Annotated in this window: 234 protein-coding genes, 2 tRNA genes, 1 other RNA gene and 3 pseudogenes (2 of these 240 only partly in view); 69 read left to right on the top strand and 171 right to left on the bottom strand. The window is 34.4% G+C overall.

The window, feature by feature from the left end:
- On the bottom strand, positions 1–135 hold the 5' portion of the coding sequence (gene nfo, locus DESTER_RS07310; RefSeq protein ID WP_013639009.1) for a deoxyribonuclease IV. It extends 735 nt beyond the left edge of the window; 135 of the gene's 870 nt are visible here — the first part of the coding sequence; its start codon is at positions 133–135; its stop codon lies off the left edge, out of view.
- A gap of 20 nt (positions 136–155) precedes the next feature.
- A complete protein-coding gene (locus DESTER_RS07305) occupies positions 156–1,463 on the bottom strand; it encodes an IS110 family RNA-guided transposase (RefSeq protein WP_013637888.1) in 1,308 nt (435 codons plus the stop codon).
- Positions 1,464–2,015: 552 nt separating this feature from the next.
- On the opposite strand from DESTER_RS07305, the pseudogene cutA reads away from it, so the two are divergent.
- The 8 genes and pseudogenes from cutA to DESTER_RS07265 all read left to right on the top strand — a co-directional run.
- Positions 2,016–2,303 (top strand): annotated as a pseudogene (gene cutA / locus DESTER_RS07300) (divalent-cation tolerance protein CutA); the annotation flags it as partial.
- Between the two features lie 30 nt (positions 2,304–2,333).
- Positions 2,334–3,125 (top strand): sulfite exporter TauE/SafE family protein, encoded by a 792-nt coding sequence (locus DESTER_RS07295; RefSeq protein ID WP_013639008.1) that lies wholly within the window; start codon positions 2,334–2,336, stop codon positions 3,123–3,125.
- 253 nt (positions 3,126–3,378) lie between these two features.
- The gene (gene rpsB, locus DESTER_RS07290) at positions 3,379–4,113 is read left to right on the top strand and encodes a 30S ribosomal protein S2 (RefSeq protein WP_052296574.1); all 735 of its coding nucleotides are present in this window, start codon (positions 3,379–3,381) and stop codon (positions 4,111–4,113) included.
- A gap of 47 nt (positions 4,114–4,160) precedes the next feature.
- Complete coding sequence (tsf, locus tag DESTER_RS07285; RefSeq protein WP_013639006.1) at positions 4,161–4,757, top strand: translation elongation factor Ts; 597 nt, start codon at positions 4,161–4,163, stop codon at positions 4,755–4,757.
- Positions 4,758–4,825: 68 nt separating this feature from the next.
- Positions 4,826–5,548, top strand: a complete 723-nt coding sequence (pyrH, locus tag DESTER_RS07280) for a UMP kinase (protein WP_013639005.1) — start codon at positions 4,826–4,828, stop codon at positions 5,546–5,548.
- A complete protein-coding gene (gene frr / locus DESTER_RS07275) occupies positions 5,545–6,102 on the top strand; it encodes a ribosome recycling factor (RefSeq protein WP_013639004.1) in 558 nt (185 codons plus the stop codon). Before pyrH ends, frr begins: the two co-directional genes overlap by 4 nt.
- Positions 6,103–6,113: 11 nt before the next feature.
- The gene (locus tag DESTER_RS07270) at positions 6,114–6,290 is read left to right on the top strand and encodes an ATP-binding protein (protein WP_013639003.1); all 177 of its coding nucleotides are present in this window, start codon (positions 6,114–6,116) and stop codon (positions 6,288–6,290) included.
- Between the two features lie 122 nt (positions 6,291–6,412).
- Positions 6,413–6,769 (top strand): YlbF/YmcA family competence regulator, encoded by a 357-nt coding sequence (locus DESTER_RS07265; protein WP_013639002.1) that lies wholly within the window; start codon positions 6,413–6,415, stop codon positions 6,767–6,769.
- Between the two features lie 60 nt (positions 6,770–6,829).
- Here DESTER_RS07265 and DESTER_RS07260 read toward each other — a convergent pair whose 3' ends face one another.
- Positions 6,830–7,534, bottom strand: a complete 705-nt coding sequence (locus DESTER_RS07260; protein WP_013639001.1) for a zinc ribbon domain-containing protein — start codon at positions 7,532–7,534, stop codon at positions 6,830–6,832.
- Positions 7,528–8,307 (bottom strand): Nif3-like dinuclear metal center hexameric protein, encoded by a 780-nt coding sequence (locus tag DESTER_RS07255; protein ID WP_013639000.1) that lies wholly within the window; start codon positions 8,305–8,307, stop codon positions 7,528–7,530. Before DESTER_RS07255 ends, DESTER_RS07260 begins: the two co-directional genes overlap by 7 nt.
- Positions 8,308–8,359: 52 nt before the next feature.
- Between DESTER_RS07255 and DESTER_RS07250 the strand changes: the two genes are divergently transcribed.
- The 4 genes from DESTER_RS07250 to trmD are packed head-to-tail and all read left to right on the top strand — an operon-like array spanning position 8,360 to position 11,787.
- On the top strand, positions 8,360–9,847 hold the full coding sequence (locus tag DESTER_RS07250) for a menaquinone biosynthesis decarboxylase (RefSeq protein ID WP_013638999.1): 1,488 nt from the start codon (positions 8,360–8,362) through the stop codon (positions 9,845–9,847).
- Between the two features lie 27 nt (positions 9,848–9,874).
- A complete protein-coding gene (locus tag DESTER_RS07245) occupies positions 9,875–10,441 on the top strand; it encodes an acyl-CoA thioesterase (protein WP_013638998.1) in 567 nt (188 codons plus the stop codon).
- A 42-nt stretch (positions 10,442–10,483) separates the two neighbouring features.
- Positions 10,484–11,050 carry a ribosome maturation factor RimM gene (gene rimM, locus DESTER_RS07240; RefSeq protein WP_013638997.1) on the top strand — a complete coding sequence of 189 codons (567 nt, stop codon included), beginning with the start codon at positions 10,484–10,486 and terminating at the stop codon, positions 11,048–11,050.
- Entirely contained in the window at positions 11,047–11,787 is a 741-nt protein-coding gene (trmD, locus tag DESTER_RS07235) for a tRNA (guanosine(37)-N1)-methyltransferase TrmD (RefSeq protein WP_013638996.1), read from the top strand. Before rimM ends, trmD begins: the two co-directional genes overlap by 4 nt.
- A 25-nt stretch (positions 11,788–11,812) precedes the next feature.
- Here trmD and DESTER_RS07230 read toward each other — a convergent pair whose 3' ends face one another.
- Positions 11,813–12,004 (bottom strand): FmdB family zinc ribbon protein, encoded by a 192-nt coding sequence (locus tag DESTER_RS07230; protein WP_013638995.1) that lies wholly within the window; start codon positions 12,002–12,004, stop codon positions 11,813–11,815.
- 268 nt (positions 12,005–12,272) lie between these two features.
- Here DESTER_RS07230 and pheA point away from each other — a divergent pair, with 268 nt between their 5' ends.
- From pheA to atpE, 7 genes are read left to right on the top strand one after another with little or no spacing between them, the layout of a single operon-like run.
- On the top strand, positions 12,273–13,349 hold the full coding sequence (gene pheA, locus DESTER_RS07225; RefSeq protein ID WP_013638994.1) for a prephenate dehydratase: 1,077 nt from the start codon (positions 12,273–12,275) through the stop codon (positions 13,347–13,349).
- A 19-nt stretch (positions 13,350–13,368) separates the two neighbouring features.
- A complete protein-coding gene (gene hisB / locus DESTER_RS07220; protein ID WP_041737927.1) occupies positions 13,369–13,956 on the top strand; it encodes an imidazoleglycerol-phosphate dehydratase HisB in 588 nt (195 codons plus the stop codon).
- Positions 13,957–13,980: 24 nt separating this feature from the next.
- Positions 13,981–15,282 carry a glutamate-1-semialdehyde 2,1-aminomutase gene (gene hemL / locus DESTER_RS07215; protein ID WP_013638992.1) on the top strand — a complete coding sequence of 434 codons (1,302 nt, stop codon included), beginning with the start codon at positions 13,981–13,983 and terminating at the stop codon, positions 15,280–15,282.
- A 1-nt stretch (position 15,283) separates the two neighbouring features.
- Positions 15,284–15,493: an AtpZ/AtpI family protein gene (locus DESTER_RS07210; RefSeq protein WP_013638991.1), complete on the top strand. Its 210-nt coding sequence runs from the start codon at positions 15,284–15,286 to the stop codon at positions 15,491–15,493.
- Positions 15,490–15,879, top strand: coding sequence for a hypothetical protein (locus DESTER_RS07205; RefSeq protein WP_013638990.1), 390 nt, complete (start codon positions 15,490–15,492; stop codon positions 15,877–15,879). The genes DESTER_RS07210 and DESTER_RS07205 overlap by 4 nt, the downstream gene beginning before the upstream one ends.
- Positions 15,861–16,532: a F0F1 ATP synthase subunit A gene (atpB, locus tag DESTER_RS07200; protein WP_013638989.1), complete on the top strand. Its 672-nt coding sequence runs from the start codon at positions 15,861–15,863 to the stop codon at positions 16,530–16,532. The genes DESTER_RS07205 and atpB overlap by 19 nt, the downstream gene beginning before the upstream one ends.
- 25 nt (positions 16,533–16,557) lie before the next feature.
- Positions 16,558–16,899, top strand: coding sequence for an ATP synthase F0 subunit C (gene atpE, locus DESTER_RS07195; protein WP_013638988.1), 342 nt, complete (start codon positions 16,558–16,560; stop codon positions 16,897–16,899).
- 28 nt (positions 16,900–16,927) lie between these two features.
- Here the strand turns inward: atpE and DESTER_RS07190 are convergent, their stop codons facing one another.
- Genes DESTER_RS07190 through carA form a run of 7 tightly spaced genes read right to left on the bottom strand, consistent with a single transcriptional unit; the run spans position 16,928 to position 25,123 of the window.
- Positions 16,928–17,437, bottom strand: a complete 510-nt coding sequence (locus tag DESTER_RS07190; protein WP_013638987.1) for a BCAM0308 family protein — start codon at positions 17,435–17,437, stop codon at positions 16,928–16,930.
- 44 nt (positions 17,438–17,481) lie between these two features.
- Positions 17,482–18,336 (bottom strand): tRNA (5-methylaminomethyl-2-thiouridine)(34)-methyltransferase MnmD, encoded by an 855-nt coding sequence (locus tag DESTER_RS07185; protein ID WP_013638986.1) that lies wholly within the window; start codon positions 18,334–18,336, stop codon positions 17,482–17,484.
- 42 nt (positions 18,337–18,378) lie between these two features.
- Positions 18,379–20,790 (bottom strand): endopeptidase La, encoded by a 2,412-nt coding sequence (gene lon, locus DESTER_RS07180; protein ID WP_013638985.1) that lies wholly within the window; start codon positions 20,788–20,790, stop codon positions 18,379–18,381.
- Positions 20,783–21,661, bottom strand: a complete 879-nt coding sequence (galU, locus tag DESTER_RS07175) for a UTP--glucose-1-phosphate uridylyltransferase GalU (RefSeq protein WP_013638984.1) — start codon at positions 21,659–21,661, stop codon at positions 20,783–20,785. Before galU ends, lon begins: the two co-directional genes overlap by 8 nt.
- A complete protein-coding gene (locus tag DESTER_RS07170; RefSeq protein ID WP_013638983.1) occupies positions 21,662–22,861 on the bottom strand; it encodes a class I SAM-dependent rRNA methyltransferase in 1,200 nt (399 codons plus the stop codon). It lies immediately after the preceding gene.
- A complete protein-coding gene (locus DESTER_RS07165; RefSeq protein ID WP_013638982.1) occupies positions 22,862–23,977 on the bottom strand; it encodes a geranylgeranyl reductase family protein in 1,116 nt (371 codons plus the stop codon).
- A 6-nt stretch (positions 23,978–23,983) separates the two neighbouring features.
- Positions 23,984–25,123 carry a glutamine-hydrolyzing carbamoyl-phosphate synthase small subunit gene (gene carA, locus DESTER_RS07160; protein WP_013638981.1) on the bottom strand — a complete coding sequence of 380 codons (1,140 nt, stop codon included), beginning with the start codon at positions 25,121–25,123 and terminating at the stop codon, positions 23,984–23,986.
- A 108-nt stretch (positions 25,124–25,231) separates the two neighbouring features.
- Here carA and DESTER_RS07155 point away from each other — a divergent pair, with 108 nt between their 5' ends.
- The 6 genes from DESTER_RS07155 (at position 25,232) to DESTER_RS07130 (ending at position 31,089) form a co-directional block, all read left to right on the top strand.
- Positions 25,232–26,092 (top strand): metal ABC transporter substrate-binding protein, encoded by an 861-nt coding sequence (locus tag DESTER_RS07155; RefSeq protein ID WP_013638980.1) that lies wholly within the window; start codon positions 25,232–25,234, stop codon positions 26,090–26,092.
- A gap of 1 nt (position 26,093) precedes the next feature.
- Positions 26,094–26,663 carry an anthranilate synthase component II gene (locus DESTER_RS07150; protein WP_013638979.1) on the top strand — a complete coding sequence of 190 codons (570 nt, stop codon included), beginning with the start codon at positions 26,094–26,096 and terminating at the stop codon, positions 26,661–26,663.
- A gap of 7 nt (positions 26,664–26,670) precedes the next feature.
- Positions 26,671–27,756 carry a lipid-A-disaccharide synthase gene (gene lpxB, locus DESTER_RS07145; protein WP_013638978.1) on the top strand — a complete coding sequence of 362 codons (1,086 nt, stop codon included), beginning with the start codon at positions 26,671–26,673 and terminating at the stop codon, positions 27,754–27,756.
- The gene (locus DESTER_RS07140; RefSeq protein WP_013638977.1) at positions 27,729–28,844 is read left to right on the top strand and encodes a THUMP domain-containing class I SAM-dependent RNA methyltransferase; all 1,116 of its coding nucleotides are present in this window, start codon (positions 27,729–27,731) and stop codon (positions 28,842–28,844) included. Before lpxB ends, DESTER_RS07140 begins: the two co-directional genes overlap by 28 nt.
- Before the next feature lie 74 nt (positions 28,845–28,918).
- A protein-coding gene (gene prfB / locus DESTER_RS07135) for a peptide chain release factor 2 (protein ID WP_013638976.1) occupies positions 28,919–30,044 on the top strand; the annotation gives its coding sequence in 2 pieces (ribosomal slippage) (positions 28,919–28,993 and positions 28,995–30,044; 1,125 coding nt in all).
- Complete coding sequence (locus tag DESTER_RS07130; RefSeq protein ID WP_013638975.1) at positions 30,034–31,089, top strand: VIT1/CCC1 transporter family protein; 1,056 nt, start codon at positions 30,034–30,036, stop codon at positions 31,087–31,089. The genes prfB and DESTER_RS07130 overlap by 11 nt, the downstream gene beginning before the upstream one ends.
- A gap of 11 nt (positions 31,090–31,100) precedes the next feature.
- Here the strand turns inward: DESTER_RS07130 and rpsT are convergent, their stop codons facing one another.
- The 5 genes from rpsT to DESTER_RS07105 form a co-directional block, all read right to left on the bottom strand.
- Positions 31,101–31,385 carry a 30S ribosomal protein S20 gene (gene rpsT, locus DESTER_RS07125; protein WP_013638974.1) on the bottom strand — a complete coding sequence of 95 codons (285 nt, stop codon included), beginning with the start codon at positions 31,383–31,385 and terminating at the stop codon, positions 31,101–31,103.
- Positions 31,386–31,451: 66 nt separating this feature from the next.
- Complete coding sequence (argF, locus tag DESTER_RS07120) at positions 31,452–32,381, bottom strand: ornithine carbamoyltransferase (RefSeq protein WP_013638973.1); 930 nt, start codon at positions 32,379–32,381, stop codon at positions 31,452–31,454.
- Entirely contained in the window at positions 32,378–32,623 is a 246-nt protein-coding gene (locus DESTER_RS07115) for a hypothetical protein (protein ID WP_013638972.1), read from the bottom strand. Before DESTER_RS07115 ends, argF begins: the two co-directional genes overlap by 4 nt.
- Positions 32,605–33,096, bottom strand: a complete 492-nt coding sequence (locus DESTER_RS07110; RefSeq protein ID WP_013638971.1) for a prepilin-type N-terminal cleavage/methylation domain-containing protein — start codon at positions 33,094–33,096, stop codon at positions 32,605–32,607. Before DESTER_RS07110 ends, DESTER_RS07115 begins: the two co-directional genes overlap by 19 nt.
- 97 nt (positions 33,097–33,193) lie before the next feature.
- Positions 33,194–34,627 (bottom strand): RNA-guided endonuclease InsQ/TnpB family protein, encoded by a 1,434-nt coding sequence (locus DESTER_RS07105; RefSeq protein ID WP_013638970.1) that lies wholly within the window; start codon positions 34,625–34,627, stop codon positions 33,194–33,196.
- A 126-nt stretch (positions 34,628–34,753) separates the two neighbouring features.
- Between DESTER_RS07105 and DESTER_RS07100 the strand changes: the two genes are divergently transcribed.
- Positions 34,754–36,232, top strand: a complete 1,479-nt coding sequence (locus tag DESTER_RS07100) for a tetratricopeptide repeat protein (RefSeq protein WP_013638969.1) — start codon at positions 34,754–34,756, stop codon at positions 36,230–36,232.
- A complete protein-coding gene (gene hemW, locus DESTER_RS07095) occupies positions 36,207–37,340 on the top strand; it encodes a radical SAM family heme chaperone HemW (RefSeq protein ID WP_013638968.1) in 1,134 nt (377 codons plus the stop codon). The genes DESTER_RS07100 and hemW overlap by 26 nt, the downstream gene beginning before the upstream one ends.
- 4 nt (positions 37,341–37,344) lie before the next feature.
- On the opposite strand, the gene queC is transcribed toward hemW, so the two are convergent.
- On the bottom strand, positions 37,345–38,046 hold the full coding sequence (gene queC, locus DESTER_RS07090) for a 7-cyano-7-deazaguanine synthase QueC (RefSeq protein ID WP_013638967.1): 702 nt from the start codon (positions 38,044–38,046) through the stop codon (positions 37,345–37,347).
- Between the two features lie 83 nt (positions 38,047–38,129).
- Between queC and DESTER_RS07085 the strand changes: the two genes are divergently transcribed.
- The 6 genes from DESTER_RS07085 to leuC all read left to right on the top strand — a co-directional run bounded on the left by DESTER_RS07085 (position 38,130) and on the right by leuC (position 46,852).
- Positions 38,130–39,008 carry a glycine--tRNA ligase subunit alpha gene (locus DESTER_RS07085; protein ID WP_013638966.1) on the top strand — a complete coding sequence of 293 codons (879 nt, stop codon included), beginning with the start codon at positions 38,130–38,132 and terminating at the stop codon, positions 39,006–39,008.
- A complete protein-coding gene (gene glyS / locus DESTER_RS07080; protein WP_013638965.1) occupies positions 38,983–41,055 on the top strand; it encodes a glycine--tRNA ligase subunit beta in 2,073 nt (690 codons plus the stop codon). The genes DESTER_RS07085 and glyS overlap by 26 nt, the downstream gene beginning before the upstream one ends.
- Positions 41,056–41,067: 12 nt before the next feature.
- Positions 41,068–43,755, top strand: a complete 2,688-nt coding sequence (ppdK, locus tag DESTER_RS07075) for a pyruvate, phosphate dikinase (protein WP_013638964.1) — start codon at positions 41,068–41,070, stop codon at positions 43,753–43,755.
- A 92-nt stretch (positions 43,756–43,847) separates the two neighbouring features.
- Positions 43,848–44,753, top strand: coding sequence for a thioredoxin domain-containing protein (locus tag DESTER_RS07070; protein ID WP_013638963.1), 906 nt, complete (start codon positions 43,848–43,850; stop codon positions 44,751–44,753).
- Positions 44,753–45,529: a metal ABC transporter ATP-binding protein gene (locus DESTER_RS07065; RefSeq protein ID WP_013638962.1), complete on the top strand. Its 777-nt coding sequence runs from the start codon at positions 44,753–44,755 to the stop codon at positions 45,527–45,529. Before DESTER_RS07070 ends, DESTER_RS07065 begins: the two co-directional genes overlap by 1 nt.
- Positions 45,530–45,577: 48 nt before the next feature.
- Positions 45,578–46,852 (top strand): 3-isopropylmalate dehydratase large subunit, encoded by a 1,275-nt coding sequence (gene leuC / locus DESTER_RS07060; protein ID WP_013638961.1) that lies wholly within the window; start codon positions 45,578–45,580, stop codon positions 46,850–46,852.
- A gap of 512 nt (positions 46,853–47,364) precedes the next feature.
- On the opposite strand, the gene DESTER_RS07055 is transcribed toward leuC, so the two are convergent.
- From DESTER_RS07055 to DESTER_RS06905, 31 genes are all read right to left on the bottom strand, one after another.
- Positions 47,365–47,715, bottom strand: a complete 351-nt coding sequence (locus tag DESTER_RS07055; RefSeq protein ID WP_041737520.1) for a hypothetical protein — start codon at positions 47,713–47,715, stop codon at positions 47,365–47,367.
- Positions 47,716–47,745: 30 nt separating this feature from the next.
- Complete coding sequence (locus DESTER_RS07050; RefSeq protein WP_013638959.1) at positions 47,746–49,263, bottom strand: YifB family Mg chelatase-like AAA ATPase; 1,518 nt, start codon at positions 49,261–49,263, stop codon at positions 47,746–47,748.
- A gap of 9 nt (positions 49,264–49,272) precedes the next feature.
- The gene (locus DESTER_RS07045) at positions 49,273–51,345 is read right to left on the bottom strand and encodes an oligosaccharyl transferase STT3 subunit (protein WP_013638958.1); all 2,073 of its coding nucleotides are present in this window, start codon (positions 51,343–51,345) and stop codon (positions 49,273–49,275) included.
- A complete protein-coding gene (gene galE, locus DESTER_RS07040; protein ID WP_013638957.1) occupies positions 51,342–52,325 on the bottom strand; it encodes a UDP-glucose 4-epimerase GalE in 984 nt (327 codons plus the stop codon). The genes DESTER_RS07045 and galE overlap by 4 nt, the downstream gene beginning before the upstream one ends.
- Before the next feature lie 101 nt (positions 52,326–52,426).
- Positions 52,427–53,302: a dTDP-4-dehydrorhamnose reductase gene (gene rfbD / locus DESTER_RS07035; protein ID WP_013638956.1), complete on the bottom strand. Its 876-nt coding sequence runs from the start codon at positions 53,300–53,302 to the stop codon at positions 52,427–52,429.
- Positions 53,277–53,651, bottom strand: a complete 375-nt coding sequence (locus DESTER_RS07030; RefSeq protein ID WP_013638955.1) for a nucleotidyltransferase domain-containing protein — start codon at positions 53,649–53,651, stop codon at positions 53,277–53,279. The genes rfbD and DESTER_RS07030 overlap by 26 nt, the downstream gene beginning before the upstream one ends.
- A complete protein-coding gene (locus DESTER_RS07025; RefSeq protein ID WP_013638954.1) occupies positions 53,651–54,193 on the bottom strand; it encodes a Uma2 family endonuclease in 543 nt (180 codons plus the stop codon). The genes DESTER_RS07030 and DESTER_RS07025 overlap by 1 nt, the downstream gene beginning before the upstream one ends.
- Before the next feature lie 18 nt (positions 54,194–54,211).
- On the bottom strand, positions 54,212–55,201 hold the full coding sequence (gene rfbB / locus DESTER_RS07020) for a dTDP-glucose 4,6-dehydratase (RefSeq protein ID WP_013638953.1): 990 nt from the start codon (positions 55,199–55,201) through the stop codon (positions 54,212–54,214).
- Positions 55,198–55,776 carry a dTDP-4-dehydrorhamnose 3,5-epimerase gene (rfbC, locus tag DESTER_RS07015; RefSeq protein WP_013638952.1) on the bottom strand — a complete coding sequence of 193 codons (579 nt, stop codon included), beginning with the start codon at positions 55,774–55,776 and terminating at the stop codon, positions 55,198–55,200. The genes rfbB and rfbC overlap by 4 nt, the downstream gene beginning before the upstream one ends.
- A gap of 152 nt (positions 55,777–55,928) precedes the next feature.
- Positions 55,929–56,801 (bottom strand): glucose-1-phosphate thymidylyltransferase RfbA, encoded by an 873-nt coding sequence (rfbA, locus tag DESTER_RS07010; protein WP_013638951.1) that lies wholly within the window; start codon positions 56,799–56,801, stop codon positions 55,929–55,931.
- An 86-nt stretch (positions 56,802–56,887) separates the two neighbouring features.
- On the bottom strand, positions 56,888–57,511 hold the full coding sequence (locus tag DESTER_RS07005; RefSeq protein WP_013638950.1) for a hypothetical protein: 624 nt from the start codon (positions 57,509–57,511) through the stop codon (positions 56,888–56,890).
- 148 nt (positions 57,512–57,659) lie between these two features.
- Complete coding sequence (locus DESTER_RS07000; RefSeq protein ID WP_013638949.1) at positions 57,660–58,010, bottom strand: hypothetical protein; 351 nt, start codon at positions 58,008–58,010, stop codon at positions 57,660–57,662.
- On the bottom strand, positions 58,000–58,218 hold the full coding sequence (locus DESTER_RS06995) for a hypothetical protein (RefSeq protein WP_013638948.1): 219 nt from the start codon (positions 58,216–58,218) through the stop codon (positions 58,000–58,002). Before DESTER_RS06995 ends, DESTER_RS07000 begins: the two co-directional genes overlap by 11 nt.
- Before the next feature lie 354 nt (positions 58,219–58,572).
- Entirely contained in the window at positions 58,573–60,039 is a 1,467-nt protein-coding gene (locus DESTER_RS06990; RefSeq protein WP_013638946.1) for a mannose-1-phosphate guanylyltransferase/mannose-6-phosphate isomerase, read from the bottom strand.
- Positions 60,040–60,063: 24 nt separating this feature from the next.
- On the bottom strand, positions 60,064–61,173 hold the full coding sequence (locus tag DESTER_RS06985; RefSeq protein WP_013638945.1) for a glycosyltransferase family 4 protein: 1,110 nt from the start codon (positions 61,171–61,173) through the stop codon (positions 60,064–60,066).
- Positions 61,174–61,273: 100 nt separating this feature from the next.
- On the bottom strand, positions 61,274–62,431 hold the full coding sequence (locus DESTER_RS06980) for a glycosyltransferase family 2 protein (protein ID WP_013638944.1): 1,158 nt from the start codon (positions 62,429–62,431) through the stop codon (positions 61,274–61,276).
- A gap of 16 nt (positions 62,432–62,447) precedes the next feature.
- Positions 62,448–62,678: a type II toxin-antitoxin system HicB family antitoxin gene (locus tag DESTER_RS06975; RefSeq protein WP_013638943.1), complete on the bottom strand. Its 231-nt coding sequence runs from the start codon at positions 62,676–62,678 to the stop codon at positions 62,448–62,450.
- Positions 62,679–62,735: 57 nt separating this feature from the next.
- Positions 62,736–62,945: a hypothetical protein gene (locus DESTER_RS06970; protein ID WP_013638942.1), complete on the bottom strand. Its 210-nt coding sequence runs from the start codon at positions 62,943–62,945 to the stop codon at positions 62,736–62,738.
- Between the two features lie 2 nt (positions 62,946–62,947).
- Positions 62,948–64,015: a hypothetical protein gene (locus tag DESTER_RS06965; RefSeq protein ID WP_013638941.1), complete on the bottom strand. Its 1,068-nt coding sequence runs from the start codon at positions 64,013–64,015 to the stop codon at positions 62,948–62,950.
- Positions 64,012–65,160, bottom strand: coding sequence for a UDP-galactopyranose mutase (gene glf, locus DESTER_RS06960; RefSeq protein ID WP_013638940.1), 1,149 nt, complete (start codon positions 65,158–65,160; stop codon positions 64,012–64,014). Before glf ends, DESTER_RS06965 begins: the two co-directional genes overlap by 4 nt.
- The gene (locus tag DESTER_RS06955; RefSeq protein WP_013638939.1) at positions 65,153–66,433 is read right to left on the bottom strand and encodes a flippase; all 1,281 of its coding nucleotides are present in this window, start codon (positions 66,431–66,433) and stop codon (positions 65,153–65,155) included. The genes glf and DESTER_RS06955 overlap by 8 nt, the downstream gene beginning before the upstream one ends.
- A gap of 14 nt (positions 66,434–66,447) precedes the next feature.
- Positions 66,448–67,818, bottom strand: coding sequence for an undecaprenyl-phosphate galactose phosphotransferase WbaP (gene wbaP, locus DESTER_RS06950; RefSeq protein ID WP_343122154.1), 1,371 nt, complete (start codon positions 67,816–67,818; stop codon positions 66,448–66,450).
- 138 nt (positions 67,819–67,956) lie between these two features.
- A complete protein-coding gene (locus tag DESTER_RS06945; protein ID WP_013638937.1) occupies positions 67,957–68,256 on the bottom strand; it encodes a nucleotidyltransferase domain-containing protein in 300 nt (99 codons plus the stop codon).
- 303 nt (positions 68,257–68,559) lie between these two features.
- Positions 68,560–69,180 (bottom strand): PDDEXK family nuclease, encoded by a 621-nt coding sequence (locus DESTER_RS06940; protein WP_013638936.1) that lies wholly within the window; start codon positions 69,178–69,180, stop codon positions 68,560–68,562.
- A 15-nt stretch (positions 69,181–69,195) separates the two neighbouring features.
- Positions 69,196–69,681: a hypothetical protein gene (locus tag DESTER_RS06935; RefSeq protein WP_013638935.1), complete on the bottom strand. Its 486-nt coding sequence runs from the start codon at positions 69,679–69,681 to the stop codon at positions 69,196–69,198.
- A 246-nt stretch (positions 69,682–69,927) separates the two neighbouring features.
- The gene (sat, locus tag DESTER_RS06930) at positions 69,928–71,082 is read right to left on the bottom strand and encodes a sulfate adenylyltransferase (protein WP_013638934.1); all 1,155 of its coding nucleotides are present in this window, start codon (positions 71,080–71,082) and stop codon (positions 69,928–69,930) included.
- A gap of 79 nt (positions 71,083–71,161) precedes the next feature.
- Positions 71,162–71,761, bottom strand: a complete 600-nt coding sequence (cysC, locus tag DESTER_RS06925) for an adenylyl-sulfate kinase (RefSeq protein ID WP_013638933.1) — start codon at positions 71,759–71,761, stop codon at positions 71,162–71,164.
- A gap of 187 nt (positions 71,762–71,948) precedes the next feature.
- Positions 71,949–72,025, bottom strand: a tRNA-Pro gene (locus tag DESTER_RS06920).
- 42 nt (positions 72,026–72,067) lie between these two features.
- On the bottom strand, positions 72,068–73,918 hold the full coding sequence (gene oadA / locus DESTER_RS06915) for a sodium-extruding oxaloacetate decarboxylase subunit alpha (RefSeq protein WP_013638932.1): 1,851 nt from the start codon (positions 73,916–73,918) through the stop codon (positions 72,068–72,070).
- Between the two features lie 35 nt (positions 73,919–73,953).
- Positions 73,954–75,372 carry an acetyl-CoA carboxylase biotin carboxylase subunit gene (accC, locus tag DESTER_RS06910; RefSeq protein ID WP_013638931.1) on the bottom strand — a complete coding sequence of 473 codons (1,419 nt, stop codon included), beginning with the start codon at positions 75,370–75,372 and terminating at the stop codon, positions 73,954–73,956.
- Positions 75,372–75,818, bottom strand: a complete 447-nt coding sequence (locus DESTER_RS06905) for a phosphatidylglycerophosphatase A family protein (protein ID WP_013638930.1) — start codon at positions 75,816–75,818, stop codon at positions 75,372–75,374. The genes accC and DESTER_RS06905 overlap by 1 nt, the downstream gene beginning before the upstream one ends.
- A 74-nt stretch (positions 75,819–75,892) precedes the next feature.
- Between DESTER_RS06905 and DESTER_RS06900 the strand changes: the two genes are divergently transcribed.
- Genes DESTER_RS06900 through DESTER_RS06885 form a run of 4 tightly spaced genes read left to right on the top strand, consistent with a single transcriptional unit; the run spans position 75,893 to position 79,762 of the window.
- The gene (locus DESTER_RS06900) at positions 75,893–77,098 is read left to right on the top strand and encodes a bifunctional folylpolyglutamate synthase/dihydrofolate synthase (protein ID WP_013638929.1); all 1,206 of its coding nucleotides are present in this window, start codon (positions 75,893–75,895) and stop codon (positions 77,096–77,098) included.
- Entirely contained in the window at positions 77,079–77,963 is an 885-nt protein-coding gene (truD, locus tag DESTER_RS08260; protein WP_013638928.1) for a tRNA pseudouridine(13) synthase TruD, read from the top strand. Before DESTER_RS06900 ends, truD begins: the two co-directional genes overlap by 20 nt.
- 12 nt (positions 77,964–77,975) lie before the next feature.
- On the top strand, positions 77,976–78,833 hold the full coding sequence (locus DESTER_RS08255; protein WP_013638927.1) for a radical SAM protein: 858 nt from the start codon (positions 77,976–77,978) through the stop codon (positions 78,831–78,833).
- On the top strand, positions 78,830–79,762 hold the full coding sequence (locus tag DESTER_RS06885) for a tRNA dihydrouridine synthase (protein ID WP_013638926.1): 933 nt from the start codon (positions 78,830–78,832) through the stop codon (positions 79,760–79,762). Before DESTER_RS08255 ends, DESTER_RS06885 begins: the two co-directional genes overlap by 4 nt.
- On the opposite strand, the gene radA is transcribed toward DESTER_RS06885, so the two are convergent.
- From radA to DESTER_RS08520, 7 genes and pseudogenes are all read right to left on the bottom strand, one after another.
- On the bottom strand, positions 79,759–81,057 hold the full coding sequence (radA, locus tag DESTER_RS06880; RefSeq protein ID WP_013638925.1) for a DNA repair protein RadA: 1,299 nt from the start codon (positions 81,055–81,057) through the stop codon (positions 79,759–79,761). The two genes, DESTER_RS06885 and radA, sit on opposite strands and share 4 nt — an antisense overlap.
- A 39-nt stretch (positions 81,058–81,096) precedes the next feature.
- The gene (gene feoB / locus DESTER_RS06875) at positions 81,097–83,106 is read right to left on the bottom strand and encodes a ferrous iron transport protein B (protein WP_013638924.1); all 2,010 of its coding nucleotides are present in this window, start codon (positions 83,104–83,106) and stop codon (positions 81,097–81,099) included.
- On the bottom strand, positions 83,103–83,321 hold the full coding sequence (locus DESTER_RS06870; RefSeq protein ID WP_013638923.1) for a FeoA family protein: 219 nt from the start codon (positions 83,319–83,321) through the stop codon (positions 83,103–83,105). Before DESTER_RS06870 ends, feoB begins: the two co-directional genes overlap by 4 nt.
- Positions 83,322–83,586: 265 nt before the next feature.
- The gene (locus DESTER_RS06865) at positions 83,587–84,234 is read right to left on the bottom strand and encodes a 4Fe-4S dicluster domain-containing protein (RefSeq protein WP_013638922.1); all 648 of its coding nucleotides are present in this window, start codon (positions 84,232–84,234) and stop codon (positions 83,587–83,589) included.
- 12 nt (positions 84,235–84,246) lie between these two features.
- Positions 84,247–86,484: a formate dehydrogenase H subunit alpha, selenocysteine-containing gene (locus DESTER_RS06860; protein WP_013638921.1), complete on the bottom strand. Its 2,238-nt coding sequence runs from the start codon at positions 86,482–86,484 to the stop codon at positions 84,247–84,249.
- Positions 86,485–86,505: 21 nt separating this feature from the next.
- A complete protein-coding gene (locus DESTER_RS06850; protein WP_013637888.1) occupies positions 86,506–87,813 on the bottom strand; it encodes an IS110 family RNA-guided transposase in 1,308 nt (435 codons plus the stop codon).
- 24 nt (positions 87,814–87,837) lie between these two features.
- Positions 87,838–88,670: pseudogene (locus DESTER_RS08520) on the bottom strand (formate/nitrite transporter family protein).
- 540 nt (positions 88,671–89,210) lie between these two features.
- Between DESTER_RS08520 and ppa the strand changes: the two are divergent.
- A complete protein-coding gene (ppa, locus tag DESTER_RS06840) occupies positions 89,211–89,735 on the top strand; it encodes an inorganic diphosphatase (RefSeq protein WP_013638920.1) in 525 nt (174 codons plus the stop codon).
- A gap of 2 nt (positions 89,736–89,737) precedes the next feature.
- Here the strand turns inward: ppa and ruvB are convergent, their stop codons facing one another.
- The 9 genes from ruvB to mazG are packed head-to-tail and all read right to left on the bottom strand — an operon-like array spanning position 89,738 to position 97,013.
- A complete protein-coding gene (gene ruvB / locus DESTER_RS06835) occupies positions 89,738–90,703 on the bottom strand; it encodes a Holliday junction branch migration DNA helicase RuvB (protein WP_013638919.1) in 966 nt (321 codons plus the stop codon).
- The gene (gene ruvA / locus DESTER_RS06830) at positions 90,700–91,266 is read right to left on the bottom strand and encodes a Holliday junction branch migration protein RuvA (protein ID WP_013638918.1); all 567 of its coding nucleotides are present in this window, start codon (positions 91,264–91,266) and stop codon (positions 90,700–90,702) included. The genes ruvB and ruvA overlap by 4 nt, the downstream gene beginning before the upstream one ends.
- A gap of 3 nt (positions 91,267–91,269) precedes the next feature.
- Positions 91,270–92,031 carry a type II secretion system protein GspN gene (gene gspN / locus DESTER_RS06825; protein ID WP_013638917.1) on the bottom strand — a complete coding sequence of 254 codons (762 nt, stop codon included), beginning with the start codon at positions 92,029–92,031 and terminating at the stop codon, positions 91,270–91,272.
- Complete coding sequence (locus DESTER_RS06820; protein ID WP_013638916.1) at positions 92,028–92,579, bottom strand: hypothetical protein; 552 nt, start codon at positions 92,577–92,579, stop codon at positions 92,028–92,030. Before DESTER_RS06820 ends, gspN begins: the two co-directional genes overlap by 4 nt.
- Positions 92,572–93,813, bottom strand: a complete 1,242-nt coding sequence (locus DESTER_RS06815; protein WP_013638915.1) for a hypothetical protein — start codon at positions 93,811–93,813, stop codon at positions 92,572–92,574. Before DESTER_RS06815 ends, DESTER_RS06820 begins: the two co-directional genes overlap by 8 nt.
- A complete protein-coding gene (gene gspK, locus DESTER_RS06810) occupies positions 93,810–94,697 on the bottom strand; it encodes a type II secretion system minor pseudopilin GspK (protein ID WP_013638914.1) in 888 nt (295 codons plus the stop codon). The genes DESTER_RS06815 and gspK overlap by 4 nt, the downstream gene beginning before the upstream one ends.
- Complete coding sequence (mtnA, locus tag DESTER_RS06805) at positions 94,663–95,721, bottom strand: S-methyl-5-thioribose-1-phosphate isomerase (RefSeq protein ID WP_013638913.1); 1,059 nt, start codon at positions 95,719–95,721, stop codon at positions 94,663–94,665. The genes gspK and mtnA overlap by 35 nt, the downstream gene beginning before the upstream one ends.
- Positions 95,722–95,723: 2 nt before the next feature.
- On the bottom strand, positions 95,724–96,200 hold the full coding sequence (locus DESTER_RS06800; protein ID WP_013638912.1) for a universal stress protein: 477 nt from the start codon (positions 96,198–96,200) through the stop codon (positions 95,724–95,726).
- Between the two features lie 30 nt (positions 96,201–96,230).
- Complete coding sequence (gene mazG / locus DESTER_RS06795) at positions 96,231–97,013, bottom strand: nucleoside triphosphate pyrophosphohydrolase (protein WP_013638911.1); 783 nt, start codon at positions 97,011–97,013, stop codon at positions 96,231–96,233.
- An 87-nt stretch (positions 97,014–97,100) separates the two neighbouring features.
- Here mazG and DESTER_RS08455 point away from each other — a divergent pair, with 87 nt between their 5' ends.
- From DESTER_RS08455 to DESTER_RS06765, 7 genes are all read left to right on the top strand, one after another.
- Positions 97,101–97,484 (top strand): hypothetical protein, encoded by a 384-nt coding sequence (locus DESTER_RS08455; RefSeq protein ID WP_041737511.1) that lies wholly within the window; start codon positions 97,101–97,103, stop codon positions 97,482–97,484.
- A gap of 47 nt (positions 97,485–97,531) precedes the next feature.
- Entirely contained in the window at positions 97,532–98,407 is an 876-nt protein-coding gene (locus tag DESTER_RS08450) for an IS110 family RNA-guided transposase (RefSeq protein WP_148223784.1), read from the top strand.
- A 20-nt stretch (positions 98,408–98,427) separates the two neighbouring features.
- Positions 98,428–99,846: a cysteine--tRNA ligase gene (cysS, locus tag DESTER_RS06780; RefSeq protein ID WP_013638910.1), complete on the top strand. Its 1,419-nt coding sequence runs from the start codon at positions 98,428–98,430 to the stop codon at positions 99,844–99,846.
- A gap of 2 nt (positions 99,847–99,848) precedes the next feature.
- Positions 99,849–99,992: a hypothetical protein gene (locus DESTER_RS08305; RefSeq protein ID WP_013638909.1), complete on the top strand. Its 144-nt coding sequence runs from the start codon at positions 99,849–99,851 to the stop codon at positions 99,990–99,992.
- A gap of 84 nt (positions 99,993–100,076) precedes the next feature.
- Positions 100,077–101,792, top strand: a complete 1,716-nt coding sequence (locus DESTER_RS06775; RefSeq protein WP_013638908.1) for a type I secretion system permease/ATPase — start codon at positions 100,077–100,079, stop codon at positions 101,790–101,792.
- The gene (locus DESTER_RS06770) at positions 101,793–103,166 is read left to right on the top strand and encodes an HlyD family type I secretion periplasmic adaptor subunit (RefSeq protein WP_013638907.1); all 1,374 of its coding nucleotides are present in this window, start codon (positions 101,793–101,795) and stop codon (positions 103,164–103,166) included.
- An 8-nt stretch (positions 103,167–103,174) separates the two neighbouring features.
- Entirely contained in the window at positions 103,175–104,494 is a 1,320-nt protein-coding gene (locus DESTER_RS06765) for a TolC family protein (RefSeq protein ID WP_041737505.1), read from the top strand.
- Here the strand turns inward: DESTER_RS06765 and DESTER_RS06760 are convergent.
- The 6 genes and pseudogenes from DESTER_RS06760 to DESTER_RS06735 form a co-directional block, all read right to left on the bottom strand.
- Positions 104,469–105,674, bottom strand: coding sequence for an ABC transporter ATP-binding protein (locus tag DESTER_RS06760; RefSeq protein ID WP_013638905.1), 1,206 nt, complete (start codon positions 105,672–105,674; stop codon positions 104,469–104,471). The two genes, DESTER_RS06765 and DESTER_RS06760, sit on opposite strands and share 26 nt — an antisense overlap.
- Positions 105,675–105,686: 12 nt before the next feature.
- On the bottom strand, positions 105,687–106,454 hold the full coding sequence (locus DESTER_RS06755; protein ID WP_013638904.1) for an ABC transporter permease: 768 nt from the start codon (positions 106,452–106,454) through the stop codon (positions 105,687–105,689).
- A gap of 12 nt (positions 106,455–106,466) precedes the next feature.
- On the bottom strand, positions 106,467–106,688 hold the full coding sequence (locus DESTER_RS06750) for a DUF6447 family protein (protein ID WP_013638903.1): 222 nt from the start codon (positions 106,686–106,688) through the stop codon (positions 106,467–106,469).
- A 59-nt stretch (positions 106,689–106,747) separates the two neighbouring features.
- A pseudogene (locus DESTER_RS08210) lies at positions 106,748–107,688 on the bottom strand (IS5-like element ISDeth1 family transposase).
- Positions 107,588–108,502: a DUF4214 domain-containing protein gene (locus DESTER_RS08445; RefSeq protein WP_041737500.1), complete on the bottom strand. Its 915-nt coding sequence runs from the start codon at positions 108,500–108,502 to the stop codon at positions 107,588–107,590. Before DESTER_RS08445 ends, DESTER_RS08210 begins: the two are co-directional and overlap by 101 nt.
- A 196-nt stretch (positions 108,503–108,698) precedes the next feature.
- Entirely contained in the window at positions 108,699–112,292 is a 3,594-nt protein-coding gene (locus DESTER_RS06735; RefSeq protein WP_013638901.1) for a DUF4214 domain-containing protein, read from the bottom strand.
- Between the two features lie 235 nt (positions 112,293–112,527).
- Between DESTER_RS06735 and DESTER_RS06730 the strand changes: the two genes are divergently transcribed.
- Positions 112,528–113,517, top strand: a complete 990-nt coding sequence (locus DESTER_RS06730) for an acyltransferase family protein (RefSeq protein WP_013638900.1) — start codon at positions 112,528–112,530, stop codon at positions 113,515–113,517.
- Here DESTER_RS06730 and DESTER_RS06725 read toward each other — a convergent pair.
- Genes DESTER_RS06725 through DESTER_RS06710 form a run of 4 tightly spaced genes read right to left on the bottom strand, consistent with a single transcriptional unit; the run spans position 113,507 to position 120,413 of the window.
- Positions 113,507–116,899, bottom strand: coding sequence for a glycosyltransferase family 4 protein (locus DESTER_RS06725; protein ID WP_013638899.1), 3,393 nt, complete (start codon positions 116,897–116,899; stop codon positions 113,507–113,509). The genes DESTER_RS06730 and DESTER_RS06725 overlap by 11 nt on opposite strands.
- Positions 116,889–118,316: a methyltransferase domain-containing protein gene (locus DESTER_RS06720; protein ID WP_013638898.1), complete on the bottom strand. Its 1,428-nt coding sequence runs from the start codon at positions 118,314–118,316 to the stop codon at positions 116,889–116,891. Before DESTER_RS06720 ends, DESTER_RS06725 begins: the two co-directional genes overlap by 11 nt.
- Before the next feature lie 24 nt (positions 118,317–118,340).
- Complete coding sequence (gmd, locus tag DESTER_RS06715; RefSeq protein WP_013638897.1) at positions 118,341–119,366, bottom strand: GDP-mannose 4,6-dehydratase; 1,026 nt, start codon at positions 119,364–119,366, stop codon at positions 118,341–118,343.
- A gap of 45 nt (positions 119,367–119,411) precedes the next feature.
- A complete protein-coding gene (locus tag DESTER_RS06710; protein WP_013638896.1) occupies positions 119,412–120,413 on the bottom strand; it encodes an IS5-like element ISDeth1 family transposase in 1,002 nt (333 codons plus the stop codon).
- Between the two features lie 94 nt (positions 120,414–120,507).
- Between DESTER_RS06710 and DESTER_RS06705 the strand changes: the two genes are divergently transcribed.
- Positions 120,508–121,617: a glycosyltransferase family 4 protein gene (locus DESTER_RS06705; RefSeq protein ID WP_013638895.1), complete on the top strand. Its 1,110-nt coding sequence runs from the start codon at positions 120,508–120,510 to the stop codon at positions 121,615–121,617.
- Here the strand turns inward: DESTER_RS06705 and aroC are convergent.
- The 8 genes from aroC to murJ all read right to left on the bottom strand — a co-directional run bounded on the left by aroC (position 121,599) and on the right by murJ (position 128,572).
- The gene (gene aroC, locus DESTER_RS06700; protein ID WP_013638894.1) at positions 121,599–122,765 is read right to left on the bottom strand and encodes a chorismate synthase; all 1,167 of its coding nucleotides are present in this window, start codon (positions 122,763–122,765) and stop codon (positions 121,599–121,601) included. The genes DESTER_RS06705 and aroC overlap by 19 nt on opposite strands.
- Before the next feature lie 55 nt (positions 122,766–122,820).
- Entirely contained in the window at positions 122,821–123,084 is a 264-nt protein-coding gene (locus DESTER_RS06695; RefSeq protein ID WP_013638893.1) for a DUF4911 domain-containing protein, read from the bottom strand.
- Positions 123,081–124,517, bottom strand: coding sequence for an ASKHA domain-containing protein (locus DESTER_RS06690; protein WP_013638892.1), 1,437 nt, complete (start codon positions 124,515–124,517; stop codon positions 123,081–123,083). Before DESTER_RS06690 ends, DESTER_RS06695 begins: the two co-directional genes overlap by 4 nt.
- A gap of 27 nt (positions 124,518–124,544) precedes the next feature.
- Positions 124,545–124,949, bottom strand: coding sequence for a type II toxin-antitoxin system VapC family toxin (locus tag DESTER_RS06685; RefSeq protein ID WP_013638891.1), 405 nt, complete (start codon positions 124,947–124,949; stop codon positions 124,545–124,547).
- Complete coding sequence (locus DESTER_RS06680) at positions 124,930–125,187, bottom strand: ribbon-helix-helix protein, CopG family (protein ID WP_013638890.1); 258 nt, start codon at positions 125,185–125,187, stop codon at positions 124,930–124,932. The genes DESTER_RS06685 and DESTER_RS06680 overlap by 20 nt, the downstream gene beginning before the upstream one ends.
- A 197-nt stretch (positions 125,188–125,384) precedes the next feature.
- A complete protein-coding gene (locus DESTER_RS06675; protein WP_013638889.1) occupies positions 125,385–126,299 on the bottom strand; it encodes a branched-chain amino acid transaminase in 915 nt (304 codons plus the stop codon).
- The gene (lgt, locus tag DESTER_RS06670; RefSeq protein WP_013638888.1) at positions 126,296–127,057 is read right to left on the bottom strand and encodes a prolipoprotein diacylglyceryl transferase; all 762 of its coding nucleotides are present in this window, start codon (positions 127,055–127,057) and stop codon (positions 126,296–126,298) included. The genes DESTER_RS06675 and lgt overlap by 4 nt, the downstream gene beginning before the upstream one ends.
- A gap of 15 nt (positions 127,058–127,072) precedes the next feature.
- Positions 127,073–128,572, bottom strand: a complete 1,500-nt coding sequence (gene murJ / locus DESTER_RS06665; protein WP_013638887.1) for a murein biosynthesis integral membrane protein MurJ — start codon at positions 128,570–128,572, stop codon at positions 127,073–127,075.
- A 17-nt stretch (positions 128,573–128,589) separates the two neighbouring features.
- On the opposite strand from murJ, the gene DESTER_RS06660 reads away from it, so the two are divergent.
- Positions 128,590–129,882 (top strand): NAD-binding protein, encoded by a 1,293-nt coding sequence (locus tag DESTER_RS06660; protein ID WP_013638886.1) that lies wholly within the window; start codon positions 128,590–128,592, stop codon positions 129,880–129,882.
- Positions 129,879–131,321 (top strand): TrkH family potassium uptake protein, encoded by a 1,443-nt coding sequence (locus DESTER_RS06655; RefSeq protein ID WP_013638885.1) that lies wholly within the window; start codon positions 129,879–129,881, stop codon positions 131,319–131,321. Before DESTER_RS06660 ends, DESTER_RS06655 begins: the two co-directional genes overlap by 4 nt.
- On the opposite strand, the gene bioD is transcribed toward DESTER_RS06655, so the two are convergent.
- Genes bioD through purC form a run of 15 tightly spaced genes read right to left on the bottom strand, consistent with a single transcriptional unit; the run spans position 131,304 to position 145,383 of the window.
- Positions 131,304–131,927 (bottom strand): dethiobiotin synthase, encoded by a 624-nt coding sequence (gene bioD, locus DESTER_RS06650; protein WP_013638884.1) that lies wholly within the window; start codon positions 131,925–131,927, stop codon positions 131,304–131,306. The genes DESTER_RS06655 and bioD overlap by 18 nt on opposite strands.
- Complete coding sequence (locus DESTER_RS06645; protein WP_013638883.1) at positions 131,924–132,175, bottom strand: hypothetical protein; 252 nt, start codon at positions 132,173–132,175, stop codon at positions 131,924–131,926. Before DESTER_RS06645 ends, bioD begins: the two co-directional genes overlap by 4 nt.
- Positions 132,148–132,510: a flagellar export chaperone FliS gene (gene fliS, locus DESTER_RS06640; RefSeq protein WP_013638882.1), complete on the bottom strand. Its 363-nt coding sequence runs from the start codon at positions 132,508–132,510 to the stop codon at positions 132,148–132,150. The genes DESTER_RS06645 and fliS overlap by 28 nt, the downstream gene beginning before the upstream one ends.
- A gap of 20 nt (positions 132,511–132,530) precedes the next feature.
- On the bottom strand, positions 132,531–133,874 hold the full coding sequence (fliD, locus tag DESTER_RS06635) for a flagellar filament capping protein FliD (protein WP_013638881.1): 1,344 nt from the start codon (positions 133,872–133,874) through the stop codon (positions 132,531–132,533).
- Positions 133,875–133,886: 12 nt separating this feature from the next.
- Positions 133,887–134,255, bottom strand: a complete 369-nt coding sequence (locus tag DESTER_RS06630) for a flagellar protein FlaG (RefSeq protein WP_013638880.1) — start codon at positions 134,253–134,255, stop codon at positions 133,887–133,889.
- Positions 134,256–134,312: 57 nt separating this feature from the next.
- Complete coding sequence (locus DESTER_RS06625; protein WP_013638879.1) at positions 134,313–135,173, bottom strand: flagellin; 861 nt, start codon at positions 135,171–135,173, stop codon at positions 134,313–134,315.
- A 28-nt stretch (positions 135,174–135,201) separates the two neighbouring features.
- Positions 135,202–136,635 (bottom strand): glycosyltransferase family 2 protein, encoded by a 1,434-nt coding sequence (locus DESTER_RS06620; RefSeq protein ID WP_013638878.1) that lies wholly within the window; start codon positions 136,633–136,635, stop codon positions 135,202–135,204.
- On the bottom strand, positions 136,632–137,486 hold the full coding sequence (locus tag DESTER_RS06615) for a hypothetical protein (RefSeq protein ID WP_013638877.1): 855 nt from the start codon (positions 137,484–137,486) through the stop codon (positions 136,632–136,634). The genes DESTER_RS06620 and DESTER_RS06615 overlap by 4 nt, the downstream gene beginning before the upstream one ends.
- 28 nt (positions 137,487–137,514) lie before the next feature.
- Positions 137,515–138,765, bottom strand: coding sequence for a glycosyltransferase (locus DESTER_RS06610; protein ID WP_013638876.1), 1,251 nt, complete (start codon positions 138,763–138,765; stop codon positions 137,515–137,517).
- Entirely contained in the window at positions 138,749–140,833 is a 2,085-nt protein-coding gene (locus DESTER_RS06605) for a glycosyltransferase family 2 protein (RefSeq protein WP_013638875.1), read from the bottom strand. The genes DESTER_RS06610 and DESTER_RS06605 overlap by 17 nt, the downstream gene beginning before the upstream one ends.
- 35 nt (positions 140,834–140,868) lie before the next feature.
- The gene (locus DESTER_RS06600) at positions 140,869–141,645 is read right to left on the bottom strand and encodes a glycosyltransferase (RefSeq protein WP_013638874.1); all 777 of its coding nucleotides are present in this window, start codon (positions 141,643–141,645) and stop codon (positions 140,869–140,871) included.
- A complete protein-coding gene (locus DESTER_RS08100) occupies positions 141,638–142,450 on the bottom strand; it encodes a class I SAM-dependent methyltransferase (RefSeq protein ID WP_013638873.1) in 813 nt (270 codons plus the stop codon). Before DESTER_RS08100 ends, DESTER_RS06600 begins: the two co-directional genes overlap by 8 nt.
- Positions 142,450–143,538: a bifunctional diaminohydroxyphosphoribosylaminopyrimidine deaminase/5-amino-6-(5-phosphoribosylamino)uracil reductase RibD gene (gene ribD / locus DESTER_RS06590; protein WP_013638872.1), complete on the bottom strand. Its 1,089-nt coding sequence runs from the start codon at positions 143,536–143,538 to the stop codon at positions 142,450–142,452. The genes DESTER_RS08100 and ribD overlap by 1 nt, the downstream gene beginning before the upstream one ends.
- Positions 143,539–143,590: 52 nt before the next feature.
- Positions 143,591–144,655 carry a tryptophan--tRNA ligase gene (gene trpS, locus DESTER_RS06585; protein ID WP_013638871.1) on the bottom strand — a complete coding sequence of 355 codons (1,065 nt, stop codon included), beginning with the start codon at positions 144,653–144,655 and terminating at the stop codon, positions 143,591–143,593.
- Between the two features lie 2 nt (positions 144,656–144,657).
- Positions 144,658–145,383, bottom strand: a complete 726-nt coding sequence (purC, locus tag DESTER_RS06580) for a phosphoribosylaminoimidazolesuccinocarboxamide synthase (protein WP_013638870.1) — start codon at positions 145,381–145,383, stop codon at positions 144,658–144,660.
- Positions 145,384–145,481: 98 nt separating this feature from the next.
- Between purC and purF the strand changes: the two genes are divergently transcribed.
- Positions 145,482–146,870 (top strand): amidophosphoribosyltransferase, encoded by a 1,389-nt coding sequence (gene purF / locus DESTER_RS06575; RefSeq protein WP_013638869.1) that lies wholly within the window; start codon positions 145,482–145,484, stop codon positions 146,868–146,870.
- Here the strand turns inward: purF and DESTER_RS06570 are convergent.
- Positions 146,871–146,947: transfer RNA gene (locus tag DESTER_RS06570), tRNA-Arg, on the bottom strand.
- Positions 146,948–146,992: 45 nt separating this feature from the next.
- Between DESTER_RS06570 and DESTER_RS06565 the strand changes: the two genes are divergently transcribed.
- The 6 genes from DESTER_RS06565 to rplT all read left to right on the top strand — a co-directional run bounded on the left by DESTER_RS06565 (position 146,993) and on the right by rplT (position 152,811).
- The gene (locus DESTER_RS06565; protein ID WP_013638868.1) at positions 146,993–147,265 is read left to right on the top strand and encodes a hypothetical protein; all 273 of its coding nucleotides are present in this window, start codon (positions 146,993–146,995) and stop codon (positions 147,263–147,265) included.
- Positions 147,262–149,310 (top strand): peptidoglycan D,D-transpeptidase FtsI family protein, encoded by a 2,049-nt coding sequence (locus tag DESTER_RS06560; protein ID WP_013638867.1) that lies wholly within the window; start codon positions 147,262–147,264, stop codon positions 149,308–149,310. The genes DESTER_RS06565 and DESTER_RS06560 overlap by 4 nt, the downstream gene beginning before the upstream one ends.
- Positions 149,311–149,332: 22 nt before the next feature.
- Positions 149,333–151,309, top strand: a complete 1,977-nt coding sequence (thrS, locus tag DESTER_RS06555; RefSeq protein WP_013638866.1) for a threonine--tRNA ligase — start codon at positions 149,333–149,335, stop codon at positions 151,307–151,309.
- A 13-nt stretch (positions 151,310–151,322) separates the two neighbouring features.
- Positions 151,323–151,847, top strand: a complete 525-nt coding sequence (infC, locus tag DESTER_RS06550; protein ID WP_013638865.1) for a translation initiation factor IF-3 — start codon at positions 151,323–151,325, stop codon at positions 151,845–151,847.
- A 355-nt stretch (positions 151,848–152,202) separates the two neighbouring features.
- Positions 152,203–152,400 carry a 50S ribosomal protein L35 gene (rpmI, locus tag DESTER_RS06545; protein ID WP_013638864.1) on the top strand — a complete coding sequence of 66 codons (198 nt, stop codon included), beginning with the start codon at positions 152,203–152,205 and terminating at the stop codon, positions 152,398–152,400.
- A 63-nt stretch (positions 152,401–152,463) separates the two neighbouring features.
- Complete coding sequence (gene rplT / locus DESTER_RS06540; RefSeq protein WP_013638863.1) at positions 152,464–152,811, top strand: 50S ribosomal protein L20; 348 nt, start codon at positions 152,464–152,466, stop codon at positions 152,809–152,811.
- 40 nt (positions 152,812–152,851) lie between these two features.
- Here rplT and DESTER_RS06535 read toward each other — a convergent pair whose 3' ends face one another.
- From DESTER_RS06535 to DESTER_RS06525, 3 genes are read right to left on the bottom strand one after another with little or no spacing between them, the layout of a single operon-like run.
- A complete protein-coding gene (locus DESTER_RS06535; RefSeq protein ID WP_013638862.1) occupies positions 152,852–153,343 on the bottom strand; it encodes a hypothetical protein in 492 nt (163 codons plus the stop codon).
- Positions 153,344–153,363: 20 nt separating this feature from the next.
- Positions 153,364–154,671: an IS110 family RNA-guided transposase gene (locus DESTER_RS06530; RefSeq protein WP_013638118.1), complete on the bottom strand. Its 1,308-nt coding sequence runs from the start codon at positions 154,669–154,671 to the stop codon at positions 153,364–153,366.
- Between the two features lie 3 nt (positions 154,672–154,674).
- Entirely contained in the window at positions 154,675–156,468 is a 1,794-nt protein-coding gene (locus DESTER_RS06525; protein ID WP_013638861.1) for a tetratricopeptide repeat protein, read from the bottom strand.
- 108 nt (positions 156,469–156,576) lie between these two features.
- On the opposite strand from DESTER_RS06525, the gene recG reads away from it, so the two are divergent.
- The 3 genes from recG to rnpB all read left to right on the top strand — a co-directional run bounded on the left by recG (position 156,577) and on the right by rnpB (position 159,726).
- A complete protein-coding gene (gene recG, locus DESTER_RS06520; protein WP_013638860.1) occupies positions 156,577–159,033 on the top strand; it encodes an ATP-dependent DNA helicase RecG in 2,457 nt (818 codons plus the stop codon).
- 24 nt (positions 159,034–159,057) lie between these two features.
- On the top strand, positions 159,058–159,372 hold the full coding sequence (locus DESTER_RS06515; protein ID WP_013638859.1) for an MTH1187 family thiamine-binding protein: 315 nt from the start codon (positions 159,058–159,060) through the stop codon (positions 159,370–159,372).
- Positions 159,373–159,396: 24 nt separating this feature from the next.
- An RNA gene (gene rnpB, locus DESTER_RS08120) (RNase P RNA component class A) lies at positions 159,397–159,726 on the top strand.
- 22 nt (positions 159,727–159,748) lie between these two features.
- Here rnpB and DESTER_RS06510 read toward each other — a convergent pair.
- The 7 genes from DESTER_RS06510 to DESTER_RS06480 form a co-directional block, all read right to left on the bottom strand.
- On the bottom strand, positions 159,749–160,150 hold the full coding sequence (locus DESTER_RS06510) for a secondary thiamine-phosphate synthase enzyme YjbQ (RefSeq protein ID WP_013638858.1): 402 nt from the start codon (positions 160,148–160,150) through the stop codon (positions 159,749–159,751).
- 11 nt (positions 160,151–160,161) lie between these two features.
- Positions 160,162–161,016: a pantoate--beta-alanine ligase gene (panC, locus tag DESTER_RS06505; protein WP_013638857.1), complete on the bottom strand. Its 855-nt coding sequence runs from the start codon at positions 161,014–161,016 to the stop codon at positions 160,162–160,164.
- Complete coding sequence (locus tag DESTER_RS06500; protein ID WP_013638856.1) at positions 161,013–161,822, bottom strand: YihY/virulence factor BrkB family protein; 810 nt, start codon at positions 161,820–161,822, stop codon at positions 161,013–161,015. Before DESTER_RS06500 ends, panC begins: the two co-directional genes overlap by 4 nt.
- A gap of 57 nt (positions 161,823–161,879) precedes the next feature.
- A complete protein-coding gene (gene ccsB, locus DESTER_RS06495) occupies positions 161,880–162,887 on the bottom strand; it encodes a c-type cytochrome biogenesis protein CcsB (protein WP_013638855.1) in 1,008 nt (335 codons plus the stop codon).
- Positions 162,880–164,211 (bottom strand): cytochrome c biogenesis protein ResB, encoded by a 1,332-nt coding sequence (resB, locus tag DESTER_RS06490; RefSeq protein ID WP_013638854.1) that lies wholly within the window; start codon positions 164,209–164,211, stop codon positions 162,880–162,882. The genes ccsB and resB overlap by 8 nt, the downstream gene beginning before the upstream one ends.
- Positions 164,212–164,279: 68 nt before the next feature.
- Complete coding sequence (locus DESTER_RS06485) at positions 164,280–165,395, bottom strand: amidohydrolase family protein (protein WP_013638853.1); 1,116 nt, start codon at positions 165,393–165,395, stop codon at positions 164,280–164,282.
- Positions 165,373–166,821, bottom strand: a complete 1,449-nt coding sequence (locus DESTER_RS06480) for an HD domain-containing protein (protein WP_013638852.1) — start codon at positions 166,819–166,821, stop codon at positions 165,373–165,375. The genes DESTER_RS06485 and DESTER_RS06480 overlap by 23 nt, the downstream gene beginning before the upstream one ends.
- Before the next feature lie 17 nt (positions 166,822–166,838).
- On the opposite strand from DESTER_RS06480, the gene DESTER_RS06475 reads away from it, so the two are divergent.
- From DESTER_RS06475 to DESTER_RS06460, 4 genes are read left to right on the top strand one after another with little or no spacing between them, the layout of a single operon-like run.
- Positions 166,839–167,513: an ABC transporter ATP-binding protein gene (locus tag DESTER_RS06475; protein ID WP_013638851.1), complete on the top strand. Its 675-nt coding sequence runs from the start codon at positions 166,839–166,841 to the stop codon at positions 167,511–167,513.
- A 20-nt stretch (positions 167,514–167,533) separates the two neighbouring features.
- Positions 167,534–169,996: an ATP-dependent Clp protease ATP-binding subunit gene (locus tag DESTER_RS06470; RefSeq protein ID WP_013638850.1), complete on the top strand. Its 2,463-nt coding sequence runs from the start codon at positions 167,534–167,536 to the stop codon at positions 169,994–169,996.
- A gap of 3 nt (positions 169,997–169,999) precedes the next feature.
- Positions 170,000–170,725: a 16S rRNA (uracil(1498)-N(3))-methyltransferase gene (locus tag DESTER_RS06465; RefSeq protein ID WP_013638849.1), complete on the top strand. Its 726-nt coding sequence runs from the start codon at positions 170,000–170,002 to the stop codon at positions 170,723–170,725.
- Positions 170,725–171,258 (top strand): macro domain-containing protein, encoded by a 534-nt coding sequence (locus DESTER_RS06460; protein ID WP_013638848.1) that lies wholly within the window; start codon positions 170,725–170,727, stop codon positions 171,256–171,258. The genes DESTER_RS06465 and DESTER_RS06460 overlap by 1 nt, the downstream gene beginning before the upstream one ends.
- A 351-nt stretch (positions 171,259–171,609) precedes the next feature.
- Here DESTER_RS06460 and uvrA read toward each other — a convergent pair whose 3' ends face one another.
- The 5 genes from uvrA to DESTER_RS06435 all read right to left on the bottom strand — a co-directional run bounded on the left by uvrA (position 171,610) and on the right by DESTER_RS06435 (position 177,526).
- Complete coding sequence (uvrA, locus tag DESTER_RS06455; protein ID WP_013638847.1) at positions 171,610–174,420, bottom strand: excinuclease ABC subunit UvrA; 2,811 nt, start codon at positions 174,418–174,420, stop codon at positions 171,610–171,612.
- Positions 174,421–174,503: 83 nt separating this feature from the next.
- Positions 174,504–175,553, bottom strand: coding sequence for an N-acetyl-gamma-glutamyl-phosphate reductase (argC, locus tag DESTER_RS06450; protein ID WP_013638846.1), 1,050 nt, complete (start codon positions 175,551–175,553; stop codon positions 174,504–174,506).
- Positions 175,525–175,935: a 30S ribosomal protein S9 gene (gene rpsI / locus DESTER_RS06445; protein WP_013638845.1), complete on the bottom strand. Its 411-nt coding sequence runs from the start codon at positions 175,933–175,935 to the stop codon at positions 175,525–175,527. The genes argC and rpsI overlap by 29 nt, the downstream gene beginning before the upstream one ends.
- An 11-nt stretch (positions 175,936–175,946) precedes the next feature.
- The gene (gene rplM / locus DESTER_RS06440; RefSeq protein ID WP_013638844.1) at positions 175,947–176,375 is read right to left on the bottom strand and encodes a 50S ribosomal protein L13; all 429 of its coding nucleotides are present in this window, start codon (positions 176,373–176,375) and stop codon (positions 175,947–175,949) included.
- Positions 176,372–177,526 (bottom strand): IS481 family transposase, encoded by a 1,155-nt coding sequence (locus DESTER_RS06435; protein WP_013638843.1) that lies wholly within the window; start codon positions 177,524–177,526, stop codon positions 176,372–176,374. Before DESTER_RS06435 ends, rplM begins: the two co-directional genes overlap by 4 nt.
- Before the next feature lie 174 nt (positions 177,527–177,700).
- On the opposite strand from DESTER_RS06435, the gene DESTER_RS06430 reads away from it, so the two are divergent.
- A complete protein-coding gene (locus DESTER_RS06430; RefSeq protein WP_013638842.1) occupies positions 177,701–178,147 on the top strand; it encodes a desulfoferrodoxin family protein in 447 nt (148 codons plus the stop codon).
- A 13-nt stretch (positions 178,148–178,160) separates the two neighbouring features.
- On the opposite strand, the gene DESTER_RS06425 is transcribed toward DESTER_RS06430, so the two are convergent.
- From DESTER_RS06425 to mnmA, 8 genes are read right to left on the bottom strand one after another with little or no spacing between them, the layout of a single operon-like run.
- A complete protein-coding gene (locus tag DESTER_RS06425) occupies positions 178,161–178,586 on the bottom strand; it encodes a F0F1 ATP synthase subunit delta/epsilon (protein ID WP_013638841.1) in 426 nt (141 codons plus the stop codon).
- A gap of 11 nt (positions 178,587–178,597) precedes the next feature.
- Positions 178,598–180,043 carry a F0F1 ATP synthase subunit beta gene (atpD, locus tag DESTER_RS06420; RefSeq protein ID WP_013638840.1) on the bottom strand — a complete coding sequence of 482 codons (1,446 nt, stop codon included), beginning with the start codon at positions 180,041–180,043 and terminating at the stop codon, positions 178,598–178,600.
- 14 nt (positions 180,044–180,057) lie between these two features.
- Positions 180,058–180,918: an ATP synthase F1 subunit gamma gene (gene atpG, locus DESTER_RS06415; RefSeq protein WP_013638839.1), complete on the bottom strand. Its 861-nt coding sequence runs from the start codon at positions 180,916–180,918 to the stop codon at positions 180,058–180,060.
- 15 nt (positions 180,919–180,933) lie between these two features.
- The gene (gene atpA / locus DESTER_RS06410; RefSeq protein ID WP_013638838.1) at positions 180,934–182,448 is read right to left on the bottom strand and encodes a F0F1 ATP synthase subunit alpha; all 1,515 of its coding nucleotides are present in this window, start codon (positions 182,446–182,448) and stop codon (positions 180,934–180,936) included.
- Positions 182,449–182,474: 26 nt separating this feature from the next.
- Positions 182,475–183,008 carry an ATP synthase F1 subunit delta gene (gene atpH / locus DESTER_RS06405; protein WP_013638837.1) on the bottom strand — a complete coding sequence of 178 codons (534 nt, stop codon included), beginning with the start codon at positions 183,006–183,008 and terminating at the stop codon, positions 182,475–182,477.
- Positions 183,009–183,019: 11 nt separating this feature from the next.
- Positions 183,020–183,493 carry a F0F1 ATP synthase subunit B gene (locus DESTER_RS06400; RefSeq protein WP_013638836.1) on the bottom strand — a complete coding sequence of 158 codons (474 nt, stop codon included), beginning with the start codon at positions 183,491–183,493 and terminating at the stop codon, positions 183,020–183,022.
- A gap of 10 nt (positions 183,494–183,503) precedes the next feature.
- Entirely contained in the window at positions 183,504–183,944 is a 441-nt protein-coding gene (locus DESTER_RS06395) for a F0F1 ATP synthase subunit B (RefSeq protein ID WP_013638835.1), read from the bottom strand.
- A complete protein-coding gene (mnmA, locus tag DESTER_RS06390) occupies positions 183,926–184,996 on the bottom strand; it encodes a tRNA 2-thiouridine(34) synthase MnmA (RefSeq protein WP_274530085.1) in 1,071 nt (356 codons plus the stop codon). Before mnmA ends, DESTER_RS06395 begins: the two co-directional genes overlap by 19 nt.
- A 387-nt stretch (positions 184,997–185,383) precedes the next feature.
- Between mnmA and DESTER_RS06385 the strand changes: the two genes are divergently transcribed.
- From DESTER_RS06385 to DESTER_RS06375, 3 genes are read left to right on the top strand one after another with little or no spacing between them, the layout of a single operon-like run.
- The gene (locus DESTER_RS06385; RefSeq protein WP_148223781.1) at positions 185,384–186,412 is read left to right on the top strand and encodes a flagellar brake protein; all 1,029 of its coding nucleotides are present in this window, start codon (positions 185,384–185,386) and stop codon (positions 186,410–186,412) included.
- Between the two features lie 8 nt (positions 186,413–186,420).
- Entirely contained in the window at positions 186,421–186,828 is a 408-nt protein-coding gene (locus DESTER_RS06380) for a hypothetical protein (RefSeq protein WP_013638832.1), read from the top strand.
- Positions 186,797–187,264: a MotE family protein gene (locus DESTER_RS06375; protein WP_013638831.1), complete on the top strand. Its 468-nt coding sequence runs from the start codon at positions 186,797–186,799 to the stop codon at positions 187,262–187,264. Before DESTER_RS06380 ends, DESTER_RS06375 begins: the two co-directional genes overlap by 32 nt.
- Here the strand turns inward: DESTER_RS06375 and flhB are convergent.
- From flhB to amrB, 39 genes are read right to left on the bottom strand one after another with little or no spacing between them, the layout of a single operon-like run.
- Positions 187,256–188,299, bottom strand: coding sequence for a flagellar biosynthesis protein FlhB (flhB, locus tag DESTER_RS06370; RefSeq protein WP_013638830.1), 1,044 nt, complete (start codon positions 188,297–188,299; stop codon positions 187,256–187,258). The two genes, DESTER_RS06375 and flhB, sit on opposite strands and share 9 nt — an antisense overlap.
- Positions 188,300–189,082, bottom strand: a complete 783-nt coding sequence (locus DESTER_RS06365) for a flagellar biosynthetic protein FliR (RefSeq protein ID WP_013638829.1) — start codon at positions 189,080–189,082, stop codon at positions 188,300–188,302.
- Entirely contained in the window at positions 189,079–189,348 is a 270-nt protein-coding gene (gene fliQ, locus DESTER_RS06360; protein ID WP_013638828.1) for a flagellar biosynthesis protein FliQ, read from the bottom strand. The genes DESTER_RS06365 and fliQ overlap by 4 nt, the downstream gene beginning before the upstream one ends.
- Positions 189,345–190,073 carry a flagellar type III secretion system pore protein FliP gene (fliP, locus tag DESTER_RS06355; RefSeq protein ID WP_013638827.1) on the bottom strand — a complete coding sequence of 243 codons (729 nt, stop codon included), beginning with the start codon at positions 190,071–190,073 and terminating at the stop codon, positions 189,345–189,347. Before fliP ends, fliQ begins: the two co-directional genes overlap by 4 nt.
- The gene (locus DESTER_RS06350; RefSeq protein ID WP_148223780.1) at positions 190,030–190,332 is read right to left on the bottom strand and encodes a hypothetical protein; all 303 of its coding nucleotides are present in this window, start codon (positions 190,330–190,332) and stop codon (positions 190,030–190,032) included. Before DESTER_RS06350 ends, fliP begins: the two co-directional genes overlap by 44 nt.
- On the bottom strand, positions 190,319–190,561 hold the full coding sequence (locus DESTER_RS06345; RefSeq protein ID WP_013638825.1) for a FliM/FliN family flagellar motor switch protein: 243 nt from the start codon (positions 190,559–190,561) through the stop codon (positions 190,319–190,321). Before DESTER_RS06345 ends, DESTER_RS06350 begins: the two co-directional genes overlap by 14 nt.
- A gap of 4 nt (positions 190,562–190,565) precedes the next feature.
- Positions 190,566–191,072, bottom strand: coding sequence for a flagellar basal body-associated FliL family protein (locus tag DESTER_RS06340; RefSeq protein ID WP_013638824.1), 507 nt, complete (start codon positions 191,070–191,072; stop codon positions 190,566–190,568).
- Positions 191,073–191,107: 35 nt separating this feature from the next.
- Positions 191,108–192,814 carry a flagellar hook protein FlgE gene (locus DESTER_RS06335; RefSeq protein ID WP_013638823.1) on the bottom strand — a complete coding sequence of 569 codons (1,707 nt, stop codon included), beginning with the start codon at positions 192,812–192,814 and terminating at the stop codon, positions 191,108–191,110.
- Between the two features lies 1 nt (position 192,815).
- The gene (locus DESTER_RS06330) at positions 192,816–193,475 is read right to left on the bottom strand and encodes a flagellar hook assembly protein FlgD (protein ID WP_013638822.1); all 660 of its coding nucleotides are present in this window, start codon (positions 193,473–193,475) and stop codon (positions 192,816–192,818) included.
- Positions 193,450–194,775, bottom strand: a complete 1,326-nt coding sequence (locus DESTER_RS06325; protein WP_013638821.1) for a FliI/YscN family ATPase — start codon at positions 194,773–194,775, stop codon at positions 193,450–193,452. The genes DESTER_RS06330 and DESTER_RS06325 overlap by 26 nt, the downstream gene beginning before the upstream one ends.
- The gene (locus DESTER_RS06320; protein WP_013638820.1) at positions 194,747–195,400 is read right to left on the bottom strand and encodes a FliH/SctL family protein; all 654 of its coding nucleotides are present in this window, start codon (positions 195,398–195,400) and stop codon (positions 194,747–194,749) included. Before DESTER_RS06320 ends, DESTER_RS06325 begins: the two co-directional genes overlap by 29 nt.
- Positions 195,397–196,986: a flagellar basal-body MS-ring/collar protein FliF gene (gene fliF / locus DESTER_RS06315; RefSeq protein ID WP_013638819.1), complete on the bottom strand. Its 1,590-nt coding sequence runs from the start codon at positions 196,984–196,986 to the stop codon at positions 195,397–195,399. The genes DESTER_RS06320 and fliF overlap by 4 nt, the downstream gene beginning before the upstream one ends.
- Positions 196,987–197,001: 15 nt before the next feature.
- Complete coding sequence (gene fliE / locus DESTER_RS06310) at positions 197,002–197,289, bottom strand: flagellar hook-basal body complex protein FliE (protein WP_013638818.1); 288 nt, start codon at positions 197,287–197,289, stop codon at positions 197,002–197,004.
- Between the two features lie 13 nt (positions 197,290–197,302).
- Positions 197,303–197,710, bottom strand: coding sequence for a flagellar basal body rod protein FlgC (flgC, locus tag DESTER_RS06305; protein WP_013638817.1), 408 nt, complete (start codon positions 197,708–197,710; stop codon positions 197,303–197,305).
- Between the two features lie 3 nt (positions 197,711–197,713).
- Positions 197,714–198,088 carry a flagellar basal body rod protein FlgB gene (gene flgB / locus DESTER_RS06300; RefSeq protein WP_013638816.1) on the bottom strand — a complete coding sequence of 125 codons (375 nt, stop codon included), beginning with the start codon at positions 198,086–198,088 and terminating at the stop codon, positions 197,714–197,716.
- The gene (locus DESTER_RS06295; RefSeq protein ID WP_013638815.1) at positions 198,081–200,015 is read right to left on the bottom strand and encodes a tetratricopeptide repeat protein; all 1,935 of its coding nucleotides are present in this window, start codon (positions 200,013–200,015) and stop codon (positions 198,081–198,083) included. Before DESTER_RS06295 ends, flgB begins: the two co-directional genes overlap by 8 nt.
- Positions 200,016–200,017: 2 nt before the next feature.
- Complete coding sequence (locus tag DESTER_RS06290) at positions 200,018–201,607, bottom strand: hypothetical protein (RefSeq protein WP_013638814.1); 1,590 nt, start codon at positions 201,605–201,607, stop codon at positions 200,018–200,020.
- A gap of 34 nt (positions 201,608–201,641) precedes the next feature.
- Positions 201,642–202,256 (bottom strand): sigma-70 family RNA polymerase sigma factor, encoded by a 615-nt coding sequence (locus DESTER_RS06285; RefSeq protein ID WP_013638813.1) that lies wholly within the window; start codon positions 202,254–202,256, stop codon positions 201,642–201,644.
- Positions 202,257–203,120, bottom strand: a complete 864-nt coding sequence (locus DESTER_RS06280) for a nucleotide-binding protein (protein WP_013638812.1) — start codon at positions 203,118–203,120, stop codon at positions 202,257–202,259.
- Positions 203,121–204,251: a flagellar biosynthesis GTPase FlhF gene (gene flhF, locus DESTER_RS06275; protein WP_013638811.1), complete on the bottom strand. Its 1,131-nt coding sequence runs from the start codon at positions 204,249–204,251 to the stop codon at positions 203,121–203,123.
- Positions 204,251–206,332 carry a flagellar biosynthesis protein FlhA gene (gene flhA / locus DESTER_RS06270; protein WP_013638810.1) on the bottom strand — a complete coding sequence of 694 codons (2,082 nt, stop codon included), beginning with the start codon at positions 206,330–206,332 and terminating at the stop codon, positions 204,251–204,253. The genes flhF and flhA overlap by 1 nt, the downstream gene beginning before the upstream one ends.
- A gap of 3 nt (positions 206,333–206,335) precedes the next feature.
- Positions 206,336–206,623, bottom strand: a complete 288-nt coding sequence (locus tag DESTER_RS06265; RefSeq protein WP_013638809.1) for a rod-binding protein — start codon at positions 206,621–206,623, stop codon at positions 206,336–206,338.
- Between the two features lie 17 nt (positions 206,624–206,640).
- Positions 206,641–207,738 carry a flagellar basal body P-ring protein FlgI gene (locus DESTER_RS06260; RefSeq protein WP_013638808.1) on the bottom strand — a complete coding sequence of 366 codons (1,098 nt, stop codon included), beginning with the start codon at positions 207,736–207,738 and terminating at the stop codon, positions 206,641–206,643.
- A gap of 10 nt (positions 207,739–207,748) precedes the next feature.
- Positions 207,749–208,450, bottom strand: a complete 702-nt coding sequence (locus DESTER_RS06255; protein WP_013638807.1) for a flagellar basal body L-ring protein FlgH — start codon at positions 208,448–208,450, stop codon at positions 207,749–207,751.
- On the bottom strand, positions 208,405–209,370 hold the full coding sequence (gene flgA, locus DESTER_RS06250) for a flagellar basal body P-ring formation chaperone FlgA (RefSeq protein WP_013638806.1): 966 nt from the start codon (positions 209,368–209,370) through the stop codon (positions 208,405–208,407). Before flgA ends, DESTER_RS06255 begins: the two co-directional genes overlap by 46 nt.
- Complete coding sequence (gene flgG, locus DESTER_RS06245; protein ID WP_013638805.1) at positions 209,333–210,133, bottom strand: flagellar basal-body rod protein FlgG; 801 nt, start codon at positions 210,131–210,133, stop codon at positions 209,333–209,335. Before flgG ends, flgA begins: the two co-directional genes overlap by 38 nt.
- 15 nt (positions 210,134–210,148) lie before the next feature.
- Positions 210,149–210,865 carry a flagellar hook-basal body protein gene (locus DESTER_RS06240; RefSeq protein ID WP_013638804.1) on the bottom strand — a complete coding sequence of 239 codons (717 nt, stop codon included), beginning with the start codon at positions 210,863–210,865 and terminating at the stop codon, positions 210,149–210,151.
- 2 nt (positions 210,866–210,867) lie between these two features.
- Positions 210,868–211,236, bottom strand: coding sequence for a flagellar motor switch protein FliN (gene fliN, locus DESTER_RS06235; RefSeq protein WP_013638803.1), 369 nt, complete (start codon positions 211,234–211,236; stop codon positions 210,868–210,870).
- A 40-nt stretch (positions 211,237–211,276) separates the two neighbouring features.
- The gene (fliM, locus tag DESTER_RS06230) at positions 211,277–212,323 is read right to left on the bottom strand and encodes a flagellar motor switch protein FliM (protein ID WP_013638802.1); all 1,047 of its coding nucleotides are present in this window, start codon (positions 212,321–212,323) and stop codon (positions 211,277–211,279) included.
- A gap of 15 nt (positions 212,324–212,338) precedes the next feature.
- Positions 212,339–213,373: a flagellar motor switch protein FliG gene (gene fliG, locus DESTER_RS06225; protein ID WP_013638801.1), complete on the bottom strand. Its 1,035-nt coding sequence runs from the start codon at positions 213,371–213,373 to the stop codon at positions 212,339–212,341.
- Between the two features lie 20 nt (positions 213,374–213,393).
- Positions 213,394–213,900: a YqhA family protein gene (locus tag DESTER_RS06220; RefSeq protein ID WP_013638800.1), complete on the bottom strand. Its 507-nt coding sequence runs from the start codon at positions 213,898–213,900 to the stop codon at positions 213,394–213,396.
- The gene (locus DESTER_RS06215) at positions 213,900–215,273 is read right to left on the bottom strand and encodes an ArsB/NhaD family transporter (protein ID WP_013638799.1); all 1,374 of its coding nucleotides are present in this window, start codon (positions 215,271–215,273) and stop codon (positions 213,900–213,902) included. Before DESTER_RS06215 ends, DESTER_RS06220 begins: the two co-directional genes overlap by 1 nt.
- Positions 215,273–216,835, bottom strand: coding sequence for a DNA repair protein RecN (locus DESTER_RS06210; protein ID WP_013638798.1), 1,563 nt, complete (start codon positions 216,833–216,835; stop codon positions 215,273–215,275). Before DESTER_RS06210 ends, DESTER_RS06215 begins: the two co-directional genes overlap by 1 nt.
- Before the next feature lie 3 nt (positions 216,836–216,838).
- Positions 216,839–217,423 carry a ribosome biogenesis GTP-binding protein YihA/YsxC gene (gene yihA / locus DESTER_RS06205; protein ID WP_013638797.1) on the bottom strand — a complete coding sequence of 195 codons (585 nt, stop codon included), beginning with the start codon at positions 217,421–217,423 and terminating at the stop codon, positions 216,839–216,841.
- A complete protein-coding gene (locus tag DESTER_RS06200) occupies positions 217,423–217,983 on the bottom strand; it encodes a peroxiredoxin family protein (RefSeq protein ID WP_013638796.1) in 561 nt (186 codons plus the stop codon). The genes yihA and DESTER_RS06200 overlap by 1 nt, the downstream gene beginning before the upstream one ends.
- A 1-nt stretch (position 217,984) precedes the next feature.
- Entirely contained in the window at positions 217,985–218,911 is a 927-nt protein-coding gene (trxB, locus tag DESTER_RS06195) for a thioredoxin-disulfide reductase (RefSeq protein WP_013638795.1), read from the bottom strand.
- A 2-nt stretch (positions 218,912–218,913) separates the two neighbouring features.
- Positions 218,914–219,240 carry a thioredoxin gene (gene trxA, locus DESTER_RS06190; protein WP_013638794.1) on the bottom strand — a complete coding sequence of 109 codons (327 nt, stop codon included), beginning with the start codon at positions 219,238–219,240 and terminating at the stop codon, positions 218,914–218,916.
- Positions 219,240–219,512 (bottom strand): ArsR/SmtB family transcription factor, encoded by a 273-nt coding sequence (locus DESTER_RS06185; protein WP_013638793.1) that lies wholly within the window; start codon positions 219,510–219,512, stop codon positions 219,240–219,242. The genes trxA and DESTER_RS06185 overlap by 1 nt, the downstream gene beginning before the upstream one ends.
- 44 nt (positions 219,513–219,556) lie before the next feature.
- Complete coding sequence (gene amrB / locus DESTER_RS06180) at positions 219,557–220,360, bottom strand: AmmeMemoRadiSam system protein B (protein ID WP_013638792.1); 804 nt, start codon at positions 220,358–220,360, stop codon at positions 219,557–219,559.
- Between the two features lie 79 nt (positions 220,361–220,439).
- Here amrB and panD point away from each other — a divergent pair, with 79 nt between their 5' ends.
- Complete coding sequence (gene panD / locus DESTER_RS06175) at positions 220,440–220,820, top strand: aspartate 1-decarboxylase (RefSeq protein ID WP_013638791.1); 381 nt, start codon at positions 220,440–220,442, stop codon at positions 220,818–220,820.
- 38 nt (positions 220,821–220,858) lie between these two features.
- Here panD and DESTER_RS06170 read toward each other — a convergent pair whose 3' ends face one another.
- The 10 genes from DESTER_RS06170 to DESTER_RS06125 form a co-directional block, all read right to left on the bottom strand.
- Entirely contained in the window at positions 220,859–221,956 is a 1,098-nt protein-coding gene (locus DESTER_RS06170; RefSeq protein ID WP_013638790.1) for an inositol-3-phosphate synthase, read from the bottom strand.
- Positions 221,957–222,340, bottom strand: a complete 384-nt coding sequence (locus tag DESTER_RS06165; RefSeq protein WP_013638789.1) for a hypothetical protein — start codon at positions 222,338–222,340, stop codon at positions 221,957–221,959.
- A complete protein-coding gene (gene ybgF / locus DESTER_RS06160; RefSeq protein ID WP_013638788.1) occupies positions 222,337–223,065 on the bottom strand; it encodes a tol-pal system protein YbgF in 729 nt (242 codons plus the stop codon). The genes DESTER_RS06165 and ybgF overlap by 4 nt, the downstream gene beginning before the upstream one ends.
- Positions 223,065–224,141 carry an NAD(P)H-dependent flavin oxidoreductase gene (locus tag DESTER_RS06155; RefSeq protein ID WP_013638787.1) on the bottom strand — a complete coding sequence of 359 codons (1,077 nt, stop codon included), beginning with the start codon at positions 224,139–224,141 and terminating at the stop codon, positions 223,065–223,067. The genes ybgF and DESTER_RS06155 overlap by 1 nt, the downstream gene beginning before the upstream one ends.
- Entirely contained in the window at positions 224,138–224,632 is a 495-nt protein-coding gene (locus tag DESTER_RS06150) for a 2-thiouracil desulfurase family protein (protein WP_013638786.1), read from the bottom strand. The genes DESTER_RS06155 and DESTER_RS06150 overlap by 4 nt, the downstream gene beginning before the upstream one ends.
- The gene (locus DESTER_RS06145) at positions 224,625–225,836 is read right to left on the bottom strand and encodes a M16 family metallopeptidase (RefSeq protein WP_013638785.1); all 1,212 of its coding nucleotides are present in this window, start codon (positions 225,834–225,836) and stop codon (positions 224,625–224,627) included. The genes DESTER_RS06150 and DESTER_RS06145 overlap by 8 nt, the downstream gene beginning before the upstream one ends.
- Entirely contained in the window at positions 225,836–226,483 is a 648-nt protein-coding gene (purN, locus tag DESTER_RS06140) for a phosphoribosylglycinamide formyltransferase (RefSeq protein ID WP_013638784.1), read from the bottom strand. The genes DESTER_RS06145 and purN overlap by 1 nt, the downstream gene beginning before the upstream one ends.
- Positions 226,480–227,514: a phosphoribosylformylglycinamidine cyclo-ligase gene (purM, locus tag DESTER_RS06135; RefSeq protein ID WP_013638783.1), complete on the bottom strand. Its 1,035-nt coding sequence runs from the start codon at positions 227,512–227,514 to the stop codon at positions 226,480–226,482. The genes purN and purM overlap by 4 nt, the downstream gene beginning before the upstream one ends.
- Entirely contained in the window at positions 227,511–228,491 is a 981-nt protein-coding gene (locus tag DESTER_RS06130) for a 3'-5' exoribonuclease YhaM family protein (RefSeq protein ID WP_013638782.1), read from the bottom strand. Before DESTER_RS06130 ends, purM begins: the two co-directional genes overlap by 4 nt.
- A 96-nt stretch (positions 228,492–228,587) precedes the next feature.
- Positions 228,588–228,785 carry a hypothetical protein gene (locus tag DESTER_RS06125; protein WP_041737480.1) on the bottom strand — a complete coding sequence of 66 codons (198 nt, stop codon included), beginning with the start codon at positions 228,783–228,785 and terminating at the stop codon, positions 228,588–228,590.
- A 46-nt stretch (positions 228,786–228,831) separates the two neighbouring features.
- On the opposite strand from DESTER_RS06125, the gene DESTER_RS06120 reads away from it, so the two are divergent.
- Positions 228,832–228,903, top strand: partial view of an RNA-guided endonuclease InsQ/TnpB family protein gene (locus DESTER_RS06120; RefSeq protein ID WP_013638781.1) — the start only. Its footprint extends 1,242 nt past the window's final position; 72 of the gene's 1,314 nt are visible here — the first part of the coding sequence; the start codon lies at positions 228,832–228,834; its stop codon lies off the right edge, out of view.

Below are 228,903 nucleotides of genomic sequence, written 5' to 3'. Positions count from 1 at the left end.
AGTAAGTGGTTTGGCTTTCCATTGTCTTTGATTCTTTGTAAAAAGTGCAAAAGCTTTAGCTCCTATATCTTTTGCATTAAGTGGTGCATTGAAAACACCACCAGCAATGCTGACGTGAGCTCCAACAAATTTCATTTATCCTCCTATGAAAGATGTCAACCCCCAACACAGAGGTTGCATTTATTTTCAACAAAATCCATAAATTGCCTTCTCTCTCTCAAAACTGCGAACATTACTTTAACCAATTTCCTCGCCGCAGCTATCAGCGCTTTCTTCTTCTCTAAACCTTTCTTAACTAACCCTTCGTAAAATCTTTTAACTGAATTGTCTAACTTGCTGTTCAATAACGCTCTCGTAGCCTGGATAATCTTGTTCCTCGTTCTGCTGTCCCCTTTCTTTGTTATCCTTCCATTTCTAACTTCGTCTCCACTGCTATTAACACGAGGAACAAGTCCAAAATAAGCCGCTACCTTGTCTCCGTTTTCAAACCTCTCTTCGTTACATACGGCAGATATAAAGGCTATAGCTACTATATCTCCTACTCCAGGTATGCTTTTTAGAAGTTCTACTTTTCCCTTAAGCTCCTCATCTTCTCCTATAAAACTCTTGATATCTTCTTCTGTCTCTCTTATCTTATCTGTTAAGTATTCTATTGTTTCTATTTGCCTCCATATCGTTTCTCGTAATGACGGAGGCACTTTCTTCTTCGTTTCTTCCTTTATCCTTTCCATCCCTTTCTTCGTGGTGAGTTCTCTCTTGTTTGTCTTTATCCCATATTCAAGCAATAGGCTATGAAGTCTGTTAATTACCCCTTTTCTCATATCTACAAAGCTATCTCTCTCTTTCATCTTTATCCTTAGCTCTTTTTCTTTTCTCGTCGGGACGTAAACTGTCGGAAGTAAGCCCATTTCATAGTAAATGGCTATCGTTTCTGCATCTATCCTGTCGTTTTTAGCACTGTTAACACCTTTTAGAATGTTCTTAAATTTGTTAGTGTTAACGTAAGTTATTTCATCAACGCAGTTCCTTATCTCCTCCGTAAAAAATGTTACTCCTGTTAAGGTTTCTACCGCAACTTTTACTGAATATCCTTTTTTCCTAAAAGTTGTTAGGTGATTTTTAAATTTCTCTAACTCTTCTGCTTCGTACTTCTTGGTATTAAGTATCCCTGTCAGACAATCTAAATAAGCTGCTGTAAAGCTGTTTTTGTGGTAGTCCACTCCGACATACAGTGTTTTCTCTACCTTCTCCTTCATCTCTACCCCCTGATATGTTTTGTGTTTTGCAACCTCTGCTTCGGGACTATTCCCATACTCCAATACGGCGCTTCCCGCCACTATAATTAGCCGGCAGGAGGCATCGGCTAATCTCCACGCACGGGGCTTATTCCCCAGGGAAAAATCCAGCCTCCTGCCTTTAAAGGTTGCCTCTTTACTATAGTCCCGAATTTCAGGGGGTGACATCTTTTATATCATCTCCTTTATAAGTAGACTACTATCTTTTAAATCAATCTAACTAGTCTTTATAGTAATTTATTCATTCTTTGTAAGTTTAACTGCATATCAATCCCTTTGATATTTCGTTTTTATTTTGTAATTTTTATAGAAAAAACACGGGCTAAAACCCCGCTTTTCAAAGCGGGGATACAGCCCGACACCCTGAAGGGGTGTTGTGGTAAAATTAAAGTGGTTACTTTCACCACCGACTCCAGAAGGAGTTGAAAACCAGCTAAGGGTGGTGAAAGGAGCGGTAGGTGAACACCTACCGCAAGGTCTTTGAACAACTGAATAGGCCGGGAAAGAGGTTCCAGTAGACGGCCCGTCTGCTTTGTGCAGGCGTGGGGTGGGGACTGGAGCGAGATAGAAGGTATCTCCGAATCTCTGCTTTTTGCAGGGATAGGAGTAGAGGGTGGAGTGAACCCGCCTGTGGAGTAAGGCACGCAAGAAGCGTAGCGTGCAAACCTCCACGAAGCCTGCGACTTTAGTCGTAGGTAGTTCACACAAGTTTTTACTACTACTAGTACTAAAGAGGAAGCTGAAAGAATTAGTGAAGTTCTTCTTGAATTTTTGCTTGCTGCATGTGTTCAGATCATAGGACCTATTAAGAGTGCATACTGGTGGAAAGGAAATATTGAAACTACAGAAGAATGGTTACTTTTAATTAAAAGCGAAAAACGACTTTATAAAGAAATAGAAAAAGTAATAAAAAAGTTTCATTCCTATGAAATACCAGAGATAGTAGCTGTTCCTATTGTAGAGGGAAGTTCAGAATATTTCAATTGGCTTAAACGAGAATTAAGATAGCTTTCCTTAAAGCTATATAAATGGGGTATTGTGTTGACTTTTGAGACTTTGCTTATTTTTTTTATTTTTGGAGCTCTTTCGGGCTTTCTTGCGGGTCTTTTTGGAATTGGAGGTGGAATTGTTTTAGTACCCTTATTTTGGATACTTTTTTCCCATATGAAGATACCTGAAAATATTGCTATAAAACTTTCAATTGCAACAAGTCTTTCTGTGATTACAATGATTACTCTTTTTACTTCAGGTTTTCACATTTTAAAAGGAAAAATAAAATTAGAAGAATTAATAAAGCTTTTAGTATGGATTGTTCCTGGTGTAATTTTGGGAGTTTCTTTTTCTCATCTACTTCCAGCTTACATTTTAAAAAAGTTGTTTGCCATCGTTCTTTTGATAATAGGTATTAAAATCCTAAAGGGTACAAGGGAATTAAAGGCAAAATTAGAAGAAAAATTTCTAATTCCTATAACAGTTGCTCTTTCTGCTTTTTTAAGTTCTCTTTTAGGAATTGGAGGAGGAACTATTGTTAATTCCATTCTCTTTTCATTTTCAAAGATGAAAGTGGATAAAGTAGTTGCATTGGCCTCTATCATTTCTTTTATAAATGCTTTTTTTGGTTCTATAACCTATATGCTCCTTCCAGCTACAAAAGTTTTAGATTGGCAAGTAGGATATGTCTATTTACCTGCAGTTATTTTGGTAACAGTAGGAGCGATACCAGGAAGTAGAATGGGATTAAAAGTACTTCACAGAGTAAACCATCTATTACTCAAAAGACTTTTTGCTATTTTGCTTGTTATTGTGGCAATTAAACTTATTTTTCAGTGAGAAAAGCCTTTTATTTTTCTATAACTTTTATTATATTTCCCTTCTGAAAACTCACCGGGTCAGACTCCAGAGGGGGTGCCTTTAAAAGGTTCCTCTGGGGGAAGAAGACTCGGGAGGCAAAACCAAGTTAAAAGGAGGAAGTATGTCTGAGGAAATCAGAGAGACTCAAGAGCAGCAAGTAGAGGAAACACAGGAAGCTCAAACTGTTGAGCAGGAAACTTTTAAACCAAGACCTCCAGGCCAAAGAGTTACAATGAAAGAGCTTCTTGAAGCTGGGGTTCATTTTGGTCATCAGAAGGAAAGATGGAACCCCAAAATGAAGAAATTCATCTTTACTGAACGTAACGGTATTCACATCATCGACCTTCAGCAGACTCTTAAGTATTTTGAACAGGCTTATGACTATGTTGCTGATCTTGTAGCAAATGGTGGAACAATTCTCTTTCTCTGTACAAAGAAGCAGGGACAGGATATTGTCAAGGAAGAAGCACAAAGGTGTGGAATGTTTTACGTTAATAAAAGATGGCTTGGAGGAACGCTTACAAATTTCCAGACAATTAGAAAAAGCATCTTCAAACTAAAGATGCTCAAGAAGATGGAAGAAGAAGGTGTATTTGACAGACTTCCAAAGAAAGAGGCTATGAAGCTCAAAAGGAAAAAGGAAAAGCTTGAAAAGTACATTGGTGGAATTGAGAATATGAATAGAATTCCAGATGCTCTTTTCATTGTTGACATCGTTAGGGAAGAAAATGCTGTAAAAGAGGCTAGAAAGGCAGGAGTTCCTATAGTTGCTCTCGTTGATACAAATGCTGATCCAGATCTTGTGGATCTTCCAATTCCTGCAAATGATGATGCTATCAGAGCTATCAGACTTCTCACTTCCAGAATTGCAGATGCTGTACTTGAAGGAAAGATGAGAAAAGATGCAATAAAACTTGCTGAAGGTGAAGAAGTAGAAGAAGTAGATTTTATACCTGAGGAAGAGTAATTTCCTGCGGGCTTTTAGCCCGCCAATTTAAGTCAGAGGAGGTAAAAATGGCAGAAATTACAACACAAATGATAAAAGAGCTCAGAGAAAAAACTGGTGCTGGAATAGTTGACTGTAAAAAAGCTTTACAAGAAGCTGAAGGTAATATGGAGAAAGCTATAGAAATTCTTAGAAAGAAAGGTGCTGCTAAGGCTGCAAAGAAAGCTGAAAGAGCAACAGCTGAAGGAATTGTTGTATCCTACATTCATGCTGGTGGAAAGGTTGGAGCTCTTGTTGAAATTAATTGTGAAACAGATTTTGTTGCAAGAACTGAAGATTTTAAGACTCTTGGACATGAAATTGCTATGCAGGTAGCCGCAATGGCTCCTCTTTATGTAAGCAGAGAAGAAGTTCCAGTTGAAGTTATAGAGAAAGAAAAGGAAATTCTTAAAGAGCAAGCACTAGCTGAAGGAAAACCTGAACATATTGTAGAAAAGATAGTAGAAGGAAGACTCAACAAATTTTACTCTGAAAAGTGTCTCCTTGATCAACCTTGGATCAAAGACGATAGCAAAACAATTGGTGATCTTGTAAGAGATTACATTACAAAGCTTGGAGAAAACATCAAAGTTAAAAGATTTTGTAGATTTGAAGTAGGAAAATAAAAAAGGGGAGCTTAGAGCTCCCTTTTTTTATGTATAATAGCTGGACTAAAATTATCAAAGGTTGGAAAATGGGGATAAAGTATAAAAGAGTTCTCTTAAAGCTTAGCGGTGAAGCTCTTCAAGGAGCGAACTCTTATGGAATTGATCCTGAATTTCTTAGAAGATTAGCACAAGAAATAAAAAGTGTTGTAGAACTTGGAGTTGAAGTAGCTATAGTAATTGGAGGTGGAAATATCTTTAGAGGGGTGTCTGGAGCAACTCAAGGAATGGATAGGGCAACTGCTGACTATATGGGAATGCTTGCAACTGTAATAAATGCTCTTGCTCTCCAAGATGCTCTTGAAAAGGAAGATCTTCAAACAAGAGTTCTTACAGCAATTGAAATGAGAGAAATAGCTGAACCCTACATAAGAAGAAGAGCAATTAGGCATCTTGAAAAAGGAAGAGTTGTAATTTTTGGTGCTGGAACAGGAAACCCATTTTTTACTACTGACACAGCAGCTGCTCTACGAGCTGCAGAAATAAATGCTGATGTTCTTTTAAAAGCAACAAAAGTTGATGGTATCTATACCGCTGATCCTGAAAAAGATAAAAATGCTAAAAAGCTTGATAAATTGTCTTACAAAGAAGTAATTACAAATGGTATAAAAGTCATGGATTCAGCTGCCGTGAGTTTATGTATGGAAAATCAAATACCAATTGTTGTTTTTGACGTTAGAAAACCGGGAAATCTTGAAAAAGTGGTAAAAGGAAAATCCATTGGATCTCTTGTTGAAGGAGAGCAGCTATGATACAGGAACTATTAAAGGACGCAGACAACAGAATGAAAAAAGCAGTAGAAGTTCTAAAAACTGATTTTGCTGGATTAAGGACAGGTAGAGCTTCTACTGTTTTGGTAGAAGATATTAAGGTTGATTACTATGGCAGTATTATGACTATTAAACAGATTGCTCAAATTGCTGTTCCTGAGCCAACACAAATTACCATACAGCCTTGGGATGTTTCTGTAATTCCAAACATTGAAAAAGCAATTAGAGAGTCAGATTTAGGAGTACAACCACAAAGAGATGGAAACATAATAAGAATAAATCTTCCGCCTCTTACAGAAGAGAGGAGAAAAGAGCTTGTTAAAAAAGCAGGTAAAATGGCTGAACAAGCAAAAATTGCAATAAGGAATATTCGTCATGAGATAATGAAAGAACTAGATAAACTAAAAAAAGAAGGTGGATATTCTGAAGACGATATAAAAAGAGCTAAAGATGAACTCCAGAAAATCACAGATAAGCATACAAAGAAGATAGATGAACTCCTCCAGAAGAAGGAGGAGGAAATTCTTACAGTCTAAGGAGGTGAAAAATGGCCCACAAAATTGATCCAGAACTCTGCATCGGATGTGGAGCTTGTGCATCTGTTTGTCCAACGAATGCAATCCATCCAACAGATGATGGCAAGTACGAGATTGTTCCTGAAGATTGCATCGACTGTGGTGCATGTGTAGAAGTTTGTCCAACAGACGCTATTTCTGCCGAGTAACATTTCCGGGGGCCTGTCCCCCTTTCCTGCTTTAAAAACAATAAAAATAAGAAAACTTGTAAATTTCTTTAAATACCAATAAATTAAATTTCTACCTAAAAATTAACTCAAGTGGAGGAAGTATGTCAGCAGAAGTAATCAAAAAAGCATCAGAACTTGCAGAAGCTATAGCAAGTTCTGAAGAGCTTGCAAACCTTAGAGCAGCAGAAGCAAAACTTCAAATGGATCCAGAAGCTATGGAGCTACTCCAGGAAGTTCAAAGACTTCAGCAAATGGTTCAAATGTCTGGAACTGCTGAAGCTATGCAGCAACTAGAAGAAGCTTTTAACAAATTTGCGGAAAATGAAGTTGCTAAAGAATATTTAGAAGCAAATCAAAGATTTAGTCAGATGCTTGAAACTGTTAATTCTCTTCTTCGTGAAGCAATTGAAGGACCAAAACATCACGGTTGTTCTGGCTGTTCTGGTTGTGGAATGTAATTAAATCAATAGTGAACAGTGAAAGGTATAGAAACTTTTCACTGTTCACCTCTTACTATTTTACTTTTTGCAGTAGATAAATCTACCGCAGTAAGGACACTTAGATTCTCCAGCCTTAAGTTTTGAAAGAAGCTCTCTGTATTCGGCGCTTGAATATGTAATTCCACAACCTTCACATGCGCCTGTACTTATATCTGCAAAGACTAAACCATTAAACTTTTCTTTCATTTGTTCAAATTTCTTTAATTCCTCTTCTGGTAAAGAGGATTTAATTTCTTCTATTTCGAAAAGAACTTTATTTATTTTTTTCTCATATGTGTTAGCTTCTTTTTCTAACTCATTTATTTTCTCTTTGAGTTCATTTAACTTGAACTCAAATTGTTCCTTAACTTTTAGATAAGCATCTTTTAGAGCTTCTACTTCTGTTTCTATTCCCGTTATTTGTTGTTTAGTCTTTATTATGTCGTCCTCGTTTTTCGCAATAGCTCTTAGAATTTTTTTGAACTCCTCTCTGTTTCTTGCACTTTCTTTCTGTTTTTTGAGTTCTGCTATTCTTTCTTGCTTGTACTTAATGAAGTTATTAAGTTCTTGAAGATATTTTTTCTTCTCATCAAGTTTAATTCTTGCGCTTTCTATATTATTGTTTATTTTCTGAGATTCTTTCTCTAGTTTTTCTTTTTCACTTTCTATTTCCTTCTTTTTGGTCTTTAACCTAAGTAATTCAATCTCTTTATACTGAAGATTTAAAAGTTCTTTCTTTAGCATGATCTCATTACCTCGTAGGGGGATTTTTCTTCAAAAATTGTTAATTTTAGAGTATTAAATCTTTGGGTCAATAGGTAGAAAAGCTTTTCAAAAAAGAGTCTCTCAGTTCCATAATGTCCCATATCGAAAACAGTAAGTCCAAGATCTTGAGCTTTTAGAGCGTCATGGTACTTAATATCTCCAGTAATATAAACATCAACTTTCTTAGCTACGATATCTATAAAAGAAGCTCCACTTCCAGAACATACAGCAATTCTTTTTACTGCAGAATCAGGTCTATAGTTGATTCCTCTAAAAATGTCTTTTGGTAGAAAAGAGGTAAGTTTTTTAAAGAGCTCTTTTTGCGTTAAAGCAGTATTTAATGTGCCGATAATTCCGTAAGGTGGATTATCAGCAATAGTTGCTTCTTTTTGAACTTCTAACTTTTCAGCTATTATAGCTGTTGGACCAAGTGAAGATACATCAAGATTTGTATGAAGAGAATAAACAGCTATTCCATTTCTTGCTAATTCTAAAAATAGGTGGGAAGGATAAGAATAATTAACAAAGGATTTAATGCCTGAGATTGTAATAGGATGATGAGTAATTATTAGGTCTACTTTTAATCTTTTGGCCTGCTCTAGTATTTTCTTTGATACAGAAAGGGCAAAACCTATGTGTTCTACCTCTTGACTTTCCCACCCAATTTGAAGGCCGGAATTATCCCACTTGTCTTGAAGTTCAGATGGAACTAATTCTTCTAAAAAAGCTATTATATCTCTTAGTTTAACCATTTCTTCCTCCTGAAAAGTGGTAGAATTCTACAAAATTTTGCAAGGAGCGAATATGGCATACAGAGATTTAAGAGATTTCATAAAAAAACTAAAAAAAGAAGGAGAACTCAAAGAGATAGACTATCCAGTTAGTTCTTATCTAGAGATAACAGAAATTGCAGATAGAGTTATAAAAGCAGGGGGTCCTGCTCTTTTATTTAAGAATGTTGATGGAGGTAATATTCCGGTAGCAATAAATCTTTTTGCCAGCTACAAAAGGATGGCAATGGCATTAGAAGATGATCCAGATAGAATTGGAGAAAGAGCTGCTAAACTTTTAAAGCCTGAAAAACCTGTAGGATTTATTGATAAACTAAAAAAGCTTGTAGAACTTAAGAAAATATCAGACATTTTTCCAAAAGAGATTGATAAAAGAAAAGCTCCCTGTAAAGAAGTAATAATGAAAGAACCAGATCTTTCTAAGTTTCCTATTCTTTTCTGTTGGCCCAAAGATGGTGGAAGATTTATTACATTACCCTTAGTATTTACAAAAGATCCCGAAACGGGAGAAAGAAATTGTGGAATGTATCGTCTTCATGTCTATGATAGAAAAACAACAGGAATGCACTGGCATTGGCATAAAGTTGGAGCAAAACACTTCTTAAAAGCTAAGAAAATGGGAATAAAAAAATTTCCTGTTGCAGTCGCTATTGGTTCTGATCCAGCAGTTATCTATTCTGCGACAGCTCCTCTTCCTGAAGATGTTGACGAAATGGTTTTTGCCGGCTTTTTGAGAGGAAAACCTGTCGAAATGGTAAAGTGCGAGACAGTTGACCTTGAGGTTCCTGCAAATGCTGAAATAGTATTAGAAGGCTATGTTGAAACAGATGAGTTTAGATTTGAAGGACCATTTGGAGATCACACAGGCTACTATTCGCTTCCTGACTTTTATCCAGTCTTTCATATTACGTGTATTACTCATAGAAGAAATCCAATCTATCCTGCGACAATTGTTGGTAAACCTCCAATGGAAGACTGCTATATAGGGAAAGCAACTGAAAGGATTTTCTTGCCATTTTTAAAGACTCAACTTCCTGAGATAGTTGATATGTCGCTCCCAATAGAAGGAGTGTTTCATAACTTTGCATTTGTATCAATAGACAAAAGATATCCAGGCCATGCTAAGAAAGTTATTTCTGCTTTATGGGGTATGGGACAAATGATTTTTACTAAAAACATCATAATTTTTGATAAAGATACAAATGTTCATGATATTGGTGAAGTAATTTGGAGGTGGGGAAACAACGTTGATCCAAAAAGGGACGTAATCTTTAGCGAAGGGCCTGTAGATGCTCTTGACCATACATCTCCATTGCCATTTTATGGTAGTAAGATGGGAGTTGATGCAACAAGAAAGTGGCCGTCAGAAGGTTTTGAAAGAGATTGGCCACCTGATATAGAAATGGACGCGGCAGTTGTGAAAAAAGTTGATGAAATTTGGGATAAATTAGGATTACCTAAGAAAAAGGAAAAGAAAAATCCTTGGAGTTGGGGAGTATAGAGATAAAGAAGAATTAGGAGGTTTTAAATGGCAGAAGAAAAGAAGGAACAGCAGCAAGAACAACAGGTAATAGTAGGAAGTATGCCTTATAGGGTATCAATGGCAGAAGTTGATGCATACGGTGTTATGTACTACTCAAGATTTTTTGAAATCTTTGAAAGAGGAAGAACAGAGCTTTTTAGAGCATTAGGTTTTGAGTACAAACAGATATTTCAACAAAAACAGATTCTTATGCCTGTTGTTGAGGCAGCTTGTAGATACATGGCTCCTGTAGTTTATGATGACCTTATAACTGTTGAAACTGCCATTACGAATATTGGTTCTCGAGGAATTAGATTCGATTATAGAGTTTTAAGAGATGATGTAGTTTTAGCAGTTGGATTTACTCAACATATCTTTATTGATCCTCAAGGAAGACCTGTTAACTTTGGTAAGGAAATTATTGAGGAGCTTAAGAAAAAAGGCATTATTACAGAAGTTCAAAACCTTGAATCTCAAGCTTTGGCTCCTCAAGAGGAAAAAGGAGAACCTCTTTCTGATAAGCTTAAAAAGTTGGTAGTAGAGAGAATAAAAAATGAAGAAAAGCCAAATTAAGAGTGGGAAGTTTTCCCGCTCTTTCTAAACTTGAGGTTAATTATGAAAAAGAAAGGTATAAGAGCTATTCTTGAAAGAAGGAAGAGAAAGGCTTTTGATCATAAAGATGAAGTGATGATTGGGAAGATAGTGGGTGTTCACGGAATTAAAGGAGAAGTTAAGATAAAGCCAGAGTCGGATATTTTTGAAAAGCAAATGGAAGCTCTTGATTTAATTCCTGTATATAGAGGAACAAAAAGAGAGGAATTGTGTGTAGAAAAATTAAAGCCATATAAAAATCTTTATATAGTTAAGTTTAAAGAGATAAACGATAGAGGTGAAGCTGAGGAAAGAGTAGGAGGAGAGCTCTGGATAGATAAAAATAAACAAGTTGAGCTTGGAGAAGGAGAATTTTACTTTTCTGACCTTATTGGAAGTAAAGTTTTCACTGATGATGGCAAAGAAGTTGGTATTTTAAAAGAAATTCTTGAACAACCAGCAGGTCACATCTTTGAGGTTGAGAAATCTGATGGTAGCAAAATCTTAATTCCTTTTATAAGTCAATTTGTAAAAGATGTGGATATAGAAAATAAAAGGATAGTTGTTTCCCTTATTGAGGGCATGGAATGAGATTTGATGTTCTTACAGTTCTTCCAAACATTTTTGATTGTTTCTTGCAAGAGGGAGTTATTGGAAAGGCAGTTTCCCATGGTAAGGTTGAAGTAAATGTCATTAATATTAGGGATTTTGCTTTCGATAAACATAAAGTTGTAGATGATGTTCCCTATGGTGGTGGACCGGGAATGGTCTTAAAGCCTGAGCCAATCCTTAGAGCTTATGACGAATTAACAAAAGATGGAGAAAAGCCTTATGTTCTTCTTACAGAACCATGGGGAGAAACTTTTAGTCAAAAAATGGCAATTGAACTTTCAAAGAAAGAAAGAATAATGATAATTTGCGGAAGATATGAAGGAGTTGATGAAAGAGTAAAAACTATTGTTGATAAGGAAGTTTCCATTGGAGATTTTGTACTTACTGGCGGTGAACTTCCTGCAATGGTAATAATGGATGCAGTTATAAGACTTGTCCCTGGAGTTTTAGGAAATGAAGAAAGTTTGAGAGCAGATTCTTTTATGGACAGAGGCCTTTTAGGATATCCAAACTATACAAGACCTGCAGTGTTTAGGGGAATGAAGGTTCCTGAAGTTCTGCTTTCAGGACATCATAAAAAAATAGAACTTTGGAGAAAGGAACAATCCCTTAAAAAGACTCTTAAAAAAAATCCGAAATTAATAGAAGAGCTAAAACAAAAAGGTCTTTTAACAAAGGAAGAATTGGAAATTCTAAAAAAAATAAAAAATACTTAGGCGGAAACTCCGCCTTCTAAATACCTCAGCCAAAAGAAGTACAAGCACTACCAGTAGATGTTTCTGTATCTCCACCAATGCTACAGGCAGAAACCTTTTTAACAACTTTTTCAGAGTTGCACTCAGGACATTTTACTTCCTTGATTTGTGAGTATGAAAGAAGAAATTTTTCAAACTCTTTGCCACAGTTTTCACATTTAAATTCGTAGATAGGCATTTATATCCTCCTGTGCTTAAATTCTAAAAAAAGAATTTGTCTTTTTCTCTGGTTTTGTCAACTATTAGTATGCTTTGGAAATAAAGTTATAATTTGACTTTAAAGGAACCGTAGAAGGAGAGTTCAAATTGGAAAATTTAGTTCCTATTATGATTTTAGTTGCCGCTGGGGTTTATCTTTTTTTCCGAGTAAAGAATAGAAAAACCTGTAGTAGTTGTAGTAGTAATGTTTGTCCTTTAAGGAAGAAACAGCAAAGAGGTGATGGGGAATGAAAGATCTTTCTCAGCTGAGAGAAGAAATAGACAAAATAGATAGGGAAGTTTTAGCTTTACTAAACAGAAGAGCTAAACTTGCACAGGAAGTAGGGGAAATAAAGAAACAGGAAGGACTTCCGTTTTATGTTCCTGGAAGGGAAGCAAAGATACTTTCAAAGTTAGAAGAAATTAATCAGGGACCTCTTCCTGCTGAAAGTGTAAGAGCTATTTTTAGAGAGATTATTTCTGCCTGTAGAGCTTTAGAAGAACCAACAAAGGTAGCATATCTTGGTCCTAAGGCTACTTTTACCCATCTTGCAGCTTTAAAACAATTTGGAAGTTCTTCAAACTTAAGACCTATGGATTCTATAGGTGAAGTTTTTAATGAGGTGGAAAAGGGAAGAGTTGATTATGGAGTTGTTCCAATAGAAAACTCCATAGAAGGAGTCGTCAATTATACGATAGATATGTTTTTTGATACCGATTTAAAAATTTGTGGAGAAATCTTTGTTCCTGTTAATCTTCATTTAATGAGTAAAGAGTCAGATCTTTCTCAAATAAAGAAAGTTTACTCTCATAGACATGCAATAGCACAGGCAAGAAAGTGGATATCAGAGTACTTGCCAAAAGTTGATATTGAAGAGGTTTCAAGTACTTCAAAAGCAGCAGAGCTTGCAAGTCAAGAACCTAATACAGCTGCAATTGCTAGTGAAGCAGCAGCTTACCTTTACGATCTGAGCATCCTTGCAAGAAATATACAGGAACTCTCAAAGAACTTTACCAGATTCTTAGTAATAGGAAAGGAAGATTCAGAGTTTCCATCTGGTAGAGATAAAACTTCAATCATGTTCAGTACAAAACATGTTGCAGGTTCTCTTTTTAAGGCACTTCAGCCTTTTGCAATTTACGATGTAAATCTCTCAAAGATAGAGTCAAGACCTACCAAAAAGCGTCCTTGGGAATATGTCTTCTTTGTTGATATTGAAGGACATAGAAAAAACGAAAGAGTTGCAAAAGCACTTAAGGAGCTCCAGTCTAATACTACTTTCTTTAAAATTCTTGGTTCCTATCCGGCAGGATTCAAAGAGTGAAAACTTATTTTTTGGAGGGATTTTGAGAAAGGCAACTGTAAAAAGGGTAACGAGTGAAACATCAATTGAAATTTTAATCAATCTTGATGGAAGTGGAGACTACAAAGTCAAAACAGATGTACCTTTTCTTACTCATATGCTTGAACTGTTTTCAAAACATGGACTTTTTGACCTTGAGGTAAAGGCTACGGGAGATGTAGAAGTTGATTACCACCACTTGATAGAAGATGTAGGAATAGTTCTTGGAGAAGTTGTTAAAAGAGCTCTTGGAAGCAAAAAAAGCATTAATCGATATGGATTCTTCACACTTCCTATGGACGAAACTTTAATTTCAGTTGCAGTAGATCTTTCTGGTAGACCTTATTTTGTTTATAAAGGTTTTCCTCAGATGGCAACATTGATGGGAATAGAGTTTGACCTTTTTAGGGAATTTTGGAAATCCTTTGCTTTTTCCTTAGAATGTAATTTACATATAAATTGTCATTACGGCTTAAACCTTCATCACATTGCTGAAGGAACGTTTAAATGTGTTGCAAGAGCTCTGAAAATGGCTGTAGATATTGATGAAAAAATTAAAGGGATACCCTCTACAAAAGGTAAACTTTAAAATAAAAAACTTTGGAGGAGTTCGATGAAGGTTGAGCGTTCAAAAGCTTTGTTTGACAAAGCAAAAAAATATATTCCTGGAGGTGTTAACAGTCCGGTTAGAGCTTTTAAGTCTGTTGGAGACATTCCAAGGTTTATTGCAAAGGCTAAAGGTGCTCACATTTGGGACGCTGATGGAAATGAGTACATTGATTACGTTTGCTCATGGGGTCCAATGATTTTAGGACATGCTCATCCAGAAGTTGTAAAGGCCATACAGGAACAAGCTGAAAAAGGAACCAGCTATGGAGCTCCAACAGAACTTGAAGTTAAGCTTGCAAAGATGATTGTTGACTTAGTGCCTTCTGTTGAAAAAGTAAGAATGGTTAACTCCGGTACTGAAGCAACAATGTCTGCAATAAGACTTGCAAGAGGTTATACAGGAAGAAATAAGGTTATAAAGTTTGAAGGAGGTTATCACGGTCATGTTGATGCTCTTCTTGTAAAGGCAGGTTCTGGACTTACGACCTTTGGTGTTCCAACAAGTCCTGGAATTCCTGAGGACTTTGCTAAGCATACAATTACAGTTCCTTTTAATGATATAGATGTACTCAAAAAAGTAGTTGATGAAGTTGGAAATGACGTTGCAGCAGTTATCATGGAACCTGTTATGGCAAATGCAGGTCTCATTATTCCTGAGCCAGGATTCCTTGAAAAGGTAAGAGAGCTTACAGCAGAAAAGGGAATTGTTCTCATATTTGATGAAGTTATCACAGGATTTAGACTTTCCTTAGGGGGAGCTCAAGAGTACTTTGGAATAACTCCAGATCTATCTTGTTTTGGAAAAATTATTGGCGGCGGTCTTCCTGTTGGAGCTTTTGGAGGAAAAGCTGAAATAATGAATTACCTAGCTCCGGAAGGTCCTGTTTACCAAGCTGGAACACTCTCAGGAAACCCTCTTGCAATGATAGCTGGAATCAAGACGCTTGAGCTTCTTCAAAAAACAGGAGTTTATGAAAGCCTAAAGGAAAAAACTGATAAGCTTGCAGAAGGTTTAAAGGAAGCTGCAAAAGCTGCTGGACTTAAAGATAAACTCTGTTTCAAGAGAATTGAAAGCATATCTATTGTTTACTTTACTAATAAAGACGTTAAAAATTATCAAGATGCCCTAACTTCAAATACTAAAGCTTATGCTAAATTCTTTAGAAAAATGTTAGAACAAGGAGTTTATCTTGCACCTTCGCAGTTTGAAGTAGCCTTCATGTCAACGGCTCATGCAGATGAAGATATAGAAAAGACTATAAAAGCAGCAGAAGTAGCGTTCAAAGAAGTTGCAGAGATGGTTTAAAATGGGAAAGCTTAGAGATTACATAGAAAAAACTTCTTACATGATGGTGGGGGTTCAGTTTGCCCTCTCCATCATAATAGGAATTGTTATTGGTTATTATCTTGATAAGTGGCTGGATACTTTTCCGTGGATGACTATTTTTTGGTTTTTGATAGGTTTTGCTGCTGGTCTTAAAAACTTATATAGAGAACTTAAGAAGGTTTCAAGATGAAAGAATTTGATTCGTTTATAAAAACTTTGTTTTCTACTCTTATTTTTCTTTTTTTTGTTGGTTTTTTTCTTTCGGGACTTTTTACTGGTTGGAACTTTAAGTTTCTTTTTTCTTTTGTTTTGGGTTATTTTTTAATGCTCTTAGATTATGTTTTACTTGCAAGGTTTTCTAGAAAACTTCCTAAGCACGTAGCATTAAACTACTTTCCAAAGTCAGGTTTTCTTTGGAGATACCTTTTATTAACTTCTATTCTTGTAGGAATTTCTCTGTTTACACCTATTGACTTCTTTGCTATAATTTGCGCAGTTGTTCTTACTAATCTGGGGTTACTTTTGTCTATAGCAAAAAATTATAAGGAGTGGAGAGGATGGAACACGGAGCAATAATAAAAATTGTAGGAATTCCAGATCACGTAACTATGACTTGGCTCATGATGACAGTAACTTTGGTCTTTGCTTACATCCTCGGAAAGAACTTAAAAAAGTTTCCTGATAGAGTTCAGTACGTTTTTGAGTCTTTAACGTCGTTTATCGTTTATACTCTTGAAGATGCTATGGGAAGTTATGGAAGAAAGTTTTTTCCACTAATAGCAGGTCTTGCTGTTTTTATTCTCTTTGGAAACTTAATGGGACTTATCCCTGGACTTACACAACCAACTGCAAACTTAAACACGACACTTGCTTTAGCAATAATTTCTTTCCTTGTTTATAACTATGAAGGTATTAAGAAACATGGTCTTGTTAACTATATCAAGCATTTTGCAGGTCCTGTTCCATGGATGGCTCCTATTATGTTCCCTATTGAGATAGTTTCACATCTTTCAAGAATACTATCCCTTTCTTTCCGTCTTTTTGGAAACATGTTTGGTGATGAGATGGTAGTTTTAGTTGCTTTAATGCTTGTTCCGTTCTTGGTTCCTGTTGCAGGTGAGTTTATAGTCTTTGCAAATAGCTTCTTACAAACATTTATCTTCTGTATACTAACTGTTGTTTATATTGCAACGGCGATTGAAGAACACGAAGAGGAACACGCAGGTTAAACATATTCTGACAGGAGGTATGCTGATGAAGAAAACTTCACTCAAAAGTGTACTTTTCACTCTCTTCTTGCTAGTTGTTGGAGCTCTTCCAGCACTTGCAGGTGAAGGCGGAGAATCTGGAAAGGCTCTTATTTTAGGTCTTTCAGCAATTGGTGCTGGACTTGCTATTGGTCCTGCTGCCGGTGGTGCTGGTGCTGGACAGGGTCAAGCAGTAAGAGGTGCGTGTGAAGGTATGGCTAGAAATCCTCAAATGGCTGGTAAACTTACAACAACAATGTTTATCGGTCTTGCTATTATCGAAGCTCTCGCTATTTACGGTCTTGTTATTGCTCTTATTCTTCTCTACGCTAATCCACTTGCTGGTTAATTTGATAAGGGGGCATCTGCCCCTTTATTTAATCTCTATGCCAGTAAACTCTTGCTAATTTCTGTCCTTCACTATAATTAACTTCAAAATTTCCTTTAAAAGCATTGTTAACTGCTTCTCCTAACTGCCGTGCTAAATGTTCACTTGTTGTTGCTATTTCAGTAGCTCCATTTTCATCTTCTTTCATCCAAAGAATTCTTTGAAGAGGTCTTTGTGACAAAACATAATCTACAACATTCTTAATTGTATTTAAGATTTCTTCTCTATGTTCTTCAAAGAACTTTCCACTAAGATAAAAGAATCCTCCTGGATATCTATCTCTCTTCCTTCTACAGGCAGGACAGAGAATTTCATTAATATCGTTAGGTAATTTTTCTGTAATTTGCTCGGGCCACTGCCATCTACCATCTTTAAAAATAACTCCGCACTCAGGACATTTTGTTGGTTCTGGATATTTTCTTTTCTCATAGTATGGGTTATCACTTTCCCATGTATACTCTTTTCTGCCTGCAGGAACATAACTTTCTTTCCCACCCATTTCTCCCTCCTTTATTGTAGTCTCTAATCTTTAATTTAGGTTATTTAATAGATAGACGCTACAGGATGTAACTTTTTCTGTAACCATATGCATCCTTCTCTTCGTGATTTTATTAGACTTGGAGGGTCTTTAAGGTTAGGGTCTCTATAGGGAGTAGAGTTTATAGATGTTGAAAACTTTTCTAAAAGTTTTTTTTCTGTTTTAAAGGAAGGTGAAGCTATTGTTGACTTAGATTTTCTTCCAATAGCCACTCCTTCTTTTACTCCAAACCCTGACATCCAAAGAGCCTTTCTAATGGGAGATGCTGCAGAATAGGTGGCAAAAACTCCGTCTTCCTTTATGATCTTTCTTAGCTTTTTAAAGAAATCAAGTGTCCAAAGTTCTGGATTTACTCTTGGAGAAAAGGGATCGTGAAAGATAGCATCGGCAAACCGTTCATACTTTCGATAAATTCTTTTTATTACTTCTCTTCCTTCACCTATGTAGATTTTAAGCTTTATCTGTGGAGAAAAGTAATTTAATGTTAGAAAGCCATTATCAAATTTTTTGTTTTTTAAAGCTGTTCTGATAATGTTTTTCCATCTTTCATATTTACTCCAAGAAACTTTAAGAGACTTTTCTATAACTGATATGTCAATCTCAAAACCAACTATAAAGACCTTTACTTTAGCATTAGTGGAAAAAGCGGTTTCAAGAAATGCAGTTGTGTTATAACCAAGTCCAAAACAAACATCAAAAAGGTTGACACTTCCTCTTTTTGCCTTTTCCGAAATTTTACAAGGCTTACAGAACTTTTCTACTGCTTCCTTAAAAGCTCCTGCTGTAAGTGAATGGTATGGTTCTTTGAATTTTTCTGAAAAGAAAGTGAAGGAACCATCATCAGTTTTGATAACTTCCAAAGTTTACTCCAAAATAAGAGTGTAGGTTCATAACCTACACTCTTATTTTTTCTTTTTAGTTCTTGTCCTTGACTTTTTTTCTTCTGGATAGAGAGCAAGCTCAAATACCTTTTCTACTCTATCAACGAATACAAGATTTACCTTTTTCTTGGCTTCCTCTGGAAGTTCTTCCATTACTTCTGCTCTATTCTTTTCTGGAAGTAGCACCGTCTTTGCACCATATCTTAAAGCTGCAAGAATTTTTTCTTTTAGACCACCAACTGGTAAAACTTTTCCACCAAGAGTGATTTCTCCAGTCATTGCAACTTCTTTTCTTACTTTCCTTTCTGTTAGTGCCGAAAGCATTGCAGTTGCAATAGTTATTCCAGCAGAAGGACCATCTTTTGGAATTGCTCCGGCCGGAACGTGAACATGAATGTCTATTTTCGAAAAATCGTGTTTGATATTGTACTTGTCTGCATTAGCCTTTATAAAGCCGAGGGCTGCTTGAGCAGATTCTTTCATAATGTCGCCAAGCCTTCCTGTAAGAATAAGTCTTCCACTACCTTTTGTAACGATAACTTCTATGAAAAGGACATCTCCTCCAACAGGAGTCCAAGCAAGTCCTGTTGCTACTCCTACTTCGTCCTCACCGAGTTCAAGCTCTGGAACAAACTTTGGAGCTCCAAGTATTTTTTCAATCAGTTTCTTTGTAACCTTGTACTTCTTTTCTTTTCCTTCACTGATCCATAAAGCTATTTTTCTACAAACAGCTGCTATTTTTCTGTCTAAATTTCTTACTCCAGCTTCTCTTGTGTAATGTCTTATTATGTGAAGAAGTGCTGAGTCTGTAAATTCAATATCGTCTTCTGTAAGTACATGATTTTTCATCTGCTTAGGAACTATATATCTTTTGGCAATCTGGAGTTTTTCATATTCGGTATATCCAGGAAGATTAAGAACTTCAAGTCTGTCGTATAAAGGTTCTGGTATTGTATGTGGAGTATTTGCCGTTGCTATGAATAAAACTTCTGATAGATCAAAAGGATGATTTATATAGTTATCAACAAATTCTCTATTCTGCTCTGGATCAAGGACTTCAAGTAAAGCTGCAGCAGGATCTCCTCGAAAATCTGAAGCCATTTTGTCTATCTCGTCAAGGAGAATTACTGGGTTCTTTGTTCCAGCTTTTTTAAGTGCCTGAATTATCTTTCCAGGCATTGCACCTACGTAAGTTCTTCTATGTCCTCTTATTTCTGCTTCATCTCTTACTCCACCAAGGGAGATTCTTACAAACTTTCTACCAAGAGCTCTTGCTATAGAACGTGCTAATGAAGTCTTTCCTACTCCAGGAGGACCTACAAAACAAATTGTTGGTTGTTTGGCATCTTTTACTTTTTTCTTCCTCTTCTTTATGAGAGCCTTTACTGCTAAATACTCTAAAATTCTGTTTTTAACCTTTTCAAGGTCATAGTGATCTTCATCCAGAATCTGTCTAGCCTTTTCTATGTCTAACTTATCTCTTGTTCTCTTTGACCAAGGAAGTTCAATCATCCACTCTATATAAGTTCTGAGAACCCCTGCTTCTGCAGACTCTGGATGCATTTTTTCAAGGCGAGAGAGCTCTTTTAAAACTGCTTCTTCTATTTCCTGAGGCATTTTAGCCTTTCTTATCTTTTCCTTGTACTCTTCTATCTCTTTTGTTCTTTCTTCTTCCTCTCCCAGTTCTTTTCTTATTGCTCGAAGTTGCTGTCTCAAAAAGTATTCTTTTTGTTCTTTTTCCATAGATTCTCGAGCTTTTGTTCTTATCAGTTCCTGAATTTCTAAGACTTTTATCTCGTGTTCCAATTTTTCACTTATCTTTCTAAGTCTTTCTATAGGATTAGTAATGGAAAGGAGTTCCATTGCTTCTTCTGTTGATAACTCTATCTGACCAGCAACTAAATCAGCTAATCTTCCAGGATCTTCAATCGAACGAAGAATTGCAACCATATCTGGAGGAATTTGCTTTCCAAGTGCAACAATTCTTTCTATTTGATCTTTTACTAGTTTAATTAATGCTTCTTCTTCAAGAGATTGGGGAGTATATTCTTCTTCAACAATGTGTTCAAGAGTAGCTTTATAGTAGCCGTCTTCTTTTTCTAACTTTTTAACTTTTGCTCTTCCAAGTCCTTGAACTAAAATTTTTACTCGACCGTCTCCCATCTTCATTGCTTTAAGGATAACGGCCACTGTTCCAAATTCATAAAGGTCTTCAGGGGTTGGTTCTTCTGTTTCTTTGTCTTTCTGTGTTAATAAGAAAATTAACTTGTGTTCCTTAAGAGATTCTTCTATAGCATTAAGTGAAAATTCTCTTCCAACAAAAAGAGGAGCTATCATCATTGGAAAGATAACAATATCTCTTAAGGGAAGAACGGGGAGTTCTTCAGGAAATCTTGTCTCATTTTGTTCATGAGGCTGTATCATTTCAGCCATTATCCTTCTCCTCTTTAATTTTTTCTCTTAAAAATTCCAAAAATGGTTCTCTTAAATCTTTTCTTCTAAGAGCAAAATCGACAGTAGCAATCAAAAATCCTAATTTGCTTCCTGTATCATACCTTTCTCCTTCCATTACTTTAGCATATAGCGCTTCTTTCATCCCAAGTCTCTCGATACCATCTGTAAGTTGTATCTCGCCGCCTTTGCCAGGTGGTGTTTTCTTTAATGCATCAAAAATTGCCGGTGTTAAGATGTATCTTCCAGTAATTGCAAGGTTTGAAGGAGCCTCCTCTAAAGAAGGTTTTTCCACAAGAGTATCTACTTTAAATACACTTGTTTCTATTTCCTTACCACCGATTATACCGTACTTACTAACATCCTTTTCTGAAACTTCTTGAACTCCTAAGACTGTACACCTATACTTATCAAAAACATTCATCAACTGTTTTATAGCTGGAGGATTTGAAATCATTATGTCATCACCTAATAAAACCGCAAATGGTTCGTTACCAATAGCTGGTTCTGCTGTTAATATGGCATGTCCAAGTCCTAAGGGTTCTTTCTGTCTTATATAAACAATTTCTGCAAGATTTGTTACTTCCCTTACAAGTTTTAAGAGCTCTTCTTTTCCTTTTTTCTCCAATGTATATTCTAATTCAAAATTTGTATCAAAGTGGTCTTCTATAGCTCTTTTATGTTTTCCTGTTACAAAAACTATCTGTTTAATACCAGCTCTAACAGCTTCCTCAACTATGTACTGTATTACAGGTTTATCAACAATTGGAAGCATTTCTTTTGGCTGAGCCTTTGTAGCTGGCAAGAATCTTGTACCAAGACCTGCAACAGGTATAACAGCCTTTTTTATCACTTAAACCTCCCAGGGAAACGATTTAGCAAATATACATTTTAAGTACCTTGATTCAGGTATTTGAAGGACAAATGGATGGTCTTTTGCTTGGTATGTTGTATAAAGAACTTTTAGTGGTATTCTTGTATCGTAAGCTGCAGAAAGAAGGATTTCTTCTAAGATAGGTGGAGTAATATGATGAGAACAGGAACAAACTACTATGTTCCCTCCAGGTTTTAACATCTTTAGTCCTCTAAGGAATAACTCCTTGTATCCTCTTTTTGCTTGTTCAACAACTGTTTTACTTTTTGCAAAAGCAGGCGGATCTATGACTATAGAATCAAATTTTTCTCCCTCCTGTTGCATTCTTTTTAAAACCTTAAAAGCGTCACCTTTAACAAATTGAAACTTATCTGCAACACCATTGAGTTTGGCATTTTCTTTTGCAAGATCAAGAGCTAGTTGGGAACTATCAACAGCGACAACTTCTTTAGCTTTTCCAATTACAGCTGCGTGAATTCCAAATCCTCCAAGATGGCAGAATGCATCTAAAACCCTATCTCCCTCTTTTACAAATTCTTTAGCAAAAAGAAGTTTATTTTCTCTTTGATCTAAAAAGTATCCTGTCTTTTGTCCTCCGATTATCTGGACGTTAAATTTTATTCCATTTTCTGTTATTACAACTTTCTCGGGTATTTCTCCATAGAGGGACTGTTCTACAAGTGGCAGTCCTTCTAATTCTCTTACTTGAACTGTTGATTTTTCATAAATACCTTTTGGTTTTACAACTTCAATAAGGGCTTGTACCACTTTGTCTTTTAAAACTTCCATTCCAAGAGTAGTTATTTGAACTACTAAATAGCCATTGTAGTAATCAACAATTAAACCTGGAAGGTAATCAGCTTCTGAGTGAATTAGTCTAAAACCTGTAGAATCCGAAGGAACTATTCCTTTTCTATACTCAAGAGCTTCAGAAATCCTTTTTATGAAAAATTTTAAATCAAGCTTTTCATCCTTTCTATAAGTAAGAATTCTTATAGCTATGTAACTATCTGGATTTATATAACCTTTTGCAAGAAAAGCTCCTTTATAGTCTCTTACTACACAGAGCTCTCCTGGTTTTGGTCTTCTTGAAAATGAAAGTATGTCATTTTTGTATACCCAAGGATGAAATCCTTTTATCCTTTTTTCTCTCCCTCTCTTTATAGAAACCTGAAGCATTTAAGACCTCACTACTAGCTTTGGTAAAAGTTTAAAAAACTTCTTTACTCCCTGTTTATAGGAAATTTCTCCTGTCAATAATGAAGTAATTAATTTTTGTATGCTTGGCTCTTTCTCTAATACATAGAAATTTAGTCTTTTAAATCTAAAAAAAAGGTTTCCTACGGTTCTTGCCCAGAAAAACTCTTTTCCCATTGATTCATCTATGAGTTCTTTATAAAGCTTTAGTATATCAAGATTTCCTTTTTCAAAAGCTTTCATTACGATTTCTGCTGAAATTACACCGCTTTTAACAGCGTAGTAGATTCCTTCCCCTGTAAATGGATCTACTAATCCACCTGCATCTCCAAGAAATAAAACGTTATTCCTATAAACATCATTTTTAGTTTTTCCTACAGGAATAGGAAATCCACTCTGATGTTTTATCTTTCCTTCTATTCCAAACTTTCGATTAAATCGGAAAAGTTTCTCCTTCAAGTCAAAAGCTTTTCTTTTTAGTTCTCCCAATCCTGTCGTTATAAAGTCTCCTTTAGGAAAAATCCAGTAGTATCCCCATGAAAAGTCAGAAAAGTCAATTAGTATATTGTCATTCCAGCTATGTTCTATATCTGCTTCATAGGTAAATCCTATATCTCTTTTTACCTTAAATTGTCTTGCTACTTTGCTGTTTACTCCATCAGCAACTATGATAACCTTAGCTTTATAGATATCCTTATCTGTTTCTATTTTCCATATCTTGTTTTCTTTACATAGTGATAGAACTTTTTCTCCAGTATGAATTTCAAAATAGGAATTGGAGATTGAATCAAAAAGAAAGTTATCTAATTCCTGTCTATCTGTAAGATAAGTTAAGACTTCATTGTAGTTTACTTCTACCTTTGAAGAGTTGTTGATAAAAACGAATTTTTTGGATTGAACTCTTACTACTTCGTCAATTCCAGGAAATAGTTTTTCTAATAGTCTATAAGCTTTTGGGGTTAATCCTCCAGCACATACTTTTTTCCGTGGGAAATTGTCTTTATCAAAAGCTATAACCTTAAAGCCTTTTCCTTCGATTCTTTTAAGAAATGAACTTCCCGAAGGACCTAATCCTAAAACTGCAATGTCATAAATCATCTATTCCTATCTTCCTCTATAGTCAGATATAAGTTTTTCAAACTCCTTAAATAAATATCTTGAGTCATGAGGTCCTGGTGAACTCTCAGGATGGTACTGAACGGTAAATAACGGTTTAGTTTTATGTTTAAGTCCTTCTACAGTACCGTCGTTTAAAGAATAATGTGTAACCTCGAGATCATCAGGAATTGTAGATTCATCAACTGCAAAGCCATGATTTTGTGCTGTAATCTCTACTTTTCCTGTTTTTTTGTTTTTTACAGGTTGATTTGCTCCTCTGTGTCCAAACTTTAGTTTGTAAGTGCTTGCTCCCATTGCAAGAGCTGTAAGCTGATGACCAAGACATATTCCAAAAATTGGCTTTTTATAGGTTGCAATCAAATAACGGATATTCTCTATAGCGTAGGTAACTGCAGCAGGATCTCCTGGTCCACAGGAAAGGAATATGCCATCTGGATTTAATTTTAGGATTTCTTCAGGAGGCGTTTGAGCAGGAACTACAATTGGTTTTAATCCTACATCAACTAAATTTCTAAGAATGTTATATCTGATTCCAAAGTCAAGGACCACAACAGAGTATTTTAAATTTTTTTTCTTAGGATATCCTTCGTTAAGTTTCCAAGTTCCAGCTTCCCATTCGTAAGGTTCTTTACAAGTTACCTCATCAACCAAGTTAAGTCCTTCCATTTTGGGAATCGAGCGTGCCTTTAAAATGAGGCTATTAGGATTAAGATCAACAGTAGATATAACTCCTCTCATAGTTCCAACGGAACGAAGTTTTTTTGTTAATTCTCTTGTATCAATTTCACAGATACCAACAATGTTGTATTCTTTTAGGTAATCCTCAAAAGAATTCTCGGCTCTCCAATTTGAATATATTTCAGAAATTTCTTTGACTATGAAACCTTCAGCTTTGGGGCCATTTGATTCTACATCTTCTTCGTTAGCTCCAACATTTCCAATTAGTGGACATGTCATTGTGACTATTTGTCCTTTAAACGATGGATCTGTTATTATTTCTTGATAACCAGTCATTGAAGTTGTAAAGACTACTTCACCAGAAGTTTCTCCTTCAGCTCCAAAGCTGTAACCTTCATAGTATGTACCATCTTCTAAGGCAAGAATTGCTGGCTTTCTTTTAAGCATGAGCTCTACCTCTCCTACTATATTATAATTTGATGTCTATAAATATTACAGGACCCTTAATTTTACCATTAGATATTAGATGTTATATCCTTGTTAAAGGAGGTTACAGTGAAAAGTTTTCCTTTCCTTAGAAAATTTAAAATTTTGATGTCAATAGTTGTTTTTAGTTTGTTTTTCGTTGGATGTTTTTCTGAAAGGAGCAATAAACCTTTAATCGTTTCTTCTCTTCCAGTATGGAAGAATGTAGCTGAGTACATAGGAGGCAGAGACTTTAGATACTTTTCCATTTTAAAAGGTGGTGAATCACCTCATGGCTATGAAATTAAGCCTTCTGATGTTAAAAAGCTAAAAGAAGCAAGTCTTATAATTGTTCACGGTTTAGGGCTTGATGATTGGAGCGTAAAAAATGTGAGTAAAGAAAAGGTTTTGAATATTGGAGAGCTTTTTGAAAAAAAGTATCCTGTAGTTAAACAGCCTGGATATCACATTTGGGCAAATCCTGTCTTGATGGAAGATATTTATTTTGAGGTTGCAAGAAGACTTTCGGAATTTTATCCTAAGAAGGAAACATACTATACGAAAAGGGCTGAAGATTATGCTTCTATGATAGAGCAACTTCTTGGTAGAATAGAAAGATGTCTGCAAGGAGCTAATAGTAAAGTGGTTGTAATTTATCATCCTGTTTGGAAGCCTTTGCTTGAAACCTTTGGAGTAAAAGTAATAGAGATTGCACGAACTCCTGAAGAACAGATAACTCCTGAAAGATTAAGACATGTTATAGAAGAAGCCAAAAAAGAAAATGCGAAAGTGGTTATAGGAGAAACTTTTGCATCAAGAAAAGTTCCGGAGACTATTGCAGAAGCTATAGGTGGAAAGGTATTAATTCTTAATCCAATACCTGATAAAGATTATGTCATAACTCTTTCAGAATGGGGAGAGAAAATCTGTAATGCTTTAAAGGAGCAGTAAGATGATTTTGATGATAGATAACTATGATTCATTTACCTATAACGTTGTTCAGTATTTCGGTAAACTTGGAGCAGATATAAAAGTTTATAGAAACGACAAAATAACAATTCAACAAATTGAGAAGATGAAACCTGAAGCTCTTGTGATATCGCCGGGACCTTGTACACCAAGAGAGGCAGGAATTTCAGTTGAGGCTATAAGGCATTTTGCAGGAAAAATCCCTATTCTTGGTATTTGCTTAGGTCATCAGTCAATAGGCTTTGCTTTCGGTGGAAAGATTGTTAGAGCTAAAAAACTTATGCATGGGAAGGCATCAAACATAATCCACAATGAAGAAGGACTTTTTAAGGGAATGAAGAATCCATTTTCAGCAATCAGATACCATTCTCTTGTTATAGACAGAGAAACCTTTCCAGATGTCCTTGAAGTCACAGCTGAAAGTGAAGATGATAGGGAGATAATGGGAATTAAGCATAAAACGATGCCCATTTACGGTGTTCAGTTTCATCCTGAGTCAATTTTGACTGAGGATGGAATAAAAATAATTGAAAACTTCTTAAAGTTGGTTTAGGTAAAAATTGAAAAGGATTCTCATAATTACAGGAGAACTGTCAGGGTTTAATTATGTCAAGGAGCTTATCCCTTATCTTTCAGAGCATTTAAAGGTTTATGGCGTTCTTCTTGATGAAGTTCCTGGAGCTGAAAGGATTTTAGATTCAAAGGAGCTTATAGCCTTTGGTCTTTTTGAATCTCTTTCAAAGCTTCCTTCAATATGGAGAGGAAAGAAAATCATTGAAAAGTTTTTAGAGGAAAAAGAACCTGATGCGGTTCTCCTTGTTGATTTTCCAGGATTTAATCTAAAAATTGCAGAAATTGCGAAGAAAAAAGGGATAAAAGTCTTTTACTTTATCTCTCCAAAATTTTGGGCTTGGGGTGAAAGAAGAATAGAAAAAATAAAAAAGTTTGTTGATAGGATGTTTGTAATCTTTCCCTTTGAGGTAGACCTCTACCAAAGATACGCAGTTGATGTTACTTACGTTGGTAATCCTTTAAAAGATATAGTAAGACCCGTTGTTTCTTCTACTGAGTTTAGGAAAAAGTATAACTTAAAAGAGCCTGTTTTTGCTCTTATGCCTGGAAGTAGATTTTCTGAAATTAAATATCTTCTTGAACCTATGCTTGAAGTTTCAAAAAGGATAGAGGGAACTTTTGTTCTTCCTGTGGCTTCTTCTATAGAAAGAAACTACATGGAAGCTGCTGTAAAAAGAATTAATCCAGAAGTGTTCTTAGTTCCTGAAGAAGAAAGGTACAATTTGCTTTTTTCTGCTGATGCCGGGATTATAGCTTCAGGAACAGCAAGTTTAGAAGCAGCTATTGCAGGACTTCCTCATGTAGTTGTTTATAAGCTCCATCCTCTTACCTTTGCTATAGCAAGGAGAGTTGTTAAAATTCCTTTCGTTTCGCTTCCAAATATAATTGCTGGCGAAGAGGTAGTTCCAGAACTTCTCCAAGAAAGAGCAAATCCAGAAGATATAACATTGACGCTTCTTGATGTCTATAAAAATAAGGAGTTTATAAAAGAACTTCTTAAAGAAAAAGTTAGTTCGAAACTTACAGGAGGAGCAATAAAAAAGCTATGTCAGGAAATTTTAAAAGAAGTATAAAACTTTTTGCCGTTTCGCAGCCTGGAATAGAAGAGATAACTGCTAAGGAACTAGAAGGATTAGGAATTAAAGGAACAGTGGTTCCTGGAGGAGTTGAATTTGAAGGAGACTTAGAAGTTCTCTACAAAACCAATCTCTGCCTCAGGACTGCAAGCAGAATTCTGTTAAGGCTCTGCACATTTAGAGCAAAACACTTCGCAGAGCTCGTCAGGAAGGCCAAAAAGTGTCCATGGAACGACTTTATTACACCCGATTTACCTTTAAAAATCAGAGCAACCTCAAAGAAGTCAAAGCTTTACCACTCTAAAGCAATTGAAGAGAGAATCTGGAGAGCAATTACTGAAGCTGTAGGTTTCAAACCTCAAAAGGCAAGATTAGAGGACGAGGGAACGAGCGTTATCGTCCGTTTTGAGAATGATATCTGCACGATCAGTATAAACAGTTCTGGTGCAATGCTCCACAAAAGAGGATATAGAGTAAAAGAAACACAAGCTCCTTTAAGAGAAACACTCGCAGCAGCGATGGTTTTAGTTTCTGGCTGGAGGGGTGAAACTCCACTTATCGATCCTTTCTGCGGTTCTGGAACAATTCCAATAGAAGCTGCAATGATTGCTGCAAACGTTCCACCGGGAATTAATAGAGACTTTGCCTTTATGAGGTGGAAGAACTTTGATGAAGAGCTCTGGAAAAGTATAAAAAAAGAAGCTATTTCAAAGATAAAAGAGGTTAAGGTTCCAATAATTGGCTATGATATAGATCCTGACGCCATAGAAGCTGCAAGAAAAAACGCAGAAGCTACCAGAGTTTCAGAATTTATCCGGTTTGAAAATCTTTCTTTTCCAGAAGTTTCATTCGATGCCGTTACAATCGTTACAAATCCTCCTTATGGTGTAAGACTTCCAATAAAGAACGTCAGAGAAATCTACAGACGGCTTGGGGACTGGATTGAAAGGCGCTTTAAAGACTATAGAGTTCTCTTTCTCTCTCCAAACAAAAAGCTTGCAGAACTTACGGGACTAAACTCCAAATTAATTACTTTCTTCTCAAACGGAGGCATAACAGTTGGCCTTTATAGGGCTGAACGTTAATCTAAACAAACGGTTTTGACAAAATAAAAACAATTTCTACATTTAACTTTGAATTCAGATTAGGAGGAACAGTAATGATTGAAAGACTTCAAGAGCTTAAAACTGAACTTGAAAAGGTAAAAGATAAATACTTTGAAATAAGGGGGTATTTTTGACATAGAGAAGATGAAAAAAAAGCTTACAGAGATTGAAGAAGAAATGTCGTCAGCAAACTTTTGGAATGATCAGAAAAAAGCTCAAAGTATTTCTATGGAGAGAAATAGAATTGAATCAGAGCTTAATACTTTTTCATCTATAGAACAACAACTTGAAGATATTGAAACTCTTCTTGAAATTGCAGAAGAAGAAAGTGAGGAAAGCTTATTAGATGAAGCTGAAAGTTTTTTAAAAAATATAGAAAGAGAGCTTAATTCACTTGAAGTTAAAACGGTTCTTTCAGGTGAATTTGATAAGAACAATGCAATCGTAACTATTCATGCTGGTGCTGGAGGAACTGAGTCTTGTGATTGGGCAGAAATGCTGATGAGAATGTATCTAAGATGGGCTGAAAGAAAAGGATTTGAAACAGAAATTCTTGATCTTCAGGAGAACGAGGAAGCAGGAATTAAAAGTGCAACGATTTTAATTAAAGGAGCCTATGCTTACGGGTTGCTTAGAGCGGAACATGGAACTCACAGACTTGTAAGAATTTCTCCGTTTGATTCAAATGCAAGAAGACATACATCGTTTTGTGGGGTTATCGTCGTTCCAGAAATAGATGAAGATATAGATATAGAAATTAAAGATGAAGATCTCAGGATTGATACTTATAGAGCTTCCGGTGCTGGTGGACAGCACGTAAACAAGACCGATTCAGCAGTAAGAATTACTCATCTTCCTACAGGAATAGTTGTAACTTGTCAAAGTGAACGTTCGCAAATTCAAAATAGGCAAAGAGCAATGAAGATTTTAAAAGCAAGACTTTACGAGCTTGAAAGGCAAAAAAGAGAGGAGAAAATAGCAGAAGCTCGTGGAGAGCATAAAACCATAGCGTGGGGTAATCAAATAAGATCTTACGTTTTCCATCCTTATCAGATGGTAAAGGATCACAGAACAGGAATAGAAACGTCAAATATAAATGCAGTGATGGATGGAGAGATAGACCAGTTTATAGAAGGATTTTTAAAGCAAAAAGCTAGAGAGGGGAAAGTTGGACACTAAGAGAGTTAAGGAGTTTTATCTTGGAGAACTCTCAGATAGTTTTCTCTACGAAAAACTGGCTAAAAAGGAAAAAGATGCAAGAAGAAAGGAAGAACTTTTAAGGATTTCTCAGATAGAAAAGGTTCATGCAGACTTTAGGAAAAGTGTTCTTGAGAAAAGAGGTATTGAACCACCAGATTTTAAACTTAGTGGAAAAGTTTCATTACTTCTAAAAATAACTTCTTTGATTCCACCTGCTCTTATTGTTTCGCTTTTTGAATTTTATGAGTCTTCAACTGTTAGAGAATACTATAAATTTCTCAAGTCTTCAGAGCTTTCTGAAGAAGAAAAAGAACAGTTAAAGAAAATCATTGTTGACGAAATAGAACATGAAAGCTTTTTTAGAAGTGTTGTAAAAGAGTTTGATCCTTCTCGAGTTAGGGATTTAGTTTTTGGGATGAATGACGGACTTGTGGAAATTCTTGGAGCTGTTTCTGGATTCTCAGCTGTTTATCCCGATAGACCCGAAATTGTAGGCTTGAGTGGTCTTATAGTTGGGTTTGCAGGTGCAGCTTCCATGGGAATAGGAGCTTTTATTTCCAGCAAATCTCAAAAGGAAGTTTCTCTTCGAAATAGAGAAGAACTTGAGATTCTAAAAGAAGTTTCTCCTGATACCTTAATTGAGAGAGTTTCGCAAGAACTTGGCATAGAAAAGGAAAACTTAAAAAAGCTTCCTCGTAAAGTTCTAATACGACTTCTTCTTGAGGAAGAAAACTCTGGAGAAGAAATTAAGTTTGGAGTAGTTACAGGTCTTGCCTATCTTTTAGGAGTAATTTTTCCTGTTTTTCCTTATTTTCTATTGGAAAATTCGTATGGAGCTCTCGCTCTTTCCATTCTATCTGCGGGAATTGTCTTAGCTATAACCGGAAGTTTTGTTGCCTTTCTTTCCGGAATTAGTATAAAAAAGAAAGCAATAGAAATGCTTATGGTGGGATTTGCAGCGGCCGGATTTTCCTACTTTATAGGTAGAATTGCCAATTTGCTATTTGGAATTGAAATAAGCTAAGGCACAGGGTATTAACCCTGTGCAGCAAGTTCTTTTTCAAGTTGAGCCACAGCAGTTGCTATCCTTGACATTCTTCTTGCAGCCTCATTCTTGTGGATAGCACCCCTTGCAGCAGCCCTCTGAATCCACTTCATCGCAACCTTGAGTTGCTCTTTTGCAGCTTCAAGATTCTTCTCAGCAACCGCTTCAAGAACTTTCTTAGCTTCAGTTTTCATTCTTCTTGTGTAGTATCTATTTCTCTCTCTTCTCTTAATATTCTGACGAAGTCTCTTTTTTGCAGACTTTGTATTTGGCATTCTGTTTCCTCCACCAATTTGTTTTGCGGTGTCAAAGTTTATAGCAACCGAGTCTTAAAAGCAAGTTTATAAGTTAACTTTTCTTACTAATTTTAAGATTAAGGCTTTTTGCGTATGTAGTCTGTTTTCAGCTTGATCCCAAACAATGGATCTATCACTTTCGATAATTTCGTTTGTCACTTCTTCTCCTCTATGAGCAGGAAGACAGTGCATGAACAAAAAGTCTGACTTTGCGTGTTTAACAAGCTCTCTGTTTACTTGATAAGGCATAAAGATTTCCTTTCGTTTTTCGGCTTCATCTTCCTGCCCCATACTTGCCCAAACGTCTGTATAGATGATATCTGCTTCTTTAACAGCTTCTATCGGATTATTTGTGATAACTATTTCAGCTCCTGTGTCTTTTGCTATTTCTTTAGCTTTCTCTACATATTCTATTAGAGGTTCAAAACCTTTAGGTGTTGCAGCATAAAATTTCATTCCTGTGTAGGCAGCTCCGATTAACCATGAATTACACATGTTGTTACCGTCTCCCACATAGGCAACTTTTAGACCTTTTAAGTTTCTCTTATATTCCCAAATGGTAAATATGTCTGCAAGTACTTGGCAAGGGTGTTCTTCGTCTGTAAGAGCATTGATTACTGGAACATCAGAGTACTTTGCAAGTTCTTCGACTCTTTCTTGGCCAAAAGTTCTAATTACTATAAGATTGACGTATCTTGATAACACTCTTGCTGTATCTTTTATTGGTTCGCCTCTTCCAAGCTGGGAGCTTCTGTTATCCATATAAATACCATGACCACCAAGTTGATAGACCCCAACTTCAAAGGAAACTCTTGTTCTTGTTGACGGCTTTTCAAAGATGAGGGCAGCTGTAAATCCTTCAAGGGGTCTATAGAGCTCTCCTTTTTTCTGTTTTTCCTTCAAGAAAGAACTTAAGGAAATAATGTTTTCTATAAATAGTCTATCTGCATCTACCATAGATATAAAATCTTTCATTGTTTCTCTCCTCTAAACCTTTCTAAAAATATTTTATATTGGTTTTGTAAAAATTTAATTTTTTCTTCACCTTGTGCAATTTTTTCATCTAAGTTTGCTAATTTTCTTTCGGCTTTAATAAGTTCTGCTTCCATTTCTTCAATTTTTAAAAGAACCTCTTTTAGAAAGAAAAAAAGCTTTACGGAAAAAAGAAAAGAGAGAACTATTACTAAAAGTATTAATATCAGTAATAGTTGAACCACTCCACTATCCTCCCCTTTGAAACTTTGTCTTTAAATGTTTCACCTTCTGCTTCAGACAAAAATCTAATTTCGGTTTCTCCAGAAGGTAAAAATACTAAGATAGAAAGGTACTTATTCGTGCTTTCTTTTGCTAAAAAGCCTACTGTTTCTAATCCTTTGCTTGAAATACAGAATTTAGAACTACTTTCTGAGGAAATTATCTTTCCTGGTAATATCATGTACTTAAGTTTTTTTCCCCTCGGTAAGGGTATTTTTTCCTTTCCCACATTGATGCTGTTTTCCTTAAAATCTGCACAGAGTTCAATAGGATTAGAAAGATTGAAGACAGAATTTGTTGCTGTTTTTAGTTTATTTTCAAAGTTTTCCATGGAGGTTGCTTCTATGTTGAAAAAAGTAGGAAGAGTAATAGTTAAAGTTAAAGATACTATTAAAAGAACTATTACAAGCTCTAACAAAGTAAAAGCTTTTTTCATTAAAGTTTTATCTCCTAGAGAGTTTTAGTTTGGTTTGAATAATTTTGATTATATCTTAACCTTGATATTTTGGACATCTGAAAAACGATAGCTTTCGTTAGTATTCATTAGCTATCGTTAACAGATGTCCTTCGCTACCTTTTGCAAGGCAGGAACTACTATCCCTTATCTCCTTAAAGAGACTCAGGGAATACTTTTCATGTGGAAAAAGAGTTATCCTAACAGCTCTACTGAGCTTATCTATCCAGTTTGAAAGTTTTAAAAATCCTTCTCTGACTCTTTTTCCGAGCTTCTTAATCGCAATATTTAAAGCTCCATTAAGGTCTGCATTAAAAACTTTGTTGAGTTTTAAGTCTTTGAAAAGACCTCTCTTTATCCTTTTACCTGTAATTTTTAGTTTCTTCACGTCTTCTTCTGTTATTTCTTTTTTGTCCTTTCCTGTTATTTCTTTTATGTTACCTGTTATTGAAGAAACTTGAGATGTATAAGGTTCTGGTTCTTTCAAAAATTCTATTCCAGCTAACTTGCATTTATACTCTAGTTTTTGTATCAGCTTACCAAGTGGTATTTGTCTAAACTCTTGATTGAATCTTTTTCCTTTTGTCCCTTCTTTTTTGTATTCTTTAGTCAAAGAGTCTGAAATGATTACTCTTCCTATTCCTTCTTTTAAACAGATAGTAACTATAAAGTTTGATACCATCCCAAATATCTGTTCTATCCTCTTTTTCCTATAATTCCAGAGTTTCTTGTGTTCTAATTCTTTTCCTTCACTTTGGAGTTTTGTTGATAGCTTGTTTACCCATTGGTTGAATGCTTTTAAGGGATTGCCATTGATGATAAACGACGGTAAATCCTCTTTGTTGGAAACTGCAGAAATCAAATTCTTGACTCCCAAGTCAATTGAGAGGAAAAACTCTTTGTTTAGAATAACTTCACTTTTAGGAACTTCATAGCTTGTTAGATAAGTTACTTCTCCTGATGCTGACCAGTTTATTTTGATATGTTTTATTTTTAAACTTTCAGGAACTTTAAACTTAACTGCTCCAAAATCTTTTCCAATTCTAACTACTATGTGGTTAGAATTTCTTTTTCCTTGAAGTTTTCTTTTATCTACAACCATATTGGGATTTGTTTCAAGAGTAAAGGAGTAAAGAGTATTTAGCTTTCTTGGCTTTGGAAGTGATGCTTTTTCTCCTTTTTTCCACTTTTCTAGGATACTTTTGAACTCCTTTGCCACAACTCCAACGAGAGCTTTTGCTGTGTCTGAACCTATCTTTTCAGTCCACAAAACAACAAGTTCTTTCTTCCAGTTTCTTATATTTTCATTCTCAAAAGGTAGCTTTTCTCTATCTTTAACGAATTTTTCAAGGAATGTTTTGGAGAGGAAGGTTTTTATGTCTTTTGTGTTTTTGTGATATTCTAATGCACACAGATAAAGGAGGTTTTTAAACTGCTGGAAGGTTTTTGAAGCTTTTTCCAGTTTATTGTAGATGCTTTTCTTGGTAATGGAGATAGATAATGTAAGGAGCAAGGTAGAACTCCTTTTTTGACTTTTAGGATGAATTTATATTTAGGATGTGGAAGTGACAAGTTGCATGAAAGCTAATGATTTATAAGGAAATGTAATGTAATCAAGAACTGTTTGCAAGGAGGTAGTTTGGGACTTTTTGATAGGTTTAGAAAAAAGACTGAAGAGGAAGAGTTTTTCCATGCGATTGAGAGTAAAGACTACGTTACAGTAGTTAAATTAGGAAAAGCTCTTATCAGTAAATATCCAAATTCTATATCTATCGTTAATTCTTATAGTGATGCTCTTATTAAACTTGGAAAAAAGAAAGAAGCAATAGAAGTTCTTTTGAACTTTACTGAAGAAAAAATAAGAGAAGAATACTTTGATGTTGCTGTTGCTATGCTGAAAAAAGTTTTAAGAATAGACCCTTTTGAGATTAGAGCTTTGAAACTTCTCATTTCTGTCTATCGAAAAAAGGGACTTTTTTATGAAGCGTTCAAGACTCTTGAAGAAGCTTATTGGCGCTTTTTGTATGCAGGAAAATCTACTTCTACTATAAAAAGTCTTTTGGAAAACTTTATTGAAGGAGAATTACATCCTCTTTTTTTCGAAAAGTTTGCTGAGATTTTAAAGGCTGAAGAAAATTCTGAAGATGCTTATACTAACTATATATTAGCTGGAAATCTGTATATGAATCTCAAAAACTATAAATCTGCTTTAAGAGCTTTTCTAAAAGCTAGAGAAATAAAGAGAACAACAAATTTAGATAAACAAATTTTAGATGTTGTAGTTAATGAAGATGGAAGAAAAGATGTTGTTCTTAAACTAATCATTGATAATAGTTCTGATTTTGATTTTCTTAAGTATCTTATTAGTGTATTTAAAACTGCAGACAAGTTAAGTTTCCTCAAACAAATCATTGAGAATATTTCTGATCCTAAGATTAAGTTTTTCTTAAGTGCCATGATAGAGTTTGAGTTAGGAGAAGTAGAGAATGGCTTAGAGTTTATGGAAAAACTTAAATTTCTTGATAAAGAAGCCTATAACAAGCTGCTTGCAGTGGTGTCTTTAAAATATCCTGGATATTCAGATATCCTAAAAGTAGAAGAAACTACTCTACCAGATCCCGAGGATATTTTAGAAGTATTAGAACAAGCAATCGATGTTCCTGTTGAAATACAATCCTCTTTTAATGAAATTGAAGAATTTGAAAAGGAAAAAAGCAAGGATATAGATAAAGAAGTTAAGAATCTTGAATTAGATGGAAGTAAGTACATTTCAATGGCTGAAGCAATGCTTGGACTTGGACAGTTTGATAAAGCTATTGAGAATGCGAGAAAAGCTCTTATGTACGAAGACTTGTTTTTTAGAGCAAGTATTCTTCTTGCAACAACTTTAAAGATGAAAGGAAATCTTAGAGAAGCTCTTGATTTCCTTGTAGATATCTTAAATACAGAAAAACTTACTGAAGATGAAAAAGCAAAACTAAAAAAACTCTTGGGAGAAGTTTATGAAGATATGGGAAATGAGGAAAAAGCTCTCATCTGGTATAAAGAAGCCTACAAAACACTAAGAGAACCCGAGTTAAAGTGCAAAATAGATGAGCTTGAAAAAAAAGCTTCTTAAGTCTCTTTATGTTCATGTGCCTTTTTGCAGGAAAAAGTGTCCATATTGTGATTTTTATTCTGTTGAAGATTTTTCTTTTGTATCAGAATATGAAAAGGCACTTTTGTCAGAGTTCTCTCTTAGAAATCCAGAATTTACTCAATTTCCAACAGTATATTTTGGAGGAGGAACTCCTTCTACTTTGAAGCCAAACCTTTTTTACTCGATACTGTCACGAATTGGACAGTTTTCAGAAGTTACCGTTGAATTAAATCCAGAAGATGTAAATCTTTGCTACTTACGTAATCTCAAGGAATTAGGGGTAAACAGAATAAGCCTTGGAGTTCAAAGTTTTTCTGATAATATTTTAAAGAAACTTGGAAGAAGACAGAAATCTATAGATAACCTTAGAGCTCTCGAAATTGTGTTTAAAGTTTTTAGTAATGTTTCGATAGATATCATTTATGGAGCTCCAAAGCAAACTATACTTGAGCTTGAAAAAGATCTATCAATAGCTCTTTCTTTTCCTATAAAACATATATCTCTTTATGCTCTTACTGTATACGAAGAAACTCCTTTTTACAAGTTTATGAAAGAAGGAAAATTAAAGCTTCCTGAGGAAGAAAAACTAAGTAACATGTACTACTTTATTGAGGAATTTTTAACAAGCCAAGGATTTAAACACTACGAAATATCAAACTTTGCTCTTTTGGGTTTTGAATCAAAACATAATCTCAACTACTGGTATTTAGAAAACTACTTAGGAATTGGGGTTTCAGCTGGTTCTTATGTTAACAGGAAGTATTGGAAAAATACTTCTAATCTAAAAAATTATATTAAAGCAACCTTATATAGGAAAGAGCTTCCTGAGAAAGAAGAAACTATTTATTCTGAAAAAGAGGAAAAAGAGCTTAAATTAATAATGGGATTAAGACTTATTGAGGGTGTTAACTTAGAAAGGATACAGCTTCTTGACTCGTTTAAGAAAGCTATTGAAAAAAGCAACAAGATAAGAATTTTGATAGAAGAAGAATTCCTAATTTTTAAAGAGCCTATCCTAAAACTTGGTAAAAAAGGACTATTTACATCAAATGCAGTGATTTCTGAAGTTACTTCAGAAATTTTCTGAAATTCTATACTTTTCCTTCTCTCTTTAACCTTTCAATAAGATGATCTTCCTTTCCTACCTCCATCCAACCCTTTGCTCTCAAGACACAGCTATCGCATTTTCCACAGGGAACTTCTGTTCCTCTATAACAGGAAATTGAGTAGGAGTAATCAGCTCCAAGAGAAAGACCAAGTTTTATAATTTCCCCTTTTGTTAAATTAATAAGAGGTGCGTGAATTTTCCAACTTTTTCCTTCTGAACCAAGTTTTGTACCCTTGTTTAAAGCTTCTTCCATTGCAGCCAAAAATTCTGGCCTACAGTCTGGATAGCCACTATAGTCTACTGCATTCCAGCCGCCAACTAAGTTTGTTGTATTCTTAGTTTCAGCGTAAGCTGCTGCTATTGAAAGGAATATGCCGTTTCGGAAAGGAACATAAGTAATTGGAATCCCCCTTTCCTTTATCTCTTCAATTGATTGTGTTTCAGGAACTTCTAAATTTTTATCCGTTAATGCAGATCCTCCAAATTTGGAAATATCAACTTCAAAGAGGATATGCTCTTCCACTTTTGCCTTTTTTGCAATTATTCTTGCCATTTCTACTTCTAAAGAGTGTCTTTGACCATAGTAAAATGTAATTGCAAAAACTTTATTAAAGTTTTTCTTTGCCCAGTATAAAGCAGTAGTGGAGTCAAGACCTCCCGAAAGTATGACAATAGCAGAACTCATCAATCCTCCTTAATTTGACTGAAAAAATTTTACAAATTAAAATTACGCTGACACTCATTATAATTTATTTCAGGAGAGGAACCTTGACTTTCCAGGAGATAATATTTACTCTTGAAAACTATTGGGCATCTAAAGGATGCATTATTGCTTCAAGTTATGATGTTGAACAGGGTGCTGGAACAATGCACCCTTTTACATTTTTAAAAGTGCTTGATAAAAAGCCTTGGAACGTTGCTTATGTTCAGCCTTGTCGTCGTCCGGCTGATGGAAGGTATGGAGAAAATCCTAATAGGCTTCAACACTATTTTCAATTTCAAGTTATTCTAAAACCTTCACCAGAAAACTCTCAAGAGCTCTATCTTGGAAGTCTTGAAGCTCTTGGAATAAAACTTACTGAACATGATATTAGATTTGTTGAAGATGATTGGGAATCTCCAACTCTTGGTGCGTGGGGACTTGGTTGGGAAGTCTGGCTTGACGGAATGGAGATAACTCAGTTTACCTATTTTCAACAGGCTGGAGGAATTACTTTAGATCCTGTTTCCGTTGAAATTACATACGGTTTAGAAAGAATAGCTATGTATATTCAAGAAGTCGATAGCGTTTACGATATAGTATGGACAGAAGGTGTAAAGTACGGAGATCTTTATAAAGAAAATGAATACCAATGGTCTGTTTACAATTTTGAGAAAGCTGATGTTGAAATGCTTTTTGAGCTTTTTAACATGTACGAAAAAGAATCTCTCAGACTTGTTGAAGAGGGACTTGTCCTTCCTGCTTACGACTGTTGTTTAAAGTGTTCTCATATTTTCAATCTTCTTGATGCAAGAGGAGCTATTTCAGTTGCTGAAAGAGCAGCTTTTATCGGAAGAGTTAGAAAGTTGGCTGGAAAATGTGCAAAAAAGTACTTAGAACTTGAAAGTGAAGAGGTAAAAAGTGAAGGCACAGAATTTACTGCTTGAAATAGGGTGCGAAGAGCTTCCAGCTTCTTTTATAAAACCAGCTCTTGACTTTTTAAAAACAGAATTAAGCAAAAGACTTGAGGACGCATTTCTCAAACCGTCTGAAATAGAAACTTTTGGAACACCAAGACGCTTGATTTTACTTGCTTACGACATACCAGAAGTTCAGCCAGATAGAGAGGAGCTCCTTGTAGGACCTTCTGTAAAGGCAGCTTTTGATAGTGAAGGAAATCCTACAAAGGCAGCAATTGGTTTTGCAAGATCAAAAGGGGTTGCTGTAGAAGAACTAATTAAAGTTTCTAATCCTCTAGGTAAAAAAGGAGAATATGTAGCTATAAAAAAACTCGTTAAAGGAAAACCTGCTAAAGAGATATTAGCGCTCATCCTTCCTCAACTTATTCTTTCAATTCCATTCAAAAAGAGTATGAGATGGGGAAGTAAAAAAGTTAGGTTTGGAAGGCCTATCAGATGGATACTTGCAGTTTATGGAAGGGAAATAGTTACCTTTGAAGTTGATGGAATAAAAAGTAGTAATATTTCTTACGGTCATAGATTTCTTACACCTAATGGTTTTGAAGTTGAGAACGTAAACGAATTTATAAATGGACTTGAAGAAAAGTTTGTGGTTGCTGATATTGAGAAAAGAAAATCTATAATTTTAGATGTTTCTGAAACTTTAGCTAAAAAGGTAGGGGGAGAACTTTTAAAAGATGAAGATCTTCTTGAAGAAGTAACAAATCTTGTTGAATATCCGTATCCAATACTTGGTAGCTTTGACAAAGAGTTCTTAAACCTTCCAAAAGAAGTTCCTATAGTTGTTATGAAAGACCACCAAAAGTTTTTCTCTGTTGTTGATAACGATGGAAATCTTAAAAACTATTTTATTGGTATTTCGAACATAAAACCTGCTGATGAGAGTGTTATTCGTAAGGGATATGAAAAAGTCTTACGGGCAAGATTAAAAGATGCTCTTTTCTTTTTTAATGAAGACAGAAAGAAAACGCTTGAAGAAAGAGTACCTCAACTAAATGGTATTGTCTTTCATGAGAAGCTTGGAACAATGTTTGATAAAACAAAAAGATTGGAGCTTCTAGCTCCTTTTGTTGCTGAATCTACAGGTAAAGGAAGGGTTAAAGAAAAGGTAGAAAGAGCTGCCTTACTTTCTAAAGCAGATCTTCTTACTGAAATGGTGAATGAGTTTCCAGAACTTCAAGGAACAATGGGTAAGTACTATGCTCTTCTTGATGGGGAAGATGAAAGTGTAGCAACTGCCATTGAAGAGCAGTACTTCCCAAGATTTTCAGGAGATGTAGTAGCAAGGGGAGAAGTAGGAATATCTCTTTCTCTTTCTGAAAAGATTGACAATCTTATTGGCTTCTTTGGAGTCGGAATAAGACCTACTGGCTCAGCAGATCCTTATTCTTTAAGAAGAAATGCAATTGGATTAATTCAAACAATTCTTGAAAACAGAATTCATTTGAATCTTCTGCCTGTTTTTCAGAAGGCAAAAGAAATTTATGAGGATTTAGGTTTAAAGCTATCAGAGAGTGCTCCGCAGGAAGTTCTTGAGTTTGTGAAGGAAAGGTTTAAAGTTTTACTACGTGAAAGAGGATTTAAAATCGATACAATTGAAGCAATTCTTTCTATAACTGATGACCTTTATGATGCTCTTCTTAGGATAGAAGCTATAGAAACTTTAAGAAAGAGTGAAGAATTTGAAAACGTTCTTGTTACTTTAAGAAGAGTTGTAAACATTATTCCTAAAGGCTTTGAAGCTGTTGATTTTGAACCGGAAGGAAAGTATGAAACTGAACTTTATGAAAAATTCCTTTTAATAAAGGAAAAACTTTCAAAGTTAATTTCTTCTAAAAACTATAGAGAAGCTCTTCTTCTCATTAAAGAACTCAAGCCTTTTGTAGATGCTTTCTTTGAAAATGTTATGGTCATGGATAAAGATGAAAACGTAAAAAATAGAAGGCTAAGCCTTCTTAAAACAATAGCTAACGAACTTCTTAGCATAGCAGACTTTTCAAAAATAGCTTCTTAAGGGGGCAGGAAGATGTCAAAAAAAATGGTTTACTACTTTGGTGGTGGAAAAGCTGAAGGAAAAGCTGATATGAAGTTGCTTCTTGGTGGCAAGGGAGCAAACCTTGCTGAAATGACAAACTTAGGTTTACCAGTACCTCCAGGAATAACTATAACAACTGAAGTTTGTAAAGAGTACTTTGAAAAGGGATGTCAGTTTCCTGAAGGGATGTGGAAGCAAGTCCTCGAAGGACTTGCAAAGATAGAAGAGGAGATAGGGAAAAAGTTTGGTTCTAAGGAAAATCCTCTTCTTGTTTCTGTAAGATCTGGAGCTCCTGTTTCAATGCCAGGAATGATGGATACTATTTTAAACCTTGGTCTTAACGACGAAACTGTCAAGGGATTGGCAAACTCTACAGGTAATGAAAGGTTTGCGTGGGACTCTTATAGACGTTTTATTCAAATGTTTGGCAACGTTGTTATGGGAATTCCTCATGACAAGTTTGAGGCTTTACTTGAGAAGAAAAAAGAAGAAGTTGGAGCAGAAGCAGATGTCGATTTAACGGCTGAAGATCTTAAAGATCTTGTAAAGCAATACAAAGAGCTTGTTAAGAAAGAAACGGGTAAAAATTTTCCACAAGATCCTTATGAACAACTTAGAATGGCTATAAAGGCAGTATTTGATTCTTGGAATAATCCAAGAGCTATAAAGTATAGAGAGATAAACAATATTCCTAAGGACTATGGAACTGCTGTAAACATTGTTGCAATGGTATTTGGAAATATGGGAGAAACTTCTGGAACTGGAGTTGCATTTACAAGAAATCCTTCCACAGGCGAAAACGTCTTCTATGGAGAGTATCTCAAAAATGCTCAAGGTGAAGACGTAGTTGCTGGAATAAGAACTCCACAACCTCTTACAAAGGTTCAAAAGACATCTTCGGATCAAACATCTCTTGAAGAAGAATTCCCTGAAGTCTATAAGCAGCTTGAAAAAATTAGAGAAGTTCTTGAAAAACACTACAGAGATATGCAAGATATTGAGTTTACAATAGAAAACGGTAGACTATGGATGCTTCAAACAAGAACAGGAAAGAGGACTGCAAGAGCTGCTGTTAAGATTGCAGTAGATATGGTGAAAGAAGGATTAATATCAAAGGAAGAAGCTATACTTAGAGTTGATCCTTTAATGATCAACCAGCTTCTTCACCCAATGATTGATGAAGAAGATAGAAAGAAGGCTATAGCTGAAGGAAGACTTATAACAAAGGGACTTCCAGCAGCTCCTGGGGCAGTTTCTGGAATGGTTGTTTTCTCTGCTGATGAAGCTGTAGAACTTGCCGAGAAAGGAAAGAAAGTAATTCTTGTAAGACATGAAACATCTCCAGAGGATATTCATGGAATGCATGCAGCTCAAGGTATCCTCACATCTCGTGGTGGTATGACATCACACGCTGCGGTTGTTGCAAGAGGTATGGGTAAGACATGTATTGTTGGAGCTGAATCCATTCATGTAGACTATGAAAATGAAGAGTTTAGAGTAGGAGATGTTGTAGTTAAGAAAGGAGATGTTATTACAATTGATGGTGCTACTGGTGAAGTTTTCCTTGGAGAAATAAAGACAATCCCTGCACAAATTTCAGGTGAATTTAAAGAACTTATGAAGTGGGCAGATGAAATAAGAGATCTTCAGGTAAGAGTAAACGCTGATACTCCGGAAGATGCAAAGCAAGGAAGAGAATTTGGTGCAGAAGGTATAGGACTTTGTAGAACAGAGCACATGTTCTTTAAAGAAGAAAGGATTCCTGTTGTTCGTGAGATGATCTTAGCTAAAACAGAAGAAGAGAGAAAGAGAGCTCTTTCTAAGCTTCTTCCAATGCAAAGAGAGGACTTTATCGCAATTTTCAAGGTAATGAATGGACTACCTGTAAACATAAGACTTCTTGATCCACCGCTACATGAATTCCTTCCAAGAACAGAAGAAGAGTTTGAAAGAACCGCAAAAGAGATGGGACTTCCTGTAGAAGAGATTAAGAGAAGGGCCGAAGAACTCCATGAAGTTAATCCAATGCTCGGACTTAGAGGTTCAAGACTTGGAATAGCTTATCCTGAAATTTATGAAATGCAAGCAAGAGCTATTCTTGAAGCTGCGTGTTACTGCAAGAAAGAAGGTATAGAAGTTCTCCCAGAAATTATGCTTCCTCTAATTGCCGATGATAAAGAACTTGAGGAGCTTAAAAAGCTTATAGACAAAGTTGCTGAAGAAGTCTTTAACGAAATAGGTATCAAAGTTCAATACCAAGTTGGAACAATGGTTGAAGTTCCAAGAGCAGCTTTGATTGCTGATCAACTTGCTAAATACGCTGAATACTTCTCATTTGGAACAAACGACTTAACACAGATGACCTTCGGTCTATCAAGGGACGATTCTGGTAAGTTTATAGGCAAGTATGTGGAACTTGGAATTCTTAAAGGTGATCCATTCATGCACATAGATGAAAACGGTGTAGGTCAACTTATAAAACTTGCAGTTGAAAAAGGAAACAAGGTAAGACCTAATATGAAAACTGGAATTTGTGGTGAACATGGAGGAGATCCAAGGTCTATAAACTTTTTCCAAAAAGTAGGAGTTAAATACGTTAGCCCTTCACCATTTAGAGTACCAATTGCAAGACTCGCTGCTGCTCAGGCTAAGATAAGACAAATGAGGGGAGAGCTTTAAATAGAAATTTTTATTACTTACGAAGGGGGCTCCTGCCCCCTTTTTTTATTTTTGTATAGAATTTAAGTAAAATTGAGTGCCGGGAGGTTAAAATGAGACTTCTTACAGCTTTTCTTGCTTTGTCTTTTTTCTGTTCGTGTTCTGCTGTTCAGGAAAAAGAGTTAAAAAGCGAAAAAAAAGAAATACAGAAAGAAGAAGCAACTATTAAAGCAATTTTAAAACCTCTTGCTGCTAAAGGAATAGAAGTAAAGGAAGTAAAAGAATTAAAAGATTCTCCAGTTGAAGGTCTAAGAACTTTCGAAGTTACGTTGATTGATAAAAAAAATAGCAGAGTAATTAAAAAATACTTATGGCTATCAAAAGATAATAGATATCTTGTTCTTGATCTATTTGAATTAAAACAGGAAGGAAAAAATGTCGTTTTAAGTCAAGTTAAACCTAAAGAAAGTGTAATCCCGTTAAAGCAAGATCTTTCCTGGCTTAAGAAGATAGAAGAAGAACTAAATAAAGAAAATATTCCTCATATTTTAGGAAATGGAAAGAATAAGATTTATGTAGTTTGGGACGTTTATTGTCCTTTCTGTTTTAACCACTTTAAGAAGGTAGCTGGAGAAAAACTAAAGGAGCTTGATCTTCAGATTCATTTAATTCCTCTTCCTGTTCATGGAGAAAAGTCTATAAAAGGTTTTGTTTACTTTACCCAAATGGCTAGGAAAGAGGGAATGAAAGAGGCTATGACTGATATGTTTTCTAAGGGAGAGGGAAACTTTTTAAAATTTGATAATGTTTTTTCTAAAGAAGTAAATGAGAAATACAGCAAGATTCCTAAGAAAGAAAGAGAAGAACTTGAAAAGTTTTATAAAAAACTTCAAAAAGAACTTCTTTCTTACAATATTCATGCGACTCCAACTATTATCTACATTCCACCTACAGAAAAAGATAAAGGTTATGTTTTTGTAGGTTTTAAACCATTTGAAGAAGTTCTAAAGATGAAGTGATGTTGGAGGGAGTTAGAGTTGAAAATTTAACAATAGGGTATGGAAAACCTCTTGTTAAAGGGCTTTCCTTTCATATGGCTGAAGGAGAGTTCTGGGTTGTTGTTGGTCCTAATGGTGTTGGTAAAAGTACTCTTATGAAGACTATATTAGGGATAGTTCCACCAATATCAGGGAAAGTTTACATTCACGGTGTGGATTGTACGAAAAGATGCGAAGAAAGAAAATTTTTAAGTTACGTTCCTCAAATGGAAAACTATTCACATCACTTTCCTGCTACAGCTTTTGATGTTGTTCTATCAGGTTTTTTCCCAAGATTTGGAAGGTTTCAGAGAATAACAGACAGAGAAAAAGAGATTGCTCTTTGTTGGATGAAGCTTTTAGGAATAGATAAAATAGCAAATAAACAATTTAACTCCCTTTCAGGAGGACAACAAAGAAAAGTTCTTATAGCGAGAGCTCTTGTTAATAATCCCCACTACATATTTTTGGATGAACCAACGACAGGAGTTGATTTAAAAAGCAGTAAAAGAATTCTTAAACTTATAGATGATCTTCATAAGAAAAACGGATTTGGAATATGTATGGTTACACATGATTTAAATTTTGTCTGGGATTATATAGAAAAAGTAATCCTTATTGGTTATAACAAGTACTTCATAGGAAATAAAGAGGATATTTTAAATGAAGATCTTCTTTCAGAAATTTACGAAATAGATGTAAGAATTGCTGAAACAAAATATGGTCCTATTTTTTTAGTAGGCGATAAGCACATTTAACTTTACTGTTATAATTTTTAATCAAAATTTTTCAAAGGAGTAATAGCGATGGGAATGACGATTACTCAAAAAATTCTTGCAGACCACGCTGGAAAAAAAGAGGTATATCCTGGTGAATTGATAATGTGTAAAGTTGACATTGCTCTTGCAAATGACGTTACAGCTCCTATTGCAATAAAGCAAATTAAAGCTCTTGGTGCTAAAGACGTGTGGGACAGAGAAAGAATTGCTCTTGTTCCAGACCACTTTGTCCCCGCGAAAGATATAAAAGCTGCAGAACAAGTGAAAATGATGAGAGATTTTGCAAAGGAGTTCAACATTAAACACTTTTGGTCTGAAGGAAGAGTGGGAATCGAACATGCTCTTCTTCCAGAGCAAGGAGTAGTTGTACCTGGAGATGTTGTAATTGGCGCAGATTCTCATACATGTACTTATGGAGCTCTCGGTGCTTTTTCAACAGGAGTCGGTTCCACAGACATGGCTTATGCATGGCTTACAGGAGAAGTTTGGTTTAAAGTTCCTGAGCAGATGAAATTCATTTACTACGGAAAGCGTCAAAAGTGGGTAAGCGGTAAGGATTTAATTCTTTATGTAATTGGAATGATTGGAGTTGATGGAGCTCTTTATAAGACAATGGAACACACTGGAGAAGCCATAAGAGATCTTCCAATGGACGATAGATTCACAATCTGCAACATGGCAATTGAAGCTGGAGCGAAGAATGGAATCATCGAACCAGACGAAAAGACTCTTGAGTACGTAAAGGGCAGAGCAAAAAGACCTTATAAACTATATAAATCTGATCCTGATGCCGAATACTCAGAAGTTTACGAAATAGATGTTTCAAAGATAGAACCTCAAGTTGCATTCCCATATCTTCCATCAAATACAAGGCCTGTTACAGAAGCAACTCATGTAACGATTGATCAAGTTGTTATAGGTTCTTGTACAAACGGAAGAATCAGCGATCTCAGAATTGCAGCGCAAATACTTAAAGGTAAGAAAGTGAATCCAAATGTTAGATGTATTGTTATTCCTGCAACTCAGGAAATCTACAGACAAGCTATGAAGGAAGGACTTATAGATATCTTTATAGAGGCTGAATGTGTCGTTTCAACACCAACCTGTGGTCCATGTCTTGGTGGACACATGGGAATTCTTGCAAAAGGTGAAAGAGCAGTTGCTACAACTAACAGGAACTTTGTTGGAAGAATGGGACATCCAGAAAGTGAAGTTTATCTTGCATCTCCAGCAGTTGCTGCTGCTTCTGCTGTCTTTGGTAGAATTGCACATCCAGATGAAGTTGTTGGTTCTGAAAATTAAAATAAAGGGGAGTTTATCCTCCCCTTTTTATAGAAAAAACACGGGCTAAAACCCCGCTTTTCAAAGCAGGGATACAGCCCGACACCCTGAAGGGGTGTTGTGGTAAAATTAAAGTGGTTACTTTCACCACCGACTCCAGAAGGAGTTGAAAACCAGCTAAGGGTGGTGAAAGGAGCGGTAGGTGAACACCTACCGCAAGGTCTTTGAACAACTGAATAGGCCGGGAAAGAGGCTCCAGTAGACGGTCCGTCTGCTTTGTGCAGGCGTGGGGTGGGGACTGGAGCGAGATAGAAGGTATCTCCGAATCTCTGCTTTTTGCAGGGATAGGAGTAGAGGCGGCGTGAACCCGCCTGTGGAGTAAGGCACGCAAGAAGCGTGCAAACCTCCACGAAGCCTGCGACTTTAGTCGTAGGTAGTTCACATGTACAAAAATCTCTTGAACTTAAGAAAAACAAAAGCTGTAAAACTAGTTATAGATTTCCTTTGATCTACAAAGCAACATACTTTAACAACTATCTATCCTTGACATTTAAATTATCTACAACCCCCGTTTTTATAACTTCAGGTGCGTAAAATTTTTTAAGTCTTAAAATTATATAACGAATGCTTTCAGTATTATCTCGAAATCTTTTTCTGGGTGTTATTGAGCAAGCGTCTTTTATTGTTTTCTCTCTACACTTTCCTCTGTAAATTTTCCCTTTACTGGTAACAAAAAGCACCATTACATCTTTTTGGAGCTTAACGTCAACAAAAGGCTTAAAATAGAGAGAGTGTCCCTTCTCTATACGAAACCACCCTGTCCCAGCAAAAGCATTGCCATAGGAGAAAGTAAACAGAAATAGTGCCATCGCTAATCTTTTCAACGTATCCCCATATATGGTTAAATAGTTAAACTAATTAACTAAATCAACGGGTCTATAACTTAATGCCTCTGCTATGTGAACTCTTGTAATCAAATCACTTCCTGATAAATCAGCAATGGTTCGGGAAAGTTTTAAAACTCTGCCGTAAGCTCTTGCAGACAGTCCGAGAGTTTTTACAGCGCTATTTAGGAGCTCTTCTGCTTCTCCTTCTAATTTACAAAATTGTAAAATTTCTCTTCTCCCCATCTGGGAGTTAAAGTTTATCTTTAAATCCTCGAAACGTCTTTTCTGAATTTCGTGAGCACTTATAACCCTTTCTCTTATCTTTTCTGAGGTTTCTCCGGTCTTCTTATTTTTTAGCTCTTCCGGCTTTACGGCAGGAACCGTAATGTGGATGTCTATTCTGTCCATAATGGGACCCGAGATTTTTCCAAGGTACTTCTTTACCTGTGAAGGAGAGCATTTGCAGTAGTGATTTTCATCTTCAAACCCTCTGAAACCGCAGGGACAGGGATTGGAAGCCGCTACCAGACTAAAATTTGCAGGGAAGGTAACAGTTCCTGAAGCTCTTGAAATAGTTACAAAACCGTCTTCTAAGGGCTGTCTTAAAGCTTCCAACGCCGAACGTTTAAATTCTGCCATTTCATCAAGGAATAAAACTCCATTATGAGATAAACTTACTTCCCCTGGTTTTAGAGAAGCTCCCCCACCTATAAGAGCAACTTCAGAAGCTCCTGAGTGAGGAGCTCTAAACGGTCTCTTTACTACAGGAATTTCAGAAAAAAGTCCTGCAACACTATAGATTTTTGTTGTTTCTACTATTTCTTCCTCACTCATTGGAGGCATAATCGTGGGAAGTCTTCTTGCAAGCATTGTTTTTCCAGAGCCTGGTGGACCTATCATAAAAAGGTTGTGATGCCCGGCTGCTGCTATTTCGAGAGCTCTTTTTGCCTGATATTGCCCAACGATATCAGACATATCAACTTCAAACTCATACTTTGTATCAATTTCCTTTTTTCCTGCAGGTTCTATTTCAAGGTCTCCATTTAAGAAAGAAACTACTTCAACAAGATTCTTTACAGGAATTACTTCAATTCCATCTATTAATGTAGCTTCTTCAACGTTACCTTCAGGAACAATAATTCCTTTAAAACCTTTTTCTTTTGCTAAGATAGCAGCAGATAAAATTCCTTTTATCCGTCCAACCTCTCCTTTTAGCCCGAGCTCTCCCGCTATTATGTAATCATTTAACTTTTCCGGAAAAACCAAGTTAGCAGAACCGAGAATCCCGAGTGCTATAGGAAGGTCGTAAAGAGTCCCTTCCTTTTTGACATCCGCAGGTGCAAGATTTACAACTATTTTCTTCGTCGGAAAAGGATAGCCTGAATTCACAATCGCAGCTTTTACTCTTTCTTTACTTTCCTTAACGGCAGAATCGGGAAGTCCAACAATTACTGTTCCCGGCAGTCCCCTCCCGGCATCTACTTCAACTTTTACTTCAACTCCATCAACCCCCACCACTGCAAAACTTCTAACAGTAAAAACCATAGTGGCTCCTTAGTTATTAGTGTTGGTGTTAGTGTTAGTGTTGGTGTTATCACTATCACTTTTCACTCTATAAAGAACCATTGTTGGAAAATCATCATAGACAAGTTCAAAATACTTTTTATCAAAATTTCTTAGAATGTACATTTGATTAAACATTGATTTAAAAGGCTGTTCAGCCATGAGGAATAGAAAACCTTTCTTATTTTTTTCCACTATTTCAAGATAAAGTCCTTTTGAATGATAGTCCTTTTCTACTAATTTCTTTTCATTTTTGATCACCAATTTTTTAAGAGAAATAGCTCTCTTATTCTGAATTATTTCTCCTTTGTTAAGGTCTATTATTAATCCACTACACACAAGAATTTGCGGTCTTAAACTTCTACAACCGGATAACTGATAAATAGGAGATTTTATTCCTTTTTTTAAGTCAAAGTCCCAGGTTCCAAAGTAGTTTATCCATGCAAACTTACCTATTTCATCTCCTGTAAATGCCCAGTAGATAGGATTATTTACAGGCTTTGAAAAAGTTCCTGAAAAGATTAGGTTTCTAATCTCTTCCGGTTTTTTTCCTTCTTTCAAAAGTTCATTTATCCCTTTTGTACCTATGTTAGAAATACCCAAAATAACATTATGAGCAACTTTTGGATTAGATGTAGAAAAAGAAGTTGCCACAAAGTAGGTTTTAGGAGAACCCTGACTTTGACCGTCGTGAAATACAGCTCTTCCAGCTAAGTACTCTATAGCAGTGCCGTAATCCCACCACGTCCATATCCAGCTATTTTCTGGAGTTAAACTTTCAAGTTTTATAAAGTCTCTTTCAAGCTCTGGTGTTATCTTAGGCTTTGCAACAAAAGCAAAAGACGGTTTATTTATATAGACAAAAATTCCAGTCAGTAAGAAGATAGATAAAAGTCTAACTGCATAGATCTTATAGTGAGTAATATCTTTCTTTGTTCTAAGGTAAGAAATTAGAAAGTCAAGAAAATATCCAATCCCTACACCAATAAATGGAGAAAGATACATTGCAAAGCGGTTTCCACCTTTTAATGCCATAATTCCTATCAGAAAAATTGGAAGTAACAGAAAGGTTTCTTTAAACTTTTTTATAAATAGAAGGAGAGCTCCCGCAAAACCGATCCCAAAAACTACACTATTTCCAGTAGAAAGCTGAGCAATCTTTGTAATATCAAAATGCTTAGCTTCACTTATTGACATAAACACATTAGGAAAGCCACCACTAACATCAGGCTTAAAGTAGTTTATCAAGTAAACTTTCACTAGTCCTACAATGTTGAAAACACCATTAAAAACAAAAATTGGATTAGAAAAGATAAGAACCGTTAGAAAATACAAAGCTTTTTGTTTTAAGCTACTTCTTTTGTCAAAGAAAAATAGTCCTGCAGCATAAATAAATAGAATAACAAGCATCAGTCCAGGGTGAGCATACCACCAGCAGTAAGCTTGCGATAAAATACCTGCTATCGCTAAGTCTAAGTACTTTAGTTTCCCCTTAGAGTGAAATGACCTTAAAAGGAAGAAAGCAATTGCAAATGGAAAGAAAAGATTTAGAGAATCGGTGTCAAACCTTGCTATTGAAGTTCTTACAAGATACAAAAGAGAAACTACACCTAAGAGGGCTCCACCAAAGCCTGCTATAGGCAGCCCAATTCTATAAAAATAAAAAACTAAAGGAATGACAAAAAGAACGCTCAAAACAGGTGTCAACCAAAGGGAAACGTTTTCTATATAAGTATCCCCTGCTTTTGCAAGCTGAGCTCCAAAATAGCTTTCCATAGGTATAGGAGAAGGATAGGTCACATTATTTGTTAAATAGTTATCTGGAACAAATCTTAAAGGATCTCTTTCTCCAGCATTATAGCTACCATTTAAGTACTCTTTTCCATAGCGGGCAAAGAAAAAGGCATCATAACTTGTAAAAAGCGGACGATCTTCATAATAAAATTGATTTTTATACTTTTCCCACACTCTTAAATCATCAAATCTTACATAAAGCCCAATAGTTATAGGAATGATAATTGATACTAACAATAAAATTAATTTTCCAAGCTCACTCTTTTTCACTCCTGACCTCTTTCCCTTCTCCTTTCCCAATTCCACGCAGTACGAATTATATATTCTAAATCATCAAACTTTGGCTTCCAGTCCAAAACTTTCCTTAATTTTGAACTATCTGCAACAAGAATCGCAGGATCACCCGGTCTTCTTTCTGTTTCTTCAACTTTAAAGTCTATACCGGTAACTTTTCTTGCTGTATCTATGACTTCTCTTACAGAAAATCCGTGTCCATAACCGCAGTTGAAAACTTCGCTACTTCCTCCATTTAGTAAGTATTCAAGCGCTAAAATATGAGCTTCTGCAAGATCATCTACATGGATGTAGTCTCTTATGCAAGTTCCATCAGGAGTAGGATAATCCGTTCCAAAAATCTTTATACTTTCTTTTTCTCCTTTTGCTGTTTTAAGTATTAATGGTATTAAATGTGTTTCTGGATCATGACTTTCTCCTATTCTTCCTTCTGGATCAGCCCCTGCAGCGTTAAAGTATCTCAAAGATACATATTTCAAGCCGTAAGATTTATCAAAGTCTTGAAGGACTTTTTCAACAAAAGCTTTTGACTGTCCGTAAGGATTTATAGGTTTTATAGGTTCTATTTCTGGAATGGGAACCTTTTCTGGATTTCCGTAAACTGCAGCGGTAGAAGAAAAGATAAATTTATTCACGCCATTTTTTAACATGACTTCAAGAAGGTTTATTGTGTTAACCGTATTATTTTTGTAGTACTTTAAAGGTTCTCTAAGCGACTGTGCAACTTCTATGAATGCAGCAAAGTGCATAACTGCATCTGGCCTAAATTCTTTGAAAATAACATCTAAGGTGTTTTTATCTTCTAAATCAGCAACAACCAATTTACCGTATAAAACAGCTTCTTTGTGTCCCTTAGAAAGATTATCAACAACTAAAACTTTATATCCTTTTTCTCCCAACGCTTTAACAACATGACTTCCTATGTAACCCGCTCCACCAGTGACAAGTATTTTCATCTGGAGTCTCCTTGTTAGTTAAATAGTTAAATGGCTAATTGGTTGATTAGTTGAATGGTTAAATTGTTAATTGGTTAAATAGGGCCTAATCAACTATTCCCCTATTCTTCCATTCTTCTATTTAACCAATCAACCAACTCTTCTTCCCAACTTGGAATCTCTATGTTCAATTCCTGTGAGACTTTTTCATTGCTCATAGCAGAAAACTTTGGTCTTTTAGCAGGTAAGTTAAATATTTCGCTGGAAACTGGATATATGAACTTGTTAACTTTTTTTATCTTGAAAACTTTTTTTGCCCATTCGTAGCGAGAAGCATAACCAGAGTTTGTTAAATGGTATAAACCTTCTAAACCTTCTTTTAATGCTTTTAAAGTTACATCAACAATTGTCCTTGTAGATGTTGGAACAGATATTTCATCGTAAGAAATTTTTAAATAGTCATTATTTTCTGCCCACTTTAGAAGTTTATAGATAAAGTTTTGCCTACCTTCACCGTAAACCCAGCTAACCCTAAGGATTAAAAAGTTGTCTATTTCTTCCTTTATAAACTCCTCACCTATCAGTTTGCTCTTTCCGTATTCATTTAGAGGATTTGGTTTATCATCCTCTATATATAGAGCATTTTCCTTCTTTCCGTCAAATACGTAATCGGTGCTGTAGTGTACCAAGAAAGCTCTATATCTATTACACGCAAAAGCCAGATTCCTAACACCAACACTATTTACTTTCACTGCACTTACATAATCTTCTTCAGCTTTATCTACAAGATTATAGGCTGCACAGTTGACAACAACATTCGGTTTTGTACTTTCAAAGAGCTCTAAAACTTGATTTAAATCCGAAATATCACACTCTTCTCTCCCTACACCTATCCATTCCACTGTTTTCCCTTTCAACGATTCAACCAATCCCCCACTTAACCACTTAACAAATTCCCTTCCAAGCTGTCCCTTAGCACCAAAAATGAGGTATCTCATTTTCCTTTAAGTCCCTCCAACTTTGAAAGAGATCTCTCGAACTTTTCCAAATCTTACCCCTTTCCAGAATCGAAGATAAAAATCTTTCATCATCAACTTTTGCAAGATCAACCAGATCCACTTCACGCAAAATAGGAGCCTTTTCGATCTCCTCAAGTACACTAACATATTCCTTAGGAGTTAAAGGAGCTCCGCAAAAAACTCCAACGTCTATGTCAGATGTTCTGGAAAATTTATCGGTTAAAATTGAACCGAAAAAGATTATTAAACAGCTCTTGTTAACTGCTTTCTCAATAGCTCTTCCAACGATTTTCATATAATCGTCGGGAGTGTACGCTCTAAGCTTCATTATTCTCTAAAAAGCTCTCCTATTTCGAGTGTGAAACTACATCCGTTTTTCAGCGTAAATTTAAAAGACCCTTCATCTCCTTCAAATATCTTTTCAAACTTCTCATTTTTAAGAGAGAACACTCTTAACTTCTTAATGCTGGGATAGACAAGAACATAAAAGTCCACTTTTTCCCTTTCGTATATCAAAAATTTAAGTTGTTCGTCTTTTTGAGCTGTTGACTTTGAAACAATCTCAAAAACAACTTCGGGAGTTTCCTTAAGATATTTTTCCACCTTTTTACAGGTTACTATGAGGTCAGGCCTTAAGACGGTTTCCTCGTCTATTATCCAGTCAAGTTCAGGGTAAACGTAGCAGAGATTTTTACATCTCTTCACCTGATTAAGGATCTGTCTTCCTATTTCCATCAAAACCTGCTGGTGAACTCCAAAGGGGGAAGGAGCCATTGCATAAGGAATGCCTTCTATGAGCTCCCAATCCCCTTTCCACTTCCTGTAATCTTCAAATGTGTATCGTGGAAGATACTTTTCTGCCAATCCCATCAAACCCCTCACCTTTAATTAACGATAAACCTTTTTCCAGTAATCATGAAGTTCTTCTGCTTTTCTTTTAGCCCAATCAAGATTCTTAAGATACCATTTTACCGTTTTCTCTATTCCCTCTTCAAACTTTACTTTGGCTTTCCAGCTGAGCTCTTTTTCTATCTTCTCTGTATTAAGAGAATATCTAAAGTCATGTCCTGGTCTATCTTTTACAAAGGTTATCAAATCTTCAGGTTTGTTTAGTATTTGCAGTATTGACTTGACTACATCTATATTTCTTCTCTCTTCTCCACTACCAACGTTATAGATTTCTCCAGGTTTCCCTTTTTCTATAATTTCAAACACTGCTTCTGCGCAGTCAGAAACAAAAAGCCACTCTCTACGGTTTTCACCTGTTCCATAGATGGGAATAGGTTCATTGTTTAAAGCCTTCAGGATAACCACGGGAATCAGTTTTTCAGGATACTGCCAGTAACCGTAATTATTAGAAGGACGAACAGTTATTACCGGTAATCCATAAGTTCTATAATAAGCTCTTCCAAGCATGTCAGCAGAAGCCTTACTTACAGAATAGGGAGAATTCGGATTAAGAGGCGTATCTTCATAAAACTGTCCATCTTCTCCAAGTTCTCCATAAACTTCATCCGTTGCAATATTTACAAAGAGATTTACACCAGTTTCTTTTGCTACATCCAGGAGGATTTGTGTTCCTTTCACGTTTGTTTCAATAAATGGAGTAGCATCTAAAATACTTCTATCCACGTGGCTTTCTGCTGCCCAGTGAACAACAACATCAGGTTTTTCTGCTTTAAATATGTGTTCTATAAACTCTCTATTAGTTATATCTGCCTTGTAAAAACTGATTTTATTTTCTACTTCTTTTAATCTTTCTAAGTCTCCTGCATACGTAAGCTTATCAACAACAACCGTTTCTAAACCTTTCTCTACTGCCTGTCTTACAAATTCACTTCCTATAAATCCTGCTCCACCGGTAACAACTAATTTCATTTGACCTCCGTTGTTTTATACACAAAATTTATCTCTGCATCCTTTAAAAACGGAGCTAACTTATCCTTCTCAGAAAGGATAGGCTCTCCATCCAGTGGCCACTCTATGCCTATATCCGGATCGTTCCACCTTATACTTCTATCGTGCTCTGGTGAATATTCACTACCTGAAACCTTATAAATAATTTCAGCTTCCTCTGAAAGAGTCAAAAAACCATGGGCAAAACCTTTCGGTATCCAAAGCATTAGTTTGTTTTCTGATGAAAGTTCAACTCCTACCCACTTTCCAAATGTTGGACTCCCCTTTCTTATATCAACCGCAACGTCAAAAACTTTTCCCTTTATACACCTTACAAGTTTTCCTTGAGCTTTTGGTTCAAGCTGATAGTGAAGCCCTCGCAATACCCCTTTTACAGATTTTGAATGATTATCCTGAACAAAATCGGTATCAATCCCAGCCTTCTCAAAATCAGACTTTTTGTAAGTTTCCATAAAAAAACCTCTTTCGTCACCAAACACTTTTGGCTTTACAATAACTACTTCTGGTATTTCAGTTCTTATAAACTCAAACGGCATCCTTTCTCCTTGTTTAGTTTAATCATTAAGTAGATAAATAGTTGAATGGTTAATTGGTTAAATGGTCAATTGGTTAAGTAGTTAAATGGGATTTTTAAACTCTCCCATTTATCCATTTTCCTATTTAACCATTTATCTATTCCCCTATTCAACTAACCTCCCAACTCCATCAAATACTTCCCATAATCGGTTTTCCTAAGAGGATACGCAAGTTTTAAAAGTTGCTCTCTATCTATCCACCCATTTCTATAGGCAATTTCCTCTATACATCCAATCATAAGTCCTGTTTTCTTTTCAATCGTTGCTACAAACTCACCAGCCTCTAAAAAACTATCATGAGTTCCTGCATCAAACCATGCAAATCCTCTCCCTAAAAGTTTCACCTTTAATTTTCCACGTTTTAAATACTCCTCGTTAACAGAAGTTATCTCTAACTCTCCCCTATCAGACGGTTTTACGTTTTTCGCTATCTCCACAGCTTCATTGTCATAAAAATACATACCTACAACGGCAAAATTGGATTTAGGTTTTTTAGGTTTTTCCTCTATCGACTTTACATTTCCGTTTTCGTCAAATTCAACAATTCCAAACCTTTCAGGATCCTTTACATAATAACCAAAAACGTAAGCCCCACCGCTTTCTTCAATCTCCCTTTTTGCTTCAACCATAATCTTTACAAGATCATGTCCAAAGAAAACATTATCCCCTAACATGTAGCAGATATTATCATCCCCTATAAACTCTTTTGCTAACAAGAGCCCTTCTGCCAATCCATTAGGCTTTTCCTGGATTTGGTACTCTATATTCATTCCAAGCTTTGAACCATTCCCAAATAGTTTTTGAAAATCTTCTAAATCGGTAGGATTAACAATAAAAAGAACATCTCTAATCCCAAGAAGCATTACTAAGGATAAAGGATAGTAGATCATAGGCTTATTGTATATAGGAAGAAAATGCTTATTTACAGCTTGTGTAACCGGATAAAGTCTTGTACCACTCCCGCCAGCTAAGATAACCGCTTTCATTTCCTTTCTCTCGCAAAATTTAATTTTTTTACTTTTTCAATTTACTCTATCAATTTAACTATTCACCCATTCCCCCATTCAACTATTCAACTATCTTCAATTTGTTCTTCATCTTCTTTCATGAGTTCTTTAAGGTTAAAAGATATTCCTTCTAAAACGGGAATCTCATAATCCCAATCAACAATAAGCCAGGGTTTCCCTTTTTCCGCTATCCATATCTTTTTATCTTTTGTGAATATCCAGATTACCCTCTCCACGCCATGGTCCAAAAGATCTTGTGTTTTTCGGTGAAAGTAGTCCTGAGGAGTGGTAAACTTTCTAAGGTCAGCCTTTGTATCTATTTCTATTACAACTTTTGGTGCCACAGTAATCAATTTATCTTTTTCAAGATAAGGTCTTACTTTTTCTTTTTCCCATATTCCTACATCAATGTTATACCAACTCCTTGGTACAAATTTATAGCTGACCTCATTGGATAGGATTTGATATTTTTTTCTACTTAGTTTTTGATGAAGGAACCATATAATAAGCTCTATTAACCAGCTTTGCAAACCGCTACTACCCATTATTTCCTCCAGCTGCTTTTCCCCCGATAGCACCTTATCGTAGTCCCTATAGTAAATAGGACTCCCCTTTCTCATCTCATATATGAGAACTTTTGGAATACTTTTTCTTCTCTTCTTTTTTTCAGCTTTAACCGCCGTTGCCATTACTCCTCCTACAAAAGCCTGTTGGTCAATCTTCCACTCCTGCAACTCACCTTTTCCCTATTCCCCCATTCTCCCATTCAACTATTCCCCTATTTACCTATTCAACTATTCACCAATTCAACCAATTAACCATTCTCCATTTCACCCTTCACCGTTCACCATTCACCGCTTCCCTTTCTAATTCTTTAAGTAATTCTTCGATTTCTTTCCAGGCAATGTTTCCCCTTTTCCCTTTAAAATAAATAGTCAAAAGATATACCGTTCCATCTTCAAAAACCACATAATAAATAACCCTAAAAGAACCTGATTTTCCCTTGTTTAAATCAGAAGATTTAAGACGGATTTTGTACAAAGATTTTCCTATGTGAATCCCTTTTCTTGGATCTTTCTCAAGAGTCGATACCAGTGTATCTAAATCGGCAAGAATACGAGGGTATTTTTTCTTTAGTTTCTTAATTTTTTTTATAAAAATAGTTGTTGGGACTATCTTAAATCCCATCTCTTACTTCTCTCCATGTACGTTCCGGTAGTATTCCCTTTCTCATAAGTTTAACTTCCTCCAGTGCTTCCAATATCTCTTCAGTCAAATCTTCTTCCTCTATTTTCTTAAAAACCACAACAAGCACATCAGCTTCTTCTATCCCTTCTAATTTTTCTAATAGTTCAATTTTTCCTTTTTTATATTTTCCTCTTACAGCCAGATACATTAACACCTCCAGCAAAAAACCTGTTATCCTTCACTTTTCCAATATACTCTCCCTCTCCTACCTCCGCAACTCACCTTTCCACTATCCCCCCATTCAACTATTCCCCTATTTACCTATCCAACCATTCCCTCATTCAACCACTTCATCCTTCACCCTTCACTGTTCACCCTTCACCGCTTCCCTTTTGCCCTTTACCTTTAGCCTTCCACATTCAAGATCTCTTCTTGCCATATTCAAAAATCGGTGTAGCTAAAGCATACAGAGTTATAACAATTGCCAAAATGACTATTAGATAAACAACTATTTTATCCATCATCTCGATTCATCCATTCACCTATTTAACCATTTAACTATTCAACCACTTTCTATCTCTCTACAATACCTATCATCAAACCTAACTATATCATCTTCTTCAACATATTCCCCTACCTGAACTTCTATTATCTCTAACGGCACTTTTCCAGGATTAATAAGCCTATGCTTTTTTGTTTTTGGAACATAAATACTTTCATTTTCATGAATAAAGAACTCTTTAAGTTCACCCTTTTCATCTTCCAATACAACTTTTGCAGTCCCCTTTACTACTATCCAATGCTCACTTCTATGATAATGAAGCTGCAAACTTAAAGCTTCCCCTGGCTTTACAGTAATCCTTTTTATTCTGTATCTATCTCCTTTTTCAAGCTCTGTATAACTACCCCATGGACGATAAACTGTTGTATGAAATTCTGTTAAATGCTTAAAATCCTTATTCTCTTTTAACTTCCTTACAACTTCTCTAACCTTTTGACCCTCTCCTTTTTTTGCGATTAATAAAACATCATCTGTTTCAACAATCATTAAGTTTTCAATTCCAATAGTAGAAACAACTCTTTTGTTACCTAAAATCAAAGAATCTTTTGTATCAATATCAATAACATTGCCAACTTTTACATTTCCATTTTCATCTTTCTCCATCACTTCATAAAAAGCATCCCATGAGCCTACATCTGACCAGATTATGTCAAGTGGCAAAACAACAGCTTTATCCGTTTTTTCCATTACAGCGTAATCTATAGAAATATCTGGCATGGATTCAAAGTTCTCCAAAACTTCATCAAATGTCCTATTTTCTACTTTTTCATAAATTTCAGGTGCATGTTTCTTAAATTCTTCAAAAATTGTTCTTATAGTAAAAGCAAACATTCCACTGTTCCAGTAGTAATTTCCTTTTGCTAAATACTCCTTAGCCGTTTCTAAATCGGGTTTTTCGTGGAATTGCCTCACTATATAAGCCCTTATACTATCACCAACACTAACACTATCACTTTCTATATATCCATAACCGGTTTCTGGTTTTGTAGGTCTAATACCAAAAGTTACGATATATCCTTCTTTTGCTATTTTTTCAGCTTTTTTCATATATTCAGCAAACTTTTCTATAGGTGAAATAATATGATCAGAGGGAGATACAAACAAAACCTCATCTTCATGGACTTTTAGCTTTTCAAGCGCAAACTTTGCTGCCAACGCTATTGCTGGAGCAGTGTTTCTTCCTATAGGTTCGAGGATTAGGTTGAATGGTTGATTAGCTGAATGGTTGAATGGTTTAATGGTTAAATTGGCAAATAGTTCTGAAAGTTGGTTTCTGATGTGGAATTGGTAGTCTTTATTGGTTATTATGATTAAATCTTCTGGATTAACAGTAAGCAAACTTCTTTCAACAGTTTTTTGAATCAAAGATTTTTTATCACCGATTTTTAAAAATTGCTTAGGATATTTCTTTCTTGACAGCGGAAAAAGCCTTGTACCACTCCCACCTGCTAAAATAACTGCTTTCATTAACTTTCCTCCAATATATATTAACTAACCAAAGAATTCTTCTATTTTCTTATCTACAAATTCCTTGAATTCTTTCTTAAACCTTTCTTTACTAAATTTTTCAGAATTCTTTCTTATTTCCAAAGGATCAAATATATCTTCTCTTCGCTCAAAATTTTTAATGGCCTCAATCAAACTTTCTACAGTTTGTGTTCTAAAAAATATTCCTGTTTTTCCGTTAATGACTGTTTCAGTTACTCCTCCTTTACCATAGGCAATAACGGGTGTACCACAAGCTTGAGCCTCAACAGGTACTATTCCAAAATCTTCTTCAGCTGCAAATATAAACGCTTTTGCTCTCTGCATATAATCCTTTAACACTTCAAACGGCTGATAACCTAAAAGTTCTACATTCTTTCCAGCCTTTTTCTTTATTTTTTCAAAATCCGGACCATCACCAATAACAACAAGTTTTTTATCTGGCATTTTGGAAAAAGCTTCTACTATTAGATCTATTTTCTTGTAAGGAACCATTCTCGAAGCAGTAAGATAGAAATCTTCCTTTTGCGTATAAACCTCAAACTTATCAACATTTACGGGTGGATAAATAACCGTTGATTCTCGTCCATAAGTTTTCTTGATTCTCTTTGCAATGTATCTTGAATTTGCAATAAAATAATCTACTCTATTACTTGTGGTTGCATCCCAAATTCTTATGTAATGCAGAATAAGCTTAGCTATAACAGCTTTTATGCCCTTTGATAATCCCGATTTTTTCAAATATTCATGATATAAATCCCATGCATACCTTACAGGTGTATGACAATAGCATATATGAAGCTGATTAGAATTAGTTAAAACTCCTTTTGCTACAGCATGAGATGAAGAAATAATGACATCATATTCAGATAAATTAAACTGTTCTATTGCTAAAGGAAAAAACAGAAGGTAGTTTCTATATTTAGTCTTAGCTTTAGGAAGTTTCTGAATAAAAGAGGTTCTAATATCAGCTTTTTCAAAAATAGAATCTTTGAGTTTCTTTTCATCTTTTACGAGGGTATAAATAAAGTAAGGGTATAATTCATAGATAGCTTCCAAAACCTTTTCCGCTCCTGCTAAAGTTGTAAGCCAATCATGAACAAGCGCTATTTTCATCTGTTAAACTCGTACTTTAGAAATCTTCTCACAAATCCTGAGAAATAAAACTATGCAAAGATAGTCTATCTTTGCACATATATTTTTGTTTTCCATTTTTCTATTTTCTAATATCTATTTGGGAAGATATTAGGTTCCTACTAAGTAAAACTACTATTTCCAAGACCTTTAGTCTTAAATTATTTATAAAATAACAGATTTTAGTAGGTATTAATCCTATGTTCCAATAAGCATTTATATGTTTTTTATAAAATTTAATCCTATTTAAATGTATCATTTGCCTTAAAAACAACGGTTTTTTCTTATAAGTTCCTCCTTCTTTATGATAGACTTTAGAATTTAAACTTATACCTAATTTAAATCCTTTTTGTCTTGCTTGAAAACAATAATCCGTTTCTTCATAATATAAAAAGTAATCTTCTGACAATAATCCTATTCTTTTTACCAGTTTTTCATCTATTAAGAATGAAGCTCCTACAACATAATCAAGTTTCTTCTTTAGCTCTTCTCTCTTCACTATATGATAGCTTGTACCTAAAAATCTATTAATATGTCCACCATAAGCTTGAATTTTCTCAGGATTATCGTAGTAATAAAGCACAGAACCGGCTATACCTAAGTTATTTGTGCGCGAAAACCTTACTACAGATACTAAAGAATCTTTCTCGATCACAGTATCATTATTCAATAACCAAACATATTTAAAATCATTTTTTGATAAAGCATATCGAATTCCTACATTATTTCCACCGGCAAATCCTAAATTTTCTCCAGTCTGAATTAGAATTAGTGGATAATTTGTTGAATAGTTAACTGGCTGAATAGGTGATTGGTTGAATGGAAAATTGGACAAATTGTCAAATAGTTGATTAGTTAATTGGTCTGATGGTTGATTACCTTTTTTCTTACCATTTAACAAATTAACCATTAAACTATTCTCCAAATCACTATTGCCGCCTTTCTCAGCTTCTTCACGGGTATAGTAAACATAAGGAATAGGTTTTTTAACGGGAGGAAATGAAAGATGTCTTAAAGGATGGTCAGGTTTTACCCATACATCTAACTTTCCTTCTGCCCACTTCTTTATATATTCCATAGAATCGTTTGGAGAGTTGTTATCCACAACAATAACTTGGTAATTTGGATAATCGTTTCGTAATACACTCTCCAAACACTCAATCGTATCAGCCCAACCGTTGTAGTTGAGAATGATGATATAAACTTTTGGGAAGTCATACTTCTTATATGTTTTATCCACTTATCCTTGCTCCTCGTTAAGCATATATCAGTCTTCCCTTTGGTTTAGGAATTTTTCTTCCAAGTTCTCTGGCAGTTTCAATCCACTCATCTATTACTTGTTGAGCATTCTTTACAGCTTCTTCGTAGGTTATACCGTCAGCCATACAGCCCGGAAGTTCTGGAACTTCAACAATAAACCTTTCATCTTCGTCACTCCAATAAATAATGAGTTTATATTTATGTGCGAATTTCTTTCTTTTCAACAATTAAATTCTCTCCGTAAAAATTTAAGTAGTTCCTCTCTTTTGACCTTTTCACCTTTTCTATAACTTTTTCTTAAGATTGGAATCATTACATTTTATATAACAACTTTTAAAAAACTTGTACATTAAATCGGCTATTTCGTATCCTTCTTGCCTATTAATATATAAACTATCTACTCCCGTCGGAGGTTCATCTCCAGGAGCTCTTGTCCAGCTTAATTCTGGGTGATTAATTTTTAACCAGTCTATAATTTGATTTTTATTACACATTTTTAATCCTCCCGTCTAAATATACTTTTCAAATCTTCTAAAAATTTTTGGAGTTCGTTTTTTATAACTTCTCGGTAATAATTAAAATCCTTATACCTTTCTTCAAAGTTTTCAAAACAGTCTTTTATTTTATTAATAATCTTGGGTATATTCTCTTCCTTATCATAAAATTTATATTCTTCGGAAATAGGAACATCTTCAAAGTATTTAGCAGACCCTCTTTTTCCTGTAATTACACAACATCCTAAAATAGCAGCCTCTCGAGGAATTCTGTCTTTACCAGGGTGATTTCCAAAGTCTATATATACCTTAGCTTTTTGAAGAGTTTCTATCACTTGTTGTCTGGTCATATTAACCAAAGGAACAAATCTTATTCCTGGAGCATTCTTAATTATTTTCTTAGTGAAAGAAAAACCTTTTTTGGGATTGTATACAACAATATTTTCTTTTTTAAGTAAGTCTGTCTGAATTTTGAGAAAATTTTCATTTAGATAATCTGACAAATAAAATATTTTGTTTTTAGGAATACCATTACTTTCTAAGTGATGTATAGCATAATAGCTTTGTGCTAAATGAAAATCTACCTGTCTTACTTGATCAAATTTGAATAGGTTCATATGAGTTATTTTTTTCAAAGTTAATTCATTTATATCAAAAAGAGTCTTATTTAAAATTAACTTTGATATCTTATTTACTACTCTCCTAAAGAAAAAAGCTCTTTTGGATTTCAAAATTGCCGATATATAAAAGTTGTCTACACTTAACCACCAAATCACTTTTCTTATTTCTGAATATCTGGATAGAACTCTTATACCACCTATCACTTCAGGAACAATTAATAAGTTTTCTTTTTCGTCCTCAATCTTTCTTACATAAGGGTTGTTATATTGTTTATATTCTGGATGTACTGGATCAGGTAGATCAGATGGTACATAGTATATGTATGCATCAATATTTAAATTATTCCTTAGATGATATACTAATTGTTGTAATAATTCTGGTCCTCCAGTTGCAGTATTAGCAGGAGCAACTACATATACTTTAGTATTAGGGTAAATTTTTACACTCATTTTACTTTCTCCTCAAAGACTTCCAGTGCCCTTTTAACCACATCATCCATATCATAGTAACGATATTCTGCTAATCTTCCGACCAAAATAAGATTCTCAAACTTTTCAGCTAATTCTTTGTATTTATAATACAACTCCTGATTTTCCTCTGTAAATACAGGATAATAAGGTATATCTTTCTCAGGATTATAATCCTTAGGATACTCCTTTAGTATAACCGTCTTATTAACTTTTATAGGATGAATATGTTTAAATTCCGTTATTCTTGTAAAGTCATAATCGTTAGGATAATTAACTGTTGCTACTTCCTGGAAGTATTCTGTTTCTAAAGTTTCAAACTTTAAATCAAGAGAACGATACGGAAGCTTACCGAACTTATATTCAAAAAGTTGGTCTATCATTCCTGTAAATATTACTTTTCCTTTAAATTCCTGCCCCAAAAAGTAGATTTTCTTAGTTTCTAAATCTATGTTCATAACTTCTCTAAAATCTGTATTTAACATTAACTTTATGTTTGGATAGGCAAGCATTCGCTCAAAGATTTTAGTATAGCCTTCCACTGGAACAGTTTGATATATATCGTTAAAGTATCTATCATCTCTACCTATAAAGATTGGAACCCTTGCGGTAACTTCAGGGTCAATTTCTTCGGGTTTCTTACCCCATTGTTTAGCTGTGTAGTTTTTAAACACTTTTTTATATATAAAATCGGCTAAAAATTTTAAATCTTTGTCATTTTCTTTTCTAAGCTCTAATATTGGAACTTTAGAGCCGTAAGAATACTTAGAAAGCAATTTATTTATTAGTTTTTCCGCTAAACTTTTAGGGAATAGCATTTCAATTGAGTTAAAGTTGAATGGAATAGGAACTTTCTTCCCATCTATAAAAGCTAAAACTCTATGACGATAAATTTGCCAATCTGTAAAGTCAGAAAGGTAATCAAAAACTTCCTTATAGTTTGTATGGAACAAATGAGGGCCATATTTGTGAACAATTATTCCTTCTTTAGTCCTATAGTCATAACAATTACCCCCAATATGGGTTCTTTTTTCTATTACTAAAACTTTTTTGTTTAAAACATTTGCTATTCTTTCTGCAATAACACTTCCAGCAAAACCTGAACCAACTACAATATAATCAAACAATTTTTCCCTCCAAAACTTTTATACCTTTTTTTTGCAAATACACAAACATAGAAACTGTAACAAATATTTCAGATATTAACACAGCAAATGATATCCCAACATGTTGATAAAGTGGAACTAAAACAAAAGCTAACAAAATATTAATAATACTTGCACTCACTAAAATCTTTGAGAAAGCTTTTTTATAATTAAAATTTAGCATAGTTTGAATCCCAAATATATTGCTTAGGGCTATTATAAACGGTAGAAATGACAAAATTTTTAAGACAACAACAGACTCTGTATATTGATTCCCTAATAAAAATTTTACAATTAAATCCGCAAAGATGAATATGCCTACAGATAGAAGAAAACTTATTCCTCCAATTAAGAAAGTTACTTTCTGTATAAATTTAAGTCCCCTTTCTTTTGATTTATTAATCAGTTTACTTATATACGGATAAATTGTTTGAGAAACTGGAGTTATCAAACCTTGAACTGCTTTTACTATTTTCTCGGCAGCTGAATAATATCCAACAATTGTGTTATTTGTAAATAGACCTAAGATAAAAGTATTGGAAATTGTATATAAGCTAATTGCGACAGTAGAAATAAATATATACCAACCCTCTTTTAATTGGCGTTTTATGGCTATCAAAGATGGAACTTTAAAGTTAAAACCAAAATCTTTAATGACAATCCGCAAAGCTAGTATTCCAGTAACCAAAAATCCTAAGGAATTCAATAACGGTACATAAATATAATCTGAGACTTCATGAACAAAAACAAAAATAGAAACGGTAAAAATCAATTTAGCAGTAATATTTAAAATAGTAATATACTTCATCCTTTCCATTCCCTGAAAAAACCACACAGGAAATAAAGCTTGTCCAATAACTATTCCAAAAGTTAAGTAATAAATCAACCAATCCTTCCTAAACTTTTCAAAAGAAAAAACAATAATTGTCATAATTATGAAAGACAAAATAAGCAAAGCAAATTTTATAATCATTACAGAACTAAAAATTTCTGCAATCTTCTCTTTATTCTCCCGATGTATAGAAATTTCCCTTGTAGCTGATAGATTGAAGCCATAATCTGTGAGAATATTAAAATATTGAATAAATGCCTGTGCAAACGCTATAAGTCCAAACTTTTCAGGTCCTAAAACCCTCACAAGATAAGGTAAAGTAATTAAAGGAAGAATATAATTCGCTCCTTGAAGAACTGACAGAAAAAAAAAGTTTTCTAAAAGTCTTTTCTTATCCGAATCCAGCCTCCAGTTTAAAAGCAACCCTTTCTCCTGGATTAATAAGCTCCTTTTCCTTTTAAGACTGCTTCCACGGTCTTTATCAGTATAACCAGATCAAGCCACAATGACCAATTCAGTACGTACCATGTATCAAGTCTTACTCTTTTATCATAGTCCGTATCACTTCTTCCACTAACTTGCCATAATCCTGTTATTCCAGGCTTTACCATATAGTAATATTGAGCAAAATCTCCATAGTATTTTTCTATTTCTTCTTTTACAACAGGACGGGGACCAACAAGGCTCATGTCTCCCTTTAAAACGTTAAAAATTTGTGGAAGTTCATCAAGAGAAGTCTTTCTTAAGAGTTTACCTATTTTCGTAACTCTTGGATCATTTTTTAGTTTAAAATTTGTTTCCCATTCTTTTCTGGCTTGTTCATCTTCTTTTAGTAGCTTTTCAAGTCTTTCTTTTGCATCATGATACATAGTTCTAAATTTTATAACCCTTATAGTTTTTCCATTTTCACCAATTCTTTCATGGACAAAAAAGACAGGACCTTTTGAATCCAATTTTATAAGAATTGCTATAATCAGAATCAACGGAATTAAAACCGGCAGCAACATAAGAGAAATTAATAAATCAAAAGCTCTTTTTAAAGTTTTGTTGAGTTTTGATTTTAGATTATTCTTTATAGATAAAAAGAAAATCTCACTAAAAGGTATCGGGTAGAGCTCTGAATTTAAAAAAGCAAGTCCCCTGATGTTCGGTACAAAAAGAATGCGCCTGACTGTCTTTTGAATCTTCGCAAGAAATCTTTCAGCATCATCTATCCAGCTAAGTGGAATAGAAATAATAACAGTCTGGGTGTCAATCTTGCTCGAAACATCTTCCAGTAAGGAATTCCTATCTCTTAACAGAATTTTTTTAACTACTTCATAGCCTATAAACTTATTGTTTTCTAGAACATCTTCCAATTCTTCAATAAGTTTAGTATCTCCTATTAAGGTAACTGGTTCTCTCCACTTAGGAATTTTGTAGAGCAAACTTTTTACAATGTAACGAACAGAAGGAAACAAAAAGAGAGCATACAACCAGAGAAAAATCAAAGTAAGACGAGAAACTTCCTCCGACATTTTTCCTAAGGAAACAATAGCGAATATTACAACAGTGGCTATTGTTAGAGCTCTCGTCAACCTCCTTGCTTCTTCCCAGAATGGAAATCTGAAAGTATAAAGCTTCTCCAGCGCTATAAACAAAATAAAAACTATAGGAAACCACCAAAAAGATAAAAGATGTTTAAGTTCCATCTGATAAGGAGGAAAAATAGAATGACCAAAAAAATCTCTAGTTAAATAGGCAAAAACCAAACAAACATAATAAGAGAAGATATCAAAAACAATTAAAATCAAGTTTTTCAAATACATTCTTCTTACCATCTTACTTAGTAGGCTGGATTATAACTTATTTCTTTATTTTCTTCCTCAAGCCTACAAGAATTAGGAGTTGTTGGATAGATATGAGTCAGTTATTCGGGTTTTCGCTTTCTAAAAGTTTGGAACAGTCTATGTCTTTTTTAAGGTCGAGTACTTTGTAAAGACATTAATAGAAGGGTTGGATGTAACAATTAAATCTATCTTTCTATCACCAAGCTCCTTAAAAAGATTGACTCTTATCTTCCGCCTATCTTTATAATCGATTTTAGAAGAAACAACAAGAAGATCTATATCTCCACCTTTTTTATTTAAATCGGTTCTGCTGCCAAAAAGAACAATCTCTGCCTCTGGATCTACAGAAAGAATAGCTGTTTTTATTTTCTCAATCTCTTCTTTCGTTAATCGGACTTTTAGTGAACTACTCCTCATTGAAATGAGGAGCTTCCCGCTTCAACGAGTGCGCTCGCACTCTCTGCGGGCGTAAGTTCGGGTCGTTCCAACCCTACCGCTCGTAAGGTGAGCGACCCCGCTACCAGTCCCCTCCCCGCATCCACCGTTCATTAGGTAGGTGGATGGGCCGTCTACTAGTAGCACACCCGGCCTATTCACTTGTTCAAAGACCAGTAGGCTTGGTTATCGCCTTGCGTAAATTATATCAAACAACGGCTTACGCCGTGCGCTGTATCTCCCCTTTGAAAAGGAGAGGATTAGCGCAAAATTCTTCCTAAAACATCAGTTTTTTTCATTTCCACCACTTATTTCTTTCAATAATTCACTTAAGTTTAGCTTTACACCATCTATAACTTCAATGGTATCATTCCAATCGGTTATAAACCATCTTTTTTCTTTTTCTGCTACCCAAACTTTTTTTTCTTTCGTAAAAATCCATATAACCTTTTTTACTCCAGAGTCAAGTAAATCCTGCGTCTTTCTGTGGAAATATTCTTGTGGAGTGGAAAATTTCCTCAAGTTGGCCTTTGTGTCCACCTCAATTACCACTTCAGGAGGAAAGGTTATATAACCTTCAGGCAATTTATCAATTTTTTCCCTGTCAAAAATGGCTACATCAAGGTTATACCAGCTTCTTGGAGCAAATTTGTAGCCGAGTTCATTTGTAGCAAGTAGATATTTTTTCATGTCTATTTTTGAATAAAGAAAGCCTATAAGTAAAGCTACCAGTATTCCCTGTAGTCCTCCACTTCCCACAACCTCCTCCAGAGTTTTCTCACCAGATAAAACCTTGTCGTAATCTCTATAGTAAATTGGCTTTCCATACCTCATTTCGTAAATGAGCTCTCTCGGAATTCCTTTCCTTCCTCTTTTCTTTTTATCCTCTACTAAAGCACTTTTCATTGTTTTTCCTCCAGATTAAAGCAATCCTTCCTTCTTTAGAATTTCTCTAAACTTCTCATTTTCCTTTGCAAACTCTCTTGCTACATTTAAAAGTTTCCTCAGTTTCTCCGGTTTTACATCTCTTTCAAGCTCTTCTAAGGTTTGCCTTTTGGCTTCGGCTATTATCGTTCTCCTATCCCAATAGGCAAATCCGAATGCTCCCACCATTATTGCTGTAAAGATTCCTGTTATTATCCATAAAAATGTATAAAGCTGATCAAACTGTTTATTTATGTCTTCAAACCGTTTGTTCATATCTTCTCTAAGTTCTTCAAATCGTTTATCAATTTGTTCAAAACGCATATCTATTTGTTTAAATCTTTCTTCAAACACTGCCTGTCTCTTTTCTATCTCAACAAGCTTTTGATATATCATTTCATTTGTTACTCTAAATCCTTGAGATGGAGCAGAAAAAGCCAACGACGGAATCAACACGGCTATTAGTAGAACTATTATTCTCATCCTCTCTCCTTAATATAACCTTTCCACTCTCTCAATTTACTCCTTTAAAATTTCCATTTCAACAATCCCCATTCTTTAGTTTAATAGTTTAATAGTTGAATGGGTAATTAGTTAAAGAATCAAATTGGTAAATGGATTCTCCTAATCAACCATTCAACCATTCAACCATTCAACTAATCAACTATTTAACCTTTTAACCATTTTCCCATTCGACCATTTAACTATTTTCCCAATTAACCATTCAACTTACACACTCGTTGCCCACTTTATGAGTATATCTGCAACTTCAGTACGAGAAAACTCTTTCGGTGGTCTTTTCCCTTCTCTAAGCATTGCCCTTACTTTTGTTCCACTTAGATGGATATGGTCTTCTTTAGGATGAGGACATGTTTTTGAAGTTGCCATGTTTTCACACTTAGTACAGTAGAAAGCGTGTTCAAACTTCAATGGTTTAATGCCAAGTTCATCTATAAACTGTTCTACAAACTCTTGAGCTTCATAAGTTCCATAGTAGTTACCAACTCCAGCGTGGTCTCTACCAATTATCATATGGGTACAACCGTAGTTTTTCCTCATAAGCATATGGTGAACAGCTTCTCTCGGTCCTGCATAATGCATTGGCGCAGGTAGAACACTTAAATGAATTCTGTTTTTGTTAAAGTAATTTTCAATTAATACTTCGTAACACTGCATTCTCACAGGTGCAGGAATATCGTCATTTTTTGTTTCTCCAACAAGAGGATGAATAAGAGCCCCATCCATAGTTTCAAGAGCACATTTGATTATGTATTCGTGAGCTCTGTGAATAGGGTTTCTTGTCTGAAAAGCAACTACATTTTTCCAGCCCTTTTCTTCTATTATCTTCCTGACATCAGCAGGATCCTGATAATACTTTTCATCAATACCCTCTCTAACAGGCCTGTTTAGAAGTCTGATTAACTCTCCACCAATAAAGTAATTCCCTGCACTTTTTACGAAAGCAACGCCTGGATGGTTTTCGTCAGTTGTTTTAAAAACATTGTGGCAGTAAAAATCAAGGCTGAGAGTGTACTTATCTTCTACAACAACAATAGCAATTGGTCTATTGTATTTATCGTAAATGGCAACTTCATCACCAATTTTTAAAGAGTTCCAAATATTTTCTTCAATAGGTAAAAGTATAGGAATAGACCAGAGAAGCCCATTCGGAAGATGTACGTCTTTAATTACAGATTCTGCTTCATCTTTTGTCATAAAACCATTTAAAGGAGAATAACCTCCTATAGCTATCATTTCACAATGCCCAACGTATCTATCACCTGCAACAATCTTGGGAAGGTGTTTGGCTTTTTCAAGGAGCTCTTTCTTTTCTTCTTCTGTAGCAAGTCTGTTTACAAGTTTTCCACCGTGAGGAGTAATCATTTATGTAACCTCCAGTTTAGTTTAATAGTCAAATAGTGTAATAGTTAAATTCAGCTCAACCATTTCTCTATTCAACCACTCAACTATTCAACAATTTCCTACTCTGTAAGTAGTCTATAATTTTCTCCACACACTCATTTACACCCATTTTATCTGTTTCAACAACTACTTCTGGATTAAGAGGTTCTTCATAAGGATCATCAATGCCTGTAAAGTTTTTAATAATTCCAGCTCTTGCCTTCTTATAAAGTCCTTTTGGATCTCTTTTTTCACAAACTTCAAGAGGACACTTAACATAAACTTCTATAAAATCACCTTCAGCAACAAGATTTCTTACAAAATCTCTATCCCTTCTGTAAGGGGAAATAAAAGCTGTTAAAACAACTATACCGGCATCAACAAACAATTTTGCTACTTCTCCAATTCTTCTAATGTTTTCTCTTCTATCTTCCTCAGTAAAGCCTAAATCTTTATTAAGTCCCATTCTGATATTGTCTCCATCAAGAACGTAGGTATGAACTCCCATCTCAAAAAGCTTTTCTTCTACTTTGTGAGAAAGAGTAGATTTACCAGAACCAGAAAGTCCTGTAAACCAAAGAATAAAAGACTTATGTCCTTTCATTCCTTCTCTATCTTTCCTTGTAACTCTTCCTTCATGTGGAACTATAAACTTCTGCATAAAAATACCTCCATTTTATGACAGAACTACTTTTAATATGAGGAATTTCCTTCAAGGTTCAAAGACAATAATCTTTTCAAGAAGTGTTAGTTTAAACCATTTTAGCATTAGCACTTCATCTTCTTTTTATTTTTTTGTTTTTTTTTAAACAAATTAGATTTTATTTTTATTTTATTTATCAAATATATGGTCGGGGCGACCCGACTTGAACGGGCGACCTCTGGCCCCCCATGCCAGCGCGCTACCAGGCTACGCCACGCCCCGACTGAAAAAGAAATATAAGAAATAGGAACTTAAATTCAAGCTCTATTCAATTGTCATTATTGCTTCGTCTGGATTAACGTTGTCTCCAGGCTTAACGTAAATAGCTTTAACTACTCCACTTATTGGAGCATGAAGTTCGTTTTGCATCTTCATGGCTTCAACTATAGCAACAACATCACCTTCATTTACAGAATCACCTTCTTTAACTTTTATTTCAACAACTTTTGCAGGCATAGGAGATGTTACGTCTCCCTCTTTTGTTGCTCTTGGACGTTTAGAGGAACTTGCAAGTTCACCTTTAATTTCTACCTCTTCACCAGTTGGAACAACTTCAACAAGAGGTTCGACAACAACCTCTTCAAGTCTTCCATCTATCTTAATAAAGTAAGGCTTTTTACCTTCTTTTTTATGTCCTACTCCAGCAACTTTGACGTGATAACTTTCTCCATGAACGTTGATAATGAATTCTGTAGGTGCAAGAGGTTGTGGACATTTCCTCTCTTCTTCTAATTCGTCAGCAAGATCTTCTTCTGAAACAGGTGGAATTTCTCCTTTTTCAACCTTTTCTCTCCACTCAAAGAACTCTTTTGCAACTTGTGGGAAAAGGCAGTATGAAAGAACGTCTTCTTCACTCCTTGCAAGATCTTTTATTTCCTCTCTGCACCTATCAAGTTCTGGCTGGAGTAAATCGGCTGGTCGGCATGTAATTGGCTCTTCATTTCCAAGGACCTTTTTGATAATTTCCTCTTTAATTGGTGCTGGAGGCTTTCCGTAAAGACCTTTTACATAATTTTTAGTTTCCTGCGTAATCATTTTGTATCTTTCACCTGCAAGAACATTAAGAACAGCTTGAGTTCCAACTATTTGGCTTGTCGGAGTAACAAGTGGAGGATATCCTAAATCTTCTCTTACTCTTGGAACTTCTTCAAGAACTGCTTCCAGTTTATCAAGAGCTCCCTGTTCCTTTAACTGACTGATTAAGTTAGATATCATTCCACCCGGTATCTGATGCTCAAGAACAGCAGCATCTATACCTTTAAAGTCAATATCGTACTTTTTGTACTTCTTTCTTACTTCCTTAAAGTGATTAGCCATTTTTCTAAGAGCACTGCTATCAAGACCTACATCAAATCCAAATTCAGCAAAAGTGTAAGCCATTGTCTCTGTAGCTGGATGAGATGTATCTGAAGCCATTGGTGAAATAGCTACGTCAAATATATCAGCTCCAGCTTCTGCTGCTTTTAGTTGTGCCATCTCAGCAAGACCACTTGTACAGTGAGTATGAACGTGAACAGGAAGACCCACTTCTTTTTTAAGAGCTTTGACAAGGGAATAAGCTTTTTCTGGAGAAAGAAGACCTGCCATATCTTTTATGGCAATTATGTCTGCTCCCATTTCCTTAAACTGAAGAGCAAGCTCGATGTAGAGGTCTTCAGTATGGACAGGACTAATTGTGTAAGAAATAGCTCCTTCTACAATCTTTCCCATTTCCTTGGCAGTTTCAACAGCAACTTCAACGTTTCTAAGGTCGTTTAGTGCATCAAATATTCTGAAAACATCTATACCATTTTCTGCAGCTTTTCTAACAAAAGCTCTTACAACGTCATCTGGATAATGCCTGTAACCAACAAGATTCTGACCTCTTAATAACATTTGGAGTCTTGAATTTGGCATAAGCTTTCTAAGCGTTTTTAACCTTTCCCACGGGTCTTCTCTCAAAAATCTAAGGCAGGTATCAAAAGTAGCTCCCCCCCACATTTCAACAGACCAAAAACCTGCCTTATCAATTACAGGAGCTATATCAATCATATCCCTTGTTTTCATACGAGTAGCAAATAGAGACTGATGGGCATCTCTTAAAGTCACATCTGTAAACTGAATCTTTTTAGCCATTTGAGTCTCCTCCACGTTTATTCTTTAACTCATAACTACAACCCATGATGAGCAGCAATTGCAGCAGATAATGCAAGAGCAAGCACCTCTGGATCTGGCTCTTCTATAAACGTAAATTCTTTTATCTTTCTATCTATAAATGAAGTATCAAACTGTCCATTAACAAATTCTGGATCGTTTAGAATCTTTTTAAAGAAAGGAATCGTAGTTGGAACCCCTCTAATGACAAACTCGTTTAGAGCTCTCCTTGAACGTCTTATCGCTTCATCCCAGTTCCTACCCCATACAATTAGCTTTCCGACCATGGAGTCGTAATAAGGTGGTATCTTGTATCCTTTATAAACAACTCCATCCATTCTTACCCCAATTCCACCGGGAGAATAATAAGCAGTAATAGTTCCAGGAACTGGAATGAAGTCTTTTGTAGGATCTTCAGCGTTTATCCTAAACTGCATTGCAAAACCATGTATTTGAACACTTTTCTGAGAAAAGGAAAGTCCCATTCCAGCAGCAATTCTTATCTGTTCCTGAACTATGTCTATACCGGTAATTTCCTCTGTAATAGTATGCTCAACTTGAAGTCTTGGGTTTACTTCCATAAAGTAAAAGTTTCCATACTTATCCATTAAAAATTCCCAAGTACCAACCCCATAATAGCCAATTGCCTTTGCTGCTTCTACACAAATTTTCCCTAATCTTTCCCTCTGTCTTCTTGTTAGGACTGGAGAAGGAGCAATCTCAAGAACTTTCTGATGCCTTCTTTGAAGTGAACAATCCCTTTCTCCAAGATGAACAACATTTCCATGTTTATCTGCAACAATCTGAATTTCTATGTGACGAGGATTTTCTATGTACTTTTCTATGAAGATTTCACCTTTTCCAAATGCAGCTTCTGCCTCGCTTAAAGCAATCTTAAATTGAACTTCAAGCTCCTTTTCATTTCTTACTACTCTAAGACCTCTTCCGCCACCACCATGGGCAGCTTTAATCATTACAGGATAGCCTATTTTTCTTGCTATCTCTTTAGCCTCTCCAAGGTCTGCTACCGGTTCTTCGCTTCCTTCTGCAACGGGAACACCGAGCTCTTTCATAAGTTTTTTGGCTTCAATCTTGTTACCAAACATTTTAAGGTGCTTTACATCCGGTCCAATAAACTCAATGCCATGACGCCTTGCGTACTCTGCAAAGTCTGCTCTTTCAGAAAGGAAACCATAACCAGGGTGGATAGCCTCTGCTCCAGCTCTTTTAGCAATATCAACAATCTTGTAGTAATTAAGATACGCTTTTATTGGATCACCATGAATTAGATAAGCTTCATCTGCTTTTTTAACGTGAAGGGAGTTTACGTCTGCTTCTGAGTAAATAGCAACCGTTTTTATGCCTAACTCTTTACATGCTCTTATAACCCTTGTAGCAACCTCACTTCTGTTTGCTATCAAAACTTTCTTAAACATCAAAGCAGTCCTCCAATAAGCCTTAGAATCACATTTGTAATAACTCCTGCTACAGCATCGTCAACAGTAATTCCTAAACCGCCAGGAAGTTTTTCAAAGAATCCAATTGGTGGAGGTTTCATTATATCAATAACTCTAAAGAGTATTAAACCTAAGAAAACTGTCTTAATGTCAGCAGAAAGTCCCAAAAGAGCTATTTCCATTCCAAGAATCTCATCTATTACAACACAGTCAGGATCTTTGTTCCCAAGCTCTTTTGCTACATAATCAGCAGATATTACACTTAAAATAAAGGTTATAAAAATAATTAGTAATTGAAACTTTAAATTCGTAGGCCATAGGAAATAGAGCAAAATAGCTGCTAAAATAGAACCCCAAGTTCCTGGCATTTTAGGAAGTTTACCGCTATAAAAACCTGTAGCTATGAATTCCATTAATCGGTTCAATTTGTATACCTCAAAAGATTTTGAAAAGTTATTATATCAGCCTTTTGTTATAAAAAATTTTTAGGAGTAAAAAGATGACTTTGTTTGAATCCTATTTTGAGAAAAAAGAGTTTGACTGGAAACCTGGACTTGAAAGAATTAAGAAAGCAGTTGAGGAGATAAACTTAAAAAAGTTTCCATCAATCATTGTTGCTGGGACAAACGGCAAAGGTTCTACCTCTCACATGATAGCTAAAATTCTTAAAGAACATGGTTATAAAACAGGACTTTTTACATCTCCTCACCTTTTTAGATTTAATGAAAGATTTAAAGTAGATTTAAAAGAAATTGACGACGAAGTTATAAATGATTGTTTTAAGGAAATCTTCCAAGTAGTAAAAAAGTACTCACTAACTTACTTTGAAGCTGCTTTTTTACTGTCCTTATCTATTTTCTACCACTTTAAAGTTGACTTTGCCGTATTTGAAGTAGGTTTAGGAGGAAGATTAGACGCTACAAATGCTGTTAATCATGACATAGCTGTTATAACACACATAGACTACGACCATAGAGATTATCTTGGAAATACGATTGAAGAAATTGCAAAAGAAAAGATTGCTGTTATAAAAAATAACATTCCAGCAGTAGTTTCTGAAAATAAACGTATTGTTAAGGAATTGGTTCTTTCAAAAACAAATAAAGCTTTTATCTTTGGAAAAGATTTTGATGTAGCAGATATAACAGTTTCCATTGAAGGTACAACTTTTAAGTATGGTGGAAATACTTATTTAACAAGCTTAATAGGGAAACACCAAGCTATAAATGCTGTAACCGCACTAAAAGTTTGCGAAACTATACTTGGAGAAAAATTTAAACCAGAACTTTTAAATAAAGGTTTAAAAATTTCTCTTCCTGGAAGATTTCAATTAATAAGGAAAAATCCTACTGTTATTTTTGATGTTGCTCACAACGTAGATGCTTTTAAAAATTTGTTTAAAACAGCTAAAGAAATTGGAATAAAAGCTGATGTTATCTTTTCAGGATTAAAAGACAAAGATATTAAGAACAATCTAAAAGTTATTAAGGATTACTTAAACTATTCAAAAGGAACACTTTTTGTAACCGAAATTAATAATCCAAGAGGAATGAAATTTGAAAAACTACTTGAACTTACAAGAAAAGTAGGAATAGAAAAAACAGAAAGAGTTGATAGAATTGACATTAACTACATAAAAAACGAAACTATCATCACAGGCTCTTTTTACATTGTGGAGAAATTAGATGGAATTAATAGAATTTAAGTGGAAAAGGGAAGTTCCAGAAGATTTCATTGTAAAAGAAACTGCTGAATATCCATTTTCTGATAGCGGAAATTACTATCTTTATCTACTTATCAAAAGAAACCTTAGTACAAGAGATTTAGCAGAAAAATTGCAATTTAGCTATGCCGGAATGAAGGACAAACTGGCGTTAACATTTCAGTACGTATCCTTTGATAAATTCATTGGAAACTATAAAAAAGAAAAGATAGACAGTAAAAGCTGGTACATTCTAAAGTTTGTTGGAAGGATAAAGAAAAAAATAAAGATAGGACAGCTAAAAGGGAATCGCTTTTTTATTAACCTACGCGATCTTAAAACAGAAGAAAGAAATTGGTTTATTAACTACTACGATATTCAGAGAATAAATAATAACTGGAAAAAAGGAAGGAATTTAATAAAAAAACTTTTTAAAAGTCCAAAAAGAAAACTCAAATGGAGAGAGAATTTCTTTATAGATTCTTATCTTTCTTATTTATGGAATAAAAGCTTGGAGCTCTACTTAAAAGAAAGAGTAAGCGGACATTTCATAAAAGAAAAAAATGAAACCTTCTTTATCCCAGAACTTGAGGATTTCCAAGCTCTTCCAAAATTTTGGACTATTTTAGGTTATAAGAAAAAGCTCTTAGAAAGTGAAATTTACTATGAAAAGATTTTAAAAGAGGAAGGTTTTGAACTAAAAGAATTTTTGGAACTTTTACGAAAACTAAGAATAAAAGGCGATTACAGAATGACTTACGTTTTAGTAAGGGATTTTAAAAAAGTTGGGAATTACGTTTTTTTCTATCTACCCAAGGGTTCTTATGCTACTATGTATTTAAAACATTTGCAAATGGAAACTTCTTAGGAGTAAGCTCTTATGGAAAAAGTAGACAAACTCTATAAATACCTTTCTCCTTGTACTCTCTGCCCAAGAAACTGCAAAAGTTTAAGAGATAAAGGAGAAGTTGGTTTTTGCAAGGTAACAGATAAACCAATGGTATCTTCGTTTGGACCTCACTTTGGAGAAGAACCCGTTCTTGTTGGATTTGGCGGTTCGGGGACAATCTTTTTTACAGGATGTAACTTAGAATGTGTTTTCTGCCAAAACTATCAGATTTCTCATCTAATGGAAGGTGAGTACATCACAGTTTCTGAACTTTCAGACATTATGATTTATCTAGAGGAAAAAGGTTGTCACAACATAAACCTTGTTTCTCCAACTCATCAGATACCTCAAGTCTTTTCAGCTGTTGAAGAAGCTAAAAGAAAAGGATTAAAAATACCTATTGTTTATAACTGTGGGGGGTATGAAAACATAAAAGTTTTAAGAGAGCTCCAAGGACTTGTTGATATATACATGCCAGATGTAAAAACATTTAACCATGAATTTAGCAAAAAGTACTTAAAAGCTCCTGACTACCCAGAAATTGTAAAAGAAACGCTTCTTGAGATGAAAAGACAGGTAGGACATCTTAAAGTTAATGAGTACGGTTTAGCAGAAAAAGGACTCATGATTAGACATCTTGTAATGCCAGGCTGGATAGAAGACAGTAAGGAAATCTTAAGATGGATTGCTGAAAACCTTGGTAAAGAAACTTATGTTAACGTCATGGAACAATACTTCCCATTTTACAAAGCCTGTGATTATCCTGAAATATGTAGAAAGACAACAGAAGAAGAGTTTAACAAAGTCTATAGCTATGCTAAGAAACTTGGACTGAGGCTTGCTGTATGAAGCTTAAGATACAGAAAGAAGTTATCCTTGCTCCTTTGGCTGGATATACCCATTCTGCATTCAGAAGGCTTTGTAAAAGACTTGGAGCACATAGAACTTATTCAGAACTTATGAATGCAACTGGAATAATATACAAAGGAGAAGAAAAAGAACTTGCTTACTTTACTGATGAAGAAAGGCCAATACATCTTCAAGTTTACGGAAGAAATCCAGAAGAAATAGCAGAAGCTGCAAGGAAAATAGCAGAAAAGTATAAACCTGAAGCAATAGATATAAATTTTGGATGCTCTGTTAAAAAGGTTCTCAAGGCAAAGGCTGCAGGATATTTACTTCAGTTTCCAAAAGAAATGGGCAAGATAGTTGCAGCTACAGCTAAAGCCTTAAAGCCTTTAAATGTTCCAGTAACTGCAAAAATACGTCTTGGTTTTTACGAAGATACGTTGGAAGAAATTGCCGAAGAACTCTTAAAAGCTAACGTTTCCGCTATTGCTCTCCATCCAAGAACGGCAAAACAGGGATTTTCAGGTAACGCTAATTGGGAAAGGGTGAAAGATTTAAAAAAGATTGCTGGCGATACTCCGATTATAGGAAGTGGAGATATAAGAAGCTGGAAAGAGATTGACCAAAAGTTTGAAGAAACAGGATGTGATGGAGTTATGATTGGAAGAGCAGCTTTAGCAAATCCTTGGATTTTTAAAGAATTCAAAGAAAAAAAGGATATTGAAGTCAGATTGAAGGAAAGAATCGAGTTTATTCTTAGAGAGCTCCAGCTAATGTGGGAGTTTTTTGAAAAAGAAAGAGCGTGCAAAGTAATAAAATCTCAAATAAGTCAAATTTTTAAAGGAATCAGAGGAAAAGCAAAACTTAACGATATGATAATGAGAAGTAAAACCTGTGAAGAATTACTGAAAAACCTGAAAAATATTTAACAAAGAAAATCGGGAATTTGACTTATAGTTGAAATATTAGAAGCTACTTCAAAGCCATTCTTCTTAGCTTCTTTCTCTCTTAATTCCTCTAGTTTTACTTTTCTAACTTCTCCAGTAAGACCAATTTCTCCAAAGAGAACAAAATTTTCCTTTACGGGCCTTTCAAGATAACTGGAAATAATGGCAGCAGCTATTGGAAGATCAACTGCAGGCTCACTAATCTTAACCCCACCAACAACATTTACAAAAATATCAAAATTTCTAAGAGGATATCCAAGCTCTTTCTCAATTACTGCAACAATAATCGAAAGTCTGTTTGCATCTATTCCCTTGGCTCTCCTTTGAGGAGTGGAAAAAACAGCTCTCGTTACAAGAGCTTGAACTTCAAGAAGCAAAGGTCTGCTTCCTTCTATTCCTGCAAATATTACTGATCCCGGTTTTCCAATAGGTCTTTCAGAGAGAAAAAACTCAGAAGGATTCAAAATTTCTCTTAATCCTTTTTCGGTCATTTCAAAAACAGCCAGTTCTCCAGTTGAACCAAACCTGTTCTTGAGACTTTTAAAAACTCTAAAGTTATATCCTTTGTCTCCCTCAAACTGAAAAACAGCATCAACTATATGCTCTAAAACTTTTGGTCCTGCAATCGTCCCCTCTTTTGTCACATGTCCAACAATAAAGGAGGTAATCTTTTCTGACTTTGAAAGATTTGTTATGAAAGCTGCTGACTCTCTTACTTGCGAAACAGAACCGGCAGCAGACTCTATGTGAGGAAGAAACAAAGTCTGAATAGAATCAAAAACTACAAAAACAGGTTTTATCTTTTCAATTTGTTTTGAAATTTCCTCAAGGTTATTCTCAGCAAGTACATAGATATTGGAACTTTTAACTTCTAATCTCTTTGCTCTAAGAGCTACCTGTTCCGGAGATTCCTCTGCAGTAACGTATAGAACTTTTCCGTAGTCTGAAAACTTATTTGCAAGTTGGAGAAGAAAGGTAGATTTTCCAATTCCTGGTTCACCTGAAAGGAGAGAAACAGAACCCTTAACAATCCCTCCTCCTAAAACTCTATCAAACTCAGAAATTCCTGATAGTATCCTTTCTGCTCTTTCTTCTCCAATTTCCTCAAGGGAAAGAGGACTAGTTGTTGAAGGTTTTATCCAACCAATTCTTACATTTTTTGCTTCTATTTCTTCAACTAAACTTCCCCAACTACCACATTCTGGACACTTTCCTGCCCATTTAGGAGTCTTATAACCACACTTTTGACAAATATAAATACTTTTCCTCTTTGTCATATTCACCTTCAAAATAGGAAACAGTTAACTTTTTTTATTTTAAAATACAATTTTTGCAACGTTGTAAACTCCAAGTGCTACTATCCAAGCCGTAAATAGCTCTATCACTATGGAAAAAATTGGCCACTTCCACGAACCACTTTCCTGTTTTATAGCTGCAATTGTTGCTACACAAGGAATGTATAAAAGAGTAAAAACCATATAGGCAAGAGCACTTTCTGGAGTAAAGATATTAGAGAGTGAATGTATAATGTTTTCTTCACTACCGTAAAGAGCTCCAAGAGTTCCAACAACTACTTCCTTAGCAAGAGCTCCAAAAATAAGCGCAACTATAGGTTTCCAGTCATCTATACCAAGTGGCTCAAAAATTGGAACGAGAAGTTTTCCAACATGACCAATTAAGCTATTCTCACTTGCATACTCAACTCCCGCAGGAAGAGTTGCAAGAGCCCACACGAAAACGGAAACAGCAAGTATTACAGTTCCAGCTTTATAAACAAACTCCCTTACTTCTATCCACGTTTGATTAATGACTACATTCCACGACGGAAACTTATAAGATGGTAACTCTATAAAAAATTCTTCTCCATCTTGTTTAAAAAACTTTGAAAGAACAAATGCAAGTAAAAGAGAAAGAAAAATACCTAAAAAGTATAGAGAAAAAATTACTAAAGCTTGATATTCTTTGAAAAATGCTGCTGCAAAAAGCGTATAAACAGGAAGTCTAGCTCCACATGAAACCCAAGGAATAATGAGCATTGTTATAAGCCTTTCTGTTGAAGAACGCATAGCCCTTGTGGCGTAAACAGCAGGAACATTACATCCAAACCCTAGAATCATAGGAATAACCGAAGAACCACTTAAACCAAAGAGCTTCATAGAATTATCCCAAAGAGCTGCTGCCCTTGCCATATAACCAGTATCTTCAAGAATTGACATCAAAAAGTAGAGAATTCCAAGAACAGGTAAGAAAACCATTACAGCACCAACACCCGCAAGAACTCCATCATTTATAAGAGAAAGTAGAAAATGAGGAAGAAATGAAAGTTGTTTGGTAAGAAAATTTGGAAGAAACTGACCAAAAATAGAATCAATAAAATCACTTATAGGAGCACTAAGATCAAATGTAAGCTTAAAAACTAACCACATAATCAAGAAAAAAATTGGTATTCCTGAAAAAGGATTCGTTATAAACTTATCAACTTTATCACTAAAATTCTCACGAGGTATTTCTTCTGTTCTTTTTATTACTCTTCTTGCAATCTGAGAAGCAAAATTAAACCTTTCCCGAGCAATGTAAGATGGTAGATCACACTTATACTTCTTTTCAAGAGCTTCCTTTATAACTTCAATTTCTTTAAAGATTTCTTCAGCAAAAATCAAGCTCTTTTTTGCCTCCTCAATAATTTCAGGATCATTTTCAAGAAGCTTTATGACAAACCATCGCTTATTATAGGGAATATTCTCTTCCTTCATTTTCAAAAGTAAAAGAGAAATAGCATTCTCAAGGTCTTCAGAATATGTAGGAATTATTCCCTTTGGTTTTAAATCACCAGTAGCAACTCTTAAAATAGTTTCTGAAAGTTCTTCAAGACCTTTTCTTCTAATAGCAGATATAGAAACAACAGGTAATTCAAGAATATCCTCTAAAATTTTTTTGTCTATTGTGTATCCTGCATTACGTAGTTCATCAGTTTTATTAAGAACTAAAATAGGCTTAATCCCCATTTCAAGGAGCTCTATTGTAAGATAGAGATTCCTTCCAAGAAGAGTAACATCAACAATATCAAGAACCGCATCATACTTTTCTTTAAGAAGGAAATTTCTGGTAACTCTTTCCTCCAATGTATAAGATGTCAAACTATAAATTCCTGGAAGATCTATGAGCTCTATATCAACTCCACGAAAATTATACCTACCTATTTTTTTCTTAACGGTGACCCCTGGCCAGTTCCCTACCTTCTCGTTAGTACCAGCTAATGCATTCATTATCGCTGTTTTTCCAACGTTCGGGTTACCTGCAAGAGCCACCTTAATATTTCTTTTCATTCCTCCTCCACTTCTATTCTTGATGCCATTCCTTTTCCTAAAGCAAGACGAGTTCCAGCAGCTTCAATAATCATTGGACCAGGCGGAGCTTTAACAACCTTTATGGTTGCTCCTGGATAAATTCCTATTGCTGCAAGCCTATTCCTCATTCCCATTCCACCAGTAATATCTATGATTTTTACACTTTTTCCAGAAGGAATATCTACAAGTCGCATATTAACCTCCTAACTATAGTTAGATAATATTAACTTTTTAAGTAATTTTAAGTAATGTCAACTAGGAAAGGCAAAACTAAAAGTTTTATAAAATGTATTTTTAGGAATATAGTTTTTAGGCAATTATAAAAATGTTCCTTTATTTTATTAAAAATTTTTCACAAAGGAACAAAAGAATTGTGTGAAAAAATAGGAATAAAAAAGATATCAAAAAAATTCAAAAATTTTTGAAGTGCAGTGGAAAATCCACCGCACTAAAAAACGATTAGAAACGATAAAATCGACGCAATATACCTAGGAAACTTTCTTTTTCTTCTTTTTTTTCTTTAATACCTCTTTCCTGTTGTTGCTTTTCTTCAGTCTTAACCAATACAGAAACTGATTTTTTAGCCCTTGGGAAAATTAATTCTTCTTCCATAACACTAGGTGTAACAAACATAAGAGCTTTGGTTGGACAAACTTTTACACAGGCAGGATTTTCCTCACATAAATCACATTTAATAGCAACAGACCTTTTACTTACTAAGGATTCAAAAAAAGAAAAAATTCCAGACTTATAAGAATCATTATCAGAAGACATTAACTTTTCTTCAGGTCTTATTGCTCCAAAAGGACAAACCATTACACACATTTTACAGTCAATACATTTTTCTTCATAAACCTCAATATAATTTTTGCCAAATCTGAGAGCTCCAACCGGACAAACATTAGCACAAGGCGCATCATCACATTGTCTGCACTGATTGGGCATAGACCCATCATAAGTATGAACTAAAATTAATCTCGGTTTTTCAACTTTTCCTCTTTCCTTTGCAGATTGATAACAGGCTGCCATACATGTATAACAGCCTATACACTTTTCAGGATTACACATAACAAAACTGTTCATTCCTTCTGAAACAGTAAAAGCCATAATATACCTCCCTTAATGACAAGAAGGAGAAAGTTTTTGTGATTGAAACTTCTCTTTTTTCTCTCTTAAAATTCTAAGGTACTCCTCTTCAGAAATCTTGCGAATTCTTGCTGCAGCAATTTTAAATTCTGGTGTACCAGCTATTGGATCATGAGCTGGATTTGTTAACTCGTTCCCACAAGCCTCCCAGTAATGAAATGTTACAAATAGAACATCTTCTGGAATTCTTTCAGTCACCCAAACTTTACATGCAATCTTTCCTCTTTTTCCTTCTATCAATACGTAATCTCCAGTAGAAAGATCATACTTCTTTGCTGTTTTTGTCCCTATTTCCACAACAGAACCATAAATATCAGCTCCCTCTTCAAGGGGCATACACCTTCTAGTCATCGTTCCAGTGTGATAGTGGTAAACTCTCCTTCCAGTTGTAAAAAGACACGGATAGACTTTATCCGGTTTTTCATCAATTGCACCAACCATCATTGGATAATTTTCCGGAAGGCTTAATTCTTTTTTCAGTTTCTTTTCAAGATCTGGCTTCTCTTCCTTATTCTCTGTAAAGATCACAGGAATAAGCTTTGCTTTTCCATCAGGAGTTAAAAATTTTCCATTTCTATAAAGTACCGGAGTACCGGGGTGGTCTTCTGTCGGACATGGCCATGAAAGACCATTTTCTTTTTCGAGTCTTTCGTAGCTTATTCCACCAAACTTTTCTGGATCTGCTTTTCTTATCTCATTCCAAACATCTTCAGCATCCTTGTAGTCAAATCCTTTAGCTCCGAGCTTTTTTGCAATTTCACAGAATATCTGCCAATCCGGTTTAGCTTCTCTTGGAGGTTCTACGGCCTCTTTGACAAGCTGTACCCTTCTTGATGTATTTGTAAAGGTTCCATCTTTCTCTGCCCAACAAGCCGCAGGCAAAACAACATCGGCTTTTTTAGCAGTTTCTGTCAGGAAGATGTCTTGAACAACAAAGAAATCAAGGTGAGCTATTGCTTGAAGAAAATGATCCGTCCATGGATCAGACATCACTGGATTTTCTCCAAAGACGTAAAGAAACCTTATTTTTTTCTCTTCAATAGCATGAGGAACATCGGGTATCCAAATTCCAGGTTTATCAGAAAGCTCACAATTCCAAAGTTTTTCAAAATATTCTCTTACTTTTTTATCAGTTAAAGGTTTGGAACCGGGAAACCTATCTGGAAGTGCTCCTAAATCACTTGCACCTTGAACGTTGTTCTGTCCTCTAAGAGGATTTATTCCCCCGCCTTCTATACCTAAATTGCCAGTTATTGCGGCAAGGTTAGAAAGAGTCCAAACAGCTCCTGTTCCATGAGTAAATTGGGTTACACCCATTGTGTAAAGAATCGCTGATGGTTTTTCTGTTGCATAAATCCTTGCTGCCTTTTCAATGAGTTCAGCAGGAACATCAGTCATCTCAGAAACTCTTTCCAGAGTATATTCTTCTACTGATTTTTTTAGATATTCAAAACCAACTGTATGTCTTTTTACAAACTCTTTATCGTACAAATCGTTTGTAATTATGTAATTAATAATTGCATTGATAATTGGAATGTTATATCCAATAGGAAGCTGGATATGGATATGAGCTTTCTGAGCCATTTCCGTTCTCTTTGGATCGATAACTATAAGCTTTGCTCCTCTTTCTAAAGCTCTTTCAACATGCATAGCAATAATAGGATGACATTCACCAGTGTTTGAACCAATAATTAGAATACAGTTAGAATACTTACTAAACTCTGCAAGATCATTTGACATTACTCCACTACCTAGACTCTTGGCCAGACCGGCCACTGTTGGAGCATGTCAGAGACGAGCACAATGGTCTATGTTATTTGTTCCTATCGCAACTCTGAAAAACTTCTGAAAAACGTAGTTATCTTCATTCGTACATCTTGCAGAAGAAAAGCCCATAAAAGCATCAGCTCCATATTTTTCTTTTATCTCTTTTATTTTTGAAGTTATAAGTTCCAAGGCTTCTTCCCAAGAAGACTCCACCAACTCTCCATCTTTGGAGAACTTTCCATTTTTCTTCCTTATCAAAGGTTTTTTTAGTCTATCGGAAGAATGAACATATTCCCAGCCGTACAATCCTTTAAGACAAAGCTCTCTATCATTTACTGGATGATTTTTTGTTGGTTCGGCTTTTACAATTTTTCCATCCTTTACAAACAGATCAATGTTACAACCTGTTCCACAGTAAGGACACGTAGTTTGAATTTTTTTCATTTCTACCTCCTATGAAAGATGTCAACCCCCAACACAGAGGTTGCATTTATTTTCAACAAAATCCATAAATTGCCTTCTCTCTCTCAAAACTGCGAACATTACTTTAACCAATTTCCTCGCCGCAGCTATCAGCGCTTTCTTCTTCTCTAAACCTTTCTTAACTAACCCTTCGTAAAATCTTTTAACTGAATTGTCTAACTTGCTGTTCAATAACGCTCTCGTAGCCTGGATAATCTTGTTCCTCGTTCTGCTGTCCCCTTTCTTTGTTATCCTTCCATTTCTAACTTCGTCTCCACTGCTATTAACACGAGGAACAAGTCCAAAATAAGCCGCTACCTTGTCTCCGTTTTCAAACCTCTCTTCGTTACATACGGCAGATATAAAGGCTATAGCTACTATATCTCCTACTCCAGGTATGCTTTTTAGAAGTTCTACTTTTCCCTTAAGCTCCTCATCTTCTCCTATAAAACTCTTGATATCTTCTTCTGTCTCTCTTATCTTATCTGTTAAGTATTCTATTGTTTCTATTTGCCTCCATATCGTTTCTCGTAATGACGGAGGCACTTTCTTCTTCGTTTCTTCCTTTATCCTTTCCATCCCTTTCTTCGTGGTGAGTTCTCTCTTGTTTGTCTTTATCCCATATTCAAGCAATAGGCTATGAAGTCTGTTAATTACCCCTTTTCTCATATCTACAAAGCTATCTCTCTCTTTCATCTTTATCCTTAGCTCTTTTTCTTTTCTCGTCGGGACGTAAACTGTCGGAAGTAAGCCCATTTCATAGTAAATGGCTATCGTTTCTGCATCTATCCTGTCGTTTTTAGCACTGTTAACACCTTTTAGAATGTTCTTAAATTTGTTAGTGTTAACGTAAGTTATTTCATCAACGCAGTTCCTTATCTCCTCCGTAAAAAATGTTACTCCTGTTAAGGTTTCTACCGCAACTTTTACTGAATATCCTTTTTTCCTAAAAGTTGTTAGGTGATTTTTAAATTTCTCTAACTCTTCTGCTTCGTACTTCTTGGTATTAAGTATCCCTGTCAGACAATCTAAATAAGCTGCTGTAAAGCTGTTTTTGTGGTAGTCCACTCCGACATACAGTGTTTTCTCTACCTTCTCCTTCATCTCTACCCCCTGATATGTTTTGTGTTTTGCAACCTCTGCTTCGGGACTATTCCCATACTCCAATACGGCGCTTCCCGCCACTATAATTAGCCGGCAGGAGGCATCGGCTAATCTCCACGCACGGGGCTTATTCCCCAGGGAAAAATCCAGCCTCCTGCCTTTAAAGGTTGCCTCTTTACTATAGTCCCGAATTTCAGGGGGTGACATCTTTTATATCATCTCCTAGCTTCATTAATTGCTTGAAATTTTTTCAATATCTTCTTTATGACCTAAAAATCCCGCAATTCCAACAAAGAGAGCTCCACCTACAATATTTCCAAGAGTAGCTGGAATTTCATTATTAATAAGAAAGTGCTTAATATCTAAGCTCGTAAGCTTTTCTACTGGAAAGTGATGGAGGAGCTCTGAAAGTACCTTCAAATCTCCTCCTACTTGTGCTAAGTAGTAAGCTTTACAAATGAGAGCATGAGTAATAATAAACATATTTGCAACACAGTGTTCATAACCGGAAGCAACAAACGCTGCAATTGCAAAAGCTATTCCCCAAATTCTTCCGGCAGCATCTTTGCTAGAGATTCCTAACCATACAGCACAACAAACTAAAACGTTACAGAGAATTGCTCGTAAAAATGCTTCTAAAAAGAAAGAGAACACTTCGCAGCTCCAACTTCAACAAAGTGCTGAGCTATCCATCCATTAAACTTTAATGGAAGACCAGAATAAAAATACATAAAAGCCATAAGTACAGCTCCTACAAAATTAAAAATCCAAACAACTGTCCAATAAGAAATGATTCCTCTAAAAGTATCAAGTTTCTTTTCCAAAACTGTAACAGTAGTAAGAGTAGAACTTGTAAACAAATGACCTCCAAAGAAAACAACAAGCATAAGTCCTACAGAGAATGCAAATCCCCCTATAAAGTTCGCTATTCCTGGTGCTAACTTTTCCCCTACTTGAACAACCGAGTGAGCCCAAAATATATCACCAAGAGCAATAGCTCCTCCTGCCATCATAGAAAGAATAATAATGCTAAACCATGAAGTTTCTGCTTTATGCTTGGACATATCAGAAAGACTTCTTACAACCTCTGCCGGTGACAAAATTCCCATCTTCGTTACCTCCCTATTTTAATTATCTCAGTAAAATATACGTACAATTTTAGAGCTTTCAATATTTCTAAATCAATAAATATTAAAATTAATCATCATAATTGTTATAAAAAAATACTCTTTCAATATCTCCTTAATTACATAGAAACTAAAAGGATAAATGATTATTTTCTAAATAATACGAATTAAAAAGTTTTTAGAAACAATCTCATAAAAATTCATATGGTAAAGAGCTTAATTGCTTTTTGTTACTCTGAAAATGTATTACAGATTATTTCAGATATAGTTTTGATCTATTGTGAGAGTGAAAACTAACGAATTTAGACAGTGGGTAATATTTAAAACTTTAATAAAAAAATTTAAAAAATTTATCAATTATCTATATGAATAGAAACTATCTTGTAGAAGTAATAAAGGGGTCAAATCTATCTAGCAGAAATGACCAACTTTTTAAACTAAGTTATAATTGCTACAAACAAAAAAGGGAGGAAAGAAATGGATGTAAGAAAAATACCTGCTGGAAAGAATGTCCCTGAAGACATTTACGCAGTAATAGAAATTCCTCAAGGTTCAAATGTAAAGTACGAAGTAGACAAAGAAAGTGGTGCAGTTTTTGTTGACAGATTCCTTTTTACACCGATGTTCTATCCAGCAAATTATGGTTTTGTTCCAAATACACTTGCTGAAGATGGAGATCCGATTGATGTTCTCGTAATTTCAAGACAACCAGTTACTCCAGGAAGCGTTATAAGATGTAGACCTATAGGTGTGCTTGTAATGGAAGATGAAAGCGGACAAGATGAGAAAATCTTAGCCGTACCAGTTGATAAACTTGACTTAACATTTAAAAACATTAAAGAAATTACGGATCTTCCAGAAGCTACGTTGAATGAAATCAAACACTTCTTTGAACATTACAAAGACTTAGAGCCTGGAAAGTGGGTAAAAGTTAAAGATTTTAAAGGTAGCGATGTTGCGAAAGAAATGATTAAAAAAGCTGTTGAAAACTATAAAGGTTAAATTTAGGAGTCCCCAAAAAGGGGACTCTTTTTATTGTGAGTTAATCCTAAAAGTTTAAGTGCTTTACTTGTTATTTTTCTTCCACGAGGAGTTTTAACGATAAGACCTAATTCTATAAGATATGGTTCATGAACATTTTCTATTGTATCAACATCTTCTTTAAGAACAGTTGCAAGTGTAGTAAGTCCTACGGGTCCTCCTTTAAAAGTTTCTGCTATTGTCTTAAGAATCTTTCTATCCATTGGATCCAAACCATAAGAATCTATTCCAAGTTCCATAAGAATTTTATTAGCCTTTTCAGAGTCTATTTCTTTCCAATTGTTAACAGTAGCATAGTCCCTAAATCTTTTTAGTAGCTGGTTGAGAATCCTTGGAGCACCTCTACTACAACGGGCTAAAATTTCAAGAGCTCTTTCAGAAAGTCTTATTCCCAATTTTGCAGAAGTTGTTTTGGCTATCTCTTTTAACTCAATAGCAGAGTAAAGTTCCAATCTGCAAACTATTCCAAATCTTGATCTAAAAGGAGGTGTTAAAAGATTAAGTCTTGTAGTTGCTCCTATCAGGGTAAACTTAGGTAAATCTATTGAAAAACTTTTAGCTCTTGTTTCTCCGGTAACAATATCTATTCTAAAGTCTTCCATTGCAGAATAGATTGTTTCTTCTACAGCTCTATTTAACCTATGAATTTCATCGATAAACAGAACATCTCCCTCGTTTAAAGAGGTGACTAAAGCAAGTAAATCTCCCTTCTTTTCTATTGTAGGAGCAGAAACAATTTTTATTTCTTTTTCAAGCTCTCTTGCAATTATCATTGAGAGAGTTGTTTTTCCAGTTCCTGGAGGTCCATAAAAGAGAATGTGATCAAGAGGTTCTTTTCTTTGTTTTGCTGATTCTATTGCTATCTTCAGTATCTTTTTAACTCGCTCTTGTCCTAAGAATTCATTTAAACTTTTAGGACGCTCTATCAAAACTTTCTCCCCGAAAGTTTTTTTACAACTTCTTTAACAAGTTCTTCAATAGACCTATCCTTTAAGTCTATACCTTCCACTGCCTTTACAACTTCCTTTCTACTGTAACTAAGAGCTGTAAGAATTTCTAGGAGCTCTGACGGAATATTCCTTTCTTCTCCAAAAATTGGTTTATCTTTGAGCTCTAAGATTACCCTCTCTGATAATTTTTTCCCAAGTCCAGGAACTGTTGAAAGTGTTTTTACATCTTTAGTAGAAACTATGTTTCGTAATTCATCGAGGGAAAAATGAGAAATAACACTCATTGCAACTTTCGAACCAACTTTTGGAATTTTTAAGAGCTCTTCGAAAAAAACCCTTTCTTCTCGTGTTTTAAAACCGTAAAGAGAAGGAGTTCCTTCAGAAGGAAGCGTAAATTTCACAAATAGAGCTACCTTATCTCCTTCCCTTATTTCTGTAAGGAGATTAAGAGGAACAAAAACTCTAAAAGCAATACTTCCACAAAGGAGAGAAATACTATCCGAATACTTGAATATAACTTTCCCTTTTAAATAATCTATCATCTCTTATCTAATTGAAATGTTTTCTAAATATCCCTTTATTTCAAAAGAGAAGTTTTTGCCTTTAAAAGGTTTTACTTTTGGAGTAAGTCTTATTTTAAGATTTATGTACGTTTTCTTCATCTCTTTTAAGTTTAAGTTAACATATCCCTTAACGAAAAGATCAGTATCCTTACCAAAGCCTTTTGCTTCAACGTTAAGAAAGTTTTTTCCTCTAACCTTATAAACCCCTTCAATTTTACCTAAATCAACAGAAGGAAGAGATAAAAGCCCAAACGAAATTTTTTCTGCCTTTAAATCATTCACTTTAAAACTTCCAGAACCAGCCATTAAATTCCCCTTTTCTAAATAAAGAGAACCGTTTCCTAAAAGAGTTCCAACAACTGAAAAAGGAAGAGAAAAAAGTCCTACAAAACTTTCTAACTTTAAATCTTTTAGCTGAAATTTAACTTTAGAAATTGGATAGTCAGTATCTATTTTAAGAGCTCCTTTATTACCCAAGGTAGCTAAAACTTCCAACTCCTTTTTCTCAGCTAAAAAAGAACGAACTTCAGGAACTATTACAACTTTATCAAAAACAAAAGGAAGAGGAGAAATTTTTAACTTCTCTATTTCTATCTTTAAAGGAAACTTCCTAACTCCAACACTTTTATAAAAGATTTTACGATGACAGAGACTATTTTCTACAAACCTTTTTAGTGGAAAGTTAAGATATAGGAAAATAGGAAAAGACATCAAAAGCAAAAAGATAACTACTGCCTTTCTCACTGTTCTCTCCGATAGAAATAAAAAATCAATTTTCCAGAAGTTAAGCCATTCTCGTCCAAATCAGAAATCTTAACATCAATACACCTAAGGTAATAGGGACTACTTTCAAGTTTATAAATAAAAGAAGTTATCTTGTTTAAAGAAGTTTCTCCAAACGTAATAGAAATTGTCCTAATCTCTATTCTCTTCATACTTTTTCCTGAAGATATCTTTAAATCCTTAAGATTTATATTTTCTTTTTCAGCTAAGGACTTAGTATAAGAAGTTAAATCTAAAGAACTTCCTTTTTCAACCTTCTTAAGAATAGGTTCTATTTTACTTCTTAAAATAACAAGTTCTTTCAAAGTAGGTTCTATTCTTTCAATTTTTTCTTTGATCCTCTCTTCTTTTTTCTCATACTGGTCTGTCATGCTTTTAAGAGGAAAGAAAATAAAAGTCATGTATAATAGGCAAAGAAAAAGAGGAACTCCAAGAAGAACTACTAATCTTTCTCTTTCATCAAGACTGGCAATATAGTCAAGGATGGCTTCTTTTGCTTTTTCAATCACTTTTTTTTACTCCCGAAGCAGATATTAAAAATTGAATTCTACTTCCAACCTTTTTAATCTTATGAGTATTAACTTTTTTAAAGTACTTTAGTAAATTATCTGTAAACTTCTTAATAGACTCTTCCTTATCTGCATAACCATATATTTGAAAACTTTCAGAAACAATAGAACCTTCTAACTTTAAAACATTAATACCTTTTACAACCGATCTAGATATTTTTGACAAAGGGAAAAGAATAGAAGGTTTATCAACCAGTAAAAAAGATCCCAATTCTTTAAAGGTAGAAAGCTTTTGAGATACCTGTATTTCCGGAGCAAGAACTTTTTCTCCCAAAATTTTTTCCAGTTCTTTCCTATATTCTTTTGAAACTAACTCATAGTTTCTCTTTTCATATAGATACGAAAGAAATTGTGAAACAGTAATAAGAAGGCTACTTACGATTAAAATAATTCCAAAAATTCTAAGACTACTTTTATGTTTACTGAAAAACTCAGAACTAAAGAGAGAAAATTCCTTAAAGGAAGCTTTACAAGTAGCTTTTCTAAAATGATATAAACCAAAAACACTAAAGTATAAAGGTGTTTCTTTTCCAAATGGCTCTATATTAGGTATATCCAAATATTTAGTATTTTTTTTCACTAGTTCAATAAATTCACTGTCTAAAGCTCCTCCACCAATAACAACTATTTTTCCGCTAATCTTAGAAAGAATTCTTTCTCTTAAAAATTTCTCATTTTCTTTTAAAAAAGAAAAACCCGTCCTTACAATTTCAACATCTTTTAATTTCCCAGACTTTATGGTAAGAATTGCTGTTTTTGAAGCACCAAAATCAACGATAGTTAAGTCTTCTTCACCATAAAGAAGAGAAGCTGCAGTAAAAGCCCCGATAAAATCAATAGTTATAATAGAAGAATCTTCAAATTTTTCATTAAGAGAGTCTATAACTTCTTTTTTCTCAATAAAAATTAAGAATTCACATCCTTTCTTACTTTTACTTAAAGGACAAAAAGAAACAGCAAGTTTTTCAGGTTCAACGCCAATGTCTGTAGAAATATCGTTGAGTATTATTCTTTTTAGCTGAGATCCACGACAAACAGGATAAAAAGATTTTTTAACAAAAACTGTTTTCGAAGAAATTCCAGTTACAAGATTTTTATCTTTTTTCAAACCTAATCCAAAATTTTTTCCATCAAACCATTTTATAAGAGAAGAACCAACATCAACTGCAGTCATTCAACTACCTTCCACTCTAGTATGTTTCTTCTGTCTGTAAAAGCTTCTATGTTTACAGTTGAATCTCCATAAGAAGCAGTAACTTCTATTTTAAAATAGTCACATCTATTAGTTATCATTGGTTTTATTGAAAAATAGAGCTCATCAGTAAATTCCGGTAACTTTTTTAAATCTTCCAATTTCTTTATTGGTCGATTTTCTATTATACTATCTACAGCTGGTTCATCCATATCTTCAGAAAGAGAAAGAAGGAGTTCTTTGGGAGCGGAATTAACATTAATTTTTCCATCTCCATAAACTGTAAGATAACGTGAAAGCTTTTTAAAATTACTGTTATTAATTCCTCTTACATATAAAAGCTCGTATAGACTTTTCATAACTTTATTTGAAGGTTTATATCCTTTCCCTTCATAATAATAACTTTCAGCGCCACTTTCTGTTACTATATCGTCAGAATCAATCCAATCTTTAATTGCAGCTACAATATCAGTATTAAGCTCTAGATTTTTAAATAGTCTCTTTGCCATTTTGTAGTAAATAGGAACTATTAATTTATTTACATTAAGTTTTCCACATTCATCAGAAATTTTTACAGAAAGAAAAATTCCTCTGTAGTTGTAAACTAAAGGATTACTCCAATCATCTCCTTCACCATCATATCCGTTATTATCCTTTTTTAATGTTTCAAGACCTATTTTAACTGCTGAAACTGCAGCATGGTAAGCAACCATGTAATCACGAAAAGATTCTGACCTTGAAATACTTCTTGTAGATAGAAAGTAAATGGAAAAGAGGAAAGAAGAAATAACAGCAATCATAATAAGAACAAGGAAGAGGACAAACCCCTTCCTACTTACTAAAGAATTCAAGGATCTTTTCTTCATCAGGAGAGTTGATTACTCCTTTCTCAGTTATTATTCCTGTTATGTTTTCATGTGGAGTAACATCAAAAGCAGGATTTCTTACCTTTGCATTATAAGGTGCTATTCTACAGTCTTTACAATGACAGAAGAGAACTTCATCTGGACTTCTTTCTTCAATTGGTATTTCTTTTCCACTTTTTAAGGTTAAATCAAAAGTTGAAGTTGGAGCAGCTACATAAAAAGGAATACCGTGTTCTTTTGCAAGAACAGAAAGAGAATATGTGCCTATTTTATTTGCAGTATCTCCGTTTGAAGCGATTCTATCTGCTCCAACAATAATACAGGTTATTTCTCCTCGTGACATAAAATAACCCGCCATATTATCAGTTATAAGATAGTAAGGAATATCTTCTTGCTGGAGCTCCCAAGCAGTTAACCTTGCTCCCTGAAGATAAGGTCTTGTTTCATCAACATAAACTAAAATGTCTCTTCCGGTTTCTACTGCTGCTCTAATAACTCCAAGAGCTGTTCCATAACCCGCAGTAGCTAAAGCCCCAGTGTTACAGTGAGTAAGAATAACTTCTTTTGAACCTAAGAGCTCTGCCCCAAAATAACCTATTTTCTTATTAGTTTCGACATCCTGTTTTTCTATGTTTATAGCCTCTGTTTCAAGAGCTGCCACAATATCTTTCTCATTTGTACCAGCTTCTAAAATTTTCTTCATTTTCTTTAATGCCCAAAAAAGATTTACCGCTGTAGGTCTTGTAGAAGCAAGCCTATTTATAACATTCTCAATCTTTGCTTTAAAGTCAATAAAGTTTTTTGATTCCTTCATAACCTGCTTAGCACCAATAGCGACACCATAGGCAGCAACAACACCAATTGCTGGAGCTCCTCTTACAACCATATCCTCTATAGCTTTAGCAACACTTTCATAATCTTTACACTCAATCCACTCTTCCTTTAAAGGAAGTTTTCTCTGATCAATAAGTAACAAAGATTCTCCAGTCCATTTTAAAGGACGAATATCTTTTATCCTTCCCATAACTAAACCTCCTTTTTGATTACAAGAACTGGACATTTAGCCTTTTTTATAACGGTCTTTGCTGTACTTCCCATCTCTAAAATTCTTTCAAGAAGTCCTTTACCGTGATATCCTATCACTATCACGTTAACTTTTTCCTCATCTGCTATTCTTACAATTTCCTCTTTGGGATCACCAATAGTCATGACTTTCTTAACAGAAAATCCCTGATTTTTGAACTCTTCAGCTACTATATTAAGTATTTCTTCATGCCTTTTTAAAACTTCTTTTTCTATCTCAGGTATATTGGCATAGATAGTTGCTACATCAAGTGCAAAAGGGTCATCAAACTGAGGAAGACTAAACTCAAGCGGATGAATAACGTGAAGAATAATTACCTCTTGAGTATTTGCTTCTTTTAGTTTCATAACATAATTTTTTGCAATGTTAGATAACTCAGAAAAATCGGTAGGATAGAGAACCTTTTTAAAAAGTGGCATTGTAAACCTCCCAATTGTTTAACACAAATATCATAACATCTTTTTCTTTGCTTCTTGCCAGAGCTCTTCCATCTCTTCTAAAGACATTTCTTCCAATTTCTTTCCCTTTTTTCTTGCTTCTTCTTCAATATAGCGAAAACGCTTTTCAAATTTATCATTTGCTTTCTGGAGAGCAATTTCGGGATTAATATCCAAAAATCTTGCAAGGTTAACTACCATAAAGAAAAGATCCCCAATTTCTTCTTCTATTTTTTCCTTTTTTCCTTTCTTAACAGCATCATCTATTTCCTTTAGTTCTTCAACTAATTTCTCTCTAATCTCAGAATAGTTACTCCAGTCAAAACCGACTTTTTCTACTCGTTTTTGAAGCTTATAGGCTCTTGGAATAGGAGGAAGCGACTTTGGAATACCATCAAGAAGGGATTCTCTTTTTTTTCCTTCTTTTTCTTTAAGCTTATCCCATTCTCTTAGAACATCTTCAGAGTTCTTTATATCATCTCTATCCCCAAAGACGTGAGGATGTCTGAAAACAAGCTTTTTAGCTATAGAATCTACAACATCACTGATATTAAATTTTCCTCTCTCTTTTGCTATTTGAGAATGAAAAACAACTTGAAGAAGAAGATCTCCAAGTTCTTCTTTCATATTTTCATAGTCCTTTTCTTTTATTGCATCTACAAGTTCGTAAGTTTCCTCTATTAAATAAGGAACAAGACTTTCATGAGTTTGTTTTTGATCCCACGGACACCCTTTTGGAGAACGAAGCTTTTTCATTATTTCTACTAAGTCATTAAACGTATATTTTTTCTCCATTGTTTCTCCCTGATAAAAAATTTAATGTAGCATAAGTACTATAATTTAAACTTCCGTAATTTTAATTTTCTGGAGATGATATAAAAGATGTCACCCCCTGAAATTCGGGACTATAGTAAAGAGGCAACCTTTAAAGGCAGGAGGCTGGATTTTTCCCTGGGGAATAAGCCCCGTGCGTGGAGATTAGCCGATGCCTCCTGCCGGCTAATTACAGTGGCGGGAAGCGCCGTATTGGAGTATGGGAATAGTCCCGAAGCAGAGGTTGCAAAACACAAAACATATCAGGGGGTAGAGATGAAGGAGAAGGTAGAGAAAACACTGTATGTCGGAGTGGACTACCACAAAAACAGCTTTACAGCAGCTTATTTAGATTGTCTGACAGGGATACTTAATACCAAGAAGTACGAAGCAGAAGAGTTAGAGAAATTTAAAAATCACCTAACAACTTTTAGGAAAAAGGATATTCAGTAAAAGTTGCGGTAGAAACCTTAACAGGAGTAACATTTTTTACGGAGGAGATAAGGAACTGCGTTGATGAAATAACTTACGTTAACACTAACAAATTTAAGAACATTCTAAAAGGTGTTAACAGTGCTAAAAACGACAGGATAGATGCAGAAACGATAGCCATTTACTATGAAATGGGCTTACTTCCGACAGTTTACGTCCCGACGAGAAAAGAAAAAGAGCTAAGGATAAAGATGAAAGAGAGAGATAGCTTTGTAGATATGAGAAAAGGGGTAATTAACAGACTTCATAGCCTATTGCTTGAATATGGGATAAAGACAAACAAGAGAGAACTCACCACGAAGAAAGGGATGGAAAGGATAAAGGAAGAAACGAAGAAGAAAGTGCCTCCGTCATTACGAGAAACGATATGGAGGCAAATAGAAACAATAGAATACTTAACAGATAAGATAAGAGAGACAGAAGAAGATATCAAGAGTTTTATAGGAGAAGATGAGGAGCTTAAGGGAAAAGTAGAACTTCTAAAAAGCATACCTGGAGTAGGAGATATAGTAGCTATAGCCTTTATATCTGCCGTATGTAACGAAGAGAGGTTTGAAAACGGAGACAAGGTAGCGGCTTATTTTGGACTTGTTCCTCGTGTTAATAGCAGTGGAGACGAAGTTAGAAATGGAAGGATAACAAAGAAAGGGGACAGCAGAACGAGGAACAAGATTATCCAGGCTACGAGAGCGTTATTGAACAGCAAGTTAGACAATTCAGTTAAAAGATTTTACGAAGGGTTAGTTAAGAAAGGTTTAGAGAAGAAGAAAGCGCTGATAGCTGCGGCGAGGAAATTGGTTAAAGTAATGTTCGCAGTTTTGAGAGAGAGAAGGCAATTTATGGATTTTGTTGAAAATAAATGCAACCTCTGTGTTGGGGGTTGACATCTTTCATAGGAGGAAAAATGATAAGAGTATTTAATACTCTAACAGAGAAAAAAGAAGAGTTCAAACCATTAAACGATAAAACTGTAAAAATGTACGTTTGTGGTCCCACAGTGTATGATCATGCCCACATTGGACATGCAAGAAGCGCTATTGTTTTTGACGTTATAAGAAGATGGTTTGAGTATAGAGGATATAGAGTAATCTATGTAAGGAACTATACCGATGTTGACGATAAGATAATAAAAAGGTCAAAGGAAGAAGGTATTCCTTGGTACGAGGTTGCAAAAAAGTACATAGAATCTTATGAAGAAGACATGAAAGCTTTAAACATTAAAGAACCTACATATAAACCAAAAGTTACAGAACACATTGAAGAAATAATTGAAATGATAAAAGGATTAATAGCCAAAGGCTACGCTTACGAATCGGAAGGAGATGTCTACTTTTCGGTTGAAAAATTTTCAGAATATGGAAAGCTTTCTAAGAGGAAAACGGAAGAGCTAATAGCTGGCGCAAGAATAGAGCCTGGAGAAAAGAAGAAAAATCCTCTCGACTTTGCCCTTTGGAAAAAGTCAAAAGAGGGAGAACCTGGCTGGGAATCTCCGTGGGGAATTGGAAGACCAGGATGGCACATAGAATGTTCAGCAATGGCAATGAAGTACTTAGGTAGAACGATGGATATCCATGGAGGAGGTTTAGACCTAATATTCCCCCACCACGAAAACGAAATCGCTCAGTCAGAAGCTTACACTGGAAAATCTTTTGTCAGATACTGGTTGCACAATGGCTTTGTAATGGTGAATAAGGAAAAAATGAGTAAATCTCTTGGAAACTTTTTCACAATAAAAGATATCCTTAAAGAATTTTCGTCAGATGTTCTAAGACTGTTTTTGCTTTCTACTCACTATAGAAGTCCAATAGACTTTTCTTTTGAAAGGCTAAAAGACGCTGAAAGGAGTTTTGGAAGACTTTTGAATTTTATTGAGTCAAAAGAAATTATTGAAAAACTTCCAACATTTGAGAAGAACTCTGAAATTTTTGACGTAGAAAATTACAAGCTTCAGTTTGAATCAGCAATGGATGATGATTTTAACACTGCAAGAGCTCTCGGAGTTATTTTTGAACTTGTAAAGGAAGCAAATCTTATAAAGGATAAAGCAATAAAAGAAAATAAAATTTCTAATAAAGAAAAGGAAACTATTCTTAAAGCTATAGGTATTGTTGAAAGCTATTTAAAACTTCTTGGCTTTAAGCTAGAGAAGAAGAAACAGGAAGGTATAGAAGACGAGCTTATAAAACTTCTCATTGATGTTAGAAGTGAGCTTCGTAAAAGAAAAGCTTTTGATTTAGCAGATAAAATTAGAGATGGCCTAAAAGACCTTGGAATAATTTTAGAAGACTTGCCATCTGGAACTATATATAAAAGGAGTAATTAAAAATGGGAATTTACGATAGAGACTACTACAAGGAAAAAAAGGAAAACAATAAAAGTTCAAAAATTTTTTCAATTGCAAAGTGGATTTTTTTAATTTTATTGGCTATCGCTTTTGCTGTTTACGTTTTAGCAATTTTTTCTGAATAAACGAACTTTTCCTTATTCACTTGACTTTTACAATATCAGTATTAAAATCATCCCTTAGAAAGAATAACTGGAGTGTAAGTAAATATGATAAAAAAAGTAGTTTTGGAAGGAAACAAAACACAAGAAGAAAAGGACATAATTCGAGAATTTTTATCCTATACAAGAAAGTCATTTTTATTTGCAGGTTTTTTTAGTTTATTTATAAATCTTTTAATGCTTCTTCCTGCCATTTATATGCTGGCAGTCTATGACATAGTTGTTCCAAGTCGAAGTGTTAGCACTTTAATATTTATAACTCTTTTAGTTGTTGCACTTTACATTATTTCTGGTTTATTACAGACCATTCGTTCAAGGATTTTAGTTAGAATAAACAATAAAATTGATTCTATTTTGAATAAGAAAGTTATAAATTCTACTTTTGACCTTGCTTTAAAACATCCAACTAGGGCATCTATTCAGCCTCTAAACGACTTTCAACAAATTAAGCAGTTCTTAACAGGACCAACTATTTTTGCTTTTTTTGATATTCCTTGGACTCCCATTTATTTAGGAGTTTTATTTATTTTTCATCCTTACTACGGCTTTATGGCTACAGGGGTTATTGTTGTAGTTGCTCTGATTACTTTTTTGAATGAGATAACTACTAAAAAGTATCTAAAAAAAGCTAATGAATCGTTAATAAAAAGTAATCGGTTTATGAATCATGTTATTCAAAATGTAGAAGTTATAGAAGCTATGGGAATGAGAAGCAAAGTTTATAAAAAATGGTTACAGCTACATCAAAAGTATGTTTCAACACTGCAGAAAGCTAGTGATAAAGGAGCTTTTTGGTCTAATGCAACAAAAACTTTCCGTATTATGTCTCAGTCTTTAATGCTTGGATTAGGAGGATATTTAGCTCTCAATCTTGAAATATCAACTGGTATGATTGTTGCCGGTTCTATTGTTCTTGGTAGAGTCCTTGCTCCAATAGATCTTATGATAAATAGTTGGAGGAGTTTTTCATCAGCAAGACTATCTTACAAAAGATTAAACCAGCTGCTTAATACATTTGCAGAAAAACCAAAACCTATGAAGCTTCCTCCTCCAAAGGGAGCTATTTCATTAGAACAAGTAGTTGTAGTTCCTCCAGACGCTAAAAATCCTTCTTTAAAGAACATAACTATGCAAATTCCTGCTGGAGAGATAGTTGCTGTTATAGGTCCTAGTGGTGCAGGAAAATCTTCTCTTGCAAGAACCTTACTTGGAATATGGACTCCTGTTGCAGGTAAAGTAGCAATTGACAGTGCTGATTTAAAACAGTGGGATAGAGAATATTTAGGACAGTTTATAGGGTATCTTCCACAGGATATAGAGCTGTTTGAAGGAACGGTTGCAGAAAACATAGCAAGATTTTCTGAAGTAGATCCGGAAAAAGTTTTAGAAGCAGCTAGAATTTCAGGAGCACATGAAGTAATAGTGAACTTACCGGATGGATACAATACTTATATAGGTCCGGGAGGAATTACTTTATCGGGAGGACAAAGACAGAGAATAGCTCTTGCAAGAGCTCTATACGGCAATCCAAGAATTGTGATTTTGGATGAACCTAATTCCAATCTTGATGATGCTGGTGAAAGAGCTCTCTTAAACGCTCTTTGGGAACTGAAAAAAAGGAAAGTTACGGTTATAGTGATTTCACACAAGATAAATATTTTAGAGTTGGTGGATAAAATAGCTTTCTTGCAGGACGGTATGCTGAAAATGTATGGTGATGCAAAGACCGTTCTTCAGCAACTTACTAAACAGAGAGGTAATTAAATGAGCTCTGAAGAAGTAAAAAATGAAGAAAAAAATAAAGTAGAAAATAAAGAAAAAATTGAAGAAAAAAACAAGGTAAAAGTAGATTTAGATGACAAAAAATACATAACTTTTGGTAGTTTGGTTGTTTTTCTTATTTTTGGTCTTCTTATTGGATGGGCAGCTTTAGCAAAAATTGATACCGTTGTAGTTGCTCCTGGGAAAGTTGTAGTAAAAAGTTATAAAAAACCCGTTCAGCATAAAGATTGGGGAACAGTTACAAGAATTTTTGTAAAAGAAGGTGATTTTGTTAAAAAAGGAGACCCTCTTTTAGAGTTAGAAAAACTAGAACAGGATACTAACTATAAAGTTCTTGAATCCAATTACTACAATCTACTTGCTGAAAGAGATAGACTTTTGTCAGAAAAAAAGGGACTAAACCACATAGCTTTCAGTTCTGAGTTTCTTCAATTTAAAAATAAAAAGTTAAAGGAACAAATAATTCGCACACAAAGAGAGCTCTTTTTTAAAAGAAAGCGAAAACTTCAAAGTGAACTTGCTGTATTGTCTGAACGAGAAAACCAAGCAAAAGAACAACTTAAAGGTTTAAAGTCAGTTCTAAAAATTAAAGAAAATCTTCTAAATTCTTATATTAAAGAAATAAAAGAGCAAGAAGAACTTGTTAAAGAAAAGCTTGTCAGTAAAATAAGACTGCTTGATTTAATGAAGGAAAAGGAAAGATTAGAAGCAGAAATTAAGGATATAAAATCAAAGATACCTCAAGTCTTATCTCAAATTGAAGAATTAAATCATCAAAAAACTCTCCAAATAGAAAACTATCAAAATGAAGTAGCTTCTAAGTTAGATGAAGTTTTGTCTAAGCTTTCAGAACTTAAACCTAAGGTTATCTATGCTAAAGAAAAGGTGAAGAAAACTATCATCACAGCAAATACGAGCGGACAGGTTTTAGGTTTAAAGATTCATGCCAAAGGTGAAGTTGTGAAGCCAGGTGATACCTTAATGTACATAGTTCCTAAGAAAGATGAAATATTTATACTTGCAAAAGTCCTGCCTCAGGATAGAGATAGAGTTTCAAAAGGTCAGCTTGTTGATTTACACTTTCCTGCTTTCTTAAGTATAGCTGCAAACATAGTTGAAGGGAAAGTTACTTACGTTGCGACAGATACTTTGTTTGATCAAGCTACCCGTCACGACTACTATGAAACTCATATAGTTCTTACAGATAAAGGAAAAGAACAATTAAAAAAGTATGGTTTTAATTTAGTCCCTGGAATGCCTGCTGTTGCATATATAAAGGTTGAAAAGGTTACTCCACTTGAATATGTACTTCAACCAGTTTTAATGTTAGTTAAAACTGCATTCAAAGCCAACTGAGAGGTTTAATGTTGTTCAGAGTACTTTTTTTAATATTTACAGTTTTATTCATTGAAAATTTTTATACAAGCACAACTGCTTTTTCAGCTTCTCTGGAAGAACTTGTTCATAAAGCAGAATCAAACGATTTTAAACTCCGTTCTTTAAAGCATAAGGTAAAAGCAAGGGAATACCAAATTCAACAGGTTATTTCTCAGTATAAACCGCAGCTGTCTTTTAGTACATATTTTGGATGGCAGGAATATAAACCTTATTATGGAGGATTGATTAAGCAGAAGTTGAAGTATTACTACTTAACTCTAAAACAACCTGTATATAGACCAGAAATAATTTCGAAGCTAAAACAAACAAAAATTTATAAAAAAATAGATACTTTAAAAGTTCAGCAAGAAAAACAGTACATAAGATATTTCCTCTTGACTACTATGTTACATCTTGCTTATGCTAAGCGAAAAGTAGAACTTTACACAAAACTTTTATCTTTTGAAAAAGAAAAATACAGGGAAGCATTAAAGCTTAAGGATAAAGAGTTTATATCTAAAGAAGACTTTCTAAGAGTAGAAAAAGAATATGAAGATGCGTATATATCTTTTAAAGATGCTCAAATTGAACTTGATTCTTTTGTTTCTTCTTTAAGAAACTTACTTGGAAGTACAGATTATCAAAATTTAGTTTCTCCTCTTAATGAGGAATTAGAAATAAAAAATTTAGGTCTAACGCTTGATTATAATGCTTGGAAAAAAGATTTAGGAAAAAATATAGAAATAAAAATAGCAGAAAAGAACGTGAAAATAGCAGAAATAGAAATCAAAAGAAGAGGATATGAAAGATATCCTAAGGTTGATCTTCAACTTAGCTACAGCTATGCTTCAAGCTCTGCAATATCAGTAGCTTCAAATGATAAAAGAATAGCATTAACTCTTGATTTTCCAATATATCAAGGTGGATATGTATCTGCCCTTAAATTAGAAGCACTGGAACTAAAGAAAGCTGCTTTTGAAGATTTAAAGCAGATAAAGAAAGAAAAATCCATGCAGCTTGATGATAGTTGGCACAAGCTTAAACAGGCTGAAGAAAAAATAAAAAATTTAAAGAGGAAGCTGCTTAATGATTACAAGATTTATAAGGTGATAAAGAAAGCTTTAGAAAAGGGATTAAAGACGGAAATAGATCTTAAAAATCAAGAAGTTGAAATTGTAAGAGATAAAATTCTTTTAAATGAGGAAGTTCATACTTTCTCTACTGCTTACGTGGAACTTCTATATCTTACATCAAATCTTGATTTTAAGAACATAAAGAAACTTAATTGTTTTCTATCTCCAAGATAACTTTTGCTGGTAGATAAACAATTCCTACAAATGGTTCTTTTTTAAACCCAGCCACTTCAAAAGAGCATATACCATCAACCCAATGGTAACATTTTTCTGAATGAATCTCTCCTGAGTGAACAGCAGCTGTAATCGTATATTTTCCAGCTCCAATATTTATCGGAAGTTCGAATTTAACTGTATAAACCTTATTGGCTTTAAAAGAAATTTTTTTCTTTAAAAGACACGTATTTGTTCCGAATATGTCCTGTCCAAATCTATCTCTTATTAAAATTCCTACAGTTGCACTGTCTATGTCGCTAAAAGCTTTGACTTTTACAGAAATAACAGCTTCTTCACCACTACTTATGACATCACTTTTAGAGTCTTTCCCTTCAATAGAAACTTCTTCTATCTTTGCTTCAAATGTACCGTAAGAGCTCTTTTTTTTCTGTTCAAACCTAACAGTTTCTTCAGAATCGTTTATTTTAGCCAAAAGGAAATTGTAGCTGTTTACCACTTTTTCAGGAGATCCCTCATCTATTATTTTGCCTTTGTGTAAAAGTAGAGCTTTATCACACAGCACCTTTACTGCATTCATATCGTGCGAAACAAAGATTATAGACCCCCCTTTTTCTTTAAACTCTTTAATTCTTTTCATACACTTTTGCTGAAAATGTGCATCTCCTACAGAAAGAGCTTCATCTACTACAAAACAGCTTGGTTCAGCGTGTATTGCTATGGAAAAAGCTAGTCTCATTACCATTCCAGAAGAATACGTTTTAAGAGGCTCATAGATAAAATCTCCAAGTTCTGAAAACTCAATAATACTGTCTTTTTTTCTATCAAGTTCTTCTTTTGTCATTCCAAGAAGCATTCCATTTAGATATATGTTTTCTATTCCCGTCATTTCAAAGTTAAAGCCAGTTCCAAGTTCAAGAAGTCCTGTTATCCTGCCGTCTATATGAATTTTCCCTTCATCAGGAATAATAACGCCTGTTAGAATTTTAAGAAGTGTAGATTTTCCAGCTCCATTAGGTCCAATTATTCCAAGAACTTCTCCATCTTCAACGGTAAACGAAACTCCTTTTAAAGCTTCATACACAGTATGAAAACTTTTTCTAAAGATTATTTCTTTCAGCCTATCAGCAGGATTTTTGTAAAGTTTAAAGGTTTTTTTTACGTTTTCTACCTTTATCATATTTGTAGTCCATCACAGGAAGTCTCTTATATCCTTTTCAAGTTTTTTATAAACAACGTAAGAAAGAGAAAGTAGTAAGAAAGAAATTAGTCCGTAAATAAAAAGAAGAGTATAGTCTATCTGCTCTTTTGTTACAAATGCTTTTTGATATACCTGAATGAATGCATAAACTGGATTTAGGTATAAAAGTTCCTTTACTTTTTCAGGAAGTATGTCAACGACGTAAACTATTGGAGTAAACCAAAACCATATTTGAACTGTGATGTTCACTACTTCTTTAATGTCCCGTATAAAGACATTCAAAGTTGCTAACAGTAAACCAAGAGCATAAGCAAATACCTGCTGGAGCACATAGGCAAGTGGAACAAGAAAAACAATTTTAGAAAAGCTTATTCCAAGAAGAAATAAAACAACTATAAAAATCAAAATGCTGATTAAGAAAGTTATGCATTCTGATAAAGCAACAGAAAGGGGCAAAATCAATAGCGATATCGGAATTTTAGTAATAATGTTTTTTTTCTCTATGAAGATGTTTGATGCTCTAAGGATAGTATTTGAAAAAGCAGTCCAGGGAATAAGTCCAGCTGCTAAGTAAAGTCCATAGCTGTAAGTTGAAGGAATTCCTTGAATTTTAGCTCCCATTACTTTTGAAAAGATAACAGTATAGATAAAAATATTTATCAGCGGCCAAATAAATGACCACCAAAGACCTAAGATAGAACCAGCGTATTTTTCAGTAAAATCTCTTTTTGTTAGTTCTAATAAAAGTCTTAAATTCATCAAAATAATTTATTAGGAGAACTTTATTTTTTCGTCTGAACCTACTGGAAGTTTATCAAGCAGATTTTGAAGCTGCTGCATGTAAAGAGCCCTTGCAGCAAGATGTATTTTTATTTGGTTTTGAAGTTTTTGAACTTCTGCATCTACAAATCTAATGGAGCTGATTAGATCAATAGCTTCTTTTGGAAGTTTTTCGATGTCGTACTCCTTACCATTGATAGTTATTTTAGCCATAAATTCCTCCTTGTCTTCAAATTCTAGCCGTTCAATCTTAAAACTACTCTCTGACTTTGTCAAGCTTCTGTGGAGAGTGTTTGAAAAATCATCCAGACAAAGAACAAAACTCCCATGTTAAAGAGGATAAACTTAGCTAAAACAAACAGTTGAGCTATATGAAAGCTCTTTGTTTTCTCGTAACTTCCAACATCCTGCTTAACTTCTCCAAAAATACTCTCTATCAGTCCTCTAAACCTGTAAATTTCATCAGATTCTAAAAGCTCTTTGCATTTAAGCCTAATCTCAGATTTAATTCCCTTCCTTAATGTTTCTCTCACCTTTATGTAAGGCTTTAAGCCTGCTAACAGAACAAGCTCAATAAACTTAATACTGTCATAAGCTTTGTCTCCTAAAAATGGCTTTCCTTTCAAAGCTCTCCATATAAATCCCCTTTCGTTTAACCACCTAACTATTTTCTTTCCAAGTTTCACTTCCGAAGCGTAACTCTCTCCAGGTAATGCAGTAAGAATGAACCTTTTTCCATCTTTTAGATGAACGCTTAATACAACAACTTTAACGTGGCTTTTTACCTCCTTTATCTCTTTGCCTCTTAGAATTTTCAATGGATAAATCTCATTGTATTTGAAGCCAGTTCCATCTATTATCAGAAATCTTAATTCTTTATGATACTTCCCTAAGAGTCTTCGAGAGACAAAGTTCAGAAAATCTACAAGGAGAATGGAAGGTAGTTGCTTGAGTCGGTAATAATAGGTTGAAAATCAGGAATATTCTCTCTTCCAAATATCTGAACTGCCAAATATTCAAGGTCTCTGAATGATAGGTTCCAGGCTACTTGGAGGAAAAGAAGGGTAAGAATTATCTCGTCAGGGTATTTCTTGGGTCTTCCTCTTTTGGTTTTAAAAGGATATAAATATACCAGTACAGCCTGTCCTCTCCGGTTCATGTATGTTTTTGATAGGTTGAGTACTTTGTGGAAATTTAGTCTTTTCGCTTTCATACCGGAGAGGATAGGCTTTTTTCTTAATTTTGGCAATTTTCAAACACCCTCCTACTATGTTCTCAACGTTTGTTATTGTTACGTTGTTTGTAACGTTCGCATTTATTATTGCGCTTAATGTATCGTTGTCTGTTGTGCTTGGATCTACTATCTTGTCTCCGTCGTTAATAGTTAAAAGGTCTGCCTTGAATGTGTCGCTAAATACGCTTCCTTTTACATCATCAGCTCCCATTGTAAGGGATACATTCTTAACTGCAAGGTCTGTATCTACTTTTTGTTTAGCTGCTTCTACTGTTGTTGGATCGTCTGTTACGTTCGCAATTACATCCTTGAAATACTGGATGTTAGCAAGTACTTCATCAGATGTTACTCCTGTTACCTTCTCTGCTACGTAGTCTGATACTGCTACTTTGTTCTTAAACTGGAGTGCAGCAGCTTTAGCAACAGGGTCGTCGCTGTTTTCGTACTGAGAAATTGCGTTGATGATGTTTACTACTACCTTAGCTCTTGCTTCTTCAAGAGACATTCCCTGCTCAAGGTATGTGTTTAGCTCATTGAGCCAGTAGTTAACACCATCTTGGTCTTGAGCTGGGTCTTTTCCGAGAGTGTTCTGGTAGATAGCTTCAATGAATGCTTTGTTGTCGTTCCAAGCGTCTCCAAAGTACTCCTTGACTACGTCAAGTGGGAGCATTACCTTAGCTGCTTCAAATTGGTCGCTATAGTTTGTAGCCCAATATTGGTTTCCTTCTCCCTCTGATGCTCTTCCAAAGAGGGTTACGTAAAGCTGTGAAACTTGGGTTGTTGTTAATGCCATGATTAGGTCTCCTTTAACTGGGTTAGTTAAAAACTAGTATATCAAATTGAGGAAACTTAATGCTTCCAAAGGGAAAAAACTTTGTAGTGAAGAATAGGAGTTTACTTTCTATTAGTGTCATTGAGAGAAAAAAAAATAAAAAAAACTCCCTCCCGAAGAATCGGGAGGGAGGAAAGAAATTTACTCACAATGCCTTTTAAGAGAATACTAAGTCAGTAGCATCTACATTTGTTACACCTAAAAGAACAACAGCAACATCACTTAAGCCGTCGTCGAATAGAACCATGGTATCAGTACCACTTCCAGAATCTACAGTGAATGTATTTGTAGTTTCATCCCAAGTTCCTAAAACTATTTGGTATGCATTAGCATCTAATCCATTAGTAGAATCCCATGTGTCTGTAGAAGTACCATCGTTTACAGCAGAGATATCTAATTTATCAGTTCCATGTTCAAAGTTAGATATAACATCAAATGAACCACTTATAGTATCACCATCACTTAAATCGCCTGAACTATCTTTATCAGCTACAGTTATAGTACCAGTCTCACCAGCAGCAGCAATTATAACTTTATCTGCCCCAGCTCCAAGCACTATCTTGTCTGCACCAGCTTCACTAGTAATAGTAGTTCCGGTATTAGCGGCGAAGATAATGTCAGCTCCCTTAGTACCTACAATTTCCTCAACATCATTCACTGTTATAGTGTATCCATCAGTGATGTTGTTTGTTCCATCATCTGTTCCGTCAAACTCTACAATCTTTCCAGCATCTACAGATACTCCATCTACCGTCTGTGTAAAGCTTGAGAGGTTAATTACAGCACCTACACCATTAGCATCAAGATTAGCAAGATTTGTTAAGTCAAGCTTGTCAGTTCCTCCTCCAAGAGCTATGGTCGCTGTCTTCACGCTGAGATCGTTAGTACCACCAAGAGTTACAACATCAACACCGCTTCCACCATTAATTGTCAATGTCTGTACTGCACCTTCTATTGTTACATCATTTACCTTTCCACTGTCTGCATTACCAAGGCTAATCGTAGATGTTGAACCATCGTCTGTAGCTGCGTCAAGAGTAATTGTTGAAGTAAGTCCTCCAGTATTTGTTGCTGTTAGGTTTACCACCCCTTTTACAGTGGCATCTGCTAAATCACCTGCTGCAAAGTTAACTTTTGCTTCCGCACTTCCTGAAATTTCAGCTGTAATGTCTCCCGCTGTGTTCTCAACAGTTATAGATCCTAAAGTTGCAGGACCGCTATCACTGTCGGCACCTATGTAATTCTTAGCAGAGAGTTTAACAGTAATTCCGTCTGTATCTCCAGCACTTAAAAGAACTGCTCCATTTTCTTCATTAGTATCGTTCACAAGGATGCTACCGGCATCAGCCTTTATTTCAATAGTACCACCTTTATCCACTGCTATTGCCGCATCATTATCCGCATTCGGCTTAAGAGTCACATCTCCATCATTCGCAGTAATTACTACCTTTTCAAGGTTATCCGCTCCATTTGAGATAGATCCATCATTAGTTCCTAAATTGTTATTACCTACCTCTCCAAGTGTAACGGATTTACCTGTTAAGCTAAGGCTTGTCAATTTATCCGCTGTCTTAATATCTCCCACAGTTAAAGCATCTGTCGCTGTCGCAGAAAGAGATGTAAGTACATCTTCATTTGTAATATCTCCAAGATCAACGACTTTGCTTCCTGTCACTGTGATTGTCTTTAACCCTGCTGTTCCTTTATCTGTAATCGCATTGAACTTAACATCGTCAGAAGCCTTAATTGTCAGGCTTTCAACCTTGTCATTTAGAACTAAATCAGCACCCAAAGTCTTCAAGTCAACAGCCTTAGCGAATTCAAGAGTAAGGTTTTTCACATTTTCTATTGTCATATCACTTGTGTTTGCTGTAGCTGTTACAGCAGTATTCACTTTGATTGTAGTGCTGTCTTCTACGTCTTTGTATGTGACTTTTAAAGCATCTACACTATTTGTTGTACCTTCAGCTGCATTAACTGTTACTGTTGAGCCTGCTGTGAGGTTCTCAACATCTACATCTGCACCATCTGCCTCAGCAATAGCAGTTACATTTAAAGCAGAATCAGCTGCGTTAATAGTTACAGCCTGACCATTGTCTCGTGCCTTAATCACTAAGTTCTCTACTCCTCTTAATACTGCTGTTGAAGCATTTGTATTGTCAAGTGTTAAAGTATCAGTACCGGCTCCAAGGTCTACTAAGTCATTTGTGTCAATGGCATTAATAACTACATCGTCGTTACCATCTTCTCCAAATACATAAGTGTAACCGTTATTTGTTGTTACAACTAACTTATCGTCTCCAGCTCCAAGCTTGATAATGTTGGACTCTCCTGCATTTGCTCCATCTACAAACTGAAGGTTGTCATTACCGCTTCCAAGTAAAATGGTTGTTCCCGCGCTATTTCCTGTTATTACATCTGATGCATAACCTGCACTGTCAAGTGTTTTTGCTACTACTCCACCTGTATTGGATGTAGCTGTTAGTGTCTTTATTCCTGTAATCGCTCCAAGTTTTACAGATGCTGGGCTGTCTATGGAGATTGTTTCTACTCCACTAATTGCTCCAAGCTCTACACCTGCTGTGTTGCTTATAGAAATTGTCTTAATTCCATCAAGTTGATTGTCAGCTACGGTTATGTCTCCATCTCCTGCTATTTCTAAAGACGCTATTCCAGGAACTGTGAATACAGATAGAGTGTTGCCTGTTCCTGTAGCGTTTATCTTCGCAGCTTCAAAACCTGCATCTACTGTGAGGTTTACATCCTTTGCAGAGTTAAGGTTAACTGTTAATGTGTCATTTGTATCGCTTAAAGCTCCAGCTTTGTAGTTTGCATCAATATTGTTTACTGATTCTCCTTCAAATCCTATAGCCATATCTGCAGATGCTATGTTGTTAAGGGTAATTGTTCCTGTTGAATCCTTAGATACAAAGGACTTAACTCCTGTGATGTTTTCCATATCTATAGAGTTGTTACCATAAGATGTAACTACTATGTTCTCAACGTTTGTTATTGTTACGTTGTTTGTAACGTTCGCATTTATTGTTGCGCTTAATGTATCGCTGTCTGTTGTGCTTGGATCTACTATCTTGTCTCCGTCGTTAATAGTTAAAAGGTCTGCCTTGAATGTGTCGCTAAATACGCTTCCTTTTACATCATCAGCTCCCATTGTAAGGGATACATTCTTAACTGCAAGGTCTGTATCTACTTTTTGTTTAGCTGCTTCTACTGTTGTTGGATCGTCTGTTACGTTCGCAATTACATCCTTGAAATACTGGATGTTAGCAAGTACTTCATCAGATGTTACTCCTGTTACCTTCTCTGCTACGTAGTCTGATACTGCTACTTTGTTCTTAAACTGGAGTGCAGCAGCTTTAGCAACAGGGTCGTCGCTGTTTTCGTACTGAGAAATTGCGTTGATGAGGTTTACTACTACCTTAGCTCTTGCTTCTTCAAGGGACATTCCCTGCTCAAGATATGTGTTTAGCTCATTGAGCCAGTAGTTAACACCATCTTGGTCTTGAGCTGGGTCTTTTCCGAGAGTGTTCTGGTAGATAGCTTCAATGAATGCTTTGTTGTCGTTCCAAGCGTCTCCAAAGTACTCCTTGACTACGTCAAGTGTGAGCATTACCTTGGCTGCTTCAAACTGGTCATCGTAGTTTGTTGCCCAGTACTGGTTTCCTTCCCCCTCAGATGCTCTTCCTAAAAGCGTTACATAAAGCTGGGATACTTGAGTTGTGGTCATTGCCATCACATGCCTCCTTCCTTGAAAAGTTTTTTCATTTTACTTAAAAATTATAAATCCCTTTTCTTCCAAAAGTCAATAAAAATTTTGCTTCTTTATCTTTAATTGTACTATAAATGCCCCCTTCTCTGGAAAAAGTAACTCTATACACTGTGTTATCATACCTCACAGCATTTATTATTTATCTTTGTTTAATCACATAATAATTTTAGACTTAATTTCAAAGGAGTCAAGAGGTTTGATGGGTTATTTACGATTTTTATTAGCTTACCTGGTATTACTATCCCATATAGGCTTCAGAATAGGCGGTCTCAATCCGGGAGTATTTGCCGTTGTAATATTCTACATACTGGCAGGACACGTTGTCACTCATCTCCTGTACGATATATTCTGGAATAAAGGAAAGACAGTCTTAACCTTTTACATAGACAGGGTCTTAAGAATATTTCCTCTATACCTTTTTGTCTCATCATTAACAATTCTATTTTTACTTTTAACCTCTTTCGGTAATCCTGAGTTTAAAGCTTTAAATCTGATAAACAATCTTCTTATTGTCCCCCTAAACTACTATATGTATATAGAGAAAGACTTGATAATCCTTACTTCTACACATCCACCATGGTGGCTTATACCCCCTGCATGGTCGTTAGGAACAGAACTTCAAGTCTATATGCTTCTTCCCTTTTTGCTTAGATTTCCTAAAATAGGTACTTTCTTTTTCTTTTTCTCTTTATGTATATATTCAATTGCGAATCTTAATATAATTCATTCTGATTATTTTGCTTATAGACTTATAGTTGGTGTTCTTTTTATCTTTATGCTTGGCAGTCTGATCCAAAAGATAGCAACTAACAGAGCAAGAAAGTATGAAATAGCTGCGGTAATAGCTACATATCTTTTTTGCGTTATCTGGTTTTCATACTTTGTACTTATAAAGCATCTCTACGGAGCATACACCCGTGAAACATTACTTGGAATAATCGTAGGACTGCCCATCGTATACGTAGCTGTGAAATCAAAAGTAAGGTTACCCTTCAACAGAACCTTAGGGAATCTATCCTACGGTGTATTTCTATCCCACTTTTTGGCCATATGGATTTTAGAGTACTTGGGACTTCCTAAAGGTGGACTTCTTTTTGTAATTGAAGTTTCCGTGTTGTCAGTCATAATAGCCTGGATAGGTGTAGTGCTGGTTGATAAGAGGATAGAGAAGATAAGGTTTAAGTTGTAAGATTTCGGTACAACTTATGATACTTCACAATGTTCTCTAACCTCTTTGCTAACACTTTCCAGTCTACCGACTTTAACCAGCTTTCTATTACCTTTTGTTTTTCCTTTAAACTCTTAGGATTTTTCAATAAAAGCTCTAACTCCTTAGTAATGCTCCGGACAGATGTATTTTCTGTAAAGAAAGCTACATCCGAAACATCGCTAAAGATTTCAAGGGGCGTACATAGGACAGGTTTCTTTAAAGAAAGTGCATACCTTACAGCAGCGCTTGACGATTCCTGTGTATACTGGTAGGGATACACAACAACATCTGCCAACTCAAGGTAATTAGCAACTTCCTCTTCCGGTAAGAAATCGGTAATGAACGTTACATTTTTTTCTATCTGCAGCTCTTTTATCTTCTTCTTACACTCTTTCATATAGCTTTTAGAGTCTGGAATTGGATAAAGAGAATTTAAAAGAAGAAGATGAATGTTTTTAAACTTTTCCCTTAAGATTGCAAAAACCTCTATAAGCTCTAAAATACCTTTATGAGGCAGCAAAAACCCAAAAGCAGCTATTACTTTACTGTTCTTTAAATTCAGTTCCTTTCTCAGCTGCTCTACCCTTTCTTTATCAGCCTGCTTGATATCAACCCCATGCGGAAACAGAGCAACATTCTCAACCAAACCAAAATCCTTTAGGATATTCATATCTGCGATACTATGGACAAAAATCCTATCTGCCAGAGATAGTTCCTCCTTTATCCACCTTAAAGATGCCTTAAAGTCAGGTTTATTTACATCTTTAACAGAATGGAACGTGATGAAGACACTTTTACCTTTGTCTTTAAGTTCTTTTACCAACCTGCCAAGTGAATAAACTTCTATAAAACCGAAGTTGTACTGAATAAAAACAGAGTCCAGCTCTTTATCCTCCACTTCTTTTATAATGGATTCTACTTCCTTCTTCGCTCCGTATCTCCATATCCTGCTTACATTTCTTTCTAAGCTTTCATCAAGGATATCCTTGCTACTTACCACGTTTGCAATAATGTGAACATCAATATCTTCGGAAAAGTTGTCTATAAGAAACTTTGAGTAAGCCGCTATTCCACATCTTATATTCCAAGTGCTAATCCATCCAAGCTTTACTTTCTTTTCCGGAAATACAGGTAGTTGTTCTACCTTCTCAGCCACTTTTATAAGTCTTTTTGCACAGTCTTCCCACCTGAAGCTGGACAAAATTGTTTCTTTAGCTTTTTTAGTTTTCTTCTCTATCTCTTCCTTAGGTGCAGAGTATATATATCTCATTAGTCTTACGAGATCCTCTTTTGAAGGCTCTACCCAGTAGGAGTTAAACTGTTTCATGTGGGTTTTTGCTCTATTAAACTTATAATCTATAAGCCAGCAGTTTTTTTCATTACAGAAAAATCTTTGCCCACCATAGGCGGTTGTGATAACGGGCATATCAAATAGCATAGCTTCTGCCATCGGAAGACCGAAACCTTCTCCCCTCGTTGGTTGAACTAAACAATCACACTGTTTGTATAAACTTACTATGTATTCATCCGGTATGTCCTCGTTTATAAGCTCTATCTCCGGACAGTTTTTGTTCTTCTTCTGATAGTAATCTATAAGCTCCTCAACATTATTATGGGGATTAGGAAACGTTTTAATTATCAAGGCTACATCGTCGTCCTTTGTAAAGGCTGAAGTAAAAGCATCAAGGAGTACATCTACTCCCTTTCTTGGAAAACATGAAGATATATGCAGAAACTTAAACCGCTTCTTTGTTCTTAACGGAAATTCCTTAGGTTTAATTTTAAGCACGTGATCTACACCAATACCAACTTCAAAAACAGGTATTGATATACCGTTATCTATCATAACTTTCTTTACATAGGGAGACATAACAGGAAGAGCATCTAAGTATCTGTTAAAGTTTTCCAGATAATCTTTTGGAAACTCTGATTCCTCCCAACCATAAGAGTTCATAAGATTTATTAATCCTTTCATATCGTATACACGGGGAGGATACAGGTTTCTCGTTACTATATCTGCACGGTATCCCTTTTCCCCAAGCTGCCACATTCTTTTTACGTCTGGATTTTTTTCAAGAAACTCTTTGTTTGGAGGAAAATCTCCATACCCTTCTGTAGAGTACAAAGAAACTTTGTTTGAAAAAAGTTTATCCAAAGCCCTTGCCATCTCTCTGTTTACAATAGCAAGACTGTATGAACTGTCAAAAGGACCTTCAATTTGAATTTTTATATCTTTACTCCTCTTTTGACTACTTAAAACCTGCTCCTTTCTCCCTTCGTCTACTTCAACCCTCAACCACTCCAAGAAGTTTATGAATTTCTGAATAACGTTAAAGTTTTCATATACCTTTAAAGCCTCCCTCTGAGTCTTTATTATTTCTCTCCGTAAAGCTCTATTCTTAGAAATTAAAGATAAAAGTCCTGCTATGTGTTTAAAGCTCTTTTCCTCAAATAGAACTCCCCCACCGTTTAGCGTATATTTAACATTGCTGTCGGGTGCATCATAGGCCACAACCGGCACATCAAACACAAACGACTCTACCAGTGGAACTCCAAAGCCCTCATGTTCACTTAAACATAGGAATACATCAGCTACTCTATAGTAAGCGTAGAGATCTTCGTATGGAACTTTCCCTGCCAAAATTACTTCATCCTGCAGGTTATACTCCGATATTTTTCGTCTTATTTTCTTCTCATACTCCGGACTGGTCGTTCCCCCTACAAGAATCAACCTTGAAGGTTTATCTGCTATTTGTCTATATAACCTGTATACTTCTACAAGTTCATCCTGTTTCTTGTTCTCTACTATCCTACCTACAAACAGTATGTTAAAAAATTTAGAGAACTCATCTACTATTTTTTTATTGAAAGAGTGCTCCCTTATTTTGTTTATGTCAAACAAAAGAGGAATAACAAATACCGATTTTTCATCAAAACCTACTTTTACCAGCTCTTTTTTGTTTAGCTCAGAATCTGCAATAGCTCCTACCGATATGTCCCTTAATAGTTTTAGCTGTTTTCTACCTTTTATTGAATATCTGTAAAGTGCAGAGTCTTTTGGGAAAAATCTTGCCGGCGTTATGTTATGGTAAACAAGCACAATCTTGTCTTTTAATGATAAAAGCCATTCATCTAAATCATGCCCAAGTGAGTGGTGAACCAGCAGGATATTATTTTCGTCCGTTTTATACTTAGAAAAGTGGAACAGTTTACCCTTAAGTTTTCTATCTATATGCTCAACGTATATATTTGATTCAAATCCCAGATCCCTTAAGATCCTTTGAATAAAGAACATTCCATTCGTTATAGCATCACCATAAGCACTACCTGAATGAAATTGATGAATTGCTTTAACTTTCATCTCTCTTATATCCTATTATTGCGTAGTCAAAGTATAATTTTTTAGGATCCTCATCCTTATACCTTTTTTCTTTAAGAGGAGCAGAAAATACAATTTTTATATCTTTAAATCCTATCCAACGTAACATAAAAGAAAGTGTATCCGGAGGAATAGGTCTGACATGTGTTTCGTCAATGTAAAACCTGGCAAAAGCTTCATAGTTCCAAGGGTTAACAGTCTCTAATATTATCGCTCCACCATTTACTAATTTTTTGTGCGAAAGCTGTAAAAACTCTTTTAGATAATCTCTCTGCAAGTGTTCTATAACTTGAAAAGAGACTATAGCAGAAAACTCTTGTTCTGTTTCCTTAAGAAAACTATTGATGTCTGTATTTACCACTTTAAATCCTTTTTCTTTTAAAATCTGCACTTCTTCCTCATTTATGTCTACTCCTATAGCTTCTATACCCTTTTCTTTCAATAATTCCAAAAACTCACCTCTACCACAACCTGCATCAAGAACTGGATAATTTTTTAGACACTCCTCAGGAACATATTTTAAATACTTTTCTTGCCGCTTCTTTATCTCTTTCCTTTCACCTCTAAACACATTTTCAAACGCAGAGTAATAATTCTTATCTTTATCAATATTTAATTCTACGTTTATCTCTAACTCTTTCGGTAAATCTATTTGGAAGAATCTATTTTCAAGATTACTTATCCTTACGTCCTGAATAGATAAGCTGTTTTGTAATACATTTTTTGTTTCTATTAAGCTACGATGTAAATTTGATATTTCAATATCTAACTCAGATAATCTGTTATTTATTTTGTCTATCTCAGCCAATCTACTGTTTACTTCTGCAAATCTTTGTCCAACTTTCTGTTCAAGGTTGATAATACTTTGGTTTATGTGATTTTGCAAACTTTCAAACCTTTGGTTTGCATGATTCATATGATAGTGAATGTACGATTCCAATGCGTTTATATGTCTCATGAACCTCGGTACAGTAATGAAAAACTTTAATATCTTGAGCAAGTAACCTACTACTGGTATGCCTGATAAAAATGCATATAAAGCCCTCTTCTTTAGTCCCAATATCTTTACATTTCTTTTCCTTCCTTCTTTAGAATATCTAAGTCTTACAATGATATCGGTTTTCGTATATTCTCCGTTTCTTAGCTTTCTTAAATAATGATTTAGTCCATCCTTATCAGGTTCTCTACCAAGTATAGTTCTATAGGCAAATCTTACAAACTCTACATCGTGGTACTTAACAAAATCTTCAATTGTGTAGACATATTCATCGGTCTTCTTACTGCTATCTTCTAAAGGTACTTCCCTTTTGCTTTCTATCTCATATATCTTTGATACTTCCTCTTCTACCTTACTGAGGAGAACTTTTGAAGAAACTTTAAGAGACTTTATTTTAATCATTAACTAACCCATCGAGATTAAATATTATTTTGCTGTTTTTGTTACTCTTGCTAAATCTGCTTCCATCATAATTTCAACAAGTTGAGAAAACTTTGTTCTTGGTTCCCATCCAAGTTTTTTCTTTGCTTTCTCAGGATTTCCTATAAGAATATCTACCTCTGCAGGTCTATAGAATTCAGGAGAAACTTCAACGATAACTTTTCCGGACTTTCTGTCTATTCCCTTGGTATCAACTCCTTCCCCTTCCCACTCTAAGCTAAATCCCGCAACCTCAGCAGCTTTTTCTACAAATTCCCTCACTGTATGGGTTTCCCCCGTCGCAAGAACGTAGTCGTCTGGCTTTTCTTGCTGAAGCATCAGCCACATTCCTTCTACGTATTCTGGAGCGTATCCCCAGTCTCTCTTTGCATCAAGATTTCCTAAGATTAGTTTATCTTGTAAGCCATATTTTATTCTTGCTAAGCTGTAGGTAATCTTCCTTGTTACAAACTCAATGCCTCTTAACGGAGACTCGTGGTTAAAAAGAATACCGGAACAGGCAAAAATGTTAAACGACTCCCTGTAGTTAACTGTTATCCAGTGACCAAAAAGCTTTGCTACCCCGTAAGGGCTTCTTGGATAAAAAGGAGTTTTTTCTGTTTGAGGTATCTCCTGCACTTTTCCGAACATTTCACTTGTAGAAGCTTGATAGAACTTAGTATCAGGTTTTAACGTTCTAATGGCTTCTAAAAGTTTTAAAACACCCATAGCGTCAATTTCTGCAGTTAAAATTGGCTGTTCGAAAGACACTCCTACAAAACTCTGAGCAGCTAAGTTGTAAACTTCATCAGGCTGTATCTTCTCAATAACTCTCATTATGTTCGTTAGTTCCAGCAAATCCATGTAAACAACTTTTACGTCCTTTTCTATACCGAGTTCCTTTAGTCTCCAGTTAGAAGAATCGCCACTTCTTCTATCAGCTCCGTAAACTTCATATCCTTTTTCTAAAAGAAGTTTGGCAAGGTACGCTCCATCCTGTCCACGAATTCCTGTAATAAGTGCTTTTGGCATTATTAGGTAGCCCTCCTTTGGAAAGTTTCCTGTTTACTAACTGGATTATAGAAAAATTTTGTAGCTTTTCCAATCACTGTACGAGAGTGTTTGAAAAATCATCCAGACAAAGAACAAAACTCCCATGTTAAAGAGGATAAACTTAGCTAAAACAAACAGTTGAGCTATATGAAAGCTCTTTGTTTTCTCGTAACTTCCAACATCCTGCTTAACTTCTCCAAAAATACTCTCTATCAGTCCTCTAAACCTGTAAATTTCATCAGATTCTAAAAGCTCTTTGCATTTAAGCCTAATCTCAGATTTAATTCCCTTCCTTAATGTTTCTCTCACCTTTATGTAAGGCTTTAAGCCTACTAACAGAACAAGCTCAATAAACTTAATGCTGTCATAAGCTTTGTCTCCTAAAAATGGCTTTCCTTTCAAAGCTCTCCATATAAATCCCCTTTCGTTTAACCACCTAACTATTTTCTCTCCAAGTTTCACTTCCGAAGCGTAACTCTCTCCAGGTAATGCAGTAAGAATGAACCTTTTTCCATCTTTTAGATGAACGCTTAATACAACAACTTTAACGTGGCTTTTTACCTCCTTTATCTCTTTGCCTCTTAGAATTTTCAATGGATAAATCTCATTGTATTTGAAGCCAGTTCCATCTATTATCAGAAATCTTAGTTCTTTATGATACTTCCCTAAGAGTCTTCGAGAGACAAAGTTCAGAAAATCTACAAGGAGAATGGAAGGTAGTTGCTTGAGTCGGTAATAATAGGTTGAAAAATCAGGAATATTCTCTCTTCCAAATATCTGAACTGCCAAATATTCAAGGTCTCTGAATGATAGGTTCCAGGCTACTTGGAGGAAAAGAAGGGTAAGAATTATCTCGTCAGGGTATTTCTTGGGTCTTCCTCTTTTGGTTTTAAAAGGATATAAATATACCAGTACAGCCTGTCCTCTCCGGTTCATGTATGTTTTTGATAGGTTGAGTACTTTGTGGAAATTTAGTCTTTTCGCTTTCATACCGGAGAGGATAGGCTTTTTTCTTAATTTTGGCAATTTTCAAACACCCTCATCACTGTACTATGCTTTTTGAAAAAAAAGTTTTTCTAGGTATACTTAAAAAAATAAAAATCAAACACAGTGGAGAAAGATGAAAATAGGTATTTATGGAAATCTTTTTTTGGGTAAAAGAACAGGGATAGGTAACTATATATATAATCTTTGCAAACATCTTGAAAGTTTTTTACCTGAGGCAGAATTTTTCATTTTCTCTCAAAGAAAACCAGATGAAATTCCTTTTGGAAAGAATTTTTCTGTAATAGTTGAAGAAAACCCTTTTTTAAGAAAACTCCCTTTTTCTTTATGGCTGAGGTTGTTTTCTTTTCGCTTGATAAACCAATATAATCTGGATTTTTTCTGGTCTGGAATGCCAATAATGCCTCTTTATTTAGATCAAAGCATAAAAAAGATAATAACTGTTTACGATTTGAATTTATATCTTGTTCCAGAAACAATGAAGACGTTAACAAAAATTAACCACAAGCTTTTTTTTAAGAAAAGTATATTGGAATCAGATGTTGTTGTGACAATTTCGAAAGGAACAGCTCAAAGATTGAAGAAATTTTTGGGAGTAGAAACCGACGTTGTAGTCTATCCGGGAGTTGATGATACTCTATTTTATCCCCGGAAAAGAGAAGAGGTAGAATCTTTTTTAAAAAGTAAAGGAATTAATAGTAAATATATCCTTTCTGTTTCAACTCTTGAACCAAGAAAGAACCTTGAGTTATTAGTAGAATCTTTTTTAGAGTTAAAAGAAGAAGGGTATTTGCAAGATTTTAAGCTTGTTCTTGTAGGAAATAAAGGTTGGAAAATAAATAAACTTTACCAAAAGATAAAGAGGTTTAAAGAAGAGATAATATATTTGGGATATATACCAGATGAAGAACTTCCTCTTTTATATAGTGGAGCAACTGTTTTTGTTTTACCCTCAATGTACGAAGGATTTGGAATTCCTGTTCTTGAAGCACGTGCCTGTGGTTGTTGCGTTATAACATCAAATATCCCTGAGTTAAAAGAAGCAGGAGGCAAAGGTTCTATATACATAAATCCACAAAAAAACATTTTAAAGGATACGTTATTTTCTTTCATTAACAAAAATATAGACTGCAATAAAGAAAAACTTAGGGAAAACTTATTCTTTTGGAAAGAAGAAGCAAAAAAACTTGCAAAGATTTTCATAAACTATTCATCATTCAAGTAAAACTCAAACCATTTTTTTAATTTTTCAAAGTTATCTGCAGGAAAAGTTTCTAAGAGTGCTGAAAGTAAAGTTATTGCAAGCATTGATTCTCCAACGACTGCTGCTGCTGGAACAGCACAAACATCAGATCTTTCAATTGATGCTTCAAAAGGTTCTTTAGTTTTTATGTCTACGCTTTTTAAAGGATTGTAAAGAGTAGGAATAGGCTTCATGGCAGCTCTTATAACTATAGGTTCTCCGTTGGTCATTCCTCCTTCAATACCACCAGCTCTATTTGTTTTTCTATAAAAACCTTTTTCTTCAGAGTAGAAAATCTCGTCGTGAACTTTTGAACCTATAGTTTTTGCACTTTCAAATCCAATTCCAACTTCAACACCTTTTATAGCTTGAATAGACATGATTGACTGAGCTATTTTTCCATCAAGCCTTTTATCCCACTGAGTGTGACTACCAAGTCCTACTGGAACTCCTATAGCAAAAACTTCAAACACTCCACCAAGACTTTCTCCGTTTTCTTTTGCCTTATCAATTTCTTCTTTAAATCTTTTTTCAAGATTTAAGTCATCTATCGGAATTCTAACTTCTGAATTTTCTGCATTTTCAAATCTTTCAAGGTATGAAAGACTTTCCAAGACTTTTTTAGGAACTTCCACGCTACCTATGGAAATTACGTAACTTCCAATTGTTATCCCGAGTCTTCTCAATATATCTTTACAAAGAGCTCCAGCTGCAACTCTTCCTGCCGTTTCTCTTGCGCTCGATCTTTCTAATACATTTCTAACGTCGTCAAAACCATACTTTAAAACTCCAGAAAGGTCAGCATGTCCAGGTCTTGGTCTTGTAACTTTTTTATCTTCAGGTAAATCACCTGGGTCAGGTTTCATTATTTCTTCCCAGTTTTTATAATCTTTATTCCAGATAGCCATTAAAATTGGAGAACCAAGAGTTTTACCGAGTCTAACACCGGATAAAAACTCAACTCTATCCTTTTCTATTTTCATTCGGCCACCACGACCGTAACCTTTCTGTCTTCTTGAGAGCTCTCTATTAACAAAATCAAAATCTATCTCAAAGTTTGCTGGAATTCCTTCAAGATACGCAAAAATTCCCTTTCCGTGACTTTCTCCTGCTGTAAAAAATCTTAACATTGTTAGCTCCTAAAGTTTTATTGTGGATGGTATTTTACGAAAATTTCGCGAAAAACTATTCTTTATGCCAGTCGTCTCCTACTTCTTTTACTATTTCAAATTTTTTTACAAAACCACCACTTTTAAGGTAATCTATAGCTTTTAAGGCATCTTCATAAAAAGTAGGAGCTATCCAGAGCTCTATTAATCCTTCTTTTCTATCTTTTGTTCTTACTGTTGCAACTTCGTGGTACCATTCGAAAATAGCATTTAAAAATGCTATGTCCTTAACGTCAACCTTACACAAAAGATTTCTTCCTTTCATTATAGCTTTCTTCAAAGCTCCATCCCCTCAATGTATTTTGTCTCAAAAGTTTTGTTTGTCGCAAGTTCTAAAAATTCTACTTCTCTTTTTAGCTCTTTTATCCTTTCTCGTTTCTTTCTGCTTCCAAGAAGAAGAGCTGCGCCCTTAAGTGCAGCATTTCCAAAAGCCTTTACTTCCGGTAAGTTTTCAGGAATTAGCTTTACTCCTTTTATGCTCCTTTTATCTATGTGACTTCCAAAAGCTCCACTAAAGAAAAATTTGTCTGGAATATTTGCTTTTTCAATAAGAGCAGAAAGTCCTCCATAAACACTAGCTTTTGCAAGGAGAAATTTTCTTATATCTTCTTGAGTAATAGCAATTAAGCTTTCTTTATCTTCGTAAAGAACAAAAGCTTTTTGACCTTTAACTTCTCTTACATAATTGGCAATCAATGGATTTAGGTTTTTCTCAAAAGTTCCCTCTTTATTTACAATCCTAAAACTTTTAAGTAGATAGATGATGTCAAAGTAACCGCTTGCGCAAATGCCTTGTGGTTTTTCATTTCCGATAACAAAATATTTAAAAGTTCTACCATCAAAGAAAACTTTATATATAGCTCCTTTAGTAGCTCTCATTCCGCTAAAAAGTCCTACTCCTTCAAAGGCTGGTCCAGCCGGAACAGAAGCAGCTACTTTTAGGTTTTTCTTGTAGATTCCTAACTCTGCATTTGTTCCAAGGTCTGCTATCCCAAAGTTTTCAAATCCTTGACTTTCAAAATAAAGAAGATTTGAAAGAAAATCTGAACCTATAAAGTTTTTAAAGGGAGGTGGAAAATAAAAGAAAGTATTTGGAAAGTCAGAAATATCAAGTTCCTTTCCGCTTATGTAGACTTCTTCTTCTACCTCTAATTTAAAGGGATATTTTTCAAAACCGCTTACAGGAAGTCCTAATAAAAAGTGGTGCATTACAGGATTAGAGACAACAACGACTTCTAGGATACTTTTACCAAATTGCTTAAGGAGAAAAGAAATCGTTTCAAGAAGGAGCTCCCTTTGTTTTTTGTAGTTCTTCCTTGCAAGTTCAACTCTTGTTACTACATCGGCTCCAAAAGAAGACTGGAAGTTTAGTGTTTTATAACTTTTAAGGAATTTTCCTGTAAAAAGGTCAAAGAGAGCTCCCTCTACTCCTGTTGTTCCAAGATCAAGAGCAACTCCAAAACCAGTTTGTGGACAGTCTACTTGAATTGAAGGTAAAACTTCTCCCTGCAAGACAAGTCTTTCTTCAAAAACTTCAACTTCACCTTTGTAAGGACCAAATGTAAGACAAGCAAGCTTTTCTTCTCCGTTAATTTTAACGGTACACTTTCTACACGTCCCCCTCCCACCGCAGTAAGCTGACTTCATAAAACCTTTTTCTCTAAGGATCTGATAAAGACTTTTTCCTTCTGGAACCTCAACAAATAGCTTCATTTTTAATTCATTCCAAACCGTAAGCTTTCAAATGATTTTTAAATCTTTCACAAATTTAGGATAAAACTCATCTTCATTTAACATTGGGTAATGCTTTCTATTGTATGTCCATAACTTCATTCCAGTCTTTCTTGTAGCAGCTGCAATCGTTGCGTCAGCAAGTTCTACAGAGTGAGATTTCCTGTATTTTCTTATAAAGTCCCCAGCAAGTTCAGCAATTTCCCTGTCTATTGTGATAAGAGAAAGAGCTTCAAGTAACTCTCTTGTCCTCTGCTCTTCTTTTTCACGCATACCAGCAAAAATTTCTGTGATCTGAATAGTGGTTATGTAAAGTTGTCCTGCAGTATCTTCTACTGCCTTTTCAAACTGCTCTTTAACTTCTCTATTTTTCCTTAATATCCAGATTAGAACGTCAGTATCCAAAACTATCAATTCTATTCCCCTTTCGTAGTTCTCTTACAAAAGATTCTGGATCCATATCTCTTTCTTCCCATGCTCCAAAAGCCTTATCCAGTGCTTTGAGGAGAGCTTCTTTTCTATTGCTGTTTTCTTTAAAAGAATTCCATAATCTATTCCTGATTATTTCGGAAATAGTTTTACCACTTTTTCTACTTTCTTCTTTGAGAAGATAATGAAGCTTTTCATCTAGGTATATTTGGGTTCTCTTCATCCTATTCCTCACTAATAGTTGATGTATCTATACATTATTCCTAAATCATTGCTTTGGCAAGAGTTATGCTTCCACTAAAAATAAGCTTTTTTGGATGAATAGGTTTCACAACAACATCAATTTTCCTATTACATCTTTTAGAGTGCTGTCGCACCCTGTGAAGCGGGAAACCCCTCACAGCGGTAGAGGGGAGGAAATCAGTAAATTGGAATTAACCAGTGAGAGTACTTTTTGTTTTCTCCCTTAACTATTGAAAAGTAAACTTCTTGAAGCTTTTTGGTAATAGCACCTATTTCACCATTTCCTATGGTTACGTGATCAACCTGAACAACTGGAGCAACTTGAGCTGCAGTTCCTGTAAAGAAGACTTCATCTGCAACATAAATTTCGCTTCTTAAAATAGGTCTTTCTTCAACTTCAATTCCAAGTTCGTTTTTTGCAAGTTCGATTACTGCATTTCTTGTAATACCTTCAAGAATGTTGCTGTGAGAAGGTGGTGTTATAAGCTTACCGTTTCTAACAATGAAAAGGTTTTCACCACTTCCTTCTGCAACTGTTCCGTCAGGATTAAGCATAATTGCTTCATCATAGCCGTTAAGAAGTGCTTCTGTCTTTGCAAATGCACTATTTACATAGGCACCTGCAACTTTGCATCTTGCCGGAATCATTGTGTCGTTTATTCTGTGGAAAGAAGAAGTTTTAGCCTTTAATCCTTTTGAAAGGTCTAAATAATCTCCAAGAGGAAGGGTGTAGATAGCGACTTCTGTTTTGTAGCCAATAAGTTTTGGAGAAATCTTAAGGTCAGAAAAGTAAGCTATAGGTCTAATGTAAGTATCTTCTCTGTGTTGGCATTTTCTTAGGAGCTCTACAGTAATATCCACAAGTTCATCGGCACTTTTTTCAACTTGAAGGTTTAGGATTTTGCAGTTTCTTAACATTCTTTCGTAATGTTCTTTAAAGAAAAGTCCAAAAAGTTGCTGTTTTTCTTCATTCCAGTAAGCTCTAATTCCCTCAAAAATAGCTGTTCCATAGTGAAAGGAATTTGTCTGAATATTTATATTAGCTTCCTCGATAGGAACAAATTTTCCTTCAAAGTAAGCATATCTTTTCATTTAACTCCTCCTGCAACTTTTCTTCTATAGTAAACAATTACTAAACCTGTAGCCACCATTATAATACTTATTACTTGATTGTTACTCATCATTCCGAGTATTTCTTTTGGAGTTGCTCTCCAAAACTCTATTAGAAATCGAAAGATTCCATAAAAAATTAGATAGAAACCAAAAATTTCGCCTGTCGCTTTTTTTCTGCGGTAGAGAAGATAAAGAATTCCAGCTATTAAGAAATTAGCAGCTGAAGAAATAGGTTGTGTTGGGTATAAAGGTATTCCTAATGGTGCAGCAGAGTGAGGGTCATGAAAGATAATTGCAAAAGGAGCATCACACTCTTTACCGTAGCAACACCCTGCCATAGTGCAACCAATCCTTCCAAATCCAAGACCAACAGATAAAGGGATTGCGACTATATCTGCAAATTTCCAAAAAGGAATTTTTCTTTTCTTTATAAAGTAAACTGCCGTTAGAGCTCCAAAGATAACTCCACCATACCAAACAAGACCTCCTTCCCAGAAGAAAAAGAGTCTATACCAAGGGTCTAAATATTGAGGATTGTAAAGGAAGAAGAAAACTCTTGCTCCTATTATTCCTGCAATAACTGTCCAGAATGCAGTGTCTGCAATGTCTTTAGATGGAATTCCTTCTTTTTCTGCAAGTTTCATCAGTATAAGGGAACCAAAGAAAATTCCAAGAGCAACCATAACGCCGTAGGTATATATAGTTATTGGACCGATCTTAAAAAGAATGGGATACACTTTAACCTCCAAAGCTTATTTTAGAATTAGAATAAATTTATCCCTCTTTAAAATTAAAACTATAAAATAAGAAATTACAGCAATAAGAAGAGTAGCTAAAACAACAATTAGTTTTGATGAGAAGGAAGAAGATAAAAAGTAGAGCTTTGTACCGATAAAAGAAATAAAAGCAACAGGAATTGAAAGAACGAAGTAATTAAAAAACATTAAAAAAACTCTTTTAACGAGATCTCCTTTCTTTTCCAAGTTATAACATAGAATCAGAACGTTTAAAAAAGAAGTAAGACTTGTTCCAAGTGCTAAACCTACAACTCCAAAACCTAAAAGAAAACAGAAAATAACATTTATAAAAAGATTAAAAATTAGAGTATAAGCTGAAACTTTTACAGGAAATTTGTACTCGTCCAAAGAGTAGTAGGCATTGGTAACAATCTTTTCTATAGAAAAGAAAAAAAGACCAAACGAATAACCTATAAGAACTAAATAAGTTTCGTTTAGAGCTTCTTCTGTAAACTTTCCGTGGTTAAATACAAGGTCAACTATGGGTTTTCCAAAAAAAATAAGACCAACAGAAGCAGGAATAATTATTGCTGAACAAAGAAGAAGACCTGTTATTAACTCTTTATAATGATTCTTTTTTTCATTAGATTTTTTGGCAAGACGAGGAAGTAAAACTTGAGAAAGTCCAACTGCAAACATTCCAAGAGGAAGCTGAACGAATCTATTGGCGTAATAAAGGTAGGAAATTGCTCCAGCCTTTAAAAAAGAGGCAAGAACAGTATCTATGAGCATGGAAAATTGCCTTACGGCAAATCCAAATATTCCAGGAATTATGTTTTTAAGAGTTCTTTTTACGTCTTTAGTTATCTTAAATCTAGGTTTGATTAAAAAGTTAAATCTTTTCAAGAAGATAAGTTGAAGAAGAACTTGAAGTATTCCTCCAGCTAAAACTCCAACTGCAAGAGCTCCAACTGAAAGCTTTTCAGAAAGCAAAAGTGCAGAAAGTATTATTGCTAAATTAAAAAGAGCTGTTGAGATTGCTGGAGCAAAAAAGTGTTCAAAACCGTTTAGAATACCTCCATAAAAAGCTACAAGGCTAACAAAGAAAATGTAGGGAAACATTTCTCTTAATAACTTTATTGTGATGTCAAGATAAATTTCTGGAAGTCCTGGAGCGACTACTTTTACAATGAAAGGAGCTATTAGTTCACCTAAGAAAAGGGTCAAAAGTAAGGAAACAAGTAGAACTGCAAAAAAGCTTTCTGCAAAAAGCTTGGCTTCATAGGTAGATCTTTTAAGCTTTTTAGCAAAGGCAGGAGTAAAAGCAGAACTAAAAGCACCTTCAGCAAATATTCTTCTTAAAAGATTCGGAATTCTAAAAGCCACGAAGAAAGCATCTGTTAAACCGCTTGCTCCAAATAAAGTTGCTATTACAATGTCCCTTATAAGTCCAAGGACTCTGCTAGTAAAAATAGAGAGTGATACAATTAATGTTGATTTGAATATAGATTTCATAAAAGGAATTATAAAAAATGAAAGTATGTATTATAGGTGCAGGTGTTGTTGGTAGTTATCTTGCTAAGAAGCTCTCAAGAGAGAACCACGAAATAGCTGTTATAGATGTTGATTCTGCGAAGGTAGAACAACTTTCATATAGTTATGACATTCTTGGTCTTCCGTGTAATGCTCTTGACGTAAACTGTTTAAAGAGAGTGGAAGATTTTGATCTTTTTATAGTTGTTACTGAAAATGAAGAAAAAAACGTAGCAATAGCTGTTCTCCTAAAGGCAGTTTTCAATAAAGAGAATGTAATCCTTAGGGTTAGCAATAAAGCGTTTTCTTCTCCTCCTGTAAGGGACTTTCTTAAAGTAGATACAGTAAACGTGTTTTCTGAAATAACACAAACTGTCTTATCTATTGTTAAATATCCTTTTGCCCTTTCAACTGTTAAACTGGAAAATGAAGAGCTCATCATATTTAAATACTTAGTTAAAGTAGAAGATTCTCTTGCTGGTAAGCAGATACAGGAGTTAGGAGAAACAAGAAACAAGGTTGAGTTTACAATTGTAGCTATAGAAAGAGAAGGAAAGATAATCATTCCGCGGGGAGAGAGTTTTATATATCCTGATGATAAGATTTATGTTGCTGTTAATGAAGGAAAAATTAAAAGTCTTGTTGAAGAACTTGGAATAAACTACTCTCCGATAAAGTCTGTTTTTGTTTTGGGATATTCAAAGCTCACAGAGGAACTTCTAAGTAAGTTGTCTCAATTTAAAGAGGTGAATCTCAAATTTGTATCTCCTCAAAAAGAAATTTGCGACCTTGTTTCTGGCTTATTCCCAAGTATTACTGTTTTTCATGGTGAACTTACAGATGTTGAACTTTTAAAGTCTGAAAATATTCAAAATAGCGATTTAGTTATTTCGCTTACAGATGATGAAGAAGCAAACATTTTGTCGTGTATTTTGGCTAAAAATTTAGGGGCAAAAAAGGCATGTGCTTTAGTTTTTCATCCAGAGTATGAAGTCCTTGTTGAATCTATAGGTATAGATGCACCTATTGTTCCAAGAAAACTTTTGGCGTCAAAAGTTTATAAAAAATTAAGTAAAAAAGGAGTGCTTGATATTGCAGAAATTTCAGAAGATATAGATATTGTCGAAGTAGAAGTTGACTCTTCACTTTCTGGAAGAAAGATATCTGAAGCAAAGCTTAAAAGTTGTAGACTTATAATAGCTGTCAAAAAGGGAGAAAAACTTTTTATTGCAAAAGGAGATACGGTTTTAGAAAATGGAGATAAACTTATCTGCATAGGAAAAAAAGGATGAGAATAACAGTCGTTTTTAGATATGTAACTTCTTTACTTTTTAAACTTTCTTTATTTTTTCTCATTCCAGCTTTTTATTCTCTTTTTACTGGAGATGGTTTGTTTTTTGATTATCTCTATCCAATTTTACTATGTCTTTCTGTTTTCCTTGTAGGAATTCAATTTAAAAAGGAAGAATTAAACATAAAGGAGTCTATTTTATCTGTTGTTCTTATATGGTTTTTGTTTCCAGCTCTTTCAGCTCTTCTTTACATGGAAACGGGAGCCATTCCTAATTTTTTTGATGCTTACTTTGAATCAGTTTCTGGTTTTACCACGACAGGAGCTTCTATTTTAACAGATATAGAGTCTCTACCTAAAAGCGTTCTGCTATGGCGTTCTTTAACACACTGGATAGGTGGTATAGGTTTTGTTGTCTTTTCTCTCTCTATTTTACCTGCCTTTGGAACAGGTGGGGCTCAACTTATGCGATTTGAAGCTTCAAAGGCAGTAGAAGAGAAAGTCCTTCCAAAAGTTAAAAAAGTTGCAAGAGCTATTTTAATTGTCTATTTATCCTTGACTATTTTGGAAATAGTTCTTCTTAAACTTTGTGGCTTAAGCTTTTATGAAGCAGTAAATCATACCTTTGCAACAGTTGCTACAGGAGGTTTTTCTACAAAAAATGGAAGTGTTGGAGAATTTAACTCTTTTTCTGTAGAAATGGTAATAACTATCTTCATGATTTTAGGTTCAATTAATCTTTCTCTCTATTATAGGGCTTTTAAGAGGAAAAGCTTAAAATCGTTTTTTTCGTACTATGAAGTAAAAACATATCTAATAATTATTTTCTTATCCACTCTTTTTGTAACTTTTATGCTTTTTGAAGATGGAGTTTATTCAGATGTAGTTACTGCCTTTAGGTATGGATTCTTTCAGGTAGTAACTGCAGCTTCAACTACAGGTTTTGCTTCTACTGATTACTCTACGTGGCCTTCTTCAGTTCTTGCTCTTTTGATGATTTTGGCACTCATTGGAGCAACAGCAGGTTCAACAGCAGGAGGCTTAAAGCAGTTCCGATTCATAGTTATGATAAAGACGATGTATAGGGAGCTCTATAAAACTGCACATCCTACGCTTGTTTATCGCGTTGCTCTTGGTAATAGGCTTCTTGATGTGTCTGTTCTTAATACCATTTGGGCCTTTATATCTTTATACTTTATAACTACAATAATTTTTGGTTTCATTATCTCTCTTTCTGGTTACGACCTAATAACTTCTTTTTCTGCTTCAATAGCATGTATAACAAGTCTTGGTCCAGGTCTAGGAAAAGTAGGACCTGCAGGGAATTTTTCTTTCTTTTCAGATTTTGATAAGTTTCTCCTATCGTTAGAGATGATCTTGGGAAGACTGGAGATATTCTCTATACTTACTCTTTTACTTCCCTCATTCTGGAAAGATTAAGTGGACAAAAGCTTCAACATCCTCAGGTTTTGAAAATAAGTAAATAGGAACATTAAGGAGTTCTTTTAAAGTTTTATAGTTTGTTCTTGAACTTTCGTCAACATCTCCCCTGTGATTGAGAATTACTCCTTTTACATTAACTCCTTCTAATTGACATATTCTTACAGTTAAAAGTGTATGGTTGATAACTCCCAACTTATTTAGTGCAACGACTAAAACTTCCATATTTAATTCTTTTGCAAGGTCAAGGAAAGTATATTTTTCTCTTATTGGAACTAAAAGACCTCCTGCTCCTTCAAATAAAGTTTCTTCATAGTTTTTAGAAAAAGAAAGGATTCTTTCTTTTATTTTTTCTATAGAAATTTCTTTATTTTCAATTTCAGCAGCAACAGATGGAGCAACAGGAGTTTTAAAGCTGTAAATTGGATCTATACTTTCTTTGCAAACTGCAGAAATTTTCCTTGCATCTTCACATATAGGTCTGCAGCCTGTTTCAACTATCTTTAGTGCACAAATATTTCTACCAATGTTTTTCATGTACCTAAGAATTGAAACCGTAACAAAAGTTTTCCCTACTCCTGTATCAGTTCCTGTTACTAAAATCATCGCAGGTATGCACTTTTAATATTTTTGGTATTTTGAATTATCTTTTTAAGTTCTAGTTCCTTTTTACTTAAAATTCTTGATAAATCTTCAAAATAAGACATAAGAGCTTTGGCATCCTCAGGACTTAAGCTCTTCAAAAACTCTTCATTATTTAACCTTTTAAGTTCAAAAAGAGCTTTTTCGAAATCATCATTTTCTATCAAGATTCTTAATTTATCTATTAAACTTTGTTTTTTATTCCTTCCCATCCTTCCTTCAAGGTTTCTAAAATGTAGATAACGTCACTTAGAAGCTTTTGATCATTTTTAGCATTTATAATAACTAAAGAATGAAGAATAAATTCATATAAATCTCTAAGATTTTTTGCTATATCTCCTCCATTTTCCATATCCAATGAATCATTCAAAACTCTAATAATTCTTTCTGCTTTAACAATTGCATTAATCTTTCCCTGAACATCACTCTTACTTATACAATCGTCAACTTCTTTAAGAAGTACTATTACTTTTTCGTAAAGAAGAATGACATGTTCAACAGGCGAGGCTGTTTCAACCTGCATTTTTAAATAGGGATTAAAAGACATTTATCCGCTCCTTTCCTTATCTAGTTTGATGGTAAAATAGAAGTAGTTCCAAATGTTGATGTAAGTTTTGCCTTTATCTGATTCATTTCTTCTTGAAGAAGTTGAACTTGAATTAACTGCTGCTTAAATAGTTCTATTTGAGAATTAATAAGTTTTTGCATGTTTCCTATTTGATCTTCCAAAAGCGTTTTCTGATTATTTAAACTGGTTTCTTTGCTTTCAACAGGACCTCTAGGATCTTTGAGATAAAGTAGGTAATCATATAATGATGTTTTAAGATCGCTAATGACCTGAGATACAGTAGTAGGAGAATTGTTTAGCATCTCGTCGAGTTTAGTAGTGTCTACTGAGATGTGTCCTGTGTCTTTATCAACGGAAAAAATTCCCAAGTTTAAAAGTGGTTGCATTCTTGAAAGAATTCCAGATCTTATAAACTGTAAGGTTGTTTCTCCAGATAAACTTCCATCTTTACCGCCTTCTGTTTGAACAAAATCTACAAGTGCGTTGTAAGATGAAATGAATTGATCTAAAGCATCTTTAAAAGGTTGATAATTTTTCTCAACGGAAATAGTTGCAGAAGTATTTTCCTGTTTTACGGTAAATTGAACGCCAGGAATGGCATTACTAAAAGTATTTGTAGAACTACTAATATCTGAACCGTAAATTGATACTACTGCGTCTTGAGCTGTTTGAACATGACTTGTTGTATAGTTAGTTCCCAGCTGAAGTTGATCTAATAAATCACCCGTTCCTGTTTCATCTATAGAAATTACATTACTGCTTCCTGTATCAGCACCGCTTAAAAGAAGTCTGTAACTGGAACCGTCAAAGATAACAGATGCTTTAACTACACTTTGGGCATTATTTATTGCAGTTGCGATTTCCTGTAAAGTCGAAGGTTTTGTAGAATCGGAAGTATTAGTATCATAATCTATAGTAGCGACAACACTTCCTGCATACGAGATTTGAATAGTACCGTCGGCAGTAGCAACAGCAGAGGATAGGTCTGCAACTCCAGCCTGAGAAAGCCAAACATCATTCTTGGCTAGTTGTTTTACATCAACCGTTACATTTCCTTCAATTGCTGCTGCCGAATCAGTTATAGTTGCTGTAAGTACGTTTTCGTTAGATACTACCACCTGCTTTTCATCTAAAAGAGTAGAAGAAGTTAAAGTATTAAAGGCATTATATATGTCATCTATTTTACTAGCAAAACTTTGAAGAGCTGAGATCTTTTTATCTAAAGTACTTTCTTGGCTTTGAAGTAGTAAAATCGGTTGCATCTGAGCTTGATAATAAGCATCCAGTATTTGCTGATAATCAAACGTTCCAGCTAAATTACTAATATAGATTTCCCCAGCCATAATCTATTCCTTTTAAGCTTTTTCATTGTAAAGTAATCCTGCTATTTCATCTAGGTATTTAGCTATTTTTAATACATACTCAGGAGGAATTTGTCTTATAATTTTATTTGTTTCTTTATCTATTACTTTTACAACAACTATATCTGTATCTTTGTCTATTTTTATTTGAAGCTGGGTATTAAGCATTGATAATTTTTTCTTTAGATCTTCTATCACTTTTTCTATGAGTTCAGGAGATAATTTATCTTTTTCCTTTTCTTTTTGAATGTTAACTGTGTCTATATTTCCATGTTTATCCACTAACTTTTGATTTTGAACTTCCAAATTTTGAGAATTCATTTGAATAGATGATTGCACATCCGCTATAGGCTTAACATCCATTTCCAACCTCTAAAGTACTGTTAAAGGAAGGGAGCTAGCTCCCTTCCTTGAATTTTACTATCTAAGAAGCTGAAGAACAAGTTGTGGAAGCTGGTTAGCCTGAGCAAGCATAGCTGTACCAGACTGCATGAGAATTTGATTTCTTGTAAATTCAGACATTTCTTTAGCAAAGTCAACGTTTCTAATTCTTGATTCTGCTTCTTGAGAGTTAATTCTTTGGCTTTCATTATTTGTAATGAGTTTTTCTAGTTCAATTTGGTAAGAACCATATTTTGCATTAAGTTTATCTACTTCTTTAATAAGAGCATCAACAGTACTAATAGTAGCTTCAGCTTTTGTTTGGCTTGTAACATCTAAAGTATATCCAGTGTTTCCTAAAGTAATTGTTGATGGAGCACTTGTGTCAGCGGCAGCTGCAGCTGATGCTGTTGCACCTTGCATTAAAAGTTCCTGACCGGATCTACCACCATAATGTATAGTAAATGTCACGGCAGTTCCTGAGCTAAAAACGTTTATACCGTTAAATTCTGTGTCTGTAAATATTTTTCCGATAACGTCTACGAGTTTGTTAATGTCTTGCTGAATAATTTGCCTTGTTGCACTATCTTGTGAATCGTTAGCAGCTTCAATTGCTTTTGCTTTAATATCATTGAGAATGTTATATACATTAGTAAGAGCAGATTGAGCAATTTGAGCTATTGAAATACCATCATGAGCATTTCTTGTTGCTTGTTCAAGAGATACTGCATACGTTTTAAGTTGGTCTGCGATATAAAGACCAGCAGCATCGTCGGCTGCTCTATTAATTCTATAACCTGTAGCAAGTCTTTCAAGAGACTTATTCATGTTTGCTTCTGTTTGAAGCAAGTTAAAATGTGTAAAATCTGACTGGTAGTTGTAGTTAATTCTTAGAGCCATAACTTACCTCCTCTTTAATTTGTTTCTATTATTTATTATCGGAGGTTAATCTATTTATTTTAGAGTTAATCTCTATAATTCCTGACTCACGAAGTAAAGAATTAACATGTAAGGCTACATTAAAGTCTTTATTGAGCTCAAGATATTTTAAGTAGTAAGAAAGTGCTTCTTCTATCATCCCTTTGTTTTCAAATAATTTTCCTTTATATAGGTAAGATATTGAAAAGTCGGAGAATGTTTTTACATACTTTTCTATTTCTTTCCAAAGTTTTTTGTTTTCTAATTCTTTAAAAAGAAGAAATACCGTTAATTCGTCGGGATATCTCATTACTAATTTTTTTATAGTTTTCAATCTATCTTTATTAGAAACTGCGTAAAAAAGAAGACCTAAATTTCTTCCCTTCTTTTTTTTCCATTCTTTTTTTAATTCAGATTCGTAATCTTCACTGATTAAGTCTTCTGATAGTATTATTTTTTCAAATTCCTTTAGCTTATCAGAAGCGAATGACATTTTTATAAAAAAAGGATTTTTCTGCGATTTATCAAAAAGCTCAGCAGCTTTTCTAAGATTTTTTAAAGCTTTTTTTAATTTATTTTGTTCTTTATAAAAGTGATAAGCTAATATATAAAAGTCAGGAACTTGAAAATCTTTTTCTAAAACTTCGAAAAGATATTTTTCAAATGTTTTTTTATCTTTCATCATTTTTAAGATATTAAGTAAATAGTTGTACACGTATATAAAAAAGAAACCGAATTTTTCCTCTTTTTCTTTTGTTAAGTATAGGAACTCTTCAGCAGCTTCTTTTGCTTTTTGTAAGTATTCTTTATTTCTATAAGATAGTATTGTATATGTTTGGACAAGATAAAAAAGCTTTAGGATGTATTCATGACTACCTTTTTCTAGGGTAGAAATTTCCTGTAAGAGGAGTTTTAAATTCCTTTCTGCTTTTTCTAATTGAACTTTTGGATCTGCATATCCATAGTGCTTTACAAAAACAGGGATTCCTATTGCTTCCTCAACATTAGGAGTTTCATGAACTTTTCCAACCCATCTAATTCCATTTTCATTTCGGTGAATGAATATGTGAGACGAAATTCCTTTGATATGGCCGGAATTATCAAGATTTTTAATGCCGATCATTACAGCTTTAATTTCTATTGGTAGCTTTCTTAGAAAAAGAAGAGCTTTTTTATATTCATCTTCTTCAAGTTCAAAATCAGCATCAAAATGCCATATCCAATCTCCAGCTGCTTCTTCCACAGCTCTATTCCTGGCATCAGCAAAGCCTTTCCATTCATGTTCTACAACCTTGCAACCATACTCTTTAGCAATTTCCTTTGTTTTGTCGGTGGAACCGGTATCAACAAGAATTATTTCATCAAATTTACCTTTGAGACTTTTTAATAGTCGAGGAAGATTTTTTTCTTCATTTTTTGCAATTATACACGCGGAAATTTTCATTTGTACCCCGAATAATTTACTAAGTTTTCTACTTCCTTTTCAAGTTCTTCTATCTGAGAAGTAGAGAGTTCTTTTTCAAGTTTTCTTACTTTTTCTTCCTTTTTTTCGTTTACCTTTTTACCTATTTCTTGATTTAAAATTTCTACAAAGCCTTCAAAATTAGAGTAAGGAAGAAGATTCATACTTTTAATTAAGGACATAACTCCATTAAAACACAATATCTGTGAAAATTCTATATCGTATACTTTTCCATGTCTTTTTAAAACTTCTTTCTTGAAAACTTCCATTCTTTTTTCTATTTCAAGACAATACCAATAGCAAAGTTGATAGTCGTGAAGTTTTTGCCAATCCTTGATAGGGAGGAAAACTCCTTTATCATCTGGTTTAAGATAGTACAAGAGAGCAAGGGAAGTTTTGCCGGGAATTGTATTGAGTTCAAACAAACTTTTTGCTACTTTTCTTTTTTCTCTTCTCAGGATAATTAACTCAGGAAGAAAACCTAAATCAATCAGAGGATAAAAGAAGCCTTTACAAAAAAGGTGACTTGTTTCGCAATAAACATTGTGAGGAGTTTTAGCAATAAAAGGAAGTTTTTCAAGTACCCAAAACTTTACTGCCAATTCTGGTTTTTCAAGAGCTAATCGCATTACATCTACAAAGTTTGGTTCGGGTTCATGAAATGCAGAAATATTAGGAACAAGAGAAAAAATTTTAGAAAGATAGGCAGTACCACTTCGTCCTGTTGTTACAGTAAAAATTAATCTTTTAGTGCTAAGTTGTTCTTTTAGTCTTTTAAAAAATTTCTTTCTTTTAAAAGAAGTTATTGATTTTGAATATATTGTTACTTCCATGTCATCAATCCACATGACTACAAGTTTTTTAATTATTTAGACTATTTACTAATCTTTCAATAAGTCCTTTTACTTCTTTTTCTCTTCCAGTTTCTTTTGCCATGCCTATAAGGTTGTAAAGATAGTCTTTGCTTAAAGGATTCATTGTAACAGCTTTATAGAAAAACTTGTAAGCTTCGTCAAATTCCTTTTGTATCCATTTAATAACACCAAGTATATTATAAATAGGAGCTCCGCTATAAAAGTTTGTAACTTCCTGTATAGCAGTTATGACCTCTACGAGCTTTCCTTCTTCAACAGCTTTTTCTAGTTCCTCTATTAATGAAGAAATTTTGTCTATGTAAAATGTCATTTCCTCTTGATCTTTTTTAGAAACACCTTGCAAATCTGTAATTAGTTTTCTAGCTTCATCGAATAGTCCCATATCTATATATGTTTTTACTAACTGTCGTAAAGTTTCTTGGTTATGAAAAGTTAATAAAGCTCTTCTATAGTAATCGGTAGCATTAAAATAATCATAATAATGTACAAGACGCTCTCCCACTATTGTAAGAGCTGTAGCTTCAGCTATTTCCGGTTTTTCATCCCAAGAAAGGAATGGAAAAATTTCCGTTTTCCAATCAAAATTTTTTAAGATTAATTCTCTAACAACATAACTTCTATAGGAAGTGTCTATAAATGAATCATAAATAGTTTGGTTGACATAACTAAATTCAGAAAGTCTTAATTTTAGTTTTCGTAAGTTCCTGTATATGAACTCATAAAACTCATAATCTGCAAAATTCTCATTAAAATAATTTAAAAAAATGAGAGAAGACTTCTTTACTAAAATTCCCCATTCTGGAAGGAATTCTTCAGCTGATAGACTTTTTACAAGATCTACTTCCTTTCCATATAAATCATGATAATTTTTTATGCTTTCTTCACCAGAAAATTGGATTATGAGATTGGGATAGACTATATCTGCATTAGTTTCTTCCATTTCTTCTAAAAGTTCTTCAATAGTGGAATCTTCTAATGAGCAGCCTGAATTTAAGAAAAGTAAGAACTCGGAAGATGCAGTTTCAGCAAGTTTGTTCCTTAGTATGGCTTTATTATTACTTTCAATGTTAAGAAATTTTACTGGAACAGAAAGTTCTTTGAATTCGTGAGGAATTTCTGTTTCTTTTCCAGAAAAGATTATTTCCTTTATGTATTCTTTATTTTCTTCTAAGGAATCTAGTAAATCGCCATTAAATTCTTTGTTCGTAACTACCAGAACGCTAACTTTTTCTTCCATTTCTTTCCTCCGAATAAAACATGATAGAAACAGCGTCTTTTAAATATTTAAAAAATATTTCGGAATGTCTTGGTTTTAGGAGTAGATAATTTCTTCCTTTTTCAAGAGCAAGCACCTTACTTATCCTTCTAAGTTGTAAATATTCCTTTAAAATTTTATTATCGTCTTTTAAGGCACGAAATTTAGAGGAAAGGTCTTTTTTTCCTAAAATGTTAAATGTACCATCGTAAATTGCAGAAATTAGAGCTCTTAAATTTTTCTTTTTAGAAAAGAAGTGCTCATAGGCAAATTTTAGATTTTTAATTATAAAGGGATAATCTGCTTTTCTTTTAAAGAAATAAATTAGATTTCTGTAAAAATAGTAAACTTCTATAGGAGAATTCGGAAAGGTCTCGTTTTTATTTTTGTGATAAATAGTAGCATACGGAGTATAAATGGGTTCAATACCTATCTTCTGTAATTTTTCATGAAAATCGTTGTCCTCAAAATAGAGAAAATAATTTTCATTAAATTTTATCTTTTTAACTACATCTGATTTTAAAAATATATTAGCTCCGGATAGGAAGAAAACCTTACGTATTCTTTGAGGATAATCTGAAAAAGGTCTATAATTAGCTTTAAATCCATCGTATTGAAGTTTATCTCTTTCCAAAGAATCTTTCATTTTACAGGTTACAACAGGAACTCCAGTAAATAAAGAGGTTTTTAAAAGTTCTAAAAGTGTGTTTGATTCTACTTCTACATCTGGATTTAAAATCCAAATATATTCGCAGCTATCTTTGAGAGCTAAGTTAGTACCAAAATTTATACCTGCTGCGTAACCAGAATTTTTTCTATTTATTACTGTTATTTTCTCTTTAGACAAAATTGAAACTGATTTCTTTAAACGTTCAAATTCTTCTTTGTCTTCGGAATGATCTATAATGTACCAATGAAAATTTTGATAAGTCGAATTGAATAAACTTTTTGCCATAATATATATATCGTTAGAAGAAAAGTAAGTAACAGTGACAATTCCAATTTTTGGTTTTCTTAAAATTTCTTGAGCTACATGACGGAAATCTATATCCTTATCTAAAAACTTGAACATAAACCTATATTTAGGGTTTGTTGGTACAAAAGCTGCAAAATAAATTGCATCTTTATCAGCCCAAAGTTTCTCAGGAAGAGGAACTTTTCCAAATCCATATTTTTTAACTAGTTTTTCTGCAAATGTATTTTCTGTTAATTCTTTGAGTTTCTCGGCTTCTTTATTCTTTTTAAAAGATACATGTCCTTGATGATAAATAAAAAGATCTTTAGGGAGAATAAGTTTATATCCGTGTTCTCTTAATTTTAAAGAGTAGTCTAGATCATCCATTCCCAAAAAGAGTTCTTTATCAAACTTACCAACTTCCTTAAAAACTTCTTTCTTAGTTGCTAAGAAGAAACCAACAAGAAAATTTTTCTCCTCAAATTGCCCTTTGTATAGATTTCTTAAGTGTTCGTTAATCAAGTTTACATATCTGCAGAAGTCTTCATCTTTAAGAATTTTAGCAAGGTTGGAAAATCTTAGTATATTTTGAAAATCAATAACATAATTTGAAATTGCACCTACTGCTCCAACCTGTTTTTCTTTGAGATGTTCGTAAACAATAGTAATCCAATTGTTTGGAAGGACAGTATCGGGATTAACAAAAGCAAGATAGTTATGTTTAGATATCTTTACTCCCTTATTTATCGCTGCTGCATAGCCTATGTTTTCTTTAAGGCTTAAAATTTTTATATTCTTAATATTGTTTTCTTCTGTAAATTTTTCAACTAAAGAAAGAGTTTCATCTTTTGAGGCATTATCAACAATTATTATTTCGTCTCTATCAGTTATAGAAGCTTTGAGAGACGCAAATAAAGGTTCTATAGTCGAGAAAGAATTATGAGTAACGACTATAACAGAAAAAGGAGGTCGTATGTACTTTTCATTTGAGGTTGATTTAGATAATCTCTTTTTATAAATTTCCAGTAGGTTCTTTATTATTTCAATTCTTTCTTTTTCAGAAAATTTAAGTTTAAGATATTTAAAATCTGTCATTAAATTTTCAATAGCTTTTGCTTTCTCCTTTGGAGTTAAAAAAATTTAAGTGTTTTGTGAAGTTCTTCATTAAGAATAAGTTTAATACGTTCTTTAAATCCTAGAGTTTGAACTTTTAAATTAGCTTGATCTTGTTGAGAATGAATAGTAAAGAAAGATAAAGGACGAGAGTAGTAAAAAAAATTACCTTTTGACAATAAATACATCCATAAAACCCAGTCCGCGTTTGCTCTAAAATGTAAGTTGCAAAAGTAAAAAGGATTTATATCAAGAAGAGATTTTCTAAACATATAGGTTGAAAACTCTCCTACGTAGTTTTTTAAATCAGTTAGAGATTTTCTTATTACTTCTTTTCCATTTAGGATTTGATCTTTCTTACATAAAGGTTTAGTAGCTTCTATGCCATGAATAAACTCTTCTTCTTCGTTGACAGGAATTCTGTGAGAGGAAACAAGAACAACATCTTCATACTTGTTTAGGACTTTTTCCATTAGTTCTAAGGCTTCTGGATGCAACAGATCATCATCTGCAAGAAACTTTATATACTCATAATTTGCTTCTTCTAATAACTTGGAATAATTCTTTTCTACACCTAACCTTTCATTATTTTTCCAATATTTTATCAGTCCTTTGTATTGTTCTACCAAGTCTTTAATTGCCTCGAAGTTTTCAGTGGAATGAGGGTTATCATCGGAAATTATTATTTCATCGGGAAGTCTAGTCTGATTCAAGACAGAAATGAGAGCTCTACGGAGGAAATGAGGTCGGTTATAAGTAGGAATTAACAAACTTATTCCCTTTTTGTTACCCATTATATCTCCTAACTGAGAACAAATTTTGAACGACAAATAAATTTTTATTGTTCACTTTTTTACTCATTGAAATCAGCTTCTTTATTACATACTCTTGTAGATTATCATCCAACTCTCCAGATAGTTCTATCCGATCTGAGAATGTTTGTCCAATCAACTCTACTTGTAAGTTCAACTCGTTATCTTCAGATATAATCTGAATCCAGTCCCTAAAAGAATCTTCAGTAAAGAACCTTAGATGAGTGTTATCAAGTATTCCTAGAAGAGAATAATTAAATCTTCCAATTAATAGATTGTAAATAATGTCTAAATGTCCTATGTTAGGAATACTTACTATTAGTTCCCCTTTGGGTTTCAGCAAAGAAATTAAAGTCAAAAAAAGTTCATTTATATTTCTTATATGTTCTAAAACATCTAAACACAAAATAGTATCGAAGCTTTCATAGTATCTATTTTTTAACTCATAAAGAGATTGGAAAGATTCTAAATTCATCTCTAACAATGTATCATAAGCACCTGTTTTTTTAGCTTCAGCTAAAGCTTTTCTATCAATATCTATTCCAACTATATTTACCTGTTTTAAATTCTTTAGTTGCTTACCAAAATAACCATAAGAACAGCCTACTTCTAAAACTTTGCTTTCATTTTTTATTCTTTCCGCAGCAATAAAGTAGGTAGTTCCTCTAGGAATACCGTCCTTCAAAAGTTCCCTTCCTAAACTGTACTTTTTTTCTTCTAGTTTTTTTATATTCTTAGGAATGTAAAGCAGATTTCTTTCAGCATTTCCTGTAGTACTCAGTTTCATTATATTGCCTCTACCCTGTAAGCTTTAATTAGTAAATCATTACTCACACTATTGATCGAGAAGAGCCTGATTTGATGAGCATCCTCTATCGAAAAGCTACCATCAAACATTGACATTCCCTTTCCACCCAAAATTTTAGGAGCGTAAAATAAATAGAATTTGTCAATTAAATTCCCTTCTAACAAACTCCACGCTAACTTTGAACCACCTTCACACATAACTGAGTAAATACCGAACTCTCCTTTCAACTTCTCCAAAGCAATCTTAAGTTCAATAGAATTTTCACCTGCTTCTAGTAGTTTAACCCCTTTTCCTTTTAAAATTAAAGCTTTATCAGAAAGCATACTTTCCCTTGTAGTGATAATTATCAAGTCTTCACTTCTACTTTTTATTAATCGGCAACTTAGAGGAATTTTTAAGTGGGGATCAACAACTATTGCTTTTGGTTGAACATCCGCCGGAACTTTTCTAACGTTAAGCAAAGGGTCATCTTTTAGAACTGTTCCAATTCCAACCATTACAGCGTTGTGATAGCTTCTTAGAATATGGACAAGTTTTCGCGATTCTTCGGAAGTTATCCACTTGGAATTTCCCTTATAATCTGCAATTTTTCCATCAAGTGTTGCTGCAAGTTTTAAGGAAACAAAAGGGCGTTTTTCCTTTAAATTAACGATAAAATCATCTATAAGTTCAAAACACTCTTTTTCAAGAACTCCAACCTTTACTTCTATTCCTGCATTTTTTAATTTTTCAACTCCCCCTCTAGCAACAGGATTTGGATCTCTAATTCCAACCACAACTCTTTTTATTCCTGCTTTTATTATTTTTTCTGAACAGGGGGGAGTCTTCCCATAGTGGTTGCAGGGTTCGAGAGTTACATAAAGGGTTGCTCCTTTTGCTTTCTCCCCCGCTTTACTTATTGCTACGCTTTCTGCATGGGGAAGTCCAGCTCTTTCATGATAACCTGTTGCTATTACTTTGCCATCTTTAACTATAACAGCCCCAACTGCAGGATTAGGAAGGGTTCTCCCTTTAGCTTTATAAGCTTCGCTAATAGCAAGTTTCATAAACTTTTCATCTTGGGTCATCCGTATCCAACCTTAAATAGAGTTAGAAAAGAAGGAAAGAAAAGGAAGAGAATCAAACCTTTAAGAAGTTTATAGCATTTCTAACTTCTTCCATTGTTTTTTTAGCAACTTCTCTTGCCTTCTTTGAACCTTCAGAAAAAACCTCAATGAGTTTAGAAGGATTAGAAAGTAGAGACTGTCTTTTCTCCCTTATTGGCACTAAAAAGTTGTTTAAATTTTTGGCAAGTTCTTTTTTACATTGAACACAGCCAATTTCTCCTTTCTTGCAAGCTTCTTCAAGCTCTTTAGTCTTATCTAGTGGAGTGAATATTTTGTGATAAGCAAAAACAGAACAAATTTCGGGATGTCCAGGATCGGTTTTCCTGACCCTTGAAGGGTCAGTAACCATTGACATTACCTTTTTGTTTACCTCTTCTTCGGTATCTGCCAAGTATATGCAGTTTCCGTAGGATTTGCTCATTTTTCTACCGTCAAGTCCTGGAAGCTTTGGTGCTTCGGAAAGGTAGGGACGAGGTTCAGGGAAAAGTTTTCCAAAAAATCTGTTAAATCTACGAGCAATTTCGCGAGAAAGTTCTAAGTGAGGAATTTGGTCTATTCCAACAGGGACTGTATCTGCTTTATAAAGAACTATGTCTGCGGTTTGAAGAACTGGATATCCAAGGAATCCGTAAGTTGCAAGTTCTCTATCCTTTAGGTTTTCCATCATTTCTTTGTAAGTTGGATTCCTCTCAAGCCATCTAACAGGAGTAATCATACTTAAAAGAAGATGAAGCTCGGCATGCTCTTTTACAGATGACTGAACAAACAAAACAGATTTTTCAGGATCCAAGCCGGCAGCCACCCAATCTGCCATCATTTCAAGGGTATTATCGGCCAAATCTTTAGTGTCGTGATAAGAAGTGGTTATTGCATGCCAATCGGCAATGAAGAAGAAGCACTCAGCTTTATCCTGAAGTTCCAACCAAGTTTTTAGAGCTCCAAGGTAATTTCCAAGGTGAATTTTTCCGGTTGGACGCATTCCTGAAAGAACTCTTTTTATATCTTTAGGTTCTTCATACTTTTCAAGTGCAATTTTCATTTCTTTATCAACGTTGCTAACGAGAATTTCCTTCTCCATGCTTACTCCTTCATTCCTTCATATCTTTCCATTATTCTTTTATAGATTTCCTTATAGCTTTCTACCACTTTACCCATATCTTTTCTAAATCTATCTTTATCAAGAACTTCCATTGAAGATTTATCCCATAGTCTACAAGAATCTGGAGTAATTTCATCTGCAAGGATTACTTCTCCGTTGTGTCTTCCAAACTCAAGTTTAAAATCAACTAAGATTATGCCTATCTCGTCAAAGAACTTCTTTAAAAGTTCATTAACTTTAAGAGCCGTGTTTGTCATCTCTTCAAGTTCCTCTTTTGTAGCCCACTCAAAAAGATAAACGTGATTTGGACAAACCATTGGGTCGTGAAGTTCGTCTGATTTGTAGAAGTATTCAACAAGAGGTTTTTTCAGAGGAGTTCCTTCTTTTACTCCATATCTTCTTGAAAAACTACCAGCAGCAATGTTTCTAACAACTACTTCCACAGGAATAATCTCACATCCTTTAACAAGCATTTCTCTTGAGGAAAGTCTTTCAACAAAGTGAGTTTTTATGCCGTTTTTTTCTAAGTACTCAAAAATAGCTGTAGATATTGAACAATTTATAACTCCTTTGTCCTCAAGAACCTCTTTTTTTGCACCATCAAATGCTGTTGTATCATCTTTAAAGTATTGAACTAATAGATCTTTGTTGTCTGTTTTATACAAAACTTTTGCTTTTCCTTCGTAAAGCTTTTCTTTCTTTTCCATGTTATTTCCTCCTATATTCTCCTATATTTTTGTACTAGGAAAATTATACAGTGCTATAATCTTTACTTCAAAATTTTATACTCTCATAGAGAGGAGAGATGAAAGAGTACTGTGGAGTTTTTGGAATTTACAACAATCCTAATGCTGCATATTACACTTACCTTGGTCTTTATGCCTTACAGCATAGAGGACAGGAAAGTGCTGGAATTGCGGTAACTAACGGAGAAAGAATAACCTACTATAGAGATTTTGGCCTTGTTTCATCTGTCTTTAAAAATGAAAGTTTAAAACATTTAACAGGTTTTGTTGCAGTTGGACATAATAGATATTCAACTTCTGGAGCTTCAGATTCTCCTGATAACATTCAACCTATAGTTGTTTCATACAAATACGGTCAAATGGCAATTGCTCATAATGGAAATATCGTTAATGCTTTAGAGCTCCGGGAAAAACTTGAAGAAGAAGGTTCCATTTTTAGAGGGACTACAGATTCTGAAGTGATAGTTCATTTGATAGTAAAGTCTAAGAAAAGAAAGTTTTTAGAAAAACTTATGGATGCTCTTTCAAAACTTAAAGGTGCTTATTCTCTTCTTGTTATGACAAACAAAAAGCTTATTGCTGCAAGAGATCCTTGGGGTTTTAGACCTTTATGCATGGGAGAGCTTGACGGCAGTATAGTATTTGCATCTGAAACATGTGCTTTTGACCTTATAGGGGCAAAGTACATAAGAGATGTTGAACCTGGAGAAGTAGTTGTCATTGAAAATGGAGAAATAAGTTCTTATCAAATTCCTGGTTGTGAAAACTGCAAAAAATCTCAGTGTGTTTTTGAGTTTGTTTACTTTGCAAGACCAGATAGTAAAATATTTGGAAAAAGCGTTTATGAAGTAAGGAAAGAGTTTGGAAAAATCTTAGCAAGAGAGTATCCTGTAAAAGCAGACCTTGTCATTCCTGTTCCCGATTCTGGCGTAGTTCCTGCTCTTGGATATTCCCAAGAAAGCAGAATACCTTTTGAAATGGGATTAATAAGGAATCACTATGTTGGTAGAACGTTTATCAAACCAGATCAAAAGATGAGAGATATTGGAGTAAGGGTGAAACTTAATCCAATTCCTGAGCTTTTAAAGAATAAGAGAATAGTTGTAATAGATGACTCTATCGTAAGAGGAACAACCAGTAGAAAGATAATAAGGATGTTAAGAGAAGCAGGAGCAAAAGAAGTTCACATGAGAATAAGTTCTCCACCTACTAAATGGCCGTGTTACTTTGGTATTGATACTCCGACACGAGATCAACTAATAGCTTCTTCTCACTCTATAGAGGAAATATGTAAATATATAGAAGCTGACTCTCTTGGATATCTTTCACTTGAAGGAATGATAAGAGCTGCTGGAGGTAACAAAGATAGTTTTTGTACAGCATGCTTTGATGGAAACTATCCATTAAGCGTTCCAGAAACCATTACAAGACAAGCTGAAAAGAAATAGTGGTGCGCCTGGCGGGACTTGAACCCGCGACGCTCGGATCCGGAGTCCGAGGCTCTATCCAGCTGAGCTACAGGCGCATAATTTATTTGCAGTAGGAATAATATAATCTTCTGGAAGCGGCTGTGAAGAATCTGAAAAAGTACTTCTGTTTTCTTAGCTATCTTATTAGTTTGATTATCGTTCTGTTTGTTAGTGTAAAAATAATTAACATAAGATCTAAATGTACTTATGAGCGTTCAAAAATATCAAGATTAATCAATAGAATAGAACAGCTAAAGGAAGAAAATAACAGAATGACTATCGAATTTTACAGAAAACTAAGACCTGAAATAATAGATTCAAAATCAAAGGATATGAAGTTACTACATGAGAACGAGGTAAAATACCTAAAATGAAGTTGTTTTATGTCTTAAGACGTTTCTTTTTAAAGCTTTATAACTTTGTTAGACCCTTTAAAGATGATAGATTAAATCTGTTTTTATTTGTTTCAATCTTTTTATTTCTGATATATTCATTTAAACTTCTTTCTCTTTCCTATTTTGAAAAAAATTATTGGATAGGCTTAGTAAAAAAGCAGTTTGAAGGAGCTATAAAGGTATCTTCTGAAAGAGGAAAAATTTTTGATAGAAACGGTATTCCGCTTGCAGTTAGTGAAAAAGTTGTTTCTTTTTACATAAGACCGACAGAAATTAAGGATAGAGAGCTCTTTAAAAAAATTCTTCTTAGAGATCCTAAAACGATAAAACTTTATCTTGAGAAAAAGAATTCTTTTTCAGTAGAAAATTTAAAAAGCATAGAAGAAAAGCTTAAACCCTTTTCTTTTATAACTGCCGATGATATTTCAAAAGCTTACAAGAAGAACTTTATCGTAGCAAAGATCAAGGGAGAAGATGGAAAATATAAAGAAATAAAAGTACCTTTTGTTTGGCTAAAAAAAGAAGTTTCCGTTTCAAAAAATAAGGCATACCAAGCCGTAAGTACGTTACTTAGGGTTTACTATGCTCTTTCAGGTGAAAACAGGTTTAGGAAAAAATATCCTGACCTTGTTGGTTTTGTTTCTGAGTATCAAAGAGTATATCCTTACGGTGTTGGTTCTGTGGTAGTTGGTATTACAAATAAAGTGGGAGAAGGACTTTCAGGTCTTGAGTATCTTCTTGAGAAGAAGAAAATAATAACGGGAGATGTCATTTTCCTTTCAGGTCAAAGAGACGCAAGAGGGAAAGTGTATCTTGGAAAAGAAGCCTCTATCTTCTTGACAAAGAAAAAAGGAAACAATGTGGTAACAACAATAGATGCTAATCTTCAGTATATTTTTGAAAAAACTTTGGAAAAGTATGGAAAAGAATGGAATCCAAACTTTATAAACGCAGTTCTTATGAATCCTTATACAGGTGAAATAGTTGCTGCTGCCAGTTATCCTTTTTATAAGTATAGTGAAAAGAAAACTAAAGATTTTATTTCAAAACTCAATCCTCGATTTATAACAGCTCCTTACGAGCCAGGGTCTGTTATGAAACCAGTTGTAATGGCGGCTGCTATTAATGAAGGTCTCATTACGAAAGATTCCGTTTTTGAATGTCCGGCTACTTTTAAAGTAGGAAATAAAGTTTTTAAGAACGAATTTCATGGAAAAGATGTAAAACTAAGAGCCTGGGAAATAATACAGTACTCAGATAATGTAGGAATTATTCAAGTAGCTCAAAAGTTAGGTAAAGAAAAGTATTACAAATACCTAAAGGCTTTTGGATTTGGTGAAAAGACAGGTATAGAGCTCCCAGGAGAAAATCCTGGAAAGCTTAGAAACTGGAGAAAGTGGAAAGATGTAGAGTTTGCAACTCTTTCCTTTGGACACAACATCTTAGTTACAACTTTACAACTTGCTGCAGCTTATTCAGTCCTTGTTAATGGAGGCTATTACGTAAAACCTAAGATTATTTCCTCTATTGTAGATGAAAAAGGAAATATAATTAAGCGATTTCCTTCTATTAAAGTAAGAAAAGTTATTTCCGAGAATACATCTAAAATAATGAGAAGAATTCTTACAATGGTTGTTGAAGGAGGAACAGGAGTCGGTACAAGATTTGAAAACTATTTTGTAGGTGGAAAAACAGGAACAGCCTTAAAATATGATCCTAAAATTCATATGTACAGTAAATCTAAAATTACAGCAACTTTTGCTGGTGCTTTTCCTATGACAAATCCCCGATATGTTTTAGTTGTAACTGTTGACGAACCCAAAGTGCCCCAAAATATGCTCTGGGCAAGCAAAATTGCAGTTCCAATATTTAGAGAACTTGCCGAGAGAATTTTACTGTATGAGAGAGTTGCTCCAGATAAAAAAGAATACATTTTAGAGGAAAATGGTACCATAGTTTCAAAAGAGATAAATAGCGACTTCATTCTTAAAAACGCTTTGCATAATAGTAAAATTGCTCATTAAAATTTGCTTAGAGAGGTAAGAGATGATTGAGATAGAACTTCCTGATGGTAGCAAACTAACATTTGAAGGAAAAACAAGCGTAAAGGAAATAGCAGGTAAAATAGCTAAAAGTCTTGAAAAAAATGCTGTTGGAGCTTTCTTTAATGGAGAGCTCATAGACATTCACACTCCTATAGAACGAAGTGGAAAAATTAAGATAATTACACAAAAAGATCCAGAATCTCTTGAAGTTTTAAGACATAGTGTAGCTCACATACTTGCAAAGGCAGTTAAAAGGGTTTACGGAAAAGATAAAGTAAAGCTTGGGATAGGACCTGCTACAAATGAAGGATTTTATTATGACTTTGATTTACCTACTTCGATATCAGAAGAAGACCTATCAAAATTAGAAGCTGAAATGGAAAAGATTATAAAAGCAAAAGAAACTTTTAGAAGAGAAGAAATAACAAGAGAACAAGCTCTTGAACTTTTTAAAGATGATCCTTATAAAACAGAACTTTTAGATTCTATTTCTGAAAATGAAAAAATAACCATTTATTGGCTTGGAGAAGATTTCTTTGACCTTTGTAAAGGACCACATATTGAACATGCTGGAATGGTTAAGGCTTTTAAACTTCTCTCTGTAGCAGGTGCTTACTGGCGTGGAGACTCAAAGAATAAAATGCTTCAAAGAATTTATGGAACAGCTTTTTGGAAGAAAAAAGAACTTGAAGAATACCTTCATAGACTTGAAGAAGCTAAAAAGAGAGATCATAGAGTTTTAGGAAAGCAACTTGACCTCTTTTCTATTTACGAAGAAGCAGGTTCTGGACTAGTATTCTGGCATCCAAACGGAGCCATCATTAGAAGAGAGATTGAAGAATGGGTCGAAAAAGAGCATGAAAAGAGAGGATACCAGCGAATCTACACACCTCACATAATGAAAGCAGATCTCTGGAAAATTTCTGGACATTACGACTTTTACAAAGAGAACATGTTTTTTGTTCCTGTAGTTGAGCATGATGAAGAAGAAAAACTGGGAAATGAAAAAGTGCCTCTTACCTGTGAAGAGGTTGAAAGAGCTAACTGGTATGCCGTTAAACCTATGAACTGTCCAGGTCATATTCTTATTTATAAATCTCAACCAAGAAGTTATAAAGACTTACCTTTGAGATTTTTTGAATTTGGTACCGTTCATAGATACGAAAAGAGCGGTTCTTTACATGGTCTTTTAAGAGTTAGAGGTTTCACTCAAGATGATGGACATATTTTCTGCCGTCCTGATCAGCTCAAAGATGAAATCCTTGGTGTACTTGACTATGTTATGGAGCTCCTTTCAGTCTTTAAGCTTGACTATGTTATAAACATTGGAACAAAACCTGAAAAGTACATTGGTAGTGACGAAGCTTGGGAGCATGCAACACAAGCTCTTATAGATGCTTTGAAAGAAAGAGGTTTAGAATACAACATAGTGGAAGGAGACGGTGCTTTTTACGGTCCAAAAATTGACATAGCTGTACTTGACGCTATTGGAAGAAAGTGGGATGGACCAACTATTCAAGTTGATTTCAATCTTCCAGAAAGGTTTGACCTAACTTATGTTGACCGTGATGGAGAAAAGAAAAGACCTGTTATGGTTCATAGAGCAATAATGGGAAGTATTGAAAGATTTATAGGTCTTCTCATAGAACACTATGCAGGGCTCTTTCCTTTATGGCTTGCTCCTACTCAAGTTGTAGTAATACCTGTTAGTGATAAGTACATAAATTATGCAGAAAATGTTTTTAGAAAGCTAAAAGAAGTTGGCATAAGAGCTAAACTTGACGATGAAAGCGGAAAAGTAGGTTATAAGATAAGAAAAGCAGAACTTTTAAAAATTCCATACATGGTAATAGTTGGAGAAAAGGAGCAGGAAAGCAATACGGTTTCTGTTAGATCTAAAAAGGAAGGAGATCTTGGCAGTATGGAAATATCTAACTTTTTAGATAAAATTCTTACAGAGATTAAAGAAAAACTCTAATTTAAAGGAGGGTATCATTAGTAAGAAGCTTGATCAAACAAGGGTAAACGAGAAAATTAGAGCAAGGGAAGTTCTAGTTATTGACAGTGACGGAACCAAGTTAGGAGTAATGCCTACGCTAAAGGCATTGCAACTAGCAAAGGAGCAAGGTCTTGACCTTGTTGAAGTTTCCCCAAATGCTAATCCTCCCGTTTGCCGTATTATGGATTATGGAAAGTACAAGTATCAGCAGCAGAAAAAGATGCATGAAGCGAAAAAGAAGCAAAAAACAATTGAGGTTAAGACTGTAAAGGTACGTCCAAGAACAGATGAACATGACCTACAAGTAAGAATAAAACAGACTAGAAAATTCCTTGAGAAAGGAAATAAAGTAAAGGCAGTAGTTATGTTTAGAGGAAGAGAACAGGCTCATATTGAGTTAGGAGAAGCTCAACTTATGAAGATATATGAAGCTGTCCAGGATATAGCGGAAATAGAGAAGAAGCCTAAGAAAGAAGGTAGAGATATGATTATGATACTTGCACCTAAGAAAAAATAGCCTATAATTTAGGAAGAATTTTGCGCTAATCCTCTCCTTTTCAAAGGGGAGATACAGCGCACGGCGTAAGCCGTTGTTTGATATAATTTACGCAAGGCGATAACCAAGCCTACTGGTCTTTGAACAAGTGAATAGGTCGGGTGTGCTACTAGTAGACGGCCCATCCACCTACCTAATGAACGGTGGATGCGGGGAGGGGACTGGTAGCGGGGTCGCTCACCTTACGAGCGGTAGGGTTGGAACGACCCGAACTTACGCCCGCAGAGAGTGCGAGCGCACTCGTTGAAGCGGGAAGCTCCTCATTTCAATGAGGAATAGTTCACGCTCGTTTTTAAAATAGTAAGGAGGCTCTGCAATGCCAAAAATCAAGACAAGAAGATCTGCAGCAAAAAGGGTTAAAGTAACAGCAAAAGGAAAGATTAAGCACTGGCATCCTAACAAGAGCCATATTCTCACAAAGAAGAGTAGAAAGAGGAAAAGAAAGCTAAGAAAAGCTGCTTATCTTGAGGGAGCTCAGGCAGCAAACTACAAACAGTTAGTACTTTACAAGTAAGTGATGCAAGCAGGCAGTAAAGCCTTATAGGGCGCCTGCAGCTCACTATTTTAAGGAGGAGACATGAGAGTAAAGACAAGTCCAAGAAGGTATAAGAGGAAAAAGCTTAAGAAACTTACCAAAGGTTACTTTGGTGGTAGGTCTAGACTCTTTAGAACAATGAAAATTGCTGTGATGAAATCCCTCTTTTATGCTTACAAGCATAGAAGAGAAAGAAAGAGGGATTTCAGAAGACTTTGGATTGCGAGGATTAATGCTGCTGTAAGACCTCTTGGTCTTAATTACAGCAAGTTCATAAACGGTCTTAAAAAAGCAGGGATTGAGCTTGATAGAAAAGTTCTTGCTGACATTGCCGTTAGAGATCCTGAAGCTTTCAAGGTAATTGTAGAAAAAGCAAAAGCAGCTCTTTAATAGTCTATAAAAAGCCCCCAAGGAAATGGGGGCTTTTTATTTATCCCCTATGGTCAAAAGTTTTCAAAGCAGGAGAAACTTTATTCTTTTTAATATTTTCAATTTCTGCTGGAATTATCTTCTTAAGCTTTCTCATTATAAGAAAATTCTCAACAAATATTATTAGAGCAACTAAAGTTGCTCCTATAAAAGCACTTTTTATGTTGTTTGCTAGTAACATATATTCTTGTCCAGAGTTTTGAACTATAAAGTCCAGCATTATAAAGAATATGTAGAGGGAAACTATAAAGTAGGTTTGTTTTACATACTCAGCATAGTCAAGTATGATTGCCGTTAGGAAAGTTATCTTAAAGCTGAAAGTAAGAGCATAGGCAAAACCTCCAGGTTTGATAGCATTTAAAGGAGAGAAATCTTTTTCCTTATTTTTTAGTAGAAACTTAAGAGCAGCGTTTACTCTCATAAGTCCTGTGATTGTTGGAAGACTTATAATAAGAAAAGCTATTAATCCCCAAAGAATCATTGTGAAGTTCATTTCTCCTCCTATGAAAGATGTCAACCCCCAACACAGAGGTTGCATTTATTTTCAACAAAATCCATAAATTGCCTTCTCTCTCTCAAAACTGCGAACATTACTTTAACCAATTTCCTCGCCGCAGCTATCAGCGCTTTCTTCTTCTCTAAACCTTTCTTAACTAACCCTTCGTAAAATCTTTTAACTGAATTGTCTAACTTGCTGTTCAATAACGCTCTCGTAGCCTGGATAATCTTGTTCCTCGTTCTGCTGTCCCCTTTCTTTGTTATCCTTCCATTTCTAACTTCGTCTCCACTGCTATTAACACGAGGAACAAGTCCAAAATAAGCCGCTACCTTGTCTCCGTTTTCAAACCTCTCTTCGTTACATACGGCAGATATAAAGGCTATAGCTACTATATCTCCTACTCCAGGTATGCTTTTTAGAAGTTCTACTTTTCCCTTAAGCTCCTCATCTTCTCCTATAAAACTCTTGATATCTTCTTCTGTCTCTCTTATCTTATCTGTTAAGTATTCTATTGTTTCTATTTGCCTCCATATCGTTTCTCGTAATGACGGAGGCACTTTCTTCTTCGTTTCTTCCTTTATCCTTTCCATCCCTTTCTTCGTGGTGAGTTCTCTCTTGTTTGTCTTTATCCCATATTCAAGCAATAGGCTATGAAGTCTGTTAATTACCCCTTTTCTCATATCTACAAAGCTATCTCTCTCTTTCATCTTTATCCTTAGCTCTTTTTCTTTTCTCGTCGGGACGTAAACTGTCGGAAGTAAGCCCATTTCATAGTAAATGGCTATCGTTTCTGCATCTATCCTGTCGTTTTTAGCACTGTTAACACCTTTTAGAATGTTCTTAAATTTGTTAGTGTTAACGTAAGTTATTTCATCAACGCAGTTCCTTATCTCCTCCGTAAAAAATGTTACTCCTGTTAAGGTTTCTACCGCAACTTTTACTGAATATCCTTTTTTCCTAAAAGTTGTTAGGTGATTTTTAAATTTCTCTAACTCTTCTGCTTCGTACTTCTTGGTATTAAGTATCCCTGTCAGACAATCTAAATAAGCTGCTGTAAAGCTGTTTTTGTGGTAGTCCACTCCGACATACAGTGTTTTCTCTACCTTCTCCTTCATCTCTACCCCCTGATATGTTTTGTGTTTTGCAACCTCTGCTTCGGAACTATTCCCATACTCCAATACGGCGCTTCCCGCCACTATAATTAGCCGGCAGGAGGCATCGGCTAATCTCCACGCACGGGGCTTATTCCCCAGGGAAAAATCCAGCCTCCTGCCTTTAAAGGTTGCCTCTTTACTATAGTCCCGAATTTCAGGGGGTGACATCTTTTATATCATCTCCTTTATTTTTATTTCTCTTAAAATTTTTCTTATTCTTTGAAGAATGCCTTTTTCTTCCTTTTGAATAGAAGGGTCTTTTTCTATTTTTGAAGAGGCTTTAAGAAGATATTCTTTAGCTTCTTTAAGCCTTCCTGTCTTATAAAGGCATTCACCATAGTGTTCGCTTATTACAGGATCATCTTGTTTTAATTTCAATGCTTTTTCTAAGTATTTACATGCGTTTTTATAATCACCTTTTTTGTATAGAACCCATCCTAAGGTATCAAGGAAGGCAGGATTTTCCGGTTCTGCTTTAAGAGCTTTTTCAGCAAGCTTTTCTGCTTCATCTAAATTAATGCCTCTGTTAGCATAAAAGTAAGCAAGGTAGTTATAAACATCGGGAGATGGTTCTATCTGAAGTAGCTTTTTAAGGTAGCCTTCTGTTTCCTTATCTTTTCCAAGTTTTTCGGCAAAATAGGCAAGATGAAAATAGAGATCTCCAAAGTTTTTCAAGTCTTTTTCCCAAGTTTTCAGAAGATTATACGCTTCTTCAGTGTTTCCTTCTTTATCGTCAATTACTGCAACTTGGATAAGATATCCAGGCTTGTTTGTAAGTTGCCAAAGTCTTTCAAAATATGCTTTTGCATCGCTTAATCTATTCATTTTATAAAGAAGAAAGGCTGTTTTTTCTAAAACGGTTGGATTTTCAGGATAAAGATCAAGAGATTTTTCGTAAGCTTCCAATGCTTTTTCGTAATTTCCAGACATTTCATAGGCAAGTCCAAGCATAAAGTACACATTTGGATTATCAGGATTAAGTTTTGTGATACGTTCTATAAGAGGTATAACTTTTTTATACTCTTTCATTTCAAAAAGGCTTGCAGCAACCCAAGAAAGAAGCCTTAAATTATAAGGGTCTAACTTTACTAATCTGTTTATTACGTTGAGTGCTTCATTAGTCTTATTCTGCTTTAAGTAGATAATAAAAATCTCTTTCAATGCATAGATGTTATCTGGATTTTTATCTAAGACTTTTTCTAAGAACTTTTCTGCTTTCTTATAGTCTTTTTCTTTAAGGTAAATTTTCCCTAGTAGAACATAAGCGCTTTCAAAGTTAGGATTTAATTTAATAGCTTTTTCTATGTAATTTCTTGCAGTATTTATTTTTCCTTTAAGAAAGGAAACTTCTCCAAGAAAATAATTGATTAGAAAATCTGAAGGATATTTTTTTAAGGCTTCAGTAAGAAGTTTTTGAGCTTCCAAGTATTTCTTCTCATTAATGTATAGGTTTGCCAGCATTATGTAAGTGCTTTTATCAGGAGCAGTAGATAGAATTCTTTTATAGTATCTTTCTGCTTCTTTCTTATTCCCTTTTATAATGGAAATTCCAGCTAAAAGCTTTAGAGCTTTAGGATTTTTAGGATCTATAGATAGGGCTTTCTTGGCAAATTCTTCAGCATCTTCAAGTTTTTTTAGGTTAGCTGTAAACCTTGCTGCCTCTAAGAGATAGTTGATATTTTTAGGGTCTTTTTTAACGGCTTCTCTGATTGCTCTGTAAGCTTTTTCAAAATTACCCTTTTCTTTCTCGTTGAGAAACAGCATGTAGTAGTAAACAGCTCCAGGTTCAGCTTTATAACTTTCCTTTTTTACGTTCTGATTAATCAGCGGTGATACTGCAGTCTCTTTTTTTACTCTTTCTTTTTCAGGTTTTATTTTTTCAGTGGTCGTGCTTTCTTTTTTCGTAAGAGTGGCACATGAAGAAAAAACCAATAAAGCAGTTGATAGATAAAGAGCTCTTTTCATATTCCTTCCCTTAAGGTTCGAGATTAAATTTTAAAAAAATAATAGCAAATAAAATAACAACATACATAGCTTAAAATATAGGTCTAAAAACTTGATTAAGGGATTTTGATGAGAAAACTACTAAGGAGATTGAAGGATTTATTAAATCTTATTGTTCAAGATGATTTTAAATACTTTGAGAGAATCAAAAATCCGGATAAAACTGTTTCTAATCTTTTAAAAGAGCTCTATCCTCATCTTGATAGGAAAAGAAAGTTATGGGTTTCAAAGGTCTTAAAACTTTTTGAAAATTACGATTCTTTTACAAAAGAGCAGAAAAAAAGGTTTTTTAAAGAGCTTCACTCTGTCATACTCCTTAAATTCTCTGAAGAAGAAATAGAAAAAGCCAGAAAAGAAGAAATTCCTAGAGAGAGAATATTTTCTAGTCAGGAAAAATTTGAAAGAAAGAAGACATATCCTATAAAGGCCTTTTTTCAGCCAATTTCGACTATCAAGGGTATTAAAAAGAAAACTGTTGAAAGACTTAAAAAGCTAAGCATAGAAACAATCCTAGATGCTATCTACTATCTTCCTTTTAGATATGAAGATAGAACAACTATTACTCCTATGAGTTTTTTAAAACCCGGTCAAGTTTTTTTGGTTAAGGGGAAAGTAGTAAATGTATTAGTTATTGAAACTTCAAAGAAAAAAAAGAAAATCTTAAAAGTTATCTTATACGACAAGACCGGAACAGTTACTTTAATATTTCTTCAAGAAAGAGTCCTTAACTACTATAAAATGCTCTTTTCAAAGGCAAAGGAGCTTGAAAAAGAAGTCCTTGCATATGGAATTGTAAAAAGAGAAATGGGCAGTTACTCAATGGTTCATCCTGAAGTTGAAATTTTTGATAAAAATAGGGGAAAACTTGAAAAACTTGGAGTGATTCTACCTGTTTATCATTCATCTGAGGGTATAAAACAATCGACTATAAGAAAGGATATTGGAAATATTGTTAAGAGAGTAATTCCCTTTTTGCCTGAATATTTACCCCAAGAATTGCTTAAAAGATACTCTTTTCCTGATATTGCTACAGCTTTTTGGAGGGTACACTTTCCATTTGATGAAGATGCACAGGACCTCTTAAATTTCAAAACTCCATCTCAAAAGAGGGTAATTTTTGATGAGCTTTTTCTCTTTCAGCTTGCTCTAGCTCTCCACAAACAGAAGATAAAAGGAGAAAAAGGGATAGCTTTTCCAGTTAAGAAAGAATTGGTGGATGAGTTTAAAAAAGCTCTCCCATTCAGTTTAACTAATGCTCAAGAAAAAGTCTTAAGAGAAATAATGGAAGATATGAAAAAAGATGAACCGATGAACAGACTTGTACAGGGAGATGTTGGAAGTGGTAAAACGGTTGTTGCAGCAGCAGCAGCCTTTTTTGCTGCAAAAAGTGGTTATCAGACAGCAGTTATGGCTCCAACAGAAATTCTAGCAAACCAGCACTTTAAAAAGTTTAGAGAATTTTTGAAACCTTTTAGCATAAAAGTTGGACTTCTTACTGGTAGTATGACAAAAAAAGAAAAAGAAACGATGTATAGAGCAATAAAAGAAGGGTTTATTCAAGTGGTAGTTGGAACTCATGCTCTAATTCAGGAAACTGTTGAATTTAAAAATCTTGGATTAGCAATAATAGATGAACAGCATAGATTTGGAGTAAAGCAAAGAGTAGAACTTAAGAAAAAAGGAAAATTGCCAGATGTTTTGGTAATGACCGCAACTCCAATTCCAAGAACCCTTGCAATGACAGCTTACGGAGATCTTGATATTTCGGTTATAGATGAACTTCCAGCAGGAAGAAAACCTATTAAGACAAAGATTTTATTTGAAGATGAAAGAGATACTCTAGTAAGATTTCTTCTAAAAGAATTAAAGATGAAAAATAGAGTTTATATAGTATATCCGCTTATAGAAGAGTCTGAAAAGTTAGAACTCAAAGCAGCCACTGAAATGCATCATTACTGGGAAAAAAAGCTTAAACCCTATTCAGTTGGACTTCTCCATGGTAAGATGAAACAAGAAGAAAAAGACGAGATTATGGAAAAATTCAAAAGAGGAGAGTATCAAGTTCTTGTTTCAACTACTGTTATTGAAGTTGGTGTTGACGTTCCAGAGGCAACGGTCATGGTTATAGAACATGCTGAACGCTTTGGGCTTGCACAGCTTCACCAGCTTAGAGGTAGAGTTGGAAGAGGAAATAGGCAATCTTATTGCTTTCTTATTACAAAAAGAAGCATAAGTGAAGATTCAATAAAAAGGTTAAGGGTTCTTGAGTCAACAAATGATGGTTTCAAGATTGCAGAAGCTGATCTTCAGTTTAGAGGGCCTGGAGAAATTTTTGGAACGAGACAGTCAGGGCTTGGAGACTTTAAGATTGCTGATTTAAGGAGGGATTTTGAGATTCTGAAAATAGCAAGAGAAGAAGCCCAAAAACTTGTAGAAAGAAATCCAGAGCTTGAAGGGTTAAACGACCTTAAAGAATTAATGAGATTTAGATTTGGAGAAAAGTTTGATTTTGTAGAAGTAGGTTAAGAACTTAATCGCAAGGAGGAAGAAATGTCTGTGCTTGTAGAGTTTGCCATGTTTCCAACAGATAAGGGAGAAAGTGTAAGTCCGTATGTTACAAGAATTATAAAAATGATAGATGAAAGCGGTATTCCGTATAAGCTTACCCCTATGGGAACAGTTTTTGAAACTGAGACTATGGAGGAAGCGCTTGAGCTGATAAAAAGGGCATATCAGCAGCTAGAAGCAGACTGTAATAGAGTTTATTCTGTTGTGAAGTTTGACATTAGAAAAGGTAAAAGTGACAGAATGGTTCAAAAGATAAAATCGGTTGAGAGTAAACTGAAAAAAGAGGTTAGCAAATAACAGATAACAGATTAAATTTATAGTGGAGCAGGCTGCGGGGTCGCTCGGAGGGTTTAGTCCTCCGAGAGGAAAGTCCGGGCTCCACAGGGCAGGGAGCTGGCGTTAAGCCAGGTGAGGGTAACCTCACGGATAGGGCCACAGAAAACATACCGCCACCTATAAGGTGGTAAGGGTGAAAAGGTGGTGTAAGAGACCACCGCTCTTTCCCGTGAGGGAAAGAGGCACGGTAACCCCCTCCCGGAGCAAGGCTAAATAGGCTGGCGTTTGAGGGTTGCCCGTCCGAAGCCAGCGGGTAAGCCGCATAAGATAAATGACCCCTTTAAACAGAACCCGGCTTACACGCCTGCTCCATAACTAATTTCTAACTAATATTTGACTAACCTTCAATAACTTTTACATAAACTTTTCTTGTTCTTGGACCATCAAATTCACAAAAGTAAATACCTTGCCATGTTCCAAGTAAAAGTTTTCCGTCATTAATTATGACAGTTTGACTGCAACCCAAAAGCGAAGATTTTATATGAGCAGCAGAGTTACCTTCGGCATGTTCGTAAAAAGATTCTCTCCATGGAATTAATTTATCAAGCATTGACTTTATATCTTTCTTTACGGAAGGATCTGCATTTTCATTTATTGTAACCCCAGCAGTCGTATGAGGAACGTAAACTATGCAAATTCCCTTTGTAATTCCCGATTGTAAAACAATTGATTCAACCTGACGGGTTATGTCTACAAGTTGAGTTCTTCCCGTTGTTTTTAAAGAAATTTCATAGACCATTCAAACCTCCTTTATAGCTCCTCTCCCACTACCCAGTTATCAATAAGCCTTGTGTTACCTACAAAAACAGCAAGAGCTATTAAGTTACCTCTTTTTACTGATTTTACAGATTTAAGAGAGTTTGAGTCAACAATTTCGATGTAGTCAATTTTTTTAACATGAGGATGTGACATTATGAACTTTTCCATTTCTTTTTTTACTATTTTCGCATCTTTTATTCCTTTTTCAAAGAGCTCTTTTGCAATCTTTAAAGATCTGTAAAGAGAAAGTGCTGACTTTCTTTCTTCAGGTGAGAGATAGACGTTTCTAGAGCTCTTTGCAAGTCCGTCTTCTTCTCTTACTATAGGACAACCTACAATTTCTATATCGAAATTAAGATCTTTTACAAGGCGTTCTATAACTTTTAACTGTTGAAAATCCTTTTTTCCAAAGTAAGCTTTATGAGGACGAACAATGTTAAAGAGCTTTGTAACAACTGTTGCAACTCCTTTGAAATGTCCTGGTCTTTTAGCACCGCATAGGACTTCAGTTAAACCTTCAACTTCTACATAAGTAGAATATCCTTCTGGATACATTTCGGAAACTTCAGGAATAAAAAGATAATCAACTCCTTCAGCCTTAGCTATTTTTGAATCTCTCTCTAAGTCTCGGGGGTATCTTTCAAAGTCTTCATTTGGACCAAATTGAGTTGGGTTGACAAAAATACTCATAACTACAATGTCATTTTCCTTTTTTGCGCATTTTACAAGACTAAGGTGTCCTTCATGCAGATATCCCATGGTGGGAACAAACCCTATCCTTTTTCCAATTCTTCTTAAAGCTGAAGAAATAGCCCTCATTTCCTTAACTTTTTTAACAATTTTCATCTCTTCAACTCCTCTTCCATAATTAGTTTAGCTCTTACTATACCGACGCCAATTAATATTACTATTGCAGAATAATAAATCCATAAAAGAAAAATGATAATAGCTGCAAAGGAACTATAAAGAATACTGACTTTAGAGACATTAAAAATAAACCAAATAAATATTTTTTCGAAAACTGTCAATAAAAGGAAAACAAAAGTTGAAATTTTAAAAATAAAGTTAAATCGTATCTTTATAGGTAGAAGGAAGTAATACATGCTAATTAAGATAGCAAATAGTAGAATTGGAACCAAAAGAGAAGATAGGATAGAAAGGATAGGAATTTGTGGTAGCAGTGCAGCAATCAGATATTTAGCAAGATAAAAAACAAACATGAAAATCCATAAGAGGAAAATTGCAAGAATGACAGCAAGATTTCTATAAAAAAAACCTGCTAAATTTTCAACTTCGAGAATTTCACAAAAAGATTTTTCCAAAGAAAGAAAAATACCTCTAGAAAACCATAACATTACGATAGCTGCAGTTCCACTTATTAATCCGGATTTATTCATAACTTGCTCAATTTGAAGAAAAATTGGCTTTAGAGGTGAATTAAAAAATTCTTTTGGAATTAGACTTTCAAAGTCTATTTGAAAAACTGTCATACCAAGAAAGAAAAGAAATATGAAAAGAGGAATGATTGAAACTAATGTGTAATAAGCAATAGATGCTGCATAAAAAGGGTAGTCTCTTTCTACAGCATCACATAGAGAATAAAGGATATACCTAAGAAAAGATCTATTTGTTAAAAGTTTTTTACAAATCATAAAAAAAATTATATCTCAATATAAAAAAGGTTACCCAAAGGGTAACCTTAAGTTTTTCTATTGTGCATAGCTGTGAAGACCCGGGATAATAAGGTTAACACCATAGTAAGTGAAGATGACACTTAAGAAACCAATTATTGTGAAGTAGGCTAAAGGTTTACCAGAAAGTCCTTTAATGTATCTTGCATGGAGATATGCCGCATAAACAAGCCAAGTGATTAACGACCAAGTTTCTTTTGGATCCCATGACCAGTATCCGCCCCATGCGTACTTAGCCCAGACAGCTCCAAGGATAATACCAATTGTTAAAAAGACAAATCCAACTGCTACAGATTGGTACATTATTTGTTCCATTGTTTCAGGAGAAGGAAAGATTTTTGAAATTCCGTATCTATTAAGAAGGTAAAGAAAAGCACAGAAAGCAGCTGCTACGGCAGCGGAAACAAATAAGAAGAAGAAAACATTTTCTCTAAAAGCAGAGTATATAACAAAGAAGAAAATAAACCATGTTGTAACAAAGATTACTGTCCAATCCTTTCCTGTTGTATCGTTTCTTCTTGCAAAGTATGCATAAGCAATTCCAGCACTAACAGCGGCTGCCGCATATCCTACAAATGTTGTAACAACGTGAAAGAGAAGCCAGTTACTTTGAAGTGCTGGAACAAGAGGTTGAGCTTCTTCATCAAATCCTAGTATTTGAGTTGAAAGTTCTCCCATTAATGCTAGTGGAATGATGAACATTCCAAATGCCTTGTTCTTATACTTCCATTCAAAAAGCAAATACAAAAGAACTGCCATCCAACCAAAGAGCATAAGAGATTCGTACATATTTGTAAAGGGAGCATACTTATAAAAGGCTGTCCAATCTGAAACCATATTAACTTTAGCTTTTTCTATTCCTCTTACAATAAACGCTGCTCCCTGAACAAGAACTCCAAGCCAAGCAAGATAGGTTCCAAGTTTTCCAGACCAGGAGCTCTTTGAAAAAGTATGAATGGTGTAGAAAAGGAATGCAAGAGAAAAAGCCACCATCCCTGTGTTAAAAAGAGTTACGGAATTAACCATCGTTTTCCTCCTTAGGGGTATTTGGGCAGTATGAAGACTTTAGTACCCCTAAGACCTCTTCTAATTCAGTTGCAAGGCCTTCAGTACCCTTATTTGTCATTCCTCCAATAACTAATGTTACTTTTCCTTCTTTTCCTTTCTTTATTCTTGTCCAGACTCTTCTGTGAGGAATAAAGAAAGCAACTATTAAACCAAGGATAAGTATAGTACTTCCAACCCAAACAACCCACGTTCCGGGATCTTTAGCAACTTGAAGACCTGTATAAAAAGCAGGTTTTACATCGACTACAGAGAAGACAATATCTGTTCCTGGAACTTTGAAAAAGTTAAATGGTTGTATTACTCCAGCTCTTACTTTTCCGTTTTGTATAAACTCTACTCCCATTGCTAAAGTATTTCCATCAATACTAACAATTCTTAAAAATGTGTTTTGTGATAGTTCAATGGGTTGTCCAAATGCAATTTCAACAGTTTTTGTTTTATTTCCTTCTTTTATTTGAAGAGTTGCTACTCCCTGTCCGTAACTTGCCTGATAAAAGTAAACACCGTTGTATTTTAGAGGATCGTTAACCCTTATTTTTTTCCTGTAGACTTCTTTTCCATTTTCAATTACTGAAAGGTCAGATATGTAAGCTTTAGGCATACCTGATGGATAAAAGTCTATGAAGAACTTATTACATTTTATAGAGAAAGGAAGTTCGATAATTTTAGGACTACTGAAAAAACTAACTAAGTTACTACTGGTTCCTTCAGCAAGATTCATGTAACCTCTATAGCCAAAGACAGCAGTAAGAAGTCCACCGATAAGGACTAACAAAACTCCAAAGTGAACAATATAAACTCCAAACCTTGCGAAGACGTTTTTGTCTGCAAAAACATGAATTTCTTCTTCATCTTCTTTTGAAACTTCTGGTTTATAACGAAGTTTATTTAAGGAGTCAATAACAGAATTCTTTATTTCTTTAATATCTCCAGCAAGAGTTATTTTGTGGACAACTTTTAATGTTTTTTCATAACCTTCCGGAAAGGTTTTTCTTGGTTCTTTTGCAACTTTCCATATTTTTGGAAGTCTTTTAATGGAACAAACAATAAGATTAATTGCTAGGAGCATTAAAAGGAGAATGTACCACCAAGAGTGATAAACATCGGTAAAACCTAAAAATTTAAAGATTTTATAAGTAGTTTCTCCATATTCCCTTAGATACTTATCTGGGTCTTGCTGTTGTTCTATGATAGTTCCGATTATTGAAGTAACAGCAAGAGTCAGAAGAAAGAATATAGCAAGCTTTACAGAGCTCAGAAAATCGTAAATTTTTCTAACCATTCTTTTCTCCTTCTGTCTGCGTTCTCGCACTTCACTTTCAATTATTTTATCAATTTTAGTCAAATTAACTATTTAAAGTCAAGAAATTTAAAACTTAACGAATCTTTAAGAAGTATAGTAAAAGGATCTTTAATTTCTTCTTCTACTTCGCAGAGAGTGAAAGAAGCTTTTTGAGAGTACTCCTTTATTCCAAGAGCTTTAGCTCCGCCGTAAGTGGCCATTCTAAGTAGTTTTCTAATCGGAATAGCTCCTTCAAGTCTATAATAGATAGTTCTTATCTCGGAAATGACAGAAAGAGAAAGGTTTGTGCTAAGACCATCGGTTCCAATACCAACTTTTTCGTATTCTAAAAGATGTTGAACATCAGGGAACCCTGTTTTGAGGTGTATATTACTGCGAGGACAAAGAACAATGCCACAATCTGCTTCCATTAGAGAATCGAGCTCTTTTTTTGATAAATTTGTGCAATGAACAGCAATGAGATTTTCACCGAGAGCTCCTGCTCTTTTTAGATAACTCACTAAGTTTTCTGAACATATATACTCATATCTCTTTCTTCCTAAGAAAGGATAAACTAAGCTTTCAAACTTGTTTTCTTTGCATCTTACAAAAAAACTTTCTTCTTGCGTTTCTCCAAGATGAATTTGGAATTTATATCCCCTTTCTTTAGCATCGCGAGCAATCTTTTCTATAAGTTTAAAAGAAACAGAATAAACTGCATGAATAGAAAGTGGTGGAGGAAGAGAGGAGACATCAGTGTCTTTTCCTATAATTTCCAAAAAGGTTATCCCTCTCTTTATAAATTTTCTTGAGATTCCAAAAGAGGAAATGTCTCCAACATATCCAACCCCGTAGCTTTCAGACTCTTTTAGTCCTTTAATAACAGCTTTTTCTATATCGCTAACAGAAAATGACTGTCTTTTCCCAATTATCCATAAAAGCCAATCAAAAAACGAAGGAAATCTATCTGGATTAAAATCTAAGTTTGAAAGTTCTAAGTGGGTGTGTGCATTAACAAAAGGAGGATAAAGAATTCCTTTTAAAGTTATTACTTTATGAAAGTTTCCTTCCGGTTTTTTCTTATAGTAACCGTCAATTTTTCCATTCTTAACTACAACGTAACCTTCTTTTATGGCTTCTGTTTCTGGAGTTACTATCCAATTAGCTTTTAATAGAATTTTCACAGGTATACCCCTTTACAAAGTTAACGGCATCTTTTACTGTTTTCACTTTGCCGATAGCTTGAAGTTCTAAAAGCTTTTCTTTAATTTTTCCAACGTACTTATTTGGCTTGTCAAAACCTTTAATTTCCATAATTTCTTTTCCTGAGAGAAGGGGTTTAAGGTTTTCTAACCTTTCTCTGTAAAACCTTAAAAGAAAATGAATGAACTTAATAAAATTGCTGACTTCACATTCCATTTTTTTGGAAGTAGCCATCCAGTCTGCTACGCTGTGTAAAAGAGTATGAAAACTATAAGGTTCTGCATTTTTAAAGAAGTTATAAATAGCTTTATCTGAAAGTTTCTCTTTTTTAAAGAGTTCATATAGAAAAAAAGGTCTTAGATGATTTTTTATAACCTTAAATCCTAAACTGGCAGCTTTTTTTCCAAATCCAAGCCTTAAAAAAGCATCTTTTGTTATTTTAGCTCCTACCTTATCGTGATTGTAAAATGTTAATCTTCCATTTCTTTTATTTACAGTTGAAGGTTTCCCAACGTCGTGATAAAGAGCTACAAGCTTTAAAAAGTGAGAATCAAGGAGTGTAGGAAGAAGTTCATTTTGACCTACCTTTTCTGAAAACTCTAAGAGAATTTTGTCCTTTTCTTTTAAGCAAAACTTCTCAAAGAACTCGACTGTCTTTAGCGTATGCTCTTTTAGATTATACTCATGAACTCCCGAAGGGTAGACACTTTCTAAGCTTACAAGTTCAGGAAAAACTAGTGGAAAAATGCCTATGTAGTTAAAATCTTTTAATGCCTCTGATGTTTTATCAATCCTTAAAATTTTTATTAATTCTTCTTTTATCCGTTCTGTAGGAGATTCTTTTAGTTTTTCTAAAATTTTTTTTGAATAATTTAAGAATGAGGGGTGATAGTCAAATTGGAGAAGTATTTTGAACCTAACACCTCTAATTATTCTTACTGGATCGTCTCTTAAAGATTTTTCATTTATCGGTCTTATAAGTCTTTTTTTAAGATCTTCAAAACCTCCAAACGGATCAATTAGAAAAATATAGTCGTTAGATGATGAAAAGAGCTTTTTGAGATCTACAGCAATTGCGTTTATTGTAAAATCTCTTTTAAGTAAGTCTTCTTCCAAGGTTTTTCCGTGCAGATTGCTGATGTCAAGGCGAAATTTGTCACTTAAAAAAGTAATAACTGTTTTTTCTTTTTCAAAAGTAAAGGAAGAAGCTTTTAAAACCTTAGAAATACACTCTTTAACTTTTAAGAGCTCATCTACAGTAACTATATCAATATCGACTGTGTCTTTTGAAATTCCTAAGAGTTTATCTCTAACAAAACCACCAACAAGGTATGCTTTTTCAAAACAACTTTCTATTTTTTCTATTACAGGATGATAAAAATTTAACTTACAAACTCTCTTTTCCATAAAGGAGATTATATAGAATGGAAATCATCGTTGAGACAGTTAACCTTTGGAAAGTATATGAAACAGAAACTGACAAAGTAAAAGCTTTAAAAGGAGTAAATTTGAAATTAAGAAAAGGGGAATTTTCTTTACTTATGGGAGCTTCAGGTTCTGGAAAATCTACCTTACTTCACCTTCTTGGAACTCTTGATAAACCAACAGAAGGAAAAGTTCTTTATAAGGGAAAAGATTTATCCTTGTTAAATAGCAAAAAACTTGCTACTTTTAGAAATAAAAAAATTGGATTTGTTTTCCAGTTTCACTATCTTATAAATGAGTTAACGATTCTTGAAAATGTGATGGTTCCTCTACTTCTTGCTGGGGAGAAAAAATCTGAAGCAAAAAAGAAAGCAACAGAGCTATTGCAAATTATAGGTCTTGGGTATAGATTATCTCACAGACCGTTTGAGATTTCGGGCGGTGAGAAACAAAGAGCTGCGATTGCAAGAGCTCTTATAAATTCTCCAGAAATTGTTTTGGCAGATGAACCTACAGGAAATCTTGATACCGAAACTACTGCTTCAGTTTTGTCCCTCATGCGGGAATTAAACAAAAAGTTTGGTACTACTTTCTTAATAGCTACTCATAACAAAGACCTGGAAAAGTTTGCAGATAACATATACTTTATAAAGGATGGTATCTTATTAAACTAAAACCAATTGAAGGAGTACATATGTTTGAAAGATTTACGGCTAAAGCAAGACAGATAATTATTAAGTCTAAAGAACAAGCTGTTGCTTTAAGATGCGAAAAACTTGGTACAGAGCATATTTTATTAGCTCTTTTAAGGGATGATGAGATTGCAAACCAAATACTATCAAAGTATAACATTTCAAAGGCAAGAATTCAGGAAATTATTATATCTCAAGTTCAACCTGTAAGCTATGAAGTTGATGTAAATACTATAACTTTCTCTACAGAAGCTAGAAGAGTTCTTGAGCATGCTTTAGAAGAATCCAAAATTCTAGGTCATGCTTATGTAGGACCAGAACACCTGTTTATAGCTCTTGCAAAAGAAAGACTTGGTCTTGCTGGAAGAATTTTGAGAAGTTATGGCCTTGATCACTATACATTAAGGAGAGAGGTTTCAAATCTTCTCAAAGGTATAGCAAGAGAGAAAAAGGCTACCAAGAGGTCTTCTACACCAAACCTTGACAAATTTGGAAGAGATCTTACAAAGCTTGCAGAGGAAGGTAAGCTTGATCCCGTAATTGGAAGAGAAAAAGAGATTGAAAGGGTAACTCATATACTTGCAAGACGAAGAAAGAACAATCCTGTTTTAATAGGTGAACCTGGTGTTGGCAAAACAGCAATTGTAGAAGGACTTGCTCTAAAAATTGCTAAGGGTGATGTGCCGGAAAAACTAAAGAATAAGAGAATAGTATCTCTTGATATGGCTTCTCTCATTGCAGGAACCAAGTATAGAGGTCAGTTTGAGGAAAGATTAAAAGCGATTGTTAAAGAGTTGGAGAACAATAAAAATGTGATTCTTTTTATTGATGAAATCCATACTCTTGTTGGTGCTGGAGCAGCAGAAGGTTCAATGGACGCTTCAAATATACTGAAACCTTCTTTATCAAGGGGAGAAATTCAGGTAATTGGAGCAACAACAATAGATGAGTATAGAAAATACATAGAAAAAGATGGAGCTCTTGAAAGAAGGTTCCAGCCTGTAATGGTTGAAGAACCAACTGTTGAAGATGCAATTGAGATACTTAAAGGTCTTAAACCAAAATTTGAGGAATTCCATAACGTTGAAATAACAGATGGAGCTATTGAAAGAGCAGTAAAACTTTCTGTAAGGTACATAAATGACAGAAAATTGCCAGATAAGGCAATTGACATAATTGATGAAGCAGGTGCTAAAGCGCAACTTCAAGCAAGTCGCAAAGATAGCAAAGTAGAAGAACTTGAGAAAGAAATAGAAAAAGTTAAATCACTTAAAGAAGAAGCTTTGGCAATGGCTGAATACGAAAAGGCTCATTACTACAAGCAGCAAGAACTCGTTCTTCTTGCTGAACTTGAAGAGATAAAGAGAAAACTAAAGAGAAAACAAAAGGAGGAAAAAATAGTTATAGACGAAGCTAAAGTTGAAGAAATAGTTGCACTATGGACAGGAATACCGGTTCAACAGCTTCAGGAAAAAGAAGCGGAAAAATTACTTAGGCTTGAAGGTGAACTTCATAAAAGAGTTGTTGGCCAAGAAGAAGCCGTTAAAGCGGTTGCAAAGGCTATTAAACGTTCAAGACTTGGAATAAGGAGTAGTGCTCAAAGACCTATTGGTTCTTTTCTATTCCTTGGACCAACAGGAGTTGGAAAGACTGAACTGGCAAAAGCTCTTGCTGAAGCTCTTTTTGGTGATGAAAAGGCAATGATAAGAATTGATATGTCTGAATACATGGAAAAACATACAGTATCAAGGCTCATTGGTGCACCTCCAGGATATATTGGTTATGAAGAAGGTGGACAGTTAACAGAAGCTGTTAGACGTAAACCTTATACAGTAATTCTCCTTGATGAGATAGAAAAGGCGCATCCTGATGTTCTTAATATTCTTCTTCAAATTATGGAAGATGGAAGACTTACAGATGGACTTGGAAGAACAGTTTCATTTACGAACGCAATACTAATTATGACTTCAAACCTTGGAGCAAAGCATCTTATTTCCTCTCAAAAAGGAATGGGATTTGAAGTAACGGATGGAAAAGAAGAAGAGCGTTCCTTTGAAAGAATGAAGTCATTTGTTCTTGACGAGGTCAAGCGATACTTTAAACCTGAATTTGTAAATAGATTAGACGAAATAATTGTTTTCCATCCACTTACAAAGGAAGATGTAAAAGAAATTGTAAGAAGACAGGTTGAAAGGTTGAACGAAGAGCTGAAGGAAAGAAACTTAAAGGTTCATGTTACAAACAGATTTATAGAATACGTTGTTAACAGAGAATTCAAGAAGGAATATGGGGCAAGGACAATAAGAAGAGCTCTTCAATCTCTTATTGAAGATAGACTTACAGATGAAATACTAATGGGAAGATTTACTGAAGGTGGTAATGTTGTTTTTGACATAACACCAAAAGGAAAGATTTCAGTGAGAGAAAAAAAGAGTCGAAAGAAGAAGCAGACAATGGGAGTATAAAAAATGCAGCGATTTAAAGTAGATAAAGTTGGTAATGGCGTGGCTTACCTTCGAGGACAGGAAGCTCGCCATGCTTTAAAAGTTTTAAGACTTAGAAAAGGAGACGAAATAATTATTTTTGATGGAGAAGGAAGAGAATATTTAGCAGAGATAGAAGCTGCCTCTCCAACTTCTGTTAGGTTAAAGGTTCTTGAAGAGATAAATATTAACAGAGATAGTCATTTAAAAACAACGCTTTACATGGGGTTAACAAATAAACTTCAAAAGTTTGAGTTAGCAATACAGAAAGCTACAGAGTTAGGAGTAACAGAAATTATTCCTGTTGTTTGTAAACGTTCATCAAACGCTCAGAATATAAAGAACTGGGATAATAAATTAAGAAGATGGGAAGAAATTGTTGTGAATGCAGCAAAACAGTGTGGAAGAAATATTCTTCCAATTGTTCATTCTCCAGTAAAACTTCCAGAAATAGAAAACAACAGCGATCTTTTATTTGTTCTTTGGGAAAAGGGAGGAAAGAGCTTAAAGGATTATGAATCTTTTTCAGCTTCTTCTGTTTCTTTGATTGTTGGTCCTGAAGGAGGTTTTGACAAGGAAGAGATAGAAATTCTAAAGGAAAAAGGATTTAAACCTATATATCTTGGAAAGAGAATACTAAGGGCAGAAACAGCGGCAATAGCGGGTATGACATTGGTGCAATTCTTGTGGGGAGATTTAGGAGGGTATTAATGAAAGTTCTTCTTGAAAAAAATTACAATGGAGTAAAGATAAAAGTTATTCACGGTGATATTACAGATGAATGTACTGAAGCAATAGTAAACGCTGCAAATAGTAGCTTGCAGCATGGGGGAGGTGTAGCAGGTGCTATTGTGAAAAAAGGAGGAACAATTATTCAAGAAGAAAGCAATAGAATTGGCTACGTCCCAACAGGTAAAGCTGTTTATACCTCTGCTGGCAATCTTAAGGCAAAATACGTAATTCACACAGTAGGTCCTATTTGGGGAGAGGGAAACGAAGAAGAAAAGCTAAGAAGTGCTATAAGATCTGCTCTTGAAGTTGCTGAAAGACTAAAACTCAAATCTATAGCTTTGCCGGCTGTAAGTACGGGAGTATTTGGGTATCCAAAAGAACTAGGAGTAAAAGTCATAGCTGACGAAGTTCAAAAATATATTGATAGTCATCCTGAAACAACTATAAGAGAAATCCACTTTACTAACATAGATAAATTAACGTCAGAGCTCTTTTATAACGAATTTAAATAATAGTGTTATAATTCCTTCCCAACTTCATCACGGGGGATTTTTGAATATAAAAAAGGAAGTTTTAATTGTTACTTTAATAGCTCTTTGTATTTCTGTTCCTACGACTATATTAACTGATTTAGCTTTAAACTTAAAAGGGAAAGCACTTTTAGCTGGAATTTTTCTTTCCACGATTTTACCTTTAATTATCGCACCGCCTCTTGCTTATAAGTATGCTTCCATGGCAAAAGAACTTAAAGAATTAAATGAAAAACTAGAGCAACTTGTAAGAATAGATGAACTTACTCAAATATATAACCTAACTGTATATTTCCCCTTCAAACAGCTAACATTTCTTTTATTTTTCTTTTTCTACGACAGAACTTCTCTTAAAAACTTACCTGTCCAGGTATCTGTCTTTGCAACTTCTTCAGGACTTCCTATAGCAACGACTTCTCCACCCCTATTTCCCCCTTCAGGGCCAAGATCAATTATCCAGTCGGCACATTTTATAAAGTCAAGGTTATGTTCAATGACTATTACTGTATTACCTTTATCTACAAGTCTTTGAAGAACATCTATTAATTTTTTTATATCGTGTATGTGAAGTCCCGTTGTTGGTTCATCAAGGATATAAACGGTTTTTCCTGTTCCCTTTTTAGAAAGTTCTTTTGCAAGTTTTATTCTCTGCGCTTCGCCACCTGAAAGGGTTGTTGCAGGTTGTCCTAGTTTTATGTAACCTAAACCTACATCATAAAGGGTTTGGAGTTTATTTAGGATTTTTGGATGATTTTTGAAGAACTCTATAGCTTCCTCAACGGTCATTTCAAGAATGTCGTAAATGTTCTTACCTTTATAAGTAATCTCAAGAGTTTCTCTGTTGTAGCGTTTCCCACCGCAAGTTTCACAGGTTACATAGACATCTGGCAAAAAATGCATCTCAATCTTTACAACTCCATCACCCTTACAGGCTTCACACCTACCACCTGGAACATTAAATGAAAATCTTCCCTTTTTATAACCTCTTGCCCTTGCTTCTGGAGTTGCAGCAAAGAGTTCCCTGATATGTGTAAAAACATCTACATAAGTGGCTGGGTTTGATCTTGGAGTCCTGCCAATTGGAGACTGATCAACTCTCACAACTTTATCAACAAACTCAAGTCCCTCAATCCTGTCATGTTTTCCAGGAGTTACCTTACTTTTATAGATTTCCTTTGCCAATGCTTTATAAAGGATTTCGTTTATTAAAGTAGATTTTCCCGAACCTGAAACACCGGTAACACAGACAAAAAGTCCCAATGGAATCTCAACAGTAATGTTTTTAAGGTTGTGTTCCCTTGCGCCAATTATCCGCAACCACTTATCTGCGGGTTTTCTCCTCTCTTTGGGAACTTCAATCTTCAGCTTACCAGAAAGGTACTTACCCGTCAGAGATCTTTCACTACTCTTTATCTCTTCCGGCGTTCCTACAGCAACAACTTCACCACCATGGACTCCAGCACCTGGCCCCATATCAACGATAAAGTCGGCACTTTCTATAGTTTCAATGTCATGTTCAACAACAACAACAGTATTACCAAGATCCCTCAAACCTTTAAGGGTATCAATAAGCCTTCTGTTATCTCTTTGGTGAAGACCTATACTTGGCTCATCAAGAACATAGAGAACTCCTGTAAGCCGTGAACCTATTTGTGTTGCAAGTCTTATTCTTTGAGACTCACCACCGGAAAGAGTAGAAGTTCTCCTATCAAGGGTTAAATAGTCAAGACCAACATCGAGTAAGAACTTAAGTCTATTCTTTACTTCTTTTAAAACTCTTTCAGCAACAATTGCTTTTTGACCTGAAAACTTCATCCTTTTAAAGAACTCATAACACTCTTTAACACTCATAAATTCAACTTCAGCAATATTAAGCCCACCAATCTTTACAGAAAGAGCTTCTTCATTTAACCTTCTTCCCTTACACTTTTCACATGTAACTTCTCTAAGATATGGCTCTATCAATTCTTTAACGTAATCAGATTCTGATTCCATATACCGTCTTTCAAGGTGTCTGATTATTCCTTCAAAGTAGTAAGGTTTATAGTTTCCACGGCTATAAGGAACTGTGTTAAAGACTCTTAATTCCTGTTTCTCTGCATAGAAAAGAAAGTCGAGTTCCTTTTTTGACAACTTTGAAGCTTTCGTATAAGAGGAAATTCCTAAATATTCACATCCTGTTTCTATTAAATCCTTTAAGTACTCAAATTTTGCTTTTTCAACAAGTTCAATAGCTTCTATAATCGGTTTATCCCAGTCAATTAAAAGGTCTGGATCTATTGTAAGCCTAAAGCCGAGTCCTCCACACTCAGGACATGCTCCAAGGGGACTATTGAAAGAAAATAGCCTTGGGGAAATTTCCTTATAGCTAAATCCACAAATAGGACAGGCACCCTTTGTTGAAAAAGTCTCCTCCTCTTTTGTATCGTAATCTTGCAGCGTAACAAGACCTTCAGAGAGATTTACTGCTATCTCAACAGAGTCTGCAATTCTTGTTTTATCCTTTGGATTTACCTTTAATCTATCAACAATTACTTCTATTGTATGTTTTACTTTCTTCTCAAGCTTAAGGTTTAAAGCTTCTTCTATTCTGTATTCTTTTCCATCAATCCTGAGTCTTCTAAATCCTTGTTTGAAAAGTCTCTCTATCAGTTCTCTATGTTCTCCTTTTCTTTCCCTTACGACAGGAGAAATGATAATTATCCTTTTCCCTTCAAGTTTTAAAATCCTGTCAACTATTTCCTGAATAGTTTGAGGTTCAATAGGAACGTTGCACTTTGGACAGCAAGGTGTACCAGCTCTTGCAAAGAGAACTCTCAAATAGTCGTGAATCTCTGTCGTTGTTCCAACTGTTGAACGGGGATTCTTAGAAACCGTCTTCTGCTCAATGGATATAGCAGGAGAAAGTCCTTCTATCAGGTCAACGTCTGGTTTTTCCATAAGCTCAAGGAACTGCCTTGCATAGGCAGAAAGACTTTCAACATAACGCCTCTGACCCTCAGCGTAGAGAGTGTCAAAGGCAAGAGATGATTTTCCTGAACCAGAAACTCCAGTAATAACAACCAAACTATTCTTAGGAATTTCAAGATCAATATTTTTTAAATTGTGTTGACGTGCACCTTTAATTATGATTTTATCCTTCATTGCTCTCCAAACGAAAATAATTTGCAATAAGGAAATTTAAGAAAATCTTAAAGGAAATGGCAAGGAATTGATGAAAAAATTGATTAGATCCACTGTGAAAAGACAGTTAGCCCCATGCCTTCAGGAAAACCACAAATAATATTCATATTTTGAATAGCCTGACCGGAAGCTCCCTTTCCTATGTTATCAATAACAGAAATAACGATTCCAAGGTTGTTTTCTTCGTCTTTTGTTACGTAGATATCGCAGAAGTTTGTTCCTGCAACATCAGAGGTTTTTGGTGGATTGTTTTTTAGTCTTATGAAATACTCATTTTTATAAAACTCTTTGTAAATTCTTCTTAGCTCTTCTTTAGTAACATTTGTTTTAAAGTATATAGTTGAAAGAATTCCTCTATTCATCGGAACAAGATGAGGAGTAAATCTAATAGACGTTAGATCAAGTTTTTCTGCAATTTCTGGTGCATGTCTATGTCCTTCTATACTATACGCTTTAAAGGATTCGTTTATTTCGCAATAAGTAAATGCTAAAGAAGACTTTCTACCAGCTCCTGTTACTCCTGATTTACTGTCAGCAATAATGGGAAAAGAAGGATCTATAAGATTGTTAACTTTTGCAGGATAAAGCCCAAGAATAATACTTGTTGGATAGCAGCCAGGATTTGCGATGATGTTTTTCTTTTTTATTTCTTCTCTATTTATTTCTGGAAGTCCATAGGCAACTTTTTCAAAAAGTTCTTTTGCTGTATGTTTTACTCCATAAACTTCTTCATATTTTGTGACACTTTTAAAACGAAAGTCAGCACTAAAGTCAATGATTTTTAGTTTAGGATTTACTTCATTAAGTTCTTTAACAATTGGAAAAGCAGCTTTATGGGGAAGACAGCAAAAGACGACATCTGAATTCTGTGCAACTTTATCAGGATAGTAATTTTCAAAAATAAGATCTTCATATGGACTTTTTGAAAAGTGAGGAAAAACTTCTGTAACTTTTTGCCCTTCGAACTGTCTTGAAGTTACAGAGACTACTTCTACAAGCGGATGAAACAGTAAAAGGCGGAGGAGCTCCGCCCCTGTATATCCAGAACCACCGATAATAGATACCTTAACGTTTGGACCACTGGTATCTTGCACGAGCTCCTCTCTGTCCGTATTTCTTTCTTTCCTTGATTCTTGCGTCTCTTGTAAGGAATCCAGCTTTCTTAAGAGTTTGCCTTAGCTCAGGATTAAATGCAAGAAGAGCTTTAGCAATACCAAACTTTATTGCATCAGCTTGAGCAGACTTTCCACCACCCTTTACAGTACAGATAACATCAAATCTTCCGTTAGTTCCAGTTACATCGAAAGGTTGCTCCATTATTTTTAAAAGAGCAAGTCTTCCAAAGTACGTAGCAGCATCAACTGTTTTATTCTTTGAAAGCTTTATGTTTATTTTTCCTTCTCCATTAGGAACAAGCCAAACTCTTGCTATTGCGGTCTTTCTTTTTCCTGTTCCATAATATCTTATATCAGCCATTTACTCCTCCATTAAAGCTCAAGGGGTTTAGGGTTTTGTGCTGAGTGTGGATGGGTAGGAGCTGCGTAAACCTTTAGTCTTTTCATTCTGCGGTCTCTTAGCTTATTCTTTGGAAGCATTCCTCTTACAGCAAGCTTGATAACTTCTTCAGGTTTTTTTTGAAGCATTTCTTTAAGAGTTGTTTCTTTAAGATGTCCCATGTAACCTGTGTGTTTGTAGTAAATCTTTTTGTCAAGTTTTTTACCTGTTACATGAATTTTTTCAGCATTGATAACGATAACAAAGTCACCGTTATCAACGTGAGGAGTGTAAGTTGGCTTGTGCTTACCAATAAGGATTTTTGCAATTTCACTTGCAAGTCTTCCAAGTGTTTTGCCGGTAGCATCTACCACGTACCAATCTCTTTGAACTTCTTCCTTCTTTAGCATGAAGGTTTTCATCTGTTTTCCTCCAAAATTTGGCGTTTTTCTTGAACGCCGAAAATGTAGCGGGCACGTGGGAATTTACTAAAGTAAATCGGAATTGTCAAGAAGCTGTTCGAGTTCAATACATGGTGGACACCTTGATGACTTCTAATATAGTCCTCAAACTTCTCAGCGGGAGTCTTGTAATTTAAAGAGTGATGGGGTCTAAGAAAGTTGTAAATCTTTAAATACTCAAAAAGTTTTTTATTCATCTCATCAACAGTCGGTTCTGTTCCTTCTATCATCCATAGTTCACTTTCTGTCGTTTGAATAAACCTTTCTACATGCGCATTAGTCTTGGGAGATTTCGGATAACTAAAGTAGTGTTCTATCCCTTTTCTTTTAAGATATTCGTCTAACTCCCCTAAAAATTCGCTCCCGTTATCCGTTTGAACTTTCTCTATCTTGAAGGGAAGAAATTTTTCAAGTTCTTCAAAAAACCTTCTTCCGCTCCTGCTGCTTTTTGTAGAATAAACCTTGGCAAATGCTATTCGGGTGAACTTGTCTATTGCCGTGAACTGGTAAAAGGTTTTACCGCACCAGTAGAGGTATTTAACGTCCATGAGGATTGTTCCTGGTTTGTCTGCTCTTAGTCCTTTTCTGGTGCGGTTCTTTTTCCCTTTCTGTTTCTTCCTCTTGTAGGTACTTTTTAGTTTCCAGGTTCTTTCTATTAGTCCGTGTCTTTTGAGAACCCTGTAAACTGTAGAGGATGATATTTTTACATTTAGGTATCTTTCCATGAAGGCTGCTATCTTTTCTTTGCTCCAGGTTGGGAATTTTTCCCTTATTGTGACGATGATGTGTTCTATTTCAGGTTCTGTTTGGGGTTGTCTTACTTTATGAGGTCTTTTGTTTCTGTCTTGGAGTCCTTCTATCCCGTACTTGTCGTATCTTTTTTTCCACTTGTAGAAGGTTGTTGGACTGATGCCAAAGTATCTGCATGTTTTTCTGGCGTTGCCTGTTTTGTGGTAATACTCTATCCATTTGAGTCTCCTTTTAACATTTCTGTCTTTTGTTAGGTCAAGTTTCTTTTTTACTCTTCTTCCTTCTTTCAGGGTTTCTTTGAATGCTGTATTTGTGCTTGATATATGGAGGGATGTTCCTTTGAATCTTTTCAATTGTTTCATCGGTGGACACCTCCTTGTGGTATTCAAAGGTTATTGTAGGGTGTCCACCTTCTATCTGAACTTCAACAGAAGCTAAGAATGTTTGATGACATAGAGAATGATTCTATGAAAACTTGAAATTGAAAATTTCTTTCAATAGATTGAAAAAATAAACATTACTTTTGGAGAAATCAAATGGATAGGAGAGATTTTATTAAGAAAACTATTCTGGCAACAGGAGTTTTTTTAGGAGGAGGGGTTACAGTTTCAGAAATAACGAAAGCTGCAGAAGAAAAATTTCCTGTATTTGGACCTGATTTAAAATCTATTGGAGGAAGAAAACATACTCCATATGTAAAGGCTCCTAAGAAAGTAAGAGCTGGGGAATGGTTTGATGTTTACGTTGAGGTTGGATATTATCACCCTCATCCAAATACTATGACTCACTGGATAGAGTCTGTAGCTTTATGGATAGATAAATTTGAAGTTGTAAAAGCAACATTTAGAGCGACTCAAGGAGCTCCTAAGGCTCTTTTCACAGTTAAAATTGATAAACCCGGAAACGCAATACTTGAAGGTCTTGGATACTGCAACTTACACGGACTTTGGGTAAGCAAACCTATTATACTTGAAGTAGTTTAAAGGAGAAAGGCCCTTAACGGGCCTTCTTTACGAGCAATTCTCTTTTGGATATTTCAGATTCGAGTCTTTGGCGAGTTTCTGTTTCCTCTTCAGAAAGAGAGGATAGTTTTTCTTTTAGTTCAGAAATCTCATTCTCGATTATCTCTATGTTAACTTCTTCTGGTTCATAGATATCTTGAACACCTATTCTAATAATTTCAGGCTCTATCTGAACAAATCCATTAAAGAGAAGTTTAACTGTTTCTTTTCCTTCAATATCTTTAAATCTTACAAATCCTGCACTAATTGAATAAAACTCAGGTTGGTGACCTGGCAAAACTCCAAGGTCACCATCATCTGTTTCTATGTAAACTTCCTTTGCCTTTGCTTCAATATGCTTTCCAGTTGATGAAGCTATTAAAAGTTCCATCTCTGTTGGAATTCCTTTAACGGTAGCCATTTTTTCACTCCTTAAGCCTTAGCTTCGGCTTCCTTCATAAGCTTTTCACCCTTTTCAATTGCTTCTTCTATGTTACCGACCATGTAGAAAGCGTTTTCTGGAAGGTGATCAAGCTCACCACTAATGATTTTCTCAAAGCCTTCTATTGTCTCTTCAATTGTTACGTATCTACCTGGCATACCTGTAAAGACTTCAGCAACGTGGAATGGTTGTGTAAGGAAGAGCTGGATTCTTCTTGCTCTGTGAACAACAAGCTTATCTTCTTCTGAAAGCTCTTCCATACCAAGGATAGCAATAATTTCAAGGAGTTCTTTATATCTTTGAAGATACCTTTGGACTTCCCTTGCAACTCTGTAATGTCTTTCTCCAACGATTTGAGGATCGAGCATTCTTGATGTTGATTCAAGTGGGTCAACAGCCGGATAGATACCCTGCTCGGCAAGTGCCCTTGAAAGAACTGTTGTAGCATCAAGGTGAGCAAAAAGTGTAAATGGAGCTGGATCAGTAAAGTCGTCAGCAGGAACGTAAATAGCCTGAACAGATGTAATGGAACCTTTATTTGTTGAAGTAATTCTTTCCTGGATAGCACCTACTTCAGTTGAAAGTGTTGGCTGGTAACCAACTTCTGAAGGAATTCTTCCAAGTAGAGCTGAAACCTCAGAACCAGCCTGAATAAATCTAAACATGTTATCAACAAAGAAGAGAACGTCTCTTCCTTCAACATCTCTAAAGTATTCAGCCATTGTAACACCAGTCATTGCGACACGCCATCTGTTTCCAGGTGGCTCATTCATCTGACCGTAAACAAGAACGGTGTTTGGAAGAACGCCAGACTCTTTCATTTCAAGCCAGAGGTCTGTACCTTCTCTTGTTCTTTCTCCAACACCAGCAAATACGGAAAAACCACCATGCTTCATAGCAACGTTGTGGATAAGTTCCATGAGAAGAACTGTCTTTCCAACTCCAGCACCACCAAAGAGTCCTGTCTTACCACCTTTTGCGTATGGTTCAAGAAGGTCTATAACTTTAATACCTGTTTCAAAAATTTCTGCTGTAGATTTTTGTTCTGTAAGAGGGGGAGTTGGTCTATGAATTGGCCAGTATTCTTCAGCCTCTACCGGACCTTGTTCATCAATAGGCTCCCCAACAACGTTGAAAATTCTACCTCTTGTAGCATGTCCAACAGGAACCTTCAAGTAGTCTCCTGTATCAATTACTTCCATTCCTCTTTTAAGACCTTCAGTAGCACCAAAAGCTACACATCTAACCCTTCCTTCACCAAGCTGCTGGTGAACTTCAAGCATAAGATCTCCAGTTGTTATCTTACCATCCCATGTAATTTGCTTAACGTTTGGAACTTTTAAGGCGTGGTAAATTTTTGGAAGATGGCCATCAGGGAACTCAACATCTATAACAGGCCCAACAATCTGAACGATTTTTCCTTTATGTTCTGCCATATCTATCCTCCTAATTATTTCATTGCTTCGATAGCTGTTGTGATTTCGATGAGCTCCTTCGTAATTGCAGCCTGTCTTGCTTTGTTGAAGGAAATAGTGAGCTTTCTAATAAGGTCTTCGGTATTCTTTGTAGCATTATCCATTGCTGTCATTCTTGCTGCATGCTCAGATGTTTCAGATTCTTTTAAGGCCCTAAGAACTATGGAAGATACGTAAGATTTAACAGCTTCTTCAACTACAGATTCATCAGGTCCTACTGTATATTCAGCAATAGGAGTTCCTTCTGGGATTTCAACAGAAAGAGGAAGAATTCTTTCAAATGTTACTTCTTGATTAAGTGCATTTACAAATCTATTGTAAACAAGATAAACTTCATCAAAATACTCAGAAATGTAACCAAGATATAAATCTTCACTTATTTCATTTGCAAGAGGAAGACCTATTCTTCTGAAAATATCTCTTATCTCTTTGCGAACTTTTAAATCTGAATATTTTGAAAAGAATTGACTTGCTTTATTACCAACGGTTGTAAGACTTATTTCTATGCCATTTTCCATCTTTTCGCGAGCAAAATTATTAACAGCTCTAATAATATTTGCGTTAAAAGCTCCACAAAGTCCTTTATCTGAACTAAAAACGACAAGTTCAATTCTTTTAACAGGTCTAACTTTAAAGATGGAATGAATTGCTGGATTTTCTCTCAAGTAAAGTCCTTCGACGATACCTTTCATCACTTTAGCATAAGGCCGGACATTAAAAAGGTCAGCTTGAGCTTTACGGAGTTTTGCAGCGGACACCGCTTTCATTGCAGCGGTAATCCGCTTTGTACCTTTCAAACTCTTTATCTTAGCTTTTATTTCTCTCATTCCAGGCATTTTTTACCTCACTGGTTAAGCTGTAAATGTAGCTTTAAACTCCTTAATCGCTGAGTGGAGCTTTTGAGTTAACTCATCATCAAGCTGCTTTTTCTCCAAGATTTCATTAAGGACTTCAGAATACTTAGCATCCATAAATGTGTAGAGCTCTCTTTCAAACTTTGTAACAGCTTCAACTGGAATATCGTCAAGGTATCCATTAATTGCAGCAAAGAATGCAACAATCTGCTTTTCAACAGGAATTGGGCTGTAAGGTGGCTGCTTGAGAAGTTCCATCATTCTTCTACCACGCTCAAGCTGAGCTCTTGTAGCAGGGTCAAGATCTGAAGCAAACTGTGAGAAAGCTTCAAGTTCTCTATATCTTGCAAGCTCAAGTCTTAGCTTACCAGCAACCTGCTTCATAGCTTTAATCTGAGCTGCACCACCAACACGGGATACAGAAAGACCTACGTTGATGGCTGGTCTTTGACCTTTGTAGAAAAGATCTGTTTCAAGGAAGATCTGACCATCAGTAATAGAAATAACGTTTGTAGGAATGTAAGCAGAAATATCTCCAGCCTTTGTTTCGATTATTGGAAGAGCTGTCAGTGAACCAGCTCCAAGCTCATCATTAAGTTTAGCAGCACGCTCTAATAGTCTTGAGTGGAGATAGAAAACGTCTCCAGGATAAGCTTCCCTTCCTGGTGGACGTCTGAGGAGAAGGGACATTTCCCTGTAAGCAACAGCTTGTTTTGAAAGGTCGTCATATATGATAAGTGCGGCTCTTCCTGTATCTCTAAAGTATTCGGCAACTGTAACAGCTGAATATGGGGCAAGGTATTGGAGAGCAGCAGGATCAGAAGCAGTAGCAGCAATTACAATTGTATAATCCATAGCTCCGTGTTCTTTAAGGAGCTGAATTGTCTGAGCTACTGTTGACCTTTTTTGGCCTATTGCACAATAAACACAGATAACGCCTTCTCTTTTCTGGTTGAGGATTGTGTCTATAGCAATCGTTGTTTTACCAGTTTGTCTATCACCAATAATTAACTCCCTTTGTCCCCTACCAATTGGAATAAGAGCATCAATAGCTTTAATACCTGTTTGAAGAGGCTCATGAACAGGTTTTCTTGTAACAAGGCCAGGAGCAATACGTTCTACTGCTCTTCTTTCAACGTATTCAATGTCTCCTTTACCATCTATTGGTCTTCCAAGAGGATCAAGAACTCTTCCGATGAGTCCATCACCTACAGGCATATCAAGAATTCTACCTGTTCTTTTGGCTTTACTTCCTTCTACAATACCTCTACCTTCACCAAGAAGAACAACACCAACGTTGTCTTCTTCAAGGTTGAAAGCCACACCCTCAGTACCGTCTTCAAATTCTACAACTTCACCGTACTCTACATTTTCTAAACCGTAAACTCTTGCAACACCGTCACCTACTTTGATTACTATACCTGTTTCATCAAGCTTAACAGATGCTTCAAACTCTTCAATCTGTTTTCTTATTAGTTCTGAAATTTCCTCTGCTCTGATTTGCATCTGCATCCCTTCACCTCACTAATTTTTTTATGTTAATCTACTATTGCCTTTTTAAGTGTTTCAAGCTGTGTCTTGATAGAGGCATCAAGTACTTTATCGGCAACCTTTACTATGAATCCACCTATTAGGGAGGGATCAAGTTTTACACTTATTTCTGCTTTTTTACCAAAGAGTTCTTCTATTTTAGCCTTTATCTTAGAGAGAGTTTCTTCATCAATTTCTACAGCACTCACAATTTCAGCCTTGATCTTTCCAAGACGGAAATCAACAAACTTTTCAAATTCAGACGCAAATTCTCTCAGTATACCGAGCCTATCTTTTTCTGCCATGAGAAGAAGAACTTTCTTTAGCTCTTCAGTAACCTCTACCTTTTCTAAAACTTGCTCCACCAGTTTCTTCTTTTTCTCTGTAGGAACAACAGGACTCTTGAAGTACCTGATAGCTTTGTCGTCAAGTAGAGTAAGTAAAGTTTTTACCTCTTCATTAACCTTTTCAAGCTTTTCATTTGGTAGAACATCAGCTAAAGCTTTTGCATACCTTCTTGCAATTCTTACTTCCAGTCTCAACTTGATCCCTCCTAAAGCTTTTGAAGGCTGGATTCAATAAGTTTTTTATTGGATTCAACATCTATAGCTACTTTCAACTTCTCTTCAGCTAATTCAACTGCTTTTTTAGCCGCAAACTTTTTAAGTTCTTCTTTAGCCTTGTAAATTTCCTTCTCAATTTCTTCGTCAGCCATCTTTATAACTCGCTCTGCGGCAATCTTTGCTTCGGCGATAATCTGCTGCTTTTCTTTTTCGGCTAATTCCTGTGAGTACTTGATAATTTTTTCTGCTTCTTCCTTAGCTTCCTGAGATTTCCTTTCAGCTTCTTTCAAAAGATTAAGAGCTTCTTCCTTTTCCTGCTTAATTTTTTCAAATCTACTTACAACAGAATTAATGCCATCGGAAATAAACCTAGAGATTGGTTTCTTAAGTAAGTAGTAAAGAATTGCTATTAGTATTACAGTGTTTACTGCTTTCCAAAATAGAAGATGAGACCCTTGTTCCATCTTACCCCCTTTAAGCAGCCTTTTTACCTAAAATTTTTCTGACTATTTCTTCAGCTATTTTTTCAGCTTCGGATTCAAGCTTTTGCCTTTCTGTTTCGAAAGCACCCCATATTTCTTTCTTAGAATTTTCAATTTTTGCAGTTGCTTTTTCATGAGCTTCTTTAAGAATCTTATCTCTTTCTTTTTTAGCTTCTTTTACAGCTTCTTCTACAAAAGTCTTAGCTTTGACTTTTGCTTCATTTAAGACCTGGTCTACTTCCTTTAAAAGAGCTTCAGCTTTAGCTCTTAGTGCCTCTACTTCAGAGTGATGAACTTCCAGTTCTTTTTCTCTTTCCTCCATAAGATTTAGAAGAGGTTGAAAGAGAAACTTGTTGATAAGAACCATGAAAATGAGGAAGTTTACTGCCTGAACCACAAGAGTCCAGTCAATAGCTACAAGACTTCCTTCCATATCCCTTCTCCTTCCGTAGTTATTTCACCTCCTCCCAGGAGGAGCTCGTTACTATAAAATGCACACACCTGTCCTGGTGCAGGTGCATCAACTTTCGCTGCTAATTTTACACAAAAAATTCCATTTTTTAAATAGTCTATTTTTTCTACTTCTACAGGTTTTGAACGATACCTAATTTGAACCTGAATAGTATCAAATTTTTTAACAACTTCATAGTCTAAGTGCCAGTTAATATTTTTAACGTAGATGATATCTTTCTGTATCTCTTTTTTTTCTCCTACAATAACTCTGTTCCTTTTAGCATCTATAGAAATAACATACAAAGGTTTAGTATAGGAAATTCCAAGCCCTCTCCGTTGACCAACAGTATATTTGTAGTACCCTTTATGTTTTCCAACAGGAGTTCCATCTATTAGAACAAAAACTCCTGGCTTAGGTTTTATAAACTTTTCAAGAAAATTAACGTAATGTCCTTCAATAAAGCATATATCTTGACTTTCACTTTCAAAGGGAAATCCAAGCTCTTGAGCTCTTAATACCACTTCTTCTTTTGTAAAGTTCCCTAATGGTAAAAGTAACTTTTGAAAAACAAATTTTTCTACGAGGGATAAAAAGTAAGATTGTTCTTTTCTTTTATCTTTTCCGCGTAAGATCAGATTCTTTTTCCACTTGTCAAAGTAACTAACTTTTGCATAGTGCCCAGTTGAAATGAAATCTGCTTTTAATTCCTTAGAGAGTTCGTACAGATACTTTAACTTTATATCTTTGTTGCAGATGGCACATGGATTTGGGGTTAAACCTTTCTTGTAGTATTCAATAAAGTGGTTTATAACCTTCTTTCTAAATTCATCAGATAGATCGATAACTGTTAATCCTAAACCAAGAATGGAAGCACTTTCTTCTGCTTTCTCAGTGGAAATATCAGGAAGAACTTTAAAGTAAACAGGAAACACCTTAAATCTTTGTTCCTTTAGAAGGTAAGCAGTATAAAAGCTATCTATCCCTCCGCTGAATCCAAGAATAACCTTTTTCATAATTCCTCCTTTTTGCAGCTGAAAGTCCTGCTTTTAAGATCAGAAAGGAAACTACATTTTAAATTTTCCAAACTACGAAGAAACAGCCGTCCCAGTGGAATTCCGATGTAGCGGTGTTACCACATTGTAGCATGATTGATGATAGAGAAGTTATACACGCCATTAGACAAAAAAGAAGGGCGCCTACCGGCGCCCCTTTCATCTTTGGGGAGGAGGGAGGGGGATAGGGGTCTATATTAATAATAGTTCTTATTAACAATTTGTCAAGGAGGTGTTCGAGTTCAATACATGGTGGACACCTTGAGAATTTCTAAACCATGTATTTGAAGCAGGAATTTCCTAATAGTTGCTAATTTATGATACAATCATACATTGATTAAAATTCAAGTATTAATGGGCAAGGAAATGAATCGTATTGATTTCTTAAAATTGCCATCAGCCGACATTATGACTGTCACTGTATTTGTTTTGATCATAGTCTTAATCGTACTATTTTTTCTGTTAGCAGGTATAATAAAAGAATATCTAAGAGAAAAAAACTTAAGGATTTCTTTTTTCAAAGAAGCTTTAGAAAGATCTTTAACAAAAGAAGAAGCCGCAGTGCTTTGGAATTTTTCTAAAAAGATGGGAAGAGATCCTTTTCTTTCTTTAGAATTCAAAGCTCCTTTTGAAAAAGTTGTTGACTTGTATATTAAAACAGACCCAAATGCAAAAGAAGAAATAATCCAAGACATGAGAACGAAATTGGGTTTCGACTTTGTACCCTATTTCGTTCCATTAACAAGTACAAAAGATATAGAGTTATTTCAACCTGGAAAACTTTATGTAGATAATTTAAGCTTTGATGTGGCTCTATTTGATAAAGATGAAAGATTTATGTATTGGGCAATAATTGAAGAAATTCCCTCAAATCTTAGCCTGATAGAAAAAAAGGTAAAAATATCTTTTATAAGAAAGAATGATGGTATATATGCTTTGGAAGGAACTGTGAAAGAGACCTATATAGATAACGGAAAGCTCGTGCTTAAAATTCCTCATACATTTGAGCTTACTAGATATCAAAGAAGAGAATATGCAAGGGTAGAAGTGGAAATAGATGGACTCTTAGGAATTTATGATAAAAGAGAAGATAAAATAATATGGTATAAAGGAAAAATTGTTGATATTAGTGCAGGGGGATTGAAGTTGTGTATTCCTATCTCTGAATTAAAAGAAGAAATTACTCCAATGACAGAAGTGGTAGTGAAGTTTCAACTTAGTGGTAAAGATTTTCCAATACGATCAGTAGTTGTAAACGTTTATCCGAAAAGATATTCTACATGTTACGGAATCAAGTTTGAAAAAATTAAACCTGAAGATCAGGAATTTATTCACGATTTTGTCAAGAAAGAACAACAGAAATTAGCACAACTTGCTGTAAAGAATAAAACTTAGAGGTTTAAATGAAATTACTTAATTTACTAATAGAAATTAAAAAGAAAGAATTGGAGATAGAAAAAAGGAAGCTTTTTCTAATTGAGAAAAAAAAGTCAGAACTTGAAGCAAAACTAAAAAAATGTAAAGAAGAACTTGAAGAAACAAAAAAACTCGATGTGGAAAATATATTAATTCTTTCTCTACGAACTACTTTTCAAAATCAACTTTTAGAAGATATCGAAAATTTAGAAAAACTTATAATTAGTATTGATAGAGTTTTTGAAAAACAAAAAGAAAAAATTTTCACAATAAATAGTGAGATAAAGCTTTTAGAAAAGAAAAAGAAAGCAGAAACACTTAAGATACGTAAAAAAGAGGATATTTTAATAGAGAGGTTTGTAAATGAGGTTCTTAGTTACCCTCGTTCTGTTTAGTTTTATATTTAGCTTATCTGCTTGGGGACAAGAGATAGAGAAACATGAAGCTCAGAAAGAAATAGAAAGATTAAAAAAACTAAAAGTAGAAGTTCAAAGACTTCTTGAAGAGAAAAAAAACTTACTAAAAAAGATAGAGGAAGAAAAGAAGCAACTTGAAGAAGAAAAAAAGGCCTTTGAGAAAAAAATTAAAGAAATAGAATCTGAGAGATATAAAAAACTTGCACAAATTTTCGAGAAAATGGATCCTGAAATGGCAGGTCAGAAGTTATCAAAATTTTCCGATCCTAAAGAAGCAGCGTATATTATTTACAATATGAAGCCACGTAAAGCAGGAAATGTTCTAAACTATGTAGATCCAGACATAGTAAACAAAATAGTTGAGATTTTAACAAAGGTAAAAAAACAAAAAGCTGAAACTAAAAATTCAAAATAATTTCTTTTTTTTGTAAACTTTTGCAAGTATTTTTGCTATTGCTTGGTAAAATTCTTCAGGAATGAAACTACCAATATCACAGCTTTCATATAGAACTCTTGCAAGATAGGGATTTTCTTCTATAGGTATGTTATGTTCTAATGCTATCTTTTTTATCTTTAAAGCAATGTTGTCTACTCCCTTTGCAATAACTTTTGGAGCATGCATTTTTCCTCTTTCATATCTTAAAGCAACTGCGTAGTGAGTTGGGTTTGTAATAACAACGTCAGCTTTAGGAATTTCTGCCATCATTCTTTTCATAGCTATTTCTCTCTGTTTTCGTCTAATAGCAGATTTTATAAGAGGATGACCTTCATACTGTTTTCTTTCTTCTTTAATTTCCTCTTTTGACATTTTAAGATTTTCCTCGTATTCCCATCTTCTAAATAAGAAGTCAGCGGCAGCAATAGGAAGGGATAAAAGACCAAAAATAAAAAAGAGCAAAAGAGTATACTTAAGCATTAGTATTATTTGGTTGTTTAGTGATATAAAACTTAAAGAAAAGAAGTCCGATAAAATGTATTTTCCACTAAAGTAACCAACAGCTAAAGCTATAATAAGCTTTAGAGTATTTCTAAAGGTTTCAAATAGAGTTTTTAAGGAAAAAAGTCGACCTAAACCCTTTATTGGATTGATATTATCAAGCTTTGGAAGTAGTGGTTTTAGGGAAAAGAGAAAACCAAACTGGATTATGTTTGAGAAAATGCCTCCTAGAAAAAGTACAAGGAAAACTGGTAAAATTAATAGCGCGAAAGTTTTAGCAGAGACTAGATAATTATTCCATAAGTTTACATTGTTGGATGTTCTAAAATCAAAAGTAAAAAGTTGTAAAAGTTTTTTGTATGCAAACGGAATATAAAAGTAAAGTAATGTGGAAGTTATTAAAAGTGTAAATGCTATTGGGATGTCTTGGCTTTTAAGAACTTGTCCTTCTTCTTTTGCTTTCTGACGCCGCCGAGGAGTTGCCTTTTCTGTTTTTGAGGGATCTTTTGCCATTTAATGCCCTAGGATTTTTATTAGGTTTATTATATCAGTAGAGAGTTTTTCAATTAAATATTTAGATGAGTAAATAAGAATAGAAAATCCCGTGGATAAAAAGAATAGACCTATAAAAATTTGAAGAGGTAGACCAACTATGAAAACATTTATTTGAGGTATCAGTCTATTAACAAGAGCTAAGATTAAGTTCGTAATGAAAAGAGTAATAATAAATGGAAAAGCTATTTTAAAACTTAAGAAGAATATAAGTTTTGACTCTTTGAGAAAAAAGTACAGGAGAGAATCTGAAAGATGAAAGTTTCCTATAGGAATTATTTTAAAGCTTTCTACAAAAGCAGCTATAAAAATTTTATAGGCATCTGTAAAGAAGAAAACTACATAAAATATATAAACAAAAAATCTACTTAGTACCGATATAGAACCAAATGTTGAATCAAAAATGTTGACTATCGTTAAACCCATTGAGTAGCTTATGAGTTCTGCTGCATGAATGAAAATAGAAGAATATATAGTAGTTAAAATAGAAAAACTGATACCAAGTAATACTTCTTTTATAACTAGCAAAAAGAAACTTAGAAGATCTATTTTTGTTATGTCAATCATTTGTGAAGGTTCTATTATTTGTGAAAGATAAAAAGAGAAAGCTAAAATCAATAAAATTCTAATGTTTAGAGGAATAAGTGTAGTTGAGATAAAAGGAAAAGCAAGAAAAAAAGAAGCAACTCTGACAAAAGTCAAAAGAAATAAAGAAAAAGTATGAATATCTAATATTTCTGTCATTTCACTACATTTATAAGAAATTGGAAGTTTTCTTTCGTATAGTCAATAAGCTTTATCAACATCCAACTACCAAAAATAAATAATGCCAAAAGTGCTGCTACGATTTTTGGAATAAAAGTAAGAGTCATCTCATGTATTTGTGTTGCTGCTTGAAAGATACTAATAATTATTCCTACTAAAAAGGTCGTTAAAAGAACTGGCATTCCTACAAGAAGTGCTATTTCAAGCATTTTTTGACCTAAAGTGATTACCTGATCTACTGTCATCTGTAACTCAATATGATTGATTTTATTAAGAGTTCCCAACCATCGGAAAGAACAAAAAGAATTAACTTAAAAGGTAAAGATAACATCATGGGGGGTATCATCATCATACCCATAGACATTAAAATGCTTGCAACTAACAAGTCTATAACAATAAAGGGCAAAAAAATAACAAAAACCACTTCAAGAGCAGTTCTTATTTCACTGACCATAAAAGCAGGAATTAAAGTTAACATAGATATCTCCTGAGGAGAAGAAGGTTTTTCATTTCTTATATCTAGAAAGAGCTTAAGGTCTTCCTTTCGGGTATTACGAAGCATGAAATTTTTTATAGGTTCAGAAGCCCTTTTTATAGCTTCTACATCACTTATTTTTTTATTAATGTAAGGTTGGATTGCTAATTCATCTATTTGTTGAAAAGTTGGAGCCATAGTAAAAAGTGTAAGGAATAAAGAAAGAGCGATTATTACCTGATTAGGAGGAGTCTGAGGAGTACCTAGAGCATGTCTAAGAAGAGAAAGAATAATAACTATTCTCGTGAATGAAGTTACTGTTATAAGTATTGCTGGAGCAAGACTAAGAATAGTGATGAGAAAAAGAATTTTTAAAGTGATATCAAGATTTCCTAATTGCGGTAAAAAGTCATTAACTGTTTCTCCATAAGAAGTAGAAATATATAAAAGATTAATTGCTATCGCTACTATCGCTACTTGGCTGTATTTCTTCATTTTTTTCCCATTCTTTTAGCTTATGCATACCATTTTTGTCGTAACCTAAGAGGATTTTTGTTCCGTAAGCAGAAACTACAATAAATCCTTTTTCTTTGTCTAGAGGTTTGTAATCTTCTATATCTATTATAGAACTTTTTTTATAAATTCCTTTGAAAGAAAGAATTCTATTTGCTGCATAGTAAAGGACAAGAAGAAAAAAAATAAGTAAAGCCGAGGATAAAAGAAACTTTGTGACATTTTCATCAAACAAGATCAACCAACCTCAAGCTGTACTTATCATTAACTATTACTAGTTCTCCAATACCAAACTTTTGACCATTTAAGTATACATCTAAGTAATCTTCAAGTTTTTTGTCAAATTCTATTAAATCTCCTTCTTTAAGTTTTAGTATCTTATTTAGAGTTAGAAACTTTTTCCCGATACAAAGAGAAATACTTAAACTTACATCTTTAAAGTCTTCTAGCCTTTTATCTTGCTTAGTCATGACTCTAACCTGTTTGTATTATGAACTCTGTAAAGTATACGTTTTTTACTCCACCAAGAGGAAGTATAGCGTTAACTCTTTTTGCTATTTCTTCTTTAAGAAATTCAATTCCTTCTGGTGTTCTAATTTCTGAAGACTTTTTAGTAAGTAAAAGAGTTGTAATAGCATCCTTAATTTCAGGAAGTCTTTTTTGTGCTTCTGCCTGTATTTTTTGGTCTTTGAGTTCAAGAACTATAGAAACTTTTAAATATCTTTCAATATCTGTATCAGCAAGATTTACAACAAAAGTTCCAAGATCAAACATAACTCCTACTTTTTCTGTGGCTTTAATTTCTTCAATAATCCTTTGAGCTTGCTTTTCTTGAGATTCTACTTTCTTCTTATCTAAAACAAGAAACTTGTAAGCTACTCCTCCTCCTATTCCTAAGAGCAGGAGTAATACTATTAAGATTATAAATTTTTTCTTTCCACTACCTTTTTGTTCTTGCTCTTGCTTTTCTTCTTCCGCCATTAATACTCCATATGTTTAAAATTTCTTTTTATTAATTATCTCTTTATATTCATTGTTTCCTGAAGTATTTGATCATCAGTTGTAATAACTCTTGCATTAGCTTGGTAAGCTCTTTGAGCTGTAATAAGATTGATAAACTCACTAGCAATATCTACGTTAGACATTTCAAGCATTCCACTTCTAACTTTAGAAATTACTCCGCCTGGCATTATAACAGGAGTAAATGTTTGTACATTTGGAACATAGAGCCAATTTCCTTTTCTTACAAGCATTTCCTTATCTTTAAAAGTAGCTACTGCAAGTCTCGCAATATCTTTTACTTTACCATTAGTATAAGTTGCTCTAATTGTACCATCTTCACTAACGGCAACAGACATAATGTCCCCTTTGCTATTTCCATCCTGCTGAGCATAAAAGATGAAATCAGAAGCTACTTGTTTTAAATCATTCCAAAAAGAACTGATATCAATTGTATTTTTATTGTTTACATCAGGACTCGTCATTGTGTCATAGGAAGTAGTTATTGGACATTTAACAGGATTATCTACAGTTCCTGTGAGTGTAGCACCTGAAGAAACAGGTTCTACATAATCCAAAGTTATTTTTTCAATACTCGCATCGTCAAATGTAATTTTTCCTGAAGTGTAATCTATTTCTCCAACTATATTTCCATTACTGTCAAGGATATTTCCTATGTAGTGAGTTTCTGTGGTACCTCCCACATCTACAGTAATTGTTCTAACCACACCACTATCATGAAAGTTAACAAGAAACTCGTCATTATTCTTTTGGATCTTTTTAATATGTAAACTTCCAATAGCCGCAGTTAGTCCACTAACATCAAACTCTCCTGCTGATTTCGTTATATCAGTATCATATTTATAACTTACCTGATATCCTGCTTTTAAGGAGTCGGTTATTAATTTTCCTTGGTCATCGAACTGAAACTCAATGTAGGAATATAGGTTATCGTTAATAGTATTATCTGCAAACTTTAGTTTGATAGGTACAATAGCACCATCAACAGTTGAGTATACTCTCCATGTATTACCATCTACCTTTTGGAAGTAATAGGATAAACTGTGTGGATTGCCAAGAGAATCATATATAGTAACTGTGTTAATATATGAATAACTATTTGCTTCAGAAGGATCAAAACCTATGTGAGAAAAATTACTACCGATTTCTGCTTTATCGTTTTCCATTTTAGTTGCATCCTCAACACGGGAATCTAAATTAGAAGGAGATTCGAATTTTATCTCTGTAGTTTCTTTTGGAGGCATATCCATAGGAATATTTATTGCTCCAACTGCTCCTGCTAAATTACCTTGTTCATCAAGCATCCATCCCTGAACTTTCATTCCTAACATATTAATTAAATCACCGTTAGCATCTAGTCTAAATTCTCCATTTCTTGTGTAGTATGTAACACCTGTTTCATCTTTCACCATGAAGAAACCTTCACCGTCAAGTGCTAAGTCTAAAGGATTATTTGTATTCATGAAGGTTCCTTGGCTAAAATCTTTAACAGTAGTACTTATGAAGGTACCACCACCAATTTCCTGATTTACAGGAGCTCCATTTTTAAAAGTAGTAAGGCTTCTCGCAAGAAGATCTTCAAAAACAGCATTTTCTTTTTTAAAACCAACAGTATTAACATTTGCAATATTATCAGAAATTACTGAAAGCCAGGTTTTATCAGCATTTAATCCAGTAAAAGCTGTATAAAAAGATTGAAGCATTTTATCCTCCTATTCCGATAATTTTATCTAAAGGTATTGAAGAAACATCGGTAACAGCATATATACCGTCTTTATCTTTTCTTATCTGATTAACATAAGCTAAGCTTTTTACTGTAGCATCAACTGGAACACCTTGGTTTGTAGCTTCGACAAAAACAGTATAATAGCCATCTGTAAGATTAGGATTGTTAATCTCAATAGGATACTCTTCTCCAGCTGAAAGATTTGAAAAAACTTTTTCTTCTACGATATTACCCTCATGATCAAGTATTGTAACCTTTACAGAATCAGCCGGAGAAGACAAAGAAAAGGAAGCATAACCTGTACCATTTTGTACATACGTTTGATTTCCTTCATATTCAACTAGCTTTCCTATAAAATTAGAAGCAAAAAATAAAGACTGCGATTGCAGTGTAGAAACAAATGTTTGTATATTTGATTCAAAAGAGTTTAAAACTTCTAATTCTTGTAGTTTAACAGCGTTATTGATAAACTCACTAATATCTTTTGCGTTGAGAGGATCTTGCCATTGAATATCAGCAAGAAGGACTTTAAGAAAATCCTCTTGAGACATTTTTGAATTGTCGTAGTTTGCATCAACAACTTGGGGTTTTTGATCTCCGGAATAGATAAAATCACTTGTTATTCCATCTATAGCCATAGTGATCTCCCTCTATTTTTATATATTCTACCAAACTTTTTAGTTCTTTCAAGCTTTGAGAGAAAGTAACTTTTTCGTTAAAAGATTGTTTTATGAAATTCTCAATAGCAGGATAGACCTTGATAGCAAGATCTATTTTTGGAGATGTTCCTTTCTTATAGAGACCAAGGTTAATAACATCACTATTGTTTTGATAAGTACTTTCAACGTCTAGAACAATAGATTGATACTTTAGAACTTCTTCGTTAACAAGTTGAGGGGTTAGTCTACTTATACTCTTGATTATATCTATTGAAGGAAATACTCTTCTATTGGCTAATTCACGAGAAAGAATTATGTGACCATCTAAAAAACCTACTGCAGCATCTGCTACAGGATCAAGTGAAATATCATCTCCCTCAACCAAAACTGTATAAATTCCAGTAATACTTCCTCCATCCGTAAAGTTACCTGCTCTTTCTATAAGTTTAGCCATTGTAGAAAATACAGAAGGAGTATAACCTTTTGACGTTGGAGGTTCTCCTACTGCAAGACCTATTTCTCTTTGTGCCATTGCTAACCTTGTAAGAGAATCTACAAACAATAAAACATTTTTTCCTTTGTAAGAAAAGTATTCAGCAATTGCACAGGCTGTAAATGCAGCTCTTATTTTTGCAAGCGGAGGATGATCAGATGTAGCAACAACTATAACAGATTTTTTCAGTCCTTCTTCTCCTAGATTATCTTCAATAAACTCTCGAACCTCTCTACCTCTTTCTCCAATAAGAGCAACAACGTTTACGTCTGCTTCTGTAAAACGAGAAATCATTCCCATAAGTGTACTCTTTCCAACACCTGCACCTGCAAATATTCCTATTCTTTGTCCTTTACCAACAGTAAGTAATGCATTAATAGCTCTAACACCAAGATCAAGAGGTTCTTTTATTCGTTTTCTTTTCATTGGATTGATTGGTTCAGCTTTTAAAGGAACAAAGTCAATAGGTACAAAACTTTCTGCATTCATAGGATTTCCAAAAGGATCTAGCACAAGTCCTAAAAGACTATCTGAAACTCCTATTTTCAAACCTGAGATTTTTGATTCGATGATACTACCTAAACTAATACCGGTAGTATCACTATAAGCCATCAAGAGAGTTTTTCCTTCTTTAAATCCAACCACTTCGGCTTCTATCGTGTTATCTATAGTACAAAAATCTCCAATGTGTACTTTAGGCAATTTTGCTTCAACTATGGGACCTCTTACTCCAGAAACCTTCCCTATAACTCTATACTTAGGAAGACTTTTTAATCTCTCTTTCAATTTCTTCTCTTAGGAGGTTTAATTTTTCTTTAATCTTTGATTCTATTGAAAAGTCCTTAAATTTTACAGAAAAATCATTATTTGCTAGGTTTTCACTAATCTGGACTCTATCAAATTTAATATGTTTTGAAAGTTCTTTTCCTACTTCTATTTCAATTAAGTCTTCATCAGGAAATTCTTTTAAGAGTTCCTCTATTTTTTTTGCCACATAGGAAGAATTTGTAGGATTTATATATAAGAATTCTAATATTTCAGCGATGGAGGAAATTATAACTTCTTCTACTTTTTTTAAGAATTCTTTATATTTTTGACTAATTTCCTTTTCTAAATTATTAAGGTCTAGCTGTAAAGAATCTAGTTTTTTCTGATATTGAGATTGTAAATTTTGTAATTCCTCCTGAAAAGAGATTTTAAGTTCTTCTTTTGCTTTTAGAAAACCTTTTTTAAATCCTTCTTCAAATGATTTTTTCTTTGCTGACTCAAGCTCTGCTGAATGTTTTTTCTGAATTTCTAGAAACTTTTCCTGAAAAATTTTTTCTATTTCTTCAGTTGCTAACCTTTTAGATTCTTGATTTTTTTCTTCTTCTGATTCTAAGAGTGGAGAAAAATCTTCAAGATCTATCATTTACTTATCCCTTCTTCCCTTATCCATTTACTAATTACATTGGCAACCAATTCAGGATGTTCTTTTGCAATTTCTACTATCTTAATATAGAGAGGATCCGATTCTATGTGAAGTTCTTCTAATTCTTCTTTATGTTCAGCTCGAGCTTTCATTTCTGCCATCAAAGTCTCAGGAATTTCAGGTTGTTGTGGTTCTGTCTTTTTAGACTTTAAAAGCTTGAGTGCAATTATTCCTACAAGAATAAGTGTAAGTAAACCACCACCAGCAGCTATATAAATCCATGGAAATTTCTTTTGGGATTTTTCTTTCTGCACAAATTGTTTAGCTTCAAAAGGAACACTTGCAACCGTTACGGTATCTCCTCTCTTCGGGTCATAACCAATAGCGCTTTTTACTATTTCTTCATAAGTTTTTATTTCTTCTTGGGAGCGGGGAACAAACTTGATTATTTCGTTTCCTGCTTTATCTTTCTCTTTTTGATACTTTCCATCAACAAGAACACCTACACTTATCCGTTTTATTTTGAAAATAGGAGTTATCGTTTTTTGTATAGTCTTTGAGACATCGTAATTTGTAGTTACATCCTTCTTTTCTTTTTTTAGAATTTCATTTCCTTGATTTAAGTTTAGAACAGGGGGAACATTTGTTGTCGTTCCAGGGACTCCTTGTTCCTTAGGTTTTATACCTGTTTCTTTTTCTTGAATTTTTCTTTCACTAACAACAGCAGTCATATCGGGATCATAGAGCTCTTCCTTCTTTTCTAACCTACCCGTTTCTATTTCTACAGAAGCTCTAACAACAACCTTTCCACTTCCTAAAACTTGTGAAAGCATAGATTGAATTTTTCTTTCTATTTCTTTTTCTAACTTTCTCTTTACCTCTAATTCTTTGGAACTCCCAGTCTCATCTTCATTTCCACTTAGAAGATCTGTAAGGACTCTTCCTCTATTATCAATAACAGTGACATTTTCAGGTTTTAAACCAGGGACTGCATGAGAAACAAGAAAAACGATAGCTTTTACTTGTTCTTTTGTAAGTTCTCTACCGGGCCAAAGATTTACAAGGATAGAAGCTTTAGGTTCTTCAGATTCTCTAACGAATATTGAGTCTTTAGGGAGCGCTATATTTACTTTTACATCCTGAATAGCATTTATTCTTTTTATTGTTCTCTCAATTTCACCTTCAAGAGCTCGCAAGAATTCGACATTTTCTTGAAATTGAGTTATTCCTAGCTTAGGTTCATCAAATAGCTCAAAACCTACAACTTTCCCATGAGGTAATCCTTTTGCTGCAAGTTTAAGCCTTATGTCATAGACCTTTTCCTTTGGAACAAGAATAATACTTCCATTTCCTTCAACTTTATAAGGAATATGTTCCTCCTGTAGAACAGAAAGAATAGAACCAGCATCATCAGGACTTAAATGTGTATAAAGAACCGCGTAATCTTCTGTTGTACTTTGTTTTATAGCGATAAATGCAAGAAAAGAAACAAGCGTTAAAGCAGAAAGAAGAAGAATTACATTCTTGGGGTTAGCATTCTTCTTAAAAATTTCTTGTACTTTTGTTTGAATTTCTTTTATGTTCACCTATTTCGGCTCCCGTTAAACCTGCATTCTCATTATTTCTTGATAGCTTTCAAGAGCTTTGTTTCTTATTTCGACTAATAGTCTCAGAGAAAGGTCTGCTTTTTCTATTTTATACATTATTTCCTCTATGTTTTGTACATTACCTGAAATTAAATTTTCTTCAGCTTTTCTAGACTCTTTTAGGTCTGAGTTAACGTCTTTTATGAAGTTTTCCAGCAGGTCTTTGAATCCATTAGCTTTCTGATTATGCTTTTCTTTAATATCTAAAATACTTTTAGTTAATGGATTGAGCTGTATCTTCATTTTACCCTCTCATTTATGCTTTTAAAATATCTATAGCATTTAGGAGCATTCCTTTATGAGTATTAAAAGCAGTAAGGTTTGCCTCATAAGTTCTCATTGCTGATATCATATCTACCATTTCTCTAATAGGATCTACATTAGGAAGTTTTACATAACCATTTTTATCAGCAAGAGGATTAGAAGGGTCATATTTTAATTTATAAGGAGAGGGATCTTCTACTATTTTTTTCACTTTTACTCTGTAGATTTCTCCTTTAGCTGTTTTTTCAAGTACTGATTCAAAGATAGGTATTTTTCTTCTGTAGGGATTACCATTTTCATCTACAGAATTAGCATTAGCAAGGTTACTTGAGTGAATATCTATACGAACTCTCTGTACTTCCATACCAGTTAAGGAAACTTCAAGCCCCTTAAATATCATTCATTACCTCCCCTGGATACTAAGCTTCAGCTTCCCAATTTCTTTTTTAAGTACTTCATTAAGAGATTTAAACATAATTGCACTTTCTGCTAACTTTGCTAATTCTTCATTAACATTTACTTTGTTCATGTCGTAACCATTAACATTTTGAAATTCTACAATTTTAAACTTTTTTCTTGATTGAGAGACATCGAAGTGTCTTGGATCTGTCTTTTTAAGCTTTAACTGTGATTCCAGTTCCTTTTCGAATACAAGATCTCTCGGTTTATAAAATGGTGTATCAGCATTTGCAATGTTGCTTTGAATAATCTTTGAACGTTCAAGAAAAAAGGAAGCCATATCTGCGATAGGATTTAGTTTTCCAAAGAGTTCACTCATTTGTTAACTCCTTTTCCAAAATTGCATTGTCATAAACTGTAATGGCAATATCACTAAGTTTATCCTTACATTCTCTAATAAGTTCACTAACTTTTTTTACATCGTTGATTTTACCAATTCTAACAGCCGAAATAACAGTAATACTTCCTAGATAACAATTTGGAGAATCTTCAGAAAGCAATGTTTTGGAAATATTGTATACTTGAGAATAGTGATTATTGGCCATGAGTTTTTCTATTAGATTGTTTATTGCTAATTTAACAACAGCACTTTTATTGTAGTTTTCTTTTAAATATATTTTATTTTCTTTGAAAATTTTATAAGCTTCTTCTAACTTTAAGTTTTTTGATAGATAGAAAATCTTTATAGCCATAAAAGAGGAATCTTTTTTGTTCTTTCTACAAAGATTTTCTAATCGTTTTTCATTAAACAAGAAATTTGTAGAAATAAACATAGATATTTTAAGATATAACTTTTCATAGTCACATCTATTTTTATTTTTAACTTTTTTTAATATCTTAAGAGCGTCTTTAAAATCTCTACTTTCAAATAATGCTTGAGCCATAAGAATGATATCAGAATCGGAATTCCATTTTTTTACCATATATTTTAAAAGATCAATTCTTAACTTCCTCATATTACAACTTTTAAGATCATTTGCTATTTTTAATAATACTTCTCTGTCAAAAATTTCTTTAAAAAATCTTGTATTAGATCTATAAAGTTCACACATTTTTTTCGACTCTAGTTTTAAAAGATATGGAGTCCACAGAGAACGTAAAAATTCTCTTTGTTCGTATTTAACTTGTTCTGGAAATACTAATGAAACTTCCCAAACTAATCTCTTAAAAGTGATAGAGGGAGAATTAAGAGAAAAGATTAGATATCCAAGGTCTGTAAGAGCATAGATACCGACATAAGTTGTTCTATATGTAACAAGTACTTTGGCTATATATTTAATTGGATCTTTGAAAGCAGAATCATTGGTAAGAGAAAGGCGATATTTTACAACTGGATATTTTTGAAGAGGAATGAGTTTAAGTCTAGCTACTATAGCCTCTTGACTTTGAGGTGCTTCTCGAATAACCGAATAATAGTAAACTAAGGCTAATTTAAGATTTCCTTTTTTTAGTTCTATATCTCCTAAGCGAATAGTTGACTTTCTTATAATCTCTTGATTTCTTGTTAAACTGATAATTCTTCTAAAAAGCTGTTCTGCAAGAACTAGATTTCCTACTCTATAGATATTTTCTGCAACAAGATAATAATACTCAGGATTATCCAGTAAATACGTCTCATACTTTCTATAGACTTTAAAGAAGTGAGGTAGTGCTTCTTTGTATTTTCCTTTACTAAAAAGTAGTAATCCCTTTACAAATTCGACTTCTTGCTCTTGTTTAGGAGAAAGTTTTGCTGTACTAATGAGTATATAATATTCATCAACTATATCTATTCTTCTTATTTCAACAGCGGTTCTTAGAATACCTATGGTGGTTTCTATTCTTTGTGATTCTGTTTCTGTTTTTAGAAAAGCTACTCTATAGATAGCAAGTGCTTGTTCATAAAAACCAAGACTTTCGTAGATTTTAGCTTTCATAAAATAATAATCCCATGGTAAGTCCTTTTTAGCAATAAAATAAAGTTGAAGATAGTTAAGTGCTTGCCAGAGATATTTTTTTTCTCCTGTTTTTTTTCCTATTCCATAGTAAGTTTTTGAAAGCATTAAAAGCGTTTTTTCGTAGTACTTTGATTGAGGATTTAAAAGTCTTAGAAAGTATTCCAGAGCTGTAGAATAAGAACCTATCTCAAGTTGTTTTACGCCTTTTTCGTACAGTTTTGATTCTTTTTCCGTTTTATAATCGTATCCTAAAGATGTTGAAAAATCTAATATAATCAACAAACTGATAAAAATGTTTAAAAACTTCATAGTTAGACTCTTACATCCAGAGCTGAAGTTTTTTCATTTCTTCCTTCATAAACAAATTTTCCTTTCACTTTAAGCTTAATTTTTCCTGGATTTAGTCCAGATGATTTAATAATATTTTGGATTTCCTCTATAAAAGAAGAATCAATATTTAGATCATTTAGAAAATTCAAACTAATATTAATAGTATTTTTATGTAAATTAGCATTTAAAGAAAAGTCTCTTAATGTTAATCGGAATTGTGAATTAATGTCTTTAAGGAAATTCTGATTATTCTCAGAATAAAATTTACTGAAGTTTTCTTGTTCTGCTTGATTCCTATCCATTGAACTTTCGTTTTCTGTTGAAGAAGAAGGTATAAAGTGAGTAGTAGAATGCTTTATGGTTTGTTTCTTATCTATATGTGAATCGTCTTGAAGAGAGAAATTTTGAAAAGAAAGATCTTCTCTTTTTGATTCTCTATTATCCTTATTTAGAATATGAAACAGTTCAGTACCACTATTGTTTATTTTAATAGAACTTTCAATTTCTTTTTCCTTTTCTTTTGTTAAAAGTTTATTATTCAATATTGATAATTTTTTAAAAATTTTGGGGAAAGATTCTTTTCTTCTAGTTATATTTTTATAATAAATTTCAAATTTTTTACTCTTTTCTGAAAAGTTTTGTAAAGAATTTTTTGAAATATTATTAACATGACTTTCTAAACGTAAAACTACTGACTTAGATCTAGAGTTAAAATCCTTAATTAAAATTTCCGAATGTAAGTTTTTTGTTTTAGTATAATCAATATATTTTTCATATTTGAAAAAGTATTTATTTTCTTTTCTAGTAGAAAGAGAATCTGGTTTTGAAATAGGAACTTCTTTTAAAATAGGAACTTCCTCCTTTTTTAGCTTTTTTATATTATTTGATTTTTTATTTAAAAAGTTTATTTCTTGATTATTTTTAGTGTTAGTGATAGAGACTTTCTTTTTATCTAGGTCTAATAGAAAATCTGTTTTATTTTTTTTACTAAGATTTTTTTCTCTAGAAGTCCTTTTTAAGGTAAGAAAAAATTTTTCCCTTTGCTTAAATGATTTTTTAGATAAGTCAGGAATATACACTACCTCTTGATTTATTATAGAGTTTTCAAGTGTTGGAGATTTTATAATCGTACTACTTACATTCTTTGAATTTAAGGTTTGTAAGTAACATTTATTTATTATAATCATAGTTGAATCTTCTAAAGAGATATATGTGTAATCTTTCTCTTTTTGAATTTGATCCTTTTTATATTTAGAAATAGTGAAAAAGTTTTGTATTTTATTGTCTATTAATTCTTTTTCATGTAACTTATTTTGAGGAACATTTTCATCGGTTCCTTGTTTTCTACTTTTATTTTGAAATCTTCCTGGAGAGTAAAATTTTCCCTTGAGGGGTTTGAGACTCTTTTCTTTAAGGTTTTGTAAAACATACTCTTTAGGTTCTTTCATCAAGAAAGCATTAATAACACTCTCAAACTTTATGGTAACCTTCTTATTTTTCTCAATATTTTTTTTCTCTTTAAGATTTGCCTTTGAGAGATTTAAAACAGGTAATAGATCAAAAAGAGTCATAACTCCCTCAAACAAAATTAATATCAATATAATATTATACAGAATCTTTCAGATACTTACTAAGCTTTTTTATTGCAGCTCCTTTTATTTGTGAAACGCGAGAAATAGATATACCAATGATTTCTGAGATACTTTTAAGGTCAAGTTCTTCAACAAATATTAACTGAAGAATAAGTTGTTCTTTTTCTGAAAGACGTTTTAAGGCATTTGCTAATCTCTCTTTAGCTTCTTTTAGGATAACTTCTTCTTCAGGAGTTTTACTGTCTGAAGAGAGAATGTCTCTTATTTTTACTTTATCTGAAGATATAAAGATATTTTCTTCTAAACTTACAAAAGAGATAATTTCTTCCTTTAAGTCCTGATAATATTCCGTATTTTTTATTCTCTCTCTAGCACTTCGAGAAAGAAAATCTAATTTTCTGAGATAGTCTAATATTTCTCCGCGGATCTTTATATAGGCATATGTAGAAAATTTAGCTTTTGTTTTGTCATAATTATCTAAAGCCTTTATGAGACCTATTACTCCCGTATTTACAAGCTCTTCAAATTCTACTGCATTTTCTGGAAGTCTTCGGTATATCTTATTTGCAATCTTTTTAACAAGAGGAAGATTCTCAATAATAAGTTCTTTTCTTGATTTTGTATACATTTATCTCCCTTCCTTGAATGCTCTAAGGAGTTTAGATATAAAGCTTTCTTTTTGAGGAGGAAGCGTTTCTCCTGTCTCAAGCTGTGCAATTTTTTTTAGTTCGAGAGAAAATGGGTCAGTAGGATAATCTTTGACTATTAATTTCTTCTTTATTAAAGACTTTTTAATATTCTTTGAAGCAGGAACTATTCCTGCAAGTTTGATTGAAATTCCAAGAAAGTTTTTGCATGAAAATTGTAGTCTATTAAAAGTTTCGTAACCTTCAGATTGGGAACGACACATATTTACAATTATCTTAAAATTTTTATATCCATAAAGCTTGTAAGTTGATTTTATAAAGGCATAAGCATCAGTGAGTGCTGTAGGTTCAGGTGTAGTAATTACATAAGTTGTCGTTGACACTCTGGAAAAGCCTAAAGTGTTTCTATTTAATCCTGCTGAATTGTCTATAAGAATGTAATCATAATTACCTATGATTTCATCTAATTGTAAGAAAAGGTTTGCTGTATTAATGGATTCAAGATCATCAATCGTGTCAATTCCTGAGAATCCAAGTATAACATCAAAGTTATAACTTCTTTGGATGATATTCTTGAGTGGTTCTCCCGTTAAGACCTTTTTAAGGTTTTTTTCCGGTTGTAATCCTAATAGAATATGAATATTTCCAAGACCGATATCACCATCTAACAAAAGTACTTTTTTGAAGAAAATATTAGACAGTATGTAAGCCAAAGAAACTGAAATATTGGTTTTTCCAACACCGCCTTTTCCACTAACAAATGAAAGAACTTTACATTTAGAGTCTATAGAAGAAGTACTTTTATCTTTTACCAGTTTGACAAGATTTTCTATTTGATTAGCCATTTACTTCCCTAATATGTAATCAGCAATAGTTTCTGTTGTTAACAGTTTTACATCTTCTGGAACACGTTGACCAGTACTAATATAGGATACTGGAAGTCCTGTTAACACAGGAATATTTATCAAAATACCGGGAAAAGATGTTTCATCTATCTTTGTAAAAAATATGGAATCTATTGGGAAAAAAGTTCTATATCTATTAACAATTTCTACAGCTTCTGATGTTTTATAGTTACAGCTAATTAAAAGAGTTACATTTAGATTAATAGCTGAAAGAATAGCTTTTATTTCTCCTAATCTCCAATAATCGTAGTGACTCCTTCCTACAGTATCTATAAAAATTACGTCTAGATTTTCCATTTTAGAAACAGTTTCTTTTAACTTTTTTGAATCTGTTACGACAAAAAATGGTATATTTAAAATAGAAGCATAAGTTCTAGCTTGTTGAACAGCTCCTACTTTGAAAGTATCAGTTGTTATTACTCCTACTTTTAAATCTTTTTCTATGACAAATCGTGAGGCTATTTTAAATAGATTAGTAGTTTTTCCAACTCCTGTAGGTCCTACAAAAGCAATTATATTTTTTTCTCCTGGCTTTATAGAAAATTCTCCTCTAAATTCAATGTGTTTTTCTATTCCTTTTATTAGAGCTCCCTTAAGAGTAGGGGTGCTAAGGTCTAATTTTTCAGTTTCTATATCAAGTCCACAAGCCTCTTTAACTAATTCCTCAGCGATATTCTTTTTAACGCCTTTTTGAATTAAAACTTTTATAAGCTCAAGAGCATCTCCAGTAAATTCTGTTGTTAGATTTTCTTCACAACTGGAGGTAGAATCTATATGTTCTGGAATAGGTAAAGAAGAATTAGCTAGCTTATTTTCTTCTAATGAAGACTTTATGTTCGTTAAGAGCTCCCTTACTTCGTTTAACTCTTCTTCTAATTTTTCAATTTCATTATTTTCTCTTTTTTCTTTTGGTACAACAAAAAGTTTATACTTCTTTTTCCTAAAAAAAGGAAGAAAGCTCCTTTCTTTTTCTACTTCGTAATAAAGAATATCTATTTCTTCTCCAAGTTCTCTTTTTGCTTGTTCTACTAAAGAATCTAAGCTGTTTCCTTCATAAACTTTCACTTCCATCAGCCCTTTACCGTCCCTATAAGATTAACCTTAAGCCCAGCTTCTATCTCAGAGTAAGAAAGAACTGCTATACTCGGTAAATAAGGTTCAATAATTCTCTTTATAAATCTTCTTACAGCTGGTGAGGCAAGTAAAACAGGAGTTACTTGATTAATTATAAACTTTTCAAGAGTTCCACTTATACTCTTTACTAAATTTTGCACAAAAACAGGATCTAAAGGAGGTAGATAACCATCATTTTCTTTAACTTTCTTGAGAATGTAATTTTCTGTTTCTGGATCTAGAGAAATGGCAGTTAAAATACCGTCTTTAGAATAAAGATTAGAAATAAGTCTTGATAGAGATTGCCTTGCGAACTCCGTTAAAATTTCAGGATCTCTTGTTTTATCAATGTTATCAGAAACCGATTCTATAATACTTAAAAGATCTCTGACCGGTATCCCTTCTCTTAGTAAATTCTGAAGAACCTTCGTTAAAGTTCCTAGAGATACTTGTTCAGGAATGATTTCTTTTACAATAGGATATTTTTTACTAAGGTTATCAATAAGTTGTTTAACTTCCGCTCTTCCAAGTATTTCGTAAGCGTGTTTCTTTATCACTTCAGAAAGATGAGTAACAATAACAGTTGGAATATCTACAACTGTATATCCTAATAGTTTAGCTTTATCCTTGCTTTTTTCGTCTATCCAATAAGCTGTAAGACCAAAAGCTGGTTCCTTAGTTGGTATTCCTTCTATTTTTCCTCTAGTTCCCCCTGTATCTATTGCAAGGTACTTTCCAGGTTGGACTTCTCCTCGTGCTACCTCAACATCTCTTAACAAAATCCTATACTCATTAGGTTTTAGCTCAAGATTGTCTTTAAGATGAACCAGAGGAATAATAATTCCTAACTCTTTAGCCAGTTGTTTTCTAAGAGAACGAATTTTCTTTACTATTTCACCATTTTGAGACTCATCAACGTAAGGAATAAGAGAGTATCCTATTTCAAGTGTTATTGGTTCTGGTTGGACAACTATTTCTTCAGGTTTTTCTTCTGATTCTTTTGCTTGTTTAAGTAGTTCTCGAGCTTTTCTCTCAGCTTCTTCTATTTCTTTTCTTTTATCTACTAAATAGACCATATAAGCAGTAGCAGCAATAAGAGCAGCTAAAAGAGCAAAAGGTATTGTAGGCATTCCTGGAACTATACCTATGATAGCAATAGCTCCAGCTGCCATAAAAAGTGCTTTATAGTAGCCCGTCAATTGTTTAAATACTTCGTGACCAAGGTCTGTTTCAGCAGCTGCTCTTGTAACCATAAGACCAGCTGCAGTGGAAGTAATTAGAGAAGGAATTTGAGAAACGAGACCATCTCCAACTGTAAGAAGTGTAAATGTTTTAGCTGCATCAGAAAAGCTCATGTGATGCTGGAGAACGCCGATAGCAAGACCGCCGATAATGTTTATAAGAGTGATTATTATTCCTGCTATAGCGTCACCTCTTATAAATTTGGAAGCACCATCCATAGCACCATAAAAGTCTGCTTCTCTAGCAATTTCTTCTCTTCTTCTTTGTGCTTCTTTTTCATCTATTAGTCCAGCGTTTAAATCTGCATCAATACTCATTTGCTTACCTGGCATAGCATCAAGAGTGAATCTTGCCGCAACTTCAGAGATTCTTTCTGTACCTTTTGTAATTACAATATAGTTAATCACTACTAGAATTATGAATACAATAATTCCAACAACATAGTTACCACCAACGACAAATTGTCCAAAAGCCTTAATAACACTACCGGCTGCATCAGATCCTTCATGTCCGTGAAGAAGAATTCTTCTTGTCGTTGCAACGTTAAGGGATAATCTAAATAAGGTTGCTAAAAGTAAAAGAGAAGGAAAGGAAGAAAGTTCAAGAGGGTGATTAATGTAAACCGTTGCCATAAGTATAACTAAGGAAAAAGCTATACTTGCAGTTAAAAGTATGTCAAGAAAAATAGCAGGAACAGGAAGAATCATAGAAGCAAGTATTGAAAGAATAAGAGCAATAAATACAACATCTGAATATTTATAAAATTTGCTATAGTATAAAGCTAATGACTCTTTCATGCACTATCCTTTGGATATTTTCTGATATTTAGATAGTGCTTCTTGTAAAAACTTTTCTAGATGTAAAGGATCTTTTTGAGAAATTACTTCTGCAAGTTCCATATCTAGCATATCGTAGTAGAAGTTAGCAGAAAAAGAAGTATTAAATAAACCTTTAGGAATAGACTTTCTAGCTTCCTTTAAAAATATTCTTACGAAATAAGCCTCAAATTCTTTTATTGCTTCACTTTCATTTTTTATCTGTTTTATGTTTGCTATGTCCCAGTAAGTTTTATCAATTTTTCCAATCATCTAACTCTCCAAAATTTTTACATTATGATGATTTTAGCATGAAGTTTTCCTGCTGCCTTCATTGCTTGAATTATTGCTATAAGATCTCCAGGAGAAACTCCAAGGTCATTTAAAGCCTTAACTAGATCTCTAAGAGAGGGAGATGTTATTGAAAATATTCGTCCATGTTCTTCCTTAACTGTAGTTGTTACGTTTTCTGTTTGTACAGTAGTGCCATTAGAAAGAGGAGGAGGTTGAGAAATTACAGGAGTTTTCGTTACCGAAACATATATGTTTCCATGAGAGACATATACTGGAGGTTCTATTTTTATATCTCCACTCATAATAACTGTACCTGTTCTTTCATAAATAACGATTGTAGGTTCTGACTCAGTGTTTATTTTTAAGTTAAGTATCTCTGAAATGAATTTTACTTTATTATAGTTAGGAAGATATTTAACTATTACGGTACTAGAATCTTCAGCCTTAGCTAAATTTTTTCCAAAATAATTGTTTATTGCGAAAGCGATATTATTTGCTCTTGAAAAATCGGGATGTTTTAGAGTGAGAATAAGATTTTTCTCATTTGATAACTCAAAGGGGAGCTCTCTTTCTACTATACCTCCGTTTGGAATCATTCCTGTAGTGGAAAAATTCTTTTTTATTTTTCCTCCTTTATTTGATTCGGTAAAGCCACCTCCTGTTGAAACGGGTCCTTGAGCAAAAGCATATATTTTGCCATCAGGTCCCAATAAAGGAGTTCTTATCAAAATACCATTAGCAAGACTTTTTGCATCTCCAAGAGAGGCTACTTCAACATCAAATGTCATTCCTGGTTTTGCAAAGGGAGGAAGTTTCGCTGTTACAATTACTGCTGCGGCATTTTTTGTTTTAACAGCTTTAGGATCAACATAAATTCCCATTTTTTTTAGCATGTTTGCAATACTTTGAAGAGTAAAAATGCTTGTAGTTCCATCTCCAGTTCCGTCCAGTCCAACAACGATACCATAACCAGTAAGGTAATTAGGCCTAACACCTACAATGTTAACTTCGGTGCCAATTTTTACTTCTATTCCCCAGCTTAGATAAGGAAAGAATAAAAATAAGAATAAGAATAAAAATAATAATCTCTTCACGTTCCAACCTCTAAAATGGCCATATTTTTATTAAAAAACGAGCTAACCAACCAGGTTTTTGGTTATCTGCTATATATCCTTTTCCATTGTATTCGACGTACATATTTGCAATTTTAGATGAAGGTACAGAGTTATCAGGAGCTATATCTGTTGGTTTGACTATACCTGAAATCTTTAGAATTTGAGTATCATCATTTATTTTTACTATTTTTTCTCCAACTATGTAAAGGTTTCCATTGGGATATACTTTTACAACTCTAGCAGAAATTGTGGCTATAAGCTTTGCATCTCTTTTGGTTGTTCCTTGACCTGAAAAATCAATTGAAGGTTTTGTTGAAAAGTTTAAGAGTGGATCTTTTGTGCCATTTGGTATTTTTTTACCAAAAAGAGTAGGATTATTTACATTTATATCAAAAGTACTTTTTTTACCGCTTTGGCTTTGAGTACTACCATAACCTGTCAATACTTCATATATCTTTACTGTAACTATATCTCCGACTCTTCTTGCTTTTGTATCTGCAAATAAATTGTCGTAGCCAGAAAAGAGAGAACCTGGAGAAGTAGGTTTAGCTTCTTCTACAGGTGGAGGTGGAAGAGGTTTTACAACACTTACTTTCTTCCCAGAAGAACCACAGGAAAATAGAAAGATAGAAGTGAAAGCAATTATTACTTGTAAACAAATTTTACAATGCCATTTCCAATTACCTTGCATATCAAAACTTTTCCAGTTGAAATATTTTTAATTCTTATTATATCTCCTATAGCACCATTTTCCAATGCAATACCTAATAGTTCAATATGTATGTTGTGTATATCGTAAATAATCTTTACTGGTTTATTTCTCCAGACAACATAATTAGGAGAAAGATCTGTGATTTTAATTACTTCTCCTTTTTTGATATCTCTTTTAGCTATTTTCCCAATAACTTCGTTTAGAGAAATAGCACTTTTTCTTGCTTTCTTGGATGGAACTTTTTCTATCTTTACATCTGAGTAAGTGATTAATTTCCCCTTTGGTATATCCTTCACTGCTATAGTAGCTTCTCTTTTCCTATCAATCTTTACCGTAATCCATATTTTTTTTACAAGATTTCCTTTAGAGAAAATACTATACACAACTCTGGCGTAATGATTACCTATATTTTCAATTTCTATGGAGTCTTTATATTCACGAAACGGAATTACTACTTTAGGAACGAAAATAGAAAGAATTTCAACATCAGGATAATTTTCTCTAAAAAAAGAACGAATTCTGCTTTTGATATTTTCACCTTTTATGATTAAACAGATTCTCTTAACTTTGCAAAAAGGGAAACCCGAAACTTTTATTTCTTTGAAAGAAACATCATTATTTCTCAGAAATTCTGCTATTTTTTTTGCTATTTGTTCTTTAGTTATTCTTTTTTCTTTACAAGGTGAAGGAGAAGAAGATATAGTAATATCAGAAATTACTTCTTTTTCTATAGAAGAACCATGAATTTCTGCTATATCTGCAACTGTTATTTTATCTTTATCTAGTTCTGCCTGTCTTTTAATAATAACTTCAGCAGCAAATGTTACAGAAAATGGAAAGAACAGCAAAATTATTAAATATTTAAGACTTAAGTGTTCCAACAACTCTAAGCATCTCATCTGCAGTAGTGATCCCTTTTGAGTTAACTTCATAGGCTCTTTGAGCTACAATCAAATTTACCATTTCTTCAACAATATTTACATTTGAAGCCTCAAGAAATCCTTGAGCAAGTTTTCCAAAACCATCAGTATTAGGATCTCCTTCTACAGGTTCTCCAGATGCATCTGTTTTTACAAGGAGATTTCCTCCGAGAGCCTTAAGACCAGCAGGATTTATGAATCTGTAAAGTTTAATAGTACCAACTTCTTCTGTTGTTTGAACTCCTCCTGTGTTTCTTACGACATAAACTTTTCCATTAGGACTAATAGATATGTTAACAACGGTCTCAGGAGAAGAAATTTGTATATTTGGGGAAAGTTTATAACCTTCAGGGGTTACTATGTAACCTTCTTCGTTAAGTTGAAAGTTTCCTGCTCGGGTATAAGCTTCACCACCTCCGGGAAGTTCTATTTTAAAGAAACCGGCTCCTTGAATGGCTAAATCAAGAGGTTTATCTGTTTTCATAAGGCTGCCTTGAGTAAAAATTTTACTAACATCAGAAACTTTAACGCCTAGTCCTATTTGGATTCCTGAGGGAACTCTATTTTCTTCAGAGCTCATTACTCCTGGATCTCTAATGTCTTGATATATCAGATCTTCAAAATTTGCTCTTGATTTTTTAAAACCAACAGTGTTTACGTTAGCTATGTTATGGGAAATTACATCAAGATTGGTTTGTTGAGCTTCCATACCTGTTGCTGAAGTCCAGAGAGCTCTAAGCATTCTTTCCTCCTAAACTTATACTTTGCCTATTTCATTGCTTTTAAGGTTTAGTTGGTCTAGACCTCTTATGAGATTTCCATAAATTTCGAATCTTCTTTGAGCGTTTATAAGTTCAACCATTTCTTTTACAGGATCAACATTTGACGATTCAAGAAAACCTTGTAAAACTTTTGCTTCTGTCGGTAAAGGAGTTCCATTACCAGCATAATAACTATCACCTATTGGTTTTACAGATTGAAAATTCACAATTTTCAAAACAGCAACTTTTTTATTTCCTTGATATACGACACCATCTTCCGTTATGTGTATAGGTTCATTTTTAATAAGTAAAATTTCTTTATCTGATATATCAAGGACAGGATTTCCTTTAGAATCGACAAGTTTCCCTTCAGCATTTAAGAAAAAGTGTCCATTTCTTGTGTAAAGTTCTCCTGTTTTTGTCTTAACTGCAAAAAAGCCATTTCCTTTTAGAGCAAGATCGAGCGGATTATCAGTTTTTTGTAGAGTCCCTTGTTCTAAAACAATATGAGTTGCTTTAAATCTTGGAAAAATCAAAAGATTATTTGCATCTCCTTTATTATCAGGAATGTGCTGAGACATTTCTTCTTCTATTAACTTTTTAAAACCTGGTGTATTAATGTTAGCAATATTGTTAGCTGCAGTATCTAACTGTTCAACAGCTCTTTCTCCACCTGCAGCCAAAACATAAAGTGCCTGAAGAGTTAATCCCATAGTTAATCCTCTAAAAGTTTCATTCTTTCTTCAGGTGTTATTATTTGCGTAATCTTTATACCATAGTTCTCTCGTATAGTGTAGAGCTTTCCCTTTGCTACTAGTTTACCATTAATCTTTATATCAACAGGTTCATGAATATATCTATCTAACTCAACAATACTATTAGTATGAAGCTTTAGTATTTCCTCAAGAGGAAGGGAGGTGCTTCCAATTTCTATACTTACTTCTAAAGGAATGTCTTTTAGGAGTTCTAGTTTTTCTTCCTCTTCTTCCTTTCTTTCGTAGTCAGAAACTTCTTTTTCTTCTACTTGTTCTTCTTCACCTTCTAAAGATTCTTGCTCTTTTAATGCATTTTCCCAAGCTTTCATAATGTCTTCTTCGGATTCTTGAGAATCAGTTTGCTGTTGTTTAAGAGCTTCCTCCCATTCCTTGGCTAATTCTTCCTGACTTTTCTCTTCCTGATTCTGGTTCTGTTCCTGATTTTTCTCGTTTTCCGCCATTATTCTCCCCATTTATCATATCTACAACAAGTGCTGCATATTTGTCTTTAATTTTCCCAAGTTTTGCCCAAAATTTTGGCTTGTCCTCTACATAAAGTTTAACAAATTCATCTTTAGAAATATCTAAAAGAATTTCATCACCTTCTTTCCAACTAAGAAGTTCTCTTAAAAAGAAATTTTTTCTAGTTAATTCTAAAGTTAATTTTAGTTCAGTCTTCAAAAGTTTTTTTGTTAAATGTTTTTCCCAAACAGGATCTTTTTCAGCAAATACAGCTTCTGAAAAAATTAACTCCTTTATAGGTAAAAACATTCCTTGAGGGAAACAGAAGAAAAAGGGAGCTTCGTATCCGTCTACATCCATGGTACACTCGACAACGATAACTCTATCATTACCTGAAACAATGCGTGCAAGGGCTGGATTAAGTTCTATTGATTTAAGTTCAAATTCAACAGGATAAACATCTTTCCACGTATGTTGAAATGTAGAAAGTGAAATTTTTACTATATCGTCTATGATTCTTGTTTCCAATTTTGTAAATTCTCTTCCCTCTATTTTAAAAGGTTGAGCAGGACCTCCAAACATGACGCTTATAACAACAAAGACAAGTCTTGAATCAAGGACTAAAAGGAAATTATCCTTTAAAGGTTTCATAGAGACTATACTATAACTAGCTGGAAGAGGAATTTTAGACATGAAATTATTAAAGCGAGTTATGTAAACAGATTCTTTAGTAACCATGTTAATTTGTGGAACTAATCTTCTAATCTCTTCACTGTATATCTTTATCCATCTTTCAAGTAAAAGCTCAAGACCAGGAACACCACCTTTTTTTATGTGTTCTACTAGAGAAAAATCAAAAGGAGCTACTTCTAATTTTTGCTCTTCTGAGGAAGAATTACTATCACCTCCCAGCAAAGCGTCTATTTCTTCTTGAGAAAGAAATTCTTCCGACACTTATCCTCCAAGTAGTTAGACTAATTCTTCAGAGCCTCCTAGCTCTATCTTTCCTTCTTCTGCAAGTTTCTTTATTATAGCAATAACTTTCTTTCTAGCTTTTTCAACATCTGACTTTTTGACCGGACCAAGAGCTTCCATATCTTCTAAGAACATTTGAGCAGCTCTTTTTGACATGTTGGAAAGGAATTTATTGAGAATATCCTCTGGAGCACCTTTAAGGGCAAGTAAAAGGTCGTTTTTGTCAACTGCTTTAAGAATTTCAATAATTGCTCTATTGTCTAGTTTAATAATATCTTCAAACTTGAACATTCTTTCTTCAATGGAGTCTGCAAGAGAAGGATTTTCTTTCCTAATTTCGTCAAGGAGGTCTTGAGCAATTTCCTTAGGTAGATTATTAACTATTTCTGCAGCAATATCTATACCACTTAATGTTTCTTCTTTACCTGCACCAAGAGATGCAAGTTCTTCTTCTAGAGCATCGGTAACAATTCTGAGAGTTTTCATAGAAACTTTCTCAAGCATAGCTAATCTTTTTATGACTTCTTCTTGAACGTTTGTAATTCCCAATCTTTTAGGTAAGTATTGAATGACATCCGCAGCTTTTGTGGGTTTTAACTGAGAAAGTATTATTGCAATAATCTGAGGATGTTCTTTTTCAATTAGTTTAGCAATAAATTTTGGATCTAGCTTTTGGAGTTCGTTAAAAATAACTTTTCCAGATTCTGTCATCATCGTTTCTTCGAGAAGTTTTTGAAGCTTTTCTGGAGGTAATGCCTTTTCTAAAAGTCTTCTAAGCTCATTAGGAGCTGTTTTTAAAGGAGCAATTTCTGCTAATTCATCTCTTGCTTCTTTTAATACAAGTTTAACCATATCGCGTTTTATAGTCCCAAGAGTCAAAATAGTTTTAGCAAGCTTATTTAATTCATGTTCCTTTAAGTTCTTAATTACATTAACAGCTATATCTTCAGGCAAAGTTAATATAAGAATAGCTGCTTTTTGTGCCCCTGTAATTCTTTCAGTTCTCTGTAGTTTTTCCTCTTCAGGCATTATTAAGCCCCTTATCAATTTTAGTGGTCTTTATGACTGAAGTAGAGTGCAAGTGCAAGCATAAGGACACCTGCTGCAAGATAAAGAGTTTCAACAGGTGTTTCATACTTTATATGAATTGAGTATTTAAAAAAAGTGACAATTAAAACCATTAAGACAACTCTACCTAATTTTCCTTTTAAATCATCTAGACTATGAATAGCAAGTAATTTCGAATGTCCTTCTCCTTCTGCTTCGTCTATTTTGCTTATAAAAAGTTCATAAAGACCAAGAGAAAATATAATTAGAACGGTAGCGATAAGATATAGATCAATAGCACTTATTATGGCACCTACAAGAAATCCATGGTCTTCTGATGTAATATGGAAGTGGTTTTTAAAAAGATGTTTTATTGGTTCGTATATTTCAACAGAAGCAACAATGAAAAGACTTAAAGCAGCAAAAAGAGAAAAAATTACAGCCAATATTACCATCCATCTTGAACGCCATAAGATTCCTTCAAAGACTCTTTCTAAGAGTTTTAACATTAAATTCCTCCAAAGATGGCATGTTCTATGTAGAATAAAACGAGTGCAACTACAACTGTTACAATAGCTACAGGAGTTCCATATTTCATAAATTTAAAGAAATCTATTTTGTACCCGTTTCTTTCAGCTATATCTGCAGTAACAATATTTGCAGAAGCTCCAATTAAAGTTAGGTTACCACCAAGACATGCTCCAAGAGATAAAGACCACCAAAGAGGATCCATAATACTTCCCATTTGAGCTTCCATTCCTTTTAGGACATAAGCCATGGACATAGTGAATGGAATGTTATCAACAAATCCTGATATTATTGCAGAAGTAAAGCCAACTATCAGAATACCTTGATGAATGTTATTTCCAATTTCCTTTATGAGCCAATTTGCTGCAGTTTCGAAAACTCCGTTAACTTCAAGAGCTCCAACGACCATAAATAAGCCCATGAAAAAGATAAGAGTAGTCCACTCTACTCTTTCAAGTATCCAAGCGGGAGAAAGTCCGCTAACAAGTGCTAAGATTGTAGCCATCAGAATGGCTATAACTCCCGGTTCAAGTCCCAAGTTATGGCCAACTATAAATAAGATGATAGTTATGATGAAAATAGTTACAGATTTTTTCATAAGTTTTCTGTCAAGAAGTGATTCATCAACTTTTCCAGAAAGAATTTCTTTTAATTCCTCTTGAGAGGCTTTTGCTTGTAAAAATCCGCCCTTTGCCATCATAATGTGCATAACAATAAGCCCAAGAATGAATGCAATAATTGCATAAGGAGCAACTTCTATAAGGAAATCGTTGAAAGTCTTCCCTGCAATACTTCCAATAATTATGTTTGGAGGATCACCAATAAGTGTAGCAGTACCGCCGGTATTTGAAGCAAGAACGATAGCTATAAGGTAAGGGATTGGATTGAGTTTTAATTTCTCAGCAATGTTAATCATTACAGGTGCCATGAAAAGAACTGTTGTAACGTTGTCAAGAAATGCTGAGAAAACTGCTGTTAAAAGAGAAAAAACCCAAAGTACTTTTGTTGGAGAACCTTTGGTAAGTTTAACTGCTTTTGCTGCAACAATATGGAAGAAACCGCTTTTACCCATAACTGTAACAATGTTCATCATTCCAAAAAGAAGGAGAATGGTATTTTGATCTATTGCTTCCCAAGCTTTTTCAGGAGTGATAACACCGATAACAAGAACTAAAGAAGCTCCAACTAAGGCTGCAATAGTTCTGTGGAAGAATTTTTCAAGTAAAATCATGGCGTAAGTTGCAACAAACAAAAGGACAGAAAGTTCAGCAAGTTCCGCTTTTGTTAAATGAATGTTAAATGCATGAAGTATTCCTCCTACTGCTTCATGACTGCTTTCCATTCCGTGACCCATCACTCCTCCCATCTATTTAAAAGATCTTCAGCTGCACTTAAACTTCCTTCAGTTATCCTTCCAGCAATCATTATAGCAATTTCTCTTTTCTTTTCTTCATCTGATAAAGTTTTTACAATGACTTCTCCTTTTTGGTCTTTTTCTACTTTGAAAACTTTATCTGCTGCTGCAAGAATTTGGGGAGAATGAGTTACAGCAATTATTTGTTGTTTTTGAGAGATTTTTCTTAGCTTTTCTGCAACCTTTGATAGCACTTTACCAGACATTCCTGAATCAATTTCATCAAAAACAATAGTTGTTTTTGAATCTGTAAAAAAAGTAAGAACAGAAAGGAGAAATCTTGAGAGCTCTCCACCAGAAATAGAACTAGATAGCAAAGAAAGAGGAAGTTTCGGATTTCCTGAAAATAGAAACTCCACAGAATCTTTACCTGTTGGTAAAAAGTCCTCTAATGGTTTAAGTTTTATTTCAAACCGTGCTGATTCCATACAAAGTTCAGAAAAAGAAGAAATCAAGTATTCTTTTAATTTTTCTGCTCCTTTTTTTCTAAGTTCAGAAATTTTGTTTGCCAAACTTTCAAGTTCCTTTCTTAATTCTTCTAAATCTCTTTGAACTTTTTCTACTTCGAAATCTAAATTTTCAAGAGCTTCTAATCTTCTTTCTATTTTTTTCAAGAATTTCTGAACTTCTTCGTAAGAGTTTCCATATTTTCTTTTCAACTTTTCGATTTCGTAAAGACGCTCTTCAACAGCTTCAAGAGAAATGTCTTCTTCTGGAATTACAAAAGACTTTTCTATTTCAGAATAGATATCTTCTATTTCATAGTAAACAGAGTTAAGTCTATTAAGAATTTCCTCTCCTACTCCAAGTTCTTCAAGTTCTCTGATAACTACTTCTATCTTTTCAAGAGCTGAATCTTCTCCATCATAAAGAAATCTTTTTGCAAGGCTTTTAAATCTTTTCACACTTTCAGATTTTAAAAGAACTTCCCTTAAAGCTAAGAGTTCTTCTTCCTCTCCTTTTTGAAAGTTTACACTTTTTATTTCTTCTATTTGAAAACGAAGAATATCTATTTCTCTATCCTTAGCAGACATTTCATCAAGTAGCTTTTTTAACTCTGTTTCCTTCTGTCTATAAAGCTCATAAATCTTTTTATACTCTTTAAGAAGAGGAGTTACTATTGAAAATACATCAAGGAGTTTTAGTTGATAGGAAGGTTTTAGTAGTTCTATTGATTGCCTTTGAGATTGAAAAGTTATTAGAGAAAAAAGCTTTTTTTCCACTAAATTTTGTGGCACTCTCATTCCATTCAAAAAGTATCTGGAGCGTCCATTTTTTATTTCTCTTCTTATAAAGATTTCTTCTCCTTGGACATTAAAAACTGCTTCAACAAAACTACCTTCAAAAACAACATTACTTTTTTTACCTTTAAGAAACTCTATGGAACTAAGAAGAAGAGATTTACCTGCTCCAGTTTCTCCTATTATAACGTTAAAGCCTTGAGAAAATAAAAGTTCTGCCGATATAGAACCAAAAGACGAAAGCCTAAGTTCTTCTATCATCTCTTATGCTTCTAAGAGTCTCTCTATTCTTTTTAAAACTTCTACTCTACCTTCTCTTGTCTTTGAAGAAAAAGGAATAATTTCTAAATTTTTATCTTTTAACCCTTCTTCTACCTTTCTTTTTAATTTCTGTTTTTCAGAGGACTTTAGTTTATCAACCTTTGTTGCAACAACAACGTATGGAATTCCGAAAAAGTCAAGCCAATCTTTCATTTGTTTATCTTTTTCTGTAGGTCCAACCTTTGAGTCAACTAAAAGGAAAACGCCTTTTAATGTATCTCTTTCTTTTAAGTATTTTTCTATTAGGTCTCTCCAGCGTTTTTGCTCTTTAAAAGGAACCTTTGCAAAACCATATCCTGGAAGATCAACCATAAAGAATTTGTCGTTTATTAAATAAAAGTTAACGGAGCGAGTTTTTCCTGGTTCAGAGCTTACCTTTGCAATTTTGTAGTTATTTACAAGCGTATTTAACAAGGAAGATTTTCCTACATTTGATCTTCCTACAAAAGCTACTTCTTTATATGGAGTTTGGGGTAACTCCTCAGGAGCATAAACTGTTTTGTAAAGTTTAACCTTCTTTATCTTCATCACTTCTCTTCTAAAAGCTCTTTTACTGCTTTTTCAAAAAGAGAGTCATACTGTGGAATGTAACCAACGTTGTAGTACCTTATGTATCCTTCTTTATCTATTATGAATGTTTGAGGAATTGAATCCATTCCCGTAATTTTCCCTGCATAGTTTTCCCATGCTTTTTCATTAGAAGCAACAACTGGATAAGAAATATTCATTTCTTCCACAAACGGTTTAAGTTTTGACGAAGGTTCACCAATATAGTCAACTGAAAGACCTATAACCACTACCTTTCCATTGTACTCTTTATAAAGTCTATTTAAAAATGGTATTTCTGCTTTGCATGGAGAACAATAAGTTCCAAAAAACTGAAGAACAACTACCTTTCCCTTATAATCAGACAATTTTATAGGTTTCCCATTAACATCAGTAAAACTAAAGTCAAAAGCCTTAATGCCGTTTTGGCTGGTAGAAGTTTCTTCTGTTTTAACCTTTTGAGGCTCTTGATTTTTATCTTTTTCGCAGCTAAAAGAAAAAGCAAGAGAAAATGCTAATCCTATGAGTAAGAGCTTTTTCATCTTAGCCTTCCTTTTCTTCTAAGAATTTTGCAGCAGACATAGCTGCAGTTGCACCATCTGCTGTAGCCGTAACCACTTGTTTTAAAGGTTTATGCCTAACGTCTCCTGCTGCAAAGAGTCCAGGAGTTTTTGTCTTCATTTCTTCATCAGTAATAATAAATCCTTTTTCGGTTGTTTCTACAAGATGTAAAATAGGAGCAACATTTGGTTCATTACCAATAAAAATAAAAATACCATCAACAGGTAGTTCAGTGATTTCTCCTGTTTGGGTATCTTTTAAAGTAAGAGATTCTACAAATTGCGTTCCGTTGATAGAAACTACTATCTTGTTAAGAATAGGTTCTATTTTTTCATTCTTCTTTACTCTATCCTGGATCAATTTCACTGCTCTGAATTTATCTCTTCTATGGATTAGATAAACTTTACTTGCAAACTTTGTTAGATAAAGTGCTTCTTCAAGAGCAGAATCTCCTCCACCAACGACCGCAACTATTCTATCTTTGAAAAAAGCTCCATCACAAACAGCACAATAAGAAACTCCTCTTCCTACAAATTCAGCTTCTCCAGGAATATTTAGCTTCTTTGCAGTAGAACCTGCTGCCCAAATAAGAGTTTTTCCTTTTAATTCTTTGTTTTCAGTTTTAATGTTAAAGAGCTCTCCATCAAAATTAACAGCTATTACAGGTTGTGAATTTTCTATAAGAGTTCCAAACTTTTCTGCATGAATCCTTAGCTTTTCTGAAAGTTCAAAGCCACTTATTCCGTCATAAAAACCAGGATAGTTTTCAATAAACTCAGTAATTAGTAGCTGACCTCCTGGTAGCATTTGGTCAAGAATGATAGTTTTTAGTTGTGAGCGACCAGCGTATATGCCAGCAGCCAGTCCTGCCGGACCGGCTCCAACAATGACTATATCCCAAATCTTCATGGTTACTCCGTAAGAACTCTTTCTATCATGCTTTCAAAAACTGCTTTTGGCTGAAGACCGACTTTAACGTCTGCAACATCTCCATTAACAAAGAGCATCACAGTTGGAATACCTCTAATACCATATTGCATAGCAAGCATTGGAAGTTCGTCAGTATTAACTTTGAAGACCTTTACTTTTCCAGCATATTCTTCTGAGAGCTCTTCAATTGTTGGAGCAAGCATTCTACATGGACCACACCATGGAGCCCAAAAATCGACGAGCACAGGAACATCTGAAGAAAGTACTTCTCTTTCAAATTCTTCCATAGACTTAATTTCCTGAGCCATTATTTTACCTCCTCAGATAAAAGTTTTATCACTTCGACTGCTCTTGGATCTTCTATCTTGTAGCAAGTCTTAACACCCTCTTTTCTAAATGAAATGATTCCAGCACTTTTTAATATATTAATGTGCTGGGAAACAGTCGGTTGAGGGATCCCAAGCTCCTGCCATATTTCTTTTACGCATTTTTCTCCATCACTAAGATACTTTATAATCTTAACTCTTGTCGGATGTCCAAGCGCTTTAAGTATCTCGGCTACTTTTTCACAATCTGTCAATTCTTTACCTCCACGTAAGTTATGGGTGAAAAATTGTATCATAATTAATATATGATTATTCCAGCATATCCAACAACTTGAGAATAATCTCCGGTTATATCTCCTGAAGTTCTATACATAACAAGTTCAGCATTATTTGCTCCTAAGAGTTTAGAGGCTATAAGTCCAATAGTTGCAGGAATTACACCGCACATGGAAATGTTATAGGTAAATACTCTTTTATAGAGTTCTTCTGGATTAAGACTCAGTATGGCATCGATAGCTAAGGAATCGTACTTTTCAGCTTCTGATTGGGAAATATAATGAGAAAAGTCTGTACTTATAACTATTAATCCATTGTCTTCTTCTAAAACTTTAGCCAAAACTTCACCTGCTTTTATGCAATCACTGTATGATATGTATTTGTAAGTTATTGGAACAATTGAAAGATCTTCTCTATAGCCTGAACAATACTGTAAAAAAGGAAGCTGAACTTCTAACGAGTGTTCATAAATATGTGCTGCGGTATCAGCTTCAAAGGGAGAATTATTTAAAAGTTTAGAGGTTATATGTTCATTTATAGGGATCTCTCCAAGTGGGGTTATCCATATACCAGAAGGATAAACAGATACGGATTTCCCTAAGCCTGTATGATTAGGACCCATAATAATGTTAAGAGATGGAATTTCGACTCTACTATAAGTTTCACCAGCCACTTTTCCAGAATAGATATATCCGGCATGAGGAACAATGATGGCTTTTGCATCTACCTTAGGAATATTATTTCTACAAAATGACTCAAGGTAAAGTTTTAATTCTTCTGAATTTCCTGGGTAAAACTGCCCTGCAACCGCTGGATACCTAACCATCCTCCCCTCCTTCTTACCACACAATCTTCTTTGTTAAACATATATTTACTTTTGACAAATTTCCATCGAGGTGGGAAGAATGAAGAGAATTATGTTTAAATCAAAAATTCACAGAGCTACAGTAACAGGAGCAGACTTGGATTATGAGGGAAGTATAACCATAGATTTGGAACTAATGAAATTAGCCGATATTCTTCCTTATGAAAAGGTTGAGATATATAATGTTACAAATGGAGAAAGATTTTCAACCTATGTAATTCCCGGAGAACCTGGAAGTGGGGAAATCTGTCTTAACGGTGCTGCTGCAAGGAAAGTTCAAAAAGGAGATAAGGTTATAATCGTTACCTATTGTGAACTTAACGAAGAAGAAATTAAAGAATTTTCACCTACTGTTGTGTTAGTTGATGAGGAAAATAGACCTGTAAAAGTTACAAAAACTTCTGGTGGTCTTTTAGTTTAAAAATTTTAATCCCCCCTTTCAAAGGGGGGGATAGAAAATTATCTTTCAATTTCTCCTTTTATAAACTTATCAACGAGTTCTTTTGCTTTCCAGTCAGGATACTGAATAGGTGGATGTTTCATAGTATAAGAAGAGATAGAGTAAAGAGGTCCTCCTATTCCTCTATCTAACCCTACTTTAGCACATCTAATGGCATCAATTGCAGAACCTGCACTATTTGGAGAATCTTCAACAGAAAGCTTCAATTCGATGAACATAGGAACATCACCAAAGAGTCTTCCTTCAAGTCTAATGTAGGCTATTTTGTTATCTTTAAGCCATGGGACATAGTCACTGGGGCCTATATGAATGTTATCGTTATCCATAGGATGTGGTATCAAAGATCTTACAGCTTCTGTTTTTGAAACTTTCTTTGTTTTTAATCTTTTTCTCTCTAACATGTTAAGGAAGTCTGTATTTCCACCAAAATTAAGCTGATAGGTTCTATCTATAGGCACTCCTCTATCGCTCATTAAGTTAGCAAGAGCTCTATGAGTAATAGTTGCTCCGACTTGAGACTTTATGTCATCTCCAACAATTGGAAGTCCTTTTTCTTTGAATTTTTTAGCCCATTCTTCATCAGAAGCTATAAAGACAGGAATACAGTTAACAAATGCACATCCAGCCTCAAGAGCACACTGTGCGTAGTAGCGCGTAGCTTCTTCAGAACCAACAGGAAGATAGTTAACGACTACTTCAGCACCACTTTCTTTAAGCACTTTTGCTACGTCAACAGGTTCTTTATCAGCAGGAACAAATCTTTGATCCTCGGGATAGTCAAGCATGTGTTCTGCAAAGCCATCCATTAATGGTCCCATTTGAACTTCAACATCCATTTTTGGAACATCTGGATAGAAAACAGTAGTACAGTTAGGTTTTTCAAATATTGCTTTACTCAAATCCTTCCCAACTTTTCTTGCGTCTATATCAAAAGCTGCAACTACCTCTATGTCCCAGGGTTTGTATCCTCCAATGTCATAGTGCATAAGTCCGGTAATTTCTTCCTCTTTTTTATTTTGATAATAATAAATACCTTGAATAAGCGAACTTGCACAGTTCCCTACCCCTACTATCGCTACCTTTACCTTTTCAGACATTTACTCTCCTCCTTTTCTATACTTATCAGCAAGGAGTTTAAACTCCTTTATTTTACTATCAATTTCACTCAATATTTTTTCCATTTCTGACACAATTTGAGGAAATTTTTTGGCTAAACTTTCAACAATTTCCTGTATGATTTTCTCTCTTTCTTCTTCTGAAAGATAAGGCTTATTCTTTAAAGCATCCTCAATCAAGGCCATTTCTAAAAGACCTAAAGTGACAAGAAGAGGATTTAGTTCATCTGCTTTAAATCTTTGCTTTAAAAAGTTTTCAACTTGCTCATAGTTACCATCTGGACGGAATTTAGAAAGTTCAAGGTTAAGCCAAAGATCAGCGGCTCTATATGCAAGTCCTTTAATAGCTCTATTGTCTATTTTCATTTTTCTATCTCCATAAGTTTTGCTTTTGCTATACCTGCTTCAGGTGTGTTAGGATATTTTTCTATAACCTGTTGAAACATCTCTTTTGCTTTATCTAATTCTCCCATTCCTTTATAGGAAAGAGCAAGCTTTAACATTGCTGCAGGCACTTTATTTCCATTAGGATACTTTTCAATAACCTGTTTAAAGTAATTAGCTGCTGTTTCGTAATCGTTGTGAGAGTAGTAAATTTCACCTATCCAGTAAAGAGCGTTATCGGCAAGGGGACTATCAGGATACTGTTCAACAAGTTTTTCAAACGTAGACTTTGCTGTTTCAAGATCACCAGCTTCCATTGAGTTAAAAGCCTGTTTGTAAAGATCTTTATCAGAAACTTGAATTACTATTTGTTGTTCTTCTGTTTTTTCTTCATTGGAAGAAGGAGAACTAGGAACAGTCGGAGATACCGATGGAGATGGTACAGTTATAGAGGATACCGTTTTTTCTACATCTTCCAGTTTTCTTTTAAGCTCGAAAATCTGTTGTTCGTTTTCAGCTGATTTATCCTCAACTTGTGAAATTCTACTTTCAAGAGATGAAACTTTTCTTGAATTTAGTTCCACTTTTGTCTTAATAAGATCTATTTCTTTTTTTAGTTCTAAAATTCCTGTGTTAACAGGTTGTTGATTTTGAGCACAACTAAAGAACAAAAAAGAAAATATCGGAAAAATTAAAAATTTTCTCATTAATCACCTCCAAAATTAAGATTCTTCTTTTCAAGCTCACTTTTACATTCTTCAATTAGTTCTTTTACAAGCTCATCAACATGGTATATTCTATTAACTCTTCCAACGTTGCTTCCAGCAAAAACAAGTCCGTTTTCTACATCACCATTTACAGACTTTAAAAGGACATCAGCGATACAGTAAATAGAATCAGGACCTGAACACATTTTAAGACAATTGTAAGGACAAGAATGAGGTATCTTTCCTTCCTTTTCAAGCCCTTCAGTAAATGGATTTTTTACTGCATGTGCTGGCATTCCTACAGGACTCTTTATATAGATAGAGTCTTCAGGTTTAGCTTTTATTATATAATCTTTAAATTCGGGAGCAGCATCACATTCATAGGTTGCTATAAATCTTGTTGCAATTTGTATTCCTTTTGCTCCAAGTTCAAAAGCTCTTGCCATGTCTTTTCCATCAAAAATACCACCAGCAGCAATAACAGGGATGTTCTTCACTGCTTTTACTATCTTAGGAAGGGTATCCCAAATACTATCCATTGTACCAAGGTGACCACCGGCTTCTCCACTTTCGACAATTACGGCTGCTGCCCCTAATCTTTCTGAAAGCATTGCTCCCTTAGGAGTTGCAACTATTTCTATAAGTGGCATGTCGAAAAGATTGCAAATCTTAAATACATCTTTTCCAAATCCTGCCCCTTGAATTATCAGATCAGCTCCTGCATCAATAGCAGTCATTAATAGCTCATAAAAGTGAGTAAGAGCATACATTATATTAACGCCAATGATTCCATTGGGAGCTAACTCCTTTGCTTTCTTTATTTCTTCTGCTAACTCCCAAGCGTAGTGATAAGGCTTGAGACCTAAGCTTTCAACTTCTATCCCTTTACAGGTGGTCTTTTTAGGTTTTGAACGATCCTTTTCGTGAAGAAGAACTGCAGAAATAACTCCTATTCCACCTGCATTTGCTACGGCAGCAGCAAGTTTATGGAGCGAAACTCTTGCTCCCATTCCACCTTGAATTATTGGATACTTTGGTTTTAAGTTCTTGATTTTTAGTTCGGGTAACCTACTCATCCAAGCTCCTCTATGATTTTTTCTATGTCTTTTTTATCTTCGGAACTAATAATTTTAAACCTTTTTTCTTTTAAAAGTGCAGCAGTTACGCCCATTCCATCTTTAAGTTGATCAACTTCAAATTTATAGATTTTCTTTACTCCGCAAGATGGACTTTTTTCTTTTAATATACACGCAATAACCTTATCTTTTAAGAGTTCTACTACATAAAGAGTTTCATAAGCTCCTTTTAAAAAGTTCTTTGTTACATCTTTTGGGGTTCCTTTAACAGTCAAAACTTTTGCAGTTCCACTTAAAACATCTTTTCCGTCTTTGCCTAAAATTTTAGCAGGGGGTCTTGGAGTAGGAAGACCTCCAAGCTGTTCAGGACAAACTGGTATTACCTTACCTTTTTTAAAGGCTTCTACAAGTGGCTCATATCTATTATTTCCACCACTATACTTACAGTTAAATCCTATAAGACAAGCACTAACAATTAAAAGTTTATTCATCTTTGACAACCACCATGTGATAAGGTTCAGAAGAAATTTTTTCTGCAACATCTAATAAATTAGAGAAGGAAACTTCCTCTACTAGATCAAGAATTTGAGAGTCAAAAGAGCTACTTTTTCCTAAAATTTCCCAAAGTCCGGAATACCATGCTTTTTTCATTCTCGTTTCATGGTCAAGTTCAAAATTTCCTCTGAAAAACTGTTTTGCTCTATTTAAAGCTTCCTTAGTTATAAGATTAGGTAAGTTTTCCTTTAAGTTTATAAGAGCTCTTTTTACTTCTTTTTCCTTTTCAGGTGAAGTTCCTATATAAAAAAAGAGTCGTCCTGAGTTTTTTCTTGTTGGGAAAATAGAACCAGTAGAGTAAGCAAAACCTTTCCTTTCTCTTAATTCTTGAAAGAGGAGAGAACCAATACCTTCACCTAAAAGAGTATTAAAGAGCTTATAAGAAAGGAAATCCTTTTCTGAAATAGAAGGAGCATTCACTGCAAGAATAATAAATACTTGTGAAGAACCTTTTCTTTTTACTTCAACTTCTTCTATATTTTCAATTCTCTTCGAGAAATGTTGAAGTTTTCTTAATTTTTTAGTTTTAATTTTCTCTAAAAGCTTCAGAATGCCTTCTGCATCTTTTATCTTTCCACAGAAGGAAAAAACAGTTCCTTCCGGCACAACAACTTTCTTAAATTGATTGCGGATGTCTTCAAGAGTTAATGGTTTAACTGTCAACTCTTCTCCATAGGGTAGCTTTTCATAAGGAGTTCCGTTATAAGTCAAAGAAACCATCTTTTCATAGGCAAGCGAAAAAGAATTCTCTTTTCTTGATCTTATAGCTGCCAAAAGAGACTCTTTTTCTACTTTAAAACTTTCTTCTGTAAACCCAGGTTCTTCAATTACCTCTTGGAAAAGTTTAATGTAATTTTCTAAACCTTCAGTAATTATTTGAAACTTAATGAAAGAGTAATCGCTTGAGACATCAGGAATGAAGGGAGTACCAAACTGTTCTTGAATTTTTGCAAATTCTAAGGAGCTCCTTTTTAAGGTTCTTTTAAAAGCTGTTTTTAGAGAAAGAATAGTAATTCCCGCTTTTAACTTGTCTTCAATAGATGCTCCGCCTGGTAGAAAAATTGTACAGGCTAAAATATCAAGATTATTAACTTCTTGAAAGATGACCTTCAATCCGTTTCTAAGCTTAAACAGTTTCATCAGAAATCCTCTAAAGCAGGAACTATTGGTAAAGTGGAATAATTAGCATTTTTTACTATTACACTTCTCCCTTTAATTTCTATCCTGCCGTCGACAAACCATTTAACAGCTTGAGGATATATTCTATGTTCAAGCTCTAAGACTTTTTGAGACAAAGAAGATGAAGTATCCTGAGGAGATACAGGAACTACTGCCTGAACTATTATTGAACCTGTATCTATTCCATTGTCAACAAAATGAACAGTAGCTCCTGTAACTTTTACTCCATATTTAATAGCTTTTTCATGTGGTTTTAAACCAGGAAAGGAAGGAAGAAGTGCAGGATGAATGTTCATTATTTTGTTTGGAAAACTTTCTATAAAAACTTCTGAAACAATTCTCATATATCCTGCTAAACAGACTAAATCAACCTGTAAATGTTTTAAAATAGAAACTATTTTCCTGTCGTAATCCTCTCGAGAAGAATAACCATATGGATCAACATATATCCAATTAACTCCTAATTTTTCTGCCCTTTCTATGGCTCCAATGTTCTTTCTATCAACTATAAGAACAGCTATTTCTCCACTTATTTTTCCTGACTTAACAGCTTTAGCTATAGACTCAAAGTTAGAGCCTCTACCAGATGCTAGAACAGCAATTTTCATTGGATAATTACCTTTCCTGTTCCTTTTCTTATTTCTCCTATTCTATAAACTTTTTCTCCTGCGTCTGTTAATAGTTTTTCTGCTTTTTCAATATTTTGAGAAGAAACAACAATACAAAGACCAATACCCATATTAAAGGTTTTAAACATTTCTTCTTCTACGATGTTTCCCTTCTTTTGAATGAACTCAAAAATTGGAAGTACTTCCCAGCTTCCTTTTTTAATGACAGCATCAACAGACTTTGGAAGAATCCTTACAAGATTTCCAGGAATACCACCACCTGTAATATGAGCAATTCCCTTAACTTCTACTTCTTCAAGAAGCTTCAAAACAGGTTTTACGTAGATCTTTGTAGGAGTTAAAAGAACTTCATAAACTTTTTTATCCAACTCTTTAATATACTCATCAATTTTTAGTTCAAGAATTTCAAAGAAAAGTTTCCTTACTAAAGAGTAGCCATTACTATGAATTCCTGAAGATGCAAGTCCTAAAACAACATCTCCTGGTTCTATTTTCTCTCCTGTGATGTACTTTTCTTTATCAACAATTCCAACGACAAAACCGGCAAGGTCGTATTCACCTTCAGGATAAAAGTCTGGCATTTCGGCTGTTTCTCCACCTATTAAAGAACAGCCGGCAATTTCACATCCTTTTGCTATTCCTTTTACTACATCAGCTGCTGTATCAACAGAAAGCTTGCCAGTTGCAAAGTAATCAAGGAAAAATAGAGGTTTTGCTCCAACTGTAAGAATATCGTTAACACACATTGCAACTAAATCTATTCCAACAGTATTGTGAACATTTGCCATTTGGGCTACTTTTAGTTTTGTTCCTACACCGTCTGTTCCAGAAACAAGAACTGGTTCTTTATAACCTTTTGGAAGTTTATATCCAGCACCAAATCCACCTATTCCTGCAAGAACGTTTTCGTCAAATGTCTTTTTGGCAAAAGGTTTAATCTTATCGACAAGCTTTTCTCCTGCTTCTATATCAACTCCAGCATCCTTGTAAGTTAAGCTCTTCTTTTTCATTTTTCCTCTCCATAGTTAAAATTTCCATCAAAGAAAATAGGTACTTCGAAAGCAAAATGTCTTCTTGTCCATCCTTTATTTGTACCCAGTTCTCTTTCTATATGCTCCTCAAAACCCTTTACTCTTGAGTCGAGTGCATCAGCATATGCAAGAGTAACTGCTTCTAAAGTTTTAGGCTTCTTAGGAGAACCGTGTTCATATTCTCCGTGATGAGAAAGTATACAGTGAAGAAGTTTTACTTTAAGATCATGAGGAAATCCTTCTATTTCATCTATTTTTTTCGTTACCATCTCACAGCTCATATAAAGATGTCCAAGAAGAATTCCTTCAGTGGTTCTTGAAATTGTCACGTCAATTTCGTATTCATAAACTTTTCCTATGTCGTGTAGTATAGCTGCACAAATAAGAAGATCTCTATCAATGCTTTTAAACCGTTTTGCCACAGTTTCGCAAATCTCTACAACTCCAAGTGTATGTTCTAAAAGTCCACCTATACAAGCGTGGTGAATAGTTTTACCTGCTGGAGCTTTTAAAAATTTTTTAACAAATGAATCATCATAAAAAAAGTTTTCTAAAAGTTTCTTTAGGAATGGGTTTTCTATACTATCAATAACCTCAAGAAGAGAGTTAAATTGTTCCTCTATACTGAAACGACTTTCAGATATGAATTTTTTCGAATCAAATTCTTTTGAATCAGCCTTTCTAATTTCTTTTAACTTTGGTTGAACGCTTTGCTGGAAATGCTCTACATGACCAACTACAAAAACAACATCTCCTCTTTGAAATATTGTCAGATCAGCATCTTTGGGTGGTTTCCACCACAAAGCAGGAATCGTTCCTGTTTTATCAGATAAGATAAGCTTTAAATAGGGTTCTCCCGTTCTATGTTTTTTTATTTCTACGTGTTCTATAAAGAAGAAACCTTCAAATTCAGTTCCAACTGGTAAAGAACATATCTCCCTTATATAAGTGTCCACAATTTCTCCCTTTAGGTTTTTGTAGCAAAATTATAAACCATTAAGGGCTTTCAACAGAAAAAGCTTAATTCCAGTAGATAGAACTCAAGAAAATTTTCACGATTTCCTCCGCAGGATACTCTCCTCTTTAGAGGAGAGAGGAATGCGGTTATCTTCTTCTAACACTTTCTTTATAACCTCGTTCAAGTGCTGATTGATAGACCTATAACCTTTGTCTATCAACCACTTTTTGTATTCCTTGAAAACTTCTTCTTCTACTCTAATAGTAGTCTGAACATACTTTTTCTTGGTCATACTATTACACCTTGACATCATAATTTCTGAGAATAAATTAATCTTTATGAAGCGAATAGTCAAGGTCAAGCTATATCCTACGAAAGATGAGAAACGGAAGTTAAAAGAAATTCAGTTA

Source organism: Desulfurobacterium thermolithotrophum DSM 11699 (genome assembly GCF_000191045.1).
Classification (GTDB): domain Bacteria; phylum Aquificota; class Aquificia; order Desulfurobacteriales; family Desulfurobacteriaceae; genus Desulfurobacterium; species Desulfurobacterium thermolithotrophum.
The sequence above is the reverse complement of the archived record's forward strand: the minus strand, read 5'-3'. Positions and strand labels throughout refer to the sequence as shown.

Excerpts from the sequence above, each read along its gene's own strand:
- DESTER_RS06345 (WP_013638825.1), bottom strand. The coding sequence starts at position 190,561 with ATGACTAAGCAAGATAAAAGGCTAGAAGACTTTAAAGATGTAAGTTTA.
- DESTER_RS06705 (WP_013638895.1), top strand. The coding sequence starts at position 120,508 with ATGAAAATAGGTATTTATGGAAATCTTTTTTTGGGTAAAAGAACAGGG.
- DESTER_RS06965 (WP_013638941.1), bottom strand. The coding sequence starts at position 64,015 with ATGAGTGTAAAAATTTACCCTAATACTAAAGTATATGTAGTTGCTCCT.
- DESTER_RS08445 (WP_041737500.1), bottom strand. The coding sequence starts at position 108,502 with ATGGCATTAACAACAACCCAAGTTTCACAGCTTTACGTAACCCTCTTT.
- queC (WP_013638967.1), bottom strand. The coding sequence starts at position 38,046 with ATGAGTTCTGCTATTGTCATACTTTCGGGAGGTCTTGACTCCACTACT.
- DESTER_RS06675 (WP_013638889.1), bottom strand. The coding sequence starts at position 126,299 with ATGAAAAGATATGCTTACTTTGAAGGAAAATTTGTTCCTATCGAGGAA.
- DESTER_RS06435 (WP_013638843.1), bottom strand. The coding sequence starts at position 177,526 with ATGAAACAATTGAAAAGATTCAAAGGAACATCCCTCCATATATCAAGC.
- DESTER_RS06480 (WP_013638852.1), bottom strand. The coding sequence starts at position 166,821 with ATGGAAAAGAGAGTTTGTAAGTTAAATTTTTATCATCCTGTAATAGAA.
- cysC (WP_013638933.1), bottom strand. The coding sequence starts at position 71,761 with ATGCAGAAGTTTATAGTTCCACATGAAGGAAGAGTTACAAGGAAAGAT.
- DESTER_RS06470 (WP_013638850.1), top strand. The coding sequence starts at position 167,534 with ATGTTTGAAAGATTTACGGCTAAAGCAAGACAGATAATTATTAAGTCT.
- DESTER_RS06515 (WP_013638859.1), top strand. The coding sequence starts at position 159,058 with ATGTCTGTGCTTGTAGAGTTTGCCATGTTTCCAACAGATAAGGGAGAA.
- DESTER_RS06220 (WP_013638800.1), bottom strand. The coding sequence starts at position 213,900 with ATGTTAAAACTCTTAGAAAGAGTCTTTGAAGGAATCTTATGGCGTTCA.
- DESTER_RS06655 (WP_013638885.1), top strand. The coding sequence starts at position 129,879 with ATGAGAATAACAGTCGTTTTTAGATATGTAACTTCTTTACTTTTTAAA.
- flhA (WP_013638810.1), bottom strand. The coding sequence starts at position 206,332 with ATGAAAGAGTCATTAGCTTTATACTATAGCAAATTTTATAAATATTCA.
- DESTER_RS06900 (WP_013638929.1), top strand. The coding sequence starts at position 75,893 with ATGACTTTGTTTGAATCCTATTTTGAGAAAAAAGAGTTTGACTGGAAA.
- DESTER_RS06775 (WP_013638908.1), top strand. The coding sequence starts at position 100,077 with ATGATAAAAAAAGTAGTTTTGGAAGGAAACAAAACACAAGAAGAAAAG.
- DESTER_RS07165 (WP_013638982.1), bottom strand. The coding sequence starts at position 23,977 with ATGATTTATGACATTGCAGTTTTAGGATTAGGTCCTTCGGGAAGTTCA.
- DESTER_RS08100 (WP_013638873.1), bottom strand. The coding sequence starts at position 142,450 with ATGAAACTGAGTACTACAGGAAATGCTGAAAGAAATCTGCTTTACATT.
- DESTER_RS06365 (WP_013638829.1), bottom strand. The coding sequence starts at position 189,082 with ATGACAGAAATATTAGATATTCATACTTTTTCTTTATTTCTTTTGACT.
- DESTER_RS07245 (WP_013638998.1), top strand. The coding sequence starts at position 9,875 with ATGGCAGAAGAAAAGAAGGAACAGCAGCAAGAACAACAGGTAATAGTA.
- DESTER_RS06600 (WP_013638874.1), bottom strand. The coding sequence starts at position 141,645 with ATGGGTAACAAAAAGGGAATAAGTTTGTTAATTCCTACTTATAACCGA.
- DESTER_RS07005 (WP_013638950.1), bottom strand. The coding sequence starts at position 57,511 with ATGGCAACGGCGGTTAAAGCTGAAAAAAAGAAGAGAAGAAAAAGTATT.
- DESTER_RS07150 (WP_013638979.1), top strand. The coding sequence starts at position 26,094 with ATGATTTTGATGATAGATAACTATGATTCATTTACCTATAACGTTGTT.
- atpA (WP_013638838.1), bottom strand. The coding sequence starts at position 182,448 with ATGCAGATGCAAATCAGAGCAGAGGAAATTTCAGAACTAATAAGAAAA.
- DESTER_RS06475 (WP_013638851.1), top strand. The coding sequence starts at position 166,839 with ATGGAAATCATCGTTGAGACAGTTAACCTTTGGAAAGTATATGAAACA.
- DESTER_RS06340 (WP_013638824.1), bottom strand. The coding sequence starts at position 191,072 with ATGGCGGAAGAAGAAAAGCAAGAGCAAGAACAAAAAGGTAGTGGAAAG.
- DESTER_RS06720 (WP_013638898.1), bottom strand. The coding sequence starts at position 118,316 with ATGATTAAAATAAAGTCTCTTAAAGTTTCTTCAAAAGTTCTCCTCAGT.
- DESTER_RS06765 (WP_041737505.1), top strand. The coding sequence starts at position 103,175 with ATGTTGTTCAGAGTACTTTTTTTAATATTTACAGTTTTATTCATTGAA.
- uvrA (WP_013638847.1), bottom strand. The coding sequence starts at position 174,420 with ATGAAGGATAAAATCATAATTAAAGGTGCACGTCAACACAATTTAAAA.
- flgB (WP_013638816.1), bottom strand. The coding sequence starts at position 198,088 with ATGAGTGAACTCTTTGGAAAACTAAATCCTATCGCAGATATGGCTTCC.
- cysS (WP_013638910.1), top strand. The coding sequence starts at position 98,428 with ATGATAAGAGTATTTAATACTCTAACAGAGAAAAAAGAAGAGTTCAAA.
- panC (WP_013638857.1), bottom strand. The coding sequence starts at position 161,016 with ATGAAAATTGTTAAAAAAGTTAAGGAAATGAGGGCTATTTCTTCAGCT.
- fliQ (WP_013638828.1), bottom strand. The coding sequence starts at position 189,348 with ATGACAGTAGATCAGGTAATCACTTTAGGTCAAAAAATGCTTGAAATA.
- DESTER_RS07305 (WP_013637888.1), bottom strand. The coding sequence starts at position 1,463 with ATGTCACCCCCTGAAATTCGGGACTATAGTAAAGAGGCAACCTTTAAA.
- DESTER_RS06460 (WP_013638848.1), top strand. The coding sequence starts at position 170,725 with ATGAAAGTTCTTCTTGAAAAAAATTACAATGGAGTAAAGATAAAAGTT.
- DESTER_RS07030 (WP_013638955.1), bottom strand. The coding sequence starts at position 53,651 with ATGAAGCTTAGAGCGTACACTCCCGACGATTATATGAAAATCGTTGGA.
- rimM (WP_013638997.1), top strand. The coding sequence starts at position 10,484 with ATGAAAAAGAAAGGTATAAGAGCTATTCTTGAAAGAAGGAAGAGAAAG.
- DESTER_RS06935 (WP_013638935.1), bottom strand. The coding sequence starts at position 69,681 with ATGAGAATAATAGTTCTACTAATAGCCGTGTTGATTCCGTCGTTGGCT.
- DESTER_RS07000 (WP_013638949.1), bottom strand. The coding sequence starts at position 58,010 with ATGGGATTTAAGATAGTCCCAACAACTATTTTTATAAAAAAAATTAAG.
- DESTER_RS06725 (WP_013638899.1), bottom strand. The coding sequence starts at position 116,899 with ATGAAAGTTAAAGCAATTCATCAATTTCATTCAGGTAGTGCTTATGGT.
- oadA (WP_013638932.1), bottom strand. The coding sequence starts at position 73,918 with ATGGCTAAAAAGATTCAGTTTACAGATGTGACTTTAAGAGATGCCCAT.
- DESTER_RS06240 (WP_013638804.1), bottom strand. The coding sequence starts at position 210,865 with ATGGGATTAACTCTTCAGGCACTTTATGTTTTGGCTGCAGGTGGAGAA.
- yihA (WP_013638797.1), bottom strand. The coding sequence starts at position 217,423 with ATGAAGATAAAGAAGGTTAAACTTTACAAAACAGTTTATGCTCCTGAG.
- DESTER_RS06940 (WP_013638936.1), bottom strand. The coding sequence starts at position 69,180 with ATGAAAAGTGCTTTAGTAGAGGATAAAAAGAAAAGAGGAAGGAAAGGA.
- trxA (WP_013638794.1), bottom strand. The coding sequence starts at position 219,240 with ATGGCTCAGGAAATTAAGTCTATGGAAGAATTTGAAAGAGAAGTACTT.
- fliE (WP_013638818.1), bottom strand. The coding sequence starts at position 197,289 with ATGAAGATACAGCTCAATCCATTAACTAAAAGTATTTTAGATATTAAA.
- DESTER_RS06645 (WP_013638883.1), bottom strand. The coding sequence starts at position 132,175 with ATGGGAAGGAATAAAAAACAAAGTTTAATAGATAAATTAAGAATCTTG.
- DESTER_RS07205 (WP_013638990.1), top strand. The coding sequence starts at position 15,490 with ATGAAAGAATTTGATTCGTTTATAAAAACTTTGTTTTCTACTCTTATT.
- DESTER_RS06320 (WP_013638820.1), bottom strand. The coding sequence starts at position 195,400 with ATGATAGATCTTGAAGATTTTTCTCCACTCTTAGAATCAGAAGAAGAA.
- DESTER_RS06425 (WP_013638841.1), bottom strand. The coding sequence starts at position 178,586 with ATGGCTACCGTTAAAGGAATTCCAACAGAGATGGAACTTTTAATAGCT.
- argF (WP_013638973.1), bottom strand. The coding sequence starts at position 32,381 with ATGAAAGATTTTATATCTATGGTAGATGCAGATAGACTATTTATAGAA.
- ruvA (WP_013638918.1), bottom strand. The coding sequence starts at position 91,266 with ATGATAGATTATTTAAAAGGGAAAGTTATATTCAAGTATTCGGATAGT.
- DESTER_RS06510 (WP_013638858.1), bottom strand. The coding sequence starts at position 160,150 with ATGGTCTATGAAATTTCTTTAAAAACAACGGGAAGAACTCAACTTGTA.
- DESTER_RS06735 (WP_013638901.1), bottom strand. The coding sequence starts at position 112,292 with ATGGCAATGACCACAACTCAAGTATCCCAGCTTTATGTAACGCTTTTA.
- DESTER_RS07170 (WP_013638983.1), bottom strand. The coding sequence starts at position 22,861 with ATGCTTCAGGTTTCTATAAAGAGAGGGAGAGAAAAAAGGATAAAAGGA.
- leuC (WP_013638961.1), top strand. The coding sequence starts at position 45,578 with ATGGGAATGACGATTACTCAAAAAATTCTTGCAGACCACGCTGGAAAA.
- DESTER_RS06630 (WP_013638880.1), bottom strand. The coding sequence starts at position 134,255 with ATGGATGTTAAGCCTATAGCGGATGTGCAATCATCTATTCAAATGAAT.
- bioD (WP_013638884.1), bottom strand. The coding sequence starts at position 131,927 with ATGATTTTAGTAACAGGAACTGATACAGGAGTAGGGAAAACTTTTGTT.
- rfbC (WP_013638952.1), bottom strand. The coding sequence starts at position 55,776 with ATGCCGTTTGAGTTTATAAGAACTGAAATACCAGAAGTAGTTATTGTA.
- frr (WP_013639004.1), top strand. The coding sequence starts at position 5,545 with ATGATACAGGAACTATTAAAGGACGCAGACAACAGAATGAAAAAAGCA.
- DESTER_RS06680 (WP_013638890.1), bottom strand. The coding sequence starts at position 125,187 with ATGAAGAGAACCCAAATATACCTAGATGAAAAGCTTCATTATCTTCTC.
- DESTER_RS06535 (WP_013638862.1), bottom strand. The coding sequence starts at position 153,343 with ATGAACTTCACAATGATTCTTTGGGGATTAATAGCTTTTCTTATTATA.
- DESTER_RS06285 (WP_013638813.1), bottom strand. The coding sequence starts at position 202,256 with ATGTATACAAAATCAAGAAAAGAACTTATTATTGAGAATCTTCCTCTT.
- fliG (WP_013638801.1), bottom strand. The coding sequence starts at position 213,373 with ATGCCTGAAGAGGAAAAACTACAGAGAACTGAAAGAATTACAGGGGCA.
- DESTER_RS08305 (WP_013638909.1), top strand. The coding sequence starts at position 99,849 with ATGGGAATTTACGATAGAGACTACTACAAGGAAAAAAAGGAAAACAAT.
- flhF (WP_013638811.1), bottom strand. The coding sequence starts at position 204,251 with ATGGAAGTGAAAGTTTATGAAGGAAACAGCTTAGATTCTTTAGTAGAA.
- atpE (WP_013638988.1), top strand. The coding sequence starts at position 16,558 with ATGAAGAAAACTTCACTCAAAAGTGTACTTTTCACTCTCTTCTTGCTA.
- flhB (WP_013638830.1), bottom strand. The coding sequence starts at position 188,299 with ATGGCAAAAGATCCCTCAAAAACAGAAAAGGCAACTCCTCGGCGGCGT.
- mazG (WP_013638911.1), bottom strand. The coding sequence starts at position 97,013 with ATGGAGAAAAAATATACGTTTAATGACTTAGTAGAAATAATGAAAAAG.
- DESTER_RS06865 (WP_013638922.1), bottom strand. The coding sequence starts at position 84,234 with ATGGCTTTTACTGTTTCAGAAGGAATGAACAGTTTTGTTATGTGTAAT.
- DESTER_RS06400 (WP_013638836.1), bottom strand. The coding sequence starts at position 183,493 with ATGGAACAAGGGTCTCATCTTCTATTTTGGAAAGCAGTAAACACTGTA.
- DESTER_RS07050 (WP_013638959.1), bottom strand. The coding sequence starts at position 49,263 with ATGGTTTTTACTGTTAGAAGTTTTGCAGTGGTGGGGGTTGATGGAGTT.
- rfbD (WP_013638956.1), bottom strand. The coding sequence starts at position 53,302 with ATGAGATACCTCATTTTTGGTGCTAAGGGACAGCTTGGAAGGGAATTT.
- DESTER_RS06500 (WP_013638856.1), bottom strand. The coding sequence starts at position 161,822 with ATGATTTGTAAAAAACTTTTAACAAATAGATCTTTTCTTAGGTATATC.
- DESTER_RS06375 (WP_013638831.1), top strand. The coding sequence starts at position 186,797 with ATGAGGTTCTTAGTTACCCTCGTTCTGTTTAGTTTTATATTTAGCTTA.
- DESTER_RS06970 (WP_013638942.1), bottom strand. The coding sequence starts at position 62,945 with ATGTGTAATAAAAATCAAATTATAGACTGGTTAAAAATTAATCACCCA.
- pyrH (WP_013639005.1), top strand. The coding sequence starts at position 4,826 with ATGGGGATAAAGTATAAAAGAGTTCTCTTAAAGCTTAGCGGTGAAGCT.
- DESTER_RS06465 (WP_013638849.1), top strand. The coding sequence starts at position 170,000 with ATGCAGCGATTTAAAGTAGATAAAGTTGGTAATGGCGTGGCTTACCTT.
- fliD (WP_013638881.1), bottom strand. The coding sequence starts at position 133,874 with ATGGCTGGGGAAATCTATATTAGTAATTTAGCTGGAACGTTTGATTAT.
- recG (WP_013638860.1), top strand. The coding sequence starts at position 156,577 with ATGAGAAAACTACTAAGGAGATTGAAGGATTTATTAAATCTTATTGTT.
- DESTER_RS06660 (WP_013638886.1), top strand. The coding sequence starts at position 128,590 with ATGAAAGTATGTATTATAGGTGCAGGTGTTGTTGGTAGTTATCTTGCT.
- DESTER_RS06870 (WP_013638923.1), bottom strand. The coding sequence starts at position 83,321 with ATGCGACTTGTAGATATTCCTTCTGGAAAAAGTGTAAAAATCATAGAT.
- DESTER_RS06615 (WP_013638877.1), bottom strand. The coding sequence starts at position 137,486 with ATGGAAGTAACAATATATTCAAAATCAATAACTTCTTTTAAAAGAAAG.
- hemL (WP_013638992.1), top strand. The coding sequence starts at position 13,981 with ATGAAGGTTGAGCGTTCAAAAGCTTTGTTTGACAAAGCAAAAAAATAT.
- DESTER_RS08455 (WP_041737511.1), top strand. The coding sequence starts at position 97,101 with ATGTCACCCCCTGAAATTCGGGACTATAGTAAAGAGGCAACCTTTAAA.
- purF (WP_013638869.1), top strand. The coding sequence starts at position 145,482 with ATGAAAGAGTACTGTGGAGTTTTTGGAATTTACAACAATCCTAATGCT.
- DESTER_RS06850 (WP_013637888.1), bottom strand. The coding sequence starts at position 87,813 with ATGTCACCCCCTGAAATTCGGGACTATAGTAAAGAGGCAACCTTTAAA.
- trpS (WP_013638871.1), bottom strand. The coding sequence starts at position 144,655 with ATGGAGAAGGAAATTCTCGTTAGCAACGTTGATAAAGAAATGAAAATT.
- DESTER_RS07230 (WP_013638995.1), bottom strand. The coding sequence starts at position 12,004 with ATGCCTATCTACGAATTTAAATGTGAAAACTGTGGCAAAGAGTTTGAA.
- accC (WP_013638931.1), bottom strand. The coding sequence starts at position 75,372 with ATGTTTAAGAAAGTTTTGATAGCAAACAGAAGTGAGGTTGCTACAAGG.
- DESTER_RS06945 (WP_013638937.1), bottom strand. The coding sequence starts at position 68,256 with ATGAGGAGTAGTTCACTAAAAGTCCGATTAACGAAAGAAGAGATTGAG.
- DESTER_RS07110 (WP_013638971.1), bottom strand. The coding sequence starts at position 33,096 with ATGAAAAAAGCTTTTACTTTGTTAGAGCTTGTAATAGTTCTTTTAATA.
- lon (WP_013638985.1), bottom strand. The coding sequence starts at position 20,790 with ATGGCTGAAATGATACAGCCTCATGAACAAAATGAGACAAGATTTCCT.
- radA (WP_013638925.1), bottom strand. The coding sequence starts at position 81,057 with ATGACAAAGAGGAAAAGTATTTATATTTGTCAAAAGTGTGGTTATAAG.
- DESTER_RS06770 (WP_013638907.1), top strand. The coding sequence starts at position 101,793 with ATGAGCTCTGAAGAAGTAAAAAATGAAGAAAAAAATAAAGTAGAAAAT.
- rfbB (WP_013638953.1), bottom strand. The coding sequence starts at position 55,201 with ATGAAATTAGTTGTTACCGGTGGAGCAGGATTTATAGGAAGTGAATTT.
- DESTER_RS06760 (WP_013638905.1), bottom strand. The coding sequence starts at position 105,674 with ATGATAAAGGTAGAAAACGTAAAAAAAACCTTTAAACTTTACAAAAAT.
- feoB (WP_013638924.1), bottom strand. The coding sequence starts at position 83,106 with ATGAAAAGAAATATTAAGGTGGCTCTTGCAGGTAACCCGAACGTTGGA.
- purC (WP_013638870.1), bottom strand. The coding sequence starts at position 145,383 with ATGGAAAAGAAAGAAAAGCTTTACGAAGGAAAAGCAAAAGTTTTGTAT.
- DESTER_RS07070 (WP_013638963.1), top strand. The coding sequence starts at position 43,848 with ATGAGACTTCTTACAGCTTTTCTTGCTTTGTCTTTTTTCTGTTCGTGT.
- trxB (WP_013638795.1), bottom strand. The coding sequence starts at position 218,911 with ATGAAGATTTGGGATATAGTCATTGTTGGAGCCGGTCCGGCAGGACTG.
- resB (WP_013638854.1), bottom strand. The coding sequence starts at position 164,211 with ATGGTTAGAAAAATTTACGATTTTCTGAGCTCTGTAAAGCTTGCTATA.
- DESTER_RS06530 (WP_013638118.1), bottom strand. The coding sequence starts at position 154,671 with ATGTCACCCCCTGAAATTCGGGACTATAGTAAAGAGGCAACCTTTAAA.
- DESTER_RS06755 (WP_013638904.1), bottom strand. The coding sequence starts at position 106,454 with ATGAATTTAAGACTTTTATTAGAACTAACAAAAAGAGATTTTACTGAA.
- wbaP (WP_343122154.1), bottom strand. The coding sequence starts at position 67,818 with ATGTATTTGAAAAACTTGATTTTAATTGTTTTTGATATCTTCTCTTAT.
- DESTER_RS06170 (WP_013638790.1), bottom strand. The coding sequence starts at position 221,956 with ATGTCTGAAAAGGTAAAGGTAGCGATAGTAGGGGTAGGGAACTGTGCA.
- atpB (WP_013638989.1), top strand. The coding sequence starts at position 15,861 with ATGGAACACGGAGCAATAATAAAAATTGTAGGAATTCCAGATCACGTA.
- DESTER_RS06610 (WP_013638876.1), bottom strand. The coding sequence starts at position 138,765 with ATGGAAGAAAAAGTTAGCGTTCTGGTAGTTACGAACAAAGAATTTAAT.
- DESTER_RS06625 (WP_013638879.1), bottom strand. The coding sequence starts at position 135,173 with ATGGCTCTAAGAATTAACTACAACTACCAGTCAGATTTTACACATTTT.
- gspK (WP_013638914.1), bottom strand. The coding sequence starts at position 94,697 with ATGAAGAAAAGATCCTTGAATTCTTTAGTAAGTAGGAAGGGGTTTGTC.
- aroC (WP_013638894.1), bottom strand. The coding sequence starts at position 122,765 with ATGTTAAGATTTTTTACAGCAGGAGAAAGTCACGGAAAGGGAATTTTT.
- DESTER_RS07260 (WP_013639001.1), bottom strand. The coding sequence starts at position 7,534 with ATGCTAAAGAAAGAACTTTTAAATCTTCAGTATAAAGAGATTGAATTA.
- fliS (WP_013638882.1), bottom strand. The coding sequence starts at position 132,510 with ATGTCTTTTAATCCCTATTTAAAAATGCAGGTTGAAACAGCCTCGCCT.
- hemW (WP_013638968.1), top strand. The coding sequence starts at position 36,207 with ATGAGCTTGAAAAAAAAGCTTCTTAAGTCTCTTTATGTTCATGTGCCT.
- flgC (WP_013638817.1), bottom strand. The coding sequence starts at position 197,710 with ATGATATTTAAGGGGCTTGAAGTTTCCTTAACTGGTATGGAAGTACAG.
- DESTER_RS07140 (WP_013638977.1), top strand. The coding sequence starts at position 27,729 with ATGTCAGGAAATTTTAAAAGAAGTATAAAACTTTTTGCCGTTTCGCAG.
- DESTER_RS06295 (WP_013638815.1), bottom strand. The coding sequence starts at position 200,015 with ATGAAGTTTTTAAACATTTTTATCAGTTTGTTGATTATATTAGATTTT.
- mtnA (WP_013638913.1), bottom strand. The coding sequence starts at position 95,721 with ATGGGAAGGATAAAAGATATTCGTCCTTTAAAATGGACTGGAGAATCT.
- thrS (WP_013638866.1), top strand. The coding sequence starts at position 149,333 with ATGATTGAGATAGAACTTCCTGATGGTAGCAAACTAACATTTGAAGGA.
- DESTER_RS07265 (WP_013639002.1), top strand. The coding sequence starts at position 6,413 with ATGTCAGCAGAAGTAATCAAAAAAGCATCAGAACTTGCAGAAGCTATA.
- rpsT (WP_013638974.1), bottom strand. The coding sequence starts at position 31,385 with ATGCCAAATACAAAGTCTGCAAAAAAGAGACTTCGTCAGAATATTAAG.
- DESTER_RS06290 (WP_013638814.1), bottom strand. The coding sequence starts at position 201,607 with ATGACTCTTTTTGATCTATTACCTGTTTTAAATCTCTCAAAGGCAAAT.
- DESTER_RS06985 (WP_013638945.1), bottom strand. The coding sequence starts at position 61,173 with ATGAAAATAGCGCTTGTTCATGATTGGCTTACAACTTTAGCAGGAGCG.
- DESTER_RS06995 (WP_013638948.1), bottom strand. The coding sequence starts at position 58,218 with ATGTATCTGGCTGTAAGAGGAAAATATAAAAAAGGAAAAATTGAACTA.
- galE (WP_013638957.1), bottom strand. The coding sequence starts at position 52,325 with ATGAAAATACTTGTCACTGGTGGAGCGGGTTACATAGGAAGTCATGTT.
- DESTER_RS07210 (WP_013638991.1), top strand. The coding sequence starts at position 15,284 with ATGGGAAAGCTTAGAGATTACATAGAAAAAACTTCTTACATGATGGTG.
- DESTER_RS07190 (WP_013638987.1), bottom strand. The coding sequence starts at position 17,437 with ATGGGTGGGAAAGAAAGTTATGTTCCTGCAGGCAGAAAAGAGTATACA.
- DESTER_RS06330 (WP_013638822.1), bottom strand. The coding sequence starts at position 193,475 with ATGGCTATAGATGGAATAACAAGTGATTTTATCTATTCCGGAGATCAA.
- DESTER_RS06150 (WP_013638786.1), bottom strand. The coding sequence starts at position 224,632 with ATGAATAAACTTTTAATTGTTAGTGCTTGTCTTATAGGATTTAACTGT.
- fliP (WP_013638827.1), bottom strand. The coding sequence starts at position 190,073 with ATGAAGAAATACAGCCAAGTAGCGATAGTAGCGATAGCAATTAATCTT.
- gmd (WP_013638897.1), bottom strand. The coding sequence starts at position 119,366 with ATGCCAAAAGCACTTATTACAGGAATTCGTGGACAGGATGGAGCGTAC.
- rpsB (WP_052296574.1), top strand. The coding sequence starts at position 3,379 with ATGAAAGAGCTTCTTGAAGCTGGGGTTCATTTTGGTCATCAGAAGGAA.
- pheA (WP_013638994.1), top strand. The coding sequence starts at position 12,273 with ATGAAAGATCTTTCTCAGCTGAGAGAAGAAATAGACAAAATAGATAGG.
- carA (WP_013638981.1), bottom strand. The coding sequence starts at position 25,123 with ATGCTTAAAAGAAAGCCAGCAATTCTTGCCTTAGAAGATGGTACATAC.
- amrB (WP_013638792.1), bottom strand. The coding sequence starts at position 220,360 with ATGGTTAGGTATCCAGCGGTTGCAGGGCAGTTTTACCCAGGAAATTCA.
- DESTER_RS06125 (WP_041737480.1), bottom strand. The coding sequence starts at position 228,785 with ATGACCAAGAAAAAGTATGTTCAGACTACTATTAGAGTAGAAGAAGAA.
- DESTER_RS06690 (WP_013638892.1), bottom strand. The coding sequence starts at position 124,517 with ATGAAGCTATTTGTTGAGGTTCCAGAAGGAAAAAGTCTTTATCAGATC.
- DESTER_RS07250 (WP_013638999.1), top strand. The coding sequence starts at position 8,360 with ATGGCATACAGAGATTTAAGAGATTTCATAAAAAAACTAAAAAAAGAA.
- DESTER_RS07065 (WP_013638962.1), top strand. The coding sequence starts at position 44,753 with ATGTTGGAGGGAGTTAGAGTTGAAAATTTAACAATAGGGTATGGAAAA.
- DESTER_RS06145 (WP_013638785.1), bottom strand. The coding sequence starts at position 225,836 with ATGAAACTGTTTAAGCTTAGAAACGGATTGAAGGTCATCTTTCAAGAA.
- DESTER_RS06200 (WP_013638796.1), bottom strand. The coding sequence starts at position 217,983 with ATGAAAAAGCTCTTACTCATAGGATTAGCATTTTCTCTTGCTTTTTCT.
- DESTER_RS06155 (WP_013638787.1), bottom strand. The coding sequence starts at position 224,141 with ATGAGTAGGTTACCCGAACTAAAAATCAAGAACTTAAAACCAAAGTAT.
- ccsB (WP_013638855.1), bottom strand. The coding sequence starts at position 162,887 with ATGGTTAATTCCGTAACTCTTTTTAACACAGGGATGGTGGCTTTTTCT.
- DESTER_RS06165 (WP_013638789.1), bottom strand. The coding sequence starts at position 222,340 with ATGAAAATAGACAATAGAGCTATTAAAGGACTTGCATATAGAGCCGCT.
- DESTER_RS06280 (WP_013638812.1), bottom strand. The coding sequence starts at position 203,120 with ATGGCTAATCAAATAGAAAATCTTGTCAAACTGGTAAAAGATAAAAGT.
- flgA (WP_013638806.1), bottom strand. The coding sequence starts at position 209,370 with ATGAGATGCTTAGAGTTGTTGGAACACTTAAGTCTTAAATATTTAATA.
- DESTER_RS07270 (WP_013639003.1), top strand. The coding sequence starts at position 6,114 with ATGGCCCACAAAATTGATCCAGAACTCTGCATCGGATGTGGAGCTTGT.
- DESTER_RS06730 (WP_013638900.1), top strand. The coding sequence starts at position 112,528 with ATGGGTTATTTACGATTTTTATTAGCTTACCTGGTATTACTATCCCAT.
- rplT (WP_013638863.1), top strand. The coding sequence starts at position 152,464 with ATGAGAGTAAAGACAAGTCCAAGAAGGTATAAGAGGAAAAAGCTTAAG.
- murJ (WP_013638887.1), bottom strand. The coding sequence starts at position 128,572 with ATGAAATCTATATTCAAATCAACATTAATTGTATCACTCTCTATTTTT.
- DESTER_RS06605 (WP_013638875.1), bottom strand. The coding sequence starts at position 140,833 with ATGACAGATTTTAAATATCTTAAACTTAAATTTTCTGAAAAAGAAAGA.
- DESTER_RS06210 (WP_013638798.1), bottom strand. The coding sequence starts at position 216,835 with ATGATAGAAGAACTTAGGCTTTCGTCTTTTGGTTCTATATCGGCAGAA.
- DESTER_RS06385 (WP_148223781.1), top strand. The coding sequence starts at position 185,384 with ATGAATCGTATTGATTTCTTAAAATTGCCATCAGCCGACATTATGACT.
- truD (WP_013638928.1), top strand. The coding sequence starts at position 77,079 with ATGGAATTAATAGAATTTAAGTGGAAAAGGGAAGTTCCAGAAGATTTC.
- DESTER_RS06885 (WP_013638926.1), top strand. The coding sequence starts at position 78,830 with ATGAAGCTTAAGATACAGAAAGAAGTTATCCTTGCTCCTTTGGCTGGA.
- rfbA (WP_013638951.1), bottom strand. The coding sequence starts at position 56,801 with ATGAAAGCGGTTATCTTAGCTGGCGGGAGTGGTACAAGACTTTATCCG.
- ribD (WP_013638872.1), bottom strand. The coding sequence starts at position 143,538 with ATGACCCAAGATGAAAAGTTTATGAAACTTGCTATTAGCGAAGCTTAT.
- rpsI (WP_013638845.1), bottom strand. The coding sequence starts at position 175,935 with ATGGCTGATATAAGATATTATGGAACAGGAAAAAGAAAGACCGCAATA.
- panD (WP_013638791.1), top strand. The coding sequence starts at position 220,440 with ATGAAGAGAATTATGTTTAAATCAAAAATTCACAGAGCTACAGTAACA.
- DESTER_RS06620 (WP_013638878.1), bottom strand. The coding sequence starts at position 136,635 with ATGAAAATTTCCGCGTGTATAATTGCAAAAAATGAAGAAAAAAATCTT.
- DESTER_RS06990 (WP_013638946.1), bottom strand. The coding sequence starts at position 60,039 with ATGAAAGCAGTTATTTTAGCAGGTGGGAGTGGTACAAGGCTTTTTCCG.
- flgG (WP_013638805.1), bottom strand. The coding sequence starts at position 210,133 with ATGCTTAGAGCTCTCTGGACTTCAGCAACAGGTATGGAAGCTCAACAA.
- DESTER_RS06380 (WP_013638832.1), top strand. The coding sequence starts at position 186,421 with ATGAAATTACTTAATTTACTAATAGAAATTAAAAAGAAAGAATTGGAG.
- purM (WP_013638783.1), bottom strand. The coding sequence starts at position 227,514 with ATGAAAAAGAAGAGCTTAACTTACAAGGATGCTGGAGTTGATATAGAA.
- DESTER_RS06395 (WP_013638835.1), bottom strand. The coding sequence starts at position 183,944 with ATGGAAGGAAGTCTTGTAGCTATTGACTGGACTCTTGTGGTTCAGGCA.
- ybgF (WP_013638788.1), bottom strand. The coding sequence starts at position 223,065 with ATGAGAAAATTTTTAATTTTTCCGATATTTTCTTTTTTGTTCTTTAGT.
- rpmI (WP_013638864.1), top strand. The coding sequence starts at position 152,203 with ATGCCAAAAATCAAGACAAGAAGATCTGCAGCAAAAAGGGTTAAAGTA.
- purN (WP_013638784.1), bottom strand. The coding sequence starts at position 226,483 with ATGAAAATTGCTGTTCTAGCATCTGGTAGAGGCTCTAACTTTGAGTCT.
- atpG (WP_013638839.1), bottom strand. The coding sequence starts at position 180,918 with ATGCCTGGAATGAGAGAAATAAAAGCTAAGATAAAGAGTTTGAAAGGT.
- fliN (WP_013638803.1), bottom strand. The coding sequence starts at position 211,236 with ATGAAAGCTTGGGAAAATGCATTAAAAGAGCAAGAATCTTTAGAAGGT.
- DESTER_RS06750 (WP_013638903.1), bottom strand. The coding sequence starts at position 106,688 with ATGGCTAAAATAACTATCAATGGTAAGGAGTACGACATCGAAAAACTT.
- rplM (WP_013638844.1), bottom strand. The coding sequence starts at position 176,375 with ATGAAAACCTTCATGCTAAAGAAGGAAGAAGTTCAAAGAGATTGGTAC.
- ppa (WP_013638920.1), top strand. The coding sequence starts at position 89,211 with ATGGATGTAAGAAAAATACCTGCTGGAAAGAATGTCCCTGAAGACATT.
- ppdK (WP_013638964.1), top strand. The coding sequence starts at position 41,068 with ATGTCAAAAAAAATGGTTTACTACTTTGGTGGTGGAAAAGCTGAAGGA.
- DESTER_RS06800 (WP_013638912.1), bottom strand. The coding sequence starts at position 96,200 with ATGCCACTTTTTAAAAAGGTTCTCTATCCTACCGATTTTTCTGAGTTA.
- DESTER_RS07025 (WP_013638954.1), bottom strand. The coding sequence starts at position 54,193 with ATGGGATTGGCAGAAAAGTATCTTCCACGATACACATTTGAAGATTAC.
- tsf (WP_013639006.1), top strand. The coding sequence starts at position 4,161 with ATGGCAGAAATTACAACACAAATGATAAAAGAGCTCAGAGAAAAAACT.
- DESTER_RS06265 (WP_013638809.1), bottom strand. The coding sequence starts at position 206,623 with ATGATTGGAAAAATTGATAAAACTTACTGGGACATAGCAAACATAAAA.
- DESTER_RS07255 (WP_013639000.1), bottom strand. The coding sequence starts at position 8,307 with ATGGTTAAACTAAGAGATATAATAGCTTTTTTAGAAGAATTAGTTCCA.
- atpD (WP_013638840.1), bottom strand. The coding sequence starts at position 180,043 with ATGGCAGAACATAAAGGAAAAATCGTTCAGATTGTTGGGCCTGTTATA.
- DESTER_RS06215 (WP_013638799.1), bottom strand. The coding sequence starts at position 215,273 with ATGGGTCACGGAATGGAAAGCAGTCATGAAGCAGTAGGAGGAATACTT.
- sat (WP_013638934.1), bottom strand. The coding sequence starts at position 71,082 with ATGATTACTCCTCACGGTGGAAAACTTGTAAACAGACTTGCTACAGAA.
- DESTER_RS06335 (WP_013638823.1), bottom strand. The coding sequence starts at position 192,814 with ATGCTTCAATCTTTTTATACAGCTTTTACTGGATTAAATGCTGATAAA.
- DESTER_RS08255 (WP_013638927.1), top strand. The coding sequence starts at position 77,976 with ATGGAAAAAGTAGACAAACTCTATAAATACCTTTCTCCTTGTACTCTC.
- DESTER_RS06430 (WP_013638842.1), top strand. The coding sequence starts at position 177,701 with ATGGATAGGAGAGATTTTATTAAGAAAACTATTCTGGCAACAGGAGTT.
- DESTER_RS06815 (WP_013638915.1), bottom strand. The coding sequence starts at position 93,813 with ATGACTGCAGTTGATGTTGGTTCTTCTCTTATAAAATGGTTTGATGGA.
- DESTER_RS06525 (WP_013638861.1), bottom strand. The coding sequence starts at position 156,468 with ATGAAAAGAGCTCTTTATCTATCAACTGCTTTATTGGTTTTTTCTTCA.
- DESTER_RS06560 (WP_013638867.1), top strand. The coding sequence starts at position 147,262 with ATGAAGTTGTTTTATGTCTTAAGACGTTTCTTTTTAAAGCTTTATAAC.
- trmD (WP_013638996.1), top strand. The coding sequence starts at position 11,047 with ATGAGATTTGATGTTCTTACAGTTCTTCCAAACATTTTTGATTGTTTC.
- DESTER_RS06255 (WP_013638807.1), bottom strand. The coding sequence starts at position 208,450 with ATGCAAGGTAATTGGAAATGGCATTGTAAAATTTGTTTACAAGTAATA.